General features: G+C 51.0%; 176 protein-coding genes, 2 tRNA genes and 1 pseudogene (2 of these 179 cut by a window edge). 64 read left to right on the forward strand and 115 right to left on the reverse strand.

The window, feature by feature from the left end:
• A protein-coding gene (locus ACJJIR_RS19530; protein WP_444906518.1) for a SpoVR family protein crosses the window boundary here: on the forward strand, window positions 1–355 show its end. Its footprint begins 1,235 nt before the window's first position; only the last 355 of its 1,590 coding nucleotides appear in the window; its start codon lies off the left edge, out of view; its stop codon occupies window positions 353–355.
• A 76-nt stretch (window positions 356–431) separates the two neighbouring features.
• On the opposite strand, the gene ACJJIR_RS19535 is transcribed toward ACJJIR_RS19530, so the two are convergent.
• The gene (locus tag ACJJIR_RS19535) at window positions 432–1,004 is read right to left on the reverse strand and encodes a helix-turn-helix domain-containing protein (RefSeq protein WP_413664235.1); all 573 of its coding nucleotides are present in this window, start codon (window positions 1,002–1,004) and stop codon (window positions 432–434) included.
• 532 nt (window positions 1,005–1,536) lie between these two features.
• Here ACJJIR_RS19535 and ACJJIR_RS19540 point away from each other — a divergent pair.
• The 5 genes from ACJJIR_RS19540 (at window position 1,537) to ACJJIR_RS19560 (ending at window position 6,774) form a co-directional block, all read left to right on the forward strand.
• Window positions 1,537–2,757, forward strand: coding sequence for a multifunctional CCA addition/repair protein (locus tag ACJJIR_RS19540; RefSeq protein WP_444906519.1), 1,221 nt, complete (start codon window positions 1,537–1,539; stop codon window positions 2,755–2,757).
• A 1-nt stretch (window position 2,758) separates the two neighbouring features.
• A complete protein-coding gene (locus ACJJIR_RS19545; protein ID WP_444908437.1) occupies window positions 2,759–3,478 on the forward strand; it encodes a pteridine reductase in 720 nt (239 codons plus the stop codon).
• Window positions 3,479–3,586: 108 nt separating this feature from the next.
• A complete protein-coding gene (locus ACJJIR_RS19550) occupies window positions 3,587–4,282 on the forward strand; it encodes a response regulator transcription factor (protein ID WP_444906520.1) in 696 nt (231 codons plus the stop codon).
• Window positions 4,266–5,513, forward strand: a complete 1,248-nt coding sequence (locus tag ACJJIR_RS19555) for a sensor histidine kinase (RefSeq protein ID WP_444906521.1) — start codon at window positions 4,266–4,268, stop codon at window positions 5,511–5,513. The genes ACJJIR_RS19550 and ACJJIR_RS19555 overlap by 17 nt, the downstream gene beginning before the upstream one ends.
• Window positions 5,514–5,715: 202 nt before the next feature.
• Window positions 5,716–6,774, forward strand: coding sequence for a type 1 glutamine amidotransferase domain-containing protein (locus ACJJIR_RS19560; protein ID WP_444906523.1), 1,059 nt, complete (start codon window positions 5,716–5,718; stop codon window positions 6,772–6,774).
• 21 nt (window positions 6,775–6,795) lie between these two features.
• Here ACJJIR_RS19560 and ACJJIR_RS19565 read toward each other — a convergent pair whose 3' ends face one another.
• Window positions 6,796–7,257, reverse strand: coding sequence for a winged helix-turn-helix transcriptional regulator (locus tag ACJJIR_RS19565; protein WP_282934464.1), 462 nt, complete (start codon window positions 7,255–7,257; stop codon window positions 6,796–6,798).
• Window positions 7,258–7,405: 148 nt separating this feature from the next.
• Between ACJJIR_RS19565 and ACJJIR_RS19570 the strand changes: the two genes are divergently transcribed.
• On the forward strand, window positions 7,406–8,518 hold the full coding sequence (locus ACJJIR_RS19570; RefSeq protein WP_444906524.1) for an NADH:flavin oxidoreductase: 1,113 nt from the start codon (window positions 7,406–7,408) through the stop codon (window positions 8,516–8,518).
• A 69-nt stretch (window positions 8,519–8,587) separates the two neighbouring features.
• Here the strand turns inward: ACJJIR_RS19570 and folK are convergent, their stop codons facing one another.
• The 3 genes from folK to tsaD are packed head-to-tail and all read right to left on the reverse strand — an operon-like array spanning window position 8,588 to window position 10,550.
• Window positions 8,588–9,079: a 2-amino-4-hydroxy-6-hydroxymethyldihydropteridine diphosphokinase gene (folK, locus tag ACJJIR_RS19575; protein ID WP_444906525.1), complete on the reverse strand. Its 492-nt coding sequence runs from the start codon at window positions 9,077–9,079 to the stop codon at window positions 8,588–8,590.
• A 2-nt stretch (window positions 9,080–9,081) separates the two neighbouring features.
• Window positions 9,082–9,471: a dihydroneopterin aldolase gene (gene folB / locus ACJJIR_RS19580; RefSeq protein ID WP_020411528.1), complete on the reverse strand. Its 390-nt coding sequence runs from the start codon at window positions 9,469–9,471 to the stop codon at window positions 9,082–9,084.
• 44 nt (window positions 9,472–9,515) lie between these two features.
• Window positions 9,516–10,550, reverse strand: a complete 1,035-nt coding sequence (gene tsaD / locus ACJJIR_RS19585) for a tRNA (adenosine(37)-N6)-threonylcarbamoyltransferase complex transferase subunit TsaD (protein WP_108731585.1) — start codon at window positions 10,548–10,550, stop codon at window positions 9,516–9,518.
• Between the two features lie 173 nt (window positions 10,551–10,723).
• On the opposite strand from tsaD, the gene rpsU reads away from it, so the two are divergent.
• The 9 genes from rpsU (at window position 10,724) to ACJJIR_RS19630 (ending at window position 20,773) form a co-directional block, all read left to right on the forward strand.
• Window positions 10,724–10,939: a 30S ribosomal protein S21 gene (gene rpsU, locus ACJJIR_RS19590; RefSeq protein ID WP_020411530.1), complete on the forward strand. Its 216-nt coding sequence runs from the start codon at window positions 10,724–10,726 to the stop codon at window positions 10,937–10,939.
• Between the two features lie 197 nt (window positions 10,940–11,136).
• Window positions 11,137–11,583, forward strand: coding sequence for a GatB/YqeY domain-containing protein (locus ACJJIR_RS19595; RefSeq protein ID WP_108731584.1), 447 nt, complete (start codon window positions 11,137–11,139; stop codon window positions 11,581–11,583).
• 15 nt (window positions 11,584–11,598) lie between these two features.
• Window positions 11,599–13,563, forward strand: a complete 1,965-nt coding sequence (dnaG, locus tag ACJJIR_RS19600; protein ID WP_444906526.1) for a DNA primase — start codon at window positions 11,599–11,601, stop codon at window positions 13,561–13,563.
• Window positions 13,564–13,759: 196 nt separating this feature from the next.
• Window positions 13,760–15,628: an RNA polymerase sigma factor RpoD gene (gene rpoD / locus ACJJIR_RS19605; protein WP_444906527.1), complete on the forward strand. Its 1,869-nt coding sequence runs from the start codon at window positions 13,760–13,762 to the stop codon at window positions 15,626–15,628.
• A gap of 90 nt (window positions 15,629–15,718) precedes the next feature.
• Window positions 15,719–16,138: a diacylglycerol kinase gene (locus ACJJIR_RS19610; RefSeq protein ID WP_444906528.1), complete on the forward strand. Its 420-nt coding sequence runs from the start codon at window positions 15,719–15,721 to the stop codon at window positions 16,136–16,138.
• Window positions 16,139–16,422: 284 nt separating this feature from the next.
• A tRNA-Ile gene (locus ACJJIR_RS19615) sits at window positions 16,423–16,499 on the forward strand.
• A gap of 326 nt (window positions 16,500–16,825) precedes the next feature.
• On the forward strand, window positions 16,826–18,628 hold the full coding sequence (locus ACJJIR_RS19620; protein ID WP_444906529.1) for an ATP-dependent nuclease: 1,803 nt from the start codon (window positions 16,826–16,828) through the stop codon (window positions 18,626–18,628).
• A 22-nt stretch (window positions 18,629–18,650) separates the two neighbouring features.
• Window positions 18,651–19,703 carry a DNA cytosine methyltransferase gene (locus tag ACJJIR_RS19625; RefSeq protein ID WP_444906530.1) on the forward strand — a complete coding sequence of 351 codons (1,053 nt, stop codon included), beginning with the start codon at window positions 18,651–18,653 and terminating at the stop codon, window positions 19,701–19,703.
• Between the two features lie 56 nt (window positions 19,704–19,759).
• Window positions 19,760–20,773: a zinc-dependent alcohol dehydrogenase family protein gene (locus ACJJIR_RS19630; protein WP_444906531.1), complete on the forward strand. Its 1,014-nt coding sequence runs from the start codon at window positions 19,760–19,762 to the stop codon at window positions 20,771–20,773.
• Between the two features lie 58 nt (window positions 20,774–20,831).
• Here ACJJIR_RS19630 and ACJJIR_RS19635 read toward each other — a convergent pair whose 3' ends face one another.
• Window positions 20,832–21,776, reverse strand: coding sequence for a GlxA family transcriptional regulator (locus tag ACJJIR_RS19635; protein WP_444906532.1), 945 nt, complete (start codon window positions 21,774–21,776; stop codon window positions 20,832–20,834).
• Between the two features lie 505 nt (window positions 21,777–22,281).
• On the opposite strand from ACJJIR_RS19635, the gene ACJJIR_RS19640 reads away from it, so the two are divergent.
• Window positions 22,282–23,370 carry a hypothetical protein gene (locus ACJJIR_RS19640; protein WP_444906533.1) on the forward strand — a complete coding sequence of 363 codons (1,089 nt, stop codon included), beginning with the start codon at window positions 22,282–22,284 and terminating at the stop codon, window positions 23,368–23,370.
• A gap of 128 nt (window positions 23,371–23,498) precedes the next feature.
• On the forward strand, window positions 23,499–23,774 hold the full coding sequence (locus ACJJIR_RS19645) for a hypothetical protein (protein WP_444892674.1): 276 nt from the start codon (window positions 23,499–23,501) through the stop codon (window positions 23,772–23,774).
• 62 nt (window positions 23,775–23,836) lie between these two features.
• Here ACJJIR_RS19645 and ACJJIR_RS19650 read toward each other — a convergent pair whose 3' ends face one another.
• The 3 genes from ACJJIR_RS19650 to pepB form a co-directional block, all read right to left on the reverse strand.
• Window positions 23,837–24,562 (reverse strand): CARDB domain-containing protein, encoded by a 726-nt coding sequence (locus tag ACJJIR_RS19650; protein WP_444906534.1) that lies wholly within the window; start codon window positions 24,560–24,562, stop codon window positions 23,837–23,839.
• A gap of 671 nt (window positions 24,563–25,233) precedes the next feature.
• Entirely contained in the window at window positions 25,234–26,388 is a 1,155-nt protein-coding gene (locus ACJJIR_RS19655) for a DUF3667 domain-containing protein (protein ID WP_444906535.1), read from the reverse strand.
• Window positions 26,389–26,620: 232 nt separating this feature from the next.
• Window positions 26,621–27,910, reverse strand: coding sequence for an aminopeptidase PepB (gene pepB, locus ACJJIR_RS19660; protein ID WP_444906536.1), 1,290 nt, complete (start codon window positions 27,908–27,910; stop codon window positions 26,621–26,623).
• 165 nt (window positions 27,911–28,075) lie between these two features.
• Between pepB and ACJJIR_RS19665 the strand changes: the two genes are divergently transcribed.
• The gene (locus ACJJIR_RS19665) at window positions 28,076–29,494 is read left to right on the forward strand and encodes a hypothetical protein (RefSeq protein ID WP_444906537.1); all 1,419 of its coding nucleotides are present in this window, start codon (window positions 28,076–28,078) and stop codon (window positions 29,492–29,494) included.
• A 57-nt stretch (window positions 29,495–29,551) separates the two neighbouring features.
• On the opposite strand, the gene ACJJIR_RS19670 is transcribed toward ACJJIR_RS19665, so the two are convergent.
• From ACJJIR_RS19670 to ACJJIR_RS19720, 11 genes are all read right to left on the reverse strand, one after another.
• Window positions 29,552–29,917, reverse strand: a complete 366-nt coding sequence (locus ACJJIR_RS19670) for a thiol-disulfide oxidoreductase DCC family protein (RefSeq protein WP_444906538.1) — start codon at window positions 29,915–29,917, stop codon at window positions 29,552–29,554.
• Between the two features lie 35 nt (window positions 29,918–29,952).
• Complete coding sequence (locus ACJJIR_RS19675) at window positions 29,953–30,420, reverse strand: cupin domain-containing protein (protein WP_444906539.1); 468 nt, start codon at window positions 30,418–30,420, stop codon at window positions 29,953–29,955.
• Between the two features lie 53 nt (window positions 30,421–30,473).
• Window positions 30,474–31,877 (reverse strand): rhomboid family intramembrane serine protease, encoded by a 1,404-nt coding sequence (locus tag ACJJIR_RS19680; protein WP_444906540.1) that lies wholly within the window; start codon window positions 31,875–31,877, stop codon window positions 30,474–30,476.
• Between the two features lie 138 nt (window positions 31,878–32,015).
• A complete protein-coding gene (locus tag ACJJIR_RS19685; RefSeq protein ID WP_444906541.1) occupies window positions 32,016–34,178 on the reverse strand; it encodes a mechanosensitive ion channel family protein in 2,163 nt (720 codons plus the stop codon).
• Between the two features lie 99 nt (window positions 34,179–34,277).
• Window positions 34,278–34,862 (reverse strand): DUF6515 family protein, encoded by a 585-nt coding sequence (locus ACJJIR_RS19690; RefSeq protein ID WP_444906542.1) that lies wholly within the window; start codon window positions 34,860–34,862, stop codon window positions 34,278–34,280.
• Between the two features lie 115 nt (window positions 34,863–34,977).
• Window positions 34,978–36,234, reverse strand: coding sequence for a PepSY-associated TM helix domain-containing protein (locus ACJJIR_RS19695; protein ID WP_444906543.1), 1,257 nt, complete (start codon window positions 36,232–36,234; stop codon window positions 34,978–34,980).
• 77 nt (window positions 36,235–36,311) lie between these two features.
• Window positions 36,312–38,411 carry a TonB-dependent siderophore receptor gene (locus tag ACJJIR_RS19700; RefSeq protein WP_444906544.1) on the reverse strand — a complete coding sequence of 700 codons (2,100 nt, stop codon included), beginning with the start codon at window positions 38,409–38,411 and terminating at the stop codon, window positions 36,312–36,314.
• A gap of 238 nt (window positions 38,412–38,649) precedes the next feature.
• Window positions 38,650–39,768 carry an efflux RND transporter periplasmic adaptor subunit gene (locus tag ACJJIR_RS19705; RefSeq protein ID WP_413664206.1) on the reverse strand — a complete coding sequence of 373 codons (1,119 nt, stop codon included), beginning with the start codon at window positions 39,766–39,768 and terminating at the stop codon, window positions 38,650–38,652.
• Entirely contained in the window at window positions 39,765–42,860 is a 3,096-nt protein-coding gene (locus ACJJIR_RS19710; RefSeq protein ID WP_413664205.1) for an efflux RND transporter permease subunit, read from the reverse strand. Before ACJJIR_RS19710 ends, ACJJIR_RS19705 begins: the two co-directional genes overlap by 4 nt.
• A gap of 231 nt (window positions 42,861–43,091) precedes the next feature.
• Window positions 43,092–43,907, reverse strand: a complete 816-nt coding sequence (locus ACJJIR_RS19715) for a LytR/AlgR family response regulator transcription factor (RefSeq protein ID WP_413664204.1) — start codon at window positions 43,905–43,907, stop codon at window positions 43,092–43,094.
• Window positions 43,908–43,911: 4 nt separating this feature from the next.
• Window positions 43,912–45,000 carry a sensor histidine kinase gene (locus ACJJIR_RS19720; RefSeq protein ID WP_413664203.1) on the reverse strand — a complete coding sequence of 363 codons (1,089 nt, stop codon included), beginning with the start codon at window positions 44,998–45,000 and terminating at the stop codon, window positions 43,912–43,914.
• A gap of 121 nt (window positions 45,001–45,121) precedes the next feature.
• Here ACJJIR_RS19720 and ACJJIR_RS19725 point away from each other — a divergent pair, with 121 nt between their 5' ends.
• On the forward strand, window positions 45,122–45,592 hold the full coding sequence (locus ACJJIR_RS19725; protein ID WP_444906545.1) for an EVE domain-containing protein: 471 nt from the start codon (window positions 45,122–45,124) through the stop codon (window positions 45,590–45,592).
• Here ACJJIR_RS19725 and ACJJIR_RS19730 read toward each other — a convergent pair.
• From ACJJIR_RS19730 to ACJJIR_RS19760, 7 genes are all read right to left on the reverse strand, one after another.
• Entirely contained in the window at window positions 45,589–45,780 is a 192-nt protein-coding gene (locus ACJJIR_RS19730; protein ID WP_413664201.1) for a DUF3094 family protein, read from the reverse strand. The two genes, ACJJIR_RS19725 and ACJJIR_RS19730, sit on opposite strands and share 4 nt — an antisense overlap.
• A gap of 109 nt (window positions 45,781–45,889) precedes the next feature.
• Window positions 45,890–47,671: an acyl-CoA dehydrogenase C-terminal domain-containing protein gene (locus ACJJIR_RS19735; RefSeq protein WP_444906546.1), complete on the reverse strand. Its 1,782-nt coding sequence runs from the start codon at window positions 47,669–47,671 to the stop codon at window positions 45,890–45,892.
• A gap of 175 nt (window positions 47,672–47,846) precedes the next feature.
• Complete coding sequence (locus ACJJIR_RS19740; protein WP_413664199.1) at window positions 47,847–48,242, reverse strand: HIT family protein; 396 nt, start codon at window positions 48,240–48,242, stop codon at window positions 47,847–47,849.
• 88 nt (window positions 48,243–48,330) lie between these two features.
• Window positions 48,331–48,645, reverse strand: a complete 315-nt coding sequence (locus ACJJIR_RS19745) for an HIT family protein (RefSeq protein WP_413664198.1) — start codon at window positions 48,643–48,645, stop codon at window positions 48,331–48,333.
• Window positions 48,646–48,787: 142 nt separating this feature from the next.
• On the reverse strand, window positions 48,788–49,795 hold the full coding sequence (locus ACJJIR_RS19750; RefSeq protein ID WP_444908438.1) for a S66 family peptidase: 1,008 nt from the start codon (window positions 49,793–49,795) through the stop codon (window positions 48,788–48,790).
• Window positions 49,796–49,878: 83 nt separating this feature from the next.
• Entirely contained in the window at window positions 49,879–50,769 is an 891-nt protein-coding gene (locus ACJJIR_RS19755) for a nucleotidyltransferase family protein (protein WP_444906547.1), read from the reverse strand.
• Window positions 50,766–51,797 (reverse strand): amino acid--tRNA ligase-related protein, encoded by a 1,032-nt coding sequence (locus ACJJIR_RS19760; RefSeq protein WP_444906548.1) that lies wholly within the window; start codon window positions 51,795–51,797, stop codon window positions 50,766–50,768. Before ACJJIR_RS19760 ends, ACJJIR_RS19755 begins: the two co-directional genes overlap by 4 nt.
• Before the next feature lie 212 nt (window positions 51,798–52,009).
• Here ACJJIR_RS19760 and ACJJIR_RS19765 point away from each other — a divergent pair, with 212 nt between their 5' ends.
• The gene (locus tag ACJJIR_RS19765) at window positions 52,010–52,609 is read left to right on the forward strand and encodes a 3'-5' exonuclease (protein WP_444906549.1); all 600 of its coding nucleotides are present in this window, start codon (window positions 52,010–52,012) and stop codon (window positions 52,607–52,609) included.
• Window positions 52,610–52,674: 65 nt separating this feature from the next.
• On the opposite strand, the gene bioD is transcribed toward ACJJIR_RS19765, so the two are convergent.
• A complete protein-coding gene (bioD, locus tag ACJJIR_RS19770) occupies window positions 52,675–53,373 on the reverse strand; it encodes a dethiobiotin synthase (protein ID WP_413664193.1) in 699 nt (232 codons plus the stop codon).
• 232 nt (window positions 53,374–53,605) lie between these two features.
• On the opposite strand from bioD, the gene ACJJIR_RS19775 reads away from it, so the two are divergent.
• The gene (locus ACJJIR_RS19775) at window positions 53,606–54,094 is read left to right on the forward strand and encodes a L,D-transpeptidase family protein (protein ID WP_444906550.1); all 489 of its coding nucleotides are present in this window, start codon (window positions 53,606–53,608) and stop codon (window positions 54,092–54,094) included.
• A gap of 46 nt (window positions 54,095–54,140) precedes the next feature.
• Here the strand turns inward: ACJJIR_RS19775 and bioC are convergent, their stop codons facing one another.
• From bioC to bioB, 3 genes are read right to left on the reverse strand one after another with little or no spacing between them, the layout of a single operon-like run.
• Window positions 54,141–55,685, reverse strand: coding sequence for a malonyl-ACP O-methyltransferase BioC (bioC, locus tag ACJJIR_RS19780; RefSeq protein WP_444906551.1), 1,545 nt, complete (start codon window positions 55,683–55,685; stop codon window positions 54,141–54,143).
• Complete coding sequence (gene bioF, locus ACJJIR_RS19785; protein ID WP_444906552.1) at window positions 55,682–56,875, reverse strand: 8-amino-7-oxononanoate synthase; 1,194 nt, start codon at window positions 56,873–56,875, stop codon at window positions 55,682–55,684. The genes bioC and bioF overlap by 4 nt, the downstream gene beginning before the upstream one ends.
• Window positions 56,872–57,921, reverse strand: a complete 1,050-nt coding sequence (bioB, locus tag ACJJIR_RS19790; protein ID WP_413665834.1) for a biotin synthase BioB — start codon at window positions 57,919–57,921, stop codon at window positions 56,872–56,874. Before bioB ends, bioF begins: the two co-directional genes overlap by 4 nt.
• Before the next feature lie 180 nt (window positions 57,922–58,101).
• On the opposite strand from bioB, the gene ACJJIR_RS19795 reads away from it, so the two are divergent.
• Together ACJJIR_RS19795 and ACJJIR_RS19800 are read left to right on the forward strand one after the other, a co-directional pair.
• Window positions 58,102–58,794 (forward strand): ComFC family protein, encoded by a 693-nt coding sequence (locus ACJJIR_RS19795; RefSeq protein ID WP_444906553.1) that lies wholly within the window; start codon window positions 58,102–58,104, stop codon window positions 58,792–58,794.
• 159 nt (window positions 58,795–58,953) lie between these two features.
• Complete coding sequence (locus tag ACJJIR_RS19800; RefSeq protein WP_444906554.1) at window positions 58,954–60,099, forward strand: beta-ketoacyl-ACP synthase III; 1,146 nt, start codon at window positions 58,954–58,956, stop codon at window positions 60,097–60,099.
• Window positions 60,100–60,234: 135 nt separating this feature from the next.
• On the opposite strand, the gene ACJJIR_RS19805 is transcribed toward ACJJIR_RS19800, so the two are convergent.
• Both ACJJIR_RS19805 and ACJJIR_RS19810 read right to left on the reverse strand, forming a co-directional pair.
• A complete protein-coding gene (locus tag ACJJIR_RS19805) occupies window positions 60,235–60,723 on the reverse strand; it encodes a DUF1203 domain-containing protein (RefSeq protein WP_444906555.1) in 489 nt (162 codons plus the stop codon).
• Between the two features lie 96 nt (window positions 60,724–60,819).
• The gene (locus ACJJIR_RS19810; protein WP_444906556.1) at window positions 60,820–61,365 is read right to left on the reverse strand and encodes a PadR family transcriptional regulator; all 546 of its coding nucleotides are present in this window, start codon (window positions 61,363–61,365) and stop codon (window positions 60,820–60,822) included.
• Between the two features lie 242 nt (window positions 61,366–61,607).
• On the opposite strand from ACJJIR_RS19810, the gene alaE reads away from it, so the two are divergent.
• The 5 genes and pseudogenes from alaE to ppc all read left to right on the forward strand — a co-directional run bounded on the left by alaE (window position 61,608) and on the right by ppc (window position 68,064).
• Window positions 61,608–62,105: an L-alanine exporter AlaE gene (alaE, locus tag ACJJIR_RS19815; RefSeq protein ID WP_413664185.1), complete on the forward strand. Its 498-nt coding sequence runs from the start codon at window positions 61,608–61,610 to the stop codon at window positions 62,103–62,105.
• Between the two features lie 40 nt (window positions 62,106–62,145).
• Window positions 62,146–62,847, forward strand: a complete 702-nt coding sequence (locus ACJJIR_RS19820; protein ID WP_444906557.1) for an aspartate/glutamate racemase family protein — start codon at window positions 62,146–62,148, stop codon at window positions 62,845–62,847.
• 374 nt (window positions 62,848–63,221) lie between these two features.
• Window positions 63,222–64,595 (forward strand): response regulator, encoded by a 1,374-nt coding sequence (locus ACJJIR_RS19825; protein WP_444906558.1) that lies wholly within the window; start codon window positions 63,222–63,224, stop codon window positions 64,593–64,595.
• A 168-nt stretch (window positions 64,596–64,763) separates the two neighbouring features.
• A complete protein-coding gene (locus tag ACJJIR_RS19830) occupies window positions 64,764–65,117 on the forward strand; it encodes a DUF4870 family protein (RefSeq protein ID WP_444906559.1) in 354 nt (117 codons plus the stop codon).
• A 231-nt stretch (window positions 65,118–65,348) separates the two neighbouring features.
• Window positions 65,349–68,064: pseudogene (gene ppc / locus ACJJIR_RS19835) on the forward strand (phosphoenolpyruvate carboxylase).
• Window positions 68,065–68,135: 71 nt separating this feature from the next.
• Here the strand turns inward: ppc and ACJJIR_RS19840 are convergent.
• Window positions 68,136–69,380, reverse strand: a complete 1,245-nt coding sequence (locus tag ACJJIR_RS19840; protein ID WP_444906560.1) for a DUF945 family protein — start codon at window positions 69,378–69,380, stop codon at window positions 68,136–68,138.
• Window positions 69,381–70,060: 680 nt separating this feature from the next.
• Here ACJJIR_RS19840 and ACJJIR_RS19845 point away from each other — a divergent pair.
• The 3 genes from ACJJIR_RS19845 (at window position 70,061) to ACJJIR_RS19855 (ending at window position 72,168) form a co-directional block, all read left to right on the forward strand.
• Window positions 70,061–70,447 carry a hypothetical protein gene (locus tag ACJJIR_RS19845; protein WP_282934530.1) on the forward strand — a complete coding sequence of 129 codons (387 nt, stop codon included), beginning with the start codon at window positions 70,061–70,063 and terminating at the stop codon, window positions 70,445–70,447.
• 135 nt (window positions 70,448–70,582) lie between these two features.
• Complete coding sequence (locus tag ACJJIR_RS19850) at window positions 70,583–71,521, forward strand: NADP-dependent oxidoreductase (protein ID WP_444906561.1); 939 nt, start codon at window positions 70,583–70,585, stop codon at window positions 71,519–71,521.
• 47 nt (window positions 71,522–71,568) lie between these two features.
• Window positions 71,569–72,168: a DUF1287 domain-containing protein gene (locus ACJJIR_RS19855; protein WP_444892648.1), complete on the forward strand. Its 600-nt coding sequence runs from the start codon at window positions 71,569–71,571 to the stop codon at window positions 72,166–72,168.
• A 27-nt stretch (window positions 72,169–72,195) separates the two neighbouring features.
• Here ACJJIR_RS19855 and ACJJIR_RS19860 read toward each other — a convergent pair whose 3' ends face one another.
• The 3 genes from ACJJIR_RS19860 to ACJJIR_RS19870 all read right to left on the reverse strand — a co-directional run bounded on the left by ACJJIR_RS19860 (window position 72,196) and on the right by ACJJIR_RS19870 (window position 73,923).
• Window positions 72,196–73,050: an AraC family transcriptional regulator gene (locus ACJJIR_RS19860; protein WP_444892647.1), complete on the reverse strand. Its 855-nt coding sequence runs from the start codon at window positions 73,048–73,050 to the stop codon at window positions 72,196–72,198.
• 80 nt (window positions 73,051–73,130) lie between these two features.
• Entirely contained in the window at window positions 73,131–73,433 is a 303-nt protein-coding gene (locus ACJJIR_RS19865; RefSeq protein ID WP_444906562.1) for a DUF1330 domain-containing protein, read from the reverse strand.
• A 58-nt stretch (window positions 73,434–73,491) separates the two neighbouring features.
• Complete coding sequence (locus ACJJIR_RS19870) at window positions 73,492–73,923, reverse strand: DUF4345 domain-containing protein (RefSeq protein WP_444906563.1); 432 nt, start codon at window positions 73,921–73,923, stop codon at window positions 73,492–73,494.
• Between the two features lie 209 nt (window positions 73,924–74,132).
• Here ACJJIR_RS19870 and ACJJIR_RS19875 point away from each other — a divergent pair, with 209 nt between their 5' ends.
• The 3 genes from ACJJIR_RS19875 to ACJJIR_RS19885 all read left to right on the forward strand — a co-directional run bounded on the left by ACJJIR_RS19875 (window position 74,133) and on the right by ACJJIR_RS19885 (window position 79,819).
• Window positions 74,133–75,050, forward strand: a complete 918-nt coding sequence (locus tag ACJJIR_RS19875) for an SDR family NAD(P)-dependent oxidoreductase (RefSeq protein WP_444906564.1) — start codon at window positions 74,133–74,135, stop codon at window positions 75,048–75,050.
• A 114-nt stretch (window positions 75,051–75,164) separates the two neighbouring features.
• Window positions 75,165–77,072: a multicopper oxidase family protein gene (locus tag ACJJIR_RS19880; RefSeq protein WP_444906565.1), complete on the forward strand. Its 1,908-nt coding sequence runs from the start codon at window positions 75,165–75,167 to the stop codon at window positions 77,070–77,072.
• Between the two features lie 596 nt (window positions 77,073–77,668).
• Window positions 77,669–79,819 carry a hypothetical protein gene (locus ACJJIR_RS19885; RefSeq protein WP_444906566.1) on the forward strand — a complete coding sequence of 717 codons (2,151 nt, stop codon included), beginning with the start codon at window positions 77,669–77,671 and terminating at the stop codon, window positions 79,817–79,819.
• Between the two features lie 281 nt (window positions 79,820–80,100).
• Here ACJJIR_RS19885 and ACJJIR_RS19890 read toward each other — a convergent pair whose 3' ends face one another.
• The 7 genes from ACJJIR_RS19890 to ACJJIR_RS19920 form a co-directional block, all read right to left on the reverse strand.
• Window positions 80,101–81,000, reverse strand: a complete 900-nt coding sequence (locus tag ACJJIR_RS19890) for a hydroxymethylglutaryl-CoA lyase (RefSeq protein WP_444906567.1) — start codon at window positions 80,998–81,000, stop codon at window positions 80,101–80,103.
• A complete protein-coding gene (locus ACJJIR_RS19895; protein WP_444906568.1) occupies window positions 81,000–83,000 on the reverse strand; it encodes an acetyl/propionyl/methylcrotonyl-CoA carboxylase subunit alpha in 2,001 nt (666 codons plus the stop codon). Before ACJJIR_RS19895 ends, ACJJIR_RS19890 begins: the two co-directional genes overlap by 1 nt.
• Before the next feature lie 5 nt (window positions 83,001–83,005).
• Window positions 83,006–83,803, reverse strand: a complete 798-nt coding sequence (locus ACJJIR_RS19900; RefSeq protein WP_282934596.1) for an enoyl-CoA hydratase/isomerase family protein — start codon at window positions 83,801–83,803, stop codon at window positions 83,006–83,008.
• Window positions 83,804–83,875: 72 nt separating this feature from the next.
• Entirely contained in the window at window positions 83,876–85,483 is a 1,608-nt protein-coding gene (locus ACJJIR_RS19905; protein WP_444906569.1) for a carboxyl transferase domain-containing protein, read from the reverse strand.
• Window positions 85,484–85,601: 118 nt separating this feature from the next.
• Entirely contained in the window at window positions 85,602–86,771 is a 1,170-nt protein-coding gene (locus ACJJIR_RS19910) for an isovaleryl-CoA dehydrogenase (protein ID WP_444895377.1), read from the reverse strand.
• 110 nt (window positions 86,772–86,881) lie between these two features.
• Window positions 86,882–87,298, reverse strand: a complete 417-nt coding sequence (locus tag ACJJIR_RS19915; protein ID WP_444895378.1) for a MerR family transcriptional regulator — start codon at window positions 87,296–87,298, stop codon at window positions 86,882–86,884.
• A gap of 98 nt (window positions 87,299–87,396) precedes the next feature.
• On the reverse strand, window positions 87,397–88,509 hold the full coding sequence (locus ACJJIR_RS19920) for a hypothetical protein (protein WP_444906570.1): 1,113 nt from the start codon (window positions 88,507–88,509) through the stop codon (window positions 87,397–87,399).
• Between the two features lie 310 nt (window positions 88,510–88,819).
• On the opposite strand from ACJJIR_RS19920, the gene serB reads away from it, so the two are divergent.
• Window positions 88,820–89,929, forward strand: coding sequence for a phosphoserine phosphatase SerB (gene serB, locus ACJJIR_RS19925; RefSeq protein ID WP_444906571.1), 1,110 nt, complete (start codon window positions 88,820–88,822; stop codon window positions 89,927–89,929).
• Between the two features lie 427 nt (window positions 89,930–90,356).
• Here the strand turns inward: serB and ACJJIR_RS19930 are convergent, their stop codons facing one another.
• Window positions 90,357–92,300 (reverse strand): M1 family metallopeptidase, encoded by a 1,944-nt coding sequence (locus tag ACJJIR_RS19930; protein ID WP_444906572.1) that lies wholly within the window; start codon window positions 92,298–92,300, stop codon window positions 90,357–90,359.
• A gap of 311 nt (window positions 92,301–92,611) precedes the next feature.
• Here ACJJIR_RS19930 and ACJJIR_RS19935 point away from each other — a divergent pair, with 311 nt between their 5' ends.
• Window positions 92,612–94,273 (forward strand): alkaline phosphatase D family protein, encoded by a 1,662-nt coding sequence (locus ACJJIR_RS19935; protein ID WP_444892634.1) that lies wholly within the window; start codon window positions 92,612–92,614, stop codon window positions 94,271–94,273.
• 68 nt (window positions 94,274–94,341) lie between these two features.
• Here ACJJIR_RS19935 and ACJJIR_RS19940 read toward each other — a convergent pair whose 3' ends face one another.
• Together ACJJIR_RS19940 and epmB are read right to left on the reverse strand one after the other, a co-directional pair.
• Window positions 94,342–96,429: a GGDEF/EAL domain-containing response regulator gene (locus ACJJIR_RS19940; RefSeq protein ID WP_444906573.1), complete on the reverse strand. Its 2,088-nt coding sequence runs from the start codon at window positions 96,427–96,429 to the stop codon at window positions 94,342–94,344.
• A gap of 380 nt (window positions 96,430–96,809) precedes the next feature.
• Complete coding sequence (gene epmB / locus ACJJIR_RS19945; protein ID WP_444906574.1) at window positions 96,810–97,850, reverse strand: EF-P beta-lysylation protein EpmB; 1,041 nt, start codon at window positions 97,848–97,850, stop codon at window positions 96,810–96,812.
• A 749-nt stretch (window positions 97,851–98,599) separates the two neighbouring features.
• Here epmB and ACJJIR_RS19950 point away from each other — a divergent pair.
• The 4 genes from ACJJIR_RS19950 to epmA all read left to right on the forward strand — a co-directional run bounded on the left by ACJJIR_RS19950 (window position 98,600) and on the right by epmA (window position 102,200).
• Window positions 98,600–99,310, forward strand: coding sequence for an iron-containing redox enzyme family protein (locus ACJJIR_RS19950; RefSeq protein WP_413664160.1), 711 nt, complete (start codon window positions 98,600–98,602; stop codon window positions 99,308–99,310).
• A 202-nt stretch (window positions 99,311–99,512) separates the two neighbouring features.
• Complete coding sequence (locus ACJJIR_RS19955; protein WP_444906575.1) at window positions 99,513–100,307, forward strand: aldolase; 795 nt, start codon at window positions 99,513–99,515, stop codon at window positions 100,305–100,307.
• 313 nt (window positions 100,308–100,620) lie between these two features.
• On the forward strand, window positions 100,621–101,193 hold the full coding sequence (gene efp, locus ACJJIR_RS19960) for an elongation factor P (RefSeq protein WP_108731510.1): 573 nt from the start codon (window positions 100,621–100,623) through the stop codon (window positions 101,191–101,193).
• Window positions 101,194–101,246: 53 nt separating this feature from the next.
• Window positions 101,247–102,200: an EF-P lysine aminoacylase EpmA gene (gene epmA, locus ACJJIR_RS19965; RefSeq protein ID WP_444906576.1), complete on the forward strand. Its 954-nt coding sequence runs from the start codon at window positions 101,247–101,249 to the stop codon at window positions 102,198–102,200.
• On the opposite strand, the gene ACJJIR_RS19970 is transcribed toward epmA, so the two are convergent.
• The 13 genes from ACJJIR_RS19970 to ACJJIR_RS20030 all read right to left on the reverse strand — a co-directional run bounded on the left by ACJJIR_RS19970 (window position 102,187) and on the right by ACJJIR_RS20030 (window position 114,225).
• Window positions 102,187–102,999 (reverse strand): GNAT family N-acetyltransferase, encoded by an 813-nt coding sequence (locus tag ACJJIR_RS19970; protein WP_444906577.1) that lies wholly within the window; start codon window positions 102,997–102,999, stop codon window positions 102,187–102,189. The two genes, epmA and ACJJIR_RS19970, sit on opposite strands and share 14 nt — an antisense overlap.
• A 92-nt stretch (window positions 103,000–103,091) precedes the next feature.
• The gene (cysE, locus tag ACJJIR_RS19975; protein WP_413664156.1) at window positions 103,092–103,919 is read right to left on the reverse strand and encodes a serine O-acetyltransferase; all 828 of its coding nucleotides are present in this window, start codon (window positions 103,917–103,919) and stop codon (window positions 103,092–103,094) included.
• Window position 103,920: 1 nt separating this feature from the next.
• Entirely contained in the window at window positions 103,921–104,907 is a 987-nt protein-coding gene (locus ACJJIR_RS19980; protein WP_444892629.1) for an SrkA family protein kinase, read from the reverse strand.
• A gap of 159 nt (window positions 104,908–105,066) precedes the next feature.
• Window positions 105,067–105,537, reverse strand: a complete 471-nt coding sequence (locus tag ACJJIR_RS19985) for an ankyrin repeat domain-containing protein (RefSeq protein WP_444906578.1) — start codon at window positions 105,535–105,537, stop codon at window positions 105,067–105,069.
• A gap of 56 nt (window positions 105,538–105,593) precedes the next feature.
• Entirely contained in the window at window positions 105,594–107,093 is a 1,500-nt protein-coding gene (locus ACJJIR_RS19990; protein WP_444906579.1) for a catalase, read from the reverse strand.
• A 165-nt stretch (window positions 107,094–107,258) separates the two neighbouring features.
• Window positions 107,259–107,645: a DUF6632 domain-containing protein gene (locus ACJJIR_RS19995; protein ID WP_444906580.1), complete on the reverse strand. Its 387-nt coding sequence runs from the start codon at window positions 107,643–107,645 to the stop codon at window positions 107,259–107,261.
• Between the two features lie 25 nt (window positions 107,646–107,670).
• Entirely contained in the window at window positions 107,671–108,048 is a 378-nt protein-coding gene (locus tag ACJJIR_RS20000; RefSeq protein ID WP_444892625.1) for a VOC family protein, read from the reverse strand.
• 146 nt (window positions 108,049–108,194) lie between these two features.
• On the reverse strand, window positions 108,195–108,611 hold the full coding sequence (locus ACJJIR_RS20005) for a hypothetical protein (protein WP_444906581.1): 417 nt from the start codon (window positions 108,609–108,611) through the stop codon (window positions 108,195–108,197).
• 197 nt (window positions 108,612–108,808) lie between these two features.
• Complete coding sequence (gene acs, locus ACJJIR_RS20010; RefSeq protein WP_444906582.1) at window positions 108,809–110,746, reverse strand: acetate--CoA ligase; 1,938 nt, start codon at window positions 110,744–110,746, stop codon at window positions 108,809–108,811.
• A 216-nt stretch (window positions 110,747–110,962) separates the two neighbouring features.
• On the reverse strand, window positions 110,963–111,328 hold the full coding sequence (locus ACJJIR_RS20015) for a cupin domain-containing protein (RefSeq protein ID WP_444895395.1): 366 nt from the start codon (window positions 111,326–111,328) through the stop codon (window positions 110,963–110,965).
• Between the two features lie 40 nt (window positions 111,329–111,368).
• Window positions 111,369–111,599, reverse strand: a complete 231-nt coding sequence (locus ACJJIR_RS20020; RefSeq protein ID WP_444895396.1) for a 2-thiouracil desulfurase family protein — start codon at window positions 111,597–111,599, stop codon at window positions 111,369–111,371.
• 56 nt (window positions 111,600–111,655) lie between these two features.
• A complete protein-coding gene (locus ACJJIR_RS20025; protein ID WP_444906583.1) occupies window positions 111,656–113,464 on the reverse strand; it encodes an Ig-like domain-containing protein in 1,809 nt (602 codons plus the stop codon).
• Between the two features lie 266 nt (window positions 113,465–113,730).
• Window positions 113,731–114,225, reverse strand: coding sequence for a 2-thiouracil desulfurase family protein (locus tag ACJJIR_RS20030; RefSeq protein WP_444906584.1), 495 nt, complete (start codon window positions 114,223–114,225; stop codon window positions 113,731–113,733).
• A gap of 178 nt (window positions 114,226–114,403) precedes the next feature.
• On the opposite strand from ACJJIR_RS20030, the gene ACJJIR_RS20035 reads away from it, so the two are divergent.
• Window positions 114,404–115,321, forward strand: coding sequence for a polysaccharide deacetylase family protein (locus tag ACJJIR_RS20035; RefSeq protein WP_444906585.1), 918 nt, complete (start codon window positions 114,404–114,406; stop codon window positions 115,319–115,321).
• A gap of 44 nt (window positions 115,322–115,365) precedes the next feature.
• On the opposite strand, the gene panD is transcribed toward ACJJIR_RS20035, so the two are convergent.
• Both panD and panC read right to left on the reverse strand, forming a co-directional pair.
• Window positions 115,366–115,752, reverse strand: coding sequence for an aspartate 1-decarboxylase (gene panD, locus ACJJIR_RS20040; RefSeq protein ID WP_413664143.1), 387 nt, complete (start codon window positions 115,750–115,752; stop codon window positions 115,366–115,368).
• 13 nt (window positions 115,753–115,765) lie between these two features.
• Complete coding sequence (gene panC / locus ACJJIR_RS20045) at window positions 115,766–116,614, reverse strand: pantoate--beta-alanine ligase (RefSeq protein ID WP_444895400.1); 849 nt, start codon at window positions 116,612–116,614, stop codon at window positions 115,766–115,768.
• A 293-nt stretch (window positions 116,615–116,907) separates the two neighbouring features.
• On the opposite strand from panC, the gene ACJJIR_RS20050 reads away from it, so the two are divergent.
• The 6 genes from ACJJIR_RS20050 (at window position 116,908) to ACJJIR_RS20075 (ending at window position 124,027) form a co-directional block, all read left to right on the forward strand.
• Window positions 116,908–117,606, forward strand: coding sequence for a DUF6515 family protein (locus tag ACJJIR_RS20050; RefSeq protein WP_444906586.1), 699 nt, complete (start codon window positions 116,908–116,910; stop codon window positions 117,604–117,606).
• Window positions 117,607–117,838: 232 nt separating this feature from the next.
• Entirely contained in the window at window positions 117,839–119,761 is a 1,923-nt protein-coding gene (speA, locus tag ACJJIR_RS20055) for a biosynthetic arginine decarboxylase (protein ID WP_444906587.1), read from the forward strand.
• 72 nt (window positions 119,762–119,833) lie between these two features.
• Window positions 119,834–121,027 (forward strand): saccharopine dehydrogenase family protein, encoded by a 1,194-nt coding sequence (locus ACJJIR_RS20060; RefSeq protein ID WP_444906588.1) that lies wholly within the window; start codon window positions 119,834–119,836, stop codon window positions 121,025–121,027.
• 69 nt (window positions 121,028–121,096) lie between these two features.
• Window positions 121,097–122,290 (forward strand): carboxynorspermidine decarboxylase, encoded by a 1,194-nt coding sequence (gene nspC / locus ACJJIR_RS20065; protein ID WP_108731493.1) that lies wholly within the window; start codon window positions 121,097–121,099, stop codon window positions 122,288–122,290.
• 63 nt (window positions 122,291–122,353) lie between these two features.
• A complete protein-coding gene (gene speB, locus ACJJIR_RS20070) occupies window positions 122,354–123,226 on the forward strand; it encodes an agmatinase (RefSeq protein WP_444906589.1) in 873 nt (290 codons plus the stop codon).
• Window positions 123,227–123,337: 111 nt separating this feature from the next.
• Window positions 123,338–124,027 (forward strand): DUF6515 family protein, encoded by a 690-nt coding sequence (locus tag ACJJIR_RS20075; RefSeq protein ID WP_444906590.1) that lies wholly within the window; start codon window positions 123,338–123,340, stop codon window positions 124,025–124,027.
• Here ACJJIR_RS20075 and ACJJIR_RS20080 read toward each other — a convergent pair.
• The 6 genes from ACJJIR_RS20080 to rpsF form a co-directional block, all read right to left on the reverse strand.
• Complete coding sequence (locus tag ACJJIR_RS20080; protein ID WP_444906591.1) at window positions 124,017–125,108, reverse strand: winged helix-turn-helix domain-containing protein; 1,092 nt, start codon at window positions 125,106–125,108, stop codon at window positions 124,017–124,019. The genes ACJJIR_RS20075 and ACJJIR_RS20080 overlap by 11 nt on opposite strands.
• Window positions 125,109–125,162: 54 nt before the next feature.
• Entirely contained in the window at window positions 125,163–126,605 is a 1,443-nt protein-coding gene (gene dnaB / locus ACJJIR_RS20085; RefSeq protein ID WP_444906592.1) for a replicative DNA helicase, read from the reverse strand.
• Between the two features lie 109 nt (window positions 126,606–126,714).
• Window positions 126,715–127,161, reverse strand: coding sequence for a 50S ribosomal protein L9 (gene rplI / locus ACJJIR_RS20090; protein ID WP_282930238.1), 447 nt, complete (start codon window positions 127,159–127,161; stop codon window positions 126,715–126,717).
• A gap of 36 nt (window positions 127,162–127,197) precedes the next feature.
• Complete coding sequence (locus ACJJIR_RS20095; protein WP_413664135.1) at window positions 127,198–128,040, reverse strand: YybS family protein; 843 nt, start codon at window positions 128,038–128,040, stop codon at window positions 127,198–127,200.
• 43 nt (window positions 128,041–128,083) lie between these two features.
• Window positions 128,084–128,314 carry a 30S ribosomal protein S18 gene (gene rpsR, locus ACJJIR_RS20100; RefSeq protein WP_108731487.1) on the reverse strand — a complete coding sequence of 77 codons (231 nt, stop codon included), beginning with the start codon at window positions 128,312–128,314 and terminating at the stop codon, window positions 128,084–128,086.
• Window positions 128,315–128,326: 12 nt separating this feature from the next.
• Entirely contained in the window at window positions 128,327–128,770 is a 444-nt protein-coding gene (rpsF, locus tag ACJJIR_RS20105; protein WP_282930240.1) for a 30S ribosomal protein S6, read from the reverse strand.
• 353 nt (window positions 128,771–129,123) lie between these two features.
• Here rpsF and ACJJIR_RS20110 point away from each other — a divergent pair, with 353 nt between their 5' ends.
• Window positions 129,124–129,951, forward strand: a complete 828-nt coding sequence (locus ACJJIR_RS20110; RefSeq protein ID WP_444895409.1) for an alpha/beta fold hydrolase — start codon at window positions 129,124–129,126, stop codon at window positions 129,949–129,951.
• Between the two features lie 222 nt (window positions 129,952–130,173).
• Window positions 130,174–130,980: an isocitrate lyase/PEP mutase family protein gene (locus tag ACJJIR_RS20115; protein ID WP_444906593.1), complete on the forward strand. Its 807-nt coding sequence runs from the start codon at window positions 130,174–130,176 to the stop codon at window positions 130,978–130,980.
• A 382-nt stretch (window positions 130,981–131,362) separates the two neighbouring features.
• Here ACJJIR_RS20115 and ACJJIR_RS20120 read toward each other — a convergent pair whose 3' ends face one another.
• From ACJJIR_RS20120 to rnr, 3 genes are all read right to left on the reverse strand, one after another.
• A complete protein-coding gene (locus ACJJIR_RS20120; protein WP_444906594.1) occupies window positions 131,363–133,285 on the reverse strand; it encodes an RCC1 domain-containing protein in 1,923 nt (640 codons plus the stop codon).
• 772 nt (window positions 133,286–134,057) lie between these two features.
• On the reverse strand, window positions 134,058–134,813 hold the full coding sequence (rlmB, locus tag ACJJIR_RS20125) for a 23S rRNA (guanosine(2251)-2'-O)-methyltransferase RlmB (RefSeq protein WP_444906595.1): 756 nt from the start codon (window positions 134,811–134,813) through the stop codon (window positions 134,058–134,060).
• A 12-nt stretch (window positions 134,814–134,825) separates the two neighbouring features.
• Window positions 134,826–137,564 carry a ribonuclease R gene (gene rnr, locus ACJJIR_RS20130; protein WP_444906596.1) on the reverse strand — a complete coding sequence of 913 codons (2,739 nt, stop codon included), beginning with the start codon at window positions 137,562–137,564 and terminating at the stop codon, window positions 134,826–134,828.
• Window positions 137,565–137,808: 244 nt separating this feature from the next.
• Here rnr and ACJJIR_RS20135 point away from each other — a divergent pair.
• Window positions 137,809–137,895, forward strand: a tRNA-Leu gene (locus ACJJIR_RS20135).
• 164 nt (window positions 137,896–138,059) lie between these two features.
• Here ACJJIR_RS20135 and ACJJIR_RS20140 read toward each other — a convergent pair.
• The 3 genes from ACJJIR_RS20140 to ACJJIR_RS20150 all read right to left on the reverse strand — a co-directional run bounded on the left by ACJJIR_RS20140 (window position 138,060) and on the right by ACJJIR_RS20150 (window position 161,070).
• Entirely contained in the window at window positions 138,060–156,347 is an 18,288-nt protein-coding gene (locus tag ACJJIR_RS20140; RefSeq protein ID WP_444906597.1) for a filamentous hemagglutinin N-terminal domain-containing protein, read from the reverse strand.
• A 59-nt stretch (window positions 156,348–156,406) separates the two neighbouring features.
• Complete coding sequence (locus ACJJIR_RS20145) at window positions 156,407–158,344, reverse strand: ShlB/FhaC/HecB family hemolysin secretion/activation protein (RefSeq protein WP_444906598.1); 1,938 nt, start codon at window positions 158,342–158,344, stop codon at window positions 156,407–156,409.
• 104 nt (window positions 158,345–158,448) lie between these two features.
• Window positions 158,449–161,070, reverse strand: a complete 2,622-nt coding sequence (locus ACJJIR_RS20150) for a bifunctional serine/threonine-protein kinase/formylglycine-generating enzyme family protein (protein ID WP_444906599.1) — start codon at window positions 161,068–161,070, stop codon at window positions 158,449–158,451.
• 589 nt (window positions 161,071–161,659) lie between these two features.
• Here ACJJIR_RS20150 and ACJJIR_RS20155 point away from each other — a divergent pair.
• From ACJJIR_RS20155 to ACJJIR_RS20180, 6 genes are all read left to right on the forward strand, one after another.
• Complete coding sequence (locus ACJJIR_RS20155; RefSeq protein ID WP_413664127.1) at window positions 161,660–162,148, forward strand: Hcp family type VI secretion system effector; 489 nt, start codon at window positions 161,660–161,662, stop codon at window positions 162,146–162,148.
• Between the two features lie 164 nt (window positions 162,149–162,312).
• The gene (locus ACJJIR_RS20160) at window positions 162,313–164,220 is read left to right on the forward strand and encodes a type VI secretion system Vgr family protein (protein ID WP_444906600.1); all 1,908 of its coding nucleotides are present in this window, start codon (window positions 162,313–162,315) and stop codon (window positions 164,218–164,220) included.
• A gap of 13 nt (window positions 164,221–164,233) precedes the next feature.
• Window positions 164,234–164,812: a DUF6931 family protein gene (locus ACJJIR_RS20165; protein WP_413664125.1), complete on the forward strand. Its 579-nt coding sequence runs from the start codon at window positions 164,234–164,236 to the stop codon at window positions 164,810–164,812.
• 3 nt (window positions 164,813–164,815) lie between these two features.
• A complete protein-coding gene (locus tag ACJJIR_RS20170) occupies window positions 164,816–165,109 on the forward strand; it encodes a PAAR domain-containing contractile injection system baseplate protein (RefSeq protein WP_413664124.1) in 294 nt (97 codons plus the stop codon).
• Between the two features lie 59 nt (window positions 165,110–165,168).
• The gene (locus ACJJIR_RS20175) at window positions 165,169–165,585 is read left to right on the forward strand and encodes a DUF6795 domain-containing protein (protein ID WP_444895416.1); all 417 of its coding nucleotides are present in this window, start codon (window positions 165,169–165,171) and stop codon (window positions 165,583–165,585) included.
• A gap of 224 nt (window positions 165,586–165,809) precedes the next feature.
• On the forward strand, window positions 165,810–166,979 hold the full coding sequence (locus ACJJIR_RS20180) for a lipase family protein (protein WP_444906601.1): 1,170 nt from the start codon (window positions 165,810–165,812) through the stop codon (window positions 166,977–166,979).
• 119 nt (window positions 166,980–167,098) lie between these two features.
• On the opposite strand, the gene tssH is transcribed toward ACJJIR_RS20180, so the two are convergent.
• The 18 genes from tssH to ACJJIR_RS20270 all read right to left on the reverse strand — a co-directional run bounded on the left by tssH (window position 167,099) and on the right by ACJJIR_RS20270 (window position 191,476).
• Complete coding sequence (gene tssH, locus ACJJIR_RS20185; RefSeq protein WP_444906602.1) at window positions 167,099–169,768, reverse strand: type VI secretion system ATPase TssH; 2,670 nt, start codon at window positions 169,766–169,768, stop codon at window positions 167,099–167,101.
• A 41-nt stretch (window positions 169,769–169,809) separates the two neighbouring features.
• The gene (gene tssG / locus ACJJIR_RS20190; protein WP_444906603.1) at window positions 169,810–170,940 is read right to left on the reverse strand and encodes a type VI secretion system baseplate subunit TssG; all 1,131 of its coding nucleotides are present in this window, start codon (window positions 170,938–170,940) and stop codon (window positions 169,810–169,812) included.
• Window positions 170,904–172,733, reverse strand: a complete 1,830-nt coding sequence (tssF, locus tag ACJJIR_RS20195; protein WP_444906604.1) for a type VI secretion system baseplate subunit TssF — start codon at window positions 172,731–172,733, stop codon at window positions 170,904–170,906. Before tssF ends, tssG begins: the two co-directional genes overlap by 37 nt.
• On the reverse strand, window positions 172,733–173,185 hold the full coding sequence (tssE, locus tag ACJJIR_RS20200; protein ID WP_444906605.1) for a type VI secretion system baseplate subunit TssE: 453 nt from the start codon (window positions 173,183–173,185) through the stop codon (window positions 172,733–172,735). The genes tssF and tssE overlap by 1 nt, the downstream gene beginning before the upstream one ends.
• 26 nt (window positions 173,186–173,211) lie before the next feature.
• Window positions 173,212–174,726, reverse strand: a complete 1,515-nt coding sequence (gene tssC, locus ACJJIR_RS20205) for a type VI secretion system contractile sheath large subunit (protein ID WP_444906606.1) — start codon at window positions 174,724–174,726, stop codon at window positions 173,212–173,214.
• A 107-nt stretch (window positions 174,727–174,833) separates the two neighbouring features.
• Window positions 174,834–176,321, reverse strand: coding sequence for a type VI secretion system contractile sheath large subunit (tssC, locus tag ACJJIR_RS20210; protein WP_413664116.1), 1,488 nt, complete (start codon window positions 176,319–176,321; stop codon window positions 174,834–174,836).
• Window positions 176,318–176,839 (reverse strand): type VI secretion system contractile sheath small subunit, encoded by a 522-nt coding sequence (tssB, locus tag ACJJIR_RS20215; protein WP_413664115.1) that lies wholly within the window; start codon window positions 176,837–176,839, stop codon window positions 176,318–176,320. The genes tssC (ACJJIR_RS20210) and tssB overlap by 4 nt, the downstream gene beginning before the upstream one ends.
• 44 nt (window positions 176,840–176,883) lie before the next feature.
• The gene (gene tssA / locus ACJJIR_RS20220; RefSeq protein WP_444906607.1) at window positions 176,884–178,188 is read right to left on the reverse strand and encodes a type VI secretion system protein TssA; all 1,305 of its coding nucleotides are present in this window, start codon (window positions 178,186–178,188) and stop codon (window positions 176,884–176,886) included.
• Window positions 178,189–178,366: 178 nt separating this feature from the next.
• A complete protein-coding gene (locus ACJJIR_RS20225; protein ID WP_444906608.1) occupies window positions 178,367–179,068 on the reverse strand; it encodes a hypothetical protein in 702 nt (233 codons plus the stop codon).
• 220 nt (window positions 179,069–179,288) lie between these two features.
• Window positions 179,289–179,996 carry a SapC family protein gene (locus ACJJIR_RS20230; protein ID WP_444906609.1) on the reverse strand — a complete coding sequence of 236 codons (708 nt, stop codon included), beginning with the start codon at window positions 179,994–179,996 and terminating at the stop codon, window positions 179,289–179,291.
• 33 nt (window positions 179,997–180,029) lie between these two features.
• Window positions 180,030–180,707 carry a type VI secretion system-associated protein TagF gene (gene tagF / locus ACJJIR_RS20235; RefSeq protein ID WP_444906610.1) on the reverse strand — a complete coding sequence of 226 codons (678 nt, stop codon included), beginning with the start codon at window positions 180,705–180,707 and terminating at the stop codon, window positions 180,030–180,032.
• 14 nt (window positions 180,708–180,721) lie between these two features.
• Window positions 180,722–184,264: a type VI secretion system membrane subunit TssM gene (gene tssM / locus ACJJIR_RS20240; RefSeq protein ID WP_413664110.1), complete on the reverse strand. Its 3,543-nt coding sequence runs from the start codon at window positions 184,262–184,264 to the stop codon at window positions 180,722–180,724.
• A gap of 57 nt (window positions 184,265–184,321) precedes the next feature.
• On the reverse strand, window positions 184,322–185,185 hold the full coding sequence (gene icmH, locus ACJJIR_RS20245) for a type IVB secretion system protein IcmH/DotU (protein WP_413664109.1): 864 nt from the start codon (window positions 185,183–185,185) through the stop codon (window positions 184,322–184,324).
• Between the two features lies 1 nt (window position 185,186).
• Window positions 185,187–186,524: a type VI secretion system baseplate subunit TssK gene (gene tssK, locus ACJJIR_RS20250; protein ID WP_444906611.1), complete on the reverse strand. Its 1,338-nt coding sequence runs from the start codon at window positions 186,522–186,524 to the stop codon at window positions 185,187–185,189.
• Between the two features lie 72 nt (window positions 186,525–186,596).
• Window positions 186,597–187,256, reverse strand: coding sequence for a type VI secretion system lipoprotein TssJ (gene tssJ / locus ACJJIR_RS20255; protein ID WP_413664107.1), 660 nt, complete (start codon window positions 187,254–187,256; stop codon window positions 186,597–186,599).
• Window positions 187,234–189,093 carry a type VI secretion system-associated FHA domain protein TagH gene (tagH, locus tag ACJJIR_RS20260; protein ID WP_444906612.1) on the reverse strand — a complete coding sequence of 620 codons (1,860 nt, stop codon included), beginning with the start codon at window positions 189,091–189,093 and terminating at the stop codon, window positions 187,234–187,236. The genes tssJ and tagH overlap by 23 nt, the downstream gene beginning before the upstream one ends.
• Before the next feature lie 86 nt (window positions 189,094–189,179).
• Window positions 189,180–190,676 (reverse strand): type VI secretion system contractile sheath domain-containing protein, encoded by a 1,497-nt coding sequence (locus ACJJIR_RS20265; protein ID WP_444906613.1) that lies wholly within the window; start codon window positions 190,674–190,676, stop codon window positions 189,180–189,182.
• Between the two features lie 80 nt (window positions 190,677–190,756).
• Window positions 190,757–191,476, reverse strand: a complete 720-nt coding sequence (locus ACJJIR_RS20270) for a transposase (protein WP_413664104.1) — start codon at window positions 191,474–191,476, stop codon at window positions 190,757–190,759.
• Window positions 191,477–191,666: 190 nt separating this feature from the next.
• Between ACJJIR_RS20270 and ACJJIR_RS20275 the strand changes: the two genes are divergently transcribed.
• The 3 genes from ACJJIR_RS20275 to ACJJIR_RS20285 all read left to right on the forward strand — a co-directional run bounded on the left by ACJJIR_RS20275 (window position 191,667) and on the right by ACJJIR_RS20285 (window position 196,753).
• The gene (locus ACJJIR_RS20275; protein ID WP_444906614.1) at window positions 191,667–192,530 is read left to right on the forward strand and encodes a Stp1/IreP family PP2C-type Ser/Thr phosphatase; all 864 of its coding nucleotides are present in this window, start codon (window positions 191,667–191,669) and stop codon (window positions 192,528–192,530) included.
• Window positions 192,531–192,553: 23 nt separating this feature from the next.
• Complete coding sequence (locus ACJJIR_RS20280) at window positions 192,554–195,637, forward strand: DUF6531 domain-containing protein (protein WP_444906615.1); 3,084 nt, start codon at window positions 192,554–192,556, stop codon at window positions 195,635–195,637.
• A gap of 93 nt (window positions 195,638–195,730) precedes the next feature.
• Window positions 195,731–196,753, forward strand: a complete 1,023-nt coding sequence (locus tag ACJJIR_RS20285) for a succinylglutamate desuccinylase/aspartoacylase family protein (RefSeq protein WP_444908439.1) — start codon at window positions 195,731–195,733, stop codon at window positions 196,751–196,753.
• 7 nt (window positions 196,754–196,760) lie between these two features.
• Here ACJJIR_RS20285 and ACJJIR_RS20290 read toward each other — a convergent pair whose 3' ends face one another.
• From ACJJIR_RS20290 to ACJJIR_RS20350, 13 genes are all read right to left on the reverse strand, one after another.
• Window positions 196,761–197,981, reverse strand: a complete 1,221-nt coding sequence (locus ACJJIR_RS20290) for a lytic murein transglycosylase (RefSeq protein ID WP_444906616.1) — start codon at window positions 197,979–197,981, stop codon at window positions 196,761–196,763.
• Window positions 197,982–198,158: 177 nt separating this feature from the next.
• Window positions 198,159–198,812 carry a PAQR family membrane homeostasis protein TrhA gene (gene trhA, locus ACJJIR_RS20295; RefSeq protein WP_282930278.1) on the reverse strand — a complete coding sequence of 218 codons (654 nt, stop codon included), beginning with the start codon at window positions 198,810–198,812 and terminating at the stop codon, window positions 198,159–198,161.
• A gap of 141 nt (window positions 198,813–198,953) precedes the next feature.
• On the reverse strand, window positions 198,954–200,276 hold the full coding sequence (locus tag ACJJIR_RS20300) for an adenylosuccinate synthase (protein WP_413664100.1): 1,323 nt from the start codon (window positions 200,274–200,276) through the stop codon (window positions 198,954–198,956).
• A 112-nt stretch (window positions 200,277–200,388) separates the two neighbouring features.
• Window positions 200,389–201,582 (reverse strand): ATP phosphoribosyltransferase regulatory subunit, encoded by a 1,194-nt coding sequence (locus tag ACJJIR_RS20305; protein WP_413664099.1) that lies wholly within the window; start codon window positions 201,580–201,582, stop codon window positions 200,389–200,391.
• A 199-nt stretch (window positions 201,583–201,781) separates the two neighbouring features.
• A complete protein-coding gene (hflC, locus tag ACJJIR_RS20310; RefSeq protein ID WP_282930281.1) occupies window positions 201,782–202,654 on the reverse strand; it encodes a protease modulator HflC in 873 nt (290 codons plus the stop codon).
• Window positions 202,655–202,665: 11 nt separating this feature from the next.
• A complete protein-coding gene (hflK, locus tag ACJJIR_RS20315) occupies window positions 202,666–203,820 on the reverse strand; it encodes an FtsH protease activity modulator HflK (RefSeq protein ID WP_282930282.1) in 1,155 nt (384 codons plus the stop codon).
• Between the two features lie 186 nt (window positions 203,821–204,006).
• On the reverse strand, window positions 204,007–205,317 hold the full coding sequence (gene hflX, locus ACJJIR_RS20320; protein ID WP_413664097.1) for a ribosome rescue GTPase HflX: 1,311 nt from the start codon (window positions 205,315–205,317) through the stop codon (window positions 204,007–204,009).
• A 131-nt stretch (window positions 205,318–205,448) separates the two neighbouring features.
• Entirely contained in the window at window positions 205,449–205,733 is a 285-nt protein-coding gene (gene hfq / locus ACJJIR_RS20325; RefSeq protein ID WP_020413623.1) for an RNA chaperone Hfq, read from the reverse strand.
• Window positions 205,734–205,924: 191 nt separating this feature from the next.
• Window positions 205,925–206,848 carry a tRNA (adenosine(37)-N6)-dimethylallyltransferase MiaA gene (gene miaA / locus ACJJIR_RS20330; RefSeq protein WP_444898267.1) on the reverse strand — a complete coding sequence of 308 codons (924 nt, stop codon included), beginning with the start codon at window positions 206,846–206,848 and terminating at the stop codon, window positions 205,925–205,927.
• Between the two features lie 70 nt (window positions 206,849–206,918).
• Window positions 206,919–208,805 carry a DNA mismatch repair endonuclease MutL gene (gene mutL, locus ACJJIR_RS20335; RefSeq protein ID WP_444895437.1) on the reverse strand — a complete coding sequence of 629 codons (1,887 nt, stop codon included), beginning with the start codon at window positions 208,803–208,805 and terminating at the stop codon, window positions 206,919–206,921.
• Window positions 208,806–208,850: 45 nt separating this feature from the next.
• Window positions 208,851–210,161, reverse strand: coding sequence for an N-acetylmuramoyl-L-alanine amidase (locus tag ACJJIR_RS20340; protein ID WP_444906617.1), 1,311 nt, complete (start codon window positions 210,159–210,161; stop codon window positions 208,851–208,853).
• A gap of 55 nt (window positions 210,162–210,216) precedes the next feature.
• Entirely contained in the window at window positions 210,217–210,711 is a 495-nt protein-coding gene (gene tsaE, locus ACJJIR_RS20345) for a tRNA (adenosine(37)-N6)-threonylcarbamoyltransferase complex ATPase subunit type 1 TsaE (protein ID WP_108731443.1), read from the reverse strand.
• The gene (locus ACJJIR_RS20350; protein ID WP_444906618.1) at window positions 210,711–212,192 is read right to left on the reverse strand and encodes an NAD(P)H-hydrate dehydratase; all 1,482 of its coding nucleotides are present in this window, start codon (window positions 212,190–212,192) and stop codon (window positions 210,711–210,713) included. Before ACJJIR_RS20350 ends, tsaE begins: the two co-directional genes overlap by 1 nt.
• A 134-nt stretch (window positions 212,193–212,326) precedes the next feature.
• Here ACJJIR_RS20350 and queG point away from each other — a divergent pair, with 134 nt between their 5' ends.
• Window positions 212,327–213,436: a tRNA epoxyqueuosine(34) reductase QueG gene (gene queG, locus ACJJIR_RS20355; RefSeq protein WP_444906620.1), complete on the forward strand. Its 1,110-nt coding sequence runs from the start codon at window positions 212,327–212,329 to the stop codon at window positions 213,434–213,436.
• Window positions 213,437–213,449: 13 nt separating this feature from the next.
• Here the strand turns inward: queG and orn are convergent, their stop codons facing one another.
• On the reverse strand, window positions 213,450–213,989 hold the full coding sequence (gene orn, locus ACJJIR_RS20360; RefSeq protein WP_444906621.1) for an oligoribonuclease: 540 nt from the start codon (window positions 213,987–213,989) through the stop codon (window positions 213,450–213,452).
• 86 nt (window positions 213,990–214,075) lie between these two features.
• Between orn and rsgA the strand changes: the two genes are divergently transcribed.
• The 3 genes from rsgA to asd are packed head-to-tail and all read left to right on the forward strand — an operon-like array spanning window position 214,076 to window position 216,796.
• Window positions 214,076–215,116 carry a small ribosomal subunit biogenesis GTPase RsgA gene (gene rsgA, locus ACJJIR_RS20365; RefSeq protein WP_444906622.1) on the forward strand — a complete coding sequence of 347 codons (1,041 nt, stop codon included), beginning with the start codon at window positions 214,076–214,078 and terminating at the stop codon, window positions 215,114–215,116.
• A complete protein-coding gene (locus ACJJIR_RS20370; protein ID WP_444906623.1) occupies window positions 215,113–215,907 on the forward strand; it encodes a sulfurtransferase in 795 nt (264 codons plus the stop codon). The genes rsgA and ACJJIR_RS20370 overlap by 4 nt, the downstream gene beginning before the upstream one ends.
• Before the next feature lie 25 nt (window positions 215,908–215,932).
• Complete coding sequence (gene asd, locus ACJJIR_RS20375) at window positions 215,933–216,796, forward strand: archaetidylserine decarboxylase (RefSeq protein WP_444892592.1); 864 nt, start codon at window positions 215,933–215,935, stop codon at window positions 216,794–216,796.
• Window positions 216,797–216,847: 51 nt separating this feature from the next.
• Here the strand turns inward: asd and ACJJIR_RS20380 are convergent, their stop codons facing one another.
• From ACJJIR_RS20380 to ACJJIR_RS20420, 9 genes are all read right to left on the reverse strand, one after another.
• The gene (locus ACJJIR_RS20380; RefSeq protein ID WP_444906624.1) at window positions 216,848–218,200 is read right to left on the reverse strand and encodes a cyclic di-GMP phosphodiesterase; all 1,353 of its coding nucleotides are present in this window, start codon (window positions 218,198–218,200) and stop codon (window positions 216,848–216,850) included.
• 170 nt (window positions 218,201–218,370) lie between these two features.
• Window positions 218,371–219,450, reverse strand: a complete 1,080-nt coding sequence (gene hemE / locus ACJJIR_RS20385; RefSeq protein ID WP_108731435.1) for a uroporphyrinogen decarboxylase — start codon at window positions 219,448–219,450, stop codon at window positions 218,371–218,373.
• Window positions 219,451–219,610: 160 nt separating this feature from the next.
• A complete protein-coding gene (locus ACJJIR_RS20390) occupies window positions 219,611–221,029 on the reverse strand; it encodes a glutamate synthase small subunit GltD family protein (protein ID WP_282930294.1) in 1,419 nt (472 codons plus the stop codon).
• Window positions 221,030–221,049: 20 nt separating this feature from the next.
• Window positions 221,050–225,498: a glutamate synthase large subunit gene (gltB, locus tag ACJJIR_RS20395; protein WP_444906625.1), complete on the reverse strand. Its 4,449-nt coding sequence runs from the start codon at window positions 225,496–225,498 to the stop codon at window positions 221,050–221,052.
• 342 nt (window positions 225,499–225,840) lie between these two features.
• Entirely contained in the window at window positions 225,841–226,926 is a 1,086-nt protein-coding gene (aroB, locus tag ACJJIR_RS20400) for a 3-dehydroquinate synthase (protein WP_444906626.1), read from the reverse strand.
• Window positions 226,927–226,993: 67 nt separating this feature from the next.
• Complete coding sequence (gene aroK, locus ACJJIR_RS20405) at window positions 226,994–227,515, reverse strand: shikimate kinase AroK (protein WP_413665828.1); 522 nt, start codon at window positions 227,513–227,515, stop codon at window positions 226,994–226,996.
• Window positions 227,515–229,680, reverse strand: coding sequence for a type IV pilus secretin PilQ (locus ACJJIR_RS20410; protein WP_444906627.1), 2,166 nt, complete (start codon window positions 229,678–229,680; stop codon window positions 227,515–227,517). The genes aroK and ACJJIR_RS20410 overlap by 1 nt, the downstream gene beginning before the upstream one ends.
• Complete coding sequence (locus ACJJIR_RS20415) at window positions 229,680–230,210, reverse strand: pilus assembly protein PilP (RefSeq protein WP_444906628.1); 531 nt, start codon at window positions 230,208–230,210, stop codon at window positions 229,680–229,682. Before ACJJIR_RS20415 ends, ACJJIR_RS20410 begins: the two co-directional genes overlap by 1 nt.
• Window positions 230,207–230,686, reverse strand: partial view of a type IV pilus inner membrane component PilO gene (locus ACJJIR_RS20420; RefSeq protein ID WP_444906629.1) — the 3' portion only. 141 nt of this gene lie beyond the right edge of the window; the window shows 480 of its 621 coding nt (coding positions 142–621); its start codon lies beyond the right edge, outside the window; its stop codon occupies window positions 230,207–230,209. Before ACJJIR_RS20420 ends, ACJJIR_RS20415 begins: the two co-directional genes overlap by 4 nt.

The raw sequence follows: 230,686 nt of genomic DNA on the forward strand, positions 1-230,686 counted from the left end.
TAAAGAGAACGATATCATTGTCAGCGCAATTCACGATGAGAGCGGTTATCGCCAGTTAAGAGAGAACCTTGCGGGACAGTACAACCTGGGCAATCGGGAACCGAACATCCAGGTATATTCAGTAGATACCCGTGGTGACCGTTCACTGACCCTGCACCACACACAGCACCGCCGTCGCCCTCTTGGTAAAGATACAGCAGAGGTATTAAGGCATCTTCACCGGCTATGGGGCTTCGATGTTCACCTGAATAGTTTGAACGGGGATCAAATAACGGCCAGTTGTCACTGCCCGGAGCAAGGTCGGGACCGACCGGAGGGTGAAGAAGAGTCTATGTTAATACCAAAACCCATTTAGGTTTCAGCGCGGGAACTGTTGAAATACCAGCCCCGCACAGAATGGGGAAATAATACCCACTAGCGAATCGCGCTACTTAGGCATCAGCTTCCAACAAAAGCTTGGCCTTTGCAGAAAGTTCACCGTGCTCAGAACGGTGAGTTAAAAGAGCATCAGCTCCAGCATCCAGCCAACGGGCTTTCTCGCCATCGTCATCAGAAGGCACAACCAGAATGCTCAAATTTGAATACTCACTGCGGGATCTGAGGTAGTCCAGCACCTGAAACCCACTCTCCCCAAGCAACCCAGTGTCAACCACTAACAACGCCGGCTTGGCACTCGCCATCAAGATACCGGCGGAAAAACTATCACTAGCTACTTCAACTTCACACCCCATCTGCTGAAGTGCCTGGCGTCCACCTGAAGTCAGCTCAGGATCAGTCGTTAACAAAAGCACTTTTCGACTGGGAACTGCCAGGTCGTTCGGAACTGGCATTGAGTTGTCCCGCAGGAAGCCCACGAAATCCTCAACACAGATACGGTGGTCACCACGCCCTGGAAGTTTGTATGCCTTGAGCTGGCCACGCTCAATCCAGCGAATCACCGTTCGGAAGTTAACACCGCAGTACCTGGCTGCTTCCCCGGTGGTTAGCACATGTAATTCGCTCATCTTTATTCTCCCCAACAACTGCGATTAAAAAGAAGAACAGTCAACTTCCCGAAGGTATCCTCTGCCCCACAGAGTTACACGTGAAATTATCCTGCCCAGCTGAACCGCCCCTATAAATTATGCTGTTTAATGCTGCAAACCCAGCCCGAAATTCGGTCCATGTAACTTATTAACGAACAGCGGAACAACCCCCTCAAAAAATACTAATAGATATAGTTGACAGGTAAGACAGGTTTCTTAGAATGACACTAGATTCGTGACTTGGGACTTGTCACGGGATCCTTTCCAGTGGCGTGGCCGTTAAGTCAGAGCCCCCACAGTTGGCAAAGAAATGTTTGCTAAGCGAATACCCTAAGACCCTGGGCCCCCTTGTTTTTTCGGGGCCTTTTTTTTATCTTGCCGAAGCTTCTTACACTCCCACCGCTCATCCTCCGTCCAGCAGACAAACCTGGAACAACGCCGGAACAAATGGACTTATGGCAGTACAATCACCTAACAGATCACTGGTCCCTCCAGCTCTGGAGCAAATGCTTTGAAGATCTACCTTGTTGGCGGCGCAGTGCGCGACAGACTTTTGAATCGCCCAGTCACCGAGCGCGACTGGGTAGTGGTTGGGGCAGATGCAGATAGAATGCAGGACCTCGGATACAGTCCAGTCGGCAAAGATTTTCCAGTATTCCTACACCCTGAGACCGGTGAAGAATACGCGCTCGCTCGCACCGAAAGAAAAAGCGGACACGGCTATGGCGGTTTTACCGTTAACGCCGATGCCAATATCACCCTGGAAGAGGATCTACTGCGGCGAGATCTCACTATTAATGCCATTGCAGAAGACAGCGACGGCAAGCTAATTGACCTCTACGGCGGGCAGAAAGATCTGGAAGCACGGCTTTTGCGCCATGTTTCCCCTGCTTTTGCCGAAGACCCGCTAAGAGTTCTGCGAGTGGCCCGCTTTGCCGCCCGCTACCACCACCTTGGCTTTAGCGTTGCCCCTGAAACCATGATACTCATGCGCCAGATGGTAGAAGCGGGTGAAGTGGAATATCTGGTGGCCGAGAGAGTCTGGAAAGAGGTAAGCCGGGCGCTTACCGAGCCAGACCCCGATATTTTTATTCGAGTACTGCGAGACTGCGGCGCCCTATCAGTACTTTTACCAGAGTTAGAAAGTTTGTTTGGTGTTCCCCAGCCGCCCAAACACCACCCCGAAGTGGACACTGGAGAACACGTACTACTAGCCCTGCGCGCCGCACCGGCAGAGCTCCCCTTACGTTTTGCAGTACTGCTACACGACCTGGGCAAAGGACTGACTCCCGAGGAAATTCTTCCCAGCCACCACGGCCACGAGGCCGCAGGCGTACCTCTTGTAAAGGCCGTCTGTGAGCGCTGGCGTACCCCAAAAGATCTGACTGCACTAGCTGTCGGGGTCTGCGAATATCACCTGCACTGCCACAGAGCCTTCGAATTACGCCCACAGACCATTATGAAAATGATCCGCAGTCTGGATGCCTTGCGACGTCCCGAGCGATTTGAAAACTTTCTTCGCGCCTGTGAGGCAGATGCCCGAGGTCGTGAGGGGCTGGAGAATCGAGATTATCCACAGGTGGAATTTTTGCGCGCCGCTCGAGATGGGGCAGCAGCAGTAACTGCCGAGGGGTTGATTAAACAGGGCTACCAGGGTGCGAAACTCGGGCAAGCACTGGACCGGGAGCGCATCAAGGCAATCGCCAAAGTAAAGGATAACTACATTGCGTAATGTGTTGATTACCGGTGCCGCCGCACGCCTGGGCCGTGCTATTGCTGAAGAGCTGCATAGAGATCACAGAGTTATTATTCACTATCGCAACTCGGCTGATGCTGCCAAGGTCCTGGCAAACGAGCTGAACCAACGTCGCCCCAACTCTGCCATAGCGTTGCACAGTGAGTTGAATAGCGCCGAAGCCTGTTCCAATCTGGCCCAACGTGCACAAGAGGCCTGGGGCGGTATTGATGTTCTGGTCAACAATGCCTCAGCATTTCACCCCACACCTGTGGGAAGTGCAACCGAGGAGGACTGGGATCGGCTGGTAGGCAGCAACCTCAAAGCCCCCTTCTTTCTCACTCAGGCCCTGAAAGAAACACTCTGCCAACAACAGGGTTGCGTTGTTAATATGGCGGATATTCACGCCGAGCGCCCGATGCCCAAGCATACTATTTACTGCGCCGCCAAGGCTGGACTGGTAATGCTGACAAAAAGCCTCGCTCTGGAGCTATCGCCCCAGGTGCGGGTCAATGCAGTCGCCCCCGGTGCCATTCTTTGGCCGGAGCAAGAGGCAACTAACGAAGCCAAGAAAGCACAAATCACCCAGCGCATTCCTTTGGCCCGAACCGGTGACCCCAGCGATATCGCCAAAACCGTGCGCTTCCTGATCTGTGACGCCCCCTATATCAACGGCCAGGTTATTGCCGTTGACGGCGGCCGCAACCTCAATATCTAGAGCGGTCCAACCAATATCTAAAACAGTCCAACAACGGGGCTTCACTTCAATTTCACCGGCACTCTGTCAGAATGTTTTGTAACTTCCTCTGCCACAAGAGATTTGCCGGTGCGCTCACTGAAGATATTGTTGATTGAAGATAACCCCACTATCGCCCGCCAGCTTGCCGAATTCCTACATGCTGAGGACTGGCAGATAGATTATGCCCACCGGGGTCGCCAGGGCTTACAGCTGGCCCTGGAACAAATCTTCGACCTGATCATTCTCGACCTGGGCCTGCCGGATATGGACGGCTTGGAGGTCTGCGAAAAGATCAAGGCACAAGCGCCAGTTAACATGCCAATCCTGATGTTAACTGCCCGAGATGCTCTCGCAGATAAAGAACGCGGATTTGGTATCGGTGCCGATGACTACTTATGTAAGCCCTTCGAACCAAGGGAACTGATACTGAGATGCCGCGCCCTGGCACGTAGACACCAGCTGCATACCAGTGAAGAAATTAAGGTCGGGGATTTACAGATAAACCAGCGCCAGCAAACGGCCTACCGGGATAAACAACCTCTGCCCCTGACAACTATCGGTTTTCGCATTCTCACTATGCTCGCCCAGGCGTCGCCAGCACCAGTAAGCCGCTCGGCAATAATCCACCATATTTGGGGTGATGAACCCCCAGAAACAGACGCCTTAAAATCCCACATTTATAGTCTTCGCCAAACACTGGATAAGCCTTTCCAGGCCCCTATGTTAAAAACCATCACCAATCTCGGTTATCAGTTGGAAACTCCCAATGCGCGAAACCAGTAATTTACAGAGGAAGGTCTTCGCTATTTTTGGCAGTTTTACCCTGCTGCTATGCTTGGTGTTTTTTGCCATTTGTATGATGGTGGCCTATGTAGTTGAAGATCATTTACTCGATAACTTATTGGCCGGAGAAGTCCGCTACCTCGAACAGCAGGCAAGACTGACTAATACGACCCCAGAGCCACGCCTACCCTATTTAACGCTATACACTGAAAGCAAAATAATACCGGCCGAACTGCGCACTGCCCTACCAAGCTATGCAGAAAAGGCTGAGTGGTTTAGTGATACTGAACATCACTTCCATTTACGCAGAGTACATTTTCCGGACAACCATTCCGCCGTTCTCGTAGCTGAAGTCAGTGAATTGCTCACTGTTACCCGACAATCTTCAAAGCTTCTCTGGCTCTTTGCCAGCGCCTGTATCTTGACCCTACTCTTAGCCCTCTACTGTGCTTATCGTATTTCCCGTAAAACCATCGCGCCTGTAGTAACCCTTGCTAAAGCAGTTCAGCAGCAGAGAAACTGCGATTCTCAAATTTCCCTGCCCTATAACAATGAACAAGATGAAATCGGTTATCTCGCAAGTACATTGCAAGACACACTTAACCAGCTCAAGCTAACTTTGCGCAGGGAAACTGAGTTTACCCGGGATACAAGCCATGAGTTGCGCACCGGGCTAACCATTCTGAAAAGCACACTGGCTCTCAGTCAAAATCGGGAAATGACTTTAGCTGAGAAAAATGAGCTATTAGAAACTGTTACCGGTATGGAAAAAACCGTTAAGACACTATTAGCCCTCGCCCGCTCTGAGTCTCTACAGTCGGAAGATATCCCATTGTGCGCTTTACTAGAGGAACGTCTTTTAGCTCAACACCAGTTAATTGTACAAAAGCATTTTAATGTTGATTTAAAGTTAGGGCACAAAGTCAGAGTCCTGGCCAATCGACACCTGGTAAGTCTGCTCTTCGACAACTTGGTCAGCAATGCATTACAGCACGCTACCAGCCCTGAATTGGTTATTACCTATAAGGGGGACACACTCTTTTTTGAGAACGCCACAGACAACCAATTAGATCTTAAAACCTCCCTTTTACCCGGCCAAAAAAGGGAAGGCAGTGACGGCATTGGTCAAGGCCTTTTCCTGGCCAAGAGAATCTGTGAAGCCTTGAATTGGACCATCTCTATCCAATGTAAAAAAAATATTTATCAGTGCTCTCTATCTTTTACACAGTAGCGTTCTAAGATTCAAATTTTTACCGTATGCGCTCGAGATGCACAGTGAATCAGTATCCATACCTTATAAGATCTCAAGCGCAGCTTTTTCTTTCTTCCTAAATAGCAATTGCAATCTCACCTGAATTTCACCTTCCATCCCTTATTCTCCTACGAACTCACTAGAAGATTTTCCGTCTGCTACTGCAATTTTGGAGATTAATATGTTGAAGAAAATTGTTATTTCCCTGGCTCTGACTTTGTCCGTATTTTTTGGTTTTATTATTTGGATTAAGGGCCTAATTCCACCCCAAGAGCAGGACTTTTCCACTACGACAGTAAGTGACCTGCCGTATTTACAACAATTACCCAGGGAAAGCCGAGGAAAAATCTTAGCTGTTGTCACCAGTACTGAAACGATGGGAGATAATGGCAAGGCAACTGGTTATGAATTAACTGAACTGGCACGCCCCTATTACATCTTCTCAGCCAACGGATTTATTGTCGATATTGCCAGTCCCAAAGGCGGCAAACCGCCTGCGGTGATCGATAAAGATGATCTGGGGCCTTTCGACTATGCCTTTCTCAATGACCCGGAGGCACAACAAAAGGTCAATCACAGTATTCCTATCGATCAGGTATCAGCAGAGGATTATCAGGCAGTATTTTTTGTCGGCGGTAAAGGCACCATGTTCGATTTCCCCGACAATCCCCATATCCAGTCCCTGGTGCGGGAAATCTATAACAGCGGCAAAATTATCGGAGCGGTATGCCACGGGCCAGCAGCCCTTGCCAATGTCACCCTGGATAATGGCAAGCCCTTAATCGCCGATCGGCAGATCAGTGCTTTTACTAACGAAGAGGAGCTTTTTCTTATCCCTGACGCCGAGCAACGATTTCCATTCCTGCTTGAGGATCGCTTACGTGAGCAAGGCGCGTTTTTTCAGGCTGGGCCCACTTACCTGGAACAAGTCAGCGTGGATGGCCAGCTTATTACCGGGCAAAACCCCTGGTCCACTTGGCTGGCAGCTGAGAGTATGGTAAGCGCGATGGGGTATACCCCTGTTCCACGCCAAATCACTCCGGCGGAGCAGACCGTCAAATTACTACTCACTTATGAGCAGCGCGGCTTTACCGAGGCCACAGAGAAATTACACAAGCTGCAGGAGAAAGGGGAAATAGACCAGCGCCTACTGGCCATGCACGGCGTTGTCTCTGTTATGCGTTGGGAGCCGGGCAGGGCTCTGGACATAATCAGACTGCTATCCAAGAGCCAGGATTGATAGAGCTCCTCAAAAAGCCAGCTAGCCAGCCTGCTCTAGGGGCTGGCCATTTTCATCCACAAATAATACATCGCGAATACTGAGTTTTTGTCCCTGGGCATTTTGCACAGCAACTTCGGAGATAGGCTCACCACTGTTTTTATCGACCAGATGCATCCCATCTTTATTGCCGTTCCAGCGCAGATTCCACTGGCGTAGGGCGATTACCACCGTAAACAGGTCCCGACCTTTTTCCGTTAAACGGTACTCGTAGCGAGTGCCGTGTTCACCCGCATCAAAGCGTACCAGCACCTCGTTATCCACCAGACGTGATAACCGATCCACAAGGATATTTTTGGCAATTCCCAGGTTTCTTTGGAAATCTACAAAACGGCGAGTACCCAGCATCGCCTGCTTAATTATCAGCAGGGACCACCAGTCCCCCACTTCATTCAGGGCACAGGCCAGAGAACAGTCGAGATCATCAAAGCGTTTACGTGACATACCCCTAGTATACCGGTAAAAGAGTTGCAATACGAAACCAGATATTGAACTCAACCTTAAAATAAGGTCTTATAACGCAACCGTTTTAATTGTGACCGAGCGGGACCAGTGAGTCCCAGTGTTGAATCGAGACATTCAGGAGAGAAATATGAGTGGTTCCCTGGACAACCTACTGCGTCCTTTCGAGCATAAATCCCTAAAGCTGCGCAACCGGGTCGCAATGGCCCCCATGACCCGCACTATGTCACCAGGCTATTCAGCCAATGACCAAGTGGCCGGTTATTACCGCCGCCGAGCTGAAGGTGAAGTGGGACTAATTATTACCGAAGGCACCTTCGTTAATCATAAAGCCGCAAACGGCTACGAGAATGTTCCGGCAATCTACGGTGAGGCCGCTCTCGCCGGCTGGAAAAAAGTGGTAGACGAAGTACACGCTGCCGGTGGCCAGATTATCCCGCAGTTATGGCACGTAGGCTCCGTGCGCAAAGAGGGCATAGGCCCGGATAAATCAGTGCCCGGCTACTCCCCCTCAGGCCTGTTCAAACCCGGCAAGCCCAATGGCCAGGCGATGAGCAAAGAGGACATCCAAGAAGTTGTACAAGCTTTTGCAGACGCGGCCAAAGCAGCCAAGGAAATTGGGTTTGACGGTGTAGAGATTCACGGCGCCCACGGCTACCTGATCGACCAGTTTTTCTGGGAAGGTACCAACCAACGCGATGACGAGTACGGTGGTTCCATCGAAAATCGCACCCGCTTTGCAGTGGAAATTATCAAAGCGGTACGTGCAGCCGTAGGCGAAGATTTCGCCATAGTGCTGCGCTACTCCCAGTGGAAGCAGCAGGATTACGAAGCCAAATTGGCGCAAAACCCGGAAGAACTGAAACGCTTCCTGACACCGTTGGTTGAGGCCGGCGTTGATATTTTCCACGCCTCTACAAGACGCTTCTGGGTGCCAGAATTTGAGGGTTCTGATCTCAACCTGGCAGGCTGGACCAAGGAATTGACTGGAAAACCGGTAATTTCTGTCGGCAGTGTCGGCCTTGACGATGATTTTATCGGCGGCAATAACCAAGGCATGGGCGGTACTGCCAATCCTACCGATTTAGGCGAGCTGACCCGCCGTATGGACAATCAGGAGTTCGACCTGATTGCCGTTGGCCGCGTACTACTGCAGGATCCACACTGGTTCGCCAAGGTGCGCGAAGATCGCGCGGAGGAAATCACGCCGTTTACCAAAGAGGCGCTAATGAGCCTGAGTTAATTATTCCTAACAAAAAAGCAGCCTCAAAGGGCTGCTTTTTTATCTGCATTTTTTAAAAATTTATTGGAATCACGGCCAAATAAATTCTACCGGCCACAATTTTTGTGAAGCCTGGTCGTACTCATCCCACAGCTGGCGGTATGTTTTCTGCTCGACCGGATGCAGTACTTCCGGTGCTATCTCTGCCAGAGGCTGTAATACAAAAGCATTTTTTACAATCTCACCTCGAGGCAATTTTACCCCGTCGACAGTCCCGGTCAGGTGGTCATAGGTGAGGGTATCAATATCCAGGGTGCGTGCGCTGAACTTAGGCCCGGAACGCAGGCGGCCGTTGGCATCTTCAATACCTCGCAGACACAGGGCCAGCTGCCCTACCGGCAGGTCAGTTTGCAGCCCAACCACCAGGTTGTAAAAGTTATCGCCCTGGAAACCCACCGCTTCACTTTCGAAGACCCGGGACACCTGTAATTCGCCAAACCGCCCGGTCAGGGCATCCAGCGCTGCGCGGATATATTGCGCACGATTGATATTACTGCCGAGGCTGAGATACACCTGAGCCACGTTTACACTCCCGCAGACATCGCTGCTGCACCTTTTGCCGGCCTCTCGCCGCGCTCAATAATGACACCCACATCCCTGGACCCTCTGACCGCACCCGGCTTGGACAACCGCAGCCGCAGCCAGCTTACAGAAAACTCTTCCCTGACAATTGCCGCAGCCTGCTCTGCCATGGTCTCCACCAACAGAAACTCACTGCTTTCAATAAAAGCGATCAAGCGCTTGGCCACCGCTTTATAGTTAAGTGTGTACTCGATATTGTCTGTGCGCGCCGCCTCACTAATATCGAAGGCCATCTCCAAATCGAGACTGACCGTCTGTCGCACTTCCCGCTCCCAATCGTAAATACCAATAATGGTATTCACCTTTAAATCCCGTATATAAACAATATCCATTTATCGGCTCTTTTCTTTTTACTGCCAGGCTATTCCTGGGATTTTTAAAGTTCGGTCTTGGGCAATTCTGTCATAGGCCAGCGCGGACGCACATCTACCGCAAGGCTTGTCTGCTCCCCTGCTTTTAAACGCAAACTACCGGCGTAGGCGATCATGGCGCCGTTATCAGTGCAGAATTCATGGCGGGGATAGTAGACGCTGGCCTTATCCTTTCGCAGGCTCGTTTCCAAACGCTCACGCAATAATTTATTTGCGGAAACCCCACCGGCAATCACCAGGGTTTTATAGCCGGAAGCCTTAATAGCGCGACGACATTTAATCACCAGGGTATCCACTACCGCCTCCTGGAAAGCCGCAGCAATATCTGCGCAAGTCTGCTCGTCCGGTAAACCATCCTCGAGGGCGTGCTTGCGCACCGTCGTCAGGGTGAAGGTTTTAAGGCCTGAAAAACTGAAATCTAACCCCGGTCGATCAGTCATAGGACGCGGGAAAGTAAAACGTTTGGGGTCTCCTTTCTCCGCCAGGGCAGCCAAACGCGGGCCACCGGGATAGTCCAGGTCGAGCATTTTGGCGGCCTTATCAAAGGCCTCGCCGGCGGCATCATCCAGGGATTCACCCATCAATTCGTAATCGCCGAGCCCCCGCACCTCCACCAGCTGGGTGTGTCCGCCGGACACCAGCAGGGCCACAAAAGGAAAGGCGGGCGGATTATCCTCCAGCATTGGAGCCAGCAGGTGGCCTTCCATATGGTGCACCGCCACCGCCGGGATATCCCAGCCATAGGCCAGTGCACGGGCCGCGCAGGCCCCGACCATCAGCGCTCCCACCAGACCGGGGCCCGCGGTATAGGCGATACCATTGAGGTCTGAAGGGCTGGTCTCGGCCTTCTTCATCACCTGGCGAATCAGCGGCAAGAGTTTGCGCACATGATCACGGCTCGCCAGCTCGGGGACTACGCCGCCATAATCGGCATGCAGGTCCACTTGACTGAACAGGGCATGGCTGAGCAAACCGGACTCAGAATCGTAAATAGCGACGCCAGTTTCATCGCAGGAAGTTTCTATACCAAGGACGCGCACTTGATCTCATTCTCGTGACTACTTCGAGGGGTGGTTATCATACTGGAAAATGGGGTTGCGATCCCGTATAGGAGTGTTTAGAATTTGCGCCCTCGCTGTGAACCGGCCACCGGATGCAACTGCGAGAGCATTGCCGGAATGGCCGAGAGAAACGAATTTTAACAGGTATCCTAATGCCCTCTGTACGAATCAAAGACAACGAACCTTTCGATATCGCCCTGCGCCGTTTCAAGCGCTCCTGTGAAAAAGCAGGCGTACTGTCTGAAGTACGTCGTCGCGAGTTCTACGAGAAGCCCACCGCTGTTCGTAAGCGCAAAGCTGCTGCCGCTGTAAAGCGTCACGCTAAAAAGCTTCAGCGCGAAAACCGCAAGTTCCAGCGTCTCTACTAAGAGCCGCAGGCTGCATAAGCCTGTCGCAGCGAGGCGGCCGGACGGGCTTAGCCCGTAGCGGAGCTATAAAGAACGGCGTGCGAGCCATACTCGCGCGCCGTTTTTCGTTTGGGCTAACACATTTCCCCCGCCCAACAGACAAGCTATCCTAAGCCCCTGATCCAAAATTCATTGCCAACAATCTCGGAACACTCACTATGAGCACTCTCAAGGAAACCCTGACTCAAGCCACTAAAGACGCAATGAAAGCGCGAGACAAAGAGCGCCTGGCCACCCTGCGCCTGATCAACGCCGAGATCAAACGCGTTGAAGTCGACGAGCGAATCGACCTGGATGACGCCCGCATCCTTGCCCTGCTGGACAAAATGACCAAGCAGCGCCGCGACTCCATTACCCAGTACGAGAAAGCTGGCCGGGCTGAGCTGGCAGCAGTAGAGCAGGCTGAAATTGAAGTTATCCAGGAATTCCTGCCGAAGCAGCTGAGCGAAGCTGAGATCACCGATATCGTTGCCTCCGCCGTCAAAGACACCGGTGCCAACAGCATGGCGGATATGGGCAAAGTCATCGCCCAGGTTAAACCCCAGGTGCAGGGCCGTGCAGATATGGGCGCGGTGAGCAAACTGGTGAAGGCCCAACTGGCCTAAGCTGAGCGAATTCCCATGGCCGGCAAGATACCCCAGCACTTTATCGACGATCTGCTCGCAAGGGCAGATATCGTCGAGCTGGTGGACAGCCGGGTCAAGCTGCGTAAAACCGGCAAAAACTACTCTGCCTGCTGCCCCTTCCACGACGAGAAAACCCCATCGTTTACCGTGAGTGCGGACAAGCAGTTTTATTACTGCTTCGGCTGCGGCGCCAATGGCAATGCCATCGGCTTCCTCATGGAGTACGACCGCCTGCCCTTCCCAGAAGCGGTGGAAAAACTCGCGGCCACCCGTGGACTGGAAGTTCCCAGGGAACAACTGGCACCGGGGCAAGAAAAGCGCCAGCGGGAGAGTCAATCTCTCTACCAGCTCACAGAGAAAGCCGCCGACTACTACCGTGAACAACTGCGTAACCACCCCGCCGCAGGCAATGCGGTGGCCTACTTGCGTAATCGCGGCCTCTCCGGTGAGATTGCCCGGGACTTTGGTATCGGCCTTGCGCCCCCCGGCTGGGACAACCTGCTCAATGCATTAGCCGATACCCCCGAGAAAGCGGATCAACTGGAACTGGCAGGCCTGGCCATTCGCCGCCAGGACAGTGATGGCAACACCAAGCCCAACGCGCGCCACCACTATGACCGCTTCCGCAACCGTATTATTTTCCCGATCCGCGACCAGCGCGGGCGCGCCATCGCCTTTGGCGGGCGGGTACTGGGCGACGACAAACCCAAGTACCTGAACTCCCCGGAAACCCCGATTTTCCACAAGAGCCGCGAACTCTACGGCCTGTGGGAAGCGCGCCAGGCCAACCGCAATTTAGAACGCCTGATTGTGGTTGAAGGCTATATGGATGTGGTAGCCCTGGCCCAGTTCGATATCCGCTGCGCCGTCGCCACCCTGGGCACCGCTTGTGGCGAAGACCATATTCAACTCGCCTTCCGCCACACCTCGGAACTGCTGTTTTGCTTCGACGGCGACCGCGCCGGCCGCGCTGCCGCCCGCCGTGCTCTGGAGTCGGCCCTGCCGCAGATGCAGGACGGGCGCAGCCTGCGCTTCCTGCTGCTGCCGGAAGGCGAGGACCCGGACACCCTGGTACGCCAACTGGGCGGTGAACGTTTCCAGCAGTTAATTAAGGAGCAATCCCTACCGCTGGAAGATTTTCTCTTCGACCTACTGAGCGAAGATATCAACCTGCAGACCATGGACGGCCGCGCGCGCCTGTCCAAACTTGCCGCTCCCCTGCTGGACCTGCTGCCCGATGGCGTCTACCGCCAGCTGATGTTCCAACAACTGGCCTCGCGCACCGGACTCGACAAGGAAACCCTGCAAGAGGTTATCCGCACAGAAAAAGCTCGCACGCCGCAACAGCCCCACCCACAACCTACAGCTGCACCGGGAGAGCCAAACCAAGCACCCTCCCCTCACGAGGAGCTGGAGCACCGCACACCGCCGGAACCCTGGCAGCGCGACAGCAACTTCAGTGAAAGTGCAGCACCGAGTTACGACAGTCCGCGCCGCCAGAGCCAATATCTCCTGCCACCAGAGCGCATGCTGATCGCCCTGCTGTTGCACCACCCGGAGCTGGCAGCACAAATCGAAAATCCACAGCAATTCCCCATCGAAGGCAATGCAGACCTGGCATTGTTTATCCAGCTGGTGGAACTGTACAAAAGTCGCCCCCAATTAAATTTCTATCAATTGATCGGCCACTGGCGTGCACACCACAGCGCAGAATCTTGCGATACCCTGGCCAAGCTCGCTATTTCTCCACTGGTATCGGTCGCGCGGCAACTCGCCCAGGATGACAGCAACCTGGAATACGATCCGCACACCGAATTTAACGACTGTCTACTGCGCCTGAAACAAGCTGCAGACAAACAGCGCAACCGCGATTTACTCGATCAACTCAAGAACAGCGCCCAGTTGAGCCCCGAAGAACAACTGGCTCTATTAGCCAATTGGCGAAAAAAGCAGAATTAATAAGCGCCAACCCCTTGAAAACTGCGGGCTCAGCACTATATTCACTCACCCCCGCCGGGCGGGATCGGGAACCCCAGCACCCTAAACATCGCACCTATGCCGTTACTTGACAGCTAGAGTGGTTATTGCTAGTGCAAATACGCTATAATCCCGCGTCTTTGTCCCGTATTTTCATTCCCAGAATTCAGGGTTGTGCATGACCGACAAAACCCAGCAACAGTCCCGCATTAAGGAACTGATCGCCCGCGGTAAAGAGCAGGGCTATCTGACCTATGCCGAGGTAAATGACCACCTACCGGAAGATATTTCCGATCCCGATCAGGTGGAAGACATTATTGGCATGATCAACGACATGGGCATCAAGGTGTTTGAAACCGCACCGGATGCCGAAGAGTTGTTGATGGCTGAAGGCGACAGCTCCGCTGATGAAATCGCCGCAGCCGAAGCTGCCGCTGCCCTGGCAGCCGTAGAGTCCGACGTAGGCCGAACCACCGATCCAGTACGCATGTATATGCGCGAAATGGGCACCGTAGAGCTGCTCACGCGCGAAGGCGAGATCGCCATTGCCAAGCGTATCGAAGAGGGCCTGCGCGAACTGATGGCCGCCCTGGCCTACTGGCCGGGTGCAGTGCAGCAGATTATCGATGAGTACGCTCTGATCGAAAAAGAAGAGCGCCGCATCCCCGATATTATCTCCGGTTGGCTCGACCCCGCCGACGAAGTTCCGCCCGGAGCCCAGGCCGGCCAAGCCGCCGCCGCTGCCAGCGCGCCGGAGTCATCAGATTCCGATGACGACGCCGAAGACGACGACAGCGATGACGACAGCAGCGACGAGGAAGAGGAAGCTACCGGCGGTATCGACCCCGAAGAGCTCGCCGAGCGCATGAACGCGCTGATCGCCGCACAAAAAGCTGCCGACGAAGCCATCGCCGCCCACGGTCGCGATTCCAAAGAAGCCGGCCAGGCCCTAGAAGCCGTTGGCGATGTATTCCGCTTCTTTAAACTGGCTCCCCGTCAGTTCGACCCGCTGTACGGCGAAGTTCGCTACGTACTCGACAGCGTGCGCGAACAAGAGCGCGTAGTTATGGCCATGTGTATCAAACGCGCCCGTATGCCGCGCAAGACCTTTATCAAGGAATTCCCCGGCAACGAGACCAATGATGATTGGATTCCCGCAATCATCAAGAAAAAGCGCGATTACTCCGATGCCCTGCGCCACGTCGTAGACGAAGTTGTTCGCGCCCAGCGCAAACTGGCTCAGTTCCAGGAGCGCGCTAAGCTGGACGTAGGTCAGATCAAAGAGATCAACCGCCGCATGTCCATTGGTGAGGCCCGTTCACGCCGCGCCAAGAAAGAGATGGTCGAAGCCAACCTGCGTCTGGTTATCTCTATCGCCAAGAAGTACACCAACCGCGGCCTGCAATTCCTGGACCTGATCCAGGAGGGCAACATCGGCTTGATGAAGGCTGTGGATAAGTTCGAATACCGCCGCGGTTACAAGTTCTCCACTTATGCCACCTGGTGGATTCGCCAGGCCATTACCCGCTCTATTGCGGACCAGGCCCGCACCATCCGTATCCCAGTACATATGATTGAGACTATTAATAAGCTCAACCGTATCAGCCGCCAGATGCTGCAGGAAATGGGTCGCGAGCCCACTCCGGAAGAACTGGGCGAGCGCATGGAAATGCCGGAAGACAAGGTGCGCAAAGTCCTCAAGATCGCCAAAGAGCCGATCTCCATGGAGACGCCTATCGGCGACGACGAAGACTCCCACCTAGGTGACTTTATCGAGGATCAAAATCAATCCTCGCCGGTGGATACCGCCACTCAAACTGGCCTGCACGACGCCACCCGCTCCGTGCTTTCCGGCCTCACCGCCCGTGAAGCCAAGGTACTACGTATGCGTTTCGGTATTGATATGAATACCGACCACACTCTGGAAGAGGTGGGCAAACAGTTTGACGTAACCCGCGAGCGTATCCGTCAGATCGAAGCGAAAGCATTGCGCAAACTGCGACACCCCTCCAGGTCGGAGCATTTACGCAGCTTCCTCGACGAGTAAGCGCTAGACTAAAGCCCGGTTCAACCGGGCTTTTTTTTGTGACATAAAGATGACCTCCCCGCGCAGGCTTAGTGAAAGCAGGAGATAAGCATGCAAAAAGACATGGCGAATAAGCAGGAAAAATCTGAAGAGATTGCCAACAAGCCCGGCAAGAAGGGGTTTGCTCGCCTCCTGGCTGCCACTAGCTACTCCAGTCAGGGGCTCGTCGCTGCGTGGCGCAATGAGGAAGCTTTTCGCCAGGAAGTAATTGCCGCCTGCCTAATGGTGCCTCTCGCACTCTGGGCCGGGGAGACACCTACTGAGCGCGCCATATTGATTGCAGCCGTGATGTTTGTCCTCCCAATCGAACTAATCAACAGCGCTATTGAGGCGACCGTGGACCGCATCGGCCCCGAGAAACACCCGCTGGCCAAGATTGCTAAAGACACAGGTTCCGCCGCCGTGGCCGTCGCCCTCTTCGCTGCATTCCTGGTTTGGTGCTGTATTCTTATCCCCAAACTGCCGATTTAAATACTTTAGTATGGAGTTTTAGCCTCCATTTCGCATAAACAAGACACTCGTACCAATTGAAGCTTCTAGTTAAGACACTCGAACCAATTAAGCTGTTTGGCAGCTCTCTCAAGGTGAGCATCTATTCCATAAAGATCAGTTGTTGGCGAAAGCTTGAGCAACAGGAAAAGAAGATTTCTAGAATTTGCCCATATCGGCTTTGAGTGCTAACAAAGGCATTGATTTGCAAGGGAAAATCTTGTACTTTTCCCAACCGCTTGCAACGATCCTCGCAAGCAATGTGTGGGCCCTTAGCTCAGTTGGTTAGAGCATCCGACTCATAATCGGCAGGTCCTGGGTTCGAGTCCCGGAGGGCCCACCATTTTCATTACCACTCATTTTATTTGAGTAACCTCAAAGCTAGATCCAAATCATCTTTCTGGCGTCCCCCATACTTGCTCTTTACCGATTCCCGGTAGTCATGACTAATCTCCAATGGCTGCCCAATAGCAGCCCCCCTTTAGTGCAATTAGCCACACAGAAGAAAGAAAAGTAGAATCATCATGTGTTGCAATCAATGCTCTTTAGGCTTTCTTCACCTAAGACAATTGCCACAATAAGCACTTTAAATGAATAACGATTAACTAATAAAAGTGAAGTCGAAAAATAACCTCATATGATATGAAGAGGCTGATGTAAATGGATTGCGTGGGCACATGGAAAATACTAGAACAAATCAAACAAAGCAAAGTCTTAGAGCCATATATTAATCACATAAGATTTCCATACTATCGAAATCTAGAGCCTAATTTAATTATCAAATTTGACTTTCCTATTACTGCAATTGTTGGTCAAAATGGGACCAATAAGAGCTCAATCCTACGCGCGATTTATGGCTGCCCAAAAGATTATAGTGTCGGTAATTTTTGGTTTTCTACAGAAATTGATCCAATCAAAGATGAAAAAGGAAAACCGAGATTTATTTACTCTTATTACCAGCCCGAAGCGAAGCGCTATGTGGAAGTAATGAAAAAAAGAGTTAAATATATTAATCGGTTGACAAAGAGAGAAAATCCCGACTACTGGGAACCTTCACGCCCCCAACTATCTGACGATATGGAAAAGATGCCAAACATTGATCTAGGCATGGCAGGCAGAGAAAAAACAAGATGGAAATTGATGGAGAAAAATGTTGTCTTCATGGATTTCCGAAGTGAAATAAGCGCTTACGATAAGTTTTTTTACCATGGTGATTTAAAACAAACTTTGCGAAACAACACGAAACAGGACTTCATAAGAAACAAATCTATTCATATCAAAACTGCGATAGAAAAAAATCTAAAAACAAAACCAATGTATGCTGCGAAAAAAGAACATATTTTCAGCAATATAAATTTTCCAGTAGAGCAAGTGAAGTTCATATCGAATATTCTTGGGAGAGAATATTCTGAGATACGTTTATTAAAGCACAAGTTTTTCAAACTTGTGGGATCTACTATTATTTTAAGCTCAAGATCTCTAAAATACAGTGAAGCCTTTGCAGGAAGCGGAGAGTTTGCCGTAGCTACGCTAGTACACAAAATATGTAGCGCTGACAAAAAATCACTAATTATTCTAGATGAACCTGAAGTATCTCTTCATCCTGGTGCACAAGAACGTCTTGTGTGGTTTCTAATGGAGATGATTAAAAAAAATAAACATCAAATAATTATAGGGACTCATTCTCCATTTATAATTAAGCACCTACCAAAAACTGCAATTAAGACTCTCTTCTTAGATCCGACTACAAACAGTATAAAAGCTATTCAAGAGACCCCTGCCGAAGAAGCTTTTTTTCACCTCGAAATATCTCAAGAAAATAAAAAAGTAATTTTTGTTGAAGATCGACTTGCTGAACAAATTGTCCATAAAGCTCTGAAATCATTAGGTCAGGCCATACATGAGACGTTTGAAGTTAAATATCTACCTGGAGGCGCCAATACGCTCCTAAAAAGTATATTACCTGCTCATGCCAAAACAGGCACAAAAGGCCCCCTATTTCTAATGGATGGGGACCAGCGTGGAGATGTCGAGGTAAAAGACTCTTCAGACTTAAAATATTGTACTGACGATGACCTTTCCGGCATGATAAAATCTGTCCTAGGGTGCGATCTCCCTATTGAAACAGACTCGGGAACTGAAGAAACCAAAAAAGACCAAATACGAAGAGCTAGAATTAAAATCCTTAGGTATTGTGAAAATAACTTGAAGTACCTACCTGGCGACAATCCTGAGCAGTTTATTTGGGAAAACATGAGTTATTCTATTGACAGACATAGAGACAAACTCGACTCAGCTCATGATTATAAGGATAAATTTAAAAAGCTTTGTGAACTAGAATTAGCCAAAGCTCCTTATGAGAAGGTAAATAGTGAAGAAATTTTTCAACAACAAGCAAGATGTCTTGCAACGGTTGAAGAGGATAGGCTTTCCGAGCTTTCATCAGAAATAAAAAGCTATATAGAATCTTAACTCAGCAACGTAGCTTAAAAATATGAACATTGATGTATTTGATTTCTTTTCTGGCTGTGGAGGTACCAGCTCGGGATTGTCTGCCGCAGGCTTAAATATTAAGTTTGCACTGGACAGTGATTCAACAGCCATTGAAACATTTAAGGAAAACTTCCCTAAAGCTACTACTGTTGTTAAAGATATCACAGATATCACTCCAGATTTTCTAGATTCTTTGATTTTACCCAGAAAGTCACCACTGCTTTTTTGCGGGTGCGCCCCATGTCAGCCGTTTTCTAAACAAAATAATAATAAATCTCAAAATGATCCCAGAAGAAATCTATTGACCGAATTCTCACGCTTTGTTGAGCACTGGATGCCTGAATATATTTTAGTAGAAAACGTTCCTGGCCTACAAAAAATAAAGGGTAAAGGTCCATTTAATCAATTCATTAGTAAAATAAGGGAGCTGGGTTATAATTTTGACTATTCAGTTTTGCCCGCATGCGGATTTGGCGTACCGCAAAAGAGAGAGCGACTAGTTCTAATTGCTTCCTTATTGGGTAGTATTTCACTACCTAAACTTACACATGGCCCGACTACAAATAATGACTATAGTAAAGTTAAAGATTGGATTTCAGGGCTTTCAAAAATTAATGCGGGGGAAACCTGTAAAAAAGACCCGGATCACCAAGCTGCAAAATTATCTACAAAAAACCTAGAAAGAATTCGAGCGACGCCAGAGGGGGGAGGGCGCGACTCGTGGCCTAAATCATTATGGTTAGATTGTCACAAGAATTACCGAGGGCACACCGATGTATATGGTAGATTGCACTGGGATAAACTCGCGAGCGGATTAACAACTCGTTGCATCAGTTTGTCAAATGGCAGGTTTGGCCATCCAGAGCAGGATAGAGCCATTTCTGTTAGAGAAGCCGCTTGCCTTCAAACATTCCCTAGGGACTATAAATTTAAAGGAAACTTATCCTCAAGGGCGCGCCAGATAGGGAATGCTGTACCGCCACTAATGGCAAAGAAAATCGCTGAGGCCATCTTAGAGCATCAAAAACTGGTAATACGAAAACAATCTATATAAAGGATGTAAGTTTTAACTTTCAATGTCGAACATTGAATAAATGAGGAAGGGAATCCATGCAGGCATTGACGCTAAAATCACCAGGCGGACTAGAAAACATTTCGGCTAGCGACATCGCTGACCCGGGAGCACCCGGCCCAGGCCAAATCCGTGTTGCAATTAAAGCCTCCTCTCTCAACTTCCACGATCTTTTGGTTGCCAACGGCGGTATTCCCACAGAAGACGGCCGTATTCTGATGTCTGACGGCGGCGGTATCGTAGATGCAGTTGGTGAGGATGTTACCGATTTTCAGGTCGGCGATTCTGTTGTATCGTGCTTTTTCCCACAGTGGCCAGCAGGTACACCTATGGCTTCCGTGGGTAACTTTGCCAATACGCCTGGTGACGGTATCGATGGGATGGCCGCTGAGTTTGTTGTCCGTGATCAGAGCGCTTTTACCCTTGCTCCAAAAGGCTGGAGCCACGCTCAGGCGGCAACCATTACTACCGCAGGGCTTACTGCTTGGCGGGCATTGGTAGTAGACGGTAAGGTAAAACCTGGCGACACAATATTGACTCTAGGCACTGGCGGAGTATCTATTACGGTAATTCAGATTGCCAAAATACTGGGGGCCAAAGTTATTGTTACTTCTTCTTCCGACGAGAAACTGGAGCGCGCTAAAAAATTAGGCGCCGATCATGGCGTCAACTATCGCACCCATACACAGTGGTCAAAAAAGGTTATGGAGCTGACGGAAGGCAAAGGTGCGGACCATATTATTGAGCTCGGTGGCCCCGGTACACTAGAGCAATCGATCCATTCAGTCAGAGTTGGCGGCCATATTTCATTGATTGGTGTTTTAACGGGCCGCTCGGGAGAAGTGCCCACAGCACTGTTGATGGCCAAGCAGGCCCGGTTACAGGGCTTGATCGTTGGAAGCCGTAGGGATCAACGGGAATATGTCACCGCATTGGAAGCTAACCAGATACAGCCAGTGATTGATAAGACTTACCCTATGGAGGAACTGGCTGCGGCATTTGAGTACCAGGCCAGCGGATCGCACTTTGGCAAGATCTGCGTCGAGTGGTAATGGAGTAGCTCTCAATCTCGCCGCACTCTTAAAGCTAAGACACTTGTGAGAGCGCGGCTTAACGATTCCTACTGAAATATGAGGGGGACACACCAAATTGGCCATAAAAAGCCCGGCGAAAGCTATCATAGCTTGCAAACCCCACCTGCCGAGCTACCTGAACAAAGCTTGCTGATTCACAGGTGATTAAATCCCGCGCCCGGTTTAAACGGAGTTGGTTTAGATAATGTCCGGGGGTGCTATTCAGATGTTGCTTGAACAAGCGAGTTAACTGGCGATCGCTAACAGAAATACGCTCCGCCATATCGGAAACGCTGATTGATTTCTGGTAATTCTCCGACAGCCACTCCAATAGAGGATTGAGCCTCATGCTGTCACTGGATTGCACTTTAAGCAGATCAGAGTACTGTGACTGCCCTCCCCTGCGCTGAAGATAAACGACCAGATCTTTAGCCACACTGGCCGCAATAGTATTGCCATAATCCTGGCGAATCACCTCCAAGGCCAAGTCGACTCCAGATAGAATTCCCGCTGAAGACCACAGTTTTCCGCTTTCAATAAATAAGGGGTCCTGCTCAACCTGATAATTGACTGCTTGCTCGGCAAGCTGCCGGCAATGCCGCCAGTGAGTGGTAATACGGTGCTTTTGCTCCGGAAATATATCTGTTAGTAAGAATGCACCTGTACAGATACTCAAGACACGCTCTGCTTTATCTGCGATTGCACGCAGCGCATTTACCTGCTTAGGACTTAAGCGCAGCTGCCGCATCCCAGTACCGCCAGTAATGACCAGGTAATCAATTTCCATATCCTGGTAAATATCAAAATCCACGGATAGGGCTTGGCCGTAAGCGGTTTTAACTGGCGCCTTGCTTAAACCTATCAAACGACTTGTATAGGCCTCACTAACGAAACTATTAGTCTCCATAAAGGCATCCAAGGGGCCAAAAAGGTCTAACGCCTGGAATCCATCAGCAACAAAAAAACCTATCTTCTTGGTCATAGCATCTCCTCCACACAGGGAATTGTACTCCAGTAGATACGTCTGCTATGACACACTTACGACATAAAACGACATTGGTGCTTCACCTGAACTAGCTCAACATAGAACTATCTCCATGAAACTGAACCACCCAATCTCATAAGACTGACAGAAAATTAGCTAGTCAGTCCAAATCCCACAGCAATTAAAACTCTCACATTCAGCTGTTCAATATTTGGAAGGTTCGTATTATCTAAACCGTTTGTACCAAATTGGTCAGCTCTTATCCTAAGTAGGAATTTTTACTTAATAAAAAATAATCTTTAAGAAAGTACTCAATATGCAAATGAACCAACTATGATGCCGATCAAGTAATAAAATTTAATTTAGAGTTAACCTTCAGTTTTATTCATCAAACAAACTGCAGTTGTATTTTTCACCCACACCAAGTTTTCACTCTATAAAAACTTATTACTCCAAAAGTACCAATACCTAAAGCACAAGAAATACAGTAAGGATGTATTAAATGGCGTTACAGAAGTCCCCCGGACAAAAAAGAAAATCAATGGTACGTACAGTATGTATTTTAGTTTTCCTTATTCTGACTTACTTTCTGTCAAACTATTATTCTCGTGCCAACAATGAATCATTAAGTTGGATCGAAAATCATCAAGCTCTAGATGCTGAAGTAGTAGCGTTAAGAGAGGAGGAAGAAGAGTACCGTGGCCGCAAAGGTAAAAAGCGCTATCGTACAAATTACTATATTGACTACCAGTTTAACTATGAAGATGAGGACTTTGAATCCTCCGCACAGGTTTCAAAAGGAATTTATAGTCAATATGAACAAGGTCAACCTATCGAAGTATGGTTTCCAGAGGGCGACATCTACGGGCATGTATTAGCGCAAAATGCTCAAAGAGATATCGAAAATAACACACCTGTAGGAAACCTGATTCAAGCAGCACCTATCACTATAGGTATCTGCCTCGTCTTATATTGGGTTTTAAGCTTCTTGTTTGTAAGGGAGTCAAAAAAAGCACTACCCAAGGGCTTTTATACTGAGACATCCTGGCTTGATATCGATGATAACTACCTCGTCGCCTTAGAAGGAGATGAACTCGTCTATTTTGATATCCCGAAAAAACAGGCTTTAACTGCTCAATCCGCCTATCAAGCGGGGAAATCTCCTGAAGAAATATATCATTTGTGTAAACCTGATACCGCAGCACGAATCCCTCTCAATGAAATAAGTTCACTTAGCAGTGACCACAATTCAGATGTAATAACTATCAAGCACGGGGGTAAGACCCATTCTGTTGAGTTCTTAAATCAAACAGTAAAAGCGCACGCATTAGAACGTATCGAGAAACAACTACCTGAGACAATGGATTATCAGCATATTCAGCGGTCTCGTTTGCAAGCCACTCTACCGTCACTTGTGATAGCAATACTGTTAATAGGCCTTATCTACTGGCTTGACTCATTTATTTTCCGTGCGATAGTTGGTTTTATTGGGCTAACCTCTGTGGCCCCGAATCTTTTGTCCAAATTAATTAGTCCGACAGAGACACGCCTCTGGGAGAAAGTCGAAGAAACCTCTGTAGAGCACGCATAGTGCAGAAGATGGCCAGCTTCAGCTGGCCGCTTTAATAGAGCTATCTGTTGCTCATAATCAAGCTCAGCTATACTGTCCCCAGAATAAACATAACGTCAGTCTGAAGACCCATTGGGATAGCAGAGATTATGAACTTCTCTTCATTAGCTTTTGCCATGCTCACCACAGCTACTACTCCTAATAGTTGCACAGATGGTATCGCTTTACTCCGTGGAGTAACAGCCATTGCCGCTGAATACCCTTGGCTAAGTGCAGATAAAAAAGATTATATAGTCCGAGACTATCCACGAATGTATCTCGTGCTACCTAAAATACCAGGGGAGCAAACAGTCGGTAATGAACAGCCTAATGCTGCGGTGGATAAAGAAAGCTGCCAGGTTATTAATGTGTTTCTTTCGAGCTGATCTTATATAGTATCTCAAAGCTCCCTACGGCTTAGTTCCGGGAGCTCTCCCCCTATCTACTACTACCCTTGCTCAGCATAAGTCAGTGTATTGTTATTTTCGTTACACTCATCGACGAGATTGGTAAAGTCAGCAGTTACCTCTAAAACCGCATCCGGATCAAAAACCCAGTAACCCAAAGTAAATACAATACTTACAGTGCCACCTGCTGGAATTGCAGGCGTCGCCTGTACATCGTTGGCTAGTGTATCAATATCTAAAAGGCGAGCCTGGCTGATTGGCGCTGCCAGAGCACCTATATTAGTGATATCGACCACGATAATGGATTGCCCGGTTCCAGGATTCCAGATCGGATCATAGATTTGGCTCACTATCAGGTCAGGTTTATTACATACACACAGACACATATAGTGATCATCTTCTTTGACACCATAAGGGGTTCCGACATAGCAAACCGGCTTATCGTCAAACTGATTGCCATAGAGCCAGTGAGATGATGGGTCATTGACAGGTTTCTCGATTATTTCAGGGTCGCGAGTTACCTTACAAACACTGGTAGATTCAAAATCATCTATCAAGTCAGTAGCAACCTCTGACTCAGGCACCCCTCCAACCCAAATTGCGCAAGTCCGACGACATGTCAGTGGGCCCTGCCCCTGCCAATAATTTGGAAACCAACCCGCTTCATAGTTTTGCATACTTAAATCTTGAATTGGGTCTGCATAACTGATAACCGTAATAAAACAAGTAGCAACTGCTGTGAGCATACGAAAAACAAATTTAAACATAACGCCCTCCTTTGAATTAAAAAATACATATTTGATTTACCCAAGATAATGTATATGCACACTAAAAATAGAACTTTTGGGCAGGGAGATTGTATGCAGACTTTACTGCAGGTCTACCAAGACAGACAAAATTATGGCGGGAATTTTATTGCGATTTGATCATTTTAATAACAAACAAAATATTACCACCCTATAAATTTCTAAAATCAATTAGAACCGCCAACATAACCTTAGAAAGGTTATTAATACTGAAAGATTGAAGGCAGCTTAAAGAATTCTCAAATGGAATATCTAATCACCTATAATTAGATCAGACTATAAAATACTATTACCAGCTGAGCGAATAGAATTGGTAGCAGATAAAATAAGCATAACAAAGCGTATTTAACACTGGCTAATAGCCAGCCATCGCAACAAACAACTTCGCCAGGTTTACAAACCGAATTCACCTTCCAGATAGACACCTTAAAATGAGAACCTCTGGAGCTAATAAAGCCGGTTCTGAATTGAGTAACGGACATAAAGGTTTGCAATACAATATTCTAAATGTCGGTAGTGCTGAAAATAAATTTTTAGCCTGGATAGCTTAGAGCCCAAACAACACAACTTCCCCAACACCAACCATTTAACGCTTATGCGTTTAATGGTTGGAATCCTATTAGGATATATCCTTATAACTCTGCCAAACTCCAAAATACAGTAAGAGCCGCACCAACAGATAATAAAACTAGATAGGCCAACCCCAAAAAAGAATACTTAAACAATGTCATGAACCAACCCTGCTGATATACACGCTTTTGCATCCAAAAAAGATATACAGGAACCCAAAGAACTAATAGTGCCATCAGGCTATTAAGAGATGAGGATATAAATGCGTATCCTTCCAGTTGACTACTAATACTATAAAACAGGTTGCCAATCAGAATACTCAGGCAGATAAAAGCCTGGCTGTGTAACGCTACAATCAGGTGCTCCATATAAAGTCTGCGTTTAAAGACGTAAAGCATCCACAGCATCATGGCAAATATTGGCAGTATGACTATAAGAGTTGACGGAAGAGCTCCCAAGAATGCTTTTTTGAAACGATTTGGATCATCGGTCACCCTTTCTACATTTTTATGGGCGCTCTCTACTTTACGGTTAACCCAATCTTCTAATGGTTTGGGAAGCCAATCAACTTGAAGAAACTCTCTATCTAACTCACTAATAGTCTCATTCAATCCTGAGGCCAGTTCCTCTTTAGAAAGGTTTTCCGATCCATTCTGGCCTCCATCAATCTCACTTAAATCTTCATTGAGTTTATGCAAACCACCGGTAAGCTTCTCTTGTTCGCTAATCAGATTTTTCTCAACATCTTCCAAAACAGCGACAGCATAACTATTGTTAACGTGCTTTTCTTTGCCTTTTCGAATATCTTCGATGGCGTCGTTATAACCTTGGCTCGCTTTTTCAACATCGACTGACTCAACGTCTACATTTCCAAAATTAATAGCCCAATCACTATTTATCTGGGTTACAAAGAAGCTGGTGATACATAGAAAGATAAACAAGCGTACAGGGCTGACATAACGGACCCGTCGACCAGAGAAATACTCAGCGGTTAAAAATCCAGGTCTAAAAAACAGAGAGGGTATTGTTTTCCATGTGCGGGAATCAAAAGCAAGCAGGGTATCAAAAAAGTCTCCAATTACTGAGGAGAAATGACGAACCATGCCTTTAACCGGCTGACCACAGGCGTAGCAATGGGGCCCCAATAGCTCTGCATGACAATTGGCACAATGGTTTGGATTATAATCCGAATTATTTGTAGAGGTTGCAGTGCTCATTACCGCTCACCGAATCACTGATTATCTTATTTACCTGGCAAAAGCTTCCAGGCCCAAGTATCTGCTAACGAACCAGAACCGAAATACCTCAATTAGCAGAACTCTACTAATATCCCGATTATCAGCTGGAGTACAATTTTTTTAATGACTTATAGGTATTAAGGGAGAGGTAAAAGAAACGCGCCGACTATTAGGCGCGTTTCGAAGGGAAATTGGCATAAATTGCCGGTTGCTAATTATCCAAAAGGAAGCGTGCAATTGTACGCAGGCCGTGCCCTTTAGCACCTGGCGCCCACTGATCATTGCCACTGGGCTGGTAAGAGCCTGAAAGGTCCATATGCACCCAATTGCGCCCTTCATCCCGTACAAAGCGCGCCAGGAAGGAGGCTGCCGTAGATGCACCAGGACTTCCCTCAATACCAACATTGGCGATATCGGCAAAGTTGGATGGGGTTTGCTCAAGGTGGAAACGCTCTAAAGGAAGTCTCCACGCCTTTTCATTTTCCTCAGAAGCTGCAGACAATACCTTTTGGGCTGCTTCATCTTCAAAACTAAAGACAGAGTTGAAATCCCGACCTACAGCCATCTTTGCTGCACCGGTCAGAGTAGCGGCATCCAATAACCAGCGAGGATCTTCTTCCGAAGCTGCAATTAAACCATCGGCCAGCACCAGGCGCCCTTCAGCATCGGTATTCAGTATTTCTACACTCACTCCGTTTTTATATTTAATAATATCGCCCAATTTAAAGGCATGACCGGAGATCAGATTTTCTGCGCAGCAGAGATAGAGTTTGACCCGCTTGTTGAGACCTCTGGCTATTGCAAGAGCCAAGCCTCCAGTTACCATGGCCGCGCCACCCATATCGGATTTCATTGTGGCCATGTTGTTGGACGGCTTAATGCTGTAGCCGCCGGAGTCAAAAGTAATTCCTTTACCCACCAAACACATATCAACCGGCGCCTGGTCATCACCCGTCGGGTTGAAGTCCACTTGTAACATCACCGGCTCACGTACACTACCACGCCCAACGTTGTGGATACCGACAAACCCTTCACGCAGTAGGTCATCCCCGGCAACTATACGGTAAGTTACCGCACTGGGAGCCAGCTTTTGCAGCATTTCTGCAGCGCTCTCCGCCAATACACGCGGAGACACATCATCAGGAGTACCATTAGTAATTTCACGAACCCAGCGACTGGCATTTTCACGGGCGGCGAGTTCTTTTAACTCGGCGCTGTCATCAGTCCCCCAGTCAATTTTGTTGGATTTACGCGGGTTAAAAAAACCTGCCCAAAATGCCCAGCGGCTTTCAATGCTCCAGCTTTCTCCTTTGAGGACAGCATCGTTGACCCCCATACCATCGAGCTTTCGGGCAGCTCGCTGCGCTGCAACCAACACAGCGCCTTTCGCAGCGCTAATATGAATATTGGCAGCGCTACCATCAAAGCTCAGCAGTGCTGATTCTCCCCAGGGTTCCGGCGCAAAGCCCTCAACCAAATGAATATGCATAGCCTTTGTCATACAACACCTATTTTGAAACTTGTGTACCAATTTTATCGGTATTTCTCCTGCATTCTAACAGGACATTAAAAATACTTGATGATTGCACCGCCACCGAGTCGACAGATAAACTGTGAACCAAGACAAAATTACTATTAAGTAGAGAAATTCGTTAGGGAAGAATAAATGGCTGATTCCTGCCACTATCACACTAGCAAGACTGCATCCTGGCAGTGCCAGCCCTGCAACCGTCAGTTTTGTGGCGAGTGTATTCCGGGTTCTAGTGCCAATTACCATGGGCAGGGTCCCGAATGCCCGCTCTGCCGCGATAGCCTGGAATATATTGGAGCCAGTAACAACGCCAAGCCTTTTTGGCAAATGGGGCTATTTTACTTTCTCTATGCTTTTAAGCCTGGCCCTCTAACAATCATGGCTGTTGCAGCAGCGGGCAGTATGGCAATAACGTCAATGGGTCTTCTGGCTCTTGTCGCTTTGGTAGCCATTGTAGCTGTTGTATCCCGCTACAATCTCTTGGTCATCGAAAGACTCGCAGGAGGCCAACTGGAAGCCCCTCCACTGGCAGATGCACTTGATGGCAATGGTGCAATGTTATTTCTGAAAGTCATTGGAATGACATTGATCGCCGGTTTTGTTGGCTACAAGCTTGTACAATTTACTGGAAGCCTCAATGTCATAATGATTTATGCGGCCGCCCTGTCATTTTTAGCGCCGGCTGCAATGATTGCCTTAGCGCTTACCCATAGTTTGAGGTCCGCAATCAACCCACTCAAATTATTGGAATTTACCCTAATCATTGGCTGGCCATATTGGTTGCTGTTAATTATTACCAATATCATTTCTTTCGCACCCAATATACTAATGGCCGTGGTCAGCGATAAACTGCCGGCTTGGGCAATTTTCCCGACCACAGCAGCCATTGTCTCTTACTTTTCCATCGTCTCAAGTGCTGTGATGGGGTATATCTGCTTAACTCGACAGCAAAAACTGGGAATAGCCTCAATACAAGAAGATGATGAAAATTACTTAGAGGAAAATGAATTCCTGTGTAAGCGCGCTCGGGCTGAAGCGCAAATATTTTTACGCGAAGGGGACTTCAAGGGCGCTCGCCAGGCTTTGGTTGAAGGGTTGCGCCGCTTCCCTAACGACGAAACTCTTAATGAGCGCTACTACCGCCTTTTACTTGCTACTGACGATAAAAAAGCCCTTCAGGAGCTGGGGCCACATCTATTAGAAAAATTTGTACAGATAAATCGCCCACATAAGGCAGCTGAACTGTATATGGCCACAGAGCCCAGCCCGCTTGTGGCTAAGCCCGAGATACGCCATGCACTAGCCAAGGTGCTATACCAACAGCATAAGTACCAATTGGCAGCACAGCTGCTCAATAATTTACATAAAGAGGCCTATCCACAACTCGATGCTGCCTATCTGTTATTGGCACAAGTGTATATGGATGGATTGGGTAGAGAAGACTTAGCAAAAAAACTACTGCACTTTGTCCGACAGAAATTTCCAGAGAGTGCTTTGCGTTCTGAAATCGATACCCTGTGGAAAGTACTTAACAGCACTGCCGAAATTCACTAAATAGCAAAATATGGGTAGCCATCTATGGTGGCTTCCCTAAACCTAGCCCGACATTCGCTACCAATGCTTTAGCGCCCGATTCCATAGATACAAACCTCGCGCAAAAACGTTGTAACCTTTATTCAAAAACCACCTAAGGCCGGCTAGCTTCGACACCCTAGCCTTCCATTGCTCCTTGGGAGAGTTCTCCCAAATTGTAATAAAAGCTTCGTAGCCTACTTTCAGATTTCCATCCGCATCCAATACATGCAACCGCTCACGGACAAACTCTAAATCTGTATTCAGTTCCTTCGCTTTATCTTCATCAATATGAACATCCTCCCAATCCACTTGGCAGGAGACGGACTTTTTCTTTTGTGCTGAAATTCCTGCGTTACAGACTGGACAAGCGGAATTATAAAAAACCCGAATCTTTTCAGGCATAAGCTAAAAATCCATTCTTTTTCTACCGGCGAAAACTACTTAGGGTGGTCAATGTCATCGCGGTTCACCAACTCCCAGGGTAAACCATTATTTCGGTAGATCCGCTGATTTTTTTCTGGGTAGTCGGCAACATCATGTTGCAATCGCTGGCCTACAACTATGCAGCGCAAGGTCACTTCTCCCACATTGCGCATCACATGAGCTGGGCCACCAGCGGGGTAGCCAATAAAATCCCCTGCAGAAACCTGGTGGTGATCGTCACCAATACGCACCTCGGCCCTACCCTCCAGGATATAAACACATTCATCTTCAAAATAGTGACAATGGAATTCTGTGGATTCATAACCTGGCTCGATTTCAATCATATGGAAACCAAAGCCGGATATGCCGGTAAGATCACCCAGGGACTTGTTTTTACGCACCGCATTGGCATTAAGGAAATGTACCTTGCGCTCCCCCTCCATCCCTGCAATTTCGGTCCCGGTCAAAATATAGCGACTCACTCTGCCCCCAATACAATATTTAATTATTTATAAGACATACCAAATTATGTTCATCAACCTGAGGCAGCCATATCTTGGGTCATCTCTTTCACCTCGCGCGCGCGGCCTTCCTCACCCAGGCGACGATAGTAATTGACCAGAACCATTCCCAGCTTCGGAATCAAGGGGTGATTCACTCGCTGCTGTTTCAAGTGGCGCAGTAATTCCTCTAGCCACGGCCAGTCCTTTTCCTCCGCTGCACGCCGTGCCATCAATAAATTTGCCTTTCCGGTGAGCGCCTTTGGACTTTTTGTTGCCGCCAAGTAGCGGCGATAGCCACTTGCCAGGGTATGGCCATCGATCTCCAGATTTCCTGCCTGGGCAAATAAAGCGAGATTGGCCCGGTGGTAACCTTCACTCTCTGGCGCCGCTGAGGTCAGTTCTATATAGCGCTCAATCAGTGTTAACGCCTGTGGATATTGCCGCACCGCTGAGGCTGCCGCTTCAGTGGCTTCCAGGATTTTTCCCTCTTCCAAAAAACGATCAATCCGCGCCAAGGCTACCCTTTGGGGGGACGGGGCCTCCTCTTCCTCCGGCATAGGTTCCACCATCGGGCGCCAGTACAACACCGCCAAAGTCAGGGCAAAACCTGCAAGTAAACCACCAGTATGGGCCCAGTAGGCAATGCTGGCATCTCCATACAAATAACCGAAAATCTCCTTACCCAACCACAGCGGTAACACCAGCAGCGCCGGTGCACTGAATTCGCCAAACATAAAACCAATGGTGTAAAAGAAACGTAGCCGGCGCACACCGTAAACCGCGACGAACATGCCCATAATTGCCGAGACCGCACCGGAGGCACCCACCATCGGTACATGGCTGCCGGATTCCACCAGCACATGCAGACCTGCTGCCGCCAATCCTCCCACCAGGTAGAGCCCTATAAACCACAACCCTCCCAGGGCCAACTCAACAGACAAGCCAAACAACAGCAGAAACACCATATTGCCGATAAGGTGATCCCAGCTTCCGTGTAGAAACATATGGCCAAAGGCTCCAGCAATACTCGGGTCTGCCGGTATCAGCCCCAGTGCGTTGCTACTGACTCTATCCCGCAGTTGGGCAAACTCCTGCCTCTGTCTTAACCATTCGGTCTCACCCTCTGCTTCGAGCTTCGGCAACAACCAGTGGTGGAATTCAGGGTTACCCAGGGATTCCCGGTAAAAAAACTCCTCCCCTTCCACACCCATCTGCGCTCTCCACTCTGGGTGCATTTCATTGACATACACAAGAAAGCGTTGCTCTTCGAGGTCCGGTAAGTCACTCTCAAAATAGTAATCTTCAGCTTCCTGCCAGCGAGCTTCATCCCCCCCTTGATAGAAAACAAACATCAGTAAGTTAAGGGCAATCAACGCAAAACACATTAATGGCGGCCGGCGCCAGTCGGGTTTGTTTTGGATGGGGATGATCAGCACGGGCTTCCCTTATTGTGATTTCATCAGCGCCCTGAGAGAAAACGCAGTAACACCGGTAAATGAACTTGCACCAACACAAAGGCCAGTAGACTGAAAATACTATGAAATCCCGGAGGTGTCATGCCAGCCGGACTCCAGTTACTTCCTGGCGGTACGGCCAATGATCGCCGGAACATCCCAACTGCGCAGATGCAGATCTCTCTGAGGGAAAGGTACCTCAATACCCTTATCGCGAAATTCCCGCAACAACTCCAAGTTGTACAGGGCATAGGAGTCTCCCAGGGAAGTCACCATATTGCTGTTGACCCACACCACCAACTTGAAGTCGAGGGCATTATCCCCGAACCCCATCAGCCACACCTCGGTTTTTCGCTTCCAGTCGGTATGGGTGATATTGACTCGAGCGGCAGCTTCCAGGGCAGCTTCCCGCACCAAGTCTGGGTCCGAGGCATAAGACACACCAAAGGGTACGTGAATACGGCGCACAGGGTCATCCAGTGTGTGGTTAATAACCCGGCCCGCAACAAACTCAGTGTTGGGCACCAAGATGTCCACATTGTCCCGCGTGGTAATACGGGTTGAGCGCACGCTGATATCGCGGATGCGGCCAAAAACGCCCGACTCCAGCTCCACCAGATCACCCACTTTGAGAGGGCGCTCAAACAGCAAAATCAAACCGGAGATAAAATTCGAGAAGATCGCCTGGAGCCCAAAGCCAATACCTACCGACAGGGCTCCAGCGACCAGGGCCAACTTGGAGGTATCCAGGCCCAACATGCTGAGCACCACAATCAGGGCCGCAGAAATAAAGATGTAGTGCAACACCCGCCCAAGATTGTACATGGAGGATTCACTGGCATGCTCCCTGCGCACAAGCCGGCGCAGGAAGGCCTGGGTGAGTCCAGACAATAGCCAGGCCCCCACCAAGACCACAATCATCTTGGCGATCAACCGCAGGGTTATCGGGTTCTGGGCAACAGTAAATAGCTGATAATCCGCCAACTTACGCCAGCGGTTATAAGCTTGTCTTGCGCCCAGTGCGACTCGTTCGCGCACTGTTGCCCACCAACCCTGGCGCTCCTTGTAAACCTCCAGCTGGGCCTTTTCATAGCGCTGAATATCCTGCTCGAGGTCATTGGCTCGGGCCAAGCCACTGCCAATACGCTCAAAGTAAGACCACCAGCGACTCAGGTCTTCGTTCTCTTCATCTTCGCGCCAGGCCACCACCTGGCGCTGGCGCACCGCCAGCTCCCGCGACGCACTTTCAATCACAGAGTTGGCGTTTTCCAATAAATCCCGACTGATAATCAGCGGGCGCTCTTCGCCCTCTTCATTTAGAACCTCATTGATGGATTGCAGCAACTCACTTTTGCGTTTTTCCAGCTGCTCCTCCAACAAGTCCACTTCAAGCTGCATCAGGGTGAGGTCTTTCTGCATATTGATTGTCGGGTCAGTGGAGGGTTCTGTAGTGCTTTGAATACTGGTGCGGGTCGCAGAAATACGTTCGATTTTCTTTTCGTTCGCGGCAATATCCTTATCTATTTCCTCTGCATCTTTACTGGAGTAGACGAGGGTATCCAGAAGTCTCCGCAATTTAATTTCTGCGCTGTTAATCTTTTCCCGCCAGGTTCCCAGGAAAGTATTAACGGTACTCAGCTGCTCAATAATATTTAGGTGATTTATTTGAGCTAAAAGTAGAGCCTGCGCCGCCTCATCCTCCTCTCGTCCACTGGAATCGCGCAGTACAATCACTTGTTTACGCAGTAAAGATAGAGACTGGGACTGGGTTGATTTAAGTTGGCGAGCCTCCAGTTCTACGCCTTTCAACCTACGTCGGCCACGGCTGATGGCAGAATCGGCCTTGGCCCAGTTCAATACCGTTGGGTTCTCTGGAAAATCCACATCCGGCATTAAAGGGACTTTCAGGTACTCCTCTCGTTTTTTCCAGGTAATTGCGACCCCTTGTAGACTTCGGCTAATCTTTTCTGCACCGTCCTGTAAGGCCTCATCCTCCGGCAAATCCTTTTCCCACTCCTCCCAGCTCTTTGTGACCAAGCTAAGCCATTCTCGTCGCTCTTCGGGAGAAGCACTGGTCCATCCAGTCCACCAATCTGCAGAGGGGTCAGCAAAATCCGGAACCTCCGGCTTAAACTCCTTGGGTTTACTACCGGGAAGCTGCGCGACACTGGAAACAGAGAGACAGGCGACGCTAAAGAAAAGGAGAAATGAAAGGGCGAGGTGAAGAAAAGAAAATTCTTTGCCGGCACTACAACGAGGGATGAAAAGGCTGGCACCCGGCATAAAATACTTCTATCCGTGAAAAAATCCGGCACTAATAAAATAGGCGCCCACTGGGCCATATTATTCAGTGTAGCCCAGGGACTTCCCTGCCCCATGCATTTACCTGAAGCGCCGACTTTGACGCAAACATTTTCTGTATACCTTGCGATATTCACGCATAGCCTGCCTGGTTGTTTTACCAGGCTCATCCGTACGGCGCAGCAAATTTGCCGCCCGGGCTTCACAGTAAATATCCCAATCCTTACGATCGACTCGTTTACCCTCTGAGCGGTGCCGCAAATGGCGGGGCGGATACGCTCGGGGGTATATTTTCTTTTTCGGAGCTAGGGGATTGCGATTAACATGCTGCCAATTGGGAGGGGGCGTGACCACCACATATTGATTGTCCCTGGGGTCTAATAAGAAAAAGGTACCATTACCCGCAAGCATATAATGCTTGTTACCCAAGTTAATGGGGGTTCCAAAAGGTACTCGGGAGACCCGAGCTCCCAGAGGCGGCTCAATCCGGGTATAGGCGTCGGGGCCTTTGCGGTAGAAATAACCATTTTTATAAAAAACTGTCTGGTTATTCACTTCGATAGGCTCAGCTCCGGGAGGCAGGTGGTCCGATCGAACCTGAGACTCCGAAACAGAACAGAAGAATACAAGAAATAGGGTAAGCAGGGATCGCATGGCTAATGTCATCAGCAAATTGCAATCCGCTAAGGGTATGGTGCGAACAAGTCATCCCCAAGGCTATCCCAAGCGGTAACTAGAGCGCCATTAATTGCTCCAATTACCACTGGTCTAACCAATAGAGTTATACAGCAGTACTCGGCAAGGGAGACCTGCTATCCACCCGACTACTGACTGCCACACGACGTTTACGTAACCAGATTAAAACTCCAGTCACACTCAACATCGCAATCACCACCCCCATAATTGAAATCAGTATGCGACCAGGGAGACCGAGGATCCTACCGGAATGCACTGGGAATTGCGCCTGTACAAATAAGTCTGCTGCCGTCCCTTCCCAGGGGATAAAGTCTCCGAGATATTCGCCGCTGTGGCCATCAAAAAATAGAGCCTTGTGACCACCCCCCCCGGCACCATGCCCTGCGCTGGCATCAAAAAATTCAGCCCGATATATCCCCCACTCCCGGGCATACCACAGGGAATTCAGCGGTTGCTGCCAGCCAATCTGCGCAGCTTGGTTTTCTCCAATCGCGGCTATATCCCGAAAAGACAACGAGGGGGTAATTGGATTGCTGTGATCGTTGGGTGTGCGCTCTTCCAAGGGCGACGGAGTCACATCTGATACCAGCGACATCAGAGGAAAAAACACTTCTCGATAGAGATTCAGTGAGAAGGCCGTAAATGCAATTGTCAGCATCAACGTCCAGGTCCACAGGCTGAACGCACGATGTAAATCAAATGTGAGCCTGGCACGCCCAGCGCCGGCCTTAATCATCCATGCGGGCTTCCATCGCTGCCACCAAGTCCGAGATGGCTTTCGGGTGGATTTCTTGCGACGAGGTAAAGTCACCGCTAGTCCCACAAAGCAATCGATTGTCCATACCAGTGCAATAACGCCCAGCAGCCAAATCCCCCAGTGATCAGTGCCCCAAAATTCGGGTATATGAAAACTGTAATGCAGCTTGTACAAAAACGACATCAGGGTTTCAGTTGTTACTGGCCAGACACGTCCCCATTCGCGCTTACCAATAATTTCCCCATTGGTCGGATCGACAAATACCTGGTTGTAATCCACCGCAAAGAATTTACCGGTAGCCGGGTCAATTCGAGGCTCTACCCAGAAATACTGGGTATGCCCAGGCTCCTGTACCAATTCAAAATAGGATATTTGGACTTGCGGCAAGGACTCTTCAAGCCGTTCTGCCAACTCGATAGAGGCTAAGGGTTCGCCGCTGGAAGTAGTTTTATATAAGTGGGGATTAAGCCACTCATCCAGTTCGTGATCCCAGGAGATAATAGCGCCGGTTAGCCCAGTGACTATCAGGAAGACCGCAGTAGCAAGCCCCAGGTAACGATGTAAAAGAACCAGGGTTTGACGCATAACATTTACCTAAAACTAAAAAACAGAAAACCCGGCACAAGTACCGGGTTAAACTGCAACGGAGTTAACTAGGCGCCTTAGTAGCGCCAGCTCACACTCAACTGTGCCTGACGCGGAGCGCCGTAATAGCCCTGGGTCCAATAGAGGCTATTGATATATTTCTCGTTGGTCAGGTTATCAATATTGAGGCCAACCGTTAAAGCATCAGAAATATCGTACTTGGCAAAGGCGCTGAGCAACGCATAGCTATCCTGCTCTACACGAACACCCTCGACAGGCTCAATGTATATATCATCCTGCCAATTAATACCGCCGCCGAACTTCAAGCCTTGGACTTGAGGTAAATCGTAAGCTACGGCCACCTTCAGGGTGTTGCGCGGAATATAAGTGCGATCTTCCTCACCGTCTTTATTGACTACTTCACTTAAGTGAGTAAGGCCAAAACTAACATTGAAATTCTCGGTAATTGAACCGATTAGCTCCAGTTCAACGCCCTTTGTAGTGAAATCACCACTCTCGTAAACATTCTTTCCATCAACCTTATCTAGGTATTCACCGAGATTATTCAGGTTGGATTCAAATAGCCCAACACTAGCCGTTGCTTGTCCACCCGCAAGGGTGTACTTAAACCCCACCTCGGAACTATCTCCCTCTGCGGCGCCCAGTGGTTTAAATTCAGGGTTAACCCAAGACTGCGGAGTAAAGACTTCGGTAAAGCTACCATAGAGGGAGAAACTATCGTTCAGGTCAAAAGTGGCCCCCACATAAGGAACAGTTTCATCCGCCGAAGTGTCAGCATCAACGCCATAACTGTAGCCGGATTGTTCCACTTCCATTTTGCGCGCACCGGCCAACAGGGACAGTCTATCAGTAACGTTCAGGCGAGTAGCAAAGTATAAAGACTTGTGCTCTTGATCGTCGTAGTGGCCAGTGTAATAAGCATCGGTATCGACAAAGTCAGGCCGCGCCGTTGTGCCATTAGCCCAGTCACTGCCAAGAACCGGATAGCCATCGGAGTAGCTGTAGAAAGATTGGCCGGTTAGTTCGATATCTGCATAGTTGGCACCCACCACCAATTCGTGATCGCGGCCGAACAAATTGTAGGTTCCTGACAGGAATACATCCGCAATCTTTTGCTTTTCATCCAACTTGTAGCCAAACGCATATCCATATAAACCCAGTTCGGTCTCTCTGTCTGGAGTGCCGTAGACATACATCTCCTCGACATCCATATCGATTTCATTCTGGGTCAGTAATGCAGTGACGGACCAGTTTGCGGAAAGATCCTGTTTCAGTTCAACAAAAGTCTGGATTCTGTCTACATTGCGGAAAGCCCAGTCTGGTGCCGTACTTGTGGAAACATCGAAATCGGTAGCGCTGCCATTGGTATAGAAAAGTGGCAGGGCACCAGACATACTGCCATCGGCTTCACTGCGATTTTGGCTGTGGCCTAAGGTCAGGGTGGTGAAATCAGTCAAATCTGCTTCCACAATACCGTAGTAGACACTGCCGTCAGTTTCGTAGCGGTCAAGATAAGAGTCAGCCTGATCCTCTGCAACCACCAACCGTCCTCGGACGTTATCGCTGATAGAACCTGAGATATCTCCCTGGGTGCGCAAACGTCCCTCTTCACCGACAACCAGATCTACACCCGCCTTGAACTCTTCTGTCGGACGCTTGCGGATAAAGTTAACCGTCGCTGAGGGGTTAGCCAGACCTGTGGTCAGAGCTGCTGCGCCCTTCACCACTTCAACCTGGTCGAATATCGCGGTGTCTTGATGCCCATGGGATAAACCAGAGGAAAAGGGAACACCGATTCCATCGTATTGGAAGTTCACAATATCAAAGCCGCGAGCGGTGTAATAAGTACGATCCGTCTCTACGTTCTCTACGGTTACCCCTGGGGTATATTTCAGCAGCTCATTAATATCCTGTAGGGCAAAGTCCTGGATTTGAGCTTGGGATACAGTTGTTACCGTTTGCGGAGTATCGTAAACAGATAGGCTTAGGCGAGAGGCAGTACTGGTCTCTTCCTGCTCTCCGTAGACACTGACTTCTTCCATGGTTTCAGCAGTTTCGCTTTCAGCAGACCAAGCAGAACTTCCCAGCGGGGCGAGCACGGCGGCAGCAATCCAGGCTGACAGCGCTTTTTTCTTCATTAAGCCGTTAATTTTCATCGGCTAAAACCTCATTCCAAATCAGTGAACGGTGCAGGGGCACCATAAACGGAGCGGATGATATTTGAAGAAATATACGTCAGTCAATGCGAATGATTATTATTTAGTCGATGTACCCACAAATAGTTTGGATGGGGAGGGAACATCATTACTTGGTGAAAGATTAGGAGGGCCAGGGCGATCACAAGCAGCGAGTCACCCTGTATTTGATCAGAAGGCCTTCAGGAAAAATCAGGAATTAGCCACTGCCCGCCTGTAATGGCTCTTTATCTCGCACCACTTCCGACAGCACTTTAACTTCCTGTCCAGGCTGCAAGCGCTCAGCACCACGCACTATCACACGATCGCCCTTGGTGAGATCACCGCTTACCGACACCCATTCACCATCGCCACTGCCGATACGCACAGATAATCGCTCAGCCTTATCCTCCTCGCCCACTCGATATACGAAGGTATCGCCATTTCTTAAAACCAAGGCATCCCTTGGCACAGACATGGTGGCCTGCGCCTGCGCAATGGGCACAGAGACCTGTACCGGCATACCGACAATCCAGTCCCACTGCTCCGGCGCACTCTGTGGCAAAGTTACCATCAGCTTAACTCGCCGGGAGCGATCGCTGGCCACAGGCACAAATTGACGTACCCGGCCGCTAAATAATTGATCATCCACCCGTGCCTCTCCCGGCAGAGAGACAGAATCACTGCGCAGCGCCACTGTGTCACCGATGCGAATCAGCGGCAGAGCCGTCAAGGGAATATCCGCCTCCACTTCCATCTGTGACATATCCAGGGCTCGCAGTAATTCCGAACCGGTGCGCACATATTCTCCCGCCTGTAATTCGCGGCTCACCACTAAAGTATCAAAGGTTGCATCAATGGCTGTTTTAGATAATTCATAGGCCCGGCGGTCGCGCTCAATTTGAGCCGCAATCAGGTCCTGAGCCATTGCCTCGCGCTCAGCCTGCTGCTCTTCCAATGCGGCTCGAGAGGTACTATTGGTTTCCGCCAACTTACTCAGTCGATTTAACTGAGCATCCATATAGGTCAACCGCGCACGCAATTGTGCAATACGGCTGTCACTATTGCGCAGCTGTAATCGCCAATGAGTACTGTCCAGCTCGGCCAGGCGCTCACCCTTTTTAATAAAGCTGCCGGGCTCAGCGACAAATTCCAACACACCATCCAGTTCAGAAGAAACCAGGATATCTCGTCGGCTCACCACCTCACCTGCAGACCACTGGCTCGGAGCAATTTCCCGAACTTGGGCCCGATCCACCAATACCGCAATAGGATCGCCCTGCGCCCAAACGCCACTGGCGCCCAGAGATAAAACGATACCTGCGAGCAATTTCTTCATTGTGAACTCCTCAGGGCAAACCTTTCGCGCATAGCCGTAAATTTGGGTAGTGGCAGGCTGCCGGTTTGCAGTAATGCCGGCAATAAAACCAGGGTAAAGAGCGTGCTCACTGCCATGCCGCCCACAATCACTGCGGCCAGGCCGCGGTAAATAACACTGCCCTCACCGGGAGCAACCAATAGTGGCAACATGCCAAATACACTGGTCAGGGTACTCATAAAAATAGGGCGCAAACGCAGGCGCAAGGCCTGCTCTACAGCGTCCACCCGAGTGCTACCCGCCATTTCTGCCGCTCGCGTCTGGTGTACCAGCAAAATAGCATTATTCACCACCAGGCCTAGCAATATCACAAAGCCAATCATGGTGAGCAGATCCAGTGGTTGGAAATCGATCAAGTTTAAAATTTGTAGCGCCAACACGCCGCCCACTGTCGCTAAGGGCACGGTGAGCAATACCAGAGAGGCATCCCGCAAGGAGCGGAACAGTGCACTCATCAGCAGGAATAAAATTAGCAGCGCTAACAGGAAATTCTTGGAAAGCGAGGCCAACGCCTTATCCAGGTCACTGGCATTTCCCCCCACCAAAATACTCCCGTCAGCGGGCAGAGCTTCGCGAATCTTCGGCAATACATCCGTTTCCAGCTGTGCGCGCACCTCTTCGAGGGACACATCTTCCGGCGGTACTATATTCAGTGTAATAGTGCGCCTACCATCGACCCGGCGCAAACTGCCCGGCCCCACAGTCCGCTCCACACTGGCCAGCTGACTGAGTGGCACCACTTCCCCACGGGGCGTTACCAACGGCGTATTTTGCAGTTGTTCTGGAGTACTCCAGGGCTGCGCTTTAAAAATAATATCCAGGCGCTTTTCACCGTCAAAATACTCGCCAACATAGAGACCATTACCCAGCGTTCGAACCAGTCCGCCCATATCCTGGCGATTCCAGCCCTGCTCCAGCATTGCGCGATCATTGGGGCGCACTGTCAATTCAGGTTCTGATAAAGATAAGCCCGGGTTGGTCTGCACCGGCGTTCCCGGCATCACCTCTTCAACAACCTCAACTCCAAGGGCAGCCGCACGCATCAATGCTTCGGCATCACGGGATTGCAGATGTAAAGCAATGTTGCGGTCACCACCGAACTGGCCAAACAGATTACCCCGCGCGGCGAATCCCTGGAAATCAGGAATATCCACCAGGATTTCTTCCCGCAGGACTCTCTCCATCTCCTTGGCTTGATCCATATCCTTAACCCGAACTCCCATAGTGCCGCCATTGGGCCAGGTGATCACGTAGTAGTTCTTCAGGGCTGGTTCGCGCTCACCACTCATGTAGGGTGCCATGCGCTTATCCAACTCGTTGACAATTTCTGTTTCTAAAGTTTTGGTATTAGTGGATGCGGGGAAATTCATCCACACGTCGACTGCATCCCTTTTTACCGGCGGTAAATAATCCAGGTTTGGTAAGAATAAATAAGTCGCAACCATGGGCATTAATAAAAGCCCCCCGATCACCTGCCAACGGCGGGTCCTGGTACTCGTCAAAGCCATTACCCGCGCAGTTATTTTTTCCCATACTCGGGAGAGACGGTCTTCAGTAGAGATAGAGGGTAGCCACAGACGCGCAGCCAGGGGAACCACAGCCACCGCAACCAACAGGGAAAACACCACAGCCACAGCAATAGTCAGGGCCAGGTCACCGAAGACCTGCCCTTCGACACTGTTAAGGAAAAATACCGGAAGGAATATCGCAACGGTTGTCGCAGTACTGGCCAACAGTGCACCCCACACCTGGCCCGCACCCTGCTCCGCAGCCTCCTCTGCCCCCCGACCTTTTTCTCTCAGGCGCACAATATTTTCCAACACTACTATCGCAGCATCGAGCACCATACCGGTAGCAAAGGCCAGCCCCGCCAGAGAAATTACATTCACGCTGCGGCCTGCGGCCGACAGCACCACAAAGGTCGAAAGTAATGAAATTGGAATCGCTGCGGCAACGATCAAAGTCGCACGCATGCGTCGCATAAACCACCAGAGCACTCCGACAGCTAATACGATGCCTAAAATCATATTACCGCCGAGCAAGTTTAAAGCCCGGTAAACAAACACCGATGCATCAAATGATTGCACCAGCACAAGCTGCTCAGCTTTCAATTTAGTTTCATTCAGCTCAGCGACTTTTTGCTTAACCCGCTCCAAAGTCGCCAGCATATTGGCATTGTTGGTACGGTTAATACGGAGAGAAACTGCCGGATTGCCATTTTGCGTGGTGACACCGCGGGATTCGGAAGGCCCCACCTTGACCTCAGCAATATCGCCCAGGCGCACCGGCTGTCCATTGCGCCATTCCAACACTAATTCGGATAAGTCTTTGGGTTCATACTCGCCGACAAAGCGCAGGGTATAGCGACGACGCCCCACGTCGGTAAATCCGCCGGAGACATCCCTGGCAGACGCCAGCTGCCGACTCACTGTAGGCAGCTCTACTCCCAGTTCAGCTGCTTTCCAGGGATCAAAAATAATCTGTAACTCTTCCTGTGCCGCACTCCCAGACTGGGCCTGGACACTGGCAACCCCGGGCACCGACTCCAACTCCGGGCGCAGTACATCTTCGATCAGGCCAGCGTAGTCATCCAGGTTATTCTGGTTATCAGGTAATTTTTGCAGAAAGAAATAGGTCAGTGCTGTGGCATCGCCACCCCAGCCACCCAGCATTACTCGCGGTGGCTCCGCATCCCGGGGCAATGGCGGCAGGCTGCTCATACGACTGATAACATCAATCAGCACCTTGTTCATATCGGTGCCCATGGCAAATTCCAGATTTGCCCAGGCGCCACCGCGACCGGCGTTGACTTGCATCATTTCCAGACCGGTGAGGCCCTGTAATACGGATTCGATCGGCTCGACAATTTCCGCCTCCACCTCTTTCGGTGCGGCCGCTCTCCAGCCCGCCTGGATAGCGATACGAGGATTGTCGATATCGGGGAAAAGTTGAACCGGCAGCTGGCTGGCGAGGAAAGCTCCAAGCAGAACAGCCATAACCACTGCGACCCCCGCAGCAGCGGGATTTTTTAAAGCGGCGCGTGTTAATGCCATTACTTCAGCCCCAGTTTTTTATTGGGACTGAAGGCTAGCGGAATATGAATTCCTTACAAGGCAGTTGCGACTAGTTGCCAGGAAAATTCGATCAGGCCATGAAGAGCCCGTTTATTCACCGGAAAGAAAATAAAAATTCACAAAATGAAATCCATGCCTTAAGAGGCAGCGTTACAGTGGAAAACCCACCTGCTTTGCTGCCTCACCTGAGAGCCATAAAAAATTTATGGATCAGAGGAAGTGCTGGACTTTATTTTTATAGCTGCGGCTCATTTTTAAACATTCGCCGCTATCTAACACCAGATGGTATTCACCATTAATATGGGCTCGTATCTCCCGTACTCGACTTAAATTGACGATAGTCGAACGATGAATCCGTTGGAACAATTTCGGGTCCAACTGCTGCTCCAGCTCTTTCATGGTGATACGCATCACATGGGTCTCACCCCGAGCGTGCACACACATATAATCACCGGCAGCATCGATCCAGTCGATTTCACTGGAGGGCACCAAAGTTATTTTGCCCGCATCTTTCACTGCAATTTTGTCCGGATAGGCACTACCGGCAAATTGCCCGCTAACCAGCTTCTGCTCCAACACCTCAGGGGATTCCTTGGTCAAATCGGCAACAGCTTCGAGTAATTGCTCCCGTTGGTTAGCGATATCAGCGTTAGCTCTCTGTTCCCTGACTCGGGTAAGAGCCAACTCCAAGCGCTCTTCTTCGATGGGTTTTAATACGTAGTCCACCGCATTGATTTCAAAAGCCTCTACCGCATACTGGTCGTAGGCCGTGACAAAAACTACATGAGGTAGAGAGTCCACCGGAATCAACTGAACCAGTTGCAAACCGTTTACGCCGGGCATCTGGATATCCACAAATGCTACATCGGGCTTCAGCTCCAGTATCTTGTCTAACGCATCGCGACCATTGCCGCTCTCTGCAACCACCTCGATATTAGCCATCTGTTCCAGTCGCAGCCGCAAGCCGCGACGAGCCAGGGGTTCATCATCGACAACGATCGCCCTCAGGGTCTCTACTCCACTCATCTCTTTATTCCTGTTCAAAGGGAATACGAATATTTACCGACAAGCCCCCTTCTGGGCGGTTGCGGAAACGCACTCTCTGGTCATCGCCATAAAGGGCCTTAAGGCGCTCACAGGTATTGCGAATGCCCACTCCGTAGCCTTTGCCAATCAGGCGCAGCTCCTCTTCCGACATGCCGGGGCCGTTATCGCTGACCTCCAATAATAATTCGCCGGCGAAAACCCGTGACTTGATGCCAATCTCACCGCCCCACTCCAGCTGTGAAATCCCATATTTGATCGCGTTTTCAACCAGCGGCTGCAACAGCAGGCTCGGCACCAAGGCCTGGGGGGACTCCCCCTGTAAATCCAGATTCACCCCTAAGCGATCGGCGAAGCGCACCTTTTCAATGTCCAGATACAACATCAGCGCCTCAACTTCCTTCGCCAGGGTGACCTTTTGCATAGGATCATTATCCAGGGAGTGGCGCAGGAATTGAGACAGGCGCGTCACCATATTGTTGGCCGTGCGCCCATCATTATCGAGGATCAAGGTGGAGATTGCGTTGAGCGTGTTAAACAGGAAGTGAGGATTCAACTGGTAACGCAGCATTTTCAGCTGGGCCTGATGCGCCATTGACTGAGCCCTTAACGCCTTTTCCTGCTGGGCCTGAGAGGAGCGGTAATACTTGATACCGTAATAGAGCGCCGCCCAGGTCATCAGAATCAGAAATGAATAGGTGAACCAGTAGATAGCCAGGAGTGCCGGGTGCTCATCACCATCGTGGCCATACAGCCACAGGGAGCCGCTGAACTTTATTGCCGCCCAAATCACCGCCGCCATCACTACCAGCAGTAAAGAACCTATTAATCGCATTACTGGAGGCTTGCTCCACAGGCGGTGGAACCCCTGGCGCATGCTCTCGCTGAGAACAACCCCCGCTGTAGTGGCAACTATGATGTAGCCCGAGTGAATCCAGTGGTCATTCACCCAGAAAAAACTGCCCACAAAGGTCAACAGCGTATAGCCCCCCCAACCAGAGAGCTGCAAAGCCCAGTACTGTGAGCGACGACTAGCCAGCTTCTGTGAGAGCCACTGAAGTGTTTTGCTTCCCATAATCTCCCGCTTATTGGGTAAAAATCTATGCGCCGATTTGACACTAATCGGCAGCTTCATACTAAATGGCGTCGAAAGCCGGCGAAACACCAACCGGCGCAGCAAAGAGACAAACTGCCGCATGACCTACTGGTTATTTAAATCTGAGCCCGATGAATACAGCCTCCAGGACCTCGCTGCCGAATCTGGCGGTTGCGGTCGCTGGGATGGTATCCGCAATTACCAGGCACGCAATTTTTTGCGCGATAAGGTGAAGGAAGGAGATGGCGTGCTGTTTTATCACAGTGCCTGTAAGGTGCCGGCAGTTGTGGGCACCGCTGAAGTGGTTCGCTCTGCCTACCCCGATCCGGCCCAGTTCGACCCGGAAAGCAAGTACTTTGACCCCAAGGCCAGCGAGGATAAACCGCGCTGGTACTGCGTCGATATTCGCTGGCGAAGTGAGTTCCAACGGCCGGTGCCCCTCGCAGAAATCAAGGGCATCCCCCAATTGGCTGAGATGGTGCTGGTAAAACAGGGGCGCCTGTCTATCCAGCCAGTTTCCGGTGACGAATGGCAGCTACTCCAGCACTTGGGAAGCTCCACGCCGCGCTAAACGATACCTTTTGTCTGGGCGATATACAGGCTCAGCAACGATAGCAGGGTCAATAACGCTAACAAGCCGAGTAATAGTACCCAGGGGCGGAAAGGCTTGCGTTCGACACTGTTGATGCCGGACTGCAGGTATTTATCGACCTTGGCTTGGTCTTCATCGGAGAGTTTCTTTTCGGAGGGATCTAACATGGGCACTTTCGCTCGTTATTTTTGTGCCCTGAGTTTAGGAGAAAGCTTTCTACAGCTCCACAAAAAAGCCCCGCATAGCGGGGCTTTTTAACACTTTCGCAGGGAGCTATTAGAACAGCTCTTCCTCCAAGTCCATCAAGCTAGCGCTACCTGCATTGACACTGCCGGCCAATGCCTGGGTGCGTGGCAACAGGCGAGCAAAGTAGAAGCGCGCTGTCTTTATCTGGCCGCTGTAGAAGCTATCCGCTTCCGCTTTCGGCAGCGCCGCAGACACAATTTTCGCCCACATAAAGGCGTAAGCGACGTAGCCGAACAGGTGCAGGTACTCTACAGAGGCAGCACCCGGTGCGTGGGGGTCTTGCTGAGTGGCGGCAACCATATTCTCAGTTGCTTCACGCAGGCGTTGCATCTCAGCGATGAGCGGCTGGATAAACTCTGCCATTTCCTCTCGATCAATCTGGGCATCGATAAAGCCCTGTACATCTGCAGCAAACAATTCGAATAGAGCACCGCCAGTGGCTACAGTCTTACGGCCCACCAGATCCAGAGCCTGGATACCATTGGTTCCTTCATAGATCTGGGTAATACGCACATCGCGTACCAACTGTTCCTGGCCCCATTCGCGGATATAACCGTGGCCACCGAAGACCTGCTGACCGAGGATCGTGCAATCCAATCCCATATCGGTAGTAAAGGCTTTGGCTACCGGGGTCAGCAAGGCAACCATATTCTCCGCGTTCCTTTTCTCTTCACCCTCGCCGAACTTGGAAATATCCAACCACTTGGCCACGTAAGTGGACAGGGCGCGGCCACCATTCACCAAAGCTTTTTGGGTAAGCAGCATACGGCGCACATCCGGGTGCACAATGATGGGGTCTGCGGCTTTCTCCGGCTGCTTGGCGCCCGCTGGAGAGCGGCTTTGGATACGGTCGCGAGCGTATTCAACAGCATTCTGATAGGAGCGATCTGAAGCGCCGAGGCCCTGGATACCGACACCCAGACGCTCGTAGTTCATCATGGTAAACATGGCCGCGAGTCCTTTGTTCTCCTCGCCGACCAGCCAGCCTTGGGCGCCGTCGAAGTTCATCGCACAGGTAGCGGAGGCCTTGATACCCATTTTGTGCTCGATCGAGCCACAGTTCACATCATTGTGCTCGCCGATGCTGTTGTCTTCGTTCACCTTGTATTTGGGCACCAGGAACAGCGAGATGCCTCTCGGTCCCTTAGGTGCGTCTGGCAATTTTGCCAATACCAGGTGAATTATGTTTTCGGACAGATCCTGATCACCGCCGGTGATAAAGATCTTGCTGCCGCTAATGCTAAAGCTGCCATCGCCACGGGGCTCGGCCTTGGTGCGGATAATACCCAGGTCTGTACCGGCGTGAGGCTCGGTAAGGCCCATGGCACCAGCCCAGGTTCCCTCATACATCTTGGGCAGGTATTTTTCTTTCAGCGCATCACTGGCGTGGGCATCAATTGCCAGGCAGGCGCCGTTAGTCAGAACCGGGTAGAGTGCAAAAGAGATATTTGAAGCATTGATCATCTCCTCAACCTGAGCGCCCAGCATTTTCGGCATACCCATGCCGCCGTATTCCGGGTTGCCCAGCAGTCCACCCCAGCCGCCTTCACAGAAGGTGGCATAGGCTTCTTTAAAGCCTTTCGGCGTGGTCACCACACCGTCATTCCACTGGCAGCCCTCTTCGTCGCCAGTGCGATTGATCGGATCCAGGGTGTTGGCAGCCAGCTTGGCCATCTCTTCGAGAATCGCATCTGCGGTCTCACGATCTACCGCTCCAGCCAACCCGGGCAATTCCGCCCAGAGTTTTTCCGCAGCAAATACCTCGTGAAGTAGGAAGTTCATCTCCCTTAGTGGCGCCTTATAGTCGGCCATGCTCCCGGTCCTCATTCAAGTGTTTCAAACGCTCGTTTGAATCTAGGGCCGAAGCGCCCTAATGTCAACAGTCTCGGGCTTTGAGGAACCTGACAAGCACTCAGTTCTAAAGAGTGGGAACAATCTGTTGAATGGATGCTGTACCGCTCACTAGAGCCGGCTGAAAAAACTGCTGCTAGTCTACATTGGCGCTCCTTCGCAGTAGAACGCTGACGAGTTCGGCTAACTTATCCTCAGCTAATAGTGGAATCTCATCACTGGGTACAAATGAATAGGGCTCATCTGCATATCGCGGGATGATTTGCACATGCATGTGATCTTCAGACTGGCCTGCGGACACTCCAGAATTGCAGAATGTATGAATACCATCTGGCTGAAATGCCTCTCGCAGAATATCAACACCCGTTAGGATCAAATTGCTGACATCTGATAAAACTACCGAGTCACAAGCGGTAAAATGATTCGTGTGCAAAGAAGGGATTACTAACAATGCGCCTTTACTGCGCTGCCTCGGATTTACCGCCAGGCAAGCGTGCTTCAACTCCTTTACCAGCGGAACACTCGAATGCATCAGTGTACATAGCGGGCACGGCCTTCGAACTCGAAACGTATAAGGCACAGCAAACTCAATACAAGTTATGATCGTTGTATAATAGGGGTTATTTCGAGAAATTGAGAGCACCGCGTAGACGTGCAGCTTCCTTCGCCCTCTCCGGCGAACTCCATTGCGGACACGAAAAAATATCCGTATAGCGATATTTTCTACCCGCTTTCCTGTCACTCCTGGGGACAATCTCCCAAACTAAGTGAAGATAGGATCGCCCCGTAATTTCCCCCCAATCACACCAGACATTGGTGCCATCCGGATCATAGAGGTTTTCTACTGCAAAAGTAGACTCCCTGACACACTTAAATAGATCGCGGAACTCACTCTGATTGAATGTGGAAAAATCCGTATGATAGACGTGAGGCACCACCACCACATTCCCCCTAATTCTTGGCCGTATCGGTATTAGTGCGGTCGCAACATCATTTTGGCAGATAATAAATTGCGACCTCTCCCCCGGAGTACTCAAGCAATAACCGCATGGGCATCCCTGTTTTGATAAAAGTAAGTTAGACAATTGTGATACGGGCCTCACTACCTTTCATTACACAAACATTAGCCAAAACACCGATTGGCAAAGTCAACATGGGATCTGTATGCCCAAAGCTTAAATTCGCTACTATTGGAAAGTCGAAATCCGCACAAGCCTCAAGAACCGTATCTTTTAGCGTGACGCCGGCTATATCAGTGCAATATGGAGAGCGTCCAATAAGCATACCTCTAACGTGAGAGAGTATCCCTGATTGACGCAGATGGGTAAGGGCACGACGAACCCTCTCTAGTCGCGCTTCTTCAGCATGGGCCTCCCAGAAAAAAATAATATCTGAGGGGATATTAAGATATGGCGTACCCACAAGCATATTTAGCGTCTCTATATTCCCTCCAAACAATATCCCCTCACCCAGCCCTTCTCGATAAACTATTCGGTGACTGTCTTTTTCCATCAAACGACGCCGTTGCGGACTTTCACCCCAGTCCGTAAATTCACGAGTCCATGCAGCAGGATCTCTTAGCTCTGTCAAGGTCTCATTATTACCGATGGCAGAAAAAAGGTTCTCGATCGTAAAAGCAAAAGGCTGTGGGTATTCGCCAAACTGAGGTAACAGTGTGGGGCCAAAATAAGTAGTCCATCCACTCAAACTATAAATACCTAAAATCAATGCTGTCGCATCGCTGTTGCCAATTAATACTTTGGGGTGTCGGCAAACAATATCTCGATTCAAGTATTCTAATATTTCAGCTGAGTTGAATCCTCCAATTGAACACATGATTCCCGCAATCGAGTGATCGAGTAATAAACTCTCAAACGCCTGAGCCCGCTCCAATGCAGTCCCTGCCGTAAACCCTCTTGAAAAGCACACCTGCTCCGGCAGTACAACCTTTGTATTCAAGGTTCGCTCCAAGGCTTTAACGCTCCGAATTAATCGGTCAGGATATTTACTTGCTACATTTGAAGAGGGTGAATATATTGCTATCGCCTTTCCCGGTATTAGCTTAGGATAAAACCTGTTATTCATGTTGATAGCGTGAACTTTGCATTTCAAGCATTGTTTCTCTGGGCTTATGCCCTGAGCGTCCAAAGTTTACCGACACTGCATCATTATTCAGGCCAGTCAATGGTTAGCCCCTGCCGTCGTAACACATCAACAAGCTGATTATATTTTTGCCCCTCTAGTAACAAATCAGACTTTCCTATTTCATTAACCGCTCGCAGGAAAATTTGATGAAGGCTAGCTTGACTCAAATAAAGATCCTCAGACTTCAAAGTACGAGGGTGAGTGTTATGAAGTTGTTCTACCCAGTCGGTCGGCAATCGCTGCTCTAATCGCCGATCCCCTTGTAATTTAACACCTGTAGCCTGTTGAATAAGTGGAATAATGGCATGTTTACGTGTAAAGGCGAGAGAGTCACAAGCCGCCAAACTTTCACCTCTTTTAATTTTAGCAAATGTATACCAAAGCCAGCCACAGTAGCGCGGGATAATCTCCTGCACTGACATTGATTTCGCACCAGACATGGTGTTTTGGCTGATAGGAATATCTTTACGCAAGACGATGAATGGTTCTGGGATACAGCAAGGTGGATCTGCACAATACAAAAAGCTTATATCTAACTTTACAATCCAGTCATCTTTTCGAGTGTAGAAAACAAGTAAACTTGGAATTCCCGCATGCACAGCAGAGAATGTCACGCAAATATTAAAATGCTGTGTGAACATCTGCTCAAATTCAGCTCTGGCCCTATTGAGTGGATTAGTCGACATATAGACTGCCGTGACATCCAAATCACTAAAAGCATCGGCTTCGCCAGATGCGATGCTTCCACCAATAGTTATAGTCACTGGTGCATCTTGTCCATTTGCCCATGAATTGATAAATGAAAGTATGGGGTGTAAGTGCTGAGGTACTCTATCTTCAGCTAATCCCAGTGAGCTAATTCTTACCTGATTAGAAATATTGTAACTTGAAGGGTCCCTATCGGAAGAACTCATGGTGACAATTCAAATCCGTTTCTGCGAGGCAATATTTGAAGATCTCGAATATCATCGTGTTGGAGCACCCACATTAAAAATCGTTCAACACCCATGCCAAACCCAGCAGTTCTCAATGGATAAACCCGCTTCATATTCGTATACCACTTATAGGATTCTGGATTTACCCCATGCACCTTCATAGCTGTGAGAACAGCCAAATCGTCAACATGTCTTTCGCCACAACCGACCACTTCGCCACACCCAAATAAGAGATCACTATTTAATGCGCTATAGCCATTTTTATCCATGGCTTGATAAAAGGGAACAACCCCATGATCCCACTTGGTAACCCAAACAAAGGGGCCAATAGTTCTGATAAGCTCTCGTTCTCCCGCTCTAGTAAGATTTCGCCCGTAATCAGTTTTATCGATAAACTCAGGCTTGTCCTGAAGAAGCTTGGCGGCCTCATCAAAAGTAACAGAATTAAAAGTTAAATCTCCGTTTGCCACTGACTCTAAGTGACTTAGACTGCCGGCTGCTCGTGTAATCGACTCAGCTTGCTCTCTAAGCATCGCTTTGCTGAGCGCGCGGATATACCCCTCAGCCAAAGACATAGCCTCAGCCAAGTCCCCACTAATTTCTACCTCGCTGTGCATAAACTGGCAGAGATGTGTAGCGTCCCAGTCCTCCCCACGAAATGACGGCATTAGATAATAAGCGCCTCGGGGCTTCATTCGACAACACAACTCAAGCTGAAACTGCATGGAGTCGGCTAGATATGTTTCCTGACCATTTAATTGAATACTCACAGGAATTGAGTCACTTCCCAGCCCAACTGGGCTCGAAATACTACCAGTCGTAACAGGTAAGTGAACGGTTCCAATTCCCTGGCCTCGCCAGAACATTGCTGTCTCTCGAGTAAGTATGTCTTGCAAATCTACCAGCAAGTTAAACCAAGGATTATTTGCTAGTTTCAAGTATCTGCTGGGATCTTCAAGAATCGGTGGTTGCCAGCCATTTGTATGCCCATTCGTAGTCAATTTCACAACCCCAATCAGAGAGATATCCCCATAAGAATATATCCATCTACTTTTTACTGCCGGGTGATACAAATTTTTGCTGCGTGTTTTAGCTCCCCCTTTAAAAATTCAATAACTGCAATAGCCAAGTAAGGAAATAATGAAAAATTAGAGAAAATCACGACAGTTTTATCAGAATAACTACATAGACTATAAATTAAACATTGCCATGAATATTCTTGCAAAAAGTTTCTCAATTAAAGATGAAAAATCAAACTTACATTCTTTTGGTTGATCTCGAATGTACTTGTGATAACGAGCCGCCCCTCCCTCCAGAGGAAGCCGAAACCATAGAGTTGGGTGCGATAGTGGGAAGTTTGACACAAAAAGCTTTTGTTCAATTAGATGAAAGGCAGCTTTACGTAAAACCCACTATTCACAGAGAATTGACACTATTTTGTACCGAATTAACGGGTATTACTCAGGAGCAGGTTGATAAGGCCTCGTTGCTACCCGGGGTACTGGATAAATTCAAAGATTGGCTTTCCAACTATGAATTAGCCGCATGGGGCAGCTGGGGAAATTTTGATGCATGGCAATTGCACATGGAAACAGGCGGAAAGGAAATAGCAAACCCCTTACAATACCTGCCTCACATTAATGTGAAGCAAATATTCGCTGACAATAAAGGACACCGCGTCGACCTAGCCAAGGCTATTCAACTATCGGGGCTTAAATTTAAAGGGCGACAGCATTCCGGTATCGATGACACACGAAATATCGCCCAACTTCTGGAAAATGATATCGCCCTGCGAACTAGTTTTTTAAATCAGATATAATCAGGCCTAGTAATATCACCTTGTAAGAACAGCATTCTGCGTCTTCTCCTTACCCTACCGCCCCATCAGTGATCGGCTTGGGCAATTAACCCATCGATATCCAGGTACTGGGCAGCATTGCGATAGTTCGCGGCGCTATCGAATGGAAGGGAGCCTAGAAGAGGAGCCGGCAGTAGAGCCTTAAGGGTATGCAGATTCTCCTCTGCGCGAGCCATACCCTCACCACGCACAAAGTTGGCTACCCAACCCACTAACGGAAGCCCATCGCGGCGGATTGCCTCTACCGTGAGTAATGCATGGTTGATACAGCCAAGTTGCATGCCCACCACGAGTATGACCGGTAGGTTTAGTTCCCGGGGCAACTGGGACAGAAAGCTTCTTGGGCCCAACGGGGTGCGCCAGCCACCAGCACCTTCGATCAAAACCAGGTCGGCCCCTGCAGACATCACTCCCCGACAGACGCCAGCCATCCGCGCAACATTTAACTGCTTACCCACCTCTGCGGCCGCTATATGCGGAGCAATAGCGGGCTCCAGGGCAAAGGGGTTTACTTGCTGGTAAGGCAGCTTCAGAGTCATCGCTTCCTGGAGCAAAAGGGCATCTTCATTGCGCAGGCCATCATCCGTGTGCTCACATCCAGATGCCACAGGCTTCACTGCCGCCGTTTGCAAGCCTGCCTCCGCCGCTGCCGATAGCAGTGCGGCGCTCACATATGTCTTGCCGACCTCGGTGTCAGTACCGGCGATAAAATAGGTTTTTGCCAAGGCCTAACCCCCTCCTCCAATAAAAGTTAACTTTTTTCATAACGTGACTTTTCACGCCACTCAGATGGTGATAAATTAACCCGGTAGCGCAAATTTTAAACAGATCAAGCCGTACATCGATAAGAAGGCACGGGGTTGCGCTCACACAATAACCCCCTCTTAAAGGGGACAGACAGCAGGGATGCGGTGTCATTGCGAAATAACCGACAACTACCCGAACTGCTTAAAGACCATGCGATACCTGACCTTTGCCCTGCTCCTGCTGATGCCAATCTTTGCTTCAGCGAAAGTTGATCCCGTTGACCACGTCGTAGTTTATAAGTCCAAGAAACTCATGCAGCTGATACGGGACGGCCGTGTCGTGAAAAGCTATACCGTGTCTTTTGGGGATAACCCCAGGGGACACAAAGTTCGCCAGGGGGACGAGCGCACCCCTGAAGGCCGCTACACACTGGACTGGAAGAATCCCAACAGCCGCTTTTACCGTTCAATCCACGTGTCCTATCCCAACAAGCAGGACCGTGCACGGGCAGCCAAAATGGGGGTCAGTCCCGGCGGTGACATTATGATCCACGGTATCAAGCCCCAGTGGTCCTATATGGAAAGACATCTGCGCCGCACCAACTGGACCGATGGTTGCATCGCGGTGGCCTCCAACCGTGAAATGGACGAAATCTGGGCTCTGGTGAAGACGCCAATCCCTATCGACATCTACCCCTGATCTCTTCAATCTTGCACCCGGCTCCCTGCGTTGCGATAGGCGCAGGTCAGCCGGATTTTTTTGCCCTGCAAGCGGTGAGATTCATATAGATCACCTCGTAAGTTACCGGCAATCCTCGCTCTTCCCGCTTATTTTCATAGGCTACGGACAAGTGCTGCAGTTTGCGACGACCTGTCATACCTTTATCCGCCGCCCGGTTAATATTGTGTGCACCCACTCCCTTAAGCTCCCGCATCAACTGGCGCAGGCTATCAAAGTGCAGTAGGCGCAGTTCATCCGTAACCAATCCGCTGAGGTCACTGTGCAGCGCTGCTTCACGCCATTGCTCGGCGGGCAGGAACTGATTGACATGTACACCCCCATCCACTTGAGCCCAACTCTGTTTCAATTCCACCAGGGTTTTAGGGCCAAGGGTGGCAACCAGGCACCGCCCTTCAGGGGCCAGTATTCGCTGCAACTCAGCAAACAATTGCGGCAGGCGGTAGCACCATTGCAGCGCCATACTTGAAAACACCAAATCAACACTACCCGCCGCCAGGGGTAACTGTTCGGCATCGGCCGCAATGTAACCATCAGCTTTGGCTCTTTGCGTCCGGGCAAATTTCAGCATCCCCTCCGCCAGATCCAGGGCAATAATTTGCGACTGAGGAAAATGCCGCCGCAACAGTTCAGTACCGAATCCGGTGCCACTGCCCAAATCGAGGATCGTACGGGGTGCCCAGCTGTCATCGGCTTGGGCCAACAGCTGCCGGCAGACTGCCCGCTGCAGATGGGCGCAATCATCGTAGCCCTGTGCTGCCCGGGTAAAAGAGCGAGCTACCGCAGCCTTATCAAACGGCTCAGCCGGGGGGTTTCCAATAGACTCGAGAAGCTCGAATAGATATTCAGCGACGATGTCAGCTTTGGTGCAATGGGGTAAATGGCCCGTCTCGGGTATGACTTTGACGGTGCCCCCACACGCCTCAATGGACCGAGCAGCTTCAATGGGAACCAGGGCATCCCTGTCACCAAACAGGTGCAGTGCCGGCACGGACAGATGTTCCAGGTATTGGCGATTATCCAGCTCTGCCAAGCAGCACAATGCTCCCCGCCAGGCATCACTATTTATTTGTGGTTTTTGTGCCTTAAGGTCTTTAAGCAAAGAGCGCATGGAGCTATCACCCCGCGCCTGTAGTGAGCAAAATCGCTCCCAGGTACTCTCCGGAGATGATGCAAAAGCATCGAAAAATGCCTTGAAAGTGCTCTCGGCCATGCCTGGCCAGCCGTCTCGTTCCACAAAGCAGGCATTGGCAGCTATGGTCACTAAACCCAGAACTTTGTCCTGCTTCGCTATAGAAGCCAGGCGAACGGCCAGCATACCGCCGAGGGAGTGGCCAACCAGGATACAGCTAGGGGGAAGTTGCTGGTAAAGCTTCTGCAGCAAAGCTTCTAGTGGGGGCCAATCCTCAGCACCTTGTGTAGCAAATCCAGGTAACTCAATACAGTGGAGTTGCAATTCTGTACGACGCGCCAGGGATTCTATAAGCGGCTGCCAAAGGTCTGCACTCCCGCCCCACCCGTGCAGGAAAACCAAGTGTTCAACCCGTGTCACTTATCCAGTACCCCTGCGCTCTGCAAAATCTGCTGCAGCGCGCCTAGTAGCTCATCGATATCCTCGGCCAGATGAGCCGCGCTCAGGGTAATGCGCAAGCGTGCAGTGCCCAGCGGCACTGTAGGCGGGCGAATGGCACCCACCAGGAATCCACGCTCCTGCAATTCTCTGGCAACCGCCATCACGGTGTTTTCACAGCCCAACACCAGCGGCTGTATCGCACTGGCCGACGCCTGTAGAGGTAAGCCGAGCTGTAGTGCCCTGCGGCGGAAATAAGCGATATTTACCCGCAAGCGCCCTTGTAACTGAGGCTCATCGCGAATCAATTCGATAGCAGCCAAGGCACCGGCAGCCACTGCTGGCGTCATTCCGGTGGTATAGATATAGGGCCGCGCAAACTGGGTGAGGAAATCTATCAGTGCCCGGGAGCCCGCAATAAAGGCACCGGCATTGCCAACCGCTTTACCCAAGGTACCCATCACAACCGGGGCTTGTTCCTGGGTCAGCCCCGCCAGGGCACAGCTGCCCGCCAGCGGGTATGCTTCACTACCCATTACACCGAAGCCGTGGGCCTCATCAACCATTAACCAGGCGTTGTATTGCTTACACAGAGTGGCAATCTCAGCCAGAGGGGCCAAATCACCATCCATGCTGTAAACGCCATCCACCGCTACTAAAGTAGCGCCACCCCGGCTAGTAGCGCGCTGCAATTGGCGTTCAAGGCCAGCTAGATCGTTATGGGCAAAGCGCAGACTGTTGGCGCCACTCAAGCGGGCACCGTCAATCAGTGAGGCATGATTAAGCCTGTCCGAAACAATATTGTCGGCCCGCCCCAACAGGGCACAAATAGTGCCGATATTCGCCATGTAGCCACTCGAGAATATCAGCGCCGCTTCTCGCCCGGTTACCTCGGCGATGCACTGCTGCAAGCGGTGATGAATATCCAGGTGACCATTAACCAGGTGAGAGGCTGTGGCGCCTGCACCACACTCTGCTCCCGCCTTCTGTGCTGCGATGACTTCCTCGCGGCTGGCAAGCCCCAGGTAGTCGTTACTGCTAAATACCAGTAGCTCCCGCCCATCGACCCGGGCTCGCGGCCCGGGTGCGCGATCGAGGGTTTTTAGTTCCCGGTACAGATTCTGCTGGCGGCGCTCGGCGAGGCGCTGTTGCAGAACTTCATTCAGGGTCATTTGGCCGCGTCGTAGAAGAAGGCATCATTTTGCTGTTCGGTGATCTGCGCGTTCAATTCCGCTTCCACCTCAGCCTCATCGGCGTACTGCTGATACTCTTCTGGCTTAATACCCAGGCGACTGAACAACTGCATATCTTCGTTAGCTTCCGGATTCGCAGTCGTCAGCAGTTTTTCACCGTAGAAAATAGAGTTGGCGCCGGCGAGGAAGGCCATTGCCTGCATCTCATCGCTCATCTGCTCGCGACCGGCGGATAGGCGCACATGGGATTTCGGCATCATGATACGGGCCACAGCAATGCAGCGAATAAATTCGAAGGGGTCCAAGTCCTTTTGTTCTTCCAGCGGGGTACCTGCGACTTTTACCAGCATATTGATGGGCACTGATTCGGGGTGCTCCGGCAGGTTCGCCAATTGCATCAATAACCCGGCGCGATCTTTATCGCCTTCACCCATTCCCACAATGCCACCAGCACAGACCTTCATTCCTGCTGAGCGCACTCGCCCCAAGGTTTCCAGGCGATCCTGGTAAGTGCGAGTGGTAATAATCTCACCGTAATATTCCGGCGAAGTATCCAAATTGTGGTTGTAGTAATCGAGGCCTGCATCCGCCAACTCCTGGGCCTGATCATCATTTAACATGCCCAGGGTCATACAGGTTTCCATACCCAACGCCTTTACTTCACGTACCATCTGGGTCACGTAAGGCATGTCTTTTTTCTTGGGGGAGCGCCAGGCGGCCCCCATACAGAAGCGGGTAGCACCGCCGGCCTTAGCTGCCCTTGCCTCCTGCAACACCTTTTCAACCTTCATCAGTTTTTCCCGCTCCAGCCCGGTGTCATAGCGGGCACTTTGGGGACAGTAGGCACAGTCCTCAGGGCAAGCACCGGTCTTGATAGAGCAAAGGGTACTGACCTGTACCCGATTGGCGTCAAAATAAGCTCTGTGCACTTGCTGCGCGGTAAACATCAAGTCGCTAAACGGCATGGCGAAGAGGTCCAGTACCTGCTGGCGGGTCCAGTCGTGGCGGATCTCTGCGGCGGGCATTTGCTGGGCGGCAGTCACAGGGCGTACTCTCTCTGTTGCTTATTAAAATCGGATACTCACAGCCTGTTAGCAGGCTCTAGTGGAATCGATCAGCGGGCTCTAATTCAGCCTCTGCCGTTCAATCCACCAGACTGGCCAGTTTAGCCACGGCCAAACCGCTGTCAACTCGGAAGAGACGATATGGTTTACAAGCTTTTCAGTAGAAAACTTGCCCAAAGTCTGGCCCGCTGCCTGCTGTGCGGCGGAGTATCGGGAGAGGTTGGAATCTGTTCTGCCTGCACCCAGGAACTACCGGCGCTAGGCCGCGGCTGCCGCTACTGCGCCCTACCCTTGGCGGCGGCAAAAGATAATATTTGCGCGGCCTGTTTACAGAGGCCACCCGCCTTAAAGAAGATCAGTGCTGCCTGGCAATACGCTTACCCGATCAACCACTTAATCCAACATTTCAAATACCACCGGGACCTGGCCGCCGGACACAGCCTTATACAGCTAGCAGCCCGCCAATTGGGGCTTCCAGAGGATATGCCTGACATACTTACCCCGGTTCCTCTGCACTGGCGTCGCTATTGGCAACGCGGTTACAACCAGGCTCAACTTATTGCCAGTGGTCTGGGGCAAAACTGGTGCCTGCCAGTAGATCTGCAACTACTGCGCAAAACAACTTCCACCAAAACCCAGTCTCAACTCAGCCGCAACCAACGGCTGAAAAACCTGTCTGACAGCTTTGCCGTACGCGGAGAAATATCGGGTGCCCATATCGGCCTGGTAGACGATGTTGTAACCACGGGAGCGACCCTAGAAATCATCACTCGCCAGCTACTCACAGCCGGGGCAAAACAGGTCAGCGCCTTCGTTTTGGCCAGAACGCCATGACTGTTCGGCGCGACTACAAATAGACCCATAGTCACCCCGACGTCACAATAGCTTACCTTGCCGTTCTGGCGCCTCAGTCCCTCACCTGCCAGCACTGCTAAGGTTCTAACAGCGACTAAATTGCCCGCATTTCTGTTGTCGCGGGCCAGGAATTCAGCGATGAGTGAATACAAGTTGCCACGGGGCATTGTCATCAGCGGCACAGGCCTGTGGACCCCACCGGAATCTATTAGCAATGAAGAGTTGGTAGATGCCTATAACACCCATGCCGAGCAGTACAATCTTGAGCATGCTCAAGAGATCGAGGCCGGTGAGTGCGCGGCAAAACCTTTCTCTTCTGCAGAATTTATCGAGAAGGCCTCAGGCATCAAGAGCCGCTATGTGGTGACCCGCGATGGCATCCTTGATCCGAAGCGCATGCGCCCCCTTATTCCCGAGCGCGCAGATGACGAGCTGAGTGTACAAGCCGAAATGGGCTTAAAGGCCGCCAGACTAGCTCTGGAGAAAGCCGATAAGCAGGCGTCTGACATTGATTTGGTCATTGTCGGTGCCTCCTATATGCAGCGCGCCTACCCCGCTATTGCTATTGAAATCCAAGGTGCACTGGGTATCGATGGTTTTGCCTTTGATATGGAAGTGGCCTGCTCCTCAGCCACCTTCTCACTTCAGCGTGCGGTGGATGCGATCTGCTCAGGCTCAGCCAAAACTGTACTGGTCATCAATGCCGAGCTGGCCTCACCACAAGTGGATTACACCGACCGAGACAGCCACTTTATCTTTGGCGATGTAGCCGTAGCCAGCATTATCGAGCGCAGAGAAACCTGTACTGTCGAAAGCGCCTGGGAAATTCTCGGCACCAAAGCGAAAACCGTTTTCTCCAACAATATCCGTTCGAACTTTGGCTACACCGCTCGCGCCGCCGATGTGGACCCTTTTGGCCCCGGTAAGTTGTTCCGCCAGAATGGGCGAAAGGTATTTAAAGAAGTTTGCCCCATGGCGGCGTCCCATATTGAGGCCCACCTGCAAGAGACAGACACCGATCCTCACAGCGTGCGCCGCTACTGGCTCCATCAGGCCAATATCAATATGAACAACCTGATCGCCAAGAAGCTAATGGGTGACAATGCAAGCGTTGAACGCGCGCCCATCGTTCTGGACCGCTACGCCAACACGGCAAGTGCCGGCTCAGTTATCGCATTTAATTTGCACAGCGATGACTTGCAGGTCGGTGACCGGGGAATTATCTGTTCCTTTGGTGCAGGCTATTCTATTGGCAGCTTGGTATTGGAAAAAATCTCCATTTAATTTTGAAATATTTTCGGAGTTCGGGAATAAATACTGAACTCCGAAACAACCACCAAAAAGACCGGTGGTTCTCACTACCACTGACACCAGGATTTTATTAACCGGCGACCTGGCCTTCACAAATATCTATTAAAACTATGCGCGATCCAGCCGCAGCGCATAGCAACCATAAGCAGCGAAGCGCAGCAGAGCGAAATCAATCTGATCCTGCATAAAATATTCACTCACTTCTGTTTTTATTTGTTCAGGGCCCACCAATTTCGCAGACACGATATGCTCTTCAGCGCTATAGGCGCGAAGCACTAGTGGCACACCATTCTTGAAATAATCTTCCGCATTATTATTTAGCGGGAGGAAGCTGTTCTGTACTCTGAAGTTTTGTTCCGGCTGTGGCTGCGCCAGTACAAATACAGGCCCGTACTCCCGATAAGGACCGGCAAAAGAGAAAGGGCAGTAGCTGGCCAGGAGGATTTTCTCCCCGGGCCGTGCGCGCCGCCGCACATCACGACATGGCTCACCGCCCTGGGCGCTCAGCTGCCGTACCGGCTGCCCTAGATCATCTAGACCTGCTTGACGAACCTTTTCTAAAAAATCTTCGCGGATAGGTGTTACGGTAAAAGTCATGGCTAAGGTCACCCCACTTGCTAAAAGAGCGAGGTTACTGAACACCAAACAGCATCGCTGGCCAGATTCGGGCGCGTCATTCCAAGTGAGTAGCAGTTATTTTTTTGCGGACTCTTCAAGCTCACTCAACAGACCTTCCGCCCAACTGATCCAGGTCTTTTCCGCCTCAATACCCAAAAGCAGGGTTTGATGTGCCAACCAGTAGCGCTCCTGGAGCGCTGTATCACTCTTTAATACGCGCTCATTTTGCTCCTGGTAACTTTCCAGAGAGCTGCGATGTTGGCGCAGTTGGCCCTCCAGAGCATCTCGCATTTCATCCTTGCTCAGGTTGTGACCGGCGAACATACGCACCAGAAAAGGCTCGCGAATCTTCTGCGGCGCACTGGGCTGAATGACCCAGTCACGCAGCTCGGCGCGGCCTAGATCCGTGAGGCTATAGACCTTCTTGTCCGGCTTGCCTTCTTGGGCCTGCTCCTCACAGTCCAGCAGGCCCTCCTCATGTAACTTGTGCAGCTCGCGATACATCTGCTGATGGCTGGCACTCCAGAAGTGGGAGACGCTGCGCTCAAAGCGCCGCTTAAGGTCATATCCACTGCCGGGCTCAATATCCAGCAAGGTGAGAACGGCAAAGCGCAGAGACATGAAAACTCCAACTCATCTTATGCAAAGAGTTGCATATTAACCGGAGCCAGCCATTTATGACCAGCTGCCGGGTTTTCATAACAAGATAATTAGATTAATAAAACATTAAAAAATAGGACAAATGTATCGACAGAAACTAACAGTCGAGATGTAAGGCTAGCTTTTATGCAAATTGGAGATATAATCGCCGGCTTGTCGCCAAAGTCGTTTAGGCGACCACTGTCTACGAGGTTGTTTGCCCAATGTCCGCGCCCGCACTATCCCCATCCAGTCCAGATGCCCCAGATGAAAAGGCTTCTGGTGCGCGCCGCTGGGACTTTATGCTGGACATCTTCGCCATGAATAGCTTCTCTTGGGCTGTAGCGATCCCCATCGAGCTGGTTCTGGCGGGTATGAGTTGGAACGAACACCTGAAAGTTCGCCTGATGGCCCTGGTATTCAATACCCTTATCGCCCGCCCATTCAGTATGTATCGCAACTGGATTGTGAACCGTTTTGGGGGTGGCGGCTTTATCAATGCCTACCTGGTAGACACCTTTGTATTCCTCAGCTTCCAGTTCCCGCTATATATGGCCAATATGCGCCTCGGTGGGGCCAGCTGGGACGAAATTGCCACCGCCAGTATTACTTTTATGCTCATCGCGGGAGCTCTTGGCCGCCCCTACGGAATTTATCTCGACTGGGTGCGCCGAGTATGGATTAATACGCTTGTCCCCCTGTGGAGCAAACGCGCTGCCTGAGGGGTCACCGATACTCGATTAGGCATTACGAGAGAGGAACATGACTGTGTTGACCGATAACGCCATTGAAAACAGTTCCATGACCGTTGGCGTGGTCGCCGGCACCCCCACAGATACCCGCTTCGGGTTGGACTTCCTCGCCGCGCGCCAACTTCGTGGCGTGGGCCTGTCCCTATCCTCGTCTCCCCAGGCCCAGACTCAATTGCAGGCGCTGGAGCGCGACGCCCTTACCCAACAATTGATCGAAGCCATTGAGCAGCTGTACCAGGCCGGTGCAGAAGCGGCCATGATCTACTGCAACTCTCTTTCCGGTGCTGTGGATATGACGGTGGTAAAAGCTGCCTCCCCCATTGAGGTGGTATCCCCTCTCGAGGTCTACGCTGAGCTTACCCAGCGCTATCGCAACTTTGGACTGTTGGCCGCCAACTGCCAGAGCTGCGCCAATATCGAGCGGGAAATACTCGAGCGCAATACAACCGCCAAAGTCATCGGTATTGGCAACTTGCAAATTGTGGAAGATATCGAGGACGGCCTCGCCGCAGAAATGATTGTTCGCCAACATGCCCTTGATGACTTGGTCGCGGCATTGGTGAAAAGCGGCGTACAGATCCTGATTTTGGGCTGCACCCATTTCGATTATTTTTATCGGGAATTGCTCGCACACTGCGATGGCATTCGCCTTTTCCTTCCCTCAGAGCGTATGTTGCAATTGCTGCAAGAGCGCATTCCCCAGGCTGCCTGAATACTATTTCCTCACGGCAGCTCCCGCGCAATTTGTTCTGGAGCTGTCGCTAAACTACCCATCCAACCTAGTAAATTGCTGCTAGATCCCTCTATGTAATCAGATGCAATCTGTGGATTAACTCCCTGCCAACAACCCGGCTACCCGATCCAAGGGCTGAACAGACGGGGCTGGCAGGCTACTTCTCTATTGGTACGTTCACTGAAGCGCCTCTGCTCCCCCCACAGCAGAAGGAAAATTTTTCTTGTACCAAAAGCGGGCTTATTGCAGTATCAAAAATCTCCGATGTGCCTGGGTATCCATTACAACAAGTCGTATTAAAACCTTTTTGGACTGCAGGATTTAGTCCAATTTAAATAACGTTGGTTACAAGGATGATAGAAACCACTTTGTCTGGGGGAATTCCCTCTCGTCACGTATTCTTGCGTGCCATATGCCTCGGCCTATTGGTCTCGGGTTCGGTATTTTTATCGAGTACTGCACAGGCCGATGTTATTACCACACTAAAAAGTCAGGTCCCGCTCTTTTGGGTGGGAATACCCGCTGTACTTGTACTGCTAATTTGTGCGTTTGCAATAAATAGGCAAGTTAAATTACGCCAATTAACCCTCGATACCAATGCTCGGCTTAAAAATTTGAGCAAGGAAAATAGCAATCTTTTCCAACAGGTACACAGTCGTAACAGCGAATTTGTCGCACAGGAAAAACAACTTGCTGATGCCCTTAGTGAGCTTGAACAATTGCGCCAGGAAAAATCTGATCTCCTCACCATAACCCGGCACCATTTACAGCATCCCCTGGATACACTTCTCGGCACTTTGAATTTATTAGCTCGCAGCGAAGACAACAATACGCGCGCCCTGGTAGAAATCGGGAAAAGACAATTAAACAGCGCCCTTAAATCCCTGGAGAACTTACATCAGTGCGGTAATGTTGAAACAGTAGAATTAAAACTCCCCACTGAAAGCCATCGTGCACCCGGCAAACAGCTCTCTGTATTACTCGTTGAAAACAGTAAGCATGACTCCCTTCAGCCCACCCTTGAGACCATGGGCCATAACGTGCAACGGGAGTGCAATGGGATCGATGGGAGCAGCGCGGCACTGCAAAAAAATTTCGATCTTATTTTGGCAGATACCCATCTTCCGTTGATGGATGGTGTTGAAGCAGTGCGGGAAATCCGCAGGGAGAGAGGTGCAGAACTACCTATTTTTGCCCTTTTACAAAATGCCAGCTCTGGCGATAAGGAGCGCTACCAGGCCAGAGGCTTTACCGGGGTATTGACCCACCCGATCGGCGACCGACAGCTGATGCAATTATTGAGTTGGGCTGTTCGCCGAAGCCAGGGCATTGCAGGCCCCCAGGGAGCAAAGCCCACTCGACTCCTTAATACCAATACCCTATTTCGCCTGCGGGATACATTGGACCACCATACGTTTGCCGAATTACTCAGCGAGCGCACCGCCACCCTGCCAAAACAAATAACGTCATTAACCAGCGCTATTACTGGACGCCACTGGCTTGATGCAGAACAGCAGGCACAAAGACTGGCTCGCTCAGCTATTGAGGTCGGCCTCGAAACAATAGCTTCTCGCTTGCGCACCCTGGCCGCAAACCTCTCTATCGATAGTGAAAGAGAACATTGTCGCCAACAGCGCACAGAGCTGTTACAGCTTATGCGCGAATCTGTGCGCCAGCTAAAGGCCTGGCGCGAGCGCAATGTTCACACTGAGTGGGCATTAAAATAGACTACCCTACTGTGCTCCGATTTCGAGCCACAGTACTCTTACTGGGAAATAATGGGGCGGAAAAGGCGTCTGCAATCCACCGCGCAAATAACACATCCCAGCGCAGCTAAGTTGAAATGCACTATTTGCACCACACTATATTGGAGAGAATAGTAGAGAGAACAAGTTATGTCAGAGCAGTATCCCGAACGCAGTCAGGAAGCCCGAGAACAAAGCGGGCGCGACCTGGCCATCATGGTTTACCTGATCCAGGCGATCAGCTTATTTACCGCAGTACCATTTTTTATCGGGGTATTAATCAACTACTTTAAGCGCAGCGATGTTCGCGGCACCCTGGCCGAGTCCCATTTCCGCTGGCAGATTCGCACCTTCTGGTTTTGGCTGCTGTGGACCATTGTTGGCTCCCTAACCATTTGGGTACTGGGGCTGGGCTACCTGATTCTGGCAATTAACTGGGTATGGGTAATCTATCGGGTTATTCGCGGCTGGCTGACACTTGTTGACCGGCGCCCAGCTTATTAATGGCAAATATTCTATTAGATGGGCCCAGTATCTTGGACCCATCTACTTCTCAGTAAGAAATGAACCCAAGGTTTCCTTACTGAAATTAGCGACTTTCACACCTCGAAAAAGACAAAAGCAGATTGACTAGCCATAAGGCTGTATCGACCTTTCCTCATTTTCTTTCTCAAGCCCTTATTCGCCAAAAGTTGCAGCTGCAACATTGCATGCTTCAGCGCAAAGTGTGCGAATATGCCTATCCGATTGACTTTCACCGCGTTGTTAACAGGGAGAAATAGATTCGTGAACCAGGACCAGAATGCCCCCTTGCGGGAAGATGTACGCCTGCTGGGTGACGAGCTCGGCGCAGTATTGCGAAACCAAGTTGGCGAGCCACTATTTGATACCGTTGAGAATATTCGTCAGGCGGCCGTTGAAAGCCGCAGCAAAGGGGCGATGCAGGCCGATCACTTGCGAGAGCTACTCGACCCCCTGGATGATGCGACCCTATTGGAAGTTGCCCGGGCATTCAGCCAGTTTCTAAACCTGGCCAATATTGCCGAACAGCGCCATCGCGAGAGACTGCACCGCCAGCACCAGCGCTTTCCCGGAGATCCCGATACAGACCGCGGCCTGCGACAGGTACTGGCAGAGTTAAGCAAAGCGGGGAAGTCTCCCGAGGAAATCCACGGGACACTAAAAGAGTTATCCGTAGAACTGGTCCTAACCGCTCATCCCACCGAAGTGACACGCCGTACCCTAATTCGCAAGTACGATCGAGTTGCAGACCTGCTCAACACACTGGACAGGCCCAACCTGACCCCTGAAGAATCCCAGGATTTACGTCGCCACCTACAAGAACAGATCCTTTCCGCCTGGAGCACCGACGAGATCCGCCGCTCCAGGCCCACCCCAGTTGATGAAGCCAGGTGGGGCTTTGCCACCATCGAACAATCCCTGTGGCAGGCAGTTCCGAGGAGTATGCGGGAAATAGACAGTGAATTGGCCCTGGCCAAGCTGCCCCCATTACCGGTTGATTGGGTTCCCATCCACTTTGCCTCTTGGATGGGGGGAGACCGGGACGGCAACCCCAATGTCACCGCCAGCGTCACCCGGGAAGTTCTGCACCTAGCCCGCTGGATGGCCGCCGACCTCTATCTGCGCGATGTGGAAAACCTGCTCGCAGACTTGTCCATGCATCGCGCCAGCGAAGAACTTTTACAGCGCACTGGCCCCAGCCACGAGCCCTATCGCCTGGTGCTGCGCCAGGTTCGCGACCGTCTCAAAATAACCCGGGAAAAAATGGAGGCCCGCATTGGTCGACGTGCAGAGCCTTCCGGCCTCGCGTTTACCAGCAGCGAGCAGCTGGCCGACGAGCTGCGCCTGATCGACCGCTCCCTGCGCGATGTGGGCCTCTCAGCCATCGCCGATGGCCAACTTAAAGATACCCTGAGGCGACTCAACTGCTTCGGCATCACTTTATTGCGCTTGGATATACGACAGGAATCCACCCGCCACGCTGACACCCTGGATGCCATTACCCGCTATCTGGGTATGGGCAATTACAGCAGTTGGAGTGAAGAGGAGAAACAGGAGTTCCTGGTGTCCGAGCTGGACAGCCGCCGCCCACTGGTGGACGAGAGCTTTTACCGCAGTGATTTCTGTGACGAAGAGGTAAGTGAAGTCTTACAGACCTGCAAGGTCATTGCCGAACAGGGTCCCGAGGGATTAGGTGCCTACGTTATCTCAATGGCGACCACACCTTCCGATGTTCTCGCTGTAATGCTGCTGCAAAAAATTGCCGGGGTGCAGGTGCCAATGCGAGTGGTTCCCCTGTTTGAAACCCTCGACGATCTCGATGGTGCAGCTACCACTATGAGTACCCTGCTGAATATCCCCCTCTACAAGCAGCGTGTGCTCGATGGCCAGGAAGTGATGATCGGCTACTCGGACTCCGCCAAGGACGCCGGCTTCCTGGGCGCCGCCTGGGCCCAGTACCGCACACAGGAAGCTCTCTACCGGTATATTCCGCAACCACGGTATCCCCCTAACTCTGTTTCACGGCCGTGGCGGCTCCATATCCCGGGGCGGCTCTCCTACTCGTATGGCCCTGCTGTCGCAACCACCGGGATCAATAGCCGGACGTATTCGCGTTACCGAACAGGGAGAAATGATTCGCTTCAAATACGGCCGTCCCTCTGTAGCCGCCTACAACCTGGAGCAGTATGTCGCCGCAACTCTGGAGGCGACACTGATGCCCCCGGCAGAGCCGCGTTCGGAGTGGCGCGCGGAGATGGACCGGCTCACGGAAGTCTCCGTCGGCAACTATCGGGAAGTCGTGCAGGATGACCCAGCCCTGGTGGCTTACTTGCGCACTGTCACCCCGGAAACCGAGCTGAGCCGCCTGGCCCTGGGCAGTCGCCCGGCAAGGCGTAAACCCGGTGGCGGTGTCGAATCACTGCGGGCGATTCCGTGGGTGTTTGCCTGGACCCAGATACGACTGATGTTACCGGCCTGGCTGGGCACTGGCGCCGCCTTGGAGAATGCCCTCAAGCACGCAGATGAAACTGATATCTTGCGGGATATGAGCCGCCAATGGCCCTTTTTCCAAGGCGTTGTGGATATGCTAGAAATGGTACTGGCCAAGGCCGATCCCCGCGTTGCCTCCTGGTACGAAGAACGACTCACCCAGGATGCAGACCTAATCCAACTGGGTGTCAGTTTGAGAGAGCGACTGGCTCACACCGTAGAGGCCCTAAAACAGCTTACCGGGCGGGAGAGCTTGTTGGATAACAATCCCGTAATGCGCTGGTCCATCCGCGTGCGCGATCCCTACACTGACCCTTTGCACCTATTGCAGGCCGAGCTGATGGCACGTTTGCGCGAACGGGAAAGTGATGCGGTACTGGAAAGTGCGCTGATGGTCACTATCGCAGGGATTGCAGCGGGCATGCGCAATACGGGTTAAAAGACCACGGCAGCTGTGATGATACTGGGATTTGAGGCCTGCTTTTTTCACAACAGCAGGCCCCCAAGCAATCAGAACCTGCCGGTAAGTGCCATCACGATCAGGTCTGCCGGCAACTGCTCTCCATTCACCTCCAACTGGCCACGATTGACCTTGAGGTACATTTGCAGCTCACCCTTGTCTTCGATCAGCAGGCCATAATCTCGCAGAAGCATTGCCTGACCTACCAGGGGGGACTGCAAGAGCGCCTGCTCTGCAGCGCTAACGGTCATACTACCTACCAGCGGTTTGAGCCACTGATCGATCTCACTGGCACCTCGGCGGGAGGATTTGCGCATACCCCGCCAATCGATATCAGCATCTACTAACACCGGGCCATTGCGAGATTGAATCGCCAGCTGTTGCTCCAGGCGCAGCGGGCGGCTCATTTCACGGGCCCAATTCCGCTCAGGGGCCGGCAACAATACGCGCAGGTAGTGCCCCAGATCCGCAGTCTTAATTCTCGGCAAAGTCATCTGCTGGCGCACAGAGGTAATCGGTGTTGCCGAGTCCACGGTGGGGAGCTTCAGGTCACTGATGACTTTCAGGGTCTGTGCCGCCAATTCTTCCAAGGTCAGGTCCAGGGTAACATCGCGCAATTGAACCGGCCCGGAATCTGATTCTGCCCTCAACAACGACAAGCGCAGCTCCGCATTACCGCCCTCGCCGGGCATATATTCAAACTCGCCTTCAAGGGGCTCGGTAAACAGTACTTCGATACCTTCGCGAATATGGCGCAAGCTTCCCAGCTCCACGACACCGTTCAGCACAGCACCGCTGTAATCCGTAGATACGGCAATCTCCCCACCGTCAAACTCCAGCTCCCCGAGTGGGCCAGTATTTTTGAAAGGGTCTAAGCGGAGGGTATTCAGCACCCGGTTGTCGGCGGTAACCAGGGTCTCCAGAACTACCGGACTCACCTGTAAAGCGCCATAAATGGACTCCAATTGAGCGCGCAATTCAGGCTGTAGTTGATCCAGCTCCAGCCGGGTCTCGGTATAAACCACACCCAGGCGCGGCCCCTTAGAGGTAAGCAACACCGGCCCATGATGGATCTCTGTATTGAGCTGGGTAGTGCCATCCGGCAATGCCACTTCAGTATTGGTTTCAGCACCAAACCATCCGCGTTCGTAACCCGTGGAATTCCCCCCCTGCAAGCGGCCCAACTGCTGCTTCCAAATTTCCTCTACTTTGGGGCCGATAAAACCCGGCGCAGCCAGCGCAGATATCACCATTAGGGCAAGCACAATAAATAGAAGTGAACGCAGTAGTTTCATAAAAAATCATCTAGCGAAGGGGTTTGCGCCGATGGTATCAGATTATGCAGCTATTAGTGCGACAAGAGCCTCGTTACTTGGTACGAGTGCTGAACATTCATCAACCACGGCATAAGGACCTACGACCCATTTCTAAAGAGCAGAATCTCGGCTTGTAAATTAGTAAATCTATATTTCAAAAGCTCTGCTCAAGCCTAAGAAGAGGGGTTTGTAAGCGGCCATAAATTGAAATTGACCATTATGCTGGAGATCAGCTCACAAGTCTCTTGATCTCCTGTGGCACGCCTGAGTAATTTTATGGCTCGTTGACAGTTTTAAACAACAATGTAATTTTTTAAACCACCCTTTAACTTCCCCTTAATCAGAGCAATTTAAAATGGTAGGTAACAATCTATTTTTCTTGTATTTCAATCTAACCCAGATTCTTATCTCCACGATTTAGCTTTCTTACAAATACCTCAACAAAATAAAGGTCCTGATTACTATAAGAAAACCGCTATCTAGGAAATTTTTTGTTTTTTACCTATTCATGTAAAAAATAATTATTGAATTCATAACCGTTATCTCGATCGGATCTTAAAAGATACCTTTACAACAACCGAAACTTCCATTACCGCACGTTGGGACACTCCCCCAGTTTGAGTAGACTTGTGGCCAAACTAGGAGAAGGAGAAGACGTTATGCGATATCTTGTTTCAATGGTGCTCTTGTGTTCTCTCGCAGGTTTCAGTTATGCAGATGACCGCATGACGCGCCTCCCATCCAACGCTGAACCCGTGCAAATTCTCGGCAAGACTTATTATCAAAGTGGTAATACTTTCTATGCCTTTAATGAGCAGGGCCGTTATTTCTACAGAGTACAGCCCCCCACCTCTATTCGTAGTTATGAGAATCCCCGGGATATGTATATCCGCGGCTCACAACCTCGCCCCCAAACTTGGGGTCTGACTAGAGACCAGGTAGAAGGCTGTATGAATGCCGCTGCAGATATGGCAAATGCTAACCCTGCAGTAGGTGGTAAGATTTATATTCGCGAATATAACCGCTGTATCAGTAACTTGCGCTAGCCATTGTGGCTATATTTACTGCTACAAGGGGCCTTCGGGCCCCTTTTTTCAATCGTTATTTTTTTACAGTTACTAAACTAGCAAGTCTTTCAACACACTAAAGCTATCAATCCTCTAATTTTAGAGCTGTGAAATATGCAAGCCGCTATTATCAGGTCTTATGGCAGCCCCATCGAAATTGCAGAGATGCCTAAACCTTCACCGGATAAAAATAGTATTTTAGTAAAGGTACAATCGGCCAGTATCAACCCCCTCGATAACTGGGCAACATCGGGGGCTTTACAAAACGTAATGCCTGTAAAAATGCCGCATATTGTCGGGTACGATGTTACTGGGAAAGTAGTAGAAATTGGCAGCGCTGTCAGAAATTTTAAAATTGGCGATCTGATATTTGCACGCCCCGATACAAATCAAGCGGGTACGATTGCCGAATACACTTCAATCAAAGCAATGGACGCAGCTATCCGCCCCTGCAATCTTTCCAACAATGAGTGTGCCGCTTTCCCTCTCGTGGGTTTAACAGCCTGGCAACTTCTCATTGAAGTGGGAAAATTACAGAAAGGGCAAAGAGTTCTTATCCACGCCGGCTCCGGCGGAGTCGGTACTATCGCTATACAAATAGCCAAATATATTGGCGCCTTCGTAGCCACAACCACCAGTGATGCCAACCTTACATTAGTCAAACGACTCGGTGCCGACACTGTTATCAATTATAAAACCGAAAAATTTGAGGAATTACTCAAGGATTATGACCTTGTACTCGACTCTTTAGGCGGAGAAGTATTAGAAAGGTCTGCCAAAGTTCTTAACAAACATGGTCTATTAGTATCAGTCTCCGTCAAAGCTAAAGGGTCAGATACCTTAATTGAAAAGATGAGGCAGCGCCTCCAACTAGTCTATTCATGGCCAAGTGGCACTACTCTCGCAGAACTTGCTTCATTACTTGAGAAAGGATTTTTGAAACCGGTTATTGATAGAGTCTACCCCATACATGAAACTCAAGCCGCACTCGACTACCTAAATAAGGGAAGAGCCAAAGGTAAAATAGTTATTGATGTGTTGCAGGGTAAATAAACGATAGTATAGGATTTCAGCCTAGACTCAAAAAAACTGGAGCCCTAGTGAAACGGATATTTCTATTTTTGGGTACCCTGATTTCTGCCGCCAGTTATGCACAAAATATAACTTTGGCCGAAGCTGCTCTGGAGCGAACCTATCATAAGGTACGCTACGATCCTGCTTATGTGTCTATCCCCTATCCAAATGGAGATGTGCCGGCTGATACCGGTGTTTGTACCGACGTAGTGATTCGATCATATAGGAAGCTGGGGATCGATTTGCAAAAAGAAGTTCACGAGGATATATCGGGCCATTTTCAAGCCTACCCGTCTAAACGCATATGGGGACTTTCCAGGCCAGATAAAAATATTGATCACCGGCGAGTACCCAATCTACAGGCTTTTTTTACTCGCAAAGGGCAATCACTCTCAATAAGTGACAAGGCAGAGGATTATCTACCGGGGGACATCGTTACCTGGATGCTGCCCGGTAATTTACCGCATATCGGTATTGTGACTGCGAAACGCTCTCAAAAAACCAACCGGTACTTGGTCGCACACAATATCGGGGCTGGACCCGTGCTGGAAGATATGTTGTTTTCCTTTAAAATTACCGGGCATTACCGATACAACGCCGGCCAGGCAACCGAAAAGATTGAGTAGCGAAAAAACTACGCTATTTCCAAGCGATTACGGCCTTTCTTTGACCGGGATATGGAGAAACATTTCCGCTGTCGGGCTGGCAACCTGATATCTGGGTGGGTACAGCTCAAAGTCTGGCCTCTCAATATAGTCGTAATTGGACTTTGGCAACCAGCTTCCCCAAATATACTTCAATGTCTGTTCCAGGGTGGTAATAGATCCACGGTGAACAAATTTTGCATATAGCTGCTCCGGTAGTTCCCGCGCCACCATACCCTCGGGTACCTGAGTCAGGTCGGCAACCGGCGCACAGCAGACATACTTAAACTGAATTTCATCACCCGCTTCCTCATAACACTCATAAATACCAAAAGATTCATCGCTGATACGATTGGGGATTTTATCCCTGTAGGGCCGAAATGCAGACCAGAGCTTTGGCAAGCTGAGATTTTCATGATCATATTCCTGCGCTACCCCCACCAATTGCATCGCAGGCCGAGAAATAATTTGTGGCTCCATGGATAGCTCATTTTGCAAAAAGTGCAGCATATGAGGGCTAAATTGATCCTTATACAACAACCGAAAAGGATCCTGCTGCTTTCGATACTGCGCCGGGGTTACATTAAATAAAGCTTTAAACGCGCGAGTGAAGGCTTCTTGGGAATCAAATTGGCACTCCATGGCAAGCTCAAGAATACCAATATCTTCACTCAACAACCTCTTTGCGGCGACGGTCAATCGGCGCTTACGCAAGTACTCTTTCGGTGAGTCCCCCACTAATGCTTTAAAAATACGACTGAAGTGATAGGTTGAGTAATGAGAGGCCGCGGCAATTTCATGAACAGAAATTTTGTCGTATAGATGCTGCTCTACGAAGTTGATACTTTTAAAAAATCGCTGCATGAGAGGCTCCTTTACTGCCTGTTTACGTTGGGACGGTGAGATTTTCGAGCAACACCTTCCCGCATTAGCTTGCCTTTAAATCAAATTCGCTCACTAGTGATAAAAAAGCGTAAATGGGTAAATGCCTTGTGCCTCAAAGGAATAATTGCCTGGTAGGCTGGATCATTAAAGAATGCATAGATCGCCTCCCGATCCGGAAAAGATACCACAACAAATGCCTTTGGTGACCGACCTCCGTCCAAGACCTCTTCCACATCATAAGAGGCAATAGGCACTCCTCCATACTGTTGCATTAATTGCGGTGCCAGACCTATATACTGATCAAATGCCTGCGATTCTTTCAGGTTTGGTGAAGACTCTATATGTAAAAATACTGGTAACAAAGCAATAACCTCTTAAGCGTAAATAACTTTTAGTTGCTTAACTAATAGCTTCTAATGACTAACCTTGAGAGGCTACTCGCCTATGCCAAAAAACCAGAAGTGGAACTATCGCAAGCTCAATAATCGTAGGGGGTAAGACCTGATCATCCACCAATCCAAATTCCAGAATATTGCTTAAGCGGCCCAGACCGCCAATAAAGAGGGATAAAGCCACGAAGTAAAACAATGCTTTATGTTTTTCGATATTGCTCAGGAAATACAGTAGAACCACCCCCTGGGCAAAGAAAACACCAAAGGCAAATCGATATTGATTATCCCCAAATCCTCTCAAGGGGCTATCCGGGCCAAAAATCATAGCACCACCACTCAGAGCAGCACTGCCATTCAGCCCTCCAAATGCACTGATACCACCGGGTACAAAACAGATCACCGCTAGCGCTACCACTAACAATTGGAAAATTTTTCTTTCTATAGAACTCGCCTGATTCATAGTGTCACCTTAGTTTGCCGTATTTGGAGTGATGACCTAATCATATTGGCCAGTAAGGCCCTATTTTTGATATTTCTTGCGGTCTTGGTATCCCACTAAGACGGCAAGAAATGTCAAAAGACGAGGCGCTTAACCGCTTATCTTTCTCTCCAACAGCCGGGTATATCCATATCCGGGCACCAGTTCCCAATATCCACAGAGACAGAAAGATGATTAAGAGTGTTTTGATTACCGGAGCGAATGCAGGCTTAGGCAGGGAATGCGCCAAGCAACTGGCGGAATACCAGCAGATTAACAAGATCTATCTCGGCTGCCGCAATCTGCACAAAGCCAAGGAAGCCCAGGCCGAGCTGGTGTCGGAAACAGGCAGGAATATCTTCGAAGTATTGCTGATCGATGTCGCGGATCAACAATCCGTGAAAGAGGCAGTTAACAACCTGGACTCCCCAGTTGATGCGCTGGTTATGAATGCTGGCGGTACCGGGGGGAAAGAGTTTTACAACAAGACCCCCGAAGGAGTCACACAAATTTTCGCCGTCAACCTGCTTGGGCATGCTCTACTGACTAACGAGTTACTGAAAGCCAATAAATTAACCCAGACTGCTATCTATGCCGGCTCCGAGGCCGCTCGCGGCGTAGAAGAGATGGGTATGAAGCGACCAGACCTGAAAAGCGCCTCTGTGGAGGAATTTATGCAGATCTGTGAAGGAAAGCTCTATGCCAGTACCAAAGACGCTACGGTACCCTATGGTCCGATAAAGTATATGGGCGCCCTATGGATGTCTTCCATGGCGCGGGAATTCCCCCATATCCGCTTCGTAACCATGAGTCCCGGGGCTACGGTAGGCACAGAGGGCTTCAATACACTGTCGTTATTCAAGCAATATATGATGAAAGGCATGATGCAGATTATGCTGCTACTTGGCAAAGTCCACAAAGTAGAAATAGGCGCCAAGCGCTATATCGATGCCCTACTGGATACAAGATCCTTCCGCACAGGTATTTTTTACGGCAGTGAACGCGGATTGACTGGACCTCTTGGTGAACAGCGGAAGCTTTTCCCGGACCTGGACAATCCTACCTATCAAGACAATGCCAAAACGGCGATCAATCGCTTTATCTATTGAAGGGTCGCATCAGGGAAGGGCCCTGTACACCCTTCCCTGCCCCCAAGTTAACGCCACCGATACCGCTTGTTTACCTATACTTGACTGTTAAATACTTACTGCTAAAAACAGCCAATGTTTCGGGTAATCTTTTCCCTGCTGTTGTTAATTCCCCTTGCCCTGACTGCTGCTGAAGATGTAGCTAAAGCAACTCCCCTGCGGCTGCTGGATCCAGCAACTGTGGATAAGTTCGTCAATGAACTGCCAATACCCGCAGAAATCCGCCCTCAGGGCTCAGCCCCGATTAAACTACCCGCCCGCCCCACTGAAGTTTGGATGGGGCTACGGGATAAGGAAGGCAAACGTTTAATGACAAAAGCCTGGGGTTTTGAATATGCAGGTCGCATCCACTCTCCTGGCCCTACTATTCGCGCCCGAGAAGGCCAACCGGTATTTGTACACTGGGCCAATGAGCTACCGGGTCCACATCTATTTCCTGTGGATCGATCCATTCACCTCGCCGACGTAAAAGATCCAAAAGCTGTACCTATGGTTATCCACCTTCACGGCGGGCATACAGAGTGGAAAAGTGACGGCAATCCCCTCGCTTGGTACACCCGCAATTATCATGAGACGGGACCATTATTTGAGAAAAGGATTTACGAATACGACAACTCCCAGGATGCCGCCACTATCTGGTATCACGACCACACCCTGGGCATGACGCGCCTTAATGTTTACGCAGGTCTATTCGGTTTTTACCTGGTTGGCGATGACAATGAAGACCATCTGATACAGGAGAAGCTGCTCCCTGCAGAAGAGCGCACTTTTGTAGCCGCTATTACAGACAGCTTGTTTAGCTCCGATGGGCAGCTGTATTTTCCTGGCTGGAGGGACCAGCTTCCATCACCGGTTTCCCATGAGGTGGTTAAGGCCAATTGGCCCAATCCGTCCCATCTCGACGAAATTTTTGGCAATTTTATTCTGGTAAACGGTATGACCTGGCCCAAAGTCAGTGTCACTCCACACGTCTATCGATTGCGATTACTCAACGCATCCGATACCCGCACACTGATACTCAGGATCGACGAAAATACACCCTTTGTACAAGTCGGCGGTGACGGCGGATTTCTCGATTACCCTGTAAAATTGAACGAGTTGATATTGGCACCCGCAGAGCGAGCAGATGTTTTAGTAGATTTCAGCGGTTATGAAGGGCGTGAACTAACACTGCGAAACTTTGGACCGGATGTCCCTTTTAAAGGCTTTGTAGAGGCCAATGACCCAAAGAGTTCGATTCCACTTGTCTACAACCCGGGAGGTAAACGCGTATTAAGCGATGGACGCGGCGGCATCACACCAGCTACCGATCCAAATACTACAGGCCAGATTCTACAATTTCATATTGCTTCAGCACCGATCCCCCCCCCTTCTAATAAACAGAAATCAGAGATTAAAAATACCACTGGAGATTTAAAACTCAGCCTAAATACTCCCTTGCGCACCCCACTTAATAGGCTTAACCAAGCCAGTCGCACACGACAACTTGCCACCTATCGGTTGGATGACCCCTATGGCCGCAATCTGCTCATGTTAGGTCCAGTAAAGGAGGGCTCCCTATTTTTTGAAGATCCTACTACAGAAATAATCCAACACAACGCCGTTGAGATCTGGGAAATATACAACCCTACAGTATCGGCTCATCCAATCCATATTCATCTGGTGGAATTCCAGGTACTGGATCGCCAGCCTTTTAAAGGAAAACTTATTGCCAAGCAGCAGAAATTTATGCATACAGATAAGATATTTCAGGGTGCACGCCTGGAAATAGAATCTCTACAGGGAAAACCCCTTCCACCACAACCAGAAGAAAGCGGCCCCAAAGATACGGTCATCGCCCTTCCTGGCCAAGTAACACGGGTAATAGCCCGCTTCGACCGCGAAGGCCTTTATGTATGGCACTGCCATCTACTCTCCCATGAGGATTACGATATGATGAGGCCGTTTAGGGTGTTGGCACCAAAACATTCTGCCAACGATTAATCTTCTTCACGAACGAAGGACACTATCTCGAAATATAAACTACGTAACAGAGGAGCTCCTTGCCATGCTAATTGGGTTCTTCTAAAGACTTAATCTTTATTAGAAGAACATCTAGAGAAGGTTGCTCGGATATTGATCATAGACAAAATCTGGATAGCTTAAGGCTCTACTGCATAAGCAATACAGCGATATATCTATACCAAGTTTGAACCGGCCACAAATTTCACGTTAATAGATTACAACAACCTAAATGTGAAGAGATAGTAAAGCTAGCCACAGCAAAGCCCAACACCGGGGCATACCTTTGTACATGCAGGCGATACGGAAAATCGAATAACCTGATGATCACTTTTATTTACCTAATCGGCAAAATTTAATAACCGTGGGGGTTTCATAATTTTGCGACTACAACGAAAATACCGTCACATAAAGTATGCTAGTAACAACCACAGATAAGCCACCCTGTCACCTTTGGCCAAAAATGACCTGCCTGTTGTTTAATAGCCTTGAGGAAGGGTTCTTTTGAAAAAGAAAAAATCATACCTGGCAGATTTTGTAAAGTTTAGTATTTTCGATTTGTACATGAGGGAAGTTAAATGAAAGGTTGCAAGAAACCTTCAAGGAGCATATTTAGCAGCGGAATTTTCTGCATTGCATTAGCACTATCCGCATGTAGCGGCGGCGGGGGATCTGGAAGTAACGACACAACAAATCAAACCACTACGGAATATAACATAACCACGAGCCTTGGCGATGGAGGGGACATTGAGCCGAAGTCTGTAAAAGTGGGGCCAGGCCGCAATGCTCAATTCAATATTACATTAGATGAAGGATATGTAATCGAGTCTGCAGCTGGCTGTGGTGGGAACTTGGTTGGAACAACTTATACCACAAGTGTTATCGCCGACGATTGTGAGATCTCTGTTATTTTTAAACAAGAGTTTTTTAGGGTGACGACCGTCGCAGGGCCTGGAGGAAAGTTTCAATCTGATTCTCTGATCGGTAAAGGATCTATATCACTACACCTAATCCCAGACTCTGGATATGTAATTGACCAAGTTAGCGGCTGCTCCGGTACACTAGATGGCAATATTTATAAGACAGGTCAATTAATAAAAAATTGTGAAGTCTCAGCCACATTTAAACGAGGAACAACTTTAGATGTATCTGTTGAGCCAACGAAATCATTATATTTCACTTGGGTCGATACTCCTGGCGCCTCTCACTATAAATTACATGAAAATGTAGATGGACAAACAGGGTTTGTTCAAGTTGGCGAAGATATTACTCAGGGAACACAAAACTACAAGCATATTGTTCCTCTCTTCGCACGTGTTAACGCCTCATATTTCTTAGAAATTTGTTTTGGGCAGGTTTGTGAAAGTAGTAATACCGTATACGTAAGAGACTTATTAGCTAATGGTATTGGAGAAATATATCCAGAGAATTATGACCCTGTAGATGGCTACCTTTGTGACATGCAAATAAGCTCAGATCACTCAACCTTGGCAATTAGCCCATGCACCGAGAGTAGTTCTGCTGCAGGTATCAACAGTGATAGTAGTGATGAATCTTTTTCGCAAGCCGGAGCCGTGTATATCTTTTCTCTTAAAGACGGAGAATGGTTACAAGAAGCATATATAAAGCCAACTCACCCAGGTAATTATGATCACTTTGGTTACTCCATCGACCTTAGTGCAAATGGTTCTAGGTTAGTTGTTGGAGCTCCTGGTGAAAATAGCTTATCAACAGGCATCAATGGCGACAGCAGTGACGATTCAGGTTCAAGCGTAGGAGCAGTATATATATTCGAGAGGGAGCATTCAATCTGGTCACAGGTCGCATATCTTAAGCCCGATATAGCACCACCAAGTAATGAAAGAAGGTATTTTGGTAGATCAGTTTCAATCAATGATACTGGAACCCGAATTGCCGTCGGCTCTCCTTTTTCTGAAGGGCATGAAAGTGCAACAGGTAATGTTTATATTTTTGAACTAGTGAGCAAAGCTTGGGGGCAGTCTACTAAGATTTGGGCTAAAAAGAGTGACTCGCTGGATCAATTTGGTGAAAGCTTAGAGTTTGACTCATCTGGTAACATCCTGCTGATTGGTGCAATAGGAGAAGACAGCGCATCAGGTGGGGTAAACGGTGATGAGAGCAACAATTCAGAAAATAGCTCAGGAGCTGCGTATATCTTTAAATACGACGGAATAGAATGGTTGCAAAGAGCATATTTAAAACCAACTAGAGCCCGTGAGTATGAGCATTTTGGAGAATACCTAACTATAAGTGGCAACGGGAAGTATATCGCCATTGGCTCTAAGGAAGAGAGCAGCCGGTATCAAAGCGCCGGAGCAACATATGTATACCATTTTGATGGAGAGACGGCTTCACAAGCTGGGCTTTTACGAGCATCCAATCCCGATGAATATGATAAATTTGGAAGCAGTGTAAGCCTGAATTACGATGGTTCAAAATTGCTTGTGAGTGCTCCCGGTGAGGATAGCTATAGCAGTGCATTTTCAGGGAATCAAAATCACAATTACTATAAACTTGATGCTGGTGCACTCTATCTCTTTTCGCGGGAGGGCAATAGTTTTACTCAATCATCTTATATAAAATCTAAAAATGTCGATGAGTTTAAGATTATAAACTCCATTATTAGCCAACATAATGAGTCGATATTTACAGATGCATATAAACTAAACCAGGAAGATAGAGGGCGGCCTCTGATCTTAGTCTATTGATTTCCCACTAGTGGCAAAAAGCTCATGAAGAGTATAGAAACGATAAACTGTAATTATCAATGATAGAACTTGATACTTATTATGTAACTGGCGTCCAGTATTTCAGCCGGTTATCCTCAGTGTTCTGTCATTACTTAATCTCTTGCCAGAAAAGAAGTACTAGATACTATCTTCAACTGGCAGTTCTTTTCTAAGTGATTGATTAAGGTAATTCAAAACTAAATGCAGGAATTCACATCAGGACCATATATAGTCCTGATGTGAATAAATCAAAACCGCACTCAGCAGGGCACCAAAGCCTTAGCCACACGGGAGTTAGTCTCCCGCCCCAGCTGTTCAGAAATAAAGTTCCCAGCCTCTGCCAGCAACTGTAAATCCACGCCGGTTTCAATACCCATGCCATTGAGCATATAGAGTACATCCTCACTGGCAACATTACCGGAAGCGCCACGGGCATAGGGGCAGCCGCCCAGGCCGGCTACGGCGGAATCTACTACTGCGACACCCATTTGTAAGGCCGCGTAGATATTGGCCAAGGCCTGGCCGTAGGTATCGTGGAAATGCACCGCAAGTTTTTCCACAGGCACGCGGGTCATTACCTGCTCCAGCATACGCTTGGCGGATTCCGGGGTGCCGACACCGATGGTGTCGCCGAGGGAAATTTCGTAGCAGCCCATTTCCAGTAGAGCGGCACTAACTTCTGCCACTTTGGCCGGATCAATATCACCTTCATAGGGGCAACCAAGTACGCAGGATACGTATCCGCGCACGGGTATACCGTCTTGCTTCGCTTTTTCCACCAGTGGACGGAAGCGCTCAAGACTCTCAGCAATACTGCAATTAATATTTTTCTGGGTGAAGGCTTCTGAGGCCGCGCCGAATACGGCGACCTCATTTGCTTTGGCTTCCACTGCGCGCTCATAACCTTTTAAGTTTGGCGTGAGCGCGCTGTAGATAACACCGTCTTTGCGCTGGATACCCGCCAGCACTTCCTCGCTGGCGGCCATTTGCGGTACCCACTTGGGGCTGACAAAACTGCCGGCTTCAATAACCGACAGCCCACTGGCACTGAGCTTGTCCACCAGAGCGATACGGGTCTCCACAGAGATAGGCTGCTTTTCATTTTGCAGCCCATCGCGGGGGCCCACTTCGACGATTTTGACCTGTTTGGGCAAAGTCATTATTGCTCCTCCCCGGCAAAATCCACCAGCAGACTACCGCCATCCACTAGTTCACCTTCGGCACAGAAGAACTGCTGCACGGTGCCAGCGGCTGGAGCCCGCAGGGTGTGTTCCATTTTCATGGCTTCCATTACCAGTAGCGGCTGGTCTTTTTCCACCGTAGAGCCGGCCTCAACCAGCAGCGAAATTATGGTGCCGTTCATGGGGGCATCGAGGCCGTGGGCCTGGTCATTGCTCTCGCCCATATCCGGTGGCAACAGCTTGAATTCCACCTGGGTGCCATCGATAAATACGGCACCGCCATCGCGGGTATCCACGGCAGAGAAACTCATGCGACGGCCATCCACCAGCATCAAGTCGCGTCCCGGCAGAAGGCGAATCTCACCGCTGTTTTGTTCCTCAGGCAAAGCATCGCAAGTCCAGCGCAGGCTATCGCCTTCCGCAACAAAGCGAATTTGAGCGTGCTGGCCACGGTAGTCCACGGTCTGGGTGCGACTGCCAGCCAGAGCATTGCGCCAGTTATCACCATTGTGCCAAGGAGAGAAAGGATCCCGCTGAGGTGCGCTATTGCGCAGATCGCGCTCTTCGCGCTGCTGCAAATAACCGGCAATAGCAGCACATTTCAGCCGCGTCAGTGTCTGCTCCTGGTGCAGTACTTCCGCCTCGTAGTCCTCGATAAAGTGGGTCGAAATACAACCGCTGGCAAATGCCTGGTGATTGATCACTCGGCGCAGGAATTCGATATTGTGGCGCACACCGGCAATTTGATAATCACGCAGTGCGCGATCCAATTTGGCCAGGGCTTCTTTGCGGGTGCGGCCGTGGCAGATTAATTTGGCGATCATCGGGTCGTAATGCACGCTGATTTCATCGCCGGTCTGCACACCGGTATCCACTCGCACACCCTCGCCTTCCGCCGGGGGCTGGTGGCGCACCAACACACCCGTTGCCGGCAGGAAATCATTGTCCGGGTCTTCGGCGTAGATGCGCACTTCCATGGCGTGGCCGTTGATCTGCAGCTCATCCTGGCTCATGGGCAGGGTATCGCCAGCGGCAACTGACAGCTGCCAGGCCACCAGGTCCTGGTCGGTGATCATTTCCGTCACCGGGTGCTCCACCTGCAGGCGGGTATTCATTTCCATAAAGTAGAAGGCACCGCTGGCATCCAGCAGAAATTCCACCGTGCCGGCCCCCACGTAACCAATCGCGTGGGCCGCGCGCAGGGCCGCTTCACCCATGCGGGCGCGCAACTCCGGAGTCATACCCGGTGCGGGAGCTTCTTCCACTACTTTTTGGTGGCGGCGCTGCACCGAGCAATCCCGTTCAAACAGGTAGACGCCATTGCCCTGCTGATCACAGAACACCTGGATTTCCACATGGCGGGGACTCACCACATAGCGCTCTAGCAACATAATGTCGTCGCCAAAGGCATTCATGGCCTCACGCTTGGCAGCGGCCAGAGCTTCGTGGAATTCATCGGCACTGTCGACACGGCGCATGCCCTTACCACCGCCGCCGGCAGCAGCTTTCAGCAATACCGGATATCCGATGCGATTGGCATGGCCTTCCAACAGCTCTTCATTTTGATTGGTGCCATGGTAACCGGGCACCAGGGGCACATTGGCTTCTTCCATAATACGCTTGGCTGCGGACTTGGAGCCCATCGCCTCAATCGCGCCGGTGGGTGGGCCGACAAAAATAATGCCGTTGCTATCGCAGGCGCGGCAAAACTCCGCGTTTTCCGACAGGAAGCCATAACCCGGATGGATGGCATCGGCACCAGTCTGCTTGGCAGCACCCAATACTTTGTGGATATCCAGATACGAATCCCTGGCCGGGGCCGGACCCAGGTGCACCGCTTCGTCCGCCATCTGCACATGCAGAGCGTCGGCATCCGCATCGGAATAAACGGCGACAGTGGCCACCCCCAGGCGGCGCGCGGTCTTGATAATGCGACAGGCAATTTCGCCGCGATTAGCTATTAACAGTTTGCGAATCATAAAAATTACCCTTCGCTACCATTCATCCAACTGGGTGCACGCTTTTCCAAAAACGCACTCAACCCTTCCTGTCCTTCCGGCGACACACGCACGGCAGCGATCAGCGCGCTGGTCTGGCCCTGCAATTCATCGTTGATAACCCGGTTGGACATGGACATAGCCAGTTGCTTGGCCATGGCGACTGCCTTGGGGCCATTGTCGGCAATGGCATTCACTAATTTCTGCACATGCAGGTCCAGATCAGCCTCGGCACAGACTTCGGATACCAAACCGATCTGTTCCGCGCGTTCAGCGGGGAAACGTTCCGCTGTGACAAAGTAACGACGCGCATGGCGAGTGCCGATAGCATTGATGACATAGGGACTGATGGTGGCGGGCAGCAGCCCGATTTTGACTTCGGATAAACAGAAGCTGGCGCGCTCAGAGGCCACGGCCATATCGCAGCAGCTCACCAGGCCCACGGCCCCGCCAAAAGCGGCGCCCTGTACTCGCGCAATAGTGGGAGCTGGGAAAGTGTCGAGCTTGTACAGCATGGCGGCAAGCGCAGCTGCGTCGCGGCGGTTTTCCTCTTCTGAATAAGTCGCCATGCGCTTCATCCAGTTGAGGTCGGCTCCGGCAGAAAAGCTCTTGCCATTGGAGGCCAGTACCAACACACGCACAGCGGGGTTTTGCGCCAGGGTGTCAAAGGTGGTGGCCAGCTCGTGGATCAGTTCATCATCAAAAGCGTTGTGGATTTCCGGCCGGTTCAGGGTGACCGTGGCCACGCCCTCGCTATCCACTTCGCACAGCAATTTATCGCTCATTGTAATTCCTCGATTGGGGCGTCTATCAAAAGCGGCACCGGAACATTTCGCTGGCGCCGCAACCACGGTTCCTTACATGCGGAACACGCCGAACTTGGTCTCTTCCGGTTCCTTGTGGCTGGCCGCCGCCAGGCACAGACCGAGCACGCGGCGGGTATCCGCCGGATCGATAACGCCGTCATCCCACAAGCGCGCGGAGGCGTAGTATGGGTGCCCCTGGTGTTCGTAGTTATCCACAATCGGCTGCTTAAACTGGCGCTCTTCCTCTTCGCTCCAGGATTCCCCTCGGGCGGCCATCTGGTCGCGCTTCACCTGGGCCAATACGCCAGCAGCCTGTTCCCCTCCCATAACCGAGATGCGCGCATTGGGCCACATAAACAGGAAGTTGGGATCGTAGGCGCGGCCACACATACCGTAGTTACCGGCGCCGAAAGAGCCTCCGATAAGGATGGTAATTTTGGGCACCTTGGCGGTAGCGACAGCGGTCACCATCTTGGCGCCGTGTTTGGCGATGCCGCCCGCCTCGTACTGTTTGCCCACCATGAAACCAGTGATATTTTGCAGGAAAACCAATGGAATCTTGCGCTGCGCGCACAACTCAATAAAGTGCGCGCCCTTCTGCGCACTCTCCGCAAACAGGATGCCGTTATTGGCAACAATTCCCACCGGGTAGCCCTGGATACGGGCAAAACCGGTTACCAGGGTGGTGCCGTACAACGCTTTAAATTCATCGAACTCGGATCCATCCACAACCCTCGCGATAATCTCGCGCACGTCAAACGGCTGGCGCGAATCTTTGGGCACCACGCCGTAAATGTCTTCCGGTGGATAAATCGGCTCCACTGGCTTTTGGATATCCAGGCCGGGGGTTTTGATGCGGTTCAGGCGCGCTACAGAGCGGCGCGCCAACTGCAGGGCGTGTACATCATTATTGGCGTAGTGATCGGAAACCCCGGAAGTGCGACAGTGCACCTCGGCACCGCCAAGTTCCTCCGCGGAAACTTCTTCACCGGTGGCCGCTTTCACCAGGGGCGGGCCCGCCAGGAAGATGGTGGCCTGCTCTTTCACCATAATGGATTCGTCTGCCATGGCCGGCACATAGGCTCCACCGGCGGTGCAGCTACCCATAACCACCGCGATCTGCGGAATATTCTGTGCAGAGAGATTGGCTTGGTTAAAGAAGATGCGACCGAAGTGCTCACGGTCTGGGAAAACGTCGTCCTGGCGCGGCAAATTAGCACCACCGGAATCCACCAGGTAAATGCATGGCAGATTGTTCTGCTCGGCGATGGTCTGCGCGCGCAGGTGTTTTTTTACTGTGAGGGGATAATAGGTTCCACCTTTTACAGTGGCATCGTTAGCTACTATCACACAGGGCTGACCGGAAACGGTGCCAATACCGGTAATAATACCCGCGGCCGGAACATCCTCACCGTAAACCTCGTGAGCCGCCAGCTGGGAGAATTCCATAAAAGGGCTACCCGGATCGAGCAGCGCATCGATACGGTCCCGTGGCAATAATTTTCCTCGCGCCAGGTGTTTTTCCCTTGCGCGCTCGCCGCCGCCCTGGGCGATGGCTTCCACTTTCTCGCGCAGGTCTGCCACCAGCGCCTGCATCTGCTCGCGGTTTTCGCCAAAGGCGGCATCGCGCGTGTTTATTTTGCTCTGCAACTGATTCATAAAGTCCGATTCACTTTCCCGGAGAAAAGACCTCCACAGGGCGCAGCTTATTGCCGCAGTGCCCGGCTGGAGACAGCTGCCGCCGGCAGGCGCCGGCGGCGAGAAGAAATGCCCAGCCTTAGCGGGTCTCTTTAAACAGCTCGCGACCAATCAGCATACGGCGCACTTCAGAAGTGCCCGCGCCGATTTCGTAGAGCTTGGCATCGCGCAGCAGACGGCCAGTGGCGTACTCGTTGATGTAGCCATTGCCGCCCAGTGTCTGGATAGCCTGCAGGGCCATCTGTGTTGCGCGCTCCGCAGTAAACAGGATTACAGCGGCGGCGTCCTTGCGCGAGTCCTCACCGCGATCACAAGCCCGGGCCACAGCGTACAGGTAAGAGCGGCTGGCATTCAGGTCAGCGTACATATCGGCGATCTTGCCCTGCATCAGCTGGAACTCACCGATGGCCTTGCCGAACTGCTTGCGCTCGTGAATATAGGGAACCACCACATCCAGGCAGGCCTGCATAATTCCGACGGGGCCTCCAGAGAGAATGGTGCGCTCGTAGTCGAGACCGCTCATCAATACGCGCACACCGCCGTTCAGTTCACCGAGGATATTTTCTTCCGGCACTTCACAGTCTTCGAACACCAGCTCACAGGTGTTGGAACCGCGCATGCCCAGCTTGTCGAGTTTCTGCGCCTGGGAGAAACCGGCAAAGCCGCGCTCAACAATAAACGCAGTGATACCACCGGAGCTGATGCCCGGCTCAGTGCGAGCGTAGATCACATAGGTATCGGCATCGGGACCGTTGGTGATCCACATTTTATTGCCGTTCAAAACAAAGCGATCACCGCGCTTCTCGGCGCGCAGTTGCAGACTTACCACGTCGGAACCGGAGTTGGGCTCACTCATGGCCAAGGCGCCTACATGTTCACCGGAACAGAGCTTGGGCAGGTACTTGAGCTTCTGCTCGCGGGTACCATTTTTACGGATCTGGTTTACGCACAGGTTGGAGTGGGCACCATAGGACAAGCCCACAGAAGCAGAGGCGCGGGAAATCTCTTCCATGGCCACAGCGTGTGCCAGGTAACCCATATTGGAACCGCCGAACTCCTCCTCCACGGTCATGCCCAGCAGACCCAGCTCGCCAAACTTTTTCCACATATCCGCTGGGAACAGGTTGTCTTCATCGATCTGCGCCGCGCGTGGGGCCAGCTCCGCCTGGCAGAACTTGTAAACCATGTCACGGAGCATATCGATGTCTTCACCGAGACCGAAATTCAGGGTTGGGTAGGAGGTGTTCATAACGGCTCCATTGATATTTAAAAATGTCTTTAATTCAAATAACCGCCTTGGCGGCTGTTCAATACCACATGAGGCAACTGCGTCACTCTTGGCACAGTGCCGAAATCTGTTTAGGAAACGCTGCTGTCATCGCTTTGCGCCAGGGACTCACGGGCCCTGGATTCAGCTTCATCCAACTCTTCCATCAGGCTTTCGATATCCCGCAGTTGCTGTTGTAACTGCAGACGCTTTTGCGCGATGCGCTCCAATAGACGGTGCAACTGCTCCACATTGCCGTGGGCCGGGTCGTACATATCGATAATTTCACGGCTCTCATCCAGGGAGAATCCCAGCCGCTTTCCGCGCAGGATCAGCTTTAGGCGCACACGCTCTTCGGGACTATAGACGCGGGTCTGGCCGCGACGCTCCGGATTGAGCAGGCCCTTGTCCTCATAGAAGCGGATGGCGCGAGTAGTGATATCGAACTCCCGCGCCAGCTCGGAAATGCTGTAATTATGGGGCTCCATTTGGCTTGCTTCTGCTTTCATAACGACTTCCTCAAGATGCCATCAAGCCTAGCAAGAGTTTACGTTAACGTAAACGTAAAGCACGCGCCAAAAAAGAACCCTAAGGCACTTCCAGTCACTTAGCCCACGGGGGTCCTGTGGGGAGTAGACTCAGCGCCGAGCAGCTGTTGTAGCTGATTGTTGAGAAGTTTTTGATAGGAAGGGGTTAGGCCAGTCACCTCCAATGCCCAACCGGCACCGTGGTGCTCAATTCGCCCCACCAGGGAACTGTCTTCAAGAAGTTCCGGGTGCAAAAACAAGCCGCGGGACTGGTTGAGTAGCTGATCGGCACAGAAATCCGGACTCTGTGGCTGGGATGGGACTACCGCCAGAGCCAGCTTCAAACCGGTCGCACGGCTAACGCTCTGCATCTCCCGCAGCAATAAACCACAGCAGACTGCGCGGAAGGCCGCATCAGTTCCAGAGAAATCCAGGCCGATCTGTGGCCCGGCGCAACTCAGGGGGGTGGCACCGTATATGCGCTGCAGCAAACGCATACGTCCATCTAGCTCCCGCTGCAAACCCTCCAGGGCGCTGCGACTTAACTGGTTGCCCAACTGCGCCCAGTTAAGGGGGCGAAGATAAAGCCCAACGCTGGGCTCGGTAACTTCAGCTACAGCTTGAGCAGACTCAGTAATTTGTGCGGGCAATTTGCGCTCCCGGGACAAGCTACCGGTAAGCAGGGCCGCAGCTGCACTAAATGGCAGGGCAAAAACGAGGGTCAGCAACAAGCTGGCCCAAGGGAAGGTAACGGAATTACCGGGCTCAAACGCCACAGTAATATTGCCGGCAATACTATCGTGCAGGACCACTGGCTCGGTGATCGTCTCCCCCTCTTTCAGGTCACCCACTTCGGCCAGGGAATTCGATTCCACATCCTCAATTAAAATGCCGGAAACCATTGGAAGCTCCAGCAGCTGGCGAGCGATCAGCTGTAGGCTGATACGATCCCCGGCCACAATACTCTCCAGGCTCTGCCCCGCGAGAATAGTCGCTGCCGCCTTCACGGTAACTCTGTCCCGCTCTATCTGGCCGGTGCGCTGCTGACCATAAAAATGTCCCAGTGCCGCCGCACAGAATATTGCCAGTGTTAGCCAGATAACCAGTGCCAATAAACGCTGGCGGGCGCGTTTGGACAACTGTGCTAATTGAGCCGGTATTTTGCGAAGAATAGATACAATGGAAACTGACATAAACGGCGGCAGACATCTTGCGTATTGTTTTTTTACTATTGCCCCAGCTGTTTTGGAGCAGCGAGCATTTTAACGGTAGGCACCAAAATTGTGCATACCCAATTAATTCCTGAGCGATTGGTAAAGCAGACGACGAAATAGTTCAATTCAACTCGCACAATTCGAAAAGGAATTTTACTCCCCATTCGAACTGAGCCCATTAAAAACCCTGCTGACCGGCAATCAATGAAATTAAAGCCCGGCAATTTTAGCGAAGAATCTCATAAGAGCTATAATGCGCCGGACATTTAATTCAATCGGGACAGAGCTTATGGGTGATCAAATAAATTCACAGGAATTCCACCTCTCCCTGAAACAGATTTCCCAGGCTTCAGGAAGTGGCACCCTGCGCTACCTGAGCTTCCGAGATCAAGTCGCCAAGCTCGGCCTGGAGTATTCCGGTGCAGCCCCTTTTCCCGGTGAGGCTACGGACTTTACCCCGCCCCCCGAAGAACCGAGTGCACTTGAAGCCATTTGGTGTGTCACCCTGTTGAGCCCCTCTGTCTCCCTGGCCCAACTCCAATACCTTCTGCGATTTTTTGATGAACAACAGTGGAGCCTATTCGCCGCTGATACTTTGGCACAAAGACGCGATCGCACCGTTATCCGCTTCCAAATTGATGGCGACCTCGATTTTGACAGCGCGCGTCTGGCCTGCCTTGGAGTGGCCGATGAGTTGGGAGTAGACCTAACAATCCAGGCTTCTGTTACCCAGAGGGTGCCAAAGCTGGCGGGCTTTGATATGGATTCAACCCTGATTGATGCTGAAGTCATTGACGAGCTGGCAAAAATTACTGGTATCGGTGATCAGGTTGCCGCCATCACCCAATCGGCCATGGCCGGGGACATAGATTTCTGCGAAAGTTTTAAGCGGCGTATGGCCCTGCTAATAGGTTTTTCCGAGCAGCGTTTGGCAGAAATTGCCCGGGAATTGCCGTTAAAAGAAGGGGCCTATGAATTGCTGGCGGCCTTGCGCGCGCTGGGCTGTAAAACGGCGCTACTTTCTGGCGGCTTCACCTATTTCGCGAAATTCCTGCAGCGAGAGCGCCTGCCCCTGGATTATATCCACGCCAATGAACTGACATTTGCCGAAGGGGCCCTCACCGGCGAAGTAGTGGAACCCATTATTGATGGCGATCGCAAACGCAAATTACTGCAGGAAATTGCCGGAAGCTTAGATTTGGCACTGGAAACTGTGGTCGCTATGGGTGACGGCGCCAACGATATTCCTATGTTGAATTTAGGGGAACTGGGTATCGCCATTCACCCCAAGCCCAAGGTGAGGCTACAGGCCCCCCAGGCCATCAATCTGTTTGGCCTGGATGCCGCCCTCTACTTATTTGGTCTCAATGACCAACAAATTGCCAAGCTCGGGGTATAACCCGGCTTAGCTCTTAAAGCATCGCGTGAGGAAAAGGGAAACTCGGCCGCTTATTGTGATCCGTGCAAGCACTGGGCCCGGGTTTCTGCCCACAACTGGCAAGAAAAAGCCCCAGGACGACTATTAGTAAAGCCCGTTTATACATAGGTGCCTCCCTTCCTGAGTAAAATCTCTGGGCAGCAGAGTACGCAAAGGCAATCCATTTGAACAGCCGTTTAATGATTTTTATGCCAGAAATCTGGCGTATTAATCACGCTATCGTACCAGTTCACTTAGCTATAAAAACAAACTGAAAGAATGCCCATAAAAAATATTTTGTGGAGCAAACTTTAGCATTAGCCAAAGTGGAAGGGAAAAAGAAAGGGGAGAGTTGCCGCAACTCTCATATTGACCTATGGGAATTGCGACAACTGGGAAAAGAGAGCGATTAACTCTCTTTTTTACCGTAAATAACCAGGCTATTTACTTTTACCGTCAGCGGGTGATAACCCACCTTGGCGCGCTCAAAAATGCGTGCAGCCACGTCTTTTTTACCAGTCTCAACCATATTGCGATATAGCGGGCGCAGGAACTTGTTGCGGCCGATACTGGTGAGGAAATTCTCAAGGCGCTCGAAGGCCGGCTCGTAGTCGTTGCGCACTGCGATCATCAGCCAGCTGAAAGCCACTTCGTTATTGCGGGATTCGGTCAGGCCAAAGGCGCCGTCCAATTCCTTCATCTGCGCTTCCGTCAGTTTCTCCGGCATACCATCGAGGAAGTACTTCCACTGGTGGAAAGTCCAGCCTTTGGTATAAATATCCTTCGCCGCCAGTTTGCCGTCCAGCCACTGTTGACGTACTGGATCCAATTTAGTGAAAGCATCGGACTTCGGATGCGGCGCACCTTCGGGAATACCCGGATCGAAGATCCACTGAAGGATGCGATCGCGGTCCAGCTTGTCGGCGTGCTCAACCAACAGGGTCTTGTCGAGATACTTGACGAAGTCCTCGGTGGTGATGCTCTGGAAGGAGAAGTGGTTGAAGTACTCCATCAGGAAGCGGTCAAACGCTTCGCGACCTACTTTCTGCTCCAGCTCATACAGGAATAGGGAGCCTTTCTCGTAGGGAATATTGGAGAAGACTTCATCGGGGTCACGTCCGCGCAGGTCGATCGCCATAATCTCATCGCGGGGTTCTTTATCAGCCAGATCCGCTTGCAGGTCGTCATAGCCCAGGGCCATTTCCATCTGGTAGCGCTCATCACCGTAGACGAACTGCATAATGCGGTTAGTCAGGTAGGTGGTGAAACCTTCATTCAGCCAAAGGTCTCGCCAACTGGCATTGGTTACCAGATTGCCGGACCAGGAGTGGGCCAGCTCGTGGGCAATCAGGGCTACCAAGCTTTTATCGCCGGCGATCACCGTCGGAGTGATAAAGCTAAGGCGCGGGTTTTCCATACCACCGAAGGGGAAGCTGGGCGGCAGAATCAGCAGATCGTAACGATCCCAGTGGTAGGGACCATACGCCTTTTCAGTCACTTCCAGCATGGATTCGGTATCGGCAAATTCCGCCGCTGCAGATTCCAGCATGGAGGGCTCAGCGTAGACACCAGTGCGCTCGCCCATGGGCTTGAACTTCAGGTCACCAACCGCCAGGGCAATCAGGTAGGAGGGAATGCGCTGGGGCATTTCAAATTCGTAGACGCCATCTTTGGCCGCCTGCGGGTCATTGTTCGCACTCATGACTGCGCGCAGTTCTTTCGGAGTGCGTACAGTGGCGTTGTAAGTGATGCGAACTTTCGGGGAGTCCTGCAGTGGAATAAAGCTGCGCGCGTGAATCGCCTGGGCCTGGGTAAACAGGAACGGATGCTTTTTACCCGCAGTTTGCTGAGGCTCCAGCCACTGAACGCCGGAGGCGCCCGGCGCTGTACGGTAGCGGATAGTAATGCTGTCGGCATCTTCCGGCAGCTCAATATTCAGCGGAGTGCCCAGGTGACTGTCTTTCTCGCCCATGGAGAATTTTACTGACGCGCCATTGGCGGATACAGAAACCACTTCCAGCTCTCGGGTATCCAGTACCATCGGCAGGTTCTTGTCGTTGAGACGCTTGAAGCCCAGCTTGGCTTCACCTTCAAGAACCTTGCGGGAGAAGTCGACAGTCAGGTCCAGATCCAGGTGCTGAACCTGGTAATCATTGCTATTGGCAAAAGAATGGTAATCCACTCCAGACTGAGGCGCTTTTTCAACACCCGGCTTCTTCTCGATCACAGCGGACGCCTTTATCGGCGTGCTCGCACTGTCTAATTCGGCCTTGGAAGGCTCCGACTTGGAACAGCCACCGGCAACGGCAAGGCCGCCAACGATAAGACTGGTACACAGTAAACGGGGCAACATGGGTCTACTCCCTGAGTTCAGCTTTTCAATTTGCGCCACAGGATACCTGACAGAGCGCAGATGAGAAACGACAGGGGACTCTATACCCGCCGTAAGCGGGCACACCGATCACCCGCTCGAGCCACGGGTACCGACGGTCATGCCGCGTTTTGCCAATAAACCAGATTAATGTCTCAGTTTCGTCGCCCTAGGACGAATTTCATGACTAATAGCAGTAAGGGAGGAAAAATACTGACCGGGAATTAATACATCGTTCACTTTCCAGATTCAGACTGCGGTTCTTTTATAACAAGCACTACAAGGAGAACCCCATGTCTCTGTCCCGGAGGCGGTTTCTACAATTTTCCGGCGCAAGCCTGGCAGCCCTGCCCCTACTGAAAGCCTACGGTTCCGGCCAGGAGCCCTTCCAGCACGGCGTGGCCAGCGGTGACCCCCTGGCAGATCGCGTAATTCTCTGGACCCGTATCACCCCATCCGCCGATCCGGAATTCCAGTCCATGGTGCCCTACACCTGGCAGATCGCCCTGGACCCGGAAATGGCCATGGTGATCAATAGCGGCAGCGGTATTACCGGGCCCGATGTGGACTACACCATCAAAGTGGATGCCAGCGGTCTGCAACCCGGCACCAGTTACTACTACCGTTTCTACTCTAACGGTATCGACTCGCCCATAGGCCGCACCCGCACCCTGCCCATCGGCCATGTGGATAAGCTGCGCTTTGCGGTTACCAGCTGCTCCAACTATCCCATGGGTTATTTCAATGTTTACCGGGAAATTGCCCTGCGTGCAGACCTGGATGTGGTACTGCACCTGGGGGATTACATCTACGAGTACGGACCCGGTGGCTACGGTACCGGCACGGGCCTGGGGCGAGAGCCAGTCCCCGCCAAGGAAATGGTGGATATTCAGGATTACCGCCTGCGCTACGCCCAGTACCGCTCCGACCCGGATTTACAGGAGGTACACCGCCAACACCCATTTATCTGTGTCTGGGACGACCATGAAACCACTAACAACGCCTGGGCCGGCGGGGCTGAAAACCACAATGTCCAAGATGGCGAGGGCGACTGGTTTGTACGCCGCTCGGTAGCCAACCAGGCCTACTTCGAGTGGATGCCCATCCGCGATAACGGCATCTTTGATCTATTTGGTGACAGGGCCATCTACCGCAGCTTCCGCTTCGGCAACCTGATGGACCTGATGATGCTGGATACCCGCATCGCCGCGCGCTCCGAGCAGGCCAACTGGTTCGATCAGCAGACCGCCGACGACCCGGAGCGCAGCATCCTCGGTACCCAGCAGGAACAATGGCTGCACAGTAGCCTGACCCAGTCCCAGTCGGATGGCGTACGCTGGCGGGTATTAGGGCAACAAGTAATGATGGCGCAACTCACCCTGGCTCGGGATTTGTCTGTGAATATGGACCAGTGGGATGGTTACACCGCATCCCGCGAGCGCCTGTTCGACCACATTGCCGACAATAATATCGACAATTTTGTCGTCCTCACTGGAGATATCCACAGCTCCTGGGCCTGGGACCTGGCCAGCAATCCTTTCAGTATTTTGAAATACGGGCGCCTGACCGGACGCGGCGCCCTCGGCGGAGAATTTGTCACCCCCGGAGTAACCTCCAGCTTCCTGGACAAATCCCACCTGACGGATGTTGCAGCGATTGCTATGGACGGGTTAATACCACACCTCAAGTGGGTGGAGATCACCCAGCGCGGTTACCTGTTGATGGATGTTTCCCACTCCCGCGCCAAGGCCCACTGGTATCACGTGGATACAGTCACCAGTCAGAATTACAACGCCAGCCTGGCAAGGATTTATAAGCAGGAAGCCGGGCAGAACCATATCCAGCGTGCCTGGAGTGAGAGCACTTCCGGCGAGCTGGTGCCGGAGCCGGCACCGCAGTATGGCGCCCTGGCTCGCAATACCATTGCGGCCCTACGCAGCCGCTACAACGTCTGATTTACAGGCAATAAAAAACCGCACCCCTGTAAAGATGGTGCGGTTTTTTAAAGGCCTACCGCGAGAGTTTATTCGAGACTGAAATCGAAGTTCATATCCTCCGCCGGCGCCTGCACATAGTACCCCTGAATATAATCAGTACCGGTCTGCCACAAAGTCGGCAGCATACTGGCCTGCTCAATATGGGGCACTATCACCTTGGTATCCGCCTCACCCAAGCGCTGTACCAATCCTGCCAGGGAGTCACTGCTCTCGCCTTCATCCTGGACCTCGCGCACGAAGGAGGGATCGATCTTGGCGATATCCACTTTCACATGCTCAAGAGCCTTGAACGGATTGAGTCCAGTGCCGAAATGACAGACCGAAACGCGACAACCCAATTGCTGGACCTGAGTGGTAAAGTCCCGGGCCGCGTGCAGGTTGCTGTTGATATCCTCCTGACGCAACTGGAAGATCACCGTTCCCGGCGCAACCTTGGCAGCTTTGAAGGCAACCCCCAGCCAGCCGGGTAAGCTGCTGTCCACCAGTGAAGCAGTGGTGATATGCAGCATCAAAGAAATATTCTTACCCTCAGCCCTGGCGGCTGCGGCGGCCTTGATCGCGGTAATAATTACCCAGCGATCCATTTTCGCCGACAGACCCGCATCGCCGAGTTCCTGCAGGAAGGCCAGCGGCGCCAGCTCTTCCTTGTCATCGAGCATACGCACCAATACTTCGTACAGCTGCTCGCCAGTTCCCTGCAAACTGAGGATTGGCTGGTAGAGCAACTTCAGACTGCCAGCTTCCAGCGCTTGTACCACCCGTGCACGGTGATAGGTATCGGCGTCGGCACCACCTTCAGTATCCGGCTCGTAGAGCGCAAAATTCCCACCTTTCTTCTCTTCACCCAAGGCCTGCTTGTGAGCAGATAGCGCTTGGTCCAGCACCTGTTGCGCACCGCTGGAGGCCTCACTCATCAGGGAAATACCGATAGAGGCAGTAATTTGCAGGGTTTTGCCATCTGCATCGAAGATGGTATCGGAAATCTTCTTCAATATATCCTGCGCGCGTTGCTCGATGCTGTCCGGAGTTGTATTCGGGCTGAGCAGGCAGAAGGCATCTTCACTGTAGCGGGCCAGGGTATCGCCACTGCGTTGGCAGGATTTGAGTAATTCCGCCATGCCTTTTTGCAGTGCGTCGGCACCTGCCACTCCAACAACTTTCAACACTTCATCTTCAAAGCGATCCACTTCTATCAGCATCAGACCGCCAGTATTGTGGGAGTCCGCTGCAGATTTGATGCTGGAATCCAGTACCTGCAGGAAGTGCTGACGGTTGAAAAGCCCGGTCAGCGGATCGCGATTCTTGATATCGCTGAGCTGCGCTTCCAATTGCTCCGTATCACCCCGGCGCGAGGCAATACGCACCTGCAGACAGCGCTCATCGTCGTAGGTGGTACTGAGCACCTCTGCGCGAGTGGGCAGGGATTCGCCAGAGGCGGTCTTAGCGGTAAATTTCCACTCTTTCGCCTCCAGCTCATTGTTGTCGATAGCGCAGCTTTTGAGGAATTCACGCCCCGCTTCCTGCTCATTTTCAGCCAGCATATCAATCAGTGGCTGGTATTCGATGTCCTCGCCAGAGTCGTAACCAAAGCGCTCTGCAAGGGAGTCATTGGCGTAGACGATCAAGCCATCAGATATATAAGCGATGGCATCTTTGGAGCTATCGAGTAGCTCCTTGGCACGGTTAAGGGTCGCGTGATAGCGGCGGTCGTGTAGGCGAGCCTGACGGCGATTGGCGAGCGCCCCTAGCTCCCGCTGTATCACAAAGAGAAGGTGTTGGTCTTCATCCACCACTACAACATCGCGGGCTCCGAGCTTCAAACCTTCCACCACGGGTTGGGCACCGGTGCGCTCGGTCAGCATAATTACCGGAACATCTTTTTGCAGCTTGCTGATGGTGCGCAACGCCACTGAGGGGGGCACCTGAGTACTGCTTTCAGCCGCGATCACTAAATCCCAGGTTTTATCCTGGAGCAGGCGGTTAAACACAGCCTCGCTGGCCACATGCTGTGCTCGGTTGGGACGGCCTGCGTTGTGCAGCATACTCACAAGGCGCTGGGCTTCCGACGGGGTATCGTGAATCAGGAGAAGTCGTATTGTGTCGTTGCTACTCATTATTTGCTCTATTTTTTTAATGGCGGCACACAGCTACCGCTGGCGGTAATTTTAGGGGGCGTCAAGGATGGCATACAAGGGTAGATCAAACTGGTACCTGTGATCTAAATCACACAACACCCCCTACAAAAGCTTCCACCTTTCCCATTTGCGAAACCACAGCCGCTAATCAAACTTTCCCAACCTAAGAAGCCCCTGGATACAGCGCTATAAAGCGAAATAGCAGCTGCTGAATAGGTCGACCGGCCAACTATATCTGGCACTGGCGTTATAGGGTTAGCCTAGATCAATTTGGCGATATTTATTCGCCCAACCTATCTCTCTTTATGAAAATCCCTGTCGAATACACAAAGATAACCCTTACAGCTATCAGCTGAGGTTTAGCTATGTTCAGCAACTACCGGGGATTTTGATGGGACGCCGGGGATTTCACGCACCAGTTTTGGTACCAGATAACCGGGTAACTGCTGGCGGAGGTGTTCGATTAGCTCCAGCGCTTTCGCATCAGAGACTTCAAAATGTGCGGCACCATTTACTCGATCCAGCTGATGCAAATAGTACGGAAGTACTCCTGCTGTAAAGAGGGATTCGCTCAACGCACCCAGCGCCTCGCGACTATCATTGACGCCTTTTAATAGCACCGCCTGGTTGAGCAGGGTAACCCCTGCGCTTCGCAACTTTTGCAGAGACTCCCGCACCTCACTATCAATTTCATTGGCGTGGTTGCAGTGCAACACCAGCACGGGCTTCAAGCGGGAACCGGTAAACCAGTCCAACATTTTCTGGTTTACCCGGCTGGGAGCAACTATCGGGAGGCGGCTGTGAATTCGCAGCTTATCCACATGGGGAATCTCAGCCAGCTCATCGGTGAGCCAGGCCAGTTGACGGTCACTCATAACCAAAGGATCACCGCCGCTCAGGATCACTTCGCGCAGCTCAGTGCGCGCGCGAATGTAGTCTAGAGCTGCTAGGCTCTGTCTGCGAGTTAGGTGGTTGTCACCGTAGGGGAATTCACGTCGGAAACAGTAACGACAATTGACCGCACACTGGCCCGCAGTGATCAGCAGTAGGCGCCCGTGGTATTTGTGAACAACTCCAGGCAGAGGGTTAGCTTCTGCCTCTTCAAGGGGGTCTGAACTAAATCCCGGCACTTTCTCCAACTCATCCGCACCGGGTAAAACCTGTAACAACAATGGGTCTTCGGGATCGCCGCAACGCATGCGCCGGACAAAGGGGCGCGGCACGCGCAGGGAAAAGCCAGAAGCTGCTTGCAAGGCCTTCGGGAGCTTACGCGGGTCTAGCTGTAGTAATTGAATCAACTCTGCCGGATCAGTGACCAGATCAGACAACTCATCCTGCCAGCAGCGGGATTCCTGTGTGTCGATAAGCTCTATACCGGGGGCCGATGATGACGCCATCATGGAGATACACTACAAAATAAGAGATTGTATCAGATCCCCCACTGCAATCTCCCGCCACCACTGACAGTGATACCCCACAAAGGGTGCCGTGACCAGGTAGACATGGGAATTCGCACAAACCCATCAGAGAAATGGCATCTGTTTCAGACCCTATCTAGTGAGTTAGTTGAACCCTCAAATCGATTCCCTAGGGTAATTACATAAACTGAATTTATTTTTGCAGAAACCCATATACATAATCAAAAAATATTCACCAATCTTCTGTGGAAAAATATCGGATAGTTGGACTGTATCTTTAAGCAGCCAGAGCCTTAACTCTTCTTTACCTGAATTTAGGAGTAGACTCATTATCGGCGAAGCAAGTATTCACTCTACCTACCAATAAAAACCCCTACCCTACAAAACACTCCACTGCAATAAAGAAAACCTACACAGTCGACATTTCCACAGTGAATTCAGGAAGCAAAAAACATTTTCCTTGAAAAATTCGGCAAGGATAAAGCAAAGCAAAAATTATTTATTAATAAAATTTTTATCACTAGAAAAAACATCTTCCAAAAACCATCAACAAATATCAAAAAATTCATAATTCCCTTATTCACAATAGGGATAATTCGGTGTTAATTTAAACGCCGGCAAAGAAAAACCATTTTGCCGACCCCGCCAAAGGCGGACACTATCAAGAAATAAATAAAACACCTAAAAGGTGTTCAAACAGTAAGTTTAGAATTACAAAAAGGAATTACCCAATGGAAATGCAGCTTGAATTGCTTGAAGCCAATAAAGACCTACTGATTGAGCAAACTCGCGCACATCCTTTCTTGAAGCGTTGCCGTGAAGGCTCCATTACGCTGGACGAATTAAAAATATTTTTGGTTCAACAAGGTATTTACAGTGGATTTTTTGTTAGATATCTCTGTGCAATGATGGCAAACCTCCCGAGTAACCACGAAGTCCTGGAGCTTGCCGAAAATCTAATGGAAGAGCTGGGCCTGGAACCAGACAGCCCCAAACCCCACGCAGAAATCTATCGCGAAACCCTCGAGCATTTTGGTTTGACCCTGGAAAACGCAGAAGTTTTACCAGGCACTCAGCACCTGATCGATACCATGTTCAAAAACTGCCGGGACCTCAGGGCCAGTGCAGGATTGGGCGCCCTATGCCTGGGAGCCGAAGCCCTGGTACCCGATTTATATACAGATATTGTTGCCGGATTCCGCTCTTGCGGCGTAACCGATGCAGAAATGCAATTTTTCCTGCTGCATATTGAATGTGATGACGGCCATGCAGAAACCATTCGCGATATTATGGTAGATATCGGCTCCAAGGATCCCAGCCAACTGGACATAATGCTCGAAGCCGGGCGCCACCTTGTAGAGGCCCGCTTACAATTTTTCGATTCTATTGAAACCGCCTACCACTCCACTAAACATAAAAAAGTTGAAGCTGTTACAGCTTAATGAGCAAGCACTTATCAACCCACTCACAGGTGTTGTTGGAGAAAGCACGGGCATAGGGAAATGCCACCAACATAAATTCGACAGAGATCGAATCATTTTGAGTTAGGTTTTTAAAAATTATTCTGCGATAAGAAAATAAAAAAGGAAAATTTATTAAATATCGCAGAATTAATATGACTTGCTGTGAGAATTGGAGATAACAATGGCTGAAACACTATCACTGGCAAAAAACGAACTGGTTGAACGAGCCAGTGAAGCAATGAAACAGCACCTCAGCACCCCCGAGTGGTCTCTGAGAGAAAAGCTTGCGCTGACTTGCCGAATTTTATTTAACGATGGCCACGACTCCGGCCTGGCTGGGCAAATTACCGCCCGCGCGGAAAAACCCGGTACTTATTACACTCAACGCCTGGGCCTCGGCTTCGATGAAATTACCTCATCCAACTTATTGGAAGTCAACGAAGACCTCGAAGTACTGTCCGGAGAGGGCATGGCCAATCCGGCCAACCGCTTTCACTCCTGGATCTACCGGGCGCGCCCCGATGTGAACTGCATCGTGCATACCCACCCCATGCACGTATGTGCACTTTCCATGCTGGAGCGCCCGCTAAAGATTTCCCATATGGACGCCTGCATGTTGTATGAGGATATTGCCTTCCTCAAAGACTGGCCGGGTGTCCCCGTGGGTAACAGCGAGGGCGAGCTGATTTCCGCCGCTATTGGGGACAAGCGCGCAATCCTACTGGGACACCACGGCCTGATTATGGCCTGTCGCTCTGTAGAGGAAGCCTGTGTAATGGCGGTTCAGTGCGAGCGCGCTGCCAAACTGCAAATATTGGCTGAATCAGCCGGCACCATCCAGGATATTGATCCCGAACTGGGCCGCGAAGCCCACGACTGGATTCTCCAGGAAAAACGCACGCAAGCGACTTTTGCTTACTTTGTGCGCCGCATGCAGAGAAAAGGTTATGGCGGCGGGGACGACCCATTAAATTAAGTGCTTTTGTGCAATGGGCCAAGGCCCATTGCACTGCCGGCTGCCCCAATAATTGCAGCTTGGCTATAACAACCGAAGCGCCTCCCCTCCATTTCTCTCTGGCTATTCGTTCAAGCTCCCACCCTCCTGTATAATCCCGCTCCATCATGCAGGGCTGGCGGTGAAGTCTCTTTTCCCCAGCCAGACGAGTTACCTGCGGCTACCATTTGTGGCGGAAGCGGAGGGCGTTAGCCCAGCCTTGGCCGGAATCGGCTAGAAACAAAAAACTCGTTAAAAATCATATAGATAAATGACTTAAAGGGCTCTATTTGCTATGGCTAGTTACTCCACTAACGAATTCAAGGGCGGCCTCAAGGTGATGCTGGACGGCGACCCCTGCTCAATCGTGGAAAACGAATTCGTCAAACCTGGTAAGGGCCAGGCGTTCAACCGCGTGAAGCTTCGCAACCTGAAAACCGGTCGCGTATGGGAACGCACCTTCCGCTCCGGTGAAAGCCTGGAAGCGGCGGATGTGATGGATCGCGAAATGGAATACTTGTACAACGATGGCGAGTTTTACCATTTCATGGAGCCCGAGACTTTTGAGCAGCACCAAGCCAGCAGCGATGCTGTGGGCGATGCTTCAAAATGGCTCAAAGAGCAGGATATCTGCACTGTAACCCTGTACAACGGCTCTCCGCTGGCAGTTACTCCGCCCAACCACGTTATCCTGGAAATTACCGATACCGATCCGGGCCTGCGCGGAGACACCGCCCAGGGCGGTACCAAGCCGGCCACTTTGGCTACCGGCGCCGTTGTGAAGGTTCCTCTGTTCCTGGAAATCGGTGAAACCATCAAGGTAGACACCCGCACTGCCGAATACCTGGGCCGTGCCAAGGAAGACTAAGTACCTCCTCCCCTCGAGCGGCCTACGGCCGCTCGTCTCCAGAGCTACCCCCCATGAGCACAGATACCTGGCGCCCCACCGCCACTATTGCAGCCCTGCGCCAACGCGCTGCGCTACTCGCTGAAATACGCACATTTTTTGCTGAACGAAACGTTGTGGAAGCCGAAGTTCCGGTGCTATCCCAGCGCGCCACCAGCGACCCCCATATCGAGTCCATCACCACAGAGTGCCGGGGCAAAAACGCCTACCTGGCCACCAGCCCTGAATTTGGTTTAAAGCGTTTACTCGCCGCAGGACTCGGAGATTGCTACTACTTGGGCAAGGCTTTTCGCCAGGGCGAATCCGGCGGTCGACACAACCCCGAGTTCACCATGTTGGAGTGGTACCGCTGCGGTTGGGACGATCACCAACTGATGGAGGAGGTCGCCAAGCTGCTCTGCGGTATTTTGGCGACGGACCAGGTTCAGTCCCTCAGTTACCGGGAATTGTTTTTAAGGGAGCTGCAACTGGACCCCCACAGTGCCAGCGAAGCCGAGCTGATTTCCTGCGTTAAGCGGGAAATGGAATTGTCTTTTGTACCCCGCGAACGCAGTGAGTGCCTGGACCTGCTGATGAGCCACCGCCTGGAACCCACCATGAGTGAGGGCATCACCCTGCTCTACGACTTCCCCGCAGAGCAAGCGGCACTGGCAAAAGTCGTGGCGGACGAACAGGAGACCCCCGTAGCCAGGCGCTTCGAAGCCTATGTGGGTGGATTGGAACTGGCCAATGGCTATTGGGAGCTAACCGACAGCGCGGAACAGCAGCGCCGCTTTGAAAAGGATCTGGAATACCGCCGTGCTAACCAGCGCCCTCTACACCCCTTTGAAGAGCGTCTGGTTGCGGCCCTGGATCAAGGCATGCCCGAGTGCGCAGGGGTCGCGTTGGGAGTCGACCGACTACTGATGTTAAAAGCCGGCTACCAATCGATTGATGAAGTTATCGCCTTCCCTTTCAGTCGAGCTTAGCGGCCGCCGGCGCCGGAGTGTATTGATAGCGGGCAACCTCGCCAACTGCAAAAAAGCCACTATCGAGCAATAGCTGCTGACGATCCGCCGGCACTAAAGCTACAAGATTTTTATGGTGGCTACCCTGGGCAGCGGTTAGCAGATGCTTGAACAGGGCCCGACCAATCCCGCGATCCCGGTAATCCGGAAGTGTCACCAAGTCATAGAGCCCCAGTGCATCCGCTGCCGCAAACAGGCAACCGGCGGCCACCGGCACACCATCCAGGCTAGCGAGAAACAACTTCAACCGCCCGCGCCGCTGCTCGGGGATTTCTTGCAGGCCCTGATAGAAGTGCGCCAACTGCGCCCCCTCCTGCTCCCCCGCCGCCGCTGCCTGCACCGCGCCGTAATCAGGTAAGGCCTCTTTTTTCACCGCACTAATGGCTAACTGTTCCACTACCGGAACCTCGGCAGCGCTAAGTCGGGGTATCTCGGCGGCCATAGCTACCAGGGACTGGCGCCGCTTTAGCCCAAGCTCATCCAAAGCATCATTGTCCAGGGGTTTGGAGGCACTGTGCCAAAGGGTGAAGGGGCTGTGCCGCTCGGCAAAATAATCCAGCGCAAAACGCTGAATAATGCGCGGCGGCATTACCATATTGGAAATCACCTGATTGAGCCCAATGGAAGGCAGGCCGCTATCACTGCGGACAATACCTGTAATTTCCTTGGTGCAATCCGGAGTTACCAGGCTCGCGCGGTAGTCCGCATAAGCCTCCAAATTTCGGCAGGTAAGATTTTTCGCGCTGAGACTATATTTCATGGGTCAAAGGATAGTGCCAAGAACAGTGCCGTTGCATCATTTCCCCAGTGATCCCAGCCCCGCAGCCGGTGTTCGCTACGGGGCGACAAGCCTTATTTCTGTACTTGCGACAGGGCACACTGATCCATGGATAATGCCGGTTCAGCACAGGTGGCTGCCCCGACAACTTTTGCCGGCACTCCGGCCACTAACACCTTTGCCGGTACCGTTTTAAGAACCACACTTCCGGAAGCAATTTGGGCGCACTCGCCAATTTCAATATTGCCCAGCACCTTGCTGCCCGCACCGATTAAAACCCCGTGGCGGATTTTCGGGTGGCGGTCCCCGCTCTCTTTGCCAGTGCCGCCCAGTGTAACGGACTGCATGATGGAAACATTGTTTTCCACCACAGCGGTCTCGCCTATAACGATACCGGTCGCGTGATCCAGCAATATACCGTCACCCATACGCGCAGCCGGGTGGATATCCACACTGAATACGACAGAGACACGGTGCTGTAAGAACATAGCCAGGGAGCGGCGCTGCTGCTGCCACAGCCAGTGGGCCACACGGTGAACCTGCAAGGCGTGAAAGCCCTTAAAGTACAGGAAGGGCTCGTGCAGGGAGTGGCAGGCGGAATCCCGCAGGTAAATTGCGTTCAAATCCGCTCGCGCCGCATGCCCTATGGAAGGGTCAGCTTGTAGCGCCTCATCGATAACCTCGCGAATTAACAGCGCCGGTGCCACCGCATTGTCCAGCTTGTTGGCCAGGTGAAAGCTGAGCGCCGCCTCCAGGGAATTGTGGTTCAGGATGGTCGCGTGTAGAAAGCTGGCCAGGATCGGCTCCCGCTCTACCTGCTGCGCCACCTCTATACGAATCTTCTCCCAGATCAGATCCGCCTCAGCCTCGGTGCATGTCGCATCCATTATTGCTTTCTCCATGTTACACAGCCCCCAGGGTCAACGGGGGCTCTAGCAGCGCAGACTGCTGCTCGCGCAATGCCAGTATATGCTCTGCCCAGTAACGGGCAGTATTAAACCAGGGAAATGCCTGGGGAAAAGCCGGGTCCTGCCAGCGTCGCGCCAACCAGGCGGCGTGGTGCATCTGCCGCAGGCAGCGCAGAGGCTCCACCAGCTGCAACTGCTGGGGATCAAAACTATAGAAGGTTTCATAGCCTTCCAACACTGCATCCAGGTAAGCGGTTTGCTCTGCGCGATTGCCGGAAATCAACATCCAGATATCCTGGATCGCCGGCCCCATCAGGCAGTCGTCCAAGTCCACAAACCAGGGAGTCTCATCCCGCCACAGGAAGTTGCCACTGTGACAATCACCGTGCAAGCGCAGCATATCCCAGTCCCGCTCAAACAGCGGGGCTATCTGTTCGATAATGTGGCCCGTGACTGAAGCGTAGGCCTCGCGGTTCTCACGTGGCAGGAAATCTCCATTCAGGATAAATTCCCGGCTATCAATTGCGAATCGCTGCAAAGTGAGGGATGGGCGATAGCTGAAAGGTTTGGCGCTGCCGGCCGCATGAATGCGACCCAACATGGTCCCCACCTGCTCCAGGTGATCAAAGTTATCCAGCTCCAACTGGCGACCGCCCCGTCGGGGGAAAAGCGCAAAACGGAATCCAGCGGACTCCATCAGGGTGCGCCCATCAAACTGTATCGGTGCCACCACAGGAATTTCGGCCTCTGCCAGCTCCAGGGTGAACTGGTGCTCCTCTAATATCTGCTCATCACTCCAGCGCCCCGGGCGATAGAACTTGGCAATCAACGGCTCGGCATCCTCAATACCCACCTGATAGACGCGGTTTTCATAACTGTTTAGAGGGAAAATACGCGCATCGGAAATCAGTCCGGTAGTCTCGACACAGTCGATCACCACGTCCGGCGTGAGGGCTTCATAGGGATGATGATTCGAGGTCATAGTGGGTACCAACTGGATTGCAACTGGCTATGCTAACGCGGTCGCGGGGGCCGGGACAAACTGAGAAATGTGCCGCAAGCTAAAGCGGCCAACTCAAGAGGAGTTCACGCAGGACAGGAGCGGTGACACCACCCAATGCCAACCGCACAAAAAACTGTCTTAGTCGCCATTTGCCCGCTGTTGCTGCAATAGCTGAACCATTTGGTCACGACCAAAAACTTCGGCAAAATCCTCTGCGGAGTGGCCGGCCTTATTCACCTGCTGCGAATCGCAATCCTGCTTTAGCAGGGTTCGTGCAAGGACGAACTCACCGCGAAAAATCGCTGCCATCAGGGCAGTATTGCCACGGCGATCCTGGGCACAGGCATCTGCACCTCTCTGCAACAGGTAATCCACAGCTTCCCCCTTGCCGTTGTAAGTGGCAATCATCAGTGCGGTGTAACCTTTCGGGTTGCGTACATCCAGGGGGAAACCCGCTTGCGAAAATTCACGCAGCACCTCGGTATCACCAATCCTGGCTGCGGCAAAATAATACTGAGAGAGTTCGGTAAAATCAGATTCCGTTTTTTCCGGCTCCCCTGCCTGAACCCCCAAGGTGAGAAACAGTAGTGCGAATAAAAATGATCTCATAATTTCACCTGTATAAATTTAGCGGGCGACAGAGGTCGCCCGCACTTGGGTAAAAATTACCGGGCCAGTTTTTTCACGCGATCCAGATCGCCACCAACCGCTTTGGTTAAGCGCTGTCCGTAGTCCTTGTCCGCTTGATAGAAGTGGCTCAGCATAATGTGCTTAGTGTTTTCATCACTCACTTTACCCAGATCACCAGCGAGGTTTTCAATCAGATTCTGGCGCTCTTCAGGACTCAGGCTGCGGTAGAAAGCACCCGCCTGGGCAAAAGGCAGTTTCTTTTCAATGGCCTTTTGCTGGGTGCTGCCATTCAACGCCTTGTTGCTATAAAGACCTTTGGGGTCCTCGGTGCGCGCATCGATACGGCTCGGCTGATAGTTCACACCTGAAGTCTGTTGGCCGTAATTACCCGCCCCATCCTGGTTCCAGTTACTTACTGCAACACGGGGACGGTTGATAGGCAATTGCTGGTGGTTGGCCCCCAGGCGATACATTTGCGTATCGGAGTATGAGAATACGCGGCCCTGTAATAAGCGGTCTTCCGAAGGCTCAATACCCGGAACAATATTGGCCGGCGCAAACGCGGATTGCTCAGTTTCCTGGAAGAAGTTAGTGGGTACACGGTTAAGTGTCATGGTGCCCACTTTAGTTTCCTTCACGTCCAACCACATTTTGGTGGCGTCCAAGGGGTTGTAATTAAAGCTGTTAAGCTGGGAGGGCTTCAGTACTTTAATAAACAGATCCCACTGGGGGTACTCGCCTTTTTCAATCGCGGCATACATATCGCGAGTTGCGTGGCTGAAGTCCTTGCTCTGAATTTCTGCTGCCTCTTCCGCAGTCAGGTTCTTGATTCCCTGACGGGTTTTCCAGTGGAATTTCACATAGTTCACTTCACCCTTGTCATTGATAAATTTATAGGCGTGAACACCCCAGCCATCCATCTGGCGCAGGTTAGCCGGTGTACCGTAATCGGAATAGACCCAGCTCAGCATATGGGTGGATTCCGGCACATGGCTAAAGAAATCAAAGAAACGGTTGGGGTCCTGTTGATTAGTCACCGGGGAGGGCTTTAGGGAGTGAACCATATCCGGGAATTTAATCGCGTCGCGGATAAAAAATACCGGCAGGTTGTTACCCACTAAATCCCAGTTGCCTTCTTCCGTATAAAACTTGGTGGCAAATCCACGGGGATCGCGCAGGGTTTCCGGGGAACCTTTTGAGTGGATTACTGTTGAAAAACGCACAAACACTGGCGTTTTACTACCGCGCTCAAACACCGCTGCGCGGGTTAAATCACTGAGGTCAGCCGTCGCAACAAATTCACCGTGAACACCAGTTCCACGAGCATGAACTACACGCTCGGGAATACGTTCACGGGCAAAACGCTGCAATTTTTGAATCAGTTGAACATCTTGCAGCAAATTACCGCCATTTTCTCCGGCGGTTTGTGCGTTCTGGTTGTCTCCGACAGGTGCGCCATTATCGCGAGTCAATGTCCCTGCATTGGCTCCGCCTATCAGACCGATAGTTAATGCAAATAAGGGTAAGTATTTCATGGGATTATTTATCTCTACTGCCATCTCTATTACAGGAGTAGAGCTTATAGGGGAGAACAATAAGCGGGAAATTAGACCTTGTTATCGCTCTTATAGTAGGGATCAATAACGGTGAGTCAGAAAGAGCAATTCAGATTTTTTAGCAAGTCAAAATAAAGTAAATGCTCAATCAGATTTTTTTCGCCTGGGCATAAGGTACCAAAGCACAGCGGCAATCAAAAAAAGTGCGGGAATATCTCCCATCAAATTGATTCGCTCTGTTTTATCCACCAATGCCTGCACCAACATAATGACGGCGTGTACAAGGCTGGACCATATAGTGAACCAAATTAAACTGGCATTTGCGGCGGGATTTTTTGCAGCGCGTATTAAAAACACCCCCAAGGTGACATAAATACCGATAATCATTTGCTCGTATTCTGGCTGCCGCGGAGTCCAGCCCCACCCTTCCGGCCAAATCCACATCATCATCGGGTAAATCGCCAGAATAAAAAGCACTCCTACAACGACCAGCGCTATTGGCAGGTATTTTGCTCGAGTTGCCTCGTTCATAAATTACTCCCAAATCTCGATCGACTTATTCCTGTAAGTCCCCTGGTAAATGACACACCACTTCCAGGTTATGTCCATCGGGATCAAGTACGTAGGCGGCGTAATAATCCGGGTGATATTGCTCGTAGACAGCCGGTGCGCCATTGTCTTTACCCCCGGCCTCCAGGGCCAAGCGATAGAACTCCCTGACCACCTGCCGCTCTTCAGCGCGAAAGGCGATATGCAATTGTGGAGTGGTGCTGGTCCCTCCACGAATCCAGAGTTCCGCTTTATCCGCCCAGCCAAAGCCCGCCCAATCCTCAAACTCCATCACTAACTGGTATCCCAGCGGCATCAGCGCCTGCTGATAGAAGTCCTTACTGCGTTCATAACTGTGCACATAAAGGCGAATATGATCAAGCATCGTATAAACCTCGGGAGGGAAGCGGATACTTCTGCAAGATAGCCTAGAGAGGCCGGCAGCGCCGACTTTTAAACGTACGAGACAAAGAGGAGGTTGTGGCGGGTGGTTCACTTCATGCAATCATACCCGCCACTGCAAGGTTGGGATTAGGGGGAGATATACCAGTGATAAATACCGTAAGAAGCGACGCCCAGACCAAAGAACAGCTGCCCCACCAACAAAACCCTGAAAGCGAAAGTGTAACGGGCCAAGTCACCTCGACGAATGGCATCGTTGGAAAAAATTCTCGCTTCCTCCGGGAATCCCATTTCCAGGGTTTTCAGTGCCGGAACAGCAAGCTTGAGAAGCTGGCGGCTGCGAATGTCCATCAGCCAAAATACGGTTACCAGTATGACCACAAACCCTCCCAGCAACGCCAGGATTAGAGGGTGGAAGTCTTTCTCCATGGCAGTGAAAATTCCGCCCTCAACAAACATGGTTAACACAACAAAAAAATTAAAAACCTTGAGGCGCTGATCGGCGGCGAAGCGGTAGTGATCGCAGAGGTACTGTCCCTGTTCCAAACGGAATCTCCTTAACTGTAAATACCCTTAAAACAATATCCGGAGTTAGAGGGTTACTAACTGTGCAAAGCAGCAGGCATTTACTTGTCTATTTAGCTGAAAATGGCGCAAAAATCGGGGAGGAATTTAACCTCTTGCCCCAATGAAAAGGCCGGGCTATGCCCGGCCAATAAAACCTTCACGCGCCACACCTATGGTCAGCGATTTTCGCGGTGATCAATCAATGCGTCAACCACAGTGGGATCGGCAAGAGTGGAAACATCTCCCAGATTATCCAGCTCATTGCAGGCAATCTTCCTCAGGATACGCCGCATGATTTTGCCGGAACGGGTTTTTGGCAGTGCAGGCGCCCATTGGATAAAGTCAGGCTTGGCAATTGGCCCTATCTCCTTGCGGCAGAGCTCAATTAATTCAGCCTTCAGCTCATCACTGGGCTTATGGCCAGATTTGAGCATTACAAAGGCATAAATCCCCTGCCCTTTGATATCGTGGGGATAACCTACCACCGCTGCCTCCGCCGTATCATTGTGCAGTACCAGGGCGCTCTCAATCTCCGCTGTTCCCAGGCGGTGTCCAGAGACATTTAACACATCGTCAATGCGCCCAGTAATCCAGTAATAACCGTCACTATCGCGGCGGGCGCCATCGCCGGTAAAGTAATAACCGGGGAATGCAGAAAAATAAGTATCCAGCATTCTCTGGCGATTGCCGTACACATCCCGAATCATCGAGGGCCAACTCTTTTTAATCACCAGAGAGCCCTCGCCCTCCCCTTCAATCTCCCGGCCTTCACTATCCAGCAGCGCGGGCTGTACCCCAAAGAAGGGCCGGGTTGCCGACCCGGGTTTCAGAGCCATGGCACCGGGCAGTGGAGTGATCATCTGCGCACCGGTTTCAGTCTGCCACCAGGTGTCCACAATCGGGCAGCGCTCATCGCCCACTACGCTGTAATACCACTCCCAGGCCTCCGGGTTTATGGGCTCACCCACGGTGCCTAAAAGTCGCAGGGAGCTGCGCTCGGCGGCTTTTACAAACTTGTCACCCGCTCCCATCAACGCCCGAATCGCTGTCGGCGCAGTGTAGAAAATATTGACCTGGTGCTTATCCACAACCTGCCAAAAGCGTGAAGCATCCGGGTAAGTGGGCACTCCCTCAAACATCAGGCTGGTGGCCCCGGCACACAATGGCCCATAGACGATATAGCTGTGCCCAGTGATCCAGCCCACATCGGCAGTACACCAGAAAATCTCTCCCTCGCGATAATCAAAGGTATATTTGAAGGTCATGGTGGCCATCAGCAGATAGCCGGCAGTGGTATGCAGGACCCCTTTGGGTTTACCGGTAGAGCCCGAGGTATAAAGGATAAACAGCGGGTCCTCCGCTCCCATCACTTCAGGCGCGCAGTCCGGCTCCATCTCACCTATGGATTCGCCATAGCAGATATCACGCTTGCTATCCCAGTCTACTGGTGTGCCCGTGTGTTTAACCACAATGGCCGTATGCACATTAGGGCAGTCCACCAGCGCTTTATCCACATTGGCTTTAAGCGGTACTCGCTTACCGCCGCGAACCGCTTCATCAGCAGTAATCACCAGGCGACAATCGGAATCGAGAATACGGTCTTTCAGGGACACCGGGGAGAAACCACCAAATACTACCGAGTGCACAGCACCGATACGGGCACAGGCGAGCATGGCGTAGGCCGCCTCGGGGATCATCGGCATATAAATACACACCCGATCTCCCTTTTTAACCCCTCGGGATTTCAGCAGGTTGGCCAAGCGGCACACATTTTCATAAAGGCTCTGATAGCTGATTGCCTTACTATCAGCGGGATCATCTCCCTCCCACAGAATCGCAGTCTGCTCGCCACGGCTTGCCAGGTGCCGATCGATGCAGTTTACGGTTAAGTTCAACTGACCATCGGAGAACCAGGCGGTATGACCTTTTTGCAGATCCTCCTCAAGAACCTGGGTGAACGGCTTGTCCCACTGCAAAAAGTCCTTGGCCTGTTGTGCCCAAAACGCCTCTGGGCTCTCTACCGACTGGCGGTACATTGTCTCGTAGTCTTCGGCGCTAATAAGCGCGTTAGCGGCAAAACTTGGGGGAACGGGGCGGACATGCACTTCAGACATCATCTTCTCCTTTATTATTAGCGCGGCATGGCTAGCCTAGAGAAATCTGAGTTTATTAGAGCTTTATTCTTGTCACTTTATAACATAGCCGCTGCGAAACAGTCCCCTCATCTCAAAATTTGGCATGGGGCGAAGACAATCCAACGCAGGCCCTGAAAGGTGCAAGTTAATCAGACAAGCAAACAGTAAAAGATAGTTGATTAACAGCTCAATCACTTAGATCCAGACATCATTTTTCGCAGTTAGATCTCCACCGGCATCGCCCGTATTAACGACCCCTTTAGGCTCAATCAATAGTACTTCACATTCCTGTTCAGCTCTGGGTTTATGCTCCACACCCTTTGGTACTACCGTCATCTCACCAGGTCCAAGGGATATGACACTATCGCGAAGCTCGATCTGCATATGCCCGGAAACTACAACAAACACCTCATCGGTATCGGGATGATCATGCCAGGTAAATTCACCCTGGATCTTAACCAGTTTAAACTGGTAATCGTTCATCTCGGCAATCACTTTAGGGGACCAGTGCTCCGAGAACAGGTTTAATTTTTCTTTAAAATTGATAACTTTAGAATTCACTTTTATACCTACCTTTAATATGACTATATATCTGGAAAACTTATTTATCTCTGGATACTTCCAAAAGTTTTCTAAGCCTGCCCACAATATTCTGGTTAAATACCTTTATACCCTCCCTCCTTAGAAGCGCAGACACAACGCCAGAACCAACTATTTTCGCACCAGAAAAACTACCATCGTAAATATAATCACTACCATATGATGGACTATTTTCCGTAAGTACTGCGTATTTAATATTGTGCTGGGGCCAGACCGCAACAATAGAAAACAAATCAACTTAAGTTTGCCTGTACCGGGTTACCAGCCCGGTACATTTAGCAGAAAAAACTAGCGAGATTGGAAAATAAGAAAGCGGTTATTACCCGAGTCGTTGATAATCAACTTATCTTCATAAGCGGTAATTCCGTCGGGCCATTTCAGCGTAGCAGCACTTGGCAACTCCCCCTCGTCAGCAACCCCATTCTGGTTGCTGTCGTTGAAGGCACTGCGATCAAAATCTTCCTGACCCAAGACAACATCTGCCGGAGCGAAATTTTCCTGTGGCCACTGGTTCCAGATCAATACTCGGTGATTTTCACTGTCCGCTACAAATAGCTGAATGCCGTTCGACCAGATACCCCGTTCGAATAAACTCAGGGTTTTTCGACTTGGGGGCTGGCTTTCATTGCTGACAAAATCTGCTTGCCCCAGAACTATATCCGCCGGAGCAAAGCTACTAGTAGGCATTGAGTTCCACAGAAGTACCCGGTTATTTTCTGAGTCGGTGATGGCTAACTTTTCTCCATCGCTCCACACATCTCCGGGCGCAGCCAATGTGCGAGCACTGACCTGCTCAGTCGAGCCATCTTGCTCATGGTCGTTAGGGGTGCAATTATCCAGTGTGGACTGGCCCAGCAGCCAATCCGGTGCCGCATCTTCCATTGAGGGCAAGTCATCCCATACCACCACTCGAGCCTTAGACCACGAGGCCGCGAATACGCGCCCCTCCGCAATCATCGCACTGGTATATATGGAGTGGTTACCCTGGCAGTTGTCCTTCGATAGTTTGGCACTAGGCAGTGCCCGACCATCTTCGGGAATAGTATCGTAAACATAAATACTGTGGTACTCGGGGCCCAAAAAATAATTTATTAAAAGTTTTCCGCTATCAAAACTGATATTTGTGGGCCCGCGACCAAAATCTCCCACGCTGATATCGTCGAGACTATCTTTATTGAGCGCCGCATTGGCCGGTGCTCCATTGCTTGTGGGGATCGAATTAAAAATTAACACCCGATTATTTGTATAATCGGGTACGAACAACTTCCCCTCATCAGTAACGGCACCGGAACCCAGGGGCCCCTCGCCAAGATTTTTTGCACTGATGGCCGTCAAAGTACTGGAAAAATCATCCTGGCCTATCACGACCTGCGCACTGTCAAAATTCTCAAAGTACAATGGCACAGTAAAATTGTGCTGTTCAGCGGGGATATCCAGGCCAGCGAGGTCTTTGGCTTCAAGTTGCAGACTGCGATCCTGCCCGGACAGCCAGCGGCTCTTGGGAGCTATCACCAAGGTGTCGTCGTTAAAGCGCGACTGGGACCAGGTCAGAGTGTATTCATCATCCAGCAAGGAACCGCTAATTTGCAGACTGTCGCGATCTATCGACTCGGAAAACTGTATCGTGATTGCGCCATCCTTCTCCAAACGCTCCTGTGCTGGAGATACACTGACTACGGAAGGGGCAATTTCATCCAAGGTATAGTGAGCATCAACCTCTGCCATCTGGTTGCCGGCTGCATCCTGCGCGGCAATTGTCAGGGAGAGTTCTAGCCCCTTTGCCCACTCCGCTATCGGGGTTAAGATCAGGGTGTCCTGATCGACTTGAGAGAGCTCTCCCATTTCCTGCATGGCGCCACTTAGGGACACATCCTCCAATGCCACCGCTTCGCTAAAATCCAGCAGTAGGGTGTCGGTTGCTGCAATAGAGGCCCCGCTGGCGGGAGTCAGTGTCAGGCTCGGCGGAGTGGTATCCACAGGCGCAGGATCTTCACCACCACCGCTGCCACCGCTGCAGCCATAAAACGCGGAACTGATCGCCAGTACCAATGCGGCTTTGATAAACTTGCTATCGGCTTTAAAAAACTTGCCTTCCACCACTGCCTCCTGCAGCCATTTAAATAGCCGACAGGGTATTCAGTCTTACCTGTTTATTGCCACAGCAGTCACTGCCAATCTGGACCCTAAAAATGACAAAACCTAACAGGCTGGGTGCTGCGTCACAAAAGGAGAATTTTCAGGGACACTGCGCTAATCGTACTGACATCTGGGAGCCACCGGCTTCGCCGGTATTATTCGGCCTATAGGGCCCAACTGAGATCAATGCCCTTTTTTACCGACCTAATTTTATTGATCCTAACAACTTAGTTCGCTTTGGATACACTTATCAATTCTCTAAGTTGCCCAACAGTATGTTGACTAAAAACTATTATTCCCATCCTTTTAAGAAGCGCAGACACAACACCAGAGCCCATTATTTTTGTCCCTGAAAAACTGCCATCGTAAATATAGTTACTTCCGCAAGAGGGACTATTTTCCGTAAGCACTGCATACTGGATATTGTGTTTCCTGCATAATTCCAGAGCCAGTTTGGCCCCCAGCATAAATTGCTCAGTTAGATCTATTCTATCACTACCTATAACCCCAGCAGTTCCGTCTAACACCTCTGTTCCATTTGCGCCACAGATCTCAGCCGGCACCCTCGGAATAGGCAATCCCGCCGCCACTTCCGGACACAAGGAAACAATTTCCTGAGTATCCACAAGCCACTCAAAATCATCGCTATTGGCCTCAACACTACTACCGTCATAGCGCACGGCGCAGTTCAAAAGGCAGGAGCTAACAAGTATTTTGGCCATATACATCTGAAGCTATAGTGGACACAATAGGAAGCCGTACTCTACCGCAACTGAGTCTAGGCTACTGGACAACGCAGGTTTTCTGACAAGTAAATTAAGACAGAAAACCTGAATAGAGGGACAACTAAATCCTAGCCTGACGAACAGCTCGTAAATAAACTCATTAGAGTAATATACCATGCAGCGTTCATTCATATTATTGATAATTTACTTGTTGGCAATCCCAGTCGCTAACGCCAAACAACTAGCAATTACTTTCGATGATGCCCCCCGTAAAGCCGATGGTTATTTTGATGGACCAACCCGGGCCAAAACGTTAATTGAAAACATAGAAGAATATAAAGTTGGCAAAGTATCCTTCTTTTCCAATACTCAATCCTTCGATAAGGAAGGGTTGGAGCGGATGAACCGCTACGATAAGGCTGGGCATATTATTGGCAATCATACCCATAGCCATCCCAATTTTCTGGAAACAGGGCTATCCACTTATCAAGCGGATTTTTTGCAGGCCCACCAGCTGCTTCAACAATTTGACAACTTTAAACCCTATTTTCGCTTTCCCTATCTGCGCGAGGGCGAAACTGTCGAAAAGCGCGATGGTATCCGGGATCTACTACAGAAAAATAACTATCAAAACGCCTATATCACCTTAAATAACTACGACTGGTATATCGAGGAACTCTTCCAAACGGCAGTAAAAGATGGGAAAGCAGTTGATATGGAAAGACTCTCCAACTTTTATGTCGACGTTCTTATGGCGAGTATTAAGTACTACGACGATATGGCAATTAAATATCTCGGGCGCTCCCCAAAGCACGTCATACTGTTGCATGAAATGGATATTTCAGCCCTGTTTATTGGTGATCTGGCTGAACGACTGAGGAAGGAAGGCTGGGAGATAATTCCTTTAGAGGAGGCCTATCGGGACCCCATCGCCAAATACCAACTCGCCCAACCGATTAAATATAACCCTGGCAGAATCGGCGAAATCGCTTTAGCTAAGGGACAAAAGAAAAATCTCTGGCATTACACCCTGGACGAGTCCTACCTGGAAAAGAGGTTTAATCAGGAAGTGTTATTAATGTCTGATCAATAAGCGGCGGGGATGCTACAGGGCACAACGCCCTGTAGCGAAAAGAATCAGGCTTCGGCTAGCTGAACCGGAATAGTATTAGTGCTGCGCTCTACCTTGTTGTTCTCATCCAGGTAGACCAGCTTGGGCTTGTGGTTATCGGCTTCGCCCTCTGTCATCTGCGCATAGGAAGCGATAATAATGCGGTCACCCACCTGCACTCTACGTGCAGCGGCGCCGTTCATGGAAATAATACCGGAACCGCGCTCGGCGAGGATCACATAAGTGTGGAAGCGCTCACCATTGCTCACATTGTAAATATCGATCTTCTCGAATTCGCGCAGGCCAGCCAGCTCTACCAGGTCCTCATCAATTGCACAGGAACCGTCATACCAGAGTTCGGCCTGAGTCACTGCGGCCATGTGCAACTTGCACTTCAACATTTCAATTTGCATAGTTGGATGCCCCTCAGAGTTCCAGGGAAACATTGTCGATCAGGCGCGCTGCACTGGTGTACATAGCTCCCAGGATCGTGATTTCTTTATCGTCATCTGCCGCTGGCTGTAAATCCTTGCTGTAACAGATGGAGAAGTAGTCAACTCGAAAGCCACTCTCTTCAATTCGCTTGCGCGCCTCTGTCTCGAGGTCGGCGAAATCCCGGCGTCCAGCCACAATTTCATCCTTAGCCCAGTTAAGTAACTGGTTGAGTACAGCAACCTTCGGTCGCTCTTCCGCAGTGATATAACCATTGCGAGAGCTCATTGCCAAGCCATCTTCCTCACGGTGCACCGGCGCCGCCACAATTTCCACCGGCATACACAGGTCTTCCACCATACGGCGGATCACTGCTAACTGCTGGAAATCCTTAATCCCGAAAATAGCCTTATCCGGCTGCACAATGTTGAAAAGCTTCGAAACTACGGTGGTGACCCCTTCAAAGTGACCCGGTCGGCTGGCGCCGCACAGGACATCGGTCATCGCCGGACAAACCACACGGGTCTGCTGGTCCATGCCGTTGGGGTAAATCTCACTCTCATCCGGATGGAACAGGAAGTCACAGTCCGCTTCCCGCAGGCTGGCCATATCCCGCTCCATAGTGCGCGGATACTTATCCCAATCCTCATTCAAACCGAATTGCAGTCGGTTGACGAAGATGGATACCACAACTAGATCGCAGTGTTGCTGGGCGATTTTGACCAGCTCTATATGGGCATCGTGCAGATTGCCCATGGTTGGCACAAAGCCGACGGTCTTGCCGTCTTTGCGGGCCTGGGCCAGCGCCTCGCGCAGACTTGCTACGTGGTGGAAGACTTGCATCTTGCTACCGCTCACTATGAATCAGCGCGGCATCATACTCGCTGAGACCTGGCGTCTCAACATAGCAAAATTGCCGCTCTCAATAAGATTTCGCCGCAGAATCCAGCCTGTGGCCCCGCCAGACAATCTCTGCCCATACCTGAACTGCTAGTCACTATCGACGCCGTCGATTGCCGCCGAATTTTACCCCATTCAGTTCAGGAAGTGTTCAGACCCGCCAGGGCAAACTTCACGCCAAGATACACAAAAGACCTGATCTGAAAGAAAAGAGCCCCACGCTCGGGAGAGATGTTATGAAACACCTCACTACTGCCATCGCCACCCTAAGCCTGCTGCTGATCGCAGCACCCGCCCTTTCCGAGTCACATCGCGGGCACCAGCGCGCCATGGACGACCACCACAAATATGGAAGAGCCGAACGCGAACAGCGCCACTTAAAGAAACAGCACGACAAGCATCACGACCGCCAGCAGGAAAAGAAACGCCGCAGACAAGAGCGCAAGAAAGAAGAGCGCAGACGTGAACGCAGAGAGGAGCGCCAGCACCGCCGCGAAGTTCGCCACGCCTATAAAGAGGGCTACAACAAAGGCTATAACAAAGGGCATAGAAAAGGCCACAAGCAGGGCCACCGCCACGAATATCGCGCGGCACACAGACCGGTTTACCGCCACGGTTATCGCGGCCACCGCCCCCACTACCGTCCCTCGCACTACGGTTATGGCTACCGCTGGCGCCACCTGCCGCGTAATTTCGTCAGTATCAGTATCGGAACAGCGGGCTTCTACTATAGCGATGGAATTTTTTATCGCCCGGCTTCTCACGGCTACGTAGTAGCCCAGGCCCCCCACGGCGCTATCGTGCACAGCCTGCCAGCATCAGCACTGACCGTGGTAGCCGGTGGACACAATTACTACGTGGCCTATGACACCTACTACCTGTGGGACCATAGCCACCGCGGCTACCGGGTTGTCCCCAAGCCGCCCTATTACTGATTACCCAATCCCCCCCTCCCTGCGGCCCTCGGGCCGCCTTTTTTTACTCAGATTTACGCAGATCAATCACCTTCTTCAGCCCCCTGTCGCAGAGTGCAAAAGAGCTGGCCATCCACTCGCTCCCCATTTACTTTTCAGTGCGCAAAAATTAGCGTTTTTTTATCTATAGTTATTGCTTTCCGGCCCTGCTGGGCCCAAGATTCGCGCCCGCCAATATCAACAGAAAGGCGCCATGAAAAAGCAACAAGTAAAAGACTGGACTTGCGAAGATTCGGCCGAGCTCTACGGCATCCGCAATTGGGGCGCCGGATATTTCGATTTGAACGAAAATGGTGAAGTTTCACTGCAAGTCGACGGCCCCAACGGGGTAACACACAGTGTTTCGCTGATGGACATTGCCCGAGGCGCCACCGAGCGCGGCCTGGGTATGCCCCTGCTATTGCGTATTGAGAATTTACTCGAGGCGCAGATCGCCCGGATTAACGAATCCTTTGCTCGCGCTATCGACGATTGCGGCTACGGCAATGTTTTTCGCGGCGTGTTCCCCATTAAGGTGAACCAGCAGTGTCAGGTCATTGAAGAAATTGCCAATGCCGGCCGCCGCTTTAACCACGGCCTGGAGGCGGGCAGTAAAGCAGAACTTATCGCTGCCCTGTCCATTCTGGATAACACCGAATCCCTGATCGTCTGCAACGGCTATAAGGACGAGGAATTTATTAACCTCGGACTGCAGGCCCAACGCCTGGGCGTACAGGTTTTCTTCGTCGTGGAAACGCCCTCGGAAGTGGAGACCATTATCCGCTGCGCCGAGCGCGAGCAGGTGCGCCCAAATATCGGCGCACGGGTAAAACTCGCCTCCAAGGTGGGCGGCTACTGGAATGCGACCAGTGGCGACCGTAGTATTTTCGGTCTGGGCAGTAACGACCTGATCGCCATGGTCGATCAACTGCGCAACCACGATATGCTCGACTGTCTCAAGTTGTTGCACTATCACCTGGGCTCACAGGTACCGAATATCCGCGACATCCGCACCGGAGTTTTGGAAGCCTGCCGCTACTACGCCGATCTGGTGGAAGAAGGCGCGCCCATGGGCTACCTGGATCTGGGCGGTGGCCTGGCGGTGGATTACGATGGCAGCAAGACCAATTACACCCACTCAAAGAATTACTCCCTGGACGAGTACTGTGTCGATGTAGTGGAAGCCATTATGGGCACCCTCGATAGCGAGGGAGTCGAACATCCGGTGATTATCACCGAATCCGGCCGCGCCACTGTAGCCTACTCCTCTGTACTGCTATTCGATATTCTCGACACTACCCGTTTCGAGCCGGTAGAGCTGGAGCACACCAAGATCAGCGAAGGCGACCACCAGATGCTGCTCAACCTGCAGGACGCAGTGCGCAGTATCACCCCCAAAAACCTGCAAGAGAGTTACAACGACGCACTCTATTACCGCGATGAAGTGCGCTCTCTGTATCTGCACGGCCAGGTGAGCCTGCGCGAACGCGCCAATGCGGAAAACCTGTTCCTGCAGAGCGCCCAGGATATTCGCAAATTACTCGATGAAGCCGAAGAGATTCCCGCAGATCTGCAAGCTCTGCCGGAGGTACTGTCGGATATCTACTACGCCAATGTGAGCGTATTCCAATCGGTACCGGACATCTGGGCTATCGATCAGGTATTCCCACTGCTGCCGATCCACCGCCTGGACGAAGCCCCGACGCGCTCCGCCATCATCGCCAACATCACCTGTGACTGTGATGGTAAGATCGACCGCTTTATTGGCCGGGAAAAAGAGCAGAAAACCCTGCCTTTACACGAGCTAAAGGATGGCGAGGACTATATTCTCGGCACCTTCTTAATTGGCGCCTACCAGGAGACCCTGGGTGACCTGCACAACCTGTTTGGGGACACCAATGTTGTGAGTGTGCGCATCCAGGAAGACGGCAGCATAGACTTCAGCCACGAGATTCACGGTGACAGTATTTCTGACGTGTTAAGCTACGTGGAATACCAGCCCAAGGCGCTGTTTGAGCGCTTCCGCCGCCTGGCAGAACGCGCCGTCAAGCAGGGGTTGATTACCGCCGCCCAACGCAAACAGATTTTGCAAACCTATACCGCCAGCATGAGCGGTTACACCTACTTTGAAAAATAAATTTTAAAAATGAGGCGCCAACGCCTTTGAGAATATAGCGATAACATTATCCGCAGATTTAAGGAGATCTTTATGGCCAACGTACTGATCATCGGCGCCGGCGGTGTCGGCCAGGTGGTTGCGCACAAGTGCGCACAGGTTGCTGAGGTATTTGAAAATATCACCCTGGCAAGCCGCACCAAAAGCAAGTGCGACAAGATTGCCGCTATGCTGCCGCGCAAAATCGACACCGCTGAAGTAGATGCGGACAATGTGCCTGAATTGGTAAAACTGATCGAAAAAGTGAAGCCGGACCTGGTCATCAATGTGGCCCTGCCCTACCAGGATCTGCACATTATGGATGCCTGCCTGGAAACCGGCGTGCACTACCTCGATACCGCCAATTACGAGCCGCCGGAAGAGGCCAAGTTCGAGTACAAGTGGCAGTGGGCCTACCAGGAGAAATTTGAGAAAGCCGGCCTGATGGCACTGCTGGGCAGCGGCTTCGATCCCGGCGTCACCAGCGTATTTACCGCCTACGCCAAGAAGCATCACTTCGATCGTATCCACACCCTGGATATTCTCGACTGTAATGCCGGCGACCACGGCCTGCCGTTCGCCACCAACTTCAACCCGGAAATTAATATCCGCGAGATCACCGCCAACGGTCGCTACTGGGAAAATGGCCAGTGGGTTACCACCAAGCCGATGGAAGAGAAACGCGTATTCAACTTCCCCGAAGGCATTGGCGATAAGGATATCTACCTGCTCTACCACGAAGAGCTGGAATCCCTGTCCAAGCACTTCCCGGAAATTGAGCGCGCGCGTTTCTGGATGACCTTTGGCGAGAGCTACCTGAAACACCTGGAAGTTCTGCAAAACGTCGGAATGACTGGCATTGAGCCGGTGGAATTCCAGGGCCAGCAAATTGTACCTATCCAGTTCCTTAAAGAGCTGCTGCCAGACCCCGCCAGCCTCGGCCCGCTGACCAAAGGCAAGACCTGCATCGGCAACATTATCCGTGGCACCAAAGACGGCGAAGAGAAAATCTACTACGTCTACAACACCTGCGACCACCAGGACTGCTACCAGGAAGTTCAATCCCAGGCGATCTCCTACACCACCGGCGTACCGGCCATGATCGGTGCCAAGATGATGCTGGAAGGCAAGTGGATGAAGCCCGGCGTGTGGAATATGGAGCAGATGGATCCAGATCCCTTTATGGATGACCTGAACAAGTACGGCCTGCCCTGGCAGGAAACCTGGTTGGATAAGCCCTTCCAGTAAATCGCTTCTTTCCCGACCTAGCGGGGCGGACTCCAGTGCCCGCCCCGCCGCACCAGGATATAACGCACCATGGACCTCACTCCCCCCGTTGACTATTTCGGCAGCTTCGATCCCTACCGCGTTCCCTCTCCCTGTTTTGTGATCGATGAAATTGCCCTGCGCAATAATTTGGCATTGCTCGCCGATGTACAGGAACGCAGCGGTGCCAAGGTACTGGCAGCGCTCAAGGCCTTTTCCATGTTCAGCACCGGGCCCATCGTGGCTGAATATCTATCCGGGACCTGTGCCAGTGGCCTGCACGAAGCCAAACTGGGGTTCGAAGAGTACGGCGGTCGCGACAAAGGCAAGGAAGTTCATGTCTTCAGTGCCGCTTACAAGGATGAGGAACTGCGGGAAATACTGCAATTTGCCCACCATGTAATTTTCAATTCCTTCTCCCAATGGAAGCGTTTTCGGGAGTTGTGCCTGGATATGCAACAGCAGCGGCCAGAGCTGCGTTTTGGCCTGCGTATCAACCCTGAGCACTCCGAGGGACACACCGATCTCTACGACCCCTGCGCCCCTTGTTCGCGCCTGGGCATCGTGCGCTCGCTGTTTGAAGGGGAGTCCCTCGAAGGCATCAGCGGCCTGCACTTCCACACGTTATGTGAACAGGATTTCAAACCTCTGCAGCGCACAATCGCTGCCGTGGAGGAGAAGTTTGGCGATCTGATACCACAAATGGAGTGGATTAATTTTGGCGGCGGCCACCATATTACTCGCCGGGATTACCAGGTGGATGAGCTGGTCGAAGCAGTGCGCAGCTTTTCCGACAAGCACAATGTACAGGTCTACCTGGAACCCGGTGAGGCCATCTCCCTGTTCGCCGGAGTCCTTGTGGCTGAGGTAGTGGATATCGCCTGGAACGGTGAAAACCAAGCCATCCTCGACGCCTCTGCCACCTGCCATATGCCCGATGTGCTGGAAATGCCCTACCGACCGGAAATTACCGGTGCCGCTCGCCCCGGTGACTTACCCCACACCTACCGCCTGGGCGGACAGAGTTGCCTGGCCGGTGACAGCATTGGCGAATACAGCTTCAGTCAACCACTGCGGATTGGCGAGCGACTGGTGTTCGAGGAAATGGCCTACTACACCATGGTGAAAACCAATACTTTTAACGGTATCCCCCTACCGGCTATCGCCCTGTGGAATTCGGATACCGACGACCTGAAGATGATCAAAACTTTCGGCTACGAAGATTTTAAGGAACGCCTCTCCTAAACAGTGCCGATAGAGATAGATGCGGCAGGCAATGAGTTATTGCCTCCGCCAGAGGACCAGTAGATGTTGTCAGAAAACGAATACCCCATTTTTCTCGGCTCCGAAATCGAGCAGCCGAAGCCGGAAGACGCCCTCTTTCACATTATCCCCATCCCCTATGAGGAAACCGTCTCCTACGGTGGCGGCACCGGCAAGGGCCCGGCCTCCATCCTGGAAGCATCCTGGCAACTGGAAACTTTTGACAACTTCTCCAACCCCTGTGACCTGGGCATCTACACCCGCTCGCCGGTCTCGGTTTCCGGCCCTGCAGAACAGGTGATGGAGAATATCGCCGCCGCCACCAAAGAAGTGTTGGCGCTTGGCAAGATGCCGGTGGGTATCGGCGGTGAGCATTCGGTGACCTGGGGTATTATCAAAGGGCTACTCGACGCCGGTGAAACCGATTTTGGCGTGGTGCAGATCGATGCCCACGCCGACCTTCGCGATCGCTATGAGGGCCACAAACACAGCCACGCCAGCGTGATGCGTCTAGTGGTAGAAGCCGGTGTCCCCCTGTTCCAGCTGGGTATCCGCGCCTATTGCGAAGAGGAAGTTCAAGCCCGCAAGGACCACAACGTGGGCTATCTGGATGCCCACCAACTGGTGCCAAACAATGTGCAGGAATTCCAGTTACCGGAGAATTTCCCCAAGAAAGTCTTCTTTACACTGGATGTGGACGGTATGGACCCATCGGTCTTCCCTTCCACCGGCACCCCGGTACCCGGTGGTCTCAGCTGGTACCAGACCCTCAACTTGTTCGAATCCGTTGCGCGACAAAGAGAGATTATCGGCTTCGATCTGCTGGAATTTGCACCGATCGAGGGCTTTCACGCCTATGATTTTGCCGCCGCACAGCTGATGTATAAGCTGATGGGAATCATCCAGCGCAACCGCTGACCACTGATCCAGCCTCCGGCACTTTGACAATTCTTAACCAATTAACCTGTCTTTAATGTCAGGATAAGGGTTAGTATGTCAAATGTGAGTAATCACTTCGCTGGAGAGACTGTGAATAAACTGAATGTCGTAATTGGCGCCAGTGCGTTCCTGGCGCTGGCCGCTTTTGCCTTTAGCCCACCGGCCGATGCGCGCGGTTATGAGCGCGGGGGAGATCATCGCCACCACCACCGTGGCGGTGTTTATCGCGGACCACGTGTTTCGATCGGATTTGTTGCGCCCGTACTACCTGTTGGCCATGTGCGTGTCGCAGTTGGCGGACGTCCCTTTTACTACCATGGCGGACATTTCTACCGCCACGGTCCCCGTGGTTACGTCGTTGTCGCCGCCCCCCTGGGCGCCTCGGTAGTCACCCTGCCAACTAGTGCTGTCAGAGTCCATGTGGGCGGAATTACTTATTACCAGTACGCCAATGCCTACTATCAGTGGCACCCGGCTACCCGAACTTATGTCGTAGTAGCACCACCTGCAGTGGCTGTAGCTCCAGCACCCGTGGCCGTTGTTCCAGCGCCTGCGCCGGCTGTAGCCGTTCCTGTTGCAACGGCAGCAGCTCCCGCTACTGTGCCTGCAACCCCGGACCCTGGCCCGCAGGGCTTCCAGCCCGGACAAGTGGTGGAAACCCTACCCAATGGCTATGCCGCTGAAATTATCAATGGCATCCAGTACTACCGCTATGGCGGCAATTACTTTATGCCGACCCAGCGCGATGGCCAGGAGGTCTACGTAGTCGTCAAGCTGTAAGCGCGGCTTCGCTTTCCAGCCCGTGAAAGCGGGCAAACTGCCCCAGAGCCCGGTGGTAACTCGCCTCCAGCGAGACACCGGGTTTCTTGTTCCAGTGCAGGGCCTCTATCCGCAATACACCCGCATCCCGATCAGCTTTCAAATCCACCTGCCCCACGAATTGATCGCCGTATAAAATCGGCAGACAAAAATAGCCATAGCGGCGCTTGGCCGCCGGTACATAGCACTCCAATTGATACTCAAAATCAAACAGCCGGCGCAGGCGTTTGCGCTGCAATATCACTGGGTCGAATGGGGATAACAGGCGCACTTTGCGCGATGGTCGTACTGGCTCCCAGTCCAGGTACTCGGTGAGCATCAGCTCTTTCCCCCACTGAGTGAGCTCACCGGTTGCCAACATGCGCTTAATTGCCAGCTGGATAAGGGGTTTGTCGTCCCTGCGCAGGTAAGCAATTTCCTCCGCTCGGCCAATCCCCTGGCACCCCAGAAAAGTGCGCACCAGATGGCTACCATACTCAATTTCCGAGGCGGCATTGGTCGAGATTCTTGCCGGCAGTATCCGCTCCGGGAGATCGAAGACTTTTTGAAAGCCCTCCCGGTGGCTGACCATCAGCTCACCTTCATGAAACAACTGCTCCAGGGCTTTCTTTTCATCGGACCACTCCCACCATCCACTCTTGGTGCGCACAAAATCACTGGCCCTCAGGGCACCCTCCTCTCGCACACGATCGAGAACATAGCGACACAGCTTGGCATTCTTTTCAAACCAGTGGCGCTGACCGGCGCGGATACGATCCATACGCACCCGCGCATAGGGGTAGTGGGCCATTGGCAGGTAGGCAGCGGCGTGGGACCAGTACTCGAAAATTTCGCGGCGCTCTTCAGCTTCAGCCAGGTGTGACTCGCGGTAACGGGGCAGGCGATTGTAGAGCTGGTGGTGGTGGGCCCGGGTAATTCGCTGGATAGCATCCAACTGTAGGGCGCCAAGATGTTGCAACAACCCCGACAATCCTTCAGTCCAAGAGCTGTGGATAAATTGGCGTTGCAGCACCAGTGCGCGGATCTTTTGCTCGGATAACAAGAGGTGGCTCCCCTAGGCTCGGATATTCGACAGCCGCGAACCTAGCAGAAAGGCTTATTCGCCCTGGTAGTATTCCGGCGCCAGATTATCGAAGCGAGTGTATTTGCCCACAAAGGCTGCGCGGCAGGTGCCGATCTCACCGTTACGCTGCTTGCCGATAATCAACTCGGCCATCCCTTTATCCGGGCTGTCCTCGTTGTAGTATTCATCGCGGTAGATAAACAGGATCACGTCAGCGTCCTGCTCGATCGCCCCGGATTCCCGCAGGTCCGAGTTCATCGGCCGTTTGTTGGGGCGCTGCTCTACTCCCCGGTTGAGCTGCGACAGGGCAATCACCGGGCATTCGTATTCTTTCGCCAGCGCCTTGAGAGAGCGGGAGATCTCGGAGATCTCCTGGGTGCGGCCCTCAGTAGACCCCTTCACCTGCATCAGCTGCAAATAGTCCACCATAATCATGGCGGGCATACTCTTGGCCTCGGCGTCTTCGCGGCTTAACTTGGGGTTCTCGCGCATCAATTTGTTGATGTGATCGCGCACTGTGCGCTTGGTACGGGCGCGCACCTCGCTGGGACTCAGTGCCGGCGTATCATCGATATACAGGGACTTGCCTTTCATCTTCTGCACGGCACTGGACAGCTTTGGCCAATCCTCTTCCTGCAGCTTGCCGTTCCTGATGCGCCCCTGGTCGATACGACCAATAGAAGACAACATCCGCATCACCAGGCTGTCCGAGGGCATCTCCATACTGAAGACCAGAGTCGGGCTCTCCTGGCAGAGCATGGCGCTCTCGATAAAATTCAATGCGAGCGCGGTCTTACCCATGGAGGGACGCGCGGCGAGAATAACCAGTTCGCCCGGCTGCCAGCCGGAGGTGCGCTGGTCCAGCTCGGTCAGACCGGTACTGATACCGGTGATATCACCCTCGGTCTTGAACAGCTCATCGATGCGCTCGACAGTCTTTTTCAGTAGGGTATCCACGCCGACAAAGCCGCCCTCTTTGGCGCGCCCCTCGGCGATTTCCGCCACGCGGCGCTCAGCCATCTGCAGCAGGTCGGCGGAGGCAAGGCCGCCGGGATTAAAACTGGTGCGGCTGATCTCACCGGCAGCGGCGATCAGCTGGCGCAGCATGGAGCGCTCACGCACGATCTTGGCGTAGGCGACGATATTCGCTGCGGAGGGAGTGTTTTCGGCCAATTCCGCCAGGTAGGCAGGGCCACCCACTTCACCGAGCAGGTCGCGGCTGGCGAGGCCTTCGGCGAGGGTAACGATATCCAGGGGCTGTTCGCCATTACTCAGCTCGCCCATAACCGCAAAGATCTTGCGGTGACTGGCGCTGAAGAAATCCTCTTCACTCAGCTGTTCGGCAACGGCATCAATACGGCCCGGGTCCAGCATCAGGCCGCCGAGCACAGACTGCTCCGCCTCTACCGAATGCGGCAGGGGTGAACTCTCTTCGCTGCGGATCTCTTCTTCAGGGGCGGCGTATTCGTCGATCATGGGACTTTACTGGATAGTAAAAACAAAACAGGCGCTGGACCCGATAGGGTGCAGCGCCCGATTGTAGCGCGGCTGGCGCCCGAAGCACCAACCGTTCGTCAGCAAAACCTTACTCGGCTTCGATAACGACTTTAACTGCAGCAATTACGTCGGAGTGCAGCTGTACGTCTACGTCGTACTCGCCCACTTCGCGCAGCGCGCCTTCCGGCAGCTTAACTTCAGCTTTAGCTACTTCAACGCCACCAGCGGAGATCGCTTCAGCGATGTCGCGAGTGCCGATAGAACCGAACAGCTTGCCTTCGTCGCCAGCGTTAGCAGCGATGGTAACAACCAGATCGGCCAGCTTGGTAGCGCGGCTCTCAGCTTCAGCCAGCTTAGCGGCAGCAGCGGCTTCCAGTTCAGCGCGCTTAGCTTCGAACTCAGCAATGTTAGCGGCGGTAGCAGCAATTGCCTTACCAGTCGGCAGCAGGAAATTGCGGCCAAAACCGGCTTTAACATCAACGCGGTCACCCACGTTGCCCAGTTTGCCTACTTTATCGAGCAGAATAACTTCCATCTCGGTTTCCTCAATTTCTGTATTGTGCGGGCGCGCTTATTTGGAAGAGCGTCCGCGAATATCTATCCAGCTATCTACCAGGGCCAGGCCGCAGAGGAAGCCCGCCAAGGGCAGCCCTCCAATCACCAGCATGATGTACATCGCCACCAGGGGACCTACCCCCCAACCGCGACTGGCAACCAGCCAGTGGACCAGGGCAATACCAGCTACCACCATCGGGAACGCAATCACCGCTCCCCAAAATGCGTAGCCTGGGGTTACCAAGCTGACTACCCACAACAACATACTTGTCGCTGACAGCCACAGGGGCAGGCGCAGCTGGTGGAACTCCTGGCGGAAACCGCCGGGGTTGTACAGCAGGGCCTGCCAGTAACGCCCCAGTACCAGAGCCAATGTGGCGCTCATCGCCGATATCAGGCCCAGGTAACCGGTAATTTGCAATTCACCCGAAAATATCTGCTTCAGTTCATCCATTGGAACAGTATTGGGCTGTTCCGCTGCATTCTCGACTGCCTGCAAGAACCCTTGCATCAGTCCTCCACTGAAGAGAGAGGTCAGCAATATGCCTGCTGCTGATGCCGCCGTTACAGCCACCAGGCCAGCGGCCCAGGAGCGACTGCTGCGCAATGCCATGGCGCCGCAAAAAACTGCAACAAAATGGCCTGCGGATATACCAGTCACCAGTGGTGGTACATGACCACTCATACCCATAACGACAATCGGCAACAGAGCCCAGGCCAAAACCATCAGGCCGTCACTGCTGCCTCGGCGCAAACTCACCAGAGCGAGAATTGCCGGGCTTATCAGCGGAATCCCCAACATGGTGAGGATTACCGCCCTGACGCGTCCGCGCATAATAAATTCAGCTACGGCGCGCATATCTAGATAGCTTCTCTATTAATGAGTCTAAGCAAACTGCGGCTTAGGCTTCGTGGCTGTCCGTGTACGGCAGCAGGGCCAGGTAGCGAGCGCGCTTGACCGCAGAGGCCAGCTGACGCTGATACTTGGCTTTGGTACCGGTAATACGGCTAGGAACAATTTTGCCAGTCTCGGAGATGTAGGCTTTCAGGGTATCGAGATCTTTGTAGTCGATACGCTTAACACCTTCAGCGGTGAAACGGCAGAACTTGCGACGACGGAAAAAACGTGCCATCTGATAATCCCCTTACTCTTCGCTTTCAGCGTTATCGGAAGAAGCTTCTGCAGCGTCGGAAGAAGCTTTCTCTTCTCCGGCGCGCTCGCGACGCTCGGTGCGCTCTGCACGGGCAGCTTTGCGCTCACGGCTTTCTTTTTCCGCTTTCATGATCGGGCTCTCTTCAGTGATCGCCTCGTCTTCACGAATTACCAGATTACGGATAACCGCATCGTTGTAACGGAAGTTGGTAGTCAGTTCCTCAAGGGCTTCTTCAGAACATTCTACGTTCATCAGAATGTAGTGAGCCTTGTGGATCTTGTTGATCGGGTAAGCCAGACGGCGACGGCCCCAGTCTTCCAGACGGTGAACCTGTCCACCGCTCTCCTTGATGGACGCAGTGTAGCGCTCCACCATGCCAGGTACCTGCTCGCTCTGGTCCGGGTGAACCAGGAATACAATTTCGTAATGACGCATTTTAGCTCCTTACGGGTTAATCAGCCTCTCGGACAGTCCGATGAGGCAAGGAGTACAACGGGCACGGATAAACCGGGCCCATTGCGGGCGGCGTATTCTAGGCAGTTGTGGAGTTGGTTGCAAGTTAACCAGTTGCATCAGGCCCTGTGCCTTCGCCCACCCGGTTGCAAGCTGATCAATTACCTCAAGCAAGTGCATTCGCATTCCAAGTTAGAGGTTGATCAAAATGACTACCCTGCCACTCGCCTTGTTTCTGGGATTTGGCGGATTGGGACACAGCACTGCTCGGTCTGGTCATGGGTTTGGCAAGCTGGCTTCGCCTATGATGCCGGACTGTTAAAGGGAGAAGTACCATGCCCCAACAAACCCACCAATTAGAATTTGGCGCCTTCCAGGTACCAGTAACCACAGTACACAACGGCGAAGGCCCCCTGGTATTGGTGCTTCCCGCGATGGGCGTACCGGCCAACCGCTACCGCCTGCTCTTGGAAGAACTGCAAAAGCTCGGTTACAACACCGCCATCAGCGAATTGCCCGGCACCGGGGAGAGCCTGCCGCGCCCCCACCGAAATGCCGACTACGGCTACAACGATCTGGTGTTTTCGTTTATCCCGCAGTTAATCCAACTGCTGGAACAGCAATTCCCCCAGGGGCCAGCGCTGATTCTCGGCCACAGTATCGGCGGTCAAACCAGCACCCTGGCAGCCCGCGCCGGCCTCACTGGTAACGCCAAGGTTGTCAGCATCGCCTCCGGCCATGTGGACCACCGCAGCTGGAGTGGCCTGCACAAGTACGCCATCCTGCTCTTCGCCTCAATTGCCAGTGTGACCTCAAGCCTGCTGGGTTATTTCCCCGGTGCGCGCATGGGATTCGGCTGGCGCGAAGCGCGCAGACTGATGAAAGACTGGGCCCGATCCATATTTAGTGGCCGCTTTGCTCCAGAGGATCGCTTTGGGCAAATGGAAAAGACAAGCCAGCCCACCCTGCATATTGCGCTGGACGGCGACCCCTTCGCCCCTATTCAGGCCGCCCGTAAATTAGCGGCGATCGTCGGCGGCGAAACCCGGGAGATGAAACCCACTTATCCCAAGGGCAACCCTCACCTCAGCTGGATCAAGAATCCCGCCCCCGTAGTTGAGGCGGTACAGCAGTGGCTACATAAAGATCCTGCTCTCAACTGATTTTTCTTTTTCTGTCTTTCCTGTATGGCTAAGAAAGCAATTCACAGCTTTCTTAGCCATGTATTAATAAAAACTGCCCGCTCCACCTCCCTCCCACATCGCAGCCAACAATCTTATTTGTCTTTCCGGTTTTCACGGTTCAGTTCCGATTGTGGCCAGTGAACCAATCTCTTGAGCGGTAAATTCACCACTGAAACGACATCGCTAAAGTAGGTTATCCCCATGAACAACAGCCCATTCAATACCTTCACCCAATTGCATCGTGCCGCAGCCCCATTGATCCTGCTAAATGCGTGGGATGCTGCCAGCGCTTTAATCTGCCAAAACACAGGCGCCCAAGCGGTAGGCACCAGCAGTGCCGCCGTCGCCTGGTCACTGGGTTATGCCGATGGCGGTGCCCTGCCAGTTGAGGAACACCTAAACGCTATCGCGCGGATTGCCCGGGTGACCTCATTACCTCTGAGTGTGGATATTGAAGATGGATATTCCCAAAACCCCAAACAGGTAGCTGAGCTGGCCTGTAAAATGGTCGCGCTGGGAGTTGCAGGCATCAATATTGAAGATGGTAACGACACCCCCGAATGTCTCGGCGAAAAGATCAGCGCTATTCGCCAAGCACTTAACGGCCGCCCGCTTTTAATTAATGCTCGTACCGATGTTTATCTCAATGCACTCGCCAGCGGTGATAAAGCGGTAAATATGTGTATAGAGAGGCTAGAGCTTTATAAGAGTGCCGGTGCTGACTGCGGCTTTGTGCCTGGGCTCTCTTCAATTGAGGAGGCAAGGAGTTTGGCAACGGGTATCGACCTGCCAATAAATATTATGCTGCTTCCGGATATGGCCCCTCTATCGGAATTTTCTGCCGCAGGTATAAAACGCTTTAGTACCGGACCAGCATTATTCCAATCTGTCTATGGCCATTTAAGCGAATCTTTAAAACAGCTGGCAGCGGTTAAAAGTGACGCTAATTTGTTTAGCAAGGCGTTGGACTACGGCACACTGAACTCTGCCTTTATTAAAGAGGCATAGAGAGAGGCAATATAGCCGGGGCATATCGATGCCCGCCTTGTTGCCATCTACGAAAGTTCCGCAGGCAAACCTTTTGAGTGACTCTTATAAAAAAACAAGGAAAAACCACTATTACTTAAATAGCTAATACTGGAATATCCAATAAAGAAACATAAAACAATTACTTGGGCGTTAAATTGTAAAGTAATAGTGCTGGAGTGCACCTAATACAAAAGGTGAGTATTGGAAAATCCACGTATTTATTAAGGTAAGAGCCGACAACCAAGACTTGCTTTGATTGTCGGCTAAATATTTACCTACGCTGCAGTATCCACCAGGACAACAAGTGGTATTTCCATCAGCGATGGATAAATATTTTCGCTCTTATCGATATACTTACCACTTAATAAAAGTCGATACCACTGCTATCACCACCGTAAGTAGTATCCCCCCAGATCACAACAGATTTATCGTCTTTTAGCACCGCGCACCCGCCATAATTAGTTGCGCCAAATGTCATTACGCCATCCGCCAGTTGGTCACTAATACTACTGCTATCAGTGAGACAAGAACCCCAGGTAGTTGCAGCCCCATTACCCGTTATTGCTGCAAAACCAGTCGGGTAGGCCTGAATCACTTCCACTGCTCCAGTCAACTCAGAGCTGACTTCACTGCTATCACCTCCAGAACCACTAAGCCCCCAAGTGACAACTGAGCCATTGGATTTAAGAGCAGCAAAAGCATTATAGGATGCCGAGATTGTTACGACATCGCCCACCAGCTGATCACTCACACTGCTACTATCACCACCGCGGTCAACGTATCCCCATGTAACAACAGAGCCATCTGACTTGAGTGCGGCAAACGCATAACCTGTCGAAAAAACAGTGACTACATCACTGGAAAGTTCTGCGCTTACCGCACTGCTATCGCCACCAAAATCAGCATACCCCCAAGTCACAACAGAACCGTCTGACTTGAGCGCAGCAAAAGCATCATTTGTTGAAAAAACAGTGACTATATCGCTGGAAATCTCTGTGCTCACCGCACTGCTATCACCACCCCCATCGACATATCCCCACGTTACAAGGGAGCCATCGGATTTAAGCGCAGCAAAAGCACTACTTGATGGGAAAATCGCCACTACATCACTGGCGATTTCATCACTTACCGCGCTGCTATCACCACCTGCAGAATCTTTCCCCCAGGTTACTACGGAGCCATCCGCTTTTCGGGCGGCAAAAGCCTCCCCATTTTTTGTATAAACTTCCTCAACGCCGCTGCTCAACTGAGTACTAACGTCACTGCTGTCACCACCAGTACGATCTTGCCCCCAAGTCACAACAGAACCGTCAGACTTTAATGCTGCAAAGGCATATTTCGCTGGATAAATCTGAACCACATTATCAGCCAAGCTTGCGCTCACAGAGCTGCTATCCCCACCATAGCTGTGGGTCCCCCAGGTAATAACAGAACCATCGGATTTTAATGCCGCAAAAACAGAATCTGCAGCATAGATTTCCACTACATTACTGGTTAGGCTGGCACTGACCTCACTAAAGCTAATATCTGCTGGATAATAATCATCAGGCCATGAAACAACCGAACCATTATTTTTTAATGCGGTAAATTCCCTTTTGCTGCCAACAATCTCACGTACATAGACAAGGTGCTCAATCTCCAGATCCACAGTCTCACCTTCAAAGGAAGCACTCAGAGTCGCTGAGCCACTCTGCAGGGCGGTGATAAGGCCAAGCTCTACGGTTGCCAAACTAGTATCACTGATCGACCACTCGGCCTCTTCGGTAACATCCACTGAGGTGTCATCATCATAGTTAGCCGTCAGATAGTATTGATCAAAATTAGAGGCATCCCTATCCAGTTGCAGGCTCTGCAGCATTGGAGCCAACTCAACATCAACCTGCGCATCAACCCCCTCATAAGAGGCACTCAAAGTGAATGAACCACTATGCAAAGGAGTAAGCAGCCCTGCCTCAACCGTTGCCAGGCTATCGTCGCTCACAGACCAGTCCGCTTCCTCAGTAACATCAACAGAAGAGTCATCACTGTAATAGGCCGTTAGGAAATACTGGTATTCATTGGTGCTATCTTGTTCCAGCCCTACACTTTCCAGCGTTACGGTATCTGTCCCACCACTACCACTGCCATCACCGCTCCCATCGCCATCACTGTTGCTGTTATTACTACTGCTACCCCCTCCGCCACAAGCACTGAGCAGGCCAATAGTGAGTGTGAATAACCCGAAACGTAAAATGTGCAAAATGTGCAAATGCCAAGATTGATATTGGCCCGTAACTCCGTTCATATAAACCCCCTCCAGTAAAGCCGACATAATAAAAAGCCAAGTGCCATATAGCAATTCAAATGGCCTTCAAATTACAAATATTTCAGCCGACTCCAAATCTATAAAGGTATTAAAATACGATTCACTAATGAATAAGACCTAATATTATTTAAATAAAAACGAACAAAAGATTTAGATACATGAGTACTAATTAAAAAGAGCCAGACCTAAAACTCGGTGAAGCTATACTTATCTTTTCAATCAGCAGACACCCTTAAATCCACTTTTGAATTTATAGCTCTGCTAGGGATTTTCGTCATCAGCAATTGCAACATTTCCAATTACTTATATTTAAATTCTCACCGTTCTAAAAACTGCAAAAGAACGGTTACCTTACAAGATCGATAAAACTTAAATGATCATTCGCGCCAGCAGATCAAGTGGGCTTTAGGCCCAATGATTTACCGCACTTTAACGGCAACAAGTTAACTGCGACTGGCTTTATGGTTGCTTTGATTAAACAAAGCCATCGAATATGAGAATAAACCAAAACCCGATGATCCACACTAAAACCATATTATTACTGCAGATTAAAAATATAGCGGAAGCTATTATCGCAGCAACGTTGCAAAAACCTTGCTTTTTGCAATTCGATTTAGTGACAGGAAGAATTAGGGGAATTTATCGATAGATCACCAGAGGCTATCTGGAAATAACGTTATGGATATTATAAGCACCGACCTGTACGCCCAGAGATAAATTCTCCCCAGCCAGTACAGGTCATACAGGCCCCTTAGCCGTTGCGCTGACGCACAGCCTCAAACAGGCAAACACCCGTGGCAACAGAAACATTTAAGCTGCTTACCTCTCCCGCCATAGGAATTTTGATCAAATGATCGCAGTGTTCCCTAGTCAGGCGCCGCAAGCCGCTGCCCTCGGCCCCCATAACCAGCGCCAGGGGGCCAGTTAATTGGCTTTGGTATACATCCTGTGTGGCCTCACCGGCTGCGCCATATATCCACACTCCCGCCTGCTGCAGCTGCTGTAATGCGCGAGCCAGGTTAGTCACGGTAACAAAGGGCAATACTTCAGCTGCACCACAGGCCACTTTGCGAGCTGTTGGCGTCAGTCCGGCAGATTTGTCTTTTGGTGCAATCACTGCATGGACTCCAGCAGCCTCTGCCGAGCGCAGGCAGGCTCCCAGATTGTGGGGGTCCGTCACGCCATCCAGCACCAATAAGAAAGGCACTTCCCCGCGCTGATCCAGTTGTTTTAGCAGGTCGAACAGGAATTTTTCATCGTGTACCTTTGTTTTGCCAGAACAGATGGCAACAACACCCTGGTGGTTAGCACCATCCTCAACCTTTTCATCCAGCGCTCTCCGGTCAATAAAGCGCACGGCAATATCATTTTTTTCCGCCTGCTGGATTATTTTTTGCAGGCGCTGATCCTTGCGGCCACGCAGTAACATCAGCTCCGATACATTCTGCGGAGAACCTTTTAGAAGGGCCTGCACTGCGTGCAGACCATAGATAACTTCCTGACTCAATTTATTCCTCGATCACTTTTTCTTTTTACTGCTAGAAGAAACCTTTTTCTTCTTTTTTAATTTACCCGAACGGGTTTTGGCGTTTTCAGCCTTTTGCGCGGCTTTACGGGCCGCCACTGCAGGCCGCTTTCCACCCTTGCGTGTCGGGGTGCGCTTTTTAATCTTGCGTTTGGGCTGGGCATCATCACTTTGCCCGCCTTCACCTCGCCTATTTAGCGGCTCTTTTTCCGGTTTTACTACAGGGGCTTCAACGCTGGCCTCTACTGGCACAGCCTCATCTGAGCCCACCTTGCGCTTGCGGAAAGGCGAGGGCTTGGCTGTGGTCTCGGTATGCTTGGCCCAGGGGTTAGTACTGGTATTGCTGGGCTTTTCTTTTTTATCGCGGCCCCGGCGCTCGCGTTCTAATTGATGTTCTACTGCCATTTCCATAGCGCGGGCACTCACCCGCGTACTCTCTTTCTTTTTCTTCGACTCACGCTTGGCGCGTGGGACCAGTTCATTCAAGGTGAAATCCACCTTGCGCTCTTCGAGATCTACCCGTGCAACCTGCACGGTGACAGAGTCGCCCAAATGGTAACGTTTGCCACTGCGATCCCCGATAAGACGCTGGTGCGCCTGCTCAAAGCGATAATAGTCTTTGGGTAGGGCGGTGACATGAATCAGTCCCTCCACGTAGAGATCATCCAACTCCACAAATAATCCAAAGCCTGTGACCGCACTGATAACGCCGGAATAGGTTTCGCCCACATGATCCTGCAGGTATTCACATTTAAGCCAGCTGAGCACATCCCGGGTCGCATCGTCGGCGCGCCGCTCGGTCAGGGAACACTGCTCCCCAAGTTGCAACATGGCCGGCATGTCGTAGGGCAAAATCTGCTCGCGAGCAATCGGTTTGGCGCCGGGCACCGAGTAAACTTTTTTTGCCACCGCAGCTTGGTTGGCGCTGCCGTTGCGTATCAACCAGCGCAGCGCCCGGTGCAGGAGCAAATCCGGATAGCGGCGAATCGGGGAGGTGAAATGGGCATAGGCCGGGTAATCCAAACCGAAGTGTCCGCGATTCTCCGGCTGGTAAACCGCTTGGTTCATAGAGCGCAGCAGCATCACCTGAATAATATGCGCATCTGCACGGCCCTCAATCTGCTCCATCAGGTCCTGGAAGTCTTTGGGCTGGGGCTCACCACCACCGGGAAGGCGCAATCCCAATTCACCCAGGTACTCGCGCAAATTACTGAGTTTTTCCTCTTTGGGCGCATCGTGCACCCGGTAGAGTGCGGGCAGTTCCGATAGCTCCATCAGACTCGCCGCGCAGACATTGGCCGCGAGCATACACTCTTCGATCAGCTTGTGAGCATCGTTGCGCACCACCGGAATAATCCGCTCAATTTTTCGCTGGGCGTCAAATATTATCCGGGTCTCAGTCGTTTCAAAATCAATAGCACCCCGGCGCTCCCGCGCTTCGCGCAACGCCTGGTAAAGATCGTGCAGGTTGTCCAGGTGCGGAGTCAGGGTCGCAAATTGCTTGCGGGCACCACTGTCGCGGTTATCCCGCTCATCGAGTATTTGCCCTACCTGGGTGTAAGTCAGGCGCGCGTGGCTGCGCATAACCGCCTCAAAGAAACGATAATCCTGAATTTCACCGCTTCGGTTGATGTGCATTTCGCACACCATACACAGCCGATCGACATCGGGGTTTAGGGAGCAAAGGCCGTTGGACAATTTTTCCGGCAACATGGGTACGACAAAGTCCGGAAAATAAACCGAGTTTCCACGGCCGTGCGCCTCCTCATCCAACGCACTACCCGGGCGCACATAGTGAGAAACATCGGCAATGGCTACCAGTAATTTCCAGTTGCCGTCGGGTAAAAGTTCGCAGTAGACCGCATCATCAAAATCCCGCGCGTCTTCACCATCAATAGTAACCAGCGGCAGCTGGCGAAGATCCACCCGGGATTTCTTGTGGTCCTCAAGCACTTCATCGGCGATTTCATTGACCTCAGCCGTCAGTGCACTGGGCCAGGTGTGGGGAATTCCGTAGTTGCGGATCGCAACATCGATCTCCATACCCGGTGCAAGGTGGTCACCGAGAATTTCGCTAACCTTACCTTGCGGCACTTTATCCCGGCCCGGTTGGGTAACTATTTTTACTACAACATACTGGCCGTGATCAGCTCCGGCGGTGTCCTCAGAGGCCACCATAATATCCAGATTAATGCGCGGATTATCCGGGCGCACAAAACAAATGCCGTTTTCCCGGTACAGGCGCCCGGCCAGCTGCTCGGTATTGTGCTTGATCACCCTGACAACAGCGCCCTCGCGTTTACCTCGAAAACCTCCGGGCGTTTCCCGCACTAATACTTCGTCACCATCAAAGACTTTGCGCATCTGTCGGTGGGATAAAAAAAGATCGGTGCCGCCATCGCTGGGGATAACAAAACCAAAACCATCCCGGTGCCCCATAACCCGGCCGCGTATCAGGCTCATTTTATCCAGTACACCAAAATCACCGGCGCGGTTGCTTGCAATCTGCCCATCCCGGGACATGGCGATCAAACGGCGCCTTACCCCTTCGCGACGATCCTCATCGGTTATTTCCAGTAAATCGGCCACCGCTTCCCAGGGCACAGGTTCCGCCTGATTCTCAAGAACTTGTAACAAGTACTCCCGACTGGGCACGGGCTTTTCATATTTCTCCGCCTCGCGCTGGGCATGAGGGTCAATATTGAAGGGGTCTGAGGTATTTTTTTGAGTCAAAACAGCATCCGTTGTTGGGCAGTTGCCTGGGTTTGGCAACCTCCGGAGATTATCCGGCCATAAAGAAAGGCGGCGTTGGTGGTGGATTCCTGGTCAATAATTCGCCGCTATTGCACGCATTATAAGCGATTTCGCCAATTTTCCCGACCTAAGAAAAAAATGATGAAAAAAGCGCAACGCAGCCGTTGACACAGGGGGGGCAGATCTCTATAGTTCGCGTCCTCAACGGAGCACACGTTGATTTGCCCAGGTGGCGGAATTGGTAGACGCGCTAGCTTCAGGTGCTAGTGACCTAACGGTCGTGGAGGTTCAAGTCCTCTCCTGGGCACCAATTCCAAAAAGGCTGACTCGCAAGAGTCGGCCTTTTTTCGTTTGGGTGATTTAATTTTCCAGCCCTCGCTTTTAACTCTTTCCTTCTAAAACCCAGCCAAAAAAATTCCGGACATAAAAAAAGCCGGCCCCTAAAGACCGGCTTTTTTGCAAAGCGAGTTTACTTTAGTGCCCTGCACTACCTCCATTAAACTCCCCAAGATCTACAGTAATGTCGCTGGGCGCGTCGCTGGTGCCCAGTTCGAGTTCAGCGTCAAACTTAGGTGCAGTTTCGACCTCCTCAGCAGCAGAAGCTACAGCCGGACTCAATTCCCCAGACCTGAGACGCATCTCAGGGGAGTTCACCGCATCGACACCACTACTGTAGGGCTTCACAGCGCTAAAGATCGCAGGGTCTACATGACTGAAGTCTTCTACTGCATTTTGAACTGCTGACTTGAGGCCTTGGGATGCCTGGGCACCGGCAACGGACTGCAGCTCGTCACCAGTGCTGGTAACCGTCGGGATCTGGCCAATAAAGTCAGGCTCATAGTAACTGACGGAATAGATATCCAGTGTATTGGTGACATCCATGCGGAGAGGATTAGTCGCCTCACCAATGATGGTCCACAACTCAGTTTCCGTTCCCAAGGTCACAGCGGATGCTGTGATATGGGTATCTCCATAAGTTTCAGCAGTCAGGGTGCCAAAGCTGGAGCTGGCCAGGGAAACTGTGCCCCGCCCTGCATCGATCTCATCGATAACGAGATCCCCTGCAGCCTGCACACTGATATTGATATCCGCACCCGAGGTGGCAACAGCCAAGACACTCACATCTGTCTCAATATCTACATCGCCACCAACAACCAGTTCGGCACGATCAGCGGTCAGGCTGCCACCGATAGTATCTGTTGAGCTGCTGGTAACATAAATATCGCCCTCGCCATCGTAGCCCAACCGCATATCGCTGAACTGGAGCCCGGCACCATTTTTATTGAAGCTTTCAGATCTACTTCCACCATCTTCAAAATCAAATGCCAGATCGGTCAGGACGGTAATACTGTCAGAGGTGTTGTCCAGGTATTCGAAACCAGCAAAACTGAAGTTACCTACCTGATTGCCACTGCTATAAAGCTCCCAGGTCGCACCGGACAAGTTGTATTGGAAATCATCAGATCCGCCACCACCAGCAAGCTCTACCTCCTGGCCAATATCAGTTTCTACCGTCAAGAAATCATTGCCAGCACCAAGGGAAATACTGTCAATCACAGTGCCAGAGAAGGTGACGGTATCGCTGCCAGCTCCAGTATCAATCCCTGCGAGCTCACCACCATTTAAATTAAACTCGTCAGCACCTGAACCGGCAGTAATAGACTCGATACCAGTAATCGTGAGTGATGCTCCACCACTGGAAACAGTGTGTTCAGAGTCATTGATATCCCAGACAGCATCAATATCTGCACCATAAACGGTATCTGTGCCAGAACCCGCAGCAACACTATCCAGGTCGGCAAAGGTGACTCCGCCAATCGTCATGGTATCCAGAGCACTAAACTCATATTCACCATCGATATCCTGGCCAGTATAACTTCCCGCCCCCTCTACGAGTTCGAGGTTATCAAAGTAGACGGTCAGGCCATTAACTTCAGCCTCCACACTGCCTTCAACAAGGGAGTTACCGGAGCTGGTGGAGGTCCAGGTAGCTCCATCTGCACTAACCGTGTCGCTACCACCTGCGCCATCCACAGTTTCCAGCCCACTGAAGTCGATGCCTGCAACGCTGATATCGCCATCGGAGTTGAGGGTAAAGTTATCGTCACTGTCTGTAGCCACCAAGGTGTCATTACTGCCCGAAGTATTCACTTCTTCAAGGCCAGTAAAACTGATACCTGCCGTTGCTAATGCCTGGTCACCCTGCAATTCGAACTGAGCAGAATCATGGGTGTTTGTCAGGATAGAAGTGGCCGCACTGGAAATGCTATAGAAAGACAGTGAGCCGGCATCGACTTGATTATCAACACCAGTTAAAGAAAGCCCATCGCTGTAGGCACTGGCATCCAAGCTGTCGTCACCGCCATTACCATCGACTGCAGACATGCCGGATACGGTCATACCGTAAACTTCCACATCTGCATCAGACTGCAGCACAAATGCGTCATCGCCAGTTGTAGCAACCAAATCGGCATTTACGGCAGTAAGGTTCTCGATATTGCTAAAAGTGATACTGCTGTTAACAGCCTCGTTGTCAGCTCCCGTCAGGCTCCAATCAGCACCATCTGCACCGGTAGCAGTATCGTTACCATCTAGAGCATTAATAGTGCTCAATCCGGTAAAGGCGATATCGTAGCTGGTCGCTGCATTATCCCCGTCTACAGTAAAGCTATCCGCTCCACTAGTGCCTGTTAACGCCGAAGTTACAGCACTGACGATGCCATCAAAAGTCAGGCTACCCGCCGTTACTTGATTGTCAGTGCCAGTGAGCGTCAGGCCATCACTATAAGCGCTGGCATCCAGGCTATCATTACCACCCTGGCCATAGACTGCCGACATACCTGAGACCGTCATACTGTAGACGTCAATGTCTCCAGTCGATTGCAGAGCAAAGGCATCAGCACCGCTGCTTCCCAGCAGGTCGGCATTGGTAGCAATAAGTGTATCTACGCTGCTAAAAGTAATTCCACTATTCGTTGCCTCATAATCATTACCGGTCAGGGTCCAATCGGCACCATCAGCTCCTGTCACAGTATCTGTACCACCAGCTGCATCAATGCTGCTCACGCCAGTGAAGGCGATGTCATAGATGGTAGTGGCGTTATCGCTATCTACGGTGAAATTATCCGAACCACTAGTTGCAGTTAACGTTGAGCTCACTGCACTGAAGATACTATTGAATATCAGGGCACCAGATTCTGCGGTAACCTGGTTATCTGTTCCTGTCAGGGCTAAGCCATCACTGTAAGCACTGGCATCCAGGCTGTCATTACCGCCATTGCCCTCGACCGAAGACATGCCAGAAACTGTTATGCCATAAGCTTCAACATCGGCATCTGATTGCAGAACAAAGTCATCAGCACCTGTAGTGCCGATCAGATCTGCATTCACGGTGGTGAGGCTATCCACATTGCTAAAGGTGATGCCGCTGCCAGTGGCCTGGTTATCCGAGCCCGTTAGAGTCCAATCTTCACCATCAGCACCGGTAACGCTGTCGGTACCAGTACCGGCATCAATGGTGCTTACTCCGGTAAAGGCAATGTCGTAACTGGTGACGGCATTGTCACCATCCACAGTAATACTATCTGCACCGCTCGTACCGGTCAGTATCGAAGTTACCGCACTTACAATGCCATCAAAAGTCAGGGAGCCTGCCGCTACTTGATTAGAGGCACCAGTGAGTGTCAATCCATCACTGTAAGAGCTGGCGTCTAAACTATCCCCGCCGCCATTACCGTCAACTGCGGACATGCCAGAGAAAGTCATATCGTAAACTTCGATATCACCACCGGACTGCAACACGAAGGCATCTGCACTTGTCGTACCGACCAAGTCCGCATTCACAATAGCCAGACTGTCTACATTGCTAAAGGTGATTCCACTGCTCGCAGCCTGATTGTCGGTGCCGCTCAAGGTCCAGTCGGCACCATCTGCGCCTGTCACACTGTCTGTGCCGCCATCTGCATCTAAGGTGCTTACACCGGTAAAGGCAATATCGTAGCTAGAGACAGCATTATCGCCATCCACCGTGAAGCTATCTGCACCACTGGTACCGGTTAGCGATGATGTTACAGCACTCGCAAGACCGCTGAAGAGCAGAGAGCCGGCGGTTACCTGGCCGTCGCTGCCTGTCAGTGCCAGCCCGTCGCTATAGGCACTGGCATCCAAGCTGTCATCACCCCCACTGCCGTCCACGGCAGACATACCGGAGACGGTCATACCGTAAACTTCGATATCGCCAGCGGACTGCAACACAAAGGCGTCAGCATTAGCCGTGCCCACGAGGTCGGCATTTACAGCAGTAATAGTTTCTACACTGCTGAAAGTAATACTGCTGTTAGTGGCCTCATAATCATTGCCAGTTAAAGTCCAATCAGCACCACTTGCACCAGTAACACTGTCTGCCCCCTCTCCCGCATCGATGGTGCTCAGGCCCGTAAAGGCGATGTCATAAACGGTGGCGGCATTAGCGCCATCTACCGTAAAGCTATCTGAGCCACTAGTGGCAGTAAGCGTTGCAGTAACGGCGCTGACAATACCGTCGAAGGTAAGAGCGCCAGACTCTGCGGTAACCTGTTTGCTGGTACCCGTTAGGGTTAATCCATCGCTATAAGCGCTGGCATCCAAGCTGTCATCACCACCATTGCCTTCCACAGCAGACATGCCGGAAACCGTCATGCCATAAACTTCAACATCTGCATCAGACTGCAAAACAAAATCATCGTCACCGGTAGTACCCACCAGATTCGCACTTACGGTGACAAGAGTTTCTGCATCACTAAAGGTGATTCCGCTGCCAATTACTTCATTGTTATTACCGGTTAGAGTCCAGTCAGAACCGCTTGCACCGGTAATGTCATCTGTGCCATTAGCTGCATCGACAGTGCTAACCCCAGTGAAGGCAATGCTGTAGCTGGAGAGCGCATTGTCTCCATTCACTACAAAGCTATCAGCACTGCTGGTGCCTGTTAATGCTGAAGTAACAGCACTACTGATGCCATCAAAGGTCAGGGTGCCAGACTCTACAGAGACTTGATTATTTGTACCTGTTAGAGCCAAGCCATCGCTGTAGGCGCTGGCATCCAGGCTGTCAGTACCGCCATTGCCATCAACAGAAGACATGCCGGATATGGTCATACTGTAGATTTCAACATCGGCATCAGATTGCAGAATAAAGGCGTCGGCACCGCTCGTCCCGATCAAACCTGCATTGGTAGCAGTTAGAGCCTCCACACTACTGAATGTAATACCGCTGCCTGTCGCTTCATAATCCGCGCCAGTCAGAGTCCAGTCTTCTCCGTCAGCACCAATAACACTGTCTGCATCATCACCTGCATCGACCGTACTAACACCGGTGAAAGCAATCTCATAACTGGTAACTTCGTTATCACCATCAACGGTAAAGCTATCCGCACTGCTGGTACCGGTTAGAACGGAGGTTATGGCGCTGGTAATATCGTTGAAGGTCAGATTGCCGGATTCAGCGGTCACCTGATTATCGGTTCCCGTCAGGGCCAGGCCAGCACTGTAAGCACTGGCATCCAGGCTGTCAGTGCCGCCGTTGCCTTCAACAGCAGACATGCCAGAGATGGTCATGTTGTAGATAGCAACATCGGCGTCAGATTGCAGCACAAAGGCATCGTTACCGCTCGTGCCGACCAGGTCTGCATTGACCGCCGTTAGGATTTCTACACTGCTAAAAGTAATGCCGTTGTTGGTGGCTTCGTAATCATTGCCGGTTAAGGTCCAGTCTTCACCATCGGCTCCAGTAACACTGTCATCACCACCTCGCCCATCCACACTGCTGATTCTGCTAAATTCAATTTCATTCGCAGTCAGCTCATTGGCACCGGTAACTTCAAACGAGTCATCACCGGTAGAGGCTCGAAGGCGACCTCCACTCGCGCTGTCGATATTGCTGAACAGAATTGAGCTGGTTGAGGCTTGGTTATCTATGCCGGTGAGGGTAACAACATCAATAGCCGTTACGCTGTCAGTGCCATTACCCGCATCGACCGTACTAACGCCGGTGAAGGCAATGTCATAACTGGTAACTTCGTTATCACCATCGACGGTAAAGCTGTCCGCACCACTGGTACCAGTTAAAGTGGAGGTTATTGCGCTGGCAATATCATTAAATGTCAGACTGCCGGATTCGGCCGTTACTTGGTTATCTGTCCCCGTTAGGGCCAGGCCATCGCTGTAAGCGCTGGCGTCCAGGCTGTCAGTACCGCCATTGCCGTGCACCGACGACATACCGGAAATCGTCATGCTATAGACTTCAATATCGGCATCAGACTGCAATACAAATTCATCTGCGCCGGTGCTACCTAAAAGGTCTGCATTGATAGCAGCAATGACATCTACATTATTGAAAGTAATACTGCTATTAGTTGCCTCATTATCTGTACCGGTCAGGGTCCAGCTAGCACCATCTGCGCCAGTTACGCTATCAGTGCTATTTCCAGCATCAACTGTGCTAACACCGGTGAAGGCAATTTCATAACTGGTAACTGCGTTATCACCATTCACCGTGAAGCTATCCGCACTGCTGGTACCAGTTAAAGTGGAGGCTACTGCGCTGGCAATATCATTGAAGGTCAGGTTGCCGGTTTCAGCGGTCACCTGATTGTCGGTTCCCGTTAGGGCCAAGCCATCGCTGTAAGCGCTGGCATCCAGGCTGTCAGTGCCGCCATTACCTTCAACAGCTGACATGCCGGAAATGGTCATGTTGTAGATGGCAACATCGGCATCAGATTGCAGTACAAAGGCATCATTACCCGTTGTGCCGATCAAGTCGGCGTTGGTGGCAGTCAGAGCCTCAACACGGTTAAAGGTCATACCGCTAGCGGTGGCTTGGTAATCCGTGCCGGTCAGGGTCCAGTCTTCGCCATTGGCACCGGTAACACTGTCACTATCGCCGTCACCGTCGACAGTGTTCACATTGGTAAAGGCGATGTCATAGCTGGTTACAGCATTGTCACCATTCACAACAAAGCTATCCGCACCGCTACTACCGGTCAGCGCCGAGGTTACCGCGCTCACAATACCGTCAAACGTCAAAGTACCGGATTCAGCCGTCACTTGGTTGTCAGTACCTGTCAGGGCCAGGCCATCGCCGTAGGCGCTGGCATCCAAGCTGTCATCTCCGCCATTGCCATCGACTGCAGACATTCCGGAAATGGTCATGTCATAGACTTCAACATCTGCATCGGCTTGCAGTACGAAGTCATCGTCACCGGTTGTACCGACCAAGTCGCCACTCACTACGGTGATCGCCTCGATCTCACTAAACGTAATACTGCTGCTGGTCGCTTCTTCGCTAGTTCCAGTCAGGGTCCAATCTGCGCCGCTGGCACCGGTAACGCTATCTGCACCGTTACCTGCATCGACCGTACTAACACCGGTAAAAGCAATCTCATAACTGGTAACTTCGTTATCACCATTTACCGTGAAGCTATCCGCACTGCTGGTACCGGTAAGAACGGAGGTTATGGCGCTGGTAATATCGTTGAAGGTCAGGCTGCCGGATTCAGCGGTCACCTGATTATCGGTTCCCGTCAGGGCCAAACCAGCACTGTAAGCACTGGCATCCAGGCTGTCAGTACCACCGTTGCCTTCGACCGCTGACATGCCGGAGATGGTCATGTTGTAGATGGCAACATCAGCATCAGACTCTAGTACAAAGGCGTCTGCACCGGTCGTGCCGATCAAATCTGCATTAACTGCGGTTAGGAATTCTACATTGCTAAAAGTGATGCCATTGTTCGTGGCTTCGTAATTAGTGCCGGTTAAGGTCCAGTCTTCTCCATCGGCACCGGTAACGCTGTCGTCACCGCCCCGCGCATCCACGCTGCTGATACTGCTAAATGCGATTTCATTCGCTGTCAGTGCATTGGCACCGGTAACTTCAAACGAGTCATTGCCGGAGGAAGCTTGCAGGCTGCCCCCACTGACGTTATCGATATTGCTAAACAGAATTGAGTTCGTTGAGGCTTGGTTATCTACGCCGGTGAGCGTGACAACACTAAGGGCCGTTACGCTGTCGGTGCCGTTACCGCCATCGACCGTACTAACACCGGTGAAGGCAATTTCATAACTGGTAACTGCGTTATCACCATTCACCGTGAAGCTATCCGCACTGCTGGTACCGGTTAGAACGGAGGTTATGGCGCTGGTAATATCGTTGAAGGTCAGGCTGCCAGATTCAGCGGTCACCTGATTATCGGTTCCTGTCAGGGCCAGGCCATCGCTGTAAGCGCTGGCATCCAGGCTGTCAGTGCCGCCATTACCTTCGACCGCTGACATGCCGGAAATGGTCATGTTGTAGATGGCAACGTCTGCGTCAGATTGCAGTACAAAGGCATCATTACCTGTTGTGCCAATCAAGTCGGCGTTGGTGGCAGTCAGAGCCTCAACGCTGCTAAAGGTCATACCGCTGGCGGTGGCTTGGTAATCTGTGCCGGTCAGGGTCCAGTCTTCGCCATTGGCACCGGTAACACTGTCACTATCGCCGTCACCGTCGACAGTGTTCACATTGGTAAAGGCGATGTCATAGCTGGTTACAGCATTGTCACCATTCACAACAAAGCTATCCGCACCGCTACTACCGGTCAGCGCCGAGGTTACCGCGCTCACAATACCGTCAAACGTCAAAGTACCGGATTCAGCCGTCACTTGGTTGTCAGTACCTGTCAGGGCCAGGCCATCGCCGTAGGCGCTGGCATCCAAGCTGTCATCTCCGCCATTGCCATCGACTGCAGACATTCCGGAAATGGTCATGTCATAGACTTCAACATCTGCATCGGCTTGCAGTACGAAGTCATCGTCACCGGTTGTACCGACCAAGTCGCCACTCACTACGGTGATCGCCTCGATCTCACTAAACGTAATACTGCTGCTGGTCGCTTCTTCGCTAGTTCCAGTCAGGGTCCAATCTGCGCCGCTGGCACCGGTAACGCTATCTGCACCGTTACCTGCATCGACCGTACTAACACCGGTAAAAGCAATCTCATAACTGGTAACTTCGTTATCACCATTTACCGTGAAGCTATCCGCACTGCTGGTACCGGTAAGAACGGAGGTTATGGCGCTGGCAATATCGTTGAAGGTCAGGCTGCCAGATTCAGCGGTCACCTGATTATCGGTTCCTGTCAGGGCCAAACCAGCACTGTAAGCACTGGCATCCAGGCTGTCAGTACCACCGTTGCCTTCGACCGCTGACATGCCGGAGATGGTCATGTTGTAGATGGCAACATCAGCATCAGACTCCAGTACAAAGGCGTCTGCACCGGTCGTGCCGATCAAATCTGCATTAACTGCGGTTAGGAATTCTACATTGCTAAAAGTGATGCCATTGTTCGTGGCTTCGTAATTAGTGCCGGTTAAGGTCCAGTCTTCTCCATCGGCACCGGTAACGATGTCGTCACCGCCCCGCGCATCCACGCTGCTGATACTGCTAAATGCGATTTCATTCGCTGTCAGTGCATTGGCACCGGTAACTTCAAACGAGTCATTGCCGGAGGAAGCTTGCAGGCTGCCCCCACTGACGTTATCGATATTGCTAAACAGAATTGAGTTCGTTGAGGCTTGGTTATCTACGCCGGTGAGCGTGACAACACTAAGGGCCGTTACGCTGTCGGTGCCGTTACCGCCATCGACCGTACTAACACCGGTGAAGGCAATGTCATAACTGGTAACTGCGTTATCACCATTCACCGTGAAGCTATCCGCACTGCTGGTACCGGTAAGAACGGAGGTTATGGCGCTGGTAATATCGTTGAAGGTCAGGCTGCCGGATTCAGCGGTCACCTGATTATCGGTTCCTGTCAGGGCCAGGCCAGCACTGTAAGCACTGGCATCCAGGCTGTCAGTGCCGCCGTTGCCTTCAACAGCAGACATGCCGGAGATGGTCATGTTGTAGATGGCAACGTCTGCGTCAGACTCCAGTACAAAGGCATCGTTACCACTCGTGCCGATCAGATCTGCATTGACCGCCGCTAGGGTTTCTACATTACTAAAAGTGATGCCATTATTCGTGGCTTCGTAATTAGTGCCGGTTAAAGCCCAATCTTCACCATCGGCACCAGTAACGCTATCCGTACCACCTTTAGCGTCGATATCACCGGAAAAGCCGCTGAAGCTGATGCTGTTGGCAGTCACACTGGTGCTGCTGGTTACCACAAAGGTGTCTGTATTATCAGAGCCTTCCAGACTGCCGCCGGTCACGCTATCGATATTACTGAAGGCGATTGAGTTGGTTGTGGCTTCGTTATCCGTACCGGTCAAGGTCACAACACTCTGTGCAGCAACACTGCCACCGCCAGAACCTGCATCCACTGTATTCACACCGGTGAAGGCAATCTCATAACTGGTAACTTCGTTATCACCATTAACGGTAAAGCTATCCGCACTGCTGGTACCGGTAAGAACAGAGGTTAAGGCGCTGGTAATATTGTTGAAGGTCAGGCTGCCAGATTCAGCGGTCACCTGATTATCGGTTCCTGTCAGGGCCAGGCCAGCACTGTAAGCGCTGGCATCCAGGCTGTCAGTACCACCGTTGCCTTCTACCGCTGACATGCCGGAGATGTTCATGTTGTAGATGGCAACATCGGCATCAGACTCCAGTACAAAGGCGTCCGCACCAGTCGTGCCGATCAAATCTGCATTAACTGCGGTTAGGAATTCTACATTGCTAAAAGTGATGCCATTGTTCGTGGCTTCGTAATTAGTGCCGGTTAAGGTCCAGTCTTCTCCATCGGCACCGGTAACGCTGTCGTCACCGCCCAACGCATCCACGCTGCTGATGCTGTTAAATGCGATTTCATTTGCTGTCAGTGCATTGGCACCGGTAACTTCAAACGAGTCATTGCCGGAGGAAGCTTGCAGGCTGCCCCCACTGACACTGTCGATATTGCTAAACAGAATTGAGTTCGTTGAGGCTTGGTTATCTACGCCGGTGAGCGTGACAACACTAAGGGCCGTTACGCTGTCGGTGCCGTTACCGCCATCGACCGTACTAACACCGGTGAAGGCAATTTCATAACTGGTAACTGCGTTATCACCATTCACCGTGAAGCTATCCGCACTGCTGGTACCGGTAAGAACGGAGGTTATGGCGCTGGCAATATCATTGAAGGTCAGGTTGCCGGTTTCAGCGGTCACCTGATTGTCGGTTCCCGTTAGGGCCAAACCATCGCTGTAAGCGCTGGCATCCAGGCTGTCAGTGCCGCCATTACCTTCGACCGCTGACATGCCGGAGACGGTCATGTTGTAGATGGCAACGTCTGCGTCAGATTGCAGTACAAAGGCATCGTTACCCGTTGTGCCAATCAAGTCGGCGTTGGTGGCAGTCAGAGCCTCAACGCTGCTAAAGGTCATACCGCTGGCGGTGGCTTGGTAATCTGTGCCGGTCAGGGTCCAGTCTTCGCCATTGGCACCGGTAACACTGTCACTATCGCCGTCACCGTCGACAGTGTTCACATTGGTAAAGGCGATGTCATAGCTGGTTACAGCATTGTCACCATTCACAACAAAGCTATCCGCACCGCTACTACCGGTCAGCGCCGAGGTTACCGCGCTCACAATACCGTCAAACGTCAAAGTACCGGATTCAGCCGTCACTTGGTTGTCAGTACCTGTCAGGGCCAGGCCATCGCCGTAGGCGCTGGCATCCAAGCTGTCATCTCCGCCATTGCCATCGACTGCAGACATTCCGGAAATGGTCATGTCATAGACTTCAACATCTGCATCGGCTTGCAGTACGAAGTCATCGTCACCGGTTGTACCGACCAAGTCGCCACTCACTACGGTGATCGCCTCGATCTCACTAAACGTAATACTGCTGCTGGTCGCTTCTTCGCTAGTTCCAGTCAGGGTCCAATCTACGCCGCTGGCACCGGTAACGCTATCTGCACCGTTACCTGCATCGACCGTACTAACACCGGTGAAAGCAATCTCATAACTGGTAACTTCGTTATCACCATCAACGGTAAAGCTATCCGCACTGCTGGTACCGGTTAGAACGGAGGTTATGGCGCTGGTAATATCGTTGAAGGTCAGGCTGCCGGATTCAGCGGTCACCTGATTATCGGTTCCTGTCAGGGCCAGGCCAGCACTGTAAGCACTGGCATCCAGGCTGTCAGTGCCGCCGTTGCCTTCAACAGTGGACATGCCGGAGATGGTCATGTTGTAGATGGCAACGTCTGCGTCAGACTCCAGTACAAAGGCATCGTTACCACTCGTGCCGATCAGATCTGCATTGACCGCCGCTAGGGTTTCTACATTACTAAAAGTGATGCCATTATTCGTGGCTTCGTAATTAGTGCCGGTTAAAGCCCAATCTTCACCATCGGCACCAGTAACGCTATCCGTACCACCTTTAGCGTCGATATCACCGGAAAAGCCGCTGAAGCTGATGCTGTTGGCAGTCACACTGGTGCTGCTGGTTACCACAAAGGTGTCTGTATTATCAGAGCCTTCCAGACTGCCGCCGGTCACGCTATCGATATTACTGAAGGCGATTGAGTTGGTTGTGGCTTCGTTATCCGTACCGGTCAAGGTCACAACACTCTGTGCAGCAACACTGCCACCGCCAGAACCTGCATCCACTGTATTCACACCGGTGAAGGCAATCTCATAACTGGTAACTTCGTTATCACCATTTACCGTAAAGCTATCCGCACTGCTGGTACCGGTAAGAACAGAGGTTAAGGCGCTGGTAATATCGTTGAAGGTCAGGCTGCCGGATTCAGCGGTCACCTGATTATCGGTTCCCGTCAGGGCCAGGCCAGCACTGTAAGCACTGGCATCCAGGCTGTCAGTACCACCGTTGCCTTCGACCGCTGACATGCCGGAGATGGTCATGTTGTAGATGGCAACATCGGCATCAGACTCCAGTACAAAGGCGTCCGCACCAGTCGTGCCGATCAAATCTGCATTAACTGCGGTTAGGAATTCTACATTGCTAAAAGTGATGCCATTGTTCGTGGCTTCGTAATTAGTGCCGGTTAAGGTCCAGTCTTCTCCATCGGCACCGGTAACGCTGTCGTCACCGCCTAACGCATCCACGCTGCTGATGCTGTTAAATGCGATTTCATTTGCTGTCAGTGCATTGGCACCGGTAACTTCAAACGAGTCATTACCGGAGGAAGCTTGCAGGCTGCCCCCACTGACACTGTCGATATTGCTAAACAGAATTGAGTTCGTTGAGGCTTGGTTATCTACGCCGGTGAGCGTGACAACACTAAGGGCCGTTACGCTGTCGGTGCCGTTACCGCCATCGACCGTACTAACACCGGTGAAGGCAATGTCATAACTGGTAACTTCATTATCAGCATTAACCGTGAAGCTATCCGCACTGCTGGTACCAGTTAAAGTGGAGGCTACTGCGCTGGCAATATCATTGAAGGTCAGGTTGCCGGTTTCAGCGGTCACCTGATTGTCGGTTCCCGTTAGGGCCAAACCATCGCTGTAAGCGCTGGCATCCAGGCTATCAGTGCCGCCATTACCTTCGACCGCTGACATGCCGGAGACGGTCATGTTGTAGATGGCAACGTCTGCGTCAGATTGCAGTACAAAGGCATCGTTACCACTCGTGCCGATCAGATCTGCATTGACTGCCGCTAGGGTTTCTACATTACTAAAAGTGATGCCATTATTCGTGGCTTCGTAATTAGTGCCGGTTAAAGCCCAATCTTCACCATCGGCACCAGTGACGCTATCCGTACCACCTTTAGCGTCGATATCACCGGAAAAGCCGCTGAAGCTGATGCTGTTGGCAGTCACACTGGTGCTGCTAGTTACCACAAAGGTGTCTGTATTATCAGAGCCTTCCAGGCTGCCGCCGGTCACGCTATCGATATTACTGAAGGCGATTGAGTTGGTTGTGGCTTCGTTATCCGTACCGGTCAAGGTCACAACACTCTGTGCAGCAACACTGCCACCGCCAGAACCTGCATCCACTGTATTCACACCGGTGAAGGCAATCTCATAACTGGTAACTTCGTTATCACCATTTACCGTGAAGCTATCCGCACTGCTGGTACCGGTTAGAACGGAGGTTATGGCGCTGGCAATATCGTTGAAGGTCAGGCTGCCGGATTCAGCGGTCACCTGATTATCGGTTCCCGTCAGAGCCAGGCCATCGCTGTAAGCGCTGGCATCCAGGCTGTCAGTGCCGCCGTTGCCTTCGACCGCTGACATGCCGGAGACGGTCATGTTGTAGATGGCAACATCGGCGTCAGATTGTAGTACAAAGGCATCATTACCCGTTGTGCCGATCAAGTCGGCGTTGGTGGCAGTCAGAGCCTCAACACGGCTAAAGGTCATACCGCTGGCGGTGGCTTGGTAATCCGTGCCGGTCAGGGTCCAGTCTTCGCCATTGGCACCGGTAACACTGTCACTATCCCCGTCACCGTCGACAGTACTCACACTGGTAAAGGCGATGTCATAGCTGGTTACGGCGTTGTCACCATTCACAACAAAGCTATCCGCACCGCTACTACCGGTCAGCGTGGAGGTTACCGCGCTCACAATACCGTCAAACGTCAAAGTACCGGATTCAGCCGTCACTTGGTTGTCAGTACCTGTCAGGGCCAGGCCATCGCCGTAGGCGCTGGCATCCAAGCTGTCATCTCCGCCATTGCCATCGACTGCAGACATTCCGGAAATGGTCATGTCATAGACTTCAACATCTGCATCGGCTTGCAGTACGAAGTCATCGTCACCGGTTGTACCGACCAAGTCGCCACTCACTACGGTGATCGCCTCGATCTCACTAAACGTAATACTGCTGCTGGTCGCTTCTTCGCTAGTTCCAGTCAGGGTCCAATCTGCGCCGCTGGTACCGGTAACGCTATCTGCACCGTTACCTGCATCGACCGTACTAACACCGGTAAAAGCAATCTCATAACTGGTAACTTCGTTATCACCATTTACCGTGAAGCTATCCGCACTGCTGGTACCGGTAAGAACGGAGGTTATGGCGCTGGTAATATCGTTGAAGGTCAGGCTGCCGGATTCAGCGGTCACCTGATTATCGATTCCTGTCAGGGCCAGGCCATCGCCGTAAGCGCTGGCATCCAGGCTGTCAGTGCCGCCACTGCCTTTAACAGCAGACATGCCAGAGAAAGTCATTTCATAGACTTTGACATCCGCATCGGACAACAACTCAAAAGAATCATCACTGGAGGTACCAAGCAGATTCGCATTAACGGCTGTAAGCTCTTCTACGTTGCTAAAAGTAATACCGTAATTTTCAGCTTCGTTGTTGTTGCCGGTTAAGGTCCAATCTTCACCATCGGCACCAGTGACGCTATCCGTATCGTCGCTACCACCGGCATCAATAGTGCTGCTAAACCCTGTAACACTAATGCCATTGGCGGTAAGTTCGGTACCCGAAACCACCGTAAAATTATCATCAGCTGCGGAACCTACAAGGCTAAAGCTGCCGCCGTCACTGCTGGCATAATTGATAATTTCAATTTCACTGAAATTAATATCAGAAGAAATTGCTTCGTAATCAGTACCGGTTAGAGTCACACTATCAATAACGGATACAGTATCATCACCGGAGTCTGCGATTACTGTGTCCACCTCACTAAAACTGATACCCGACTCAGCGTGATCTAGAGCTTTCGTGCCGGTAATTGTGAAGGTATCTGTGTTACTGCGCCCGGTTAATGTAGCGGCTTTCGCAGTAGCTATATCCAGGAAAATCAGTGAGTCGGCTTTGACTCTCCCGCTTACATTAGTAAGTGTCAGACCGTTTGTATAAGTCCTTGCATCCAGGTTATCAGCACCATTTACAGCATCATTCGGATTGCCAACTACTCTGGTCATACCTGAGAAAGTTAGGTCATTAACTTCAATATCACCGTCAGAATTTAAAACATAGCTTTCTGCATTATCGGTGCCCTCTAAGTCAACATTGCCATTATTTCCAGATACATTTACATAAATCTTCTCTATATCAGTAAAAGTAATACCGCTACTTATAACTTCACTGGTGTTGGTGGTTAATTCCCAATTTGCATCGCTCTCACCAGTAACACTATCACTTCCACCGGCATCTTTAATTATGCTTACACCTGTAAAATCGATATCGTAACTAGTGACAGCCTCGGTGCCAGTTACAGTCAAGATATCATCACCGGTACTACCAGTTACCTCAGCAGTTTCTGCGGTATCAATATTATTAAAAATCAGGGCGCCAGATTCAGCGGTAACTTGATTATCTGTTCCAGTAAGGGCCAAACCATCGCTATAGGCACTGGCATTTAGATGGTCGCCTGTACCCCCACTGTCAATGTCACTACCATTGCCATCCACCGCTGACATACCGGAGAAGGTTATTTCGTTAACTTTGACATCTGCATCGGACAACAACTCGAAAGAATCATCACCGGTCGTACCAACCAGATTCGCATTAACTACTGTGAGTACATCTACATTACTAAAAGTAATGCCACTATTTTCAGCTTCGTAATCATTTCCGGTGAGTGTCCAGTCCTGGCCATCAGCCCCGGTGACAGTATCTGAACCATCTTTCGCATCAATATCGCCAGTGATACTACTAAAGCTAATACCGTTGGCTGTTACACTGGTACCACTAATCACCTCAAACGTATCTGCATTATCAGAGCCTTCCAGACTACCGCCTGTCACGCTGCTGATATTACTAAAGTCAATTGAACTGGTTTCAGCTTCGTTATCGATTCCGTTTAAGATCGTTGTGCCGAGAGCTAGAGCTGCAATGCTATTATCCCCACCTCCAAGATCGACCTCTTCAATACCCGTGAAGGAAATGGTGGCACTAGAATCGGTAGCACCAGAAGGAGTGGTGACCAGTGTAAAATCATTATCGTCATCGATAGTGATTGCATCATCATTATCTGACAAGATGAAAATATCAGTGCCGCTTCCACCGGTGACAGTAGCTGTGTTAGCGGCAATATCACCCAATGTATTAGTGGTATCGGATACAGTTACACTAAAAGGGTCGACTCCTACAGCGAGGTTAAATTCATTAACGTTGATACTTCCAGCGTTGGTAAACGATCCACCAGCGTCAATATTAAAAGTTCCACCTGTGGCTGTGGCTGTAATACTGACACCATCAGCGATTGAAACATCGGCAAATGACTGTAATAAAAGAGTGTTATCAGTATTCCAATCAAGATTACTAGCAACTCTAATCCCATAGGAAAAAGCATCCGAATCGTCACCGGAGCCTGGTTCTAGAGCACCATCAGTTGAATCATCACCATCATCGAATAACCCATTACCAGCATCCGTTACTTGGATAGTTACGGAGTTAAAACCAAGAGCAGCTTCAATAGATCCTGTTGAAACACAATTACCAGCACTATCATCGCAGCTATCAAAAATCTCCATCCAACCCGGGTCCAACAGCCAAAGGCCCGTCTCCCCATCCCCATGACTCAGGGTAGAGACAAACATATTGTCTTCATCCAGATTCAGGTAAATCTTGCCGGAGGTTTCTACCAGGCCGCCATCACCGCCGTCTTCCCCTGACTCGGCGAAAATCGTACCGCCAAAATTGGTGGTGTCATCGGCCCAAACAATAACAGTACCGCCATCAGAATCGCCGACACCACTGGCATCGATTGTAGATTCCGCCGTAACCGTGGTGCTTTCGGCATTGCGAACATCTTCGTTATTCCCCTGGTAGTCGCCGCCAATAAGGACTTCACCACCGGAGGAAGTGCCACGGGCATCAATATTCCCGCTGACAACAACTTCATCACCCAAAACAGCAACGTAACCGCCACTGCCAGAGTCAGCTGCTACTGAAATACCTCCGCTGTGCTCGGCAAACTCGCCCTCCAGGACAACCTCACCACCAACACTGTCGGATGCATCCAGAGTTCCGCTATTCACAACTCCGGAGCCCGAGCCAAACAGGCGGATTTTGCCCCCGCTGGTATCAATACCACGTGCGGTTACAGTGCCTTCATTGTTTACTGCGGCAGTAAACAGGTCACCGGAAACGCTGGCTTCCATTAAAACCTGAGCGCCTTCGATGGCCCCTTCATTTAATACAGCACTATCTAGGCCGAGGTCATTCTCCATAACCTCTTTCGTGACCTTAACGCCAATCATTCCATCGGCATCAAAAGTTAATAAGGCTTCATCGGCTGCTGCCAGGCTGACGAGTTCAGCGCTGATCAAGCCGGTAGAGGCATTTGTAACCTGCTTACCTACCAGAACCGCGCTGGATGCATTAATCACACCTCGGTTAACAACAACCCCTGAAGAACCCGACTCGCCTTTAAAGGCAAAATCACCATTCATAAAGTCTTCTGGACTCATATCGAGCCCGGACGCGGTTATGGCGCCGACATTAACCGTGGCTGTCTCAGTAAAAAGAACTCCTCGCGGGTTCACCAGGATAACGTGGCCATTGGCCTCTATCGCACCTTGGATGGTAGTGACATCCTGGTCCAGGATTCGGTTAAGCACGATAGAAGACGAGTCTGGCTGCAGGAATTGGACCAGCTCTTCTTCACTTAAATTAAAAGAATCCCAGTCGATTGATAACAGGTCTGTTACCTGGTCGACTGTGGTTGTAGCCCCGTCAACATCAATAGTGCCGCTACCGCCGGTTACCACTCCGCCTTCAGGTCCAGCATGAACCATGGGACTAATCAGCCCTGCAAACAGGCCGGCATAGGCAAAACTTGACACCTTAATGGCACTTGCTAATTTTCTTAACTCAAGCTTTTTGTTTTTGGCTTTCATACCAGCACCTTGCGAAGAGGAACCTTGCTACTTTTAAGTATTCAGGAAACAGTAATTATTCAGTTATAAAAAATCGAAAAGTCAGCGTAGACGGTGGGCTCGTCTTCACCAACTCCAGTATTTACTATCGAGGAGCTAGACATAATTGGCCAAGCAACAGAGACTTTACTCGAGAAACTGTCACTCCAATTCATCTTAAACAGCATTCCGCCACCGGAGAATCGAGCCCAGTCGTCCTCCACGGTATCCTCATAGTTATTCACATAGCCATATCCAACATCGGCAATCAGTGCTACTTGGAAAATGTCATTTAAACGCTGATTAAACAGGATGGGGTTCATAAATTCAGGGAAGTTTACATACCACTCTGCGGAAACAACTGCGCCCATATCTGCAGAAAAATCTCTTGCAGAAAAAGCACGCACACCATTGGCTCCACCCAGTGACAATTGCTCAAATCCAGGCAGGCTGCTCTCACTATATTGAGCTCTTCCTTTTACTATCAGCCTTGAGTGGTCATCGGTAAAAGGCATAGGCAGGAAGATCAGAGAACTGGTGTTAATGGCCAGCTTATTGAAGTCATCTCCCCTACCCGGTTCAACCGCATTTTGATGCTCACCATACTGTGCGGTAGCACTTACTATATTCAGCATTGAAAGGAAGCCATTAGAAAGGCTATCCATATAAATACCAACTTCCCCGCCATAAACGTGGTCATTGGTAAACTCGATAACGCCATCCAGGTCTGATTTTTTTTCTGTCAGGCCGAAGGATCCGGTGAGGTTGAAATCCCTTGAGCGTCGAAACTTATGATCTAAAGACAGTGCATAAGTTTTGTTCACACCTGATATTTCCAGCCGATTAACTAAGTCACTATCATCTTCTTCATTGAAAAGACTAAATTCATTGTGATCTGCTGATATTTCCAACCGGGTGCGGGGGCCAAACAGAGGGAAGCTGTATCTGAACTGCCCGAGATCAGAACCATAATCCTCATCTGATTCAGGGTTGGATTTCAAATAACCCAATGTTAAAGCATCACCGATTCCAAGGGGATTCAGCCAGTCAACAGTCGCATAAACTCTTTCGCTACCGGTATAGAGAGAACCGTGATTATCGGCCCTAAATGAAGCGCGCCAGGAATCCGTTTCACGTACTTTTAAATTAAGCTTGGTTTCACCAGGGTTGTCACCCGCACTGAAATACCCGGTAACGTTTAAGCCTGGCAGGTCATTAAGTAAATATAATCCTTCCTCGATATTCTCATGATTTACCAGATGGCCACGCTGGTCTTCAAAGGGTTCTGCCAGTTTTTCGTCTGTGTATTCTTCGTTATCTTCGGCAACAACCTGCCCGAGAAGCCCCTCTTGTACTGTAAGAGTGACCACTCCATTTTCCACATCTTGAGCGGGAATTTGCACTTGGGCTAAAAACAGCCCTTGGCGACGATAGAAGCTTGTCAGTTCAGCAGCAATCTCTTCGAGATCGCCATAACTTAAGCCCCTCTCTTTATTTTGTTTTTCAATTACACTTACCAGCTTCTTAAGCTCAGCGGGCCCCAAGCCACCAGGATTAAATTGAGCATTCATATTGCCCAGTAATATTGCAAGCTCTTCCAGGTTGTCTACGGTATAACCGCTAGCGAGGATTTGATCCTCTTTCATGAATTTAGCCCGAAGTTCCTCTGCCATTTCCTCTACGGTTTCTCGGGAAATACCAAATTCGGGATATTCTTCTAAACGATGAAACTTAAATTCTTTTACAGTAATCCGCGGCCCCTGATTTCTCTGGGAGATTTCAGGAATTTCTGTATTTAAGTTGGGGTCTTCAGCTTCATAAGTACGCTGGAGAAAGTCTTGGGTTACATCCACTTCATTAATAGTAGACGTATCCTGATTAAAGGCTTCCCGCACTCGGTTGCGAAAATTAGATCCATCTTCCTGGGCAAAAGCCGGCACTTGCGATACAAGAAAGCCAGCACCTATAAATAATGCCAACTTACTTTTTCCTAGCCCAAGCATATTTCCCCCAGTTTTAATCTCTTAATCTTTAATCTAACCAACTCAACTATCGTATCGATATTCGCTGGTAATTGTTTAATCTAGTTAACATCTCTAACGACACGGAAACCGGTAAACTCATCGGGCTGGCCATTATGAAGCTTCTTGGTTGTTGCCAGACAACGGCTCATTGGATCAATGCGGCTACCTCCCAAAGCGAGCAACTCGCCCTCTGTGCCTAATCCCCACTCCTGGACATTACCTACAGCATTAAGTAACCCAAATCCGTTAGAGGAGCCAGCTCGGGCAGGTACTAACTCAGCACCTTTTTCAATACCGCCATACTTCAAATGACAGTTTCGATCCGCTACTTCGTCTTCCCCCCTGGCACTTGCAGCAGCAAACCACTCCTGCTCAGAAGGTAGGCGGTAGCGGTAGCCGGTCTCATCACTGAGCCAACTTAAATAAGCCTCTGCAGTTGCCAGGGATAAGTTATTTACCGGCAAGTCCGTTGCTTCTGGAGTCTGCTCTCCGCACTGACCAGCAATGCGGCAGAATTGAGCCAACTCAGTACTGCTCACCTCATATTTACCCACAGCCAGTGGCCTGCCACTCAAACCTTTAATCACCACCATTGCCGGCCCCTTGCTGCCATCCGCAAGACGGTCACGACAGGTGTAGCGATCACCACGTCGGCCGCTGCCAGGAACCAGGTGCCCACAAAAATCGAGCTTAAAGTCTTTCAATGGTTGGTATGCGGGCAGTAGAGCCCTGAATTGATCAACCAGGGCTTCCGTCTGTATCGGATCCTTGGTGCCAAGATTAGATGCGCAATTTACCAGCTCTTCGCCCACCACTGGGCGGATCTTCAAGGCTTTTGCACTATCCAGCTTTGCCAGGCTGGACAACTGTGAACCTATTGCAGTGGCACTCATGGAGAAGCTGCAGGTGAGTGCTACTTCCATATCATCGAGCACAGCATCAATCTGCTGCTGCTTTTGCGCAGCCAGGCGGCGACGCTCTGCCCGCTCTTCCGCCAGGCGAATACGCTCGGCTTCGCGCTCTTCAGCGATCCGCTCCGCTTCAAGGCGAGCGCGCAGATTCTCTCTATCATTCGCCAGTTGAGTTTTGATAGCCTCAGCTTCTTTAGATTCACCATACCAGTTGGCAACCCCCGCCAGCATGACATCGGCCTGATCGAGGTTACCCAGGTTTAACTGACCGGTTGCAGCAGCCAGGAAAAGTTCTGATACCTGGCGACGGGAGGAATCCAGGAACTCTTTATCCGCAGGGTTCAGCTCAGAGTACTCCTCCAACTCCAGTTGAAGATCTCGCTCCCAGGCTGGAGTCAAAATACTCAGGCCAATCAACCGGGTGATAGCCTCTTTCTTATCAGCAATACGCCTGGCCAATAGCTCCTGTTCGTGCTTGCGCTCGAGCTCGATTCTGACTCGCTCTTGCTCTACGGCATTTTGCTGCTGCAGATGGCCATAACCCACTACAGCACCGCCCAACAACATGACAAACGCACTGCCTAGTACCCACTTCCAGGCATGGCTAACAAAGAACGCCTGTACAAACTTCTCTACGGTACTAGTGCGGTTTTCGCGCTTTAGCTCTAGCGCTGACTCAAGTGCGCGCCACTGCCTGCGATTAAGCCCTTTGATCCGCTTGGGGCGTAGGCCCTGCTCCATGGCTTTATCGGCAGGCGTTTTGTCATAAGGGTGGCGCCCGCAGAATAGTTCGTAGGCAACACAACCCAACGCAAATACATCATCACTCGGTGCCGGTTCAGCTCCCTTGAGCATCTCAAGGCTCGCATACGCCGGAGTCAAGGCTCCGAGAGTGCCCGCGTCAAATACTGTCGTTTCGCCAGCTTTATTTGCGATTCCCCCTTCAGAAACAGCTCGGGCAATACCGAAGTCAAATACTTTTGCACCTTTCTTATTGGTGACAAAAATATTGCCTGGCTTAAAGTCCGAGTGAACAATTTTATGGGAGTGGGCATATATCAGGGCTTGGGAGATATCCCAAAATACCGAGCGGGCACGCTCGGGCTCCAACCCAACATCGGCATGATCGCGCAACAACTTGTCCAATGGAGCACCCTCAAGGAACTCCATTGTCATAAATACGCGATCTCCATCGCGGTCAAAATCGTAAACCGTTACGATATTAGGGTGAGCAAGCGTTTGTGACTTGCGCGCTTCCCGCTGGAGAGAAATAAAAGCATCGGGGTGCTTTTGGAAATCATCATTAAGCAGCTTGATAGCAACATAGGGCTCGCTGTCACTGGCTTCTAATTTACGGCGGTCAAGGGCTTTGTAAACTGCCCCCATTCCCCCAACACCCAGGAGTTTGTCAAGCTCAAATCGGCCTTTGATTACAGTTTTGGTCACTGCATTTGAGCCAGAAGCTTCAAAGGGTTCAGGTATTACTGCCGAATCGGCAGAAACCCCACCCAAAACTTCATTGGTCCCAGCCCCACTTCCCATCCGATTAGGATTAGGGGAAGGCGCAAAGACAGTAGCATCTGAGCTAAAGCTGGCAGCAGCCGAAGGGATTACCGGTTGGGCACCTTTAACCGGGGGGTGATCATTTGCTCCAGTCTTATCCTGCTGCACAACAACGGTGATATCACCATCTTCTGTCAGCCCGCTGGTTGATTGGCCTGAGCCCGGCGGAGTGTCACTCGGCCGAACAATACGCGTCTTATCGTTCAATTCCGCCTCCATGGGAAACCATTACGACACATCCAAATCTGCAAAAACTTTGTTATTGATCTAATGGGCAAGGCAATAAAGTAGGGTGCGAAGTATATCGAACAGCCTATGTGGCAACAATGAATCAATATTCAAATAAATTTGCCTTAACACGCCATCAAACTATTATCTTGATCCAGCCCCCGAAAACACTGAGTATCGCTCCGATATAAGGCTGAATTACATATTATTACAAAGCAAGCTTATCAAAAAAATACCAGTAAATGCTTTCAAATAGATATTTGACTGTCAATCAATATCCATGACTCAAACCACTTATTTATCCCCGTTAGAGATTTGTTAGTTTTTAGCAATATTAAATTAGTGTCAGAGTCAATTTGAGCAAACAGGCATAAATCGTAACGGCATAAAATCGCCTCTCGAAATTAGTGCCAGAGTCGATTAAATAACTCGAAAATTAGTTTGTTTTTAGCTTTCTCTTTGTTTAAATCATCACAGTTGCCACCGCGACGACCACCTGAACTACTGCGAATCGCGGTGGTAAGGGATTAACCACCAACATCACACGCCAACTAATGAGGGACATCCCATGGCTATCTACATGAACTACAACAACAAAGCCATCAAAGGCAATGTTACTGCTTCCGGCTACGAGGACTGGATCGAAATTGACAGCTTCAACTTCGGTGTTGGCCGCGGCATTACCATGGAAGCTGGCGCCATGTCAAACCGCGAAGCTTCTCGCCCAAGCCTGAGCGAAGTAAGCTTCACCAAGCGCATCGACGCTGCTTCCGGCGGTCTGTTCAAATCTTCTGTAACCGGTGACGAAGGTGTTACCGTTGAGATCCACGTAGTACAAACCGGTGCTAACTCTGTAGAGAAGTACGCTGTTTACAAACTGGAAAACACCCTGATTTCCTCCTACAGCATCGGTGCTTCCGCTGGTGGCGCTCCGGCTGAGTCTGTATCCCTGAGCTACGCTAAAATCGAAGCGGACCTCAACCACGCAGACAAGACCAACAAGAACCCCAAAAATATGCGTGTTGGATACGACCTGGAAACAGCCAAGCCGCTGTAAGCCAGCAGAATCTGATCTGCATATACAATGGTCTGCAGGAAATTCTGCAGACCATTATTTAGCAGTTATTTAGCTGAGCGCTTATTGAGTTTTCAGCTAAATAACTGAATGTATAATAACTAGTACTATTCTCCAAGGCACCGTAGGGATAGTAGGGGCTGCCCATGACTACATTAAATCAAGATAGAAGACTGATTAAAGTCGACAGCCCGCTCGGCACGGATGCGGTAATCGCTACCAGCCTGCAAGGCGAAGAGCATATATCCAAACTCTTCCGCTATGAACTTCAGCTCCTATCCGATGACCATGCAATAAGCCAGAAAGATATCGTCGGCAAGGCTGTTACAGTTTCTGTGCACCACTCAGAAACTCCTCGCTATATCAATGGTTACGTTACTCAACTGTCTCTGCGCGATGTTAACGCTGAGGGAGTGCGAAGTTATAGCGCCACAATTCAACCTGGCCTTTGGTTTACCAGCCTTGGGGGCTCCAACAGAATTTTTGAAAAGAAATCTGCTAAACAGATTCTTGAAGAAGTTTTGGGCGAGTACAGCAAAGTTATAAAGCTAAGCGTTAAATTAAATGCTGAATACATAACTCGTGAATATTGCGTGCAGTTTGATGAAAGCGATTTTGAATTCATCAATCGCCTTATGGCTGAAGAGGGTATCTCCTATTACTTCAAGCACTCAAATGGGCAACACGAACTTGTACTTTGTGATGATAGCCAGGATTTCTATGACTGTGAAAGCGAACAGATAGAGTACGATGGGAGCGGCAGTCATCCGACAAAAAATACTGTAAGTAGCTGGCAGCGAAATTTCAATTATCATGGTGGCGGATTTGAACTGAAAGATTATTGTGAGTTCACCGCAACAAAAGATAATAAACAGCAAGTTAAAACTACCAGCCAACTGAATGATGTCAGTAATTACATGCGCGGCCTTTATGGGCTAAACCATTTCCAGGCTGACGGTGAAAATAAGCACAAATTCACAGATAGCTACCATAAGGCGCTCGCCGAGCGTTCAATGGAAGCGCAAGAAGCTTTATTTGATGTGAGCCATGGGCGCAGTGACTGCCCCTCATTCACAGCGGGCGGCCGTTTTAATTTTGACCACACAATATCGTCAGAGAAAGGGAAGTACCTGATTACTTCCGTCCATATCTCTGCTACAGACGGCAATAGTGCGGAAACACATTTCCACAATACTTTCAGTTGTATTCCGTCATCAGTAACTCCAAGACCTGAGCCAAATATTTTTGCGAAGAAAGTACACTCTCCGCAAGTCGCACGCGTTCTTGAAGTTAAGGCCACCACTTCTGACAGTTCACAAGACCCCTACACCCAAATCAAAGTCAAGTTCCCATGGAATTCACAGCAGAACAGCTGTTGGGTACGGGTGATGCAGTCATTTGCCGGAAAAAACTGGGGCGCCAACTTTGTCCCCAGAGTCAATCAAGAAGTTATTGTTACTTATATTAATGGTGATCCAGACAGACCGCTTATAACCGGAGCCGTATATAACGGTGATAATCCGGGCCCCAATTATACTGCGACCCAAAGTGGCTGGAAAACTGAGTATGAAGGTAGCGCCTTTAACGAACTTCGGTTTGATGACAAAGGCGGAAGCGAAGAGCTTTATATGGAAGCCGGCAAAGACCATAACTTTGTCGTCCATAATGACCAAACAGGTAAGATAGAGAACAAACAAACCCTTGAGGTTAAGCAAGACCGGACTATTACGGTTACCGATGGCAGTGAAGTTGTCACCATCTCAAAAGGTGATCAGAAACTCAATGTCAGTAAAGGCAATCAAGTTGTAACTATCGGGTCAGGAAATCACACACTCAAGGTCAGTAAAGGTTCTCAAACTACTGATGCAATGGGTGCAATTAAGATTTCCTCCAAAGCATCCATTGAATTAAAAGTCGGCGGTAGCAGTATTAAACTGACTCCAGCTGGTATCACCATCAAAGGAACAATGCTTTCCTGTAAGGGCGACGCTACTGCAGAAGTTAAAGGTGGCGGGATGCTGACCCTGAAAGGCGGCGTAACCATGATTAACTGATGGGGATATACCAATGACAGACCTCATTAAAGTAGAAGCTCTCACCGCAGATGAGCTACTTAAGAATTTTGAAGTTAGTGACGAGGCAGAAGATCATCTGGTACCGGATACAGCACCAGAAGTCAGCATAAACCGCCTTGTGGAAGCCGGCCTATTTCCAGACGCGATCAAGTTGCTTGCTCATGGCCTACCAAAGCGGGAAGCCGTGTGGTGGGCTTGCCTCGCGGCCCGAGATATCCAAGGCCCTCAAACTGACGATGACAATGTGAATGCGCTTAATGCAGCAGAGACTTGGGCCAAAAAGCCCAGTGAAGAAGCCCGCTTACGCTGCAAACTATTCGGCGATAAAACAAAACATAAAACTCCAGCGAGCTGGGCGGCTACTGCAGCGAGTTGGTGTCATGGCAGCTTAGCAGCCGAAGGTGAGCCGGTAGTAGAGCCGCCAGAACACCTTTATGCTCATGCAGTCGCAGGCAGTGTTACCCTTGCTGCCGTGCTATCTGACCCAGTCGATCCAAACAAAAGGTTCATGCGCTATATGGAGCAAGGTCTCGATCTAGCACGAGGCGGAAACGGTAGGGTTGAGGGATAAACTATGGGTAAGCCAGCTTCCCGTATTGGTGATATGCACGTATGCCCAATGGTCACCGGCACAGTACCTCATGTGGGTGGCCCAGTAGTAAGCCCAGGAGCACCCACCGTTATCATCGGTGGGATGCCCTCAGCAACCGTTGGTAGCACTTGTACCTGTGTTGGACCGCCCGATACGGTCGCCATGGGAAGTACAACGGTAATGCTGCAAAAGAAACCTGCAGCAAGAATGGGAGACACCACAGGGCATGGTGGAAAAATAGTTATTGGTTGCCCGACGGTATTAATTGGCGGCTGAAAATGTCTAGATTTCTTTTATTTATTGTAATAATACTTTCATCCACTAGCGGAGTATCTATGTCAATTTTCACAAAAGATGAGGTTTTCCTTTTTTCTCCCGTTAATGGCTATTTAACATATGAAAACTCCCCAACTCAAAATACATCAGTAAAAAGAGTAGTGGAATGTGATGGAAAAACTTATGAAGATATTACTATAACTGATAGTTACGGCCACTTTTCTTTTGAACCACTCACAAAACTAGAGAGAAATTTGCTTCCCAAAGAGTTCGTTTCTCATCAAAAAATAATAGTTAACCATAATGGAAAAGATTATTTAATTTGGGAAACAGTAAAGAGAAGCGAAGAACTGAACTCTGAACTTGAGGGTAAAAAACTAGATTTCCAATGCGAAATAACAGATGAATACAAATTTATTCATTTGACATTCAATTCTGTGGGCACCAACTGCAAACTTAAAACACAAGACAGTTAACAACCCTAAAGTATTAATCAATTACCCACATAACATCTACCACTCATAAAAATAATAAGCCTTTAACAATAAAGACCTAATAATCAGCACGTGTGCTACGTATTAACACTTAATCATGATCAGAAAACCATCTGGTTAAGATATGTTGTATTTCATACTTATTTATCGGAGTTAATTAGCAACAAACCACCGAGGTATTTCATATCACGGTTAGGAGGACTAGGATGGGAAGTACAATTACGCATAAAGATGCTGCATTATTAGCAAGCTCAGTTTACGAAATTCAAAGCGATAAATTCACCCCGCCAACTATTGATCGTTTTAAAAACCAATGGGATTTTTCAAATCACGACGATGTCATTGACGGCAATTCAGGGACATTATGGGTTATAAAGAAAAGAACCGGTTTTGGTATCGTAGCAAACGGCAAGGGAGAGTTTGAAAATGATGTACTCGTCCTCCTGAGAGGAACAGACAATTACTTTGACTGGGCAACGGATGCAACTGTTGGATTTTCTCCTTCAGAAACAAATAGGCTTGTGCATACTGGCTTCAATAAATGCTTTGGTAGCATCTTGCCAGAGTTAAAAGAAAAAATCTCTTCCCTAGGTCATAATGTTAGAACAATCCACTGTGTTGGACACAGCCTTGGAGGGGCTCTAGCAACACTTACCAGTGAATGGTTAAAAAAATCAGGGCTATCTCCGACTAACAACATAAAACTATATACTTTCGGCAGCCCAAGAGTTGGGGCTTTAAGTTTTGTTAAACTTGTTACCAGCGAATTAAATAAAGGTAAAGATATATATCGGGTGTATCATAAAACTGATGTTGTTCCTATGGTGCCAATGTGGCCCTTTTATCATTTACCATATGGGGAGAAAGCATATTGTCTGAACAGTCCCGGGAATTCACCTTCAGGTGAATATCATAAAATGTTTAGATATATAGAGAGTGTAAATAAAGCTAGCTCTTGGGATACCATGTATGAACTAGAGCCACCCACCTCTCCATCAGAAATTGAAAATTGGCTAAAATCTGATAGTCCAATAAGCTTCACAATTAACACAATGGAAATGATCAATAAGGCCATATCTTATGTGATCTTGAAAATTCTTAAGCTAACCGGAATAGCTATACAATTCGGCATAGCCACCGGTGTAACACTGTTAGACATGCTAGCTTATGTTTTACAACAAGGGATTGATTTCTCTAAAAGTCTATCTTCTTGGGTTTATAACTTGATCAAGAAGATAATGATTATGCTAGGAATGAAGGTTAAAAAAGATATCAATCTAACATATCAGTTTATTCGATACATTCTGACCTCATTAAAGCAAAAAATTGATCTTCTTGTCGAAAAAGCAGCAAGATCAATATTTAGAGACGAATAAACTTATAAGTCACTAGAGCGAAAACTTACAATATATTTTTATTTAAAAATAAAGAATTTAATCAACACTTATACTAGTGAAGGCTTGGTGGCTTTTACACCACCTAGCCTTCACTATTATTAAACTACGCTATATGCAAACCCCCCATCCTCAGCAGCGGAGACTTTAATTGCTTTCACCTCTTCACCGCGCGCCATTTTATCCAAACATTCACTAGCCAACTCCGGCAATAATGTTTTGTTCAGAATAACTTCAATATTACGAGCACCTGTATCAGCTTCGTGACAACGAGCAACGATGTTAATCAAAACATCCTCGTCATAGCTAAAGGAAGCTCCGTAATGCTCGTGAACGCGCTTTTCAATCTTACGCATATTGATTCTGCAAATCTCTACCAGATTCTCATCATCGAGAGGGTAATAAGCAATCACATTTGCTCGACCGAGGAAAGCAGGCTTGAATTTTTGTAGCAGATGTGGGCGGATATTATCCATCAATACGTCTGGCTCAGGCTTTTCTTCTACCTGACTGAAGATAGCTCTAATTGCATCCTCCCCTGCATTGGAGGTCATAATTATTACGGTGTTCTTGAAGTCGATATCCCTTCCTTCACCGTCTTTAATGGTCCCCTTGTCAAACAGGTTATAGAAAACATCTTGTACACCTGGGTGAGCTTTTTCCATCTCATCCAATAAGATTACCGAATAAGGCTTACGGCGTGCAGCTTCGGTAAGAACACCGCCCTCTCCGTAGCCTACATAGCCGGGAGGAGAGCCCAACAGCATAGATACTTTATGCTCTTCCTTGAATTCAGCCATATTGATGGTCGTGATATTTTGCTCACCACCAAACAGCTCATCAGCCAAGGCAAGGGCAGTCTCTGTTTTACCTACACCGCTAGTACCACAGAACATAAACACACCCACCGGTTTACGCGGGTCTGTCAAGCCTGCTCGAGAAGTGCGAATTGCCTGAGCTACAGCCTCGATAGCATGGGGCTGACCAATAACACGTTTATTCAGGCGCTCTGACAAAGTTTTCACAGCAATAATTTCATCGCTAACCATCTTGCCGACAGGAATTCCAGTCCAGTTGGCAACTACTGCGGCAATAGCCTGTTCATCAACAGCTGGCTGCATTAACGGGGTATCCCCCTGGATAACCTCCAAGTCCGCAGTTAATGTTTTGAGCTGTTGCTGATAGTCGGCTAATAAGGCCTCGTCGGGTGTATCTTCACCTTCACCACCTTGGGCCTTCATAAACTCTACATCGATCTGATCGCGGAGTTGTTGAATCTGTCCGATTAGTTCATTTTCTTTAAGTAATTGCTGTTCGAGCACTTCCAAACGCTTTTCTTCGGAAGCTTTAAACTCTTTTAGCTCTGCCAGTTGCTCCTCATGCTCACCCATTGCTGCGTTTTCACGCTCAAGTTTAGCCAGGGTAGTATTAGTGCGATCAATATTGATACGAGCATCTTCAATCGCCCCAGGAGTAGCAGACTGGCTAAGAGCGACGCGCGCGCAGGCCGTATCCAGTAAGCTAACAGACTTATCTGGCAATTGGCGCCCGGGAATATAACGATGAGATAACTTGACCGAAGCTATGATAGCTTCATCCAGAATGCGTACTTTATGGTGCTCCTCCAGCGAGGTTGCGATACCACGCATCATATCAATCGCGTTGCTCTCATCAGGCTCTTCCACTTTTACTACCTGGAATCTACGGGTCAAAGCAGGATCGCGTTCAAAATACTTCTTATATTCCGCCCAGGTTGTGGCAGCTAAAGTACGCAATTCACCACGAGCCAGTGCAGGTTTCAGGAGATTAGCCGCATCCCCCTGCCCCTCTTTACCGCCCGCGCCAATCATGGTGTGCGCTTCATCAATAAATAGAATAATTGGCGTTGCAGATGCTCGCACTTCTGAAATTACAGACTTCAAGCGGTTTTCAAACTCACCTTTTACACTGGCGCCAGCCTGAAGAAGTCCCAAGTCAAGCGTGCGTACGGCTACACCGCGCAATGGCTCAGGTACATCACCACTAGCTATTCGAAGAGCAAAGCCTTCAACGACGGCAGTTTTACCAACACCTGCTTCACCAGTCAGGATCGGATTATTTTGACGCCGGCGAGTTAAGATATCGATACATTGGCGTATTTCCTCATCACGACCAAGTACAGGGTCAATCTCTCCCTTCTTCGCTCTTTCAGTTAGGTTGATTGTATATTTGTCCAAAGCTGGAGCTTTAGAAGCAGCTGCAGCAACTGCAGCTGCGCCATCATCCATATCCGCCGTAGCGCTAATATGGCTAGACTCTCCACTTTGTCCAAACATTGCACGAGCGGTTTCGCGAATCGATTCTGGAGCTATCTCTTTCAGTTCTGGGCAGGATTCTAAAATCTGGCGACGAGAAGTTTCTTCCAGTAAAAGCGCAGCCAAAAAGTGTCCGGAACTGATTGCTCTATGTCCATAATCAATAGAAGCCAGCATCCAAGCATTCTTCGCTGCTTCTACGATAGTTGGGGACAGGGCTGGTGGACGGCTGCTGCCGGCCCGAAATCCAGCAATCGCTGTAGCCAGCTGCTTGGCAAAATTTGCTGGATTACAGTCGTGTTTTTCCAACAGATGGTAAAGGTCAGTATCAGACTGATCCAAAAGTTTCAGTAACCAATGCTCTAATTCAACATTGTACTGGTTCTGTGACAGACAAAGCCCAGCAGCGCCCTCTAGTGAGTCACGCATATGCGGAGTCATGGTATCAACCAATCGCTTCAAATCGATATTGATCACGTTGAATATCCTTTCCTAAATAATAATGTTGTTAATTTTACTTATGCAGCAGGTAAAGCTTCATCAGGTGAAATATTGTCTGCACTTAAGGTTATTTGTACTAACCTTTCACCATCTTGTTCACTAGCCATGTGAGTATTCCATCCCAGTAAAGGTTCATTCTCAGCTTTTCTATTTAGCTGGATAGGTGCCACCTGGCTGGTTGAAAGTGTCACCGACAACTCAAAATCCAATTCGATACCAGCACTAAAGCGAATAAACTCCTTAAGCGATTCCAACTTTTTCGTACCCGGAGCAATAGTCATAAATTGCTCATAAGGCATTGACTCAATAATTACCTGAAATTTATTCTGGGCTTGGAAGCAGTGCGTACCCAGAATGGTATTTACTCCCAAGCAATTATTAATACCCTTCGGCACCTGAGCACTGGGCAGTCGGCACAAGATATCATCCGGTAACTCATCCCACTGTCCCTGGAATTGTTCAATACTTACCGTTAAATCAAAATAATGCTTGATCATGCTGGATAAAGCGGTAGCGGAACAACGTCCACTGGAAAGGTGTCCTCCCATTCCAACTAGTGCTTCATCCGGTATCGGCATTCGATAGCGCATTTCATTTGTACCAAGCCCTGCAAGGGACGCAAGAGCCTGGGTAAACTTGTCTGGCTCTCGAGAATTCTGCAGGCGTTGCCGCTCATAATTCACAGGCAACTGGTATTTATGCCAAGCTTGATAAAAAAGGGAAATACTTCGGTGATTAAACATATCCAGAAAATCACGCAGCGCCGTATTGTTCTCCCTAAGCTCCCTCTGCACTAACTCTGTCAGGTAATAGGGCATCACCCCCTGACTACCGATTAACCCTGTAAAACCCACCTCCATATGCCACTGATGAGTCTCATTTTCATCGGGCTCTTCATGTTCAACGCTTTTCTTCTCTAGACGTAAAACATCCGAGCTGACAAAAGACAACCCAGATTGAGCACTAAACCGAATCAGCTCTTTAGTCGGAGGGGCAGCGCTAGCTATAGGTTCTTTACTGAAACCTGTACCTGCCAGATGTACTGCACGCTCTACCAGCCTTACCGCTTGAAAAAAATCAAAGTTATAAGGCTCTCGGCGTAAACGCTCAATTACAGTAAAGCTTTTTCGCCGGCGCGAGGTGGCCATCGCTTCAACTCCCCATCTCGACCACTCATAGTGGCAATCAGTTTTGTAAATGAATTAATTGAACAGTATAAGCCCAGGAAACGCTCTATGATGCTAGCAAATAACAATGGACTTGTTCCTGTTAACATCATGGAATCAAGTTCAATCTCAACTTCTGTGCCGCGACATAAAACTACACTTTGATCAATCTGAATCGGAGCAGTAACCGGTTTAGTATTAAGCTTTAACAATGACTCGATTAAATTACGCGTACTAGCAGAGTCACGGAAGTCATAAAGCCTAAAAATTTCTTTTAACGCATTACATCCCTCTGCACCTGATAGAGAAAGATGATTTAAGTTAAGGTGAGAAATTAACCTCCAATACCCTCGCTCTCGTCGAGGCGGTCGTATAGTTGCCGTTGGGGAAACCACACAACTAATTCGGCTAACTGGCAAATCACCGTCAACAACCTCTAAATAAGGCTGGGCGCTACCACTAGGTAATTTTTTGGCTAGATTTCGATTACAGCAGGTTAACTTAATATCTAATGTCTGATCACTAATTCTATGCGGATTAAAGTCCAGATCGACTAAGCTTATATCAATCTCAGATGCTTGTTCATTCCGATGCTCTCCTTCGATCACATCTCTGCGACGACTAAACCAAAATGCAGATTGATCAGCATGATGTTGACTGTGTCGAATTCCATAGAAAGGCCGGTAACTGGTTGTCTCTCCATCACCATTAGTTGCCGCAACTTCATCCACTGAGTATATTTCTAAGCCATCACTCCTGCGGGCATCAGGGACCACATGGTAACTATACTGCGAGTGATTAAGTGGAATAGGATCTGCACTTTGTTTAAATAAATTAACAACCGGAGCACAGCCCAAAGCAAACATGCTTGGAGAAATCTGTTTTTCCAACTCCTCATGAGTTTCGGATAAATAAAAATACAGATTTAACGTGTCGTCAAAGCTCTCGTTTAACGCCTCACCAATGTTCAACATATCCAAGAAAAGGAACTTTTCTGGAAAAGCAAAATATTCAGTTAGGAGTCGATATCCTACGAATGCGGTATCAGGATATGGCAATAAACCCTCATCTGGACTTAGCCCCACTTGACATATTTCATCCGGAGAGAGAAAAGTTGGCTTTGGATCACTCTCCCCATTGGCAACAACCAACCTTACACACTTACTTAGTAGCAAGTCATATAAACTATAGATATGAGATGGTTGGCCACGAAGGAAAAAGCGGAGACTCTCAGGGTTTAGCTCAGAAAATTTTATGCTTGGGCTAAAAGTTTTAAGGGATAATTTTAAAACTGCATTAGCGCCCTGAATGTCATTACAGCCCGGAGCGATAAATGGCCTTGGCATCAGGGTGGCACTCACCGCCTGAAATGGGCAAATTTCTGCTGGATAACAAGTTGTAAAGCGGCAGGTTTGCCCTTGAAAGCTGTCACTTTCGAGTAACGTCTTCGTTTCTACCCGGGTTATCGCATCCAAATCCTTTTCCGGTTCAAACTGAACAATGGCACAAGAAGGAATTGGACGAAGATAATGAGGATACAGAGTTTCCAGCATTGCATCCGTTAACTCCGGAAAATCATCACTCAGCTTTTGCTGCACCCGAGCATTCATGTAAGCGAAGCCGGACAACAGTCGCCCTACTAAAGGATCATCAACTGTGTCTGCATCCAGCTGAAGTCGGGATGCGGCAGCTGGGTGCATCTTTGCAAATTCAGCAGAAGTTTGCTGAATGAATGCGAGCTCTCGCTCGTAGAGATCTATTAATTTTTCACTCATCACATAATCTCAGAGACATCCACCAGCTGGGTAACTGGGTTGAGTGCCGAATCAAATACAATAACTTCCGACGCTGGATTTACATGTAATACAGCTTCAACACGAAAGCGTATACTAGGATCTTCGACATCCACTTTGTCTTGGGTGGTTACTTTTACCGAACGTATTCTGGGCTCAAAATTTAAAATTGTTTTTTCAATATCTCGACAAAACTGTTTTCGGCTAGCGGCAGAGGAAAGATTGACTGTTGATAGGTCTGGTAACCCGTAGTTAATATTTGACTGCTCTAAACTTTCATGAGTTGAAGGTGCGGAAATACATTTAAATCTTGTATTGAACAAGTATTCCAAATCACGACGCACCCCTTCACGCAACTGCCTCAACACTTGATGGGATTGATGTACATCCAATTTACTAGATGATTGTAATAATCGATCCAATACCGGGGCCAATAATCGCTTCTCTCTAACCATATTAATTAGGTAGCTCCGACGCCGATTGTTGCCAATGCGGTTGTAAGTTTTAGCTCGGATACAAGATGGTCAACGGTGTAATGACTCTTGAGATGAATCACACTTTGATAGCTACCCGCCTTGCCTGGTTCATCCGTTACTTGCACCCGAGACTCCCGTAGAGGGTATCGAGCCTGCATTTCCCAGGAAAGGTCATCCCTTCCCGTTGTGTATTCATCCAACCAATGCTGCAACTGCCGTTCGCAATCTGCAGCATTCATATAGGCACCCACCTTATCCCTTATCATTACCTTGATATAATGAGCAAATCGGGATGCGCAAAGTATTTGTTGTAACATAGAGCTAATACGCGCATTAGCCGTGGCTGCTTTAGATGTGTATTGCTTCGGCCTTTGAAGTGATGGAACACTATTAAAGGCGCTGTAAGGAGTATCGTAACAATGACTCAAGCATACATACCCTAAGTCACTTAAATCCCGCTCAGCAAAATCAGTTACCAAAATTGAAGTGGCCATTCGGATCATGCCAGGAGTACTATCTGGCCTATAAGGCACCATTGGAAGCTGGGTTACCAGCCCTCCGCCCAGATGGTCACGTGCAACCCCTCTAATATGTGAAAACCAGCCAACTTCACTAAACTCTCTTAACAGTACGGCACCCAATGCAAAGCAGGCATTCCCCCATAAATAATTCTGGTTATGGGATGCCCGTACCTGCTCCTGAAACCTCAAACCACGATAGGATGAAAATTCCTGATTATAAGGTTCTCTCATCAAAACTTGAGGAAGTGTCAAAGCGATAAATCGGCTGTCTTCCAGATCCCGAAGGCCATTCCACCGAATGTATTCTTTTTGACGGAACACTTCTGAAAAATTGATAGGCTTTGCTAGATCCGAAAAGTTGTCTACACCAAAAAGTTGCGGTGCTGATGCACAAACAAACGGGGCAAAGGCTGCGGCTGCAGTATGCGCGATGCCCTGCAAAGTAAATACATCATCATAAGGGTGGTCAGGCAGCGGCCGATGGGATACATAGTAATCTCCAAGTAACAAACCAAATGGCTCGCCGCCTGGAGTACCAAACTCTTCATTATATATAAGATGAAACAGCCCAGATTGGTCAAAATCCGGGGCCCGCTCTATATCCTTCGCGAGGTCTTTCCAGCTGGCATCCAAGAGTTTGATTTTAATATTTTCAGCGTGGGGTGTATCAAACACCAATAAGGATATCCCCCGCCAGCTCGCTTCAAGTCTCTGAAACTTCTGGTGATGAATTATACAATTCAGCTGGTCACAGATTAGTTCGTCCAACTCGGCGATAATTCGACTCAGATAATGGCGAACGGAATAATTATCCCTATTTGTACAGGGGGATAATTCTGTGAGCCAATATTCAAATGCAAAAAGATCATCCGGTTCCTGCAGAAATTTATGTAGCTCTCTCTGCTGCCCTCTCGCCAATTTCTCCGGTAGAACATCTGATTGATCTTCCGATATTTGGTCATGTGCTGCACGGGGCACCGGTATACTCCAACAAGAATTATTATTTGAATAAATAATGGTAAAACGCAGGCCTTGAACAAGGCCATGTGAAGAGAGAACCCGCCCCTAGAGGCGGGCCCGGAGCCTTATCCCGCAGATGGGATATTTGCCACCATACGCAAGGACGTCGTCAATTCTTCCATCTGTAACCAGGGTCTCAGATAGGCAATCGCACTGTAACATCCAGGCTGACCCGGAATCTCTTTTACTTCTACTCGCGCCTCAGAAAGCGGGTACTTCGCTTTCATTTCAGGGCTCGCGTCGGGGTTGGAGTTAGTGTACTGGGAGATCCACTTGTTCAACCAGCGCTCACAATCACCAGCTTCCATAAAGGAACCCACTTTATCGCGAGCCATTACCTTGAGGTAATGTGCAATACGAGAGGTCGCCATCAAATAAGGCAAGCGAGCAGAAATAGCTGCGTTAGCAGTGGCGTCAGGGTCATCGTATGCCTTCGCCTTTTGCGCACTTTGAGCACCAAAGAATACCGAGTAATCCGTATTCTTGTAGTGACACAGAGGCAAGAAGCCTTGAGCGCTTAACTCCGCTTCACGGCGATCGGTAATACCAATCTCTGTGGGGCATTTCTGATCGAGATCCCCATCGTCACTCTTGAACACGTGAGATGGCAATCCTTCTACTTTACCACCACCCTCAGCACCGCGAATTGCAGTACACCAGGAGTTCTCAGCGAATGCTTGAGTCATGGTGGTGCCCATAACATAAGAAGCATTCATCCAGCAGTATTGATCGTGCTCTGCTGGACGGGAAACGCCGTCTTCATCCACTTCAAACTCTTCAAAGTCAAAAGCTTCAATCGGCTTGGTGTTAGCACCATAAGGGGTACGGGCCAGGGTACGCGGCATTACCAAGGTGACAAAACGGGAGTCGTCACTGTCACGGAAACTGCGCCACTTGATGTACTCGGCGGATTCAAAAATACCACCCAGATCTCTCGGCTTGGAAAGTTCCGTGTAGTCATCAAAACCAAACATGCCGGCACCGGCAGCTGCAACAAACGGACAGAAGCCAGCCGCAGCAACATTAGACATCTTGCTCAGAAGCTCGATATCCTCAGGGTGGCTGGTGAACTCGAAATCCCCGATCATTACGCCGTATGGCTCACCACCCGCAGTACCAAACTCTTCTTCATAGATTTTTTTGAAGGTCTGGCTCTGGTCGAACTCAACTGCCTTATCCAGGTCGCGGAAGAGCTCGCGCTTGCTCAGATTGAGCATGCGGATTTTCATGGTAGCGCCAGTTTCCGAGTTCATGACCAGGTGATTCAGACCACGCCATGATCCTTCCAGCTTCTGGAATTTCTCGTCATGCAAAATCGCAGACAGCTGCTGGGACATGGCCTTATCAATCGCGCTAACAGCTTTCTTGATGGTCTGGGTCAGGTTGCGATCCCAGGTGACCGTCCCTTTCATTACTTGCTCTGTCAAATTCGCAAGCAAGTCTTGTGCTTCTTGAGGCTCAGTTTGTTTAGTTGCCGCAATCGCCTGATCTAGGAGACTCGCCGATTGCTCTTCAGCTTCACTTCCTGCAACATTTTCTACTTCAGTGCTCATTCTGAGTCCTCTCCTTTATCCTCATTCAAGCCCAACTGGTCAGAGATAGCGCTGACGTTTTCTGTGCTCTTGAGAATATCCTCAAGTACTTTTTCAAGCTCCTCAGAACGATCAGCTTTACTCAGCAGATCACGCAGCTTGCTACGGGCTTCAAGCAATTGCTTTAGTGGCTCAACCTGCTCAACAATCTGCTCCGGCGAGAAGGCGTCCATGTTGTTGAAGTCGAGATCAACAGCCATCTTGCTACCGTCACCAGTCAGGGTGTTTTCCACCTGCAAGTTCAACTTTGGGTTTACTTTACCCATTACGTCGTTGAAGTTATCGCGGTCAATTTGGATAAACTTACGATCTTTCAGTGCCTTGCGATTCTCGGCATTATCACCAGAGTAATCACCCATAACACCCGCCACAAAAGGAAGCTCCTTTTTGACTTCGGCTCCGTTAGTTTCAACATCGTAAGTGATATGTACACGCGGCTTACGCACGCGCTTAAGTTTGTTGTGGATGCTTTCAGACATCTAAGGTCTCCTTTCCGACTTTAGGGACTGCTGTTCTCAGTTAATTACCAACCAGTGCTGGCTTCTTCTTGCGGTTGCTCACCCCAACCTTCATCAGAGACTGGCGCGGATACACTTTCAGTAGGTGTATCTGCGGCAACCGCAGGAGCTGATGACGTGCCACTTGTAGTCACTGGTGGGGTTATATATTTTTGTGTATCCGTGCCATCGAGACGAACTCCCGTCAACTGGGAGTAAAGCGCCTTCGACTGATCATCAGGTAGCAATTCAGACATCAATTGTGAAACGGTCATTCGTCCCCAGCCTATCAGCCTCTCCAGGCCGGGCGCCAGCGGCGTATGCGGCTCATAGGTACGAAAATACTTTGCCGCCTGCTCAAGCAATTTTAAGGCATCTTCTCTGGACACTACCGGACCGGTAGGGACAGCTACAGCAGAGGCAGCCACAGAAGTAACCGCTGCTGCAGCTGCATTTCCAGCTTGAACTTCCCCAGCAGGCACTTCTGATGATTCAGGCGCCACATCTTCTTGAGTCTGCTCCATAGACTCCAAGTGCGTCTTATAAATAAAACGGCTTGTCCGCAACACCTCATCCAATAGAGATGAAATATTCGTGGATGGGGGGGCATCATGGCCGCAGCTTTGTCGCAGGCTATCATTTATGGTCTTAAAGTGCCCCAGCGCTGCCTCGATTGTCTGGACGAGGTTTTGAGCCCATTCACCACTCGCACTGTTTACACATTGATCAATCTGCTCAAGGTTGTAACCCAGTGTTTCTATTCGAGCAGCCTTGGCATCGTCATCTGCAATTCTGTCAGCATCCCGAGCCTGTTGGAATTGGAAGAATGAATAGTCCCCATAATCCCCTTCGGGAGTAATACCGGCACTGCGAATAGGCATTAGCAAGGTGCCATCACCACCATCACCATTCAAACCTGTCAGGGGTGCTACTTTTGTCTCAAGGCCGTCTTCGTCTGGTAAGGGATACAGACCTTCCCAATATTGCTCTACTAACGAGTCGATCACCTGCAGGCCATCTCTCAAGCCAATAAAGCCATGTAAGCGAATCAAGGCCTCGGTATACCAGCTGGCAACCTCCAAGTCCTTACTCTTTTTCCCTAGGATATTTTCTGCAGCTTTTGCTACATCCCTCCAAGGTGCAAGTAGGTCTGTGTCTGCATCATCGAACATTGCGGAGCGTTCAGCAGCTCTTGCACTGTTGCGAGCATCTTTGATCGAGTAATAATCAGAAGTTGGCGAACGATCTTCTCGGATATCTTCCCCTACGGGATTATCCTCTGAGATTGGAGCAACTAATTCATCGATATTTATCGTGTTTGGGAATGCCATCAAAAAAGGCCCTTATACCGAATCAAATCCTTTAATCAGAATTCTGAGAAGAGTACACGTTGTAGATATCTAATCAAGGCAAATAATGCGCTTGGTACCTATTACTTTAAAAAACATGTTCAGTTGACAATTTTACGCTATTTATTTTTGTTAGATTTTGGCTTCTTATTCCAAGCCATTACATAGGAACTGCTGTTGAATCGCAACTCCCCATACTAGTCACAAGTTTAAATGTGGCAAAAATATGCAAAAACTCAGACCTACTCTTTTCAAAGTTCTCAAGAGATGACCACAAAAACACAGAATAGAAACTATCCGGGCTCTGAAAGAAAGTGACCAAATAGCGAACTGGTGTTTTTACAACCTCAGCAGACATCTCATAAATATGGCCATTTTGACTGTTGCTTATCAGTGGTTCAGGCCCGGATATAATAACGCCATTTTCCACTCTAGTCAGACACTGCTGTATTTGTGCTTTACCGAAATGCTCAATCGACAAATCGTGGGGAAGCAGAGATCGATCTTGCTTTAGTACAATCAAATAGCGACTTAACTCTGAACTTCCGGCCTGAATCACAGCTTCCCTATTCAGATTGTCAAACCCTTGCCAACCGGCTGGAATACCAATAGAAACTGTGCCATCAGTACTTTCCAAAAATTCTAGAGCGGGAGGTAACGGAGGGTCACCACAATTACTAGACTTTTCAGTACAGTGTATTAATTGATCACCCAAGCAGAGCTGAGTATGCCATCCCGCTTCCCAGAACTTTTTCATTAGCTGGCAGGCTTCCCTTCTATCTTCCGTAGCCTTGATTTGAGATTTTGCCCCAGTCAGCAGTCCTTTTATTTGACTAAAGCCCAAACCAAATTCACGCCCCAATGCAGCAATTGCATAGCGCCGCTCTACAGAACCTCTTATCTCCCCAGTAAAAATTATTCTGTAAGACATATCAGTAACCTTAGCTTCCTGCTCTGATACTCACTTTACAACCAGAACCTCTAATACAATTATCTAAATTCAATCAAACTTTATAGGTTTTCTTAAATTAACGTTCTGATCAACAAATCCATAGGTAAAAAGCAAAAATCCACTCTTAATATCAGTGAAGAATTTTCGCATGAAATTTTTTATGCAGCGCACTTAAAGCTGTCGACTTCTGCAAGGAGAAAAGATGTGCATAAATAAAAGGTAAACAACCTGATTCACGCAATTCCAGGAAAGCTGCAGAATCAAGCTCTCCCAATCTCTTCTCTGAAATACAATAAACACCTGTTAATTTATGCTTAACATCACCTGGCAAGTCTATATTTATTTCTTTTTCTACCAGCAAATTATTCCGCTGCAAAATACCGACAAACTTCCAAACCTGCGTCTTTTTAAGATGGATATCCTCTAAGCGGCGCTGCGCTTCCAATAAGTGACCACTTGGATTCCCATTCTCTTCAAACAACCTAACACCTAAAGAACTATTTCCGTCTTCAGATAATAGAGACGATTCAACGCAAACAAATGCATTGGAAGAGTCACCTTCTTTATATTTTAAATAGAAGGGATAAGAGCGAATAGATGCGGGAATATAATCACCCTGCCATTGTCCCTCTTGCCAAAAAAGGTTTTCTCCAGGTGTTACGCCAAGTAATGCACAGCTCTCAAGCTTTCCCGTCTCTTTTGATCGAGCAAATATAATAGGACAGGCACGCGCCACCGGTATGAATTCAGGCAATAAGATTGGGCAAATATGCGAATTCTTACTGTGGGAAAGATCACTTTTGATTAATTTGCAATTGCGATGCTTCTTCTTATCCAAGATAACCAGCTGTCTCACGCTGTGCCCTCAATCCTAACTTATATTCTTCTGTAACTGCACACCAAGCATTGAGCTATAGAGCTCAGGGCTTGGCAATGATGGGCACAGCAAGGTTGTCGGGGCCAAGTGTTGAGACCCCTCACTCCACCACAGACTATATGCGGAGTAGCTACTTTTGCTCATCTGCCCTAATAGACCTGCAAAACCTCTTTCCAGAGTATTCGATTGGCCTGTGGAGACGACAAAGTCTCCCTGTGCTGGAGGCAGAGAGATAATGCCCGCCCTGTCAGGGGGGGCACTAAATGCCTCACATAACTGGTCTGCATGTAGCATATTTTGCAGCGATGTAATTGCTAATTCAGACAAGCTCTGGAACCAGCTCTTAGCATCAGACATAAAAGCAAATGCATCCACTACCGGGGATAGCGGAGCAGCAAATGTCAACGGAAAATAGCGCCCAACACTATCCACACTAGGTACTAAAATTCCGGCCCACGCACTGGCATCAATGATGCCTTTGCTGTGGACAAACCTCCAAACAGGACTGGTCAAGTAGTAGTCCAACCACTCTTGACCAACGAGTTCACGAGATCCAAATACCGCTCGTTGTAACCAGCCATCCCATACAGTGACAAAACTACCTGGCAGCTGCCGCTGAACAAAGTCCCCGTGACCCGGCAACTTACCAAAAATACCAACTGTATTTTGCAAATCATCTACTCCGTCTACAGGGTCTCAGGGCATCGATATCCGCGCAGTAAACTGCGGTCGAACGGATTGTTTACATTAGATGCAATCAATTTAAATTGAGCCTTTCGCCCTTCCTCAGAGAAAGTAACAAAGTGTTCTGCGTTACTTCGCCCGGCTTCCAAATCTGAGCTCGCTAACAGCCTGTACCATGCCCAGTCCCCTTCAAAATGCTTGCGATGAACAGTCTCATTCAGATCTTCAAAGATAATGCGGACGCGATTACTTTCACCACCACGCCAAGTCAGCTTTTTAGTGGTTTTAGGGCCATGGGAGTAAGGAACTCGTTGCTCTCCAAGTTCAAGTTCAAACAAACGAACACTGGAATCCAGTTTCGTGGGCTCAATACGGAAAGAGTAAGAAGCTCCTTCGCCGGCACTGAAGAAAGTTTTTCGAATACGTTCAGCTCGACGCAACTGGGAAAGGGCTTCCCTTGAAAGGCTAATACCCTGCCCTTCAACGTATTTGATTTTCCAGTTTCTGGTATCCACAAATGGCTTCAGATACTGATTGACAAATTTCTCCTCAATACCACCTGGCTTGAAGTACTGGTTAAACTCCATCACCGGCACTTCCTGGTCACGGTCGCTGCGCAGTGGGTACCGGTTTGCCAGGCTATTGCTATAGCTTTGATACACCTCTTCACGCCAGACACGGTTGATATGCGCCTTAGTCTTGGCCATTACCAGCCCCCAAGCGCTATCAGCAATATCTGTCAGCCACTGGTCAAAAGGTGCTGGCGCATTGGCAGCCTTAACCCTTAACTGTTTAATCGCATCGCTACCGCCGGCAAAACGCGCTTTGGCACGTCCAAAGGCCGCTTGATTCGAATCGGGAGCGCTGTCGATCTCAGTGAGGTATTCCTGAATTTTATTAATAGTATCCAGGTATTCTTGGATACGCGCTGGCCGCCCCTTCTCACTCTGAGTGATTCGCTGGACCTCCTCAAACCTAACATCAACAATGTTTGGCTTGTAATGATCCTGCAAGGCACTGGTTGCACTACCCAGTGCGGCTTGTCCCAACTTTCGAGTAGTACTGGATACAGGTAGCGGTACCCCAGAAGCATCGACTGGAACCTCAGGTCGAAGGGTCAGACGAGTGTTATCTGAAGTGATCTCGGTAATCGCAAGCAGGGGTGAGTAAATAGGATCAGACAACTTTGACAACACATCCAAAGCCTGTGAAGTGCTACCAAACCTCTGTATTTTGAACCCGCCAAGGAAGCCCTGCCAACGCTGTAAGTACTCCCCAAGATAGATTCGTTTTACTTCCTCACCAAGCTTTTCACGGTCGGCTTCGGTAAAGTCCTCACCGCTCAGATCTCCTCCATAAATCCAGCGCTCTTCAGCCATATTTGTCATCAGCTGAGAGTCCGCTCCAAAGTCCAGTTCTTTATAACCCGCCTTTGTATAGAGGAAGGGAATCGTGAAGTTTGGATTATTGGCTCCCATGCCAAAAATTTGCTGAGTGTCTCCACCAATTTCTTGATAGAGATCTACAGGGGTCAATCCGAAGTCACTATTTTGTAGTTGAGCAAATAACCGCTGAGGCACAGGGATACGACGCAGTTGTTGTCGCGCGCGAGCTACCACCCTCTCATTCTCTTCAATTGAATTGGGTAGAGGCTGAATAAATAGTTGATCCAGGTGGTAGCGCAGTTCTTCCTGCCTCCCAGCTTCACCGGGTAGCTGACGCTCCCAGCGAGCAGTGTAGTAAGCCTCTATGGTTTTCAAATCCATTTTATCTGGATTAAAAAACATCAAATAGGTTTTGAGAGTACTTACCAAAGCGGGATCATTACTTCCGAGACGACTTAAGTCACTCTCTATATCACGAAGTAAAGCGGGAAGATAAATAGTTTCTAATTTATGGCGATAGAGATCATTTGCCGCGGTATCAATTCTGGTGTCATAAAGTCCCAAATTGCCAATCCACGGATGTTCCTCACGATCGTAGACCGCACTAGCCCGCTTTAAAGGCTCTAACAAATTTAAGGCACTGATGGGCGTAATATTTTTACCTTTCAGCTCACTCTCTGCACCTTGGTACGCACTGAGGTTATCGCTAACCTCTCCCATGGATAATTTATTCTGTGCGAGACTGCCACTCCATAAGAAAATAGCTCCGACAAAGCCTCCCGCCAAAGTAGCAAAAACTCCCCGGCGTAACCAAAGGTTAGCTGACTCAATCCGGCGATTAACGCCCACTAATTCAGCCTCGGGGAAAACGACATCCTTCAATAGTCGATGCAAGAAAAAGCTCTTACCAACACCCTGGAATTTTGGCCCGACGCTACGCTCTAGTCCAAAATCAGCAGTTACGGAGGACATCATACGGTCAACAGGACTGCCCTCCTGAGTGCCACTAGTAAAGTAGACCCCTCTGACCATAGGGACGGTTTCGTAACGATTTGGACCGAAAGTCTGCTTTACAAAATCTGTCAAAATATCTGTAAGGCTTTCCATTCGGGCAGGAAAACCTTGCAACAACGCCCGCTTCTCTACATTCCTCTCCTGATGAACACGCCACAATACGCGTTGGTTCAAACGCTCTATCAGCTGCTCAAATTCTGCTTTGAAATTATCGAGGGGGGCCCCTACAGTGGCGTTAGCTTCACGGGGAAAACTCATTCCCCAAACTTGCTCACGCTCAGCTTGAGAGAGGTTGTCGAAAAACTCTGTAAACCCTGCAACTAAGTCACATTTTGTGAAAGTGAGATAAATCGGGAAGCGAATACCCAACTCTTGTTGCAGTTCATTTACACGCTGGCGGATAATTTTTGCCTGGTGTTGGCGCTGCTCTTCAGTTTGCACCATTAAATCTTGCAAGCTAATTGCAACCAGAGCACCATTGATCGGGCGGCGGCGGCGGTATCTTTTCAATAAGCTCAGAAAAGCTTTCCAAGCGCTATTATCGTAAACCCGGTGACTGTCCTGAGTCGTATAACGCCCTGCGGTATCAATTAAAACTGCATCATTGGTAAACCACCAATCACAGTTACGGGTGCCCCCTACCCCACCCAGGGCTTCCTTCCCATGACTCTGCGCCAGAGGAAATTCCAACCCGGAGTTCACCAGGGCTGTTGTTTTACCACAACCGGGAGGCCCAATAATGATGTACCAGGGAAGCTGATAAAGGGAAACTTGTCCCTTGTCAGATTTAAACCGAGCACTACGTAATACACCCATCGCTTCACGGAAGCGACCAGAAAGAGCATTCAACTCTTCCAGCGAGCGTTCTTCGTCTGGATCTGTAGAATCGGCTTCTTGTGATTCCTCAATGCCTTTTATTAAAGCCTGGTTTTGGCGTCTCTCTACCAACCATTGGCTGATATTCCACACAAGCCAAATAGCAAAAATAAAAACAATAATAGTTAGTCGGACAGAGTGAGAAAGCGTGGCATTATCACTACCAAACTTAATGTAATCAGCCGCAAACCAAATGAGGAGGGAAAGAGCTGAGAGCCCTATGAGCCCCAACACCCACTTATTGGTAAAAAAGTTACGCAAGCGTTTCATGAATTGCTCCGTCTTCCAGGGTATCGACCATACCCAGGATCAATATCAGCCCGAGTGTTACCCTTCTCCTTGCGGAGACTCATCATCACTTTTGGACAAATCTAAAATCTGGTCTGCGACCGGTGTCGTCGTTTCATAGAGCCACCAGCGATAACCACTATAAGTTGCAAGTAACAATCCCAGGACAACACTCATAATCACCCAGAGGGGTATATAGTGAATCAGCCGGGATTTTCGCTCTACGCATCCTTGCCAACGCGGCGAAAGATCTCGGTCCATTGGCTGCTTATGCTGTTCAATTGTTCTGTAGAGCTCATCACGAATCTGTTCTATTTGTTCGTGTCCACGCTGTACGAGCCGATATTTACCCTGAAAGCCCAAGCTCAAACACAGATAAAAAAGCTCAAGGAGTTCCAAATGACTTGCGGGAGTTTCCAGCATGCGCTGCAAAATGACAAAACACTTCTCCCCTCCAAAAGTCTCTTTGTGAAATAGGCTAAGTAGAGAGTGCTGGCTCCAACCGCTAGCTGTACCCCAAGGCGTGGTCAAAACAACCTCGTCCACGACAGTACATAGCAAGTAACGGGCTGTTAGCACTGATTCAGGTGTTAAAGCCAGCTGCTTTGCCTCACGCTCGAAGCTTTGGATTTCCGTAGTAAGTCGCTTGTGCAGATCTGGTACGTTGGCGTGGTTCATCGTTGTGCGCAATTTGATAATTACGCCTAACAATTTTGAAGCCGCAGACACCAATGGATTAAGACTGTTGCGGACCTGAGCCTCGACCGGGGCATCTTGGCTGGCAAAGAATTGTGGCTGAGCCTGAGCTGCTGCCGGTGCCGCTGCGGCACCGGGTGTCGGTATCAAAACCGTTCTATCCCCAGCATTAGGGGCCCGTGGAGGAGTAAAGCTGTCATTACTCATATTAATTATTCCTTATGGCCCAGAGTTCCATAGTTAATCCAGGGAACTCTGCGCCCAGATGCACTGCAAAACCACCCGAGCGAGTCATGGCCTGCCATAACTCTCCACTGCGCTCCACCTCAAAGTAAGTGAACCCTGCGTGATAGGGAATTTGTCGAGGAGCCACGGGAAGAGGGCGCAGAGTCAAGCCGGGTAACTGCGCTGAGATAAGTTCTCTAATCGCCTCGACAGGGGCAACTTTTGCCTGCGTGGGGAAGCGGCTGCGCAATAGATCGCCAGGCATATCCGCTTTTGCGGCCATAATAAAACTGGCTGATTTTAATAATGAAGGATCAGTAACCGGCGCAACATATATCCCAAATTTGCGCTGCACCAATTCCATAGCAATTGCAGTTTGCTCCAGTACTGTGGAGAGCGACTGCCTAAGTGCTGAAAACAGCCCGGCAAAGCTTACTTGCAGATCTTCATGTGCATACACTGGAATTTCTGGAGGGCGCTTAGACGGAGCAGTAAACGTCGAAAGTTCGCCTGCCAACTGCAATAATTCAAGAAATAAGTTGTGCGGATGTAATCGGGGCTGAGCCGTTATCTGCTTTAATAAGGGTTCAAAGCGGTTAATAACCTGCAGCAACAAATAATCAGCAATTTCTGCAGATCCGCTTCTTCCACTGTCGCTCAAACGATGACCCAGAGCCGAGCCTCGATGGTCGAGCAATCCTTTTACTTCTTCAATATATGCATTGATAACCGCAGAAGTCTCCGCATTTAACAGCGGTGGGATATAGTCAGAATCAAGCTCTACCGGCTTTTCTGGTTGGCGCTCTTTAATTCGGGCAACCCCAACCGCAGCATAGCCACTCAGATCATCACTACCTAATTTGAGACAAGCTCTTAACTTTCCGACTTGGATACGCGCGGACTCACCAGAAGACGCCGCACTATTACGGGCATCAAAGTTCGAAGCCTGATAACGTGCCTGCGGGAAGTCCTCTTGATCTCGAATCGACTCCTGACTACCTGGGCGCTTCATCGGCACACATAAGTAGACTATTTCATCACGAGTATTAACCGGAACATCCAGAACATCCGGCAAATGCTCATTTTCAGGGGCAAGTATCGGGGTACCATCGGGAAAAACAGCTTTCACTCTCGATAGAGAAATTTTTCCCATCGATAATGGCTCACTATCGATCGCCAGCTCTACAATCCCCCAGGTATAAGGCCCGAGCGGAGCTGTGCGCGCTTCGACAAGCTGTTCGAGATAGCGATCCTGCTGTTGAAAATGCTGAGGGCGTAAAAACATGCCCTCGCTCCAGATCACTTTATTGTTTGCCGACATAAATGTTCCTTAAAAAGCTCTCGTAATATTTCCAGGGCAGCAATTTTTATTGCCCGGGCAATAATTTCTGCCCTATTGAGACCGCTGCATATCAGGGAGCGTTTTTTTCATTCTTTCATAATCTTCTTTGGAGATTGTTACTGTTTCCCCACTATCATCTTCACTGCCACGAGTAGTCAATTTTGCTCGACGACGCTTGGCAATATCATCTGGCGAACCAATTCGTACATCAGCCAGCGATACTTCATATTCATTTTTTTTGTGGTCTGTAATTGGCAGCACCATTAGTGCCTCTGCATCCTGATACTGCACAAACTCAGCTAGAAGCCCGATATATTTTACGTCCGGCGTTAAAGCCAGTTCTTCTATACGCTGTTCCCCTGGAGCAAACTCTTTAAGGATTACAGTATCAATCAAATCCTTGCCGAGGCGGGATTGAGCATTCTCGTAAAGGTTAAGAAAATCTTCACGGGCAAACTGGCGCTCGTCCGCGAGCATAAACACTCGTATAACAACGGGAGAAGCTCGGCCATCATCATCTGGGTTCACGTCATTCTGTGTCTCTACAACCAACTCGAGACTAGTATCCAGATTTAGAGTCCGCCTCGTTGTTTGGCAACCAACAACTGCAACTGCCAAAACAGCGATTAAACTGACCTGAAATAATTTTTTTATCGACACAAGCAATTCCCTCTTTTCCGTCAACTTATTAATTTTTAATGCTTCGCGCATTTTTTAACTCTGATAATTGATTTTCATAAGTAACTGCAAATTCATCACCAAACAACTTGCGATAGCAATTATCCGGATCACCAACTAGCTCCCTGTAAATTGCAGTAAATCCTTCCCACTTTTTTGCATTTTTGTTTCCAAAAACGCCGGAAGTATTCCCCAGTCTGCGCTCAATATTTTCCGGGCTAAAGAATTTGAGCATGGCGTTGTAACCTGCTCTCATTCCAGCCAAAACCGCAACTTGATGATCCGACAAATCATCAAAACTATCCTTCACTGCCTCAGCGGGGTTCATAAAAGCACCGGTACCCGCAAACATGGCTTCCAATGCATCCCGTTCCGTAGCACTAAATTTCAGCGGATTATTAGCTTCCGTTTGAATCATGGTTCGCTGCACACGCAGCTCATTCTTAATGCTGTTTCTTGCGCGCAAAAGGTCAATAAGACGAGCTACTGTTTCCCGGACAATTTCAGCTGCTTGCTGGTCCGCCTGTTGCAACTGGACCGGGTTCATATTCAGGCCGAGAGTAGATGCAAAAACGCTCCCCCCTGAAGAACCTGTGGGCTGAGTTACTGGGGATTGCTGTAAATGCGAAAACTGCTGAGCTTGGGCAGCCAAATCCGGCTGTGGATTTGGTTTTGGCTGTAGTTGCGGTTGCGGTTGCGGTTGCGGTTGCGGTTGCGGTTGCGGTTGCGGTTGCGGTTGCGGTTGCGGTTGCGGTTGCGGTTGCGGTTGCGAGGACGATTGCCCGGAACCAAACCCTGGAGCGCCATCAACTTGTTGCCCCTGCATAGCAGCGAAAGAGTCTGCAAAGGGGTTATCTTGAGCAGGCGGAGAAATTGGCTGCTGATTAAACCCTTGGGGCTGCCCTAAGGGCTGAGATTGCATTGCCTGTGGCTGTGGCTGTGGCTGCATAGCCTGAGGTTGTGGTATCGGAGTTGCGACAGGTTGCTGTGAAATCCCCTGGAAACCACCCATAGGAACTTGCGGCTGCGGAGATACCACTTGAGATTCAGGCACCGCAACCGTCTCAACGACAGGTTCCGGTACCGGCTGGGGATTTATTTGCATTGAGTGCTGGTCAGCTGGCACATGATCATCGTCACTACCATCTTTCCACCACTCATCATCAGACCATTGATTACTGGATTGCTGCTGACCCGTAGACCCCACTAAGCCACCGACGGGTGACATCTCAGGAACACCACCAACAAGACCAGACGGGTCAGATTGGCCAAAGGCAGCAAGTGGGTCCAGAGGGCCCGATTCCGAGGTGAGAAGACTATCGCTAGTTGGGGTATTAGCCTGATTACCCAGCCCAATCGAGCCCCACTCCCCAGTTTGAGCCACATCTGACTGCGGGCTGGAACCCGGCTCAAGCCAACTATCCAATTCTTTCGCTTCTGCCTGGCTTTGCATTTTTGCCATGGCATCCGCGCTGAATGTTGTTCGATCCGAGGTATCGAGAAAATCTGCACTTCCCAGACCTTTGGGAAGATCTCCCTCTTCCTTAGGCTGTCGCAGTGAAACTTTCAATTTATATTCCCCGAGAACGATCATGTCGCCCTCTTTTAATTGGACTTGATTTCCCTTTCCTAACGGATTTTCTGAATCATTGTAATAGGTTCCATTAGTACTAGTATCTATCAGAAAAAACTGATTATCGGTAAAGGAAATCTGTGCGTGTTTTGAGGAAACCACTCGATCTGGATCGGGTAAAACCCAATAATTATCGGCAGAGCGACCCAAACTGCCACCAGCTTTCGTGAACAGTTTTGTATGTTTAAGCATATTGGCGCCAGAAGGGTCGGCCAATACTGATAGAATTAGATCCATTTATTCCTGACTCACAATAGTGGTTTATTCATAGTCTTCAGGTAGATTTTTGCCTGCGTATACCTGTAAAGATCCAATCCCTACACTTACACCCAAGGGCCTTTGAGGGTACCGCCACCCAGAGAGCTAAAGCTCGGAAGAATGACTTGATCCCGCCCTTGCACCGAACGCATAGTACTAATACCAGCCTGCATAAATTTTGCAGCTGCCCTATCTGTCAGGAGCGCTTCTGCACAAGGCGTCAATAATTCGCCATTAGGTAACTTGCGTAAATGAAGGGGTAAGTCTTCATAGCTTGCAGACGAAGGGGGCTGTAATTTGCCAGTTTGAGAAAAGCCTTGGCAAACCGCTAACCCCAATAAATAAACACTATTCCCCCAAAGATAATATTCATGACCCTGCTCTGGGGTTAATTCTTCAAAATTAAAATACTCTGTTGTAGAAGTATTTTTCCCAAAGGGGAGTCTCAGCATAAATCTGGGAGCTGCCAACGCAACATGCTCACTAGCAGAGTATTCACGGACCGCCTGCCAACTTTCCGCAAACTGATCGCTCAACGGATAGTACCAATCATCAGGATCTACTGAACCTGACAAGTTTGGACAGCCTGCTAATTTTGGATCCCCACCCAATAAAAGTGCACTTCCCGCAGCCTCTGCAATCGTGGATAAATCTATCAGCAGGTGAAGATCTCGCTCCTCATCAGTAACAAAGTAATCCCCTATGACCAGGTTATAGGGGATATTCCCAGAAGCTGTTTCACGCTCAACCAGTAACTTAAATGTCTGCGACTTTTCCAAGTCGCTTTCGGCTTCAGCAAAATCAGCTAGAAGCTCTTCCTTACTAACGTCTATTAAGTAAAAATCCAGGTTCCTGTGCTCTTCGACACGTCTCAGCAAAAGTTGCAGACTCAGCCAACTAGCCTCTAACTGACGAAAATCACTGTGATGCATCAGTTTACGCATCGCATCAGACGTAGCTTCAGCCAGGGCATTTAGATATTCACCCTGGCGAGGGTCCTCACTTTTCTGCACGTAAGGAGCGACAATATCTTTGATTAGCTGGTCAACCTGGAAAGTATTTTGACCTTCCTTTGCATTACGCTCTCGACCTGCAGCCAGGATTTCATCCAATATCGACTGCTCGCTATCGCGCTGACCCAAGCCCTGCTGAGTGGCTAACTCTGGTTTCCACTGTTGAATTTCCTCAGCAGCCTGCTGGAACTGACGTGGATCGAGCAGCCTGCGCTCCAGCTCAATAAACTTCTTAAACAGTGGCAAACGGCTATAAAGGTAATCTGGGTGTAAATCATCAAAGCATGGTAATCCCAGAGGGCGATCCAGTACGGGCAACTGCAAACTCACACCTAGATCAGCAAAAACGCCCTCAAAAGTATCGCGGTTCAACAGGTATACCCTTCGACTGGAAATCGTTTCGGGTTCACACTGGCGGCGACTCGCTCTCCCGCTGAAATCACCCAGGATCGCAACTTTCAATCTATCAGTGCCAAAATCCATAACTGGTTTTTCCTTATTGTTATCGCCAAGGATCTGAAATCCCGTTGAAATGCTGGGCCTACTCACAATTTGTCACCTGCTGACAGGGCTTAATTACCCTACTTCTTATGGCCTTTTAATGCCCTCAACCCGACATTAGGTTTTAGCTAGGCAGTTTCTTTTGGTTCTTTTTCGACTTTATTTGCTTTTTTAGGACGACCACGCTTAAGCGGTCGTACTCTTTGGTTAACAATCTGCTCAATTTTCTCTTTAAACGCATCCCCGCCGAGCACATGACCTAACTTAATCGTTTCAGCGATATAGTCGAGCAACTTTCGATCAAAGCTATACTGAAATAACTTCCTGTAAGATTGCGCTCTCTCCACCACTGTATCCCCAAGAGATAGATACAAGCGGTGATCCTTGATCAAATTATCTTTCTTAATGTTTGCGTGATGGTTAAAACTTGACCACTCGTAATCCTCAAGGGAGTCTGACAATCCCAAATACAGTGGGCGCAACTCTACGTATCTGTAACAGGTCAACAAATACGCATCAGAATCAATCAAGCTGGACTTATAGCGTCCTCGCCATAGTGTTCCGGAGCGCTTGTAACGGTGATTGACAAACTGCACATAGCGACGCCCAAGGGATTGCATCATAGATGATATCCCATCCGGTATCGTGGGCGTAGCTATGATCTGGATCATATTGGGCAATAAAACATATGCGTGAACATCAACGCCATATTGGTCTGACGCGTTACGCAAACTAATCAAATAATATTGATAATCCTCCTCATCAAAGAAGCAGGGCAGATTGTTGTGGCCTACCTGCACAATATGCTGGGGAACATTTATCAAATTGAGCCTGGGCAAACGGGGCATTTTGCCTATGGGTCCTTTTTTAGCTGGCTTAAAGCCTTTTCTGTAGAGAGGTAAGGCTCTTATTATCGCAAATCAGTGAAAAGTATTTCAAACTTGGTATGCGAGCAAGTTAACATTAGCCTCGGTGATCGGTTGTAATAATATTACGCCGCATTGTATTGCTTTTTATTAAAGGGGAGTTGCACCAGACATGGATCAAATTAGTCTGGCGGTCAACGGGCGCACTGACATTGGTCAGGTTCGTGAGGAAAACGAAGATAGCATTCGCTGGTACGCGTCGGCGGAGCAGCCTTTTGCCTATATTGTGGTAGCCGACGGGATGGGCGGTTACACTGGTGGCGCCACCGCCAGTAAAATTGCAGCTGAGACGGTTCAAGCCCATCTCGATGACCTGCTGAAACACACTTTTTTCTCCTGCACGTCTGAACAGCAACAGCTTATATTGCGCGCCACCCTTATCGACGCAGTCAACAGCGCAAATACAGCTCTAATCAATACCAAAAACCTGAACCCCCAGTTTTCCAATATGGGAACAACTTTGGTTGCCGCGGTCATGTGGCGCGACTTTTTAATCGTTGCACATATTGGCGATTCTCGCGCATACCTGTGGAACAATTATGGATTGCAGCGCCTTACACGAGATCACAGTGTTGTACAGGAGATGATTGACTCAGGTCAATTAACCCCCGAGCAAGCCAAAGAGTCCAATGTCCGCAACCATATTACCCGTGCCTTGGGGGTTTCCAGCAGTGTAGAGGCGGATATAAATAGCTGGAAACTCACGCAAAACGCACTCCTTTTGTTATGTAGCGACGGGCTCACTGAATATCTTGATGATCATGCGATAGAGCGCGTACTGGCCACTCATCGTCCGGCATTAGAGTGTGTATATCGTTTTATTGACGATGCTAATCGCCTAGGTGGGCGCGACAATATTACTGCAGGAATATTGGAATATTCTTCACAATCATTGCGTCAAATACTCCCCCACGAACAAAGTGTTACCGAACGTCCCAGTTCTCCTGACGTAACAATTAGAAAGTTACACCGCTAATTTGATTTACCGGATACTGTAATATGACACCGGAACGTCTAACCCAGCTAATACCTAACTTACTCAATACGCTTACCCCTCCGACAATTACTCTTTCTCATGAGAGCCCTGCATCGGCTGTACGCTGGCTCTCTCAGGTCGAACATACTTTAAAAAACATCTCATCCACTCCAGTGAGTGAGGGCTTTTGGCCAAAGCTGCCAAGTATCACGTCTAATCGCTTTAGTATCGATTCAGCACCAATATTACCCCTCCTGTATGAAGCTGAAGACAACCCCACGCAATTCACCAATACCCCTGGTATTAACCCCGAGAACGAGGTGGTACCAGCTTTAGATCGTTGCCATCGAATTAACGGGCACGTCGTTACCGCAACAGGGGAAGTCGCTTTCGAGCGAACAGACGTACTTATTCCTGGACCGCTACCGTTTGAATGGAAACGATATTTTCGCTCCTCTCTCAATGAGGATACTGGCATTGGTGTTGGCTGGCGGCACTCTCTCAGTGAAAAGCTTGTTGTACACGATAACGTTGTAAAGCTGGTTACTGCCGAAGGGAGGTCTGTAAAATTCAAATTACCCGCCATTGGTCACGGGTGCTATAACCGCTTTGAGCGGTTGATGTTATTCAGGCAAAGCCTGCACAGTTATCGATTGACGACATTCAATCAGCATCACAAAATATTTCGCGCTGATGGTGTAAATAGCGCTCTACCACTTGTAGAAATCAGGGATCAATTTGGTAACGCCATAACAATCGACTATCAGGAGGGCCTGCCTAAGAAAATGGTCAGCTCCTGGGGTCGTGTTGTTGAATTTAACTGCCAGAACGGTCATATCCATAATTTAATAAATAGCCACGCTGCCGAAGGTCAAAGCGACCTCTGCAACTACAATTATCAAGATGGTCAACTACTCGAAAGTTGTAGCGGCCTTAAAAGAGAAAGATACCAATATAACAATACACAGTTGGTACAGTTAAATAATAGCCAATCTGGAATTCATCAATTTACCTACGATACACACGACCGGTGCCAGCTAATACAGTCCAATGAATTAATCACCAGTCTTAACTGGCACGCAAGTCATAATACCTGCACGATCAAGTCAGAGCTGTCCGGTCCCATTTATATACGCTTTAACAAGTTCGGCCAGAGAATTTCTGAACAGCAGCAATCTCGTAGCCTTAGCTGGCTTTTTGATTCCTACGGTAATCTCAGTGAAGAAATTCAGGCCAACGGCCATAGGCTTTTCTTCCGTCACGATGAATTCGGCCGGCTTGTCCGATCCACCTCTCACAATATTAGTAATCGATATCTCTATGACGATCGCGGCTATTTACAAGCGGCAGTTATCAATGGAGAGACCCTATGGCAATACAAGTTTAACGAGAAGGGACGCCCAGAACGTATTGTCGACCCGGCAAAACATGTTTGGCTGTTTCTCTATACAGATAGGGGGCAGATCACACAGATTCAGGACCCAGAGGGAGGCAAAGTGGACTTCAGCTGGGATGGGCAAGGCCAGCTGCAGTCCGTTCGTAGAGACGATAAAGTCCTGAGCTTTGAGTACGACCACTGGCAACGAATCACTTCGCTTAAGATGAATGGCGAAGTATGGCGTGAGTGGAGTTATGGCAATGCGGGTGAATTGCGTGAAGCCCACCTGGGTATTCACCAGTACGGTCTGGACTACTCTGAACGCGGCCTGCCCAATGCCATCCACGGAGACAGTGGACAGAGTATTCTTTGTGATTATGACAACGCGGGCCGCCCGTGCCATATCAATTTCGCTGATGGTAACAACTGGGAATTAATCTACAGCCCTAGGGATGAACTCACCTGCCTGGAGAGCCCCGTAGGGAATTACTACTGGGAATATGATCACTACGGGCAATTAGTCAGCCACAAGGCACCACAGGATCGAACTTGGCGTTGGCATTACAATATAGACGGCAGCCTGCATGAATATTGTGATAATGACTCTCGCTGGTACTTCAATTATAACAACAGCGGTATATTAACCGGTATTCGCAATAACAGTGGCCAAAATAGTGAGTTCCACTACGACCAACACAACAGGCTGGTACAGGCAGATAATGCCCTTTCCTCAGTGCGCTTTAAGTACGACAGCCGCGGTCGGGTAACCGCAGAGCATCACGACAGTGCCGATATCCGGGATTTCAGTCTTCAGTATCAATATGACAAACGCGGCTGGTTAAAGAGTGCCAGCTCCGACAATCTCGACTTGTCTTATACATTCGCCCCTTGTGGAGCCCTGTATGGAATCGATGCCAATGGTGAAGCCATTGTTCGCACCGAATCCAAAGGCCAAGATATCCTCCAGGTTCAAGGGGAGGTTCGCAGTAATCACAAATATTTATTTGGGCGCCTGGTAGGTATGGAGTCCGGTCAAGCACTTTCCTGGCACTTTGAGAAATCCCCTCCCCTGCAAATGACCAACCCGCTGCGGGCACAGCAAAGTCCGACCCAACCTCAAACAGAAAGTGACAAGCGCGGCAATATTATTAGTGAAAGCAACATACCAGGCCGCAAGGATTATCAATACCAGTACGACGGCTGGGGCCTGATGAGCCACGCGGAGTGCGGGGAATTTAAAACCTACTTCCGCTACGACCCCTTCGGTCGGCGGTTAAGCAAGACATGTACCCACCGAAAATCAACCCGCCAGCGCCGCGTTGTCACTATTTGGAGCAGCCTGGGTATCTGGGGGGAAATTCACAATATTGACGGCAAGTCCCGAGGTTTAAGCCATTGGATTCACCAACCCCAAACCAATGCCATTCTCTGCCAATGGACTGCCGACAATATTGAGCATTACCTTTCCAACCCCGATGGCAAGCCACTCGCGATTTTTGATACCCAAGGTGCCGCTCAGTGGTCACAAGGTGGGGAGGCTGGAGAGAAAGGAAAAGACCCCCACAATCAAGGGCCAAGTGCCTGGCGGGGAACTAACTTGCTCGCGGATGTAGAGACCGGGCTGTGGTACCACCCCTCCGGCTACTGGAGCCCAGCCCTCGGCATCTGGCTAAATGGGGACCGCTCACATAACCTGACGACTTCTGCCCAATCAATCGGGCAACTGTAGCGAAGTACTCGGGCAGCTACGTCAACAATTGCTGCCCGGGTCAACTCTTATCTGCCTATACACTATGGGGATATCTATTTGCCCGTGAGTGTTATGGAAGAGCGCTCGGATTTTGAGATCGGTGGGGTCCATGTCGCCAGGGGCGAGTCCTGCCATATTGATCTGCCCGTTGTGCGGCTTTACACAAGCACAGAAATGGCAATCCCAGTTTATGTGCAGCGCGGTAAAAAAGATGGTCCCAAGATGTTCGTTTGTGCCGCCATACACGGTGACGAACTCAACGGTATTGAAGTAATAAGTCGGCTTATCCAAAGCGGCCGCCTAAAGTCATTGCGCGGGACCCTGGTTGCAGTTCCGATGGTTAATGTTTACGGGGTACTGCAACACACTCGCTACCTACCTGACAGGCGCGACCTAAACCGCTCATTCCCTGGGTCGGCAAAGGGGTCTCTCGCCGCACGTATGGCTCACGTCTTCCTCAAAGAGATAGTCACCAAATGCGACTATGGCATCGATTTACACACAGGAGCCGTACATCGCAGTAACCTCCCCCAAATTCGCGCTAACTTGGACGACGAGCAAACCCGAAAACTCGCCAAGGCCTTCGGTGTTCCCGTGCTACTCAACGCTTCTATTCGCGATGGATCCCTGCGCCAAGCAGCCGCGGATCTCGGGGTAAGAGTATTACTTTATGAAGCTGGTGAAGCCCTGCGCTTTGATGAACTCAGTATCCGCGCGGGTGTTAAAGGTGTGATCAATGTGATGAAGCAGCTGGAGATGTTGCCGCAAACCCGAAAGACAAATGTGATAGAGCCATTTGTTGCTCGACGCAGCGGTTGGCTTCGCGCGGGGGATAGCGGCATCGCCAATCATCTTAAGGCACTTGGGGATCAGGTCTACCGGGGAGACCTGCTGGCGACCATTGCAGATCCATACGGCCAGGAACTGGACCAGCTGATCTGCAATGAGGATGGAATCATTATTGGGCGACAGAATATCCCTCTGGTCCAGGAAGGCGAGGCGATGTACCACATCGCCTACTTCCGTGAACCCGAGGGTGTTGTCGAGAACCTGGAACTACTCCAGGATACGCTCCTACCGGATGAGAACTTTTAGGGACTCCCTATTGTTTCTTCAACAACTCCAAGACTTCCTTGCTCGGGTAACCCTGAACTTCAACGCCGGCACTCTTTTCAAATTCACTCACCGCTTTGCGGGTACCCGGACCTGCCTTGCCATCAATTTCTCCGGTGTAAAACCCTTTTTGTTTGAGCAACTTCTGTAACTCTTCCACTTGAACACTATCCAGTGGAGTAAATGGGCGCTTCCAATCATTTACCAAAGGCGCACCGCCGCCAATCCGGTCTGCCAACAGGCCTATAGCTATCGCATAGCGATCTGAATTGTTGTAACGCTTGAGGACAAAGAAGTTCTTGAACACTAAAAATGCCGGGCCATTGCGGCCGTCTGGTAACTTTAATTCGGCAATGGCTTTCTTGCTGGGAAAGGGCTCGCCATTGGCTCGTGTGACGCCGAGCTTCTCCCATTCGGCTACCGACATCTTCCCTGCAGGCATTTTACGAGCGGGAATATTGACCTCATAGCCCCAGGGTTTTCCTCGCTGCCAACCGTTACTGGATAGCAGGTTGGCGGCAGTCGCGAGTGCATCCGGAATAGAATTCCAAATATCCCGTTTACCATCACCATCGATATCCACCGCATAGGCTTGGTAGCTGGTAGGGATAAATTGAGTATGCCCCATAGCTCCGGCCCACGAGCCCAATAGGTGCTGGCCCTCAATATCACCGGCCTGCAAGATTTTTAGTGCAGCCAGCAACTGCTGTCGGCCAAACTTTTTGCGCTGAGGGTCAGCGTAGGCCAGTGTTGCCAGGGAGCGAATGACACTGCGCATTACCTTATCGTTGCCGAGGATGCCTCCAAAGCTGGACTCCACAGACCAGATCGCCAGCAGGATATTGGGGTCCACCCCAAAGCGTTTCTGGATCTTATCCAGCCAGGGCTTCATTTTCTCCTTTTCCCGCTTGCCTCGCTCAATCGCTCTCTTTTGCACCCGGTTATCAAAGTATTGCCACACCGGCGCTTTGAATTCAGGCTGATAGGCTGCACGATCCAGAACCCATTGGTCTGGAGAAGTGATTCCTTTAAAAGCTTGGTCGTAAACCTCCGCAGAGATTCCACTCTTAATCGCGGTTTTACGGAACTCCTTTACCCACTGTTCGAAGGCCGGATCGGCTTTCTCTTGTGCATGGGTATTGGAAACCAGGAGAACCGCGCTTATCGCGAGGATGGCAGACAGATATTGAAACCATTGCAATTTGGGCATGGAGTTACCTTCGACACAACTTTTGCTCGCTCAAGGGTAGAACGAGCCACTCTTATCCGAAAGGTGGATTGGCCGGTAACCGTTGAACTTCCCACCCACTATTAAACTGGACAGTCACATGAGAGGGAAGTTCGTGCTGCTCACCTTTAGAGTGAGCTCTGCCGCAAAACGGGAAGATTAGGGAATGACGTAAAACAGCACCGCAAAGAAGTGCAATATACCGCCCGCCAGCACAAAGAGATGCCAAATTGCATGGTGGAAGCGCAGGCTGCGCCAGAGATAAAAAGCGATTCCGCCGGTGTAGCAGAGACCACCGAGAACCAACAGCCACAAACCGCCAGTTTCCAGGCTATCCGACAGCGGCTTGATCGCCGCCACCACGACCCATCCCATCAAGGCACTGAGAGTGATGGACAGGGCTCGAATCTTCTTCAGCGGGGTGAACTGAATAATCAATCCGATCAGCGCGAGCCCCCAAATAATACCGAACAGCCACCAACCCCAAGGGCCCCTCAGGGTAACCAGGGTGAAGGGAGTATAGGTTCCAGCAATCAATAGAAAGATTGACGAGTGGTCCAGGGTCCGCAGTATCGCTTTGGCGCCGATATGGCTGACTGCGTGGTACAGCGTGGAGGCTAGGAAACAGAGTATCAGGGTGGAGGCATAGACGCTGGAGCTGACAATATGCCAGGCGTCCCCGCGCAGGGCAGCAAATCCGGTCAATACACCCAGACCGGCAATCGCCAGAAGAGCTCCAACACCATGTGTCACACTGTTGGCGATCTCTTCAGCAAAACTGTAACGACTGGCAACGGAAACGGAAGATGACATAAATTAGCCCGGTTAAATTCAGGTCATAAGCCTGCGTGTAATGCACGACCAATAACTTGGAACAGGTCTAATGATCAGAGGCCTCACTTAAAATAGCAAGGCCATCACCAGACTGCACATTCACAACCGGGCGGTCAGGGCTTAAACGCTAGCGTTGTGAATACCCATTTCGCACAAAGCGGAAGATTCGCGAACAATGGTTTCGTTGCGATCGGGGCCTGTAGAAACAATGTCTACCGGAGCGCCCACCAGCTCTTCGATTCGAGCGATATAGGCGCGTGCATTGGCCGGCAAATCCGCTTCACGACGCACACCGAAAGTATTCTCTGTCCAACCGGGCATAGACTCATAAACCGGCTCGACACCTTCCCAACCTGCGGCATCAAAAGGTACTGGTACTTCTTCACCAGCGCTGTTGCGGTAGCCCACACAAACCTTTACCTCCTCGAGGCCATCGAGAACATCCAGTTTGGTCAGGCACAGGCCAGAAATACTGTTGATTCGGATCGCGTGGCGCACAGCAACAGCGTCAAACCAACCGGTGCGGCGCTGGCGGCCAGTGGTAGCGCCAAACTCGTGACCTTTTTCACCCAGGTGACGACCAACTTCGCAGTCCAGCTCAGTTGGGAAAGGACCACCGCCAACGCGGGTGGTGTAGGCCTTGGTAATGCCCAATACATAATCCAGGTACAGAGGACCAAAACCAGAACCAGTAGCGGTACCACCAGCAGTGGTATTAGAGGAAGTTACGAACGGGTAGGTACCGTGGTCAATATCCAGCAGGGAACCCTGGGCGCCTTCGAACAGGATATGCTCTCCGTTCTCGCGCGCTTTGTGCAGGTGATCGGCAACGTCGGTGATCATCGGCACCAGTTGCTCGCGCCAGATTTTGGCCTGCTCAACGGTGTCCTCATAACTGACCGGGTCAACTTTGTAGTATTCGGTCAGAGCGAAGTTGTGGTAATCAATCAGCTCTTTCAGCTGGTGGCAGAAGTTATCCCAGTTGCACAGATCACCCAGGCGAAGACCGCGACGAGCAACTTTATCTTCGTAAGCGGGACCAATACCGCGACCTGTAGTACCGATCGCTTTGGCGCCGCGTGCTTTTTCACGGGCCTGGTCGAGGGCAACATGTACAGGCAAGATCAGCGGACACGCCGGGGAAAGACGCAGGCGCTCGCGAACAGGAACTTCACGCTCTTCCAGCTCAGCCATCTCTTTCAGCAGCGCCTCCGGGGAGAGCACCACACCATTGCCGATCAAGCAGGTTACGCTGGGGCGCAGGATACCGGAGGGAATCAGGTGCAGTACGGTTTTTTCGCCATCGATAACCAGGGTGTGGCCCGCATTGTGACCACCCTGGAAACGCACTACCAGCGAGACCTTCTCGGTTAGCAAATCGACAATCTTGCCCTTGCCCTCATCGCCCCACTGGGTACCCAGTACTACTACGTTCTTGCCCATCTGTATAAATCTCTAAACTCAGGTTTTTCTCTGCGGGAGCCGGGGCCCCACATAAATGGATGTCTGCGGGTAGGCCCGCGCGATAATAGGCACATCCACTGCGCCCGAAAAATCAGTCTCGTGGTTTTACTACCCACGAATCACCCTCAGCAACCAACTCTCGGTCACAGCGGGAATCCAGTTCACTATCGGCACCACCAGCGAGGGCTGTGATGACCACTTCACCTTGAGCCCGCAGCTCGTGAATCGCCTTCCACAGTTCAGCGCCCTGGGAGCCTCTGACATCTGGCGCCAATATCGCAGCGCCCTCTTCAACGGCAGCGCTGCCCAGATTACTCAATGCCACCAGGTCACTACTGAAGCCTGTTGCCGGGCGATCGCGCCCAAACACGGCTCCGATACCGTTGTAACGTCCACCATTGGCCAATGCCTGGCCGTGGCCCGGTGTGTAGGCGGCGAATACCAGACCTGTTTCATAGTCGTAGCCGCGTACTTCACTCAAATCGAAGAACAGTGTCACCTCTGGATAGCGCTCATTCAGAGCCTCAGCTACCTGCCTCAAATCGGAGACTGCCGCCAACAAATTTTGCGGGGCTCCAGAAAAGAGTTCACGAGCCTTATCCAGGCATTCCCGTCCCCCAACCAGCCCCGGGAGTGCCTTCAGCCACTCGGCAGCCTTCTGGTCGCCAACATTCTCCTCGACCCACTCGCACAGATCAGCAGTCGCCTTGCTCTGTAACATTGCCAACAGGGCGCTGCGCTGCTCGTCATTGAGGCCCGCCGCTTCAACCAGACTCTGGTAAATCGCGACGTGGCCCAGGTCCAGGTGCACTTGGCTGACACCCGCTACCTGAAGGCTTTGCAGCATCAGCGAGATCACCTCGAGGTCTGCACCGAGGTTGTCCACACCAAACAGTTCGGCACCAACCTGTATCGGCGCTCGCGAACCCATCGGGGTTCGCGGCTTGGTGTACACCACCTGACCGGCATAGCAGAGGCGGTTAGCGCCTCTGCGGGGAAAGCTGTGGGCATCGATCCGGGCAGTCTGCGGAGTCATATCCGCGCGTATACCCAAAGTGCGACCAGATATCTGGTCGGTGACCTTAAAGGTGCTCAGATCTACATCATGGCCCATCCCAATCAGGAGGGACTCGGTGAATTCCAACATCGGCGGTATCACCAACTCGTACCCCCAACAGTGGTAGAGGTCCAGTAGTTGGCGGCGCAGAGTCTCCAATTGCACGGCATCCGCAGGCAGAATTTCTGCAATGCCATCCGGTAACATCCAGCGATCGGCTTGAGTCATGATGAAATGAATTCGTCAGCGAAGAAATTGCGGTGCCACAGCGCTTGCCACAAACGAGCCGCAGCACTTCCCACAAAAAAACCGGGCTGGGCCCGGTTTGCGTGATTTTAGCATCAAGTGCTAACAGGAAGGTAGGGTTATCGAATCTAACCCGGCGCCTATAGCACCAGTTGCCCAGTGCTACACAGCATTTTCAGCCCTACTCTCCTTTCGGGTCTTTCAGGTAGCGGAAGAATTCGCTATCTGGATCGACCAGCAGCATATCTGACTTGCTCCGGAAGGACTCCTTATAAGCCTGCAGACTGCGGGTAAAGCGGTAAAACTCCGGATTCTTGCTGTAGGCCGCAGCGTAAATAGCTGCCGCCTCTGCATCACCCGCACCGCGTAACTCTTCCGCCTGGCGGTAGGCCTCAGACTCAATCACCACTCTTTGGCGATTGGCATTAGCCTTGATACGCTCACTGGCCTCCTGACCCTTGGCGCGATGATCCCGCGCCTCCAGCTCACGGCCAGCGCGCATACGCTGGAACACAGACTCGGAGACTTCCGGTGGCAGGTCAATCCGCTTGACGCGCACATCAATCACATGCACTCCCAGGTCATCCTGAGCCACCTTATTCAGGTTTTTAGTGATCTCCGCCATCAACTCATCGCGCTCGCCACTGACTACCTCATGCAGATCGCGCACACCAAACTCGTTCCGGAGCTGATCATTGATCCGCTCCGACAGCAGGCGCACCGCATTGCGATCGTCACCACGAGTGGCGATATAAAACTTATCCACATCAGAGATTCGATATTTGGCATACGAATCAACCATCATGAATTTGTTTTCACTGTTGAGCATACGAACGGGGCTGGAATCCACCGTCTGAATACGCGCATCAAACTTGCGCAACCTTTCCGCAAATGGGATTTTGAAGTAGAGACCCGGCTCGGTGTAGGTGCGGACCAGCTCACCAAAGCGCAGTAACACGGCTTTTTCAGTCTCTTTCACTACAAAGGCGCTGGAAGAAAGTACCAATACTCCAACCAGGATGACAACAATGATACCCAGTGTTTTGTTATTCATATCATCCCCTCCTAGCGAATAGTCTGACTGCGACGGGTGCTGGCATCATCCCGACGAAGGCGCTCAATAACACGCTGATAGACTTCCTCAATCATTACAGGCGAGGTGTCCTGGCTTTGGGCTGCTCGCGCTGCTCCAGCGCCGCCTTGCGCCAATTTATCTAGCGGCAGGTACATCATGTTATTGCCACCCTCGACATCCACCATCACCTTGGAGGTGTTGGCCATCACATCCTGTACCGCATCCAGGTAGAGACGCTCGCGGGTAACTTCCGGGGCACGCTCATATTCAGCCAGCAGTTTCTCAAAGCGCACAGCTTCACCTCGGGCACTCTCGATGACGCGGGCTTTGTATGCCTCGGCCTCTTCGATAATGCGCTGAGCCTGACCGCGAGCAACCGGGATTATCTGGTTAGCATCAGCCTGAGCTTCATTTTGCAGACGCACCTCGTCCTCACGGGCTTTGGTCACATCGTCAAACGCATCCTGCACTTCGCGCGGCGCCTTAGCATCAGTGAGGTTAACCACATCAATGCGTATACCGGTCTGGTACAGGTCCAGATATTCCTGTAATCGTTCCTGCGTATCGGCAGATACTTGGGTCCGGTTCTGGGAAATCACACCGTTTAAAGTGAGAGAGCCCACCACGTGACGAAGGGCGCTATCGGTGGCTTCCTGCAAGCTCTTCACCGGATCGCGAACACGCAGTACAAAAGACTCAGCATCCCCAACCTGCCACTGCACAGTTAGTACCACTTCTACGATATTGGCGTCTTCGGTCAGCATCTGACCGGTAGTGCGCTCAGTACGCACCTCAGTCATATTGACCTTGGTGACGTTATCGATAAGCGGCGGATTCCAGTGCAGGCCGGCAGATTCCGTGGAGTGGTATTTGCCCAGGCGCAAAACAACCGCCTGTTCGTTGGCGTTGACCTGGTAAATCCCCAGGCCGCCATAAATCAATACGGCGAGACCAATAACCAGTACCCAGGGAAATTTGACAGAGTCGCCACTTGGGCTGCCGCTGCCACCACCACCAAACAGGCCACCTAGTTTCTGCTGAATTTTTCGCAGTAGTTCATCGAGATCGGGCGGGCCTCCGTTATTGCGGTTACCGCCACCACCCCAGGGGTCTTTATTGTTACCACCCGGCTCATTCCAGGCCATTTAACTTACTCCAACTATGATCACTTAATCTTTTACTTCGGCGGATTCTAGCATCCATTGCCGACAAAATATTGCCGACAGGCCCTAGCCTGAGGCAAGTGGGCAGTCTGCGGAGACCAACCCCGAACAAATTCGACTAAAGGTCGCAATATGACCTGAATTTTAAAATCAATGTTTATACGACAACTACTCGGCAATGGGTTCTTCCAAAACCCATTCCGGCGCGTCATTGCCAGCAATATGTGGCGCCAGCAGACGCTGGAAATCACTACGCGGCAATAATATTTGCAATTCGCAGTCACCATTGTCGCGGTAGACTTCCGACTGCACCGCATTAATTTCAAATAGCTGCGCTCGCAGCCTGGACTGATGAGGCTTCACTACCAATTGCCCGCGTACCATTTGCTCGCCCAGGCGCTCGGCAATAGCCTCAATTAAAAGTTCACAACCCGCGCCTGTTACCGCAGAGAGCCAAACTGCCCGGGGTACACCCTGGTCATCCCGGTCTATACGCGGTTCAAAATCTGCCAGCAGGTCAATTTTGTTATAAACGACCAGTTGCGGCAGTTCTGAAGCATCAATTTCCTCCAGAACCGTTTGCACCTCTTCCATCAGATGTAACCGATCATCTGCCGCAGCGTCCACCACATGTAGAAGCAACGTCGCACTGGCGGCCTCTTCCAGGGTTGCCCGGAATGCCTCTACCAGTTTATGCGGCAAGTGAGAGACAAATCCCACAGTATCAGCCAATACCATGGCGCCAACATTGGGTAATTCAACCCTGCGCATGGTCGGGTCGAGGGTGGCAAACAATTGGTCCCTGACATAGACATCTGCATCGGTCAGGCGATTAAACAGAGTCGACTTGCCCGCATTGGTGTAGCCAACCAGAGATACGGTGGCCATTTCTGCCCGGGAGCGCGCGCGGCGCCCCTGCTCCCGCTGGCGGCGTACCTTTTCCAGCCGCTTCTCGATGGAGTCTATGCGCGCGCGCAGCAGTCGCCGGTCTGTCTCCAACTGGGTTTCACCGGGTCCACGCAGGCCGATACCACCCTTTTGCCTCTCCAGGTGGGTCCAGCCTCGCACCAGCCGCGTTGCCATATGGCGCAGCTGGGCCAATTCCACCTGAAGCTTACCCTCGTGAGTTCGCGCACGCTGGGCAAAAATATCCAGAATAAGCCCTGTGCGATCCAGCACCCGGCACTTTAATTCGCGCTCAATATTGCGCTCCTGACTTGGAGACAGAATGTGATCAAAGATAACCAGGGCGGCTTCCTGATCTTTAACCACTTGGCGAATCTCCTCCAATTTACCTCGGCCAACAAAGGTCTTTGGGTCTGGAGTGGCGCGCTGGCCGAAAATAAAACTGACAGGATCTGCTCCGGCAGATAGGGCCAACTCCTCAAATTCACGAGGGTCGTCGGGACTGTCGATGGCGGAGAGTTCTAGGTGTACCAGTACTGCGAGCTCACCGGATTCCGGTCGATCGAAAAACAATGGGAATTCTCTATTGCGAAAAGGGCGCGATAAGCCCTGACTGAGGTGACAACCGGCAAGCCCTGCAAGGGGCTCACCGAGCTGCTGGCGCCCCGGCAAAACGGGGTGCAGGTGAAATTGATACGGATCTTTTAGCTAAAGGATTCGCGCTCACCGCCTTCACCATTACCCTCGCCGCCGTGCTGGGCTGCGGGATTCAATAGCGGTACGCGCACTGCACGCGACGGAACAACCGTAGAAATGGCGTGCTTATACACCATTTGGCTCACAGTATTTTTGAGTAACACCACGAACTGGTCGAAGGATTCAATTTGCCCTTGGAGCTTGATGCCGTTTACCAGATAGATAGAAACCGGAATACGCTCTTTGCGCAATACGTTGAGGTAAGGGTCTTGTAAGCTGTGCCCTTTTGACATCTTTTTTCTCCTTGTCAAAAAGCTGAATGCGGTATGCAGGCCGCAATCGCACCCGCGAAGAGCGCGGATCAAAAAACGACTGAGGTTGAATACGCGTATAAGTAGTGTAGTAGCGAGCCGGAAAAGGCCGGACTCTGTGAAAACTGACTGAACGGGCTTGTCGTTTAATAGCCCAACCACGTTATGGATGCTTAAGCGAGAAATTTCAAGGCTTCTGCCAATATTTCGTCATTCTCACGCACCCCACCTTGCTCATCCTGAGTGTACAAAGTTAGCAGGTCTGGCCAGCGCCGCAGCCAGGTTAACTGGCGCTTGGCGAGCTGCCTCGTCGCCGCAATTCCAGCGGCCACCATATCATCGTAATCGGTTTGGCCTTGCAAGTGTTGCCAAACTTGCCGATATCCCACCGCGCGAATTGCCGGTAAGTCCTCGTGCAGGTCTCCTCGGTCCAGCAGGCCCTGGACTTCATCAATAAAGCCCGCCGCGAGCATCTTGCGAAAACGCAGTTCAATACGCTGGTGAAGCAGGGATCGATCGCGGGGCATAATGGCCATCTGACACACTTGGTACTGCTCCTGTATTCCCCCAGCTTCCTGCTCGCGACGCAACTGCGAAAGCGGAACACCGGTGAGGCGGTAAACTTCCAGCCCTCTTTCGATACGTACCGAATGGTTGGGATGTAGCTCAGCCGCCAACTGCGGGTCCACCTGGGCCAGCTCCGCATGCAATGCAGGCCACCCTTCACGCTCTGCGCGAGCCTCAATTTCTGCTCTCACCGCTGCGTCCGCTTCAGGCAGTTTTGCCATGCCTTCCAACAGAGCACGGAAATACAACATAGTTCCGCCAACCAGTAATGGCACTTTACCAGCAGCGGTAATTTCTGCCATAGCTTCCAGCGCATCTTTGCGGAAACGACCTGCCGAATAAGACTCGGACGGGTCACAGATGTCGATCAAACGGTGAGGGTATGCAGCTAGCTCTTCCACTGAGGGCTTGGCCGAGCCGATATCAAGGCCTCGATATACGAGAGCAGAATCAACACTAATTAATTCCACAGGCAAACGATCGGCGAGCGCCATGGCCAGATCCGTTTTGCCGGAGGCCGTTGGACCCATCAAGAAAATTACACGGGGCTTATCACCCGGCAAGCTGTTATTCAAACTACCACCCACTTCTGCCGCGTACCTATTGGCCGCGCATAAACCACTTATCCATATCTGCCAGTTTAACCTGGGTCCAGGTCGGGCGACCGTGGTTGCACTGGCCACTGCGCTCCGTGCGCTCCATATCCCGCAACAGAGCATTCATTTCTGGAATGGTCAGACGTCGATTCGCGCGAACAGAACCGTGACAAGCCATTGTCCCCAGCACTTCGTTGATACGCTCACCAATACGGGCGCTGTCGCCCTCGCCGAGCAGATCCGAGAGTACATCGCGCACCAGCTGCTCCACTTCCGCACCGTGCAGCATTGTGGGTACCTGGCGCACCAGCAAAGTCTCAGGGCCAGCCCGCTGCAATACGAAACCAAGCGCGGTAAACACCTCGCTGCGCTCCTCGAAGCAGTCCGCTTCCCGCTGGCTGACAGCCAGACTCACTGGAACCAGGAGGGGCTGAGCCTGAATTCCACCGGCCGCATAAGCCACTTTCATCTGCTCATAGACAATGCGCTCATGGGCAGCGTGCATATCGACAACAACCATCCCGTGCTCGTTTTGCGCGAGAATATAGATTCCATGCAACTGCGCCAGAGCAAAGCCCAGCGGCGGCACTTCGGATTCGCTTTCAATGCCCGCACCGGCCCCTATGGTCGTCCCGGAAGATGCTTGGGGCACGGGCACTGGCCGGCTGGTAGGGGCATCCTGCGGCTGTTGTGTCGCCGGGGATGAGTCCTGATACGGTTGGTGCAGAGCGCCGTAAGCATTCATCTGCTCGCGCAAATTTGAGGGCGAGGGACGATTGCTGAGTGGCATTTTATGCTGCCCGGCAAATTCACCGACCTGCAAACCCGTGACCTGTTCCTGGCGCTCCTGCTCTGGCTCGCTTTCTGTTTCCTCTTTCTGCCCCGGGCGCACATCCGCCAGGGCCCGGTGCAAACTGCCAAACAGGAAGTCGTGTACCAGGCGACTATCGCGAAAACGCACTTCGTGTTTGGTCGGGTGCACATTCACATCGACGGAAGCCGGGTCCAGCTCCAGGTAAAGTACAAATGCCGGATGTCGACCGTGGTACAAAACATCGGCGAACGCCCGGCGCACCGCGTGGCTGACCACTTTGTCGCGAATAGCCCGGCCATTGACATAAAAGAATTGTAAGTCGGCCTGGGAGCGCGAGAATGCGGGCTCCGCAACCCACCCCCACAGGCGCAGGCCGCTGCGCTCCACGTCGATATGCAGCGCATTCTGCATAAACGCCGGCCCACACACCTGGGCGACACGGCGCTCCATTTCCACCCGCCCGGTGCCCGCGCGCAGATTATGCACACCCTTGCCGTTGTGGCGCAGGCTGATAGAAACATCAAATCGGGACAGCGCCAAGCGCTTAATCGTCTCGTCAATGCGATTGAATTCTGTTTTTTCTGTGCGCAGGAATTTCCGCCGAGCGGGCGTATTGAAGAACAGGTCGCGCACATCCACCGTGGTGCCACGGGGGTGAGCCGAGGGCGCGAGCTGTGCCTGCATGTCGCGGCCCTCCGCACTTACCTGCCACCCCTTGCCGCTTTCATCGCGGCTGCTGGTCAATGCCAGACGCGCCACCGAGGAAATACTGGCGAGGGCCTCACCGCGAAAGCCCAGGGTGGCCACCGCCTCCAGATCCTCCAAAGCGTGAATCTTGGAAGTCGCATGGCGGGCCAGGGCCATTGGCAGGTCTTCCCGCTCTATGCCCTTGCCGTTATCGCGCACTTTCATGCGCTTGCTACCCCCGCCGTCCACATCGACCTCAAGTCGTGTAGCGCCCGCATCAAGGCTGTTTTCCAGCAACTCCTTGATTACTGATGCCGGGCGCTCAACGACTTCACCAGCCGCGATCTGGTTGGCAAGGCGGGGAGAGAGTTGCTGGATTTTATCGTGCATGAATCTGGCCTGTTAATGCTGCAAGGACCGCTCGACACTGAGGTCTCAGCCGGAAGGAATGCTCAGGGTCTGCCCCACTCGAATCACGGAGTTCTTGATGCCATTCGCTCTCATCAGGGCGGCGACGGAAATATTATATCGCGCCGCGATACCCGAAAGGGTCTCCCCGCGGGCAATAACGTGGTTGCGAGACTTATCGCTCTGGTTGGCGGCGAGCCAGGTATCCGCCGGGGGGCGACTCTTAAAGTGCGCCACTATACCGTCACTGAGCTTTTGCGCCAGCTTGCGCTGGAAACTGGGATCGCGCAGGCGTTTCGCTTCCTGGGGATTAGTAATAAAACCCGTCTCCACCAAAATTGAAGGCACATCCGGCGAACGCAGCACCGAGAAATTGGCCTGCTCCACCTGTTTTTTATGCAGGTGAGTGACGGTGCCAATCTGTGACAGCACACTGGCGCCGATATCCAGGCTGGCATTCATGGTGGCAGTCATGGAGAGGTCGAGCAATACGCCGGCAAGGGTGTCATCCTTATCGCCCAGGCTCAAACTGCCGGCACCACCGATAAGATCGGATTCGTTTTCCCGCGCGGCCAAAAAGCGGGCGGTTTCACTGGTTGCGCCTCGGGAAGAGACCGCATAGACCCCAGCGCCACGGGCATCTTTACGGGTAAAGGCATCGGCGTGGATCGACACAAAAAGGTCCGCACGCATATTGCGCCCAATTTTTACCCGTTCCCGCAGAGGAATATAGTAATCCCCGGTGCGCACCAGTTTGGCGGTAAAGCCCTTCTCACCGTTTATCTTTTTGTGCAGCTGTTTGGCAATCGCCAGCACCACATCCTTTTCCCGCAAGCGACCGGGACCGGAAGCCCCGGGGTCTTCCCCGCCGTGCCCTGCATCAATAGCGACAATGATATTGCGTTCACTACTGACCTGCTCCAGCGTCTTCTCGCTGCCTTTAACCTCGTCGTAAAGATCGATCACCAATCGATCCGGCAGGTTTTCATGGCGCCGCAAAGCAAAGCTGCGCGGATTGGCCTGCTGCTTAAGGTCCAATACAACCCGTAGATCTTTTTTATTCTGACGGGCGTGGCGCACCCGCGCGATCGGCGTCTTCTCCAGGTCCAACTTGTCCAGCTCGGCCTTCAACTCGGTATCAGAGAGGTCGACAACCACCCGGTGGGGACTCTTGAGGGTGAATAACTTGTGCTCTGCCGGGCCGCTCAAATCTAAAACCAGACGCGTATGGTCCGGTGCTCGCCAGACGCGCACACCTTCCACTTGCGTCGCAGAAGCTGGCAGGAAAACTGCCAGCCACAGCGCGACAACGAACAGAGACCGCCACATAAAACTCATTACTTCCCAGCCCCTTTGCTTATTGGTATCAGTATTTCTCTGTGTTCAGGCGTTTTCAGGATGCTCGCAGCAGCTTTTGCAGCAGGTCTATTACGCGCTCCCCCTGGGGCGAGTGCGCAATTAACCTGAGCTGGCGACCACTTTCCGGCACTTCCAACTCAACTTCCAAGTCTGGAGCGGGCAATATGCCCTCGCCCCGCTCAGGCCACTCTACAAGGCTCAAGCTCTGCGCAGAGAAATAATCCCGCACCCCCATAAACTCCAACTCTTCCGGGTCACCCAGACGATAAAGATCGAAGTGGTAAACCCGGTGAGCCTCGAGTTCGTAGGGTTCCACCAAGGTGTAGGTGGGGCTCTTTACCGCACCCTCGTGCCCAAAGGCCCTCAGTACCCCCCGACAAAAAGTTGTCTTTCCCGCGCCCAGCTGGCCATTTAAATACAGCGTCAGCCCCTGTTGCAGGCCCGCCGCAAGACAGGCCTGCCCGAGCGAGCTGCCGCCGGATACGGTGGCTGCTTCATCGGCCAAATGTAATTTCAATTCACTCGCCATCAATCTACCAAACGTCTAATCCAGGGCAATAAATCCGTAGCGAGTAATCCCCGCATACCCTCTTCGGCAGCGCGATTACCCGCCTCTCCGTGTAACCACACCGCCAGTCGGGCAGCCTCCACCAGCGGCAAGTGCTGGCCAATCAATGCTGCAACAATACCGGTGAGGAGGTCTCCCATACCACCGGAAGCCATACCCGGGTTACCGCTGTTGATAAGGTCAACACCACCATCATGTGCAATCAGGGTACCGGCGCCTTTTAATATCACTACTCCACTGAATTTTTGCTGAACTGCAATAGCAGCGGCGCGAGGATCGGCGAGCACCTCGGCGGTATCACAACCCAGGAGGCGGGCGGCCTCCCCCACATGTGGGGTCAACACCCAGTCATCCCGCCGGACCCCGGCCAGAACCCGGCCCTCGGCGAGAATATTCAATGCATCGGCATCTACGACCAAGGGCGCCTCAGCTCGGCCGGCTCGCGCCAGCAGCTGCTCACTCCAGGGGGAGCGTCCCAAACCGGGGCCCACTGCAATTACGCTGGGGCCTTCGAGCAGCGGTTCCAGCTCCTGCCCGGAAATCACCGGATGGGCCATCACTTCTGGACTGCGAGTTAACGCTGCGGACAAATGCTCAGGGCGGGTCGCCAGGGAAATCAGCCCGGCTCCACAGCGCGCTGAGGATTGCGCAGCCATCAATGCAGCACCGCCAAATCCGGTATCACCGCCGACAACCAAAATATGGCCAAACTGGTTTTTAAAGCTATCGGCGGCACGCGCTGACAGGCGACGGATGGCATCAGCCTCGTAACGCATAGCCAAAGGCTCAACTGCTCGGTAGGCAGCCTCAGGTGCCCCCAAGCCTTCGAAAATTACCTCTCCGCAGAGCGCCGGGCCGCGACCGCAGTAGAGCCCCATTTTGCGGCCGATAAAAGTCACCGTTATATCGGCACTGACCGCCTCGCCGGCACTGCCGGTATCGGCACTCAGACCGGAGGGGATATCCACAGCCAACACCGGGCCAGGGCTTTTGCGGATTCGCTCAACCGCATGCGCCACGCCGGAGCGCAGCTCACCGCTAAAGCCCGTTCCCAGCAATGCATCCACAATCAGTGTATTGGCATCCGCCGTATCCAGTTCTGCGAGAGAGTTCACCACCTGGACACCTTCCCGGCAGGCGTACTCATAGGCCTCCCGGGCATCGCCACTCAGGTGCTGAGGATCGGTACACGCATAAACGGTGACCGGGATTTTCTTTTGCGCGGCGAGGGCGGCAATCACATAGCCATCCCCACCGTTGTTCCCACCACCGCAGAAAACCTGTAGGCGGCCGATCTCCGGCCAGTGCCTGCGTAGATGTGAAAAAGCCGCGCGACCGGCGCGCTTCATCAGTTGAATGGAGGGGATTTCCAGTGCAGCAATCGTCTGTCGATCCAGCTCACGTACCGACTCGGCACTGTATAGAGGTTGAGGCGTGTCCATGCAGCTCCCGCGATGTGGTCAAGAATTCATCTGTGGCAAAATAGGCAATTACATCGCCATCGTTTGCGCCAACCGCAAAGTATACCGCCCCGGCCAGGCATTGTGCTTGCAGGGAATATCGAGCCGCTTTATCTATGACCGAATCACTGCTCGCCGACTTAGCCCAACAGATCAAAATTTGGGGCAGAGAACTGGGCTTCCAACAAGTGGGTATTACCGATTGCCAGCTGGAGGAGGAAGGGGAACGCCTGCGCGCCTGGATTGATGCGGGCTATCACGCTGACATGGACTGGATGGGCGCTCACGGTGAGAAACGCTGGCGCCCCGAATTATTGGAGCCGGGAACACTGCGGGTAATCAGCGTGCGTCTGGACTACCTGCCGCCGGACACCCAGCCGATTAAAGTGTTGAAGGATTCGAGTAAGGCCTATGTATCCCGCTATGCGAATGGCCGCGATTACCATAAGTTGATCCGCAAACGCCTGGCCAATCTATCAAAGCAAATTGATACCTATTGCGCCGAGCGGGGCATTGAATCGAAAGGTCGGGCTTTTACCGACAGCGCCCCGGTAATGGAGAAGGCCCTGGCAGCCAAGGCCGGCCTGGGCTGGATTGGTAAAAATACGCTGGTACTGAATTCGACCGCCGGCTCTTACTTTTTCCTCGGCGAAATCTACACCAACTTGCCACTCCCCATAGATATCAGCGAGGAGCATGATCAGTGTGGCGACTGTGTCGCCTGCCTCAGGGTTTGCCCCACCGATGCCTTTATCGATGACCGCACCCTGGATGCGCGGCGCTGCATCTCCTACCTCACTATTGAAAACAAAGGCCCAATCCCTGAGGAATTTCGCGAGCCCATCGGCAACCGAATATACGGCTGCGACGACTGCCAAATAGTGTGCCCCTGGAATAAGTTCGCCAAGCCCACCAAGGAAAAAGATTTTCATCCCCGACACGGACTGGACAATGGTGAGCTACTGAAGTTGTTTACCTGGAGCGAAGAGGAGTTCTTGCGCAAGACTGAGGGTTCGGCGATTCGCCGAATCGGCCACGAGCGCTGGCTGCGCAACCTGGCTGTTGCCTTAGGCAATGGGGAGGCCACGCCCGAAGTCATCAATACCCTGGAGAGTGCGCGCGCCGACGCCACGCCCCTGGTGCTAGAGCATATCGATTGGGCGCTGGAGCGGCTGCGCAGCGGGCGCAGGCGCAAGCGTAAAATCAAACGCAAGCCCGCTGGCTAATCGAGAGTGGGGGTCAGAGGCGGAAAAAAGTCTCGCGGTAGTGGCGCAATTCCTCAATAGAATCGCGGATATCGTCGAGCGCCAAATGGCTGCTGTGTTTTTTTACTCCATCCAAAACCTCTGGGCGCCAGCGACGAGCCAATTCCTTCACCGAGCTGACATCCAGATTGCGGTAGTGGAAATAGGATTCCAACTCCGGCATATATTTCACCAGGAAGCGGCGATCCTGGCCGATAGAGTTGCCACACATGGGAGATGCTCCCTCAGGGACCCACTGTCGCAAGAACTCCAGGGTCTCCCTCTCCGCGCCCCTTTCGGAAATACTGGATTCTTTGACCCGAGCTACCAGCCCGGAACCACCGTGCTGTTCGGTATTCCATTCATCCATTGCATCTAGCAAGGCATCGCTCTGGTGGATGACCATTGAGGGACCCTCGGCGAGAATCTCCAGGCGTGAATCCGTCACGATTGTGGCAATTTCAATAATGCGCTCTTTGTCCGGATTTAGGCCTGTCATCTCCAGGTCAATCCAGATCAGGTTGTTCTGATCCACAACGGGTCTCCTCAAACTTTCCGCGCAAGTTACCGCAACTACCCTGCAATAGCTATAATCCGCCGCTAGTCTCCAGGTGCTAGTGCATGAGTAAACGCAAATTAAATCGCCGCCAACAGTGGCGTATCAACAAAATCCAGCAGGAACGTGAAGCCCGCGCCCGCAAGCGTGAGCAATCTGCCGAAGAGGCCCTGGAAGAGGGGCAACTGGAGCAGGAACAGATCGGCCTGGTTATCGCCAACTATGGCACACAGGTTTTAGTGGAGAGCGAGAGTGATCCGAGCCTGCGCCAGCGCTGCCATTTGCGCGCCAATATCGAAACCCTGGTGACCGGCGATCGCGTTGCCTGGCACCCTGCCAGCGAAGACAGCGATGGGGGCATTGGTGTTATCGGCGCGCGCCTGCCGCGCAATTCCGAGCTGCAAAGACCCGATCGCTACGGCGACCTGAAAACTGTTGCAGCCAATATCGATCGCATATTGATCGTTATCGCCCCTTACCCCGAACCTTTTGCCAATGCCATAGACCGCTACCTGGTAGCCGCAGAGACCACCGGCATAGCACCCATGCTGCTGCTCAATAAAACCGACCTGATCGATGAACGCAATCGCGATTCATTGGAGGAGCTACTCGCCCCCTACCCGGAGCTCGGCTACCCGGTTTTACGGTTATCCACCAAAACTGGCGAGGGCCTGCCGGAACTGCTGGAAACCCTTGCGCAGGGATGTAGCGTTTTTGTAGGGCAGTCCGGGGTGGGCAAGTCATCCCTGGTCAACGCACTGCTTCCCAGTGCGGGCGCCCGCACCGGTGCTCTGTCAGAGGCCACCCAAAAGGGGACTCACACCACCACTGCGGCAGAACTGTTTCACCTGCCCAGCGGGGGTGATCTGATAGACTCCCCCGGGATTCGCGAATTTGGACTCTGGCATATGGAGGAGGCCGCCCTATTGGAAGGTTTTGTCGAATTCCGACCATTTATAGGACACTGCCGCTTTCGCGACTGCCGCCACCAGGGCGAACCCGGTTGCGCTATCCAGGAGGCACTGACCGATGGAAAAATTAGCGAGCGCCGTATGAATAGTTTTCTGCATTTGCGCAACAGCCTGGAATCGGAGAACAAGTTTTGAAACTGATCATCGAAGCTGAAGAGCTCGCGACTCAGCTTGAGCGCGAAGAACTGCTTATTGTAGACCTCAGCTCACCCCACAATTACCTCAACGGCCATATTCCAGGGGCTGTTCACTTGCCGTTCCAGGCGCTGATGGCTGGCACCGCACCCGCACCGGGCAAACTTCCCGGTATCGAACAGCTGACCCAGATTTTTCAAGCTATCGGCTTGAAGCCGGAACAACATGTGGTCGCCTGTGACGACGAAGGCGGCGGTTGGGCTGGGCGCTTTTTGTGGACCTTGGAAATGATAGGCCACCGCAATTACAGCTACTTGAATGGTGGCATGTTGGCCTGGCGAAGCGCCGGCCTTCCTCTCACTACCGAGGCACCGGATATCAAGCCGAGTGATATTCAAGTCACCGTCAACAGCACAGCTGCGATGGACGCCCAGCAAATCCAGGATCAACTGGGCAATGATGAATTCCTTGTTTGGGATGCTCGCTCACCCCAGGAATATCGCGGTGAGCGGGTCCTGGCCATGAAGGGCGGTCATATCCCTGGAGCAATCAATTGCGAGTGGACCCAATTGATGGATCCGCAAAAAGACTTGCGTATTCGTGCGGATGCCCGCGAATTCCTCGCTGCACTGGGAATTGATAGCTCACACAAGATTGTCACCCACTGCCAGAGCCATCACCGCTCCGCTTTTACCTGGTTAGTGGGCAAGTCCCTGGGATTGGATATTCGCGCTTATCCAGGCTCCTGGAGTGAGTGGGGCAATTTGCCCAATACTCCGGTACAGCAGTAGATACATTGAGAAAAGACGTAGATTTATGAACCCTAAACTTTTTGCCGCCCTGCAATACCTAACGCCGCAACATGCACTCTCCCGCGCTGCCGGCTGGTTGGCGAATACAGAGCTCAAGTGGATCAAAGATCCTTTCACCCGCTGGTTTGTTGAGAAGTACGGCGTGGATATGCAGGAGGCCAAAGAGAGCGACTGTACTGCCTACCGCACCTTCAATGAATTCTTTACCCGCGAGCTGGTAGACGGAGCCCGCCCCATTATCGAAGGGCAACACACCCTCGCCAGCCCTGCCGACGGCGCCATCAGCCAGCTGGGCCAGATCCATAACGGCCGTATTTTCCAGGCTAAAGGTCACGACTACAGCCTGGTTGAACTGGTGGGCGGTGATCCCAAGGTAGCGGCGCAATTTAATGACGGGCACTTCGCCACTGTGTATCTGTCACCTAAGGATTATCACCGTGTGCATATGCCCATGGCCGGCACCCTGCGCAGCATGACCTATGTGCCCGGACAACTCTTCTCTGTAAATACGGTAACGGCAGAAAACGTTCCGCGCCTGTTCGCGCGCAACGAGCGTCTGGTCTGCGTATTCGATACGGAAGCCGGCCCTATGGCAATGATCCTGGTGGGTGCAATGATTGTCGCCGGTATCGAAACCGTATGGGCCGGACAAGTCGCTCCTATCCAGCGCAAAGTCATCAACACAGATTATCTGGAAAAGGCACCTGTCCACCTGGAGAAAGGTGAGGAGATGGGACGCTTTAAGCTGGGCTCTACCGTCATCATGCTATTTGGCGCAGACCAGGTGAGCTGGCTCGACCAGCTGGAAGCCGAGTCGCCCGTGCGCATGGGTGAGCATTTCGGTAATTTACTATCCGGCAAGGACTGATATTAATAAGGAGAGGCGGCAGTTTTAACAGCCGCCTCTGAAAAAGGGGGCTTATTTTGTCAGGCGCGTCAGCAGCTGCCCCAGTCGACCACCGCGGAATAAATAATTGTCGCGAATATTCGCCGCATCCACCTGGGGGTAAGCTCCGGGTTCTATATCCCTGAGGATACTGACCTTTTCCTCGACGCTCATCTTGCCACGCTCGATAAGCTTCTGTTCTCGATCCTCAACTTCAGCTAAGTCACACAGGCGAGGCTTGCTGAGCGTCTGTTTTTGCCCATCGAGAACGATCATTACCTTTGGTCGCAAGCGCCTGTCGTAGGTCTGTTCCACGACCACGCCGACTTCTCCGGTGGACAACTCTACCTGAGTACCCGTGGGATAGAGGCCAATAGCCTGAATAAACTCCACTACCAACTGTTCCTGGTAGGCAATACCCCGCAGGTCATATAACTTGGCAACTGCCCGGGATGGCGCTACCGGCTCACTGGAACCTCTTGGGTTAGTGGCTTCATCATAGAAAGTCACTATTCCGCACATGCGCGCCAACACTGAAATCCTGTCACCGCGCAAGCCCTCAGGGTAACCACTACCATCATGGCGCTCGCAGTGGGCACTAATGACTTCGATAACCTTGGGATCTATTTGTGGGTCTGCCGACAGCATCTTGACGCTGTGCTGCACAAACTTTCGATACTCCAATTCACTGCGCGGGTCGCGCTGCTTCATCTGCAGCACTTCCCCGTCGATAGCCAGCTTGCCTACATCCTTCAGCAGAGTAGCCACCCCGAGCTTTAGTAAATCACTGCGTGAAAGACCGATATGGCGGCCGAATAGCACCGCCCAAATACTGGCACGTACCGAGTGACTGTAGGTGTGCTCATCCTTATCTCGCACACGAGCCAGCCAGGCAAACGCATCGGGACTGCGCAGCACACTTTCTACTAAATCCTCAACGACCTGATTAACCTGCTGCACCGGTATGGGCCTGTTGTTGGAGACAAGCCCCATTACCTCATTCATACCATAGAGGATCTGGCCGTGAAGCTTACGCGCGTTACTGGCTTCTCGCTGCGCCGGCTGCGGAGGGGGGTATTTTTTATGGGAAACAGTGACAGGCTTACAAGGGATAGTGACCGCTGTGCGGCCAGAAGAACGACCCCTTGCGGAAATGTCGCTGCCTCCGAGCAATCGACGCAGGGTAACACCGGCACTACCGACAGTTTTGTGGACATCGACATAAACAAACCGGCAGTATTTCTGTAGCTGGCGGATTTCTTCCAAATCGCGGATATAAAAACCCTGCAGCGCAAATGGGGTTCGTGTCCAAGGCCGGTCGAGCTTGGAGACGAACATGCCGCGCTGTAAATCACCGACAGAAATTTTTGCTTGTTCGATTGCCACTGGGGAAGGTGCCGACAACTGTAGTTAACGCTAAAACGCTGCCCTGAAAGACCCCGTGGCGTAAGATCCTCGGTCCTCTGGGCAAGCTCACCTTTATATCATGGAGAGATATTAAGGTTCACCCGCCCAAAGTGAGACTGTATTCACAGACTCAGAGATCAGTGGCTAGTTTAGGCGTGATATTGGGCTGACAGCTCTACCACAGCTTCAATCATGGCTCCGGCATGTTTGGGATCTACCTTCGGGGTAATTCCGTGACCTAAATTGAAAACGTGGCCACTACCTTGACCAAAAGACTTCAAAACAGCCGCCACTTCTGTGCGAATTCGTTCGGGACTCGCATAGAGAACAGCAGGGTCCAAGTTGCCTTGCAGAGCCACCTTGTCTCCCACTCGGGCGCGGGCGCTGCCAATGTCTGTAGTCCAATCCAAGCCCAGGGCGTCAGCGCCAGTATCAGCCATTGCTTCCAACCACTGACCGCCTCCCTTAGTGAACAGGATGGCCGGCACTCGACGACCGTCGACTTCTTTAATCAGCCCCTGGAGAATTCTCTGCATATATTTCAGGGAGAATTCACGGTAAGCACTGTGGCTGAGTGCCCCGCCCCAGGTATCAAAGATCTGTACGGCCTGGGCACCAGCGCGAATCTGGGCGTTCAGGTAATCGGTAACAGAGTCGGCCAGCACCGTGAGTAACTGGTGCATCAGCTCAGGGCGGTTGTAGAGCATTTCCTTACAGCGGGCAAAATCCTTGCTGGAGCCACCTTCAACCATATAAGTCGCCAACGTCCAGGGGCTGCCGGAGAAGCCGATAAGTGGCACGCGACCATTCAACTCGCGGCGAATGGTGGACACCGCATTCATCACATAGTCCAAATCCTTTTCGCTGTTCACCACTTCCAGGGCTTCGATATCGGCCGCCGTTCGCAGGGGCTTGTGGAACTTGGGGCCCTCTCCTTCAGAGAAATAGAGACCCAGGCCCATGGCATCGGGAATAGTCAGAATGTCGGAAAACAGAATAGCGGCATCCAGCGGGTAGCGCTCCAGGGGTTGCAGCGTTACCTCACAGGCCAGCTCAGTATTGCGGCACAGATCCATAAAGCTGCCGGCTTCGGCGCGGCTGGCTCGATATTCCGGCAGGTAGCGCCCCGCCTGTCGCATCATCCATACAGGCGTTCGATCCACTGGCTGGCGCAGAAGGGCGCGAAGAAAGCGGTCGTTTTTCAATTCGGACGGTTTGGTATCAGACATAGGCACACCGAGCGGGCTAAAAAAACGGGCATTGTACAGGGGCTTGGCCGCTATACACAGGGTGGCAAAGATATTGCGAGGTGCCTATTGGGACTGGCACAAATGTGCACGGAATAATTGGGCAGTGAGGGACCGTGCCCCCACTGCAAATCAGAAACGATTAAATATCCAGGTAATCGAGGATACCTTCACCGGCCTGGCGCCCTTCCCAGATAGCGGTCACTACCAGGTCGGAGCCGCGCACCATATCACCGCCGGCAAACACCTTCTCATTGGAGGTCTGGAATTTGTATTTTTGTTTTTCTGGAGCGACGACACCACCCCAGTCGGCAACTTCAATATTGTGCTGCGGAAACCACTCTGCCGGGCTGGGACGGAAGCCAAAGGCCACCAGAACAATATCCGCCGGGATAATTTCTTCAGAACCGGGCACCACCTGAGGGCGACGGCGGCCGTTTTCATCGGGCTCACCGAGCTCCGTAGTGACCACTTTAACCCCGGCCACCTTGCCATCTCCAACGATCTCAACCGGCTGGCGATTGAACAGGAACTGTACGCCCTCTTCCTTGGCATTGGCCACTTCCCGACGTGAGCCGGGCATATTTTCCTCATCGCGGCGGTAGGCACAGGTTACGCTCTTAGCGCCCAATCGAATCGAGCTGCGGTTACAGTCCATGGCGGTATCACCACCACCGAGAACCACCACGCGCTTGCCCTCAACCGAAACAAATTCGGAAGCATCGCGCTCCCAGCCCATATTGCGATTTACGTTGGCAATCAGGAATGGCAAAGCATCGTGAACACCGGGCAGATCTTCACCGGGGAAGCCGCCCCTCATGTAGTTGTAAGTGCCCATCCCCATAAAGACAGCATCGTAGTCATTGAGCAGCTGCTCAAAACTGATATCCTTACCCACCTCAGTATTGAGACAGAACTCAACGCCCATCTCAGTAAACACTTCCCGGCGCTGCTGCATTACCGACTTCTCCAGCTTGAACTCGGGAATACCAAAGGTAATCAGGCCACCAATTTCCGGGTGCTTGTCGAACACCACCGGCTGCACGCCATTGCGTACCAAAATATCAGCGCAGCCCAGCCCCGCCGGGCCGGCACCAATCACCGCTACTCGTTTACCCGTTTTCTCAACATGGCTTAAGTCCGGGCGCCAACCCAGGGCGAAGGCTGTATCAGTAATGTACTTTTCCGCATTGCCGATGGTGACCGCACCAAAGCCATCATTGAGGGTACAGGCGCCCTCACAGAGGCGGTCCTGGGGGCACACCCGGCCACAGACTTCCGGCAGAGTATTGGTTTCGTGGCAGAGTTCGGCTGCCTCAATAACATTGCCTTCGCTGATCAGCTTCAACCAGTTGGGAATGTAGTTGTGTACCGGGCACTTCCATTCGCAATAGGGGTTGCCACAATCCAGACAGCGGTGTGCCTGGCTGGCCACCTGTCGCTCACTGAAAGGCTCATAAATTTCAACAAACTCGCCGGTGCGGGTGATGATGTCCTTCTTCGGCGGATCGATGCGACTTACGTCGATAAACTGGAAGTCGTTGTTCAGTCTGTCTTTCATACTGTTTCTCCACCCCGCCTTTATTCGCCGCGCTTGCGCACGTCGGAAAGAAGATCTGCAAGGCTCGCCGCCTTTGGTTTAACCAGCCAGAAACGGCTCAAGTAATCATCGAAGTTATCCAACAACTCGGCGCCCCAGGCGCTCTGGGTCTCCGCCGCATACTCCTCGATAACTTCGCGCAGGTGACTCTGGTGTGGCTCGAGAATTTCGCTGCTGATTCGGCGCAGCTCGATCAACTCATGGTTGCAGCGATCAAAGAAATCCCGCTCCATATCCAGGACATAGGCAAAGCCACCGGTCATACCGGCGCCGAAGTTAAATCCGGTGCGCCCGAGAACCGCGACCATACCCCCGGTCATATATTCACAGCAGTGATCTCCCGCCCCTTCCACGACCGCAAAGGCACCGGAGTTGCGCACGGCGAAGCGCTCACCGGCACAGCCCGCCGCAAATAACTTGCCGCCCGTGGCACCGTAGAGACAGGTATTGCCGACAATACTCGTTTCCTGGGAGGCGAATGAGCTGCCTTGCGGCGGTCGTATAACCAGCTTGCCGCCAGCCATACCTTTGCCCACATAGTCGTTGGCATCGCCATCCAGATACATATCCAAACCACCGGCATTCCACACACCGAATGACTGGCCGGCGACCCCTTTGAGGCGCAGTTTCACCGGAGCTTCAACCATACCCTGGTTACCGTAGCGCTTGGCGATCTCACCAGACAGGCGCGCACCTAAGGATCGGTCACAGTTGGTCACGTCGTAGCTGAACTCGCCACCTTTAAAGCCTTCGATGGTAGGCAGGATATCCGCCACCATCCGCTCCGCCAGTTCGCCCTTATCCCACGGATCATTGGTCGCGGACTGACAGGTTTGCGGCTTGCTTTCCAACAGCTCATCCGTATGCAACAGAGGCGCGAGATCCAGCTTCTTCTGTTTGTCAGTTTCGCCATCCAGTACGCGCAGCAAATCCACACGCCCCACCAACTCTTCCAGGCTGCGTACCCCGAGCTTGGCCATCCACTCGCGGGTCTCCTCGGCGACAAAACGGAAGAAGTTCATCGCCATTTCTGCGGTGCCGATATAGTGCTCGTCACGCAGGTCCTTCTTCTGGGTGGCGATACCGGTGGCACAGTTATTCAAGTGACAGATCCGCAGATACTTACAGCCGATCGCCACCATGGGTGCCGTACCAAAGCCGAAGCTCTCAGCGCCGAGAATTGCCGCCTTGATCACATCGAGGCCGGTTTTCAGGCCGCCATCGGTTTGTACCCGAACCTTGCCGCGCAAATCATTGGCACGCAGGGTCTGGTGGGTTTCCGCCAATCCCAGCTCCCAGGGCGACCCGGCATAGCGAATCGAGGTGATTGGGCTGGCTGCTGTGCCGCCGTCGTAGCCGGAGATGGTGATCAAATCCGCATAGGCTTTGGCAACACCCGCAGCAATGGTGCCAACCCCGGGCCGCGATACCAGTTTTACCGAGACCAAGGCATCGGGATTGACCTGTTTGAGGTCGTAGATCAGCTGCGCCAAGTCTTCGATGGAATAGATATCGTGATGCGGCGGCGGGGAAATCAGGGTCACACCGGGCACCGAATAGCGCAGCCGCGCGATCAATTCGTTGACCTTGCCACCGGGCAGCTGACCGCCTTCACCGGGCTTGGCGCCCTGGGCTACCTTAATTTGCAATACCTCGGCATTTACCAGGTAGTGCGGTGTTACGCCAAAACGACCGGAGGCAATTTGCTTAATCTTGGAGACTTTATCAGTGCCAAAACGGGCTGGATCTTCACCGCCCTCGCCACTGTTTGAACGCCCACCCAGGCGATTCATCGCTTGGGCCAGGGATTCATGGGCTTCGGGGGACAGGGCCCCCAGTGACATGGCCGCCGTATCAAAGCGACGCAAAATCTGCTCTGCCGGCTCCACGTCTTCCAGAGCTACCGGTTCGATGTTCTCCTTGAAGTCCAGCATATCCCGCAATGTCGCCATCGGGCGCTGGTTAACCAGCTCCGCATAGTCCCGCCACGCGGCATAGTCACCGGTGCTGGCAGCGCGCCGCAGGGTAGTCACCACATCCGGGTTAAAAGCGTGATACTCCTGGCCGTAAACAAACTTGTGCAAACCGCCGGGGGAAACCGGTTTGCGGGCTTTCCAGGCAATATCGGCACGGGCCGCCATATCGGCTTGCAGCTCGGGGAAGCCGGCACCTTCGATGCGAGTGGGTGCTCCGGGGAAACACAGATCCACCACATCCCTGGAAATGCCCACCAGCTCGAACAGCAGTGCGCCGCGATAAGAGGCAACGGTGGAAATGCCCATCTTGGACAGGATCTTTAACAGGCCCTTGATAATGCCGTTACGGTAATTTTTCTGCGCCTCAGCGGCATCCAGCAGCAATTCACCGGTATCGATCAGGTGATTGATAATGCTGTAGGAAAAATACGGGTGTACTGCGGTGGCACCGACGCCGACCAAACAGGCCAACTGATGCGCATCGCGGGCGCTGGCGGTATCCACCACAACATTGGAATCACAGCGCAAGCCCGCATGTACCAGGTGGTGGTGCACCGCGCCTGTCGCCAGCAGTGCATCGATGGGCAGGTGCCCCTCGCGAATATCGCGATCGGACAGCACCACAATCACAGCCCCCGCCCTCACTGAAGCCTCAACTTTGGCGCAGAGCTGTTCAATCGCCGATTTGAGATCCTGTTCAGCGGGGTCGTAGTTCAGATCGAAGATCTCCGCTTCGAAGCCCGGGCGATCAAGGGATAACAGTGCCGTGTACTTCATATGGGAAAGTACTGGCGAAGACAGGATTACCCGGTCCGCGTGCTCGGGGGTTTCCTCAAATACTGATTTCTCTCGACCCAGGCAGGTCTCCAGAGACATCACCACGGTTTCCCGCAGGGGGTCAATTGGCGGGTTGGTTACCTGGGCAAACTGCTGGCGGAAGTAGTCGTAGAGCGAGCGGTTGTAACGGGACAAAACCGCCATCGGCGTATCATCGCCCATTGAACCGACCGCTTCCTGGCCCGCCTCAGCCATGGGCCGGACGACTTTATCGCGCTCTTCCAGGGAGGAGCTGAACAGCTTTTGGTAAACCTTGAATTGCTGGTGGGAGAAGTTGTTGTCCACCGGCGCGGTAACCAGAGTAGAACGGATACGGCGTGCTTTATCCTTGAGCCAACGCTTATAGGGCTGTGCCCGCTTGAGCATATTATCGATGTCAGCGGTGTGGTAGAGCTTGCCCTCTTGGGTGTCTACCGACAGCATCTGCCCCGGTCCGAGGCGGCCCTTAGCTACAACATCTTCAGGGGCATAGTCGTACACGCCCACTTCGGAGGCCACAGTGATCAGGTCATCCTTGGTAATCACCCAGCGCGAGGGACGCAAGCCGTTGCGGTCCAGGGTACACACTGCGTAGCGGCCGTCGGTCATCACCAATCCAGCCGGCCCATCCCAGGGCTCCATATGCATGGAGATATATTCGTAAAAGGCGCGCAGGTCCGCATCCATTCCTTCAACATTTTGCCAGGCCGGCGGCACTAGCATACGCACGGCCCGGTGCAGCTCCATGCCGCCCGCCAGCAGCATCTCCAGCATATTGTCCAGGCTCGAGGAGTCGGAGCCCTCGCGGTTTACCAGGGGCACCAGCTCATTCAGCTCTGGAATCAGGTCAGTGGCAAATTTACTGGTGCGAGCAACAGACCAGTTGCGGTTGCCAGTAATTGTGTTGATCTCACCATTGTGCGCCAGCAGGCGGAATGGCTGGGCCAGGGGCCAGCGGGGCATGGTGTTGGTAGAGAAGCGCTGGTGGAAAACACAGATCGCGGTTTCCAGGCGCGGGTCGGCCAGTTCTGGGAAAAACTTGGGCAGATCAGCCGGAATCATCAGGCCTTTGTAGGAGAGAACACTGGTTGAAAGGCTGGCGATATAGACTTCGCTACTTAAGCGCAACTCGGCTTTGCGACGGGCCACATAGAGACGGGCATTGAATTTCGCCTCGCCGAGGGGCTCGTCTGCATTGTTGATCAGCAACTGCTCAAAGTGTGGCAGGCAATCCCGGGCAATAGGGCCCAGGCATTCCGGGTTGGTCGGTACGGTGCGCCAGCCGACGGTCTTTAGGCCCTGAGCTTGCAACTCAGTTTCGAGAATTTTGCGGGCTTTATCGGCCTCGGCGTGATCTAGTGGGAGCATGATTGATCCCACTGCGTAGGTTGCTGTCAGCTCAGCACCAAACAGGGTCTTGGCTTCTGCGCGGAGGAAAGCATCCGGCTTTTGCAGCAAAAGACCGCAACCATCACCGGTTTTACCATCGGCGGCAATACCACCCCGGTGGGTCATGCAAGTGAGGGATTCAATGGCCGTCTGCACTAACTTGTGACTTGCCACACCGTGCAAATGAGCGATCAGACCAAAACCGCAGTTGTCCTTAAACTCATCCAACTGATACAGACTGCTACCCATAGAATTCCTCGTCGCTATCGATTGGGGGACCACTGGCGCTTAAAAAAAGAAGTGCCTGTTATGGGCGAATGTCACTTTAAGCTTCGCGCTACGCTCTCCTGCGGTCCCTTGGAAAAAGATCCCGAGATAAAAAAAGCCCTCTGCTGGGGCTTTTTTTGTTGTTATTGGCGGTTTTTTGCCCCGCCTTTCCTTTCGGGGGGGCGCAATATTACTTGTCCAACACTACATTTTCAACTTTTAGCAGTGTATTAGTCTGTCAAATCAAACAAAACCAAACTTATCTTCTATCAACTAACCTTTCTGGTACTCAGTCCTATTATTTAGACAATAAGAGCAGGGTTATCACTCGGCACCACAGTTTTTCAGTGCATTTATAATCATTTTTCTGGGGGTATCATCGACAATAATTGCTTCTCCCAGTGCCTTTAGCAGCACCAAACGCAATTTTCCGTCCAACACCTTCTTATCCACCTGCATTACTTGGAGGAATTCATCGGTTGTCATGCCCTGCGGTGCCTGCTGCGGCAAATCAGCCGCCTCTAGCATCGCTCGCAACCGTTCCACCAGCTCTGCATCGATATCTCCGCGCAACCTGGATAACTCCAACGCCATAACCATTCCGGCGGCAACGGCCTCACCATGTAACCAACTGCCATACCCCTGCACTGCCTCAATAGCGTGGCCGAAGGTATGGCCAAGATTCAGTATCGCCCTACGACCACTCTCGCACTCATCACTGGCAACAACATTCGCCTTGTCGGCGCAGCAGCGCTCAATAGCGTAAGCCAGTGCTGCGGGCTCCCTCGTTAATAACTTTTGTAAATTCTCTTCGATCCATTCGAAGAATGGGCTGTCACAGATCAATCCGTATTTAATGACCTCGGCGAGGCCTGCGGAAAATTCACGTGCAGGCAATGTGGCAAGGGTACCGGTATCCGCAAGGACAAGGCGGGGCTGGTGGAAGGCGCCAATCATATTTTTACCAAGGGGATGGTTAACGCCGGTCTTTCCCCCAACAGAGGAGTCAACCAAAGACAGCAGGGTAGTCGGTACCTGGATAAAGTTAACCCCGCGCTGATAACAGGCTGCAGCAAAACCGCACATATCTCCAACGACACCACCGCCCAACGCGATTAGTGTCGTAGAGCGGTTGTGACGCTTTTCCAGCAGCACATCAAAAATTCGATTCACTGTGTCGAGTGATTTGAAAGCTTCACCATCGGGAAGCTCGACAACATCCACTTTATCGAGCCCTTTTAGCCCTTCCAATAATGTCGCCAAATAAAGAGGAGCAATAGTTTCATTGGTAACAATGCAAACTTGCCGGCCTTTAATGTAAGGGAGGATGTATTGCGGGTCACCGAGCAAACCTGAACCAATAATTATCGGATAACTACGCTCGCCGAGTTCTACGTTAAGGCTTTGCATACTGCTCTCAATCCCCTAGTGCTTATCTCAACAGAAGTGAGACGCACTTTAGCACAGACGCTTGGGACTAATCGGACAGCAGGCTGCCTAAGTGTTCTGCGACCAGGAGGGATGCTTGTTTGGGGGAGAGGTCATTGGTGTCGCAAATAATATCTGCAACCTCACGATACAGAGGCTCGCGTTCCTGCAAAATTTCCGCAATACGCTGACGGGGGTTGGGTACACGAAGCAACGGGCGATTGGTATTCTTTGAAGTGCGCTCCAGAAGCTGATCGATATTGGCCTGCAAATAAACTACATGGCCATATTTTTGTAGCTGGCGTCGATTCTCCTCGAGCAAAACTATTCCGCCACCGGTACCAATAACCTGGCACTCACCCTGGCAGAGCTCTTCCAATATTTCAGTCTCACGACGGCGAAATCCCGCTTCGCCTTCCACATCAAAAATCCAGGGAATATCCGCACCAGTGCGCTCTTCGAGCACTTTGTCGGTATCGGCAAAAGGCAGCTGCAATTGCGCTGCCAACAACCTGCCGATCGTAGACTTGCCGGCCCCCATGGGGCCGACCAGGAAAATAGAGCGGGTGATCACTTAGAGTAGAAAGCCTCATCTTCAAGAATACGCGGTGTGATAAACATCAGGATCTCACGTTTATCATCCGTGCGTATAGTCTGCTTAAACAAGTTACCGATATAAGGAATATCACCCAGCAAGGGAACTTTGGTTTCACCCTCAAGTGTAGTGCTTTCAAACACGCCGCCTAGAACAATTGTCTCACCGTTACGGACCAGAACCTTAGTTTCCAGCGTATTCACATTGATAGATGGGACTTGGCCACCTCCTACGGTGACATATTCACCAATGCTATTCTGCTCAATATTTAGAGACATAATAATATTATTATCTGGGGTGATCTGAGGTGTAACATTAAGTTCCAGCACAGCCTCACGGAATGAAATAGCAGCAGCACCAGAAGACGTCGTCTCTAAATAGGGAATCTCAATACCTGACTGAATGGTAGCTTCCTGCTTATCACCCGTAACAACCTTTGGTTGAGAAACGATTTCTGCTACCCCCACATCCTCAAGTGCAGACAGCTCAAGGCTCAGGTAAAAATCATCCTTTAAAATAGCGTAGGCCAGACTACCCGCGGGGTTACTTACCCCAAGATCAACCAAAAGCGGATCAAAATCGCCAGTTAGATCACCGAGGGCAGCGCCATCATCAAGTGACAAGCCTCCTGAACCGATACCTGCGGTGCTGTCATTTATCTCGGTACCATCAACGAAATCCCATTGGACACCTAGCTCACGCTGGAAGTCACTGTTAGCGGTAACAATTCGCGCCTCGATCATTACTTGGCGAATTGGGATATCAATAACTTCTATCAGCGCACGGAATTGGGCAATTTTGTCTTCTGTATCAGTGAGAATAATTGTGTTAGTTCGCTCATCAACGATGGCACTTCCACGGGCAGAGAGCATGCTCAGCTGCTGGTTGTCACTGCTACTACTGCCTCCCGCAAGGCCATCTGCCCCTCCCTGCCCAGAGAATAGGTTAAAAATCTCCCCCGCATCCGCATAGCGAACACTGATAAATTCTGTACGCAAGGGAGCCAATTCCTCCAACTGCTTACGAGTTTCAAGCTCCTGGCGTTCCCTCTCAGCGATCTCAGCTGCTGGTGCAACCATAATTACGCTGCCTTCCTGGCGCTTATCGAGCCCTTTCGCCTTTAGAATAAGAGCCAGAGCCTGATCCCATGGTACACCATCAAGGCGTAATGTTATTCGACCTTGCACAGTATCGCTTGCGACTAAATTAAGATCAGTAAAGTCGGCAATAACCTGCAGAACTGAGCGAACCTCAATGTCCTGAAAGTTAAGAGAAAGCTTCTTCCCGTTGAATACAAACTCTTTTTCTTTCTCACTAATTTCTTGTGCTGATAAGGGCTTAACACTGAGCACATACTCGGTATCTGCCTGATAGGCCAAGTAATCATATTCGACATCATTAGGATCTACGGCAATAACCGTATTACGCCCATCATAATCCACAGTAATATTACTTACCGGAGTGGCGAAATCTGTGACATCCAGTTTTTGCCGTAGAGCCTCAGGCAATTCAGCTCCTAGGAAAGTTAAAAATATTTTACCGTTGGTGCGCTCAACATCGATATTTACTCCTGGGTCAGTAAGGCTGACTATGACCTTACCCTCACCTTCATCCCCTCGGCGAAAATCTACATTACTTACTGCGATATTATTGGAAGTCCGAAATTCCTTATCCCCTCCCAGGTTTGAGCCACCATCGTGCTCAACAGTACTTAGCGCTGGGGAGGCACTATCAGAAGACTCTGAGCCTATTTCCATCACCAACTGATTGCCCTGCCGCTCACTGGAATATACTGGAAGCTGATCAAGATTTACGATAAGGCGAGTGCGATTTTCACTGGAAACAATCACTGCACTTCTGGCTGCGCCAAAACCTAACGAATATTTCTTCTGAGGCAAGGCACTTTCCACACCAGCAAAATCCAAAACAATCCGGGCCGGCTGCTCTATTGTGTAACCAGTAGGCTCAGGAGGTACATCGCTGAAAGTTAGACGCAGCTGTACACGACTGCCAGGCAGCTCTGCAAACTGTATATCATTCAGTTGATTTACCTGAGCGCTGGAGTTTACAGGAAATAGCAATAGGCCAAGTAACAGCAACTGAACCCGAGCTATTAAAAAGGCGAACCGTTTATTGTTCATTATCCGTTGTCTCTCTCTTCCAACGCCAGTGCCCGTGGTCGTTCAATCCAACCACCGGAGCCATCCGGTACAATTTCAAGAATATCTAGCTGAGTACCTGTTGCATTCACAACACGACCATGATTTTTACCAAGGTAATTACCCACAGTAATCCGGTGAATGCCACCGGAACCATCGTTAATAAGAGCCCAAATCTGGCCATCGCGAGATAAGCTACCGACCATTGACAAGAGATCAATACTAATCCTCTCTAACACCTCTCTCTGCCTAGCCAGGTCTGGAGCAATATCTAATCTTCGACCAACAACTCGCTGCTCAGACTCTAATACTGGGCGTGTAAAAGGACTTCGTCTTGCCGCAGCGCTATAGACGTAAGGGCTATAAGGCGTAAAAGTGGGGATAGGCTCTATTTGCCCTTTTGGCTCACGCTCAACTGCAGCCATTCTTTCACGTAGATCACTGTGATCATTATTAAAACTGCAGCCTGAAAGGATCGAAAGGGCAAGCAGTATAAGCAGGTACTTAATCATCCCTCTTCACTCTGATCCTTATATCGATAGGTTTTTGCATTAATGATCATATTCAACAACCCTCCATCCCCACGCTCAGTAGAAATCTCAAAGTCATGAAGGGTTACAATCCTGGGCATACCTGCAATAGCACTGATGAAAGCACCAAACTCATGGTAGCTTCCCTGAATCTCTATTCGAATAGGCAATTCTACATAAAACTCGCCTATCCGCTCTTGCTCCAAGTCAACCTTATTTATAGTCAGGCCGCTTCCTCGACCATACTCATCAATATCCTCAAGCAAACCCGGTACTTCTGTGTCTTTTGGCAACTGCTTTAACAAAGCACCAAAAGTTTCTTCCATCTCAACCAGCTGGGTTCTATAAGCGTCTAGGTTGGCAGCTTCAAACTGTTTTCTTTCAAATTGAGTAAAAAGCTCTTTCTCTTGATTTACTGCTAAATCAAACTTCTTATAAATGTCTTTAATTAAAATATA

The sequence above is a fragment of the Microbulbifer maximicatervae (SeqCode) genome (assembly GCF_052467385.1).

Coding starts and splice junctions, on each gene's coding strand:
- ACJJIR_RS19535 (WP_413664235.1), bottom strand. CDS start 1,004: ATGAGCGAATTACATGTGCTAACCACCGGGGAAGCAGCCAGGTACTGC.
- ACJJIR_RS19555 (WP_444906521.1), top strand. CDS start 4,266: ATGCGCGAAACCAGTAATTTACAGAGGAAGGTCTTCGCTATTTTTGGC.
- ACJJIR_RS19560 (WP_444906523.1), top strand. CDS start 5,716: ATGTTGAAGAAAATTGTTATTTCCCTGGCTCTGACTTTGTCCGTATTT.
- ACJJIR_RS19565 (WP_282934464.1), bottom strand. CDS start 7,257: ATGTCACGTAAACGCTTTGATGATCTCGACTGTTCTCTGGCCTGTGCC.
- ACJJIR_RS19570 (WP_444906524.1), top strand. CDS start 7,406: ATGAGTGGTTCCCTGGACAACCTACTGCGTCCTTTCGAGCATAAATCC.
- folB (WP_020411528.1), bottom strand. CDS start 9,471: ATGGATATTGTTTATATACGGGATTTAAAGGTGAATACCATTATTGGT.
- rpsU (WP_020411530.1), top strand. CDS start 10,724: ATGCCCTCTGTACGAATCAAAGACAACGAACCTTTCGATATCGCCCTG.
- ACJJIR_RS19595 (WP_108731584.1), top strand. CDS start 11,137: ATGAGCACTCTCAAGGAAACCCTGACTCAAGCCACTAAAGACGCAATG.
- dnaG (WP_444906526.1), top strand. CDS start 11,599: ATGGCCGGCAAGATACCCCAGCACTTTATCGACGATCTGCTCGCAAGG.
- rpoD (WP_444906527.1), top strand. CDS start 13,760: ATGACCGACAAAACCCAGCAACAGTCCCGCATTAAGGAACTGATCGCC.
- ACJJIR_RS19610 (WP_444906528.1), top strand. CDS start 15,719: ATGCAAAAAGACATGGCGAATAAGCAGGAAAAATCTGAAGAGATTGCC.
- ACJJIR_RS19625 (WP_444906530.1), top strand. CDS start 18,651: ATGAACATTGATGTATTTGATTTCTTTTCTGGCTGTGGAGGTACCAGC.
- ACJJIR_RS19630 (WP_444906531.1), top strand. CDS start 19,760: ATGCAGGCATTGACGCTAAAATCACCAGGCGGACTAGAAAACATTTCG.
- ACJJIR_RS19635 (WP_444906532.1), bottom strand. CDS start 21,776: ATGACCAAGAAGATAGGTTTTTTTGTTGCTGATGGATTCCAGGCGTTA.
- ACJJIR_RS19640 (WP_444906533.1), top strand. CDS start 22,282: ATGGCGTTACAGAAGTCCCCCGGACAAAAAAGAAAATCAATGGTACGT.
- ACJJIR_RS19645 (WP_444892674.1), top strand. CDS start 23,499: ATGAACTTCTCTTCATTAGCTTTTGCCATGCTCACCACAGCTACTACT.
- ACJJIR_RS19650 (WP_444906534.1), bottom strand. CDS start 24,562: ATGTTTAAATTTGTTTTTCGTATGCTCACAGCAGTTGCTACTTGTTTT.
- ACJJIR_RS19655 (WP_444906535.1), bottom strand. CDS start 26,388: ATGAGCACTGCAACCTCTACAAATAATTCGGATTATAATCCAAACCAT.
- pepB (WP_444906536.1), bottom strand. CDS start 27,910: ATGACAAAGGCTATGCATATTCATTTGGTTGAGGGCTTTGCGCCGGAA.
- ACJJIR_RS19665 (WP_444906537.1), top strand. CDS start 28,076: ATGGCTGATTCCTGCCACTATCACACTAGCAAGACTGCATCCTGGCAG.
- ACJJIR_RS19670 (WP_444906538.1), bottom strand. CDS start 29,917: ATGCCTGAAAAGATTCGGGTTTTTTATAATTCCGCTTGTCCAGTCTGT.
- ACJJIR_RS19685 (WP_444906541.1), bottom strand. CDS start 34,178: ATGCCGGGTGCCAGCCTTTTCATCCCTCGTTGTAGTGCCGGCAAAGAA.
- ACJJIR_RS19690 (WP_444906542.1), bottom strand. CDS start 34,862: ATGACATTAGCCATGCGATCCCTGCTTACCCTATTTCTTGTATTCTTC.
- ACJJIR_RS19695 (WP_444906543.1), bottom strand. CDS start 36,234: ATGCGTCAAACCCTGGTTCTTTTACATCGTTACCTGGGGCTTGCTACT.
- ACJJIR_RS19700 (WP_444906544.1), bottom strand. CDS start 38,411: ATGAAAATTAACGGCTTAATGAAGAAAAAAGCGCTGTCAGCCTGGATT.
- ACJJIR_RS19705 (WP_413664206.1), bottom strand. CDS start 39,768: ATGAAGAAATTGCTCGCAGGTATCGTTTTATCTCTGGGCGCCAGTGGC.
- ACJJIR_RS19710 (WP_413664205.1), bottom strand. CDS start 42,860: ATGGCATTAACACGCGCCGCTTTAAAAAATCCCGCTGCTGCGGGGGTC.
- ACJJIR_RS19715 (WP_413664204.1), bottom strand. CDS start 43,907: ATGAGTGGAGTAGAGACCCTGAGGGCGATCGTTGTCGATGATGAACCC.
- ACJJIR_RS19720 (WP_413664203.1), bottom strand. CDS start 45,000: ATGGGAAGCAAAACACTTCAGTGGCTCTCACAGAAGCTGGCTAGTCGT.
- ACJJIR_RS19725 (WP_444906545.1), top strand. CDS start 45,122: ATGACCTACTGGTTATTTAAATCTGAGCCCGATGAATACAGCCTCCAG.
- ACJJIR_RS19730 (WP_413664201.1), bottom strand. CDS start 45,780: ATGTTAGATCCCTCCGAAAAGAAACTCTCCGATGAAGACCAAGCCAAG.
- ACJJIR_RS19735 (WP_444906546.1), bottom strand. CDS start 47,671: ATGGCCGACTATAAGGCGCCACTAAGGGAGATGAACTTCCTACTTCAC.
- ACJJIR_RS19740 (WP_413664199.1), bottom strand. CDS start 48,242: ATGCATTCGAGTGTTCCGCTGGTAAAGGAGTTGAAGCACGCTTGCCTG.
- ACJJIR_RS19750 (WP_444908438.1), bottom strand. CDS start 49,795: ATGAATAACAGGTTTTATCCTAAGCTAATACCGGGAAAGGCGATAGCA.
- ACJJIR_RS19755 (WP_444906547.1), bottom strand. CDS start 50,769: ATGAGTTCTTCCGATAGGGACCCTTCAAGTTACAATATTTCTAATCAG.
- ACJJIR_RS19775 (WP_444906550.1), top strand. CDS start 53,606: ATGCGATACCTGACCTTTGCCCTGCTCCTGCTGATGCCAATCTTTGCT.
- bioF (WP_444906552.1), bottom strand. CDS start 56,875: ATGACCCTGAATGAAGTTCTGCAACAGCGCCTCGCCGAGCGCCGCCAG.
- bioB (WP_413665834.1), bottom strand. CDS start 57,921: ATGCCCGCCGCAGAGATCCGCCACGACTGGACCCGCCAGCAGGTACTG.
- ACJJIR_RS19795 (WP_444906553.1), top strand. CDS start 58,102: ATGGTTTACAAGCTTTTCAGTAGAAAACTTGCCCAAAGTCTGGCCCGC.
- ACJJIR_RS19800 (WP_444906554.1), top strand. CDS start 58,954: ATGAGTGAATACAAGTTGCCACGGGGCATTGTCATCAGCGGCACAGGC.
- ACJJIR_RS19805 (WP_444906555.1), bottom strand. CDS start 60,723: ATGACTTTTACCGTAACACCTATCCGCGAAGATTTTTTAGAAAAGGTT.
- ACJJIR_RS19810 (WP_444906556.1), bottom strand. CDS start 61,365: ATGTCTCTGCGCTTTGCCGTTCTCACCTTGCTGGATATTGAGCCCGGC.
- alaE (WP_413664185.1), top strand. CDS start 61,608: ATGTCCGCGCCCGCACTATCCCCATCCAGTCCAGATGCCCCAGATGAA.
- ACJJIR_RS19820 (WP_444906557.1), top strand. CDS start 62,146: ATGACTGTGTTGACCGATAACGCCATTGAAAACAGTTCCATGACCGTT.
- ACJJIR_RS19825 (WP_444906558.1), top strand. CDS start 63,222: ATGATAGAAACCACTTTGTCTGGGGGAATTCCCTCTCGTCACGTATTC.
- ACJJIR_RS19830 (WP_444906559.1), top strand. CDS start 64,764: ATGTCAGAGCAGTATCCCGAACGCAGTCAGGAAGCCCGAGAACAAAGC.
- ACJJIR_RS19840 (WP_444906560.1), bottom strand. CDS start 69,380: ATGAAACTACTGCGTTCACTTCTATTTATTGTGCTTGCCCTAATGGTG.
- ACJJIR_RS19845 (WP_282934530.1), top strand. CDS start 70,061: ATGCGATATCTTGTTTCAATGGTGCTCTTGTGTTCTCTCGCAGGTTTC.
- ACJJIR_RS19850 (WP_444906561.1), top strand. CDS start 70,583: ATGCAAGCCGCTATTATCAGGTCTTATGGCAGCCCCATCGAAATTGCA.
- ACJJIR_RS19860 (WP_444892647.1), bottom strand. CDS start 73,050: ATGCAGCGATTTTTTAAAAGTATCAACTTCGTAGAGCAGCATCTATAC.
- ACJJIR_RS19870 (WP_444906563.1), bottom strand. CDS start 73,923: ATGAATCAGGCGAGTTCTATAGAAAGAAAAATTTTCCAATTGTTAGTG.
- ACJJIR_RS19875 (WP_444906564.1), top strand. CDS start 74,133: ATGATTAAGAGTGTTTTGATTACCGGAGCGAATGCAGGCTTAGGCAGG.
- ACJJIR_RS19880 (WP_444906565.1), top strand. CDS start 75,165: ATGTTTCGGGTAATCTTTTCCCTGCTGTTGTTAATTCCCCTTGCCCTG.
- ACJJIR_RS19885 (WP_444906566.1), top strand. CDS start 77,669: ATGAAAGGTTGCAAGAAACCTTCAAGGAGCATATTTAGCAGCGGAATT.
- ACJJIR_RS19890 (WP_444906567.1), bottom strand. CDS start 81,000: ATGACTTTGCCCAAACAGGTCAAAATCGTCGAAGTGGGCCCCCGCGAT.
- ACJJIR_RS19895 (WP_444906568.1), bottom strand. CDS start 83,000: ATGATTCGCAAACTGTTAATAGCTAATCGCGGCGAAATTGCCTGTCGC.
- ACJJIR_RS19900 (WP_282934596.1), bottom strand. CDS start 83,803: ATGAGCGATAAATTGCTGTGCGAAGTGGATAGCGAGGGCGTGGCCACG.
- ACJJIR_RS19905 (WP_444906569.1), bottom strand. CDS start 85,483: ATGAATCAGTTGCAGAGCAAAATAAACACGCGCGATGCCGCCTTTGGC.
- ACJJIR_RS19910 (WP_444895377.1), bottom strand. CDS start 86,771: ATGAACACCTCCTACCCAACCCTGAATTTCGGTCTCGGTGAAGACATC.
- ACJJIR_RS19915 (WP_444895378.1), bottom strand. CDS start 87,298: ATGAAAGCAGAAGCAAGCCAAATGGAGCCCCATAATTACAGCATTTCC.
- ACJJIR_RS19920 (WP_444906570.1), bottom strand. CDS start 88,509: ATGTCAGTTTCCATTGTATCTATTCTTCGCAAAATACCGGCTCAATTA.
- serB (WP_444906571.1), top strand. CDS start 88,820: ATGGGTGATCAAATAAATTCACAGGAATTCCACCTCTCCCTGAAACAG.
- ACJJIR_RS19930 (WP_444906572.1), bottom strand. CDS start 92,300: ATGTTGCCCCGTTTACTGTGTACCAGTCTTATCGTTGGCGGCCTTGCC.
- ACJJIR_RS19935 (WP_444892634.1), top strand. CDS start 92,612: ATGTCTCTGTCCCGGAGGCGGTTTCTACAATTTTCCGGCGCAAGCCTG.
- ACJJIR_RS19940 (WP_444906573.1), bottom strand. CDS start 96,429: ATGAGTAGCAACGACACAATACGACTTCTCCTGATTCACGATACCCCG.
- epmB (WP_444906574.1), bottom strand. CDS start 97,850: ATGATGGCGTCATCATCGGCCCCCGGTATAGAGCTTATCGACACACAG.
- ACJJIR_RS19950 (WP_413664160.1), top strand. CDS start 98,600: ATGGAAATGCAGCTTGAATTGCTTGAAGCCAATAAAGACCTACTGATT.
- ACJJIR_RS19955 (WP_444906575.1), top strand. CDS start 99,513: ATGGCTGAAACACTATCACTGGCAAAAAACGAACTGGTTGAACGAGCC.
- efp (WP_108731510.1), top strand. CDS start 100,621: ATGGCTAGTTACTCCACTAACGAATTCAAGGGCGGCCTCAAGGTGATG.
- epmA (WP_444906576.1), top strand. CDS start 101,247: ATGAGCACAGATACCTGGCGCCCCACCGCCACTATTGCAGCCCTGCGC.
- ACJJIR_RS19970 (WP_444906577.1), bottom strand. CDS start 102,999: ATGAAATATAGTCTCAGCGCGAAAAATCTTACCTGCCGAAATTTGGAG.
- cysE (WP_413664156.1), bottom strand. CDS start 103,919: ATGGAGAAAGCAATAATGGATGCGACATGCACCGAGGCTGAGGCGGAT.
- ACJJIR_RS19980 (WP_444892629.1), bottom strand. CDS start 104,907: ATGACCTCGAATCATCATCCCTATGAAGCCCTCACGCCGGACGTGGTG.
- ACJJIR_RS19985 (WP_444906578.1), bottom strand. CDS start 105,537: ATGAGATCATTTTTATTCGCACTACTGTTTCTCACCTTGGGGGTTCAG.
- ACJJIR_RS19990 (WP_444906579.1), bottom strand. CDS start 107,093: ATGAAATACTTACCCTTATTTGCATTAACTATCGGTCTGATAGGCGGA.
- ACJJIR_RS19995 (WP_444906580.1), bottom strand. CDS start 107,645: ATGAACGAGGCAACTCGAGCAAAATACCTGCCAATAGCGCTGGTCGTT.
- ACJJIR_RS20000 (WP_444892625.1), bottom strand. CDS start 108,048: ATGCTTGATCATATTCGCCTTTATGTGCACAGTTATGAACGCAGTAAG.
- acs (WP_444906582.1), bottom strand. CDS start 110,746: ATGTCTGAAGTGCATGTCCGCCCCGTTCCCCCAAGTTTTGCCGCTAAC.
- ACJJIR_RS20030 (WP_444906584.1), bottom strand. CDS start 114,225: ATGGCCAAAATACTTGTTAGCTCCTGCCTTTTGAACTGCGCCGTGCGC.
- ACJJIR_RS20035 (WP_444906585.1), top strand. CDS start 114,404: ATGCAGCGTTCATTCATATTATTGATAATTTACTTGTTGGCAATCCCA.
- panD (WP_413664143.1), bottom strand. CDS start 115,752: ATGCAAATTGAAATGTTGAAGTGCAAGTTGCACATGGCCGCAGTGACT.
- panC (WP_444895400.1), bottom strand. CDS start 116,614: ATGCAAGTCTTCCACCACGTAGCAAGTCTGCGCGAGGCGCTGGCCCAG.
- ACJJIR_RS20050 (WP_444906586.1), top strand. CDS start 116,908: ATGAAACACCTCACTACTGCCATCGCCACCCTAAGCCTGCTGCTGATC.
- speA (WP_444906587.1), top strand. CDS start 117,839: ATGAAAAAGCAACAAGTAAAAGACTGGACTTGCGAAGATTCGGCCGAG.
- ACJJIR_RS20060 (WP_444906588.1), top strand. CDS start 119,834: ATGGCCAACGTACTGATCATCGGCGCCGGCGGTGTCGGCCAGGTGGTT.
- nspC (WP_108731493.1), top strand. CDS start 121,097: ATGGACCTCACTCCCCCCGTTGACTATTTCGGCAGCTTCGATCCCTAC.
- speB (WP_444906589.1), top strand. CDS start 122,354: ATGTTGTCAGAAAACGAATACCCCATTTTTCTCGGCTCCGAAATCGAG.
- dnaB (WP_444906592.1), bottom strand. CDS start 126,605: ATGATCGACGAATACGCCGCCCCTGAAGAAGAGATCCGCAGCGAAGAG.
- rplI (WP_282930238.1), bottom strand. CDS start 127,161: ATGGAAGTTATTCTGCTCGATAAAGTAGGCAAACTGGGCAACGTGGGT.
- ACJJIR_RS20095 (WP_413664135.1), bottom strand. CDS start 128,040: ATGCGCGCCGTAGCTGAATTTATTATGCGCGGACGCGTCAGGGCGGTA.
- rpsR (WP_108731487.1), bottom strand. CDS start 128,314: ATGGCACGTTTTTTCCGTCGTCGCAAGTTCTGCCGTTTCACCGCTGAA.
- rpsF (WP_282930240.1), bottom strand. CDS start 128,770: ATGCGTCATTACGAAATTGTATTCCTGGTTCACCCGGACCAGAGCGAG.
- ACJJIR_RS20110 (WP_444895409.1), top strand. CDS start 129,124: ATGCCCCAACAAACCCACCAATTAGAATTTGGCGCCTTCCAGGTACCA.
- ACJJIR_RS20115 (WP_444906593.1), top strand. CDS start 130,174: ATGAACAACAGCCCATTCAATACCTTCACCCAATTGCATCGTGCCGCA.
- ACJJIR_RS20120 (WP_444906594.1), bottom strand. CDS start 133,285: ATGAACGGAGTTACGGGCCAATATCAATCTTGGCATTTGCACATTTTG.
- ACJJIR_RS20140 (WP_444906597.1), bottom strand. CDS start 156,347: ATGAAAGCCAAAAACAAAAAGCTTGAGTTAAGAAAATTAGCAAGTGCC.
- ACJJIR_RS20155 (WP_413664127.1), top strand. CDS start 161,660: ATGGCTATCTACATGAACTACAACAACAAAGCCATCAAAGGCAATGTT.
- ACJJIR_RS20160 (WP_444906600.1), top strand. CDS start 162,313: ATGACTACATTAAATCAAGATAGAAGACTGATTAAAGTCGACAGCCCG.
- ACJJIR_RS20165 (WP_413664125.1), top strand. CDS start 164,234: ATGACAGACCTCATTAAAGTAGAAGCTCTCACCGCAGATGAGCTACTT.
- ACJJIR_RS20170 (WP_413664124.1), top strand. CDS start 164,816: ATGGGTAAGCCAGCTTCCCGTATTGGTGATATGCACGTATGCCCAATG.
- ACJJIR_RS20175 (WP_444895416.1), top strand. CDS start 165,169: ATGTCAATTTTCACAAAAGATGAGGTTTTCCTTTTTTCTCCCGTTAAT.
- ACJJIR_RS20180 (WP_444906601.1), top strand. CDS start 165,810: ATGGGAAGTACAATTACGCATAAAGATGCTGCATTATTAGCAAGCTCA.
- tssG (WP_444906603.1), bottom strand. CDS start 170,940: ATGGCCACCTCGCGCCGGCGAAAAAGCTTTACTGTAATTGAGCGTTTA.
- tssF (WP_444906604.1), bottom strand. CDS start 172,733: ATGAGTGAAAAATTAATAGATCTCTACGAGCGAGAGCTCGCATTCATT.
- tssC (WP_413664116.1), bottom strand. CDS start 176,321: ATGAGCACTGAAGTAGAAAATGTTGCAGGAAGTGAAGCTGAAGAGCAA.
- tssB (WP_413664115.1), bottom strand. CDS start 176,839: ATGTCTGAAAGCATCCACAACAAACTTAAGCGCGTGCGTAAGCCGCGT.
- tssA (WP_444906607.1), bottom strand. CDS start 178,188: ATGGCATTCCCAAACACGATAAATATCGATGAATTAGTTGCTCCAATC.
- tssM (WP_413664110.1), bottom strand. CDS start 184,264: ATGAAACGCTTGCGTAACTTTTTTACCAATAAGTGGGTGTTGGGGCTC.
- icmH (WP_413664109.1), bottom strand. CDS start 185,185: ATGAGTAATGACAGCTTTACTCCTCCACGGGCCCCTAATGCTGGGGAT.
- tssK (WP_444906611.1), bottom strand. CDS start 186,524: ATGTCGGCAAACAATAAAGTGATCTGGAGCGAGGGCATGTTTTTACGC.
- tssJ (WP_413664107.1), bottom strand. CDS start 187,256: ATGCGCGAAGCATTAAAAATTAATAAGTTGACGGAAAAGAGGGAATTG.
- tagH (WP_444906612.1), bottom strand. CDS start 189,093: ATGGATCTAATTCTATCAGTATTGGCCGACCCTTCTGGCGCCAATATG.
- ACJJIR_RS20270 (WP_413664104.1), bottom strand. CDS start 191,476: ATGCCCCGTTTGCCCAGGCTCAATTTGATAAATGTTCCCCAGCATATT.
- ACJJIR_RS20275 (WP_444906614.1), top strand. CDS start 191,667: ATGGATCAAATTAGTCTGGCGGTCAACGGGCGCACTGACATTGGTCAG.
- ACJJIR_RS20280 (WP_444906615.1), top strand. CDS start 192,554: ATGACACCGGAACGTCTAACCCAGCTAATACCTAACTTACTCAATACG.
- ACJJIR_RS20285 (WP_444908439.1), top strand. CDS start 195,731: ATGGAAGAGCGCTCGGATTTTGAGATCGGTGGGGTCCATGTCGCCAGG.
- ACJJIR_RS20290 (WP_444906616.1), bottom strand. CDS start 197,981: ATGCCCAAATTGCAATGGTTTCAATATCTGTCTGCCATCCTCGCGATA.
- trhA (WP_282930278.1), bottom strand. CDS start 198,812: ATGTCATCTTCCGTTTCCGTTGCCAGTCGTTACAGTTTTGCTGAAGAG.
- ACJJIR_RS20300 (WP_413664100.1), bottom strand. CDS start 200,276: ATGGGCAAGAACGTAGTAGTACTGGGTACCCAGTGGGGCGATGAGGGC.
- ACJJIR_RS20305 (WP_413664099.1), bottom strand. CDS start 201,582: ATGACTCAAGCCGATCGCTGGATGTTACCGGATGGCATTGCAGAAATT.
- hflC (WP_282930281.1), bottom strand. CDS start 202,654: ATGAATAACAAAACACTGGGTATCATTGTTGTCATCCTGGTTGGAGTA.
- hflK (WP_282930282.1), bottom strand. CDS start 203,820: ATGGCCTGGAATGAGCCGGGTGGTAACAATAAAGACCCCTGGGGTGGT.
- hfq (WP_020413623.1), bottom strand. CDS start 205,733: ATGTCAAAAGGGCACAGCTTACAAGACCCTTACCTCAACGTATTGCGC.
- miaA (WP_444898267.1), bottom strand. CDS start 206,848: ATGGGTCCAACGGCCTCCGGCAAAACGGATCTGGCCATGGCGCTCGCC.
- mutL (WP_444895437.1), bottom strand. CDS start 208,805: ATGCACGATAAAATCCAGCAACTCTCTCCCCGCCTTGCCAACCAGATC.
- ACJJIR_RS20340 (WP_444906617.1), bottom strand. CDS start 210,161: ATGAGTTTTATGTGGCGGTCTCTGTTCGTTGTCGCGCTGTGGCTGGCA.
- tsaE (WP_108731443.1), bottom strand. CDS start 210,711: ATGGCGAGTGAATTGAAATTACATTTGGCCGATGAAGCAGCCACCGTA.
- ACJJIR_RS20350 (WP_444906618.1), bottom strand. CDS start 212,192: ATGGACACGCCTCAACCTCTATACAGTGCCGAGTCGGTACGTGAGCTG.
- queG (WP_444906620.1), top strand. CDS start 212,327: ATGACCGAATCACTGCTCGCCGACTTAGCCCAACAGATCAAAATTTGG.
- rsgA (WP_444906622.1), top strand. CDS start 214,076: ATGAGTAAACGCAAATTAAATCGCCGCCAACAGTGGCGTATCAACAAA.
- asd (WP_444892592.1), top strand. CDS start 215,933: ATGAACCCTAAACTTTTTGCCGCCCTGCAATACCTAACGCCGCAACAT.
- hemE (WP_108731435.1), bottom strand. CDS start 219,450: ATGTCTGATACCAAACCGTCCGAATTGAAAAACGACCGCTTTCTTCGC.
- ACJJIR_RS20390 (WP_282930294.1), bottom strand. CDS start 221,029: ATGAAAGACAGACTGAACAACGACTTCCAGTTTATCGACGTAAGTCGC.
- gltB (WP_444906625.1), bottom strand. CDS start 225,498: ATGGGTAGCAGTCTGTATCAGTTGGATGAGTTTAAGGACAACTGCGGT.
- aroB (WP_444906626.1), bottom strand. CDS start 226,926: ATGCAAAGCCTTAACGTAGAACTCGGCGAGCGTAGTTATCCGATAATT.
- ACJJIR_RS20410 (WP_444906627.1), bottom strand. CDS start 229,680: ATGAACAATAAACGGTTCGCCTTTTTAATAGCTCGGGTTCAGTTGCTG.
- ACJJIR_RS20415 (WP_444906628.1), bottom strand. CDS start 230,210: ATGATTAAGTACCTGCTTATACTGCTTGCCCTTTCGATCCTTTCAGGC.